The organism is Aromatoleum bremense, assembly GCF_017894365.1.
Taxonomy (GTDB): domain Bacteria; phylum Pseudomonadota; class Gammaproteobacteria; order Burkholderiales; family Rhodocyclaceae; genus Aromatoleum; species Aromatoleum bremense.
Window position 1 is genome coordinate 3,066,575 of sequence record NZ_CP059467.1, and the last position, 226,572, is coordinate 3,293,146.

The 226,572-nt window shown below is 64.7% G+C and carries 206 protein-coding genes, 8 tRNA genes, 3 rRNA genes and 2 pseudogenes (2 of these 219 only partly in view); 139 read left to right on the forward strand and 80 right to left on the reverse strand.

Features of this window, described 5'->3' with window-relative positions:
- From pbN1_RS14370 to pbN1_RS14380, 3 genes are all read right to left on the reverse strand, one after another.
- Positions 1-1,574, reverse strand: the 5' portion of a protein-coding gene (locus tag pbN1_RS14370) for a SulP family inorganic anion transporter (RefSeq protein ID WP_169202220.1). Its footprint begins 115 nt before the window's first position; 1,574 of the gene's 1,689 nt are visible here — the first part of the coding sequence; it begins with the start codon at positions 1,572-1,574; its stop codon lies off the left edge, out of view.
- A 130-nt stretch (positions 1,575-1,704) separates the two neighbouring features.
- Positions 1,705-3,882, reverse strand: coding sequence for a methionine--tRNA ligase (gene metG / locus pbN1_RS14375; protein ID WP_169202219.1), 2,178 nt, complete (start codon positions 3,880-3,882; stop codon positions 1,705-1,707).
- An 84-nt stretch (positions 3,883-3,966) separates the two neighbouring features.
- The gene (locus tag pbN1_RS14380; RefSeq protein WP_244856970.1) at positions 3,967-4,503 is read right to left on the reverse strand and encodes an OmpA family protein; all 537 of its coding nucleotides are present in this window, start codon (positions 4,501-4,503) and stop codon (positions 3,967-3,969) included.
- Between the two features lie 227 nt (positions 4,504-4,730).
- Between pbN1_RS14380 and apbC the strand changes: the two genes are divergently transcribed.
- From apbC to pbN1_RS14395, 3 genes are all read left to right on the forward strand, one after another.
- Positions 4,731-5,822 (forward strand): iron-sulfur cluster carrier protein ApbC, encoded by a 1,092-nt coding sequence (gene apbC / locus pbN1_RS14385; protein ID WP_169202217.1) that lies wholly within the window; start codon positions 4,731-4,733, stop codon positions 5,820-5,822.
- A gap of 118 nt (positions 5,823-5,940) precedes the next feature.
- Positions 5,941-6,507 carry a dCTP deaminase gene (dcd, locus tag pbN1_RS14390; RefSeq protein WP_169202216.1) on the forward strand — a complete coding sequence of 189 codons (567 nt, stop codon included), beginning with the start codon at positions 5,941-5,943 and terminating at the stop codon, positions 6,505-6,507.
- Positions 6,508-6,648: 141 nt separating this feature from the next.
- The gene (locus pbN1_RS14395) at positions 6,649-8,901 is read left to right on the forward strand and encodes an arginine/lysine/ornithine decarboxylase (RefSeq protein ID WP_169202215.1); all 2,253 of its coding nucleotides are present in this window, start codon (positions 6,649-6,651) and stop codon (positions 8,899-8,901) included.
- 32 nt (positions 8,902-8,933) lie between these two features.
- Here the strand turns inward: pbN1_RS14395 and pbN1_RS14400 are convergent, their stop codons facing one another.
- On the reverse strand, positions 8,934-9,437 hold the full coding sequence (locus pbN1_RS14400) for a dihydrofolate reductase (RefSeq protein ID WP_169202214.1): 504 nt from the start codon (positions 9,435-9,437) through the stop codon (positions 8,934-8,936).
- Positions 9,434-10,228 (reverse strand): thymidylate synthase, encoded by a 795-nt coding sequence (locus pbN1_RS14405; RefSeq protein ID WP_169202213.1) that lies wholly within the window; start codon positions 10,226-10,228, stop codon positions 9,434-9,436. The genes pbN1_RS14400 and pbN1_RS14405 overlap by 4 nt, the downstream gene beginning before the upstream one ends.
- A gap of 402 nt (positions 10,229-10,630) precedes the next feature.
- On the opposite strand from pbN1_RS14405, the gene pbN1_RS14410 reads away from it, so the two are divergent.
- From pbN1_RS14410 to rrf, 5 genes are all read left to right on the forward strand, one after another.
- Positions 10,631-12,166 (forward strand): 16S ribosomal RNA (locus pbN1_RS14410).
- Positions 12,167-12,238: 72 nt separating this feature from the next.
- A tRNA-Ile gene (locus tag pbN1_RS14415) sits at positions 12,239-12,315 on the forward strand.
- An 11-nt stretch (positions 12,316-12,326) separates the two neighbouring features.
- Positions 12,327-12,402, forward strand: a tRNA-Ala gene (locus pbN1_RS14420).
- Between the two features lie 271 nt (positions 12,403-12,673).
- Positions 12,674-15,559: ribosomal RNA gene (locus pbN1_RS14425) — 23S ribosomal RNA — on the forward strand.
- An 88-nt stretch (positions 15,560-15,647) separates the two neighbouring features.
- Positions 15,648-15,761 (forward strand): 5S ribosomal RNA (gene rrf / locus pbN1_RS14430).
- The 16S, 23S and 5S rRNA genes sit together here with 2 tRNA genes alongside, the layout of an rRNA operon.
- Positions 15,762-15,986: 225 nt before the next feature.
- On the opposite strand, the gene pbN1_RS14435 is transcribed toward rrf, so the two are convergent.
- Complete coding sequence (locus tag pbN1_RS14435; protein ID WP_169201070.1) at positions 15,987-17,687, reverse strand: IS1634 family transposase; 1,701 nt, start codon at positions 17,685-17,687, stop codon at positions 15,987-15,989.
- A gap of 196 nt (positions 17,688-17,883) precedes the next feature.
- On the opposite strand from pbN1_RS14435, the gene pbN1_RS14440 reads away from it, so the two are divergent.
- A complete protein-coding gene (locus pbN1_RS14440) occupies positions 17,884-19,089 on the forward strand; it encodes a recombinase family protein (RefSeq protein ID WP_244857264.1) in 1,206 nt (401 codons plus the stop codon).
- On the opposite strand, the pseudogene pbN1_RS14445 reads toward pbN1_RS14440, so the two are convergent.
- From pbN1_RS14445 to pbN1_RS14460, 4 genes and pseudogenes are all read right to left on the reverse strand, one after another.
- Positions 19,074-19,991: pseudogene (locus pbN1_RS14445) on the reverse strand (ISAs1 family transposase); the annotation flags it as partial. The gene pbN1_RS14440 and the pseudogene pbN1_RS14445 overlap by 16 nt on opposite strands.
- A gap of 180 nt (positions 19,992-20,171) precedes the next feature.
- Positions 20,172-20,873 (reverse strand): bifunctional 2-polyprenyl-6-hydroxyphenol methylase/3-demethylubiquinol 3-O-methyltransferase UbiG, encoded by a 702-nt coding sequence (gene ubiG, locus pbN1_RS14450; RefSeq protein ID WP_169201916.1) that lies wholly within the window; start codon positions 20,871-20,873, stop codon positions 20,172-20,174.
- 116 nt (positions 20,874-20,989) lie between these two features.
- Entirely contained in the window at positions 20,990-21,709 is a 720-nt protein-coding gene (locus pbN1_RS14455; protein ID WP_169201922.1) for an OmpA family protein, read from the reverse strand.
- Between the two features lie 103 nt (positions 21,710-21,812).
- Complete coding sequence (locus pbN1_RS14460) at positions 21,813-23,132, reverse strand: TRZ/ATZ family hydrolase (protein ID WP_169201915.1); 1,320 nt, start codon at positions 23,130-23,132, stop codon at positions 21,813-21,815.
- A gap of 207 nt (positions 23,133-23,339) precedes the next feature.
- On the opposite strand from pbN1_RS14460, the gene gyrA reads away from it, so the two are divergent.
- From gyrA to pbN1_RS14545, 17 genes are all read left to right on the forward strand, one after another.
- Positions 23,340-25,970 carry a DNA gyrase subunit A gene (gene gyrA / locus pbN1_RS14465; RefSeq protein WP_169201914.1) on the forward strand — a complete coding sequence of 877 codons (2,631 nt, stop codon included), beginning with the start codon at positions 23,340-23,342 and terminating at the stop codon, positions 25,968-25,970.
- 25 nt (positions 25,971-25,995) lie between these two features.
- Positions 25,996-27,096: a 3-phosphoserine/phosphohydroxythreonine transaminase gene (gene serC / locus pbN1_RS14470; protein WP_169201913.1), complete on the forward strand. Its 1,101-nt coding sequence runs from the start codon at positions 25,996-25,998 to the stop codon at positions 27,094-27,096.
- A gap of 24 nt (positions 27,097-27,120) precedes the next feature.
- Entirely contained in the window at positions 27,121-28,185 is a 1,065-nt protein-coding gene (gene pheA / locus pbN1_RS14475; protein ID WP_169201912.1) for a prephenate dehydratase, read from the forward strand.
- 31 nt (positions 28,186-28,216) lie between these two features.
- Positions 28,217-29,314, forward strand: a complete 1,098-nt coding sequence (hisC, locus tag pbN1_RS14480; protein ID WP_169201911.1) for a histidinol-phosphate transaminase — start codon at positions 28,217-28,219, stop codon at positions 29,312-29,314.
- 19 nt (positions 29,315-29,333) lie between these two features.
- A complete protein-coding gene (locus tag pbN1_RS14485) occupies positions 29,334-30,236 on the forward strand; it encodes a prephenate dehydrogenase (RefSeq protein WP_169201910.1) in 903 nt (300 codons plus the stop codon).
- 2 nt (positions 30,237-30,238) lie between these two features.
- Positions 30,239-32,173, forward strand: coding sequence for a bifunctional 3-phosphoshikimate 1-carboxyvinyltransferase/cytidylate kinase (locus pbN1_RS14490; protein WP_169117829.1), 1,935 nt, complete (start codon positions 30,239-30,241; stop codon positions 32,171-32,173).
- Positions 32,174-32,275: 102 nt separating this feature from the next.
- A complete protein-coding gene (gene rpsA, locus pbN1_RS14495) occupies positions 32,276-33,985 on the forward strand; it encodes a 30S ribosomal protein S1 (RefSeq protein ID WP_169117775.1) in 1,710 nt (569 codons plus the stop codon).
- A 12-nt stretch (positions 33,986-33,997) separates the two neighbouring features.
- A complete protein-coding gene (locus pbN1_RS14500; RefSeq protein WP_011236339.1) occupies positions 33,998-34,282 on the forward strand; it encodes an integration host factor subunit beta in 285 nt (94 codons plus the stop codon).
- Positions 34,283-34,374: 92 nt separating this feature from the next.
- Positions 34,375-34,683, forward strand: a complete 309-nt coding sequence (locus tag pbN1_RS14505; protein WP_169201909.1) for a LapA family protein — start codon at positions 34,375-34,377, stop codon at positions 34,681-34,683.
- A gap of 3 nt (positions 34,684-34,686) precedes the next feature.
- Positions 34,687-35,862 carry a lipopolysaccharide assembly protein LapB gene (gene lapB, locus pbN1_RS14510; protein WP_169201908.1) on the forward strand — a complete coding sequence of 392 codons (1,176 nt, stop codon included), beginning with the start codon at positions 34,687-34,689 and terminating at the stop codon, positions 35,860-35,862.
- Positions 35,863-35,937: 75 nt separating this feature from the next.
- The gene (locus pbN1_RS14515; protein ID WP_169117778.1) at positions 35,938-37,260 is read left to right on the forward strand and encodes a UDP-glucose dehydrogenase family protein; all 1,323 of its coding nucleotides are present in this window, start codon (positions 35,938-35,940) and stop codon (positions 37,258-37,260) included.
- Between the two features lie 111 nt (positions 37,261-37,371).
- The gene (gene cysM, locus pbN1_RS14520; protein WP_169117779.1) at positions 37,372-38,262 is read left to right on the forward strand and encodes a cysteine synthase CysM; all 891 of its coding nucleotides are present in this window, start codon (positions 37,372-37,374) and stop codon (positions 38,260-38,262) included.
- Between the two features lie 19 nt (positions 38,263-38,281).
- Positions 38,282-40,258 carry a translocation/assembly module TamB domain-containing protein gene (locus pbN1_RS14525; RefSeq protein ID WP_169201907.1) on the forward strand — a complete coding sequence of 659 codons (1,977 nt, stop codon included), beginning with the start codon at positions 38,282-38,284 and terminating at the stop codon, positions 40,256-40,258.
- Positions 40,259-40,322: 64 nt separating this feature from the next.
- Positions 40,323-40,514 carry a hypothetical protein gene (locus tag pbN1_RS14530; RefSeq protein WP_169201906.1) on the forward strand — a complete coding sequence of 64 codons (192 nt, stop codon included), beginning with the start codon at positions 40,323-40,325 and terminating at the stop codon, positions 40,512-40,514.
- 5 nt (positions 40,515-40,519) lie between these two features.
- A complete protein-coding gene (locus pbN1_RS14535; protein WP_244856971.1) occupies positions 40,520-40,945 on the forward strand; it encodes a YdbL family probable chaperone protein in 426 nt (141 codons plus the stop codon).
- The gene (locus pbN1_RS14540) at positions 40,945-41,733 is read left to right on the forward strand and encodes a 3'-5' exonuclease (protein ID WP_210147512.1); all 789 of its coding nucleotides are present in this window, start codon (positions 40,945-40,947) and stop codon (positions 41,731-41,733) included. The genes pbN1_RS14535 and pbN1_RS14540 overlap by 1 nt, the downstream gene beginning before the upstream one ends.
- A 19-nt stretch (positions 41,734-41,752) precedes the next feature.
- A complete protein-coding gene (locus pbN1_RS14545) occupies positions 41,753-41,995 on the forward strand; it encodes a GlsB/YeaQ/YmgE family stress response membrane protein (RefSeq protein WP_169201903.1) in 243 nt (80 codons plus the stop codon).
- An 82-nt stretch (positions 41,996-42,077) separates the two neighbouring features.
- Here the strand turns inward: pbN1_RS14545 and pbN1_RS14550 are convergent, their stop codons facing one another.
- On the reverse strand, positions 42,078-43,811 hold the full coding sequence (locus pbN1_RS14550) for a nitrite reductase (protein WP_169201902.1): 1,734 nt from the start codon (positions 43,809-43,811) through the stop codon (positions 42,078-42,080).
- A 66-nt stretch (positions 43,812-43,877) separates the two neighbouring features.
- A complete protein-coding gene (gene cobA, locus pbN1_RS14555) occupies positions 43,878-44,708 on the reverse strand; it encodes a uroporphyrinogen-III C-methyltransferase (protein WP_169201901.1) in 831 nt (276 codons plus the stop codon).
- Positions 44,709-44,946: 238 nt separating this feature from the next.
- On the opposite strand from cobA, the gene pbN1_RS14560 reads away from it, so the two are divergent.
- The 11 genes from pbN1_RS14560 (at position 44,947) to pbN1_RS14610 (ending at position 55,604) form a co-directional block, all read left to right on the forward strand.
- Positions 44,947-45,318, forward strand: coding sequence for a c-type cytochrome (locus pbN1_RS14560; RefSeq protein ID WP_425305741.1), 372 nt, complete (start codon positions 44,947-44,949; stop codon positions 45,316-45,318).
- A gap of 92 nt (positions 45,319-45,410) precedes the next feature.
- Positions 45,411-46,559 carry a cytochrome D1 domain-containing protein gene (locus pbN1_RS14565; protein ID WP_280516153.1) on the forward strand — a complete coding sequence of 383 codons (1,149 nt, stop codon included), beginning with the start codon at positions 45,411-45,413 and terminating at the stop codon, positions 46,557-46,559.
- Between the two features lie 27 nt (positions 46,560-46,586).
- On the forward strand, positions 46,587-47,621 hold the full coding sequence (gene ahbB, locus pbN1_RS14570) for a siroheme decarboxylase subunit beta (protein ID WP_210147514.1): 1,035 nt from the start codon (positions 46,587-46,589) through the stop codon (positions 47,619-47,621).
- Positions 47,618-48,097: an Lrp/AsnC family transcriptional regulator gene (locus tag pbN1_RS14575; RefSeq protein WP_169201899.1), complete on the forward strand. Its 480-nt coding sequence runs from the start codon at positions 47,618-47,620 to the stop codon at positions 48,095-48,097. Before ahbB (pbN1_RS14570) ends, pbN1_RS14575 begins: the two co-directional genes overlap by 4 nt.
- Positions 48,097-48,681, forward strand: a complete 585-nt coding sequence (ahbB, locus tag pbN1_RS14580; RefSeq protein ID WP_169201898.1) for a siroheme decarboxylase subunit beta — start codon at positions 48,097-48,099, stop codon at positions 48,679-48,681. The genes pbN1_RS14575 and ahbB (pbN1_RS14580) overlap by 1 nt, the downstream gene beginning before the upstream one ends.
- A 266-nt stretch (positions 48,682-48,947) precedes the next feature.
- Entirely contained in the window at positions 48,948-50,612 is a 1,665-nt protein-coding gene (locus pbN1_RS14585; RefSeq protein WP_211161395.1) for a cytochrome D1 domain-containing protein, read from the forward strand.
- Between the two features lie 113 nt (positions 50,613-50,725).
- A complete protein-coding gene (locus tag pbN1_RS14590; protein WP_169201896.1) occupies positions 50,726-51,289 on the forward strand; it encodes a NapC/NirT family cytochrome c in 564 nt (187 codons plus the stop codon).
- Between the two features lie 47 nt (positions 51,290-51,336).
- Entirely contained in the window at positions 51,337-52,215 is an 879-nt protein-coding gene (locus pbN1_RS14595; protein WP_169201895.1) for an ethylbenzene dehydrogenase-related protein, read from the forward strand.
- Positions 52,216-52,262: 47 nt separating this feature from the next.
- Positions 52,263-52,580 carry a plastocyanin/azurin family copper-binding protein gene (locus pbN1_RS14600; RefSeq protein WP_169201919.1) on the forward strand — a complete coding sequence of 106 codons (318 nt, stop codon included), beginning with the start codon at positions 52,263-52,265 and terminating at the stop codon, positions 52,578-52,580.
- A gap of 196 nt (positions 52,581-52,776) precedes the next feature.
- Positions 52,777-53,982, forward strand: coding sequence for a heme d1 biosynthesis radical SAM protein NirJ (gene nirJ / locus pbN1_RS14605; protein WP_169201894.1), 1,206 nt, complete (start codon positions 52,777-52,779; stop codon positions 53,980-53,982).
- Between the two features lie 17 nt (positions 53,983-53,999).
- Positions 54,000-55,604, forward strand: coding sequence for a nitrite reductase (locus tag pbN1_RS14610; RefSeq protein ID WP_169201893.1), 1,605 nt, complete (start codon positions 54,000-54,002; stop codon positions 55,602-55,604).
- 32 nt (positions 55,605-55,636) lie between these two features.
- Here pbN1_RS14610 and msrB read toward each other — a convergent pair whose 3' ends face one another.
- Positions 55,637-56,128: a peptide-methionine (R)-S-oxide reductase MsrB gene (msrB, locus tag pbN1_RS14615; RefSeq protein ID WP_169201892.1), complete on the reverse strand. Its 492-nt coding sequence runs from the start codon at positions 56,126-56,128 to the stop codon at positions 55,637-55,639.
- Positions 56,125-56,784, reverse strand: a complete 660-nt coding sequence (gene msrA, locus pbN1_RS14620; RefSeq protein ID WP_169201891.1) for a peptide-methionine (S)-S-oxide reductase MsrA — start codon at positions 56,782-56,784, stop codon at positions 56,125-56,127. Before msrA ends, msrB begins: the two co-directional genes overlap by 4 nt.
- Positions 56,785-57,006: 222 nt before the next feature.
- Between msrA and pbN1_RS14625 the strand changes: the two genes are divergently transcribed.
- The 10 genes from pbN1_RS14625 to pbN1_RS14670 all read left to right on the forward strand — a co-directional run bounded on the left by pbN1_RS14625 (position 57,007) and on the right by pbN1_RS14670 (position 64,705).
- Positions 57,007-57,083, forward strand: a tRNA-Val gene (locus pbN1_RS14625).
- Positions 57,084-57,237: 154 nt separating this feature from the next.
- Entirely contained in the window at positions 57,238-59,154 is a 1,917-nt protein-coding gene (thrS, locus tag pbN1_RS14630) for a threonine--tRNA ligase (RefSeq protein ID WP_169201890.1), read from the forward strand.
- Positions 59,155-59,182: 28 nt separating this feature from the next.
- Positions 59,183-59,704: a translation initiation factor IF-3 gene (infC, locus tag pbN1_RS14635; RefSeq protein ID WP_011236316.1), complete on the forward strand. Its 522-nt coding sequence runs from the start codon at positions 59,183-59,185 to the stop codon at positions 59,702-59,704.
- Positions 59,705-59,845: 141 nt separating this feature from the next.
- On the forward strand, positions 59,846-60,043 hold the full coding sequence (rpmI, locus tag pbN1_RS14640) for a 50S ribosomal protein L35 (RefSeq protein WP_011236315.1): 198 nt from the start codon (positions 59,846-59,848) through the stop codon (positions 60,041-60,043).
- A gap of 12 nt (positions 60,044-60,055) precedes the next feature.
- Positions 60,056-60,415, forward strand: a complete 360-nt coding sequence (rplT, locus tag pbN1_RS14645; RefSeq protein ID WP_011236314.1) for a 50S ribosomal protein L20 — start codon at positions 60,056-60,058, stop codon at positions 60,413-60,415.
- A gap of 67 nt (positions 60,416-60,482) precedes the next feature.
- Positions 60,483-61,514, forward strand: coding sequence for a phenylalanine--tRNA ligase subunit alpha (gene pheS / locus pbN1_RS14650; protein ID WP_169201889.1), 1,032 nt, complete (start codon positions 60,483-60,485; stop codon positions 61,512-61,514).
- A 7-nt stretch (positions 61,515-61,521) separates the two neighbouring features.
- Positions 61,522-63,900 carry a phenylalanine--tRNA ligase subunit beta gene (pheT, locus tag pbN1_RS14655; protein WP_169201888.1) on the forward strand — a complete coding sequence of 793 codons (2,379 nt, stop codon included), beginning with the start codon at positions 61,522-61,524 and terminating at the stop codon, positions 63,898-63,900.
- A 4-nt stretch (positions 63,901-63,904) separates the two neighbouring features.
- A complete protein-coding gene (locus pbN1_RS14660; protein ID WP_011236311.1) occupies positions 63,905-64,216 on the forward strand; it encodes an integration host factor subunit alpha in 312 nt (103 codons plus the stop codon).
- The gene (locus pbN1_RS14665) at positions 64,197-64,580 is read left to right on the forward strand and encodes a MerR family transcriptional regulator (RefSeq protein ID WP_169117800.1); all 384 of its coding nucleotides are present in this window, start codon (positions 64,197-64,199) and stop codon (positions 64,578-64,580) included. Before pbN1_RS14660 ends, pbN1_RS14665 begins: the two co-directional genes overlap by 20 nt.
- Positions 64,581-64,628: 48 nt before the next feature.
- Positions 64,629-64,705, forward strand: a tRNA-Pro gene (locus tag pbN1_RS14670).
- A gap of 142 nt (positions 64,706-64,847) precedes the next feature.
- Here pbN1_RS14670 and pbN1_RS14675 read toward each other — a convergent pair.
- The gene (locus tag pbN1_RS14675; protein WP_169201887.1) at positions 64,848-67,640 is read right to left on the reverse strand and encodes an AMP-binding protein; all 2,793 of its coding nucleotides are present in this window, start codon (positions 67,638-67,640) and stop codon (positions 64,848-64,850) included.
- Positions 67,641-67,816: 176 nt separating this feature from the next.
- Here pbN1_RS14675 and pbN1_RS20970 point away from each other — a divergent pair, with 176 nt between their 5' ends.
- Both pbN1_RS20970 and pbN1_RS14680 read left to right on the forward strand, forming a co-directional pair.
- Positions 67,817-67,939, forward strand: coding sequence for a hypothetical protein (locus tag pbN1_RS20970; protein WP_280516154.1), 123 nt, complete (start codon positions 67,817-67,819; stop codon positions 67,937-67,939).
- A 303-nt stretch (positions 67,940-68,242) separates the two neighbouring features.
- Positions 68,243-69,016: a PEP-CTERM/exosortase system-associated acyltransferase gene (locus pbN1_RS14680; RefSeq protein ID WP_169201886.1), complete on the forward strand. Its 774-nt coding sequence runs from the start codon at positions 68,243-68,245 to the stop codon at positions 69,014-69,016.
- 60 nt (positions 69,017-69,076) lie between these two features.
- Here pbN1_RS14680 and pbN1_RS14685 read toward each other — a convergent pair whose 3' ends face one another.
- The 5 genes from pbN1_RS14685 to rplU form a co-directional block, all read right to left on the reverse strand.
- A complete protein-coding gene (locus tag pbN1_RS14685; RefSeq protein ID WP_280516155.1) occupies positions 69,077-69,913 on the reverse strand; it encodes an HDOD domain-containing protein in 837 nt (278 codons plus the stop codon).
- Positions 69,914-69,949: 36 nt separating this feature from the next.
- Positions 69,950-71,065, reverse strand: coding sequence for a glutamate 5-kinase (gene proB, locus pbN1_RS14690; protein ID WP_169201884.1), 1,116 nt, complete (start codon positions 71,063-71,065; stop codon positions 69,950-69,952).
- Between the two features lie 29 nt (positions 71,066-71,094).
- Entirely contained in the window at positions 71,095-72,303 is a 1,209-nt protein-coding gene (gene cgtA, locus pbN1_RS14695; RefSeq protein ID WP_169201883.1) for an Obg family GTPase CgtA, read from the reverse strand.
- A 79-nt stretch (positions 72,304-72,382) separates the two neighbouring features.
- Positions 72,383-72,646: a 50S ribosomal protein L27 gene (gene rpmA, locus pbN1_RS14700; protein WP_011236299.1), complete on the reverse strand. Its 264-nt coding sequence runs from the start codon at positions 72,644-72,646 to the stop codon at positions 72,383-72,385.
- 18 nt (positions 72,647-72,664) lie between these two features.
- Positions 72,665-72,976 carry a 50S ribosomal protein L21 gene (gene rplU / locus pbN1_RS14705; protein ID WP_011236298.1) on the reverse strand — a complete coding sequence of 104 codons (312 nt, stop codon included), beginning with the start codon at positions 72,974-72,976 and terminating at the stop codon, positions 72,665-72,667.
- Positions 72,977-73,375: 399 nt separating this feature from the next.
- On the opposite strand from rplU, the gene pbN1_RS14710 reads away from it, so the two are divergent.
- From pbN1_RS14710 to pbN1_RS14720, 3 genes are read left to right on the forward strand one after another with little or no spacing between them, the layout of a single operon-like run.
- Positions 73,376-74,608, forward strand: a complete 1,233-nt coding sequence (locus pbN1_RS14710; protein ID WP_210147515.1) for a tyrosine-type recombinase/integrase — start codon at positions 73,376-73,378, stop codon at positions 74,606-74,608.
- Positions 74,601-75,572, forward strand: coding sequence for a tyrosine-type recombinase/integrase (locus tag pbN1_RS14715; RefSeq protein WP_169201882.1), 972 nt, complete (start codon positions 74,601-74,603; stop codon positions 75,570-75,572). Before pbN1_RS14710 ends, pbN1_RS14715 begins: the two co-directional genes overlap by 8 nt.
- Positions 75,569-76,600 carry a tyrosine-type recombinase/integrase gene (locus pbN1_RS14720; RefSeq protein WP_169201881.1) on the forward strand — a complete coding sequence of 344 codons (1,032 nt, stop codon included), beginning with the start codon at positions 75,569-75,571 and terminating at the stop codon, positions 76,598-76,600. Before pbN1_RS14715 ends, pbN1_RS14720 begins: the two co-directional genes overlap by 4 nt.
- 70 nt (positions 76,601-76,670) lie before the next feature.
- On the opposite strand, the gene radC is transcribed toward pbN1_RS14720, so the two are convergent.
- Positions 76,671-77,348 carry a RadC family protein gene (gene radC / locus pbN1_RS14725; RefSeq protein ID WP_169201880.1) on the reverse strand — a complete coding sequence of 226 codons (678 nt, stop codon included), beginning with the start codon at positions 77,346-77,348 and terminating at the stop codon, positions 76,671-76,673.
- A gap of 52 nt (positions 77,349-77,400) precedes the next feature.
- On the opposite strand from radC, the gene coaBC reads away from it, so the two are divergent.
- The 3 genes from coaBC (at position 77,401) to pbN1_RS14740 (ending at position 79,612) form a co-directional block, all read left to right on the forward strand.
- Positions 77,401-78,609, forward strand: a complete 1,209-nt coding sequence (gene coaBC / locus pbN1_RS14730) for a bifunctional phosphopantothenoylcysteine decarboxylase/phosphopantothenate--cysteine ligase CoaBC (protein ID WP_169201879.1) — start codon at positions 77,401-77,403, stop codon at positions 78,607-78,609.
- A 118-nt stretch (positions 78,610-78,727) separates the two neighbouring features.
- Positions 78,728-79,177 (forward strand): dUTP diphosphatase, encoded by a 450-nt coding sequence (dut, locus tag pbN1_RS14735; protein ID WP_169201878.1) that lies wholly within the window; start codon positions 78,728-78,730, stop codon positions 79,175-79,177.
- Positions 79,178-79,612, forward strand: coding sequence for an NUDIX hydrolase (locus pbN1_RS14740; protein ID WP_169201877.1), 435 nt, complete (start codon positions 79,178-79,180; stop codon positions 79,610-79,612).
- 12 nt (positions 79,613-79,624) lie between these two features.
- Here pbN1_RS14740 and aceK read toward each other — a convergent pair whose 3' ends face one another.
- On the reverse strand, positions 79,625-81,400 hold the full coding sequence (gene aceK, locus pbN1_RS14745) for a bifunctional isocitrate dehydrogenase kinase/phosphatase (protein WP_169201876.1): 1,776 nt from the start codon (positions 81,398-81,400) through the stop codon (positions 79,625-79,627).
- A gap of 111 nt (positions 81,401-81,511) precedes the next feature.
- Positions 81,512-83,773, reverse strand: coding sequence for a glucosylglycerol-phosphate synthase (ggpS, locus tag pbN1_RS14750; RefSeq protein WP_169201875.1), 2,262 nt, complete (start codon positions 83,771-83,773; stop codon positions 81,512-81,514).
- A gap of 529 nt (positions 83,774-84,302) precedes the next feature.
- Between ggpS and pbN1_RS14755 the strand changes: the two genes are divergently transcribed.
- From pbN1_RS14755 to pbN1_RS14775, 5 genes are all read left to right on the forward strand, one after another.
- The gene (locus pbN1_RS14755; protein WP_169201874.1) at positions 84,303-86,540 is read left to right on the forward strand and encodes an NADP-dependent isocitrate dehydrogenase; all 2,238 of its coding nucleotides are present in this window, start codon (positions 84,303-84,305) and stop codon (positions 86,538-86,540) included.
- Positions 86,541-86,872: 332 nt separating this feature from the next.
- The gene (gene icd, locus pbN1_RS14760; RefSeq protein ID WP_169201873.1) at positions 86,873-88,117 is read left to right on the forward strand and encodes an NADP-dependent isocitrate dehydrogenase; all 1,245 of its coding nucleotides are present in this window, start codon (positions 86,873-86,875) and stop codon (positions 88,115-88,117) included.
- A 243-nt stretch (positions 88,118-88,360) separates the two neighbouring features.
- Positions 88,361-88,615 (forward strand): DUF4212 domain-containing protein, encoded by a 255-nt coding sequence (locus pbN1_RS14765; protein WP_169201872.1) that lies wholly within the window; start codon positions 88,361-88,363, stop codon positions 88,613-88,615.
- Positions 88,616-88,626: 11 nt separating this feature from the next.
- Complete coding sequence (locus tag pbN1_RS14770; protein WP_169201871.1) at positions 88,627-90,432, forward strand: sodium:solute symporter family protein; 1,806 nt, start codon at positions 88,627-88,629, stop codon at positions 90,430-90,432.
- Positions 90,433-90,588: 156 nt separating this feature from the next.
- Complete coding sequence (locus pbN1_RS14775) at positions 90,589-90,972, forward strand: hypothetical protein (RefSeq protein WP_169201870.1); 384 nt, start codon at positions 90,589-90,591, stop codon at positions 90,970-90,972.
- 75 nt (positions 90,973-91,047) lie between these two features.
- Here the strand turns inward: pbN1_RS14775 and pbN1_RS14780 are convergent, their stop codons facing one another.
- The 5 genes from pbN1_RS14780 to pbN1_RS14800 form a co-directional block, all read right to left on the reverse strand.
- Positions 91,048-91,308 carry a DUF4212 domain-containing protein gene (locus tag pbN1_RS14780; RefSeq protein ID WP_169201917.1) on the reverse strand — a complete coding sequence of 87 codons (261 nt, stop codon included), beginning with the start codon at positions 91,306-91,308 and terminating at the stop codon, positions 91,048-91,050.
- A 15-nt stretch (positions 91,309-91,323) separates the two neighbouring features.
- Positions 91,324-93,375, reverse strand: a complete 2,052-nt coding sequence (gene fusA, locus pbN1_RS14785) for an elongation factor G (RefSeq protein ID WP_169201869.1) — start codon at positions 93,373-93,375, stop codon at positions 91,324-91,326.
- Positions 93,376-93,458: 83 nt separating this feature from the next.
- Positions 93,459-95,084: an MFS transporter gene (locus tag pbN1_RS14790; RefSeq protein WP_169201868.1), complete on the reverse strand. Its 1,626-nt coding sequence runs from the start codon at positions 95,082-95,084 to the stop codon at positions 93,459-93,461.
- A gap of 89 nt (positions 95,085-95,173) precedes the next feature.
- On the reverse strand, positions 95,174-95,905 hold the full coding sequence (locus tag pbN1_RS14795; RefSeq protein ID WP_169201867.1) for an LrgB family protein: 732 nt from the start codon (positions 95,903-95,905) through the stop codon (positions 95,174-95,176).
- Positions 95,902-96,261: a CidA/LrgA family protein gene (locus pbN1_RS14800; protein WP_169201866.1), complete on the reverse strand. Its 360-nt coding sequence runs from the start codon at positions 96,259-96,261 to the stop codon at positions 95,902-95,904. Before pbN1_RS14800 ends, pbN1_RS14795 begins: the two co-directional genes overlap by 4 nt.
- 234 nt (positions 96,262-96,495) lie before the next feature.
- On the opposite strand from pbN1_RS14800, the gene pbN1_RS14805 reads away from it, so the two are divergent.
- Positions 96,496-96,921: an acyl-CoA thioesterase gene (locus pbN1_RS14805; protein ID WP_011236286.1), complete on the forward strand. Its 426-nt coding sequence runs from the start codon at positions 96,496-96,498 to the stop codon at positions 96,919-96,921.
- A 23-nt stretch (positions 96,922-96,944) separates the two neighbouring features.
- Here pbN1_RS14805 and pbN1_RS14810 read toward each other — a convergent pair whose 3' ends face one another.
- The 5 genes from pbN1_RS14810 to pbN1_RS14830 form a co-directional block, all read right to left on the reverse strand.
- A complete protein-coding gene (locus pbN1_RS14810; protein ID WP_169201865.1) occupies positions 96,945-97,742 on the reverse strand; it encodes a Mut7-C RNAse domain-containing protein in 798 nt (265 codons plus the stop codon).
- 47 nt (positions 97,743-97,789) lie between these two features.
- Complete coding sequence (locus pbN1_RS14815; RefSeq protein ID WP_169201864.1) at positions 97,790-98,335, reverse strand: DUF2946 family protein; 546 nt, start codon at positions 98,333-98,335, stop codon at positions 97,790-97,792.
- Between the two features lie 166 nt (positions 98,336-98,501).
- Positions 98,502-100,679, reverse strand: coding sequence for a malate synthase G (locus pbN1_RS14820; protein ID WP_169201863.1), 2,178 nt, complete (start codon positions 100,677-100,679; stop codon positions 98,502-98,504).
- Between the two features lie 12 nt (positions 100,680-100,691).
- Positions 100,692-101,468 carry a sulfite exporter TauE/SafE family protein gene (locus pbN1_RS14825; protein WP_169201862.1) on the reverse strand — a complete coding sequence of 259 codons (777 nt, stop codon included), beginning with the start codon at positions 101,466-101,468 and terminating at the stop codon, positions 100,692-100,694.
- Between the two features lie 10 nt (positions 101,469-101,478).
- Entirely contained in the window at positions 101,479-102,186 is a 708-nt protein-coding gene (locus tag pbN1_RS14830) for a haloacid dehalogenase type II (RefSeq protein ID WP_169201861.1), read from the reverse strand.
- Positions 102,187-102,360: 174 nt separating this feature from the next.
- Here pbN1_RS14830 and pbN1_RS14835 point away from each other — a divergent pair, with 174 nt between their 5' ends.
- Together pbN1_RS14835 and pbN1_RS14840 are read left to right on the forward strand one after the other, a co-directional pair.
- Positions 102,361-103,260, forward strand: a complete 900-nt coding sequence (locus tag pbN1_RS14835; RefSeq protein WP_169201860.1) for a LysR family transcriptional regulator — start codon at positions 102,361-102,363, stop codon at positions 103,258-103,260.
- Between the two features lie 125 nt (positions 103,261-103,385).
- Positions 103,386-103,461, forward strand: a tRNA-Thr gene (locus pbN1_RS14840).
- Positions 103,462-103,701: 240 nt separating this feature from the next.
- Here pbN1_RS14840 and pbN1_RS14845 read toward each other — a convergent pair.
- The 11 genes from pbN1_RS14845 to pbN1_RS14895 all read right to left on the reverse strand — a co-directional run bounded on the left by pbN1_RS14845 (position 103,702) and on the right by pbN1_RS14895 (position 111,349).
- Positions 103,702-103,881, reverse strand: a complete 180-nt coding sequence (locus tag pbN1_RS14845; RefSeq protein WP_210147516.1) for a hypothetical protein — start codon at positions 103,879-103,881, stop codon at positions 103,702-103,704.
- A 149-nt stretch (positions 103,882-104,030) separates the two neighbouring features.
- The gene (locus tag pbN1_RS14850; RefSeq protein ID WP_169202168.1) at positions 104,031-104,984 is read right to left on the reverse strand and encodes a DUF7146 domain-containing protein; all 954 of its coding nucleotides are present in this window, start codon (positions 104,982-104,984) and stop codon (positions 104,031-104,033) included.
- A complete protein-coding gene (locus tag pbN1_RS14855; RefSeq protein ID WP_169202169.1) occupies positions 104,977-106,506 on the reverse strand; it encodes a DEAD/DEAH box helicase in 1,530 nt (509 codons plus the stop codon). The genes pbN1_RS14850 and pbN1_RS14855 overlap by 8 nt, the downstream gene beginning before the upstream one ends.
- Positions 106,503-107,063, reverse strand: a complete 561-nt coding sequence (locus tag pbN1_RS14860; protein ID WP_169202170.1) for a DUF1376 domain-containing protein — start codon at positions 107,061-107,063, stop codon at positions 106,503-106,505. Before pbN1_RS14860 ends, pbN1_RS14855 begins: the two co-directional genes overlap by 4 nt.
- Entirely contained in the window at positions 107,060-107,497 is a 438-nt protein-coding gene (locus tag pbN1_RS14865; RefSeq protein ID WP_210147517.1) for a hypothetical protein, read from the reverse strand. Before pbN1_RS14865 ends, pbN1_RS14860 begins: the two co-directional genes overlap by 4 nt.
- 1 nt (position 107,498) lies before the next feature.
- On the reverse strand, positions 107,499-107,684 hold the full coding sequence (locus pbN1_RS14870) for a DNA-binding protein (protein ID WP_169119496.1): 186 nt from the start codon (positions 107,682-107,684) through the stop codon (positions 107,499-107,501).
- Positions 107,685-107,835: 151 nt separating this feature from the next.
- On the reverse strand, positions 107,836-108,522 hold the full coding sequence (locus pbN1_RS14875; protein ID WP_169204259.1) for a hypothetical protein: 687 nt from the start codon (positions 108,520-108,522) through the stop codon (positions 107,836-107,838).
- Positions 108,523-108,623: 101 nt separating this feature from the next.
- Positions 108,624-108,908, reverse strand: a complete 285-nt coding sequence (locus pbN1_RS14880) for a HigA family addiction module antitoxin (RefSeq protein ID WP_168954391.1) — start codon at positions 108,906-108,908, stop codon at positions 108,624-108,626.
- A gap of 10 nt (positions 108,909-108,918) precedes the next feature.
- Positions 108,919-109,197 carry a type II toxin-antitoxin system RelE/ParE family toxin gene (locus pbN1_RS14885; RefSeq protein WP_169204260.1) on the reverse strand — a complete coding sequence of 93 codons (279 nt, stop codon included), beginning with the start codon at positions 109,195-109,197 and terminating at the stop codon, positions 108,919-108,921.
- Positions 109,198-109,222: 25 nt separating this feature from the next.
- Complete coding sequence (locus tag pbN1_RS14890; protein ID WP_169204261.1) at positions 109,223-110,599, reverse strand: integrase family protein; 1,377 nt, start codon at positions 110,597-110,599, stop codon at positions 109,223-109,225.
- A 441-nt stretch (positions 110,600-111,040) separates the two neighbouring features.
- Positions 111,041-111,349, reverse strand: a complete 309-nt coding sequence (locus tag pbN1_RS14895; protein ID WP_169204262.1) for a hypothetical protein — start codon at positions 111,347-111,349, stop codon at positions 111,041-111,043.
- 1,428 nt (positions 111,350-112,777) lie between these two features.
- Between pbN1_RS14895 and pbN1_RS14900 the strand changes: the two genes are divergently transcribed.
- The 3 genes from pbN1_RS14900 (at position 112,778) to pbN1_RS14910 (ending at position 115,085) form a co-directional block, all read left to right on the forward strand.
- On the forward strand, positions 112,778-113,041 hold the full coding sequence (locus pbN1_RS14900; RefSeq protein ID WP_169203315.1) for a hypothetical protein: 264 nt from the start codon (positions 112,778-112,780) through the stop codon (positions 113,039-113,041).
- Entirely contained in the window at positions 113,038-113,388 is a 351-nt protein-coding gene (locus tag pbN1_RS14905; protein ID WP_169203314.1) for a hypothetical protein, read from the forward strand. The genes pbN1_RS14900 and pbN1_RS14905 overlap by 4 nt, the downstream gene beginning before the upstream one ends.
- 431 nt (positions 113,389-113,819) lie before the next feature.
- Positions 113,820-115,085 (forward strand): RDD family protein, encoded by a 1,266-nt coding sequence (locus tag pbN1_RS14910; RefSeq protein ID WP_169203313.1) that lies wholly within the window; start codon positions 113,820-113,822, stop codon positions 115,083-115,085.
- 75 nt (positions 115,086-115,160) lie between these two features.
- Here the strand turns inward: pbN1_RS14910 and pbN1_RS14915 are convergent, their stop codons facing one another.
- The 9 genes from pbN1_RS14915 to pbN1_RS14955 all read right to left on the reverse strand — a co-directional run bounded on the left by pbN1_RS14915 (position 115,161) and on the right by pbN1_RS14955 (position 122,115).
- On the reverse strand, positions 115,161-115,628 hold the full coding sequence (locus pbN1_RS14915; protein WP_169203312.1) for a hypothetical protein: 468 nt from the start codon (positions 115,626-115,628) through the stop codon (positions 115,161-115,163).
- Positions 115,629-115,649: 21 nt separating this feature from the next.
- A complete protein-coding gene (locus pbN1_RS14920) occupies positions 115,650-115,958 on the reverse strand; it encodes a hypothetical protein (RefSeq protein ID WP_169203311.1) in 309 nt (102 codons plus the stop codon).
- Positions 115,959-116,300: 342 nt separating this feature from the next.
- The gene (locus pbN1_RS14925) at positions 116,301-118,010 is read right to left on the reverse strand and encodes a hypothetical protein (RefSeq protein ID WP_169203310.1); all 1,710 of its coding nucleotides are present in this window, start codon (positions 118,008-118,010) and stop codon (positions 116,301-116,303) included.
- Between the two features lie 8 nt (positions 118,011-118,018).
- A complete protein-coding gene (locus pbN1_RS14930) occupies positions 118,019-119,137 on the reverse strand; it encodes a hypothetical protein (protein WP_169203309.1) in 1,119 nt (372 codons plus the stop codon).
- A complete protein-coding gene (locus pbN1_RS14935; protein WP_169203308.1) occupies positions 119,127-119,678 on the reverse strand; it encodes a hypothetical protein in 552 nt (183 codons plus the stop codon). The genes pbN1_RS14930 and pbN1_RS14935 overlap by 11 nt, the downstream gene beginning before the upstream one ends.
- Before the next feature lie 2 nt (positions 119,679-119,680).
- Positions 119,681-119,899, reverse strand: coding sequence for a helix-turn-helix transcriptional regulator (locus tag pbN1_RS14940; RefSeq protein WP_168954392.1), 219 nt, complete (start codon positions 119,897-119,899; stop codon positions 119,681-119,683).
- A 234-nt stretch (positions 119,900-120,133) separates the two neighbouring features.
- On the reverse strand, positions 120,134-120,418 hold the full coding sequence (locus pbN1_RS14945; RefSeq protein ID WP_169203307.1) for a HigA family addiction module antitoxin: 285 nt from the start codon (positions 120,416-120,418) through the stop codon (positions 120,134-120,136).
- Between the two features lie 10 nt (positions 120,419-120,428).
- Complete coding sequence (locus tag pbN1_RS14950; RefSeq protein WP_169203306.1) at positions 120,429-120,707, reverse strand: type II toxin-antitoxin system RelE/ParE family toxin; 279 nt, start codon at positions 120,705-120,707, stop codon at positions 120,429-120,431.
- A 25-nt stretch (positions 120,708-120,732) separates the two neighbouring features.
- Positions 120,733-122,115 carry a tyrosine-type recombinase/integrase gene (locus pbN1_RS14955; RefSeq protein WP_169203305.1) on the reverse strand — a complete coding sequence of 461 codons (1,383 nt, stop codon included), beginning with the start codon at positions 122,113-122,115 and terminating at the stop codon, positions 120,733-120,735.
- 603 nt (positions 122,116-122,718) lie between these two features.
- On the opposite strand from pbN1_RS14955, the gene pbN1_RS14960 reads away from it, so the two are divergent.
- The 8 genes from pbN1_RS14960 (at position 122,719) to rpoS (ending at position 133,818) form a co-directional block, all read left to right on the forward strand.
- Positions 122,719-124,635 carry a putative bifunctional diguanylate cyclase/phosphodiesterase gene (locus tag pbN1_RS14960; protein WP_169203304.1) on the forward strand — a complete coding sequence of 639 codons (1,917 nt, stop codon included), beginning with the start codon at positions 122,719-122,721 and terminating at the stop codon, positions 124,633-124,635.
- A gap of 25 nt (positions 124,636-124,660) precedes the next feature.
- On the forward strand, positions 124,661-128,251 hold the full coding sequence (locus pbN1_RS14965; protein ID WP_169203303.1) for a response regulator: 3,591 nt from the start codon (positions 124,661-124,663) through the stop codon (positions 128,249-128,251).
- Between the two features lie 37 nt (positions 128,252-128,288).
- Positions 128,289-129,086, forward strand: coding sequence for a CheR family methyltransferase (locus tag pbN1_RS14970; RefSeq protein ID WP_169203318.1), 798 nt, complete (start codon positions 128,289-128,291; stop codon positions 129,084-129,086).
- A gap of 185 nt (positions 129,087-129,271) precedes the next feature.
- The gene (locus pbN1_RS14975) at positions 129,272-130,429 is read left to right on the forward strand and encodes a GGDEF domain-containing protein (RefSeq protein WP_169203302.1); all 1,158 of its coding nucleotides are present in this window, start codon (positions 129,272-129,274) and stop codon (positions 130,427-130,429) included.
- A 159-nt stretch (positions 130,430-130,588) separates the two neighbouring features.
- Positions 130,589-131,332: a 5'/3'-nucleotidase SurE gene (gene surE / locus pbN1_RS14980; protein ID WP_169203301.1), complete on the forward strand. Its 744-nt coding sequence runs from the start codon at positions 130,589-130,591 to the stop codon at positions 131,330-131,332.
- Complete coding sequence (locus pbN1_RS14985) at positions 131,329-131,985, forward strand: protein-L-isoaspartate(D-aspartate) O-methyltransferase (protein ID WP_169203300.1); 657 nt, start codon at positions 131,329-131,331, stop codon at positions 131,983-131,985. The genes surE and pbN1_RS14985 overlap by 4 nt, the downstream gene beginning before the upstream one ends.
- Positions 131,982-132,872 (forward strand): peptidoglycan DD-metalloendopeptidase family protein, encoded by an 891-nt coding sequence (locus tag pbN1_RS14990; protein WP_210147519.1) that lies wholly within the window; start codon positions 131,982-131,984, stop codon positions 132,870-132,872. Before pbN1_RS14985 ends, pbN1_RS14990 begins: the two co-directional genes overlap by 4 nt.
- 10 nt (positions 132,873-132,882) lie before the next feature.
- Positions 132,883-133,818, forward strand: a complete 936-nt coding sequence (gene rpoS / locus pbN1_RS14995; RefSeq protein ID WP_169203299.1) for an RNA polymerase sigma factor RpoS — start codon at positions 132,883-132,885, stop codon at positions 133,816-133,818.
- Positions 133,819-133,833: 15 nt separating this feature from the next.
- On the opposite strand, the gene mltB is transcribed toward rpoS, so the two are convergent.
- Complete coding sequence (gene mltB, locus pbN1_RS15000) at positions 133,834-134,847, reverse strand: lytic murein transglycosylase B (protein ID WP_169203298.1); 1,014 nt, start codon at positions 134,845-134,847, stop codon at positions 133,834-133,836.
- A gap of 7 nt (positions 134,848-134,854) precedes the next feature.
- Entirely contained in the window at positions 134,855-135,214 is a 360-nt protein-coding gene (locus tag pbN1_RS15005) for a hypothetical protein (protein WP_169203297.1), read from the reverse strand.
- Between pbN1_RS15005 and pbN1_RS15010 the strand changes: the two genes are divergently transcribed.
- The 3 genes from pbN1_RS15010 (at position 135,195) to bamC (ending at position 138,252) form a co-directional block, all read left to right on the forward strand.
- Entirely contained in the window at positions 135,195-136,121 is a 927-nt protein-coding gene (locus tag pbN1_RS15010; RefSeq protein ID WP_169203296.1) for a histone deacetylase family protein, read from the forward strand. The two genes, pbN1_RS15005 and pbN1_RS15010, sit on opposite strands and share 20 nt — an antisense overlap.
- A gap of 92 nt (positions 136,122-136,213) precedes the next feature.
- Positions 136,214-137,092 carry a 4-hydroxy-tetrahydrodipicolinate synthase gene (gene dapA, locus pbN1_RS15015; protein WP_169203295.1) on the forward strand — a complete coding sequence of 293 codons (879 nt, stop codon included), beginning with the start codon at positions 136,214-136,216 and terminating at the stop codon, positions 137,090-137,092.
- Between the two features lie 23 nt (positions 137,093-137,115).
- Positions 137,116-138,252, forward strand: a complete 1,137-nt coding sequence (bamC, locus tag pbN1_RS15020; RefSeq protein WP_169203294.1) for an outer membrane protein assembly factor BamC — start codon at positions 137,116-137,118, stop codon at positions 138,250-138,252.
- Positions 138,253-138,360: 108 nt separating this feature from the next.
- Here the strand turns inward: bamC and pbN1_RS20825 are convergent, their stop codons facing one another.
- Positions 138,361-138,993 carry a hypothetical protein gene (locus tag pbN1_RS20825; RefSeq protein ID WP_244856972.1) on the reverse strand — a complete coding sequence of 211 codons (633 nt, stop codon included), beginning with the start codon at positions 138,991-138,993 and terminating at the stop codon, positions 138,361-138,363.
- Between pbN1_RS20825 and rlmD the strand changes: the two genes are divergently transcribed.
- The 13 genes and pseudogenes from rlmD (at position 138,977) to hbdA (ending at position 152,577) form a co-directional block, all read left to right on the forward strand.
- A complete protein-coding gene (gene rlmD / locus pbN1_RS15030) occupies positions 138,977-140,278 on the forward strand; it encodes a 23S rRNA (uracil(1939)-C(5))-methyltransferase RlmD (RefSeq protein WP_169203293.1) in 1,302 nt (433 codons plus the stop codon). The two genes, pbN1_RS20825 and rlmD, sit on opposite strands and share 17 nt — an antisense overlap.
- A 140-nt stretch (positions 140,279-140,418) precedes the next feature.
- Positions 140,419-140,506, forward strand: a tRNA-Ser gene (locus pbN1_RS15035).
- A gap of 374 nt (positions 140,507-140,880) precedes the next feature.
- Positions 140,881-142,020 carry a benzoyl-CoA reductase, bzd-type, subunit N gene (gene bzdN / locus pbN1_RS15040; RefSeq protein ID WP_169203292.1) on the forward strand — a complete coding sequence of 380 codons (1,140 nt, stop codon included), beginning with the start codon at positions 140,881-140,883 and terminating at the stop codon, positions 142,018-142,020.
- 21 nt (positions 142,021-142,041) lie between these two features.
- A complete protein-coding gene (gene bzdO / locus pbN1_RS15045; protein ID WP_169203291.1) occupies positions 142,042-143,346 on the forward strand; it encodes a benzoyl-CoA reductase, bzd-type, subunit O in 1,305 nt (434 codons plus the stop codon).
- 129 nt (positions 143,347-143,475) lie between these two features.
- Complete coding sequence (locus tag pbN1_RS15050) at positions 143,476-144,285, forward strand: acyl-CoA dehydratase activase (RefSeq protein WP_210147520.1); 810 nt, start codon at positions 143,476-143,478, stop codon at positions 144,283-144,285.
- Between the two features lie 38 nt (positions 144,286-144,323).
- Positions 144,324-145,241 (forward strand): benzoyl-CoA reductase, bzd-type, subunit Q, encoded by a 918-nt coding sequence (gene bzdQ, locus pbN1_RS15055; RefSeq protein ID WP_210147521.1) that lies wholly within the window; start codon positions 144,324-144,326, stop codon positions 145,239-145,241.
- 62 nt (positions 145,242-145,303) lie between these two features.
- Positions 145,304-145,756, forward strand: coding sequence for a GNAT family N-acetyltransferase (locus tag pbN1_RS15060; protein ID WP_169203886.1), 453 nt, complete (start codon positions 145,304-145,306; stop codon positions 145,754-145,756).
- 403 nt (positions 145,757-146,159) lie between these two features.
- Positions 146,160-146,942, forward strand: a complete 783-nt coding sequence (locus pbN1_RS15065; RefSeq protein ID WP_210147522.1) for an SDR family NAD(P)-dependent oxidoreductase — start codon at positions 146,160-146,162, stop codon at positions 146,940-146,942.
- 148 nt (positions 146,943-147,090) lie between these two features.
- Positions 147,091-148,269 (forward strand): acyl-CoA dehydrogenase family protein, encoded by a 1,179-nt coding sequence (locus pbN1_RS15070; RefSeq protein ID WP_169203885.1) that lies wholly within the window; start codon positions 147,091-147,093, stop codon positions 148,267-148,269.
- 395 nt (positions 148,270-148,664) lie between these two features.
- Positions 148,665-148,793, forward strand: a pseudogene (locus tag pbN1_RS20830) (TRAP transporter small permease); the annotation flags it as partial.
- Positions 148,794-148,893: 100 nt separating this feature from the next.
- Positions 148,894-149,868, forward strand: a complete 975-nt coding sequence (locus pbN1_RS15080) for a TRAP transporter large permease (RefSeq protein WP_244857266.1) — start codon at positions 148,894-148,896, stop codon at positions 149,866-149,868.
- A 40-nt stretch (positions 149,869-149,908) separates the two neighbouring features.
- A complete protein-coding gene (locus pbN1_RS15085; RefSeq protein ID WP_169117432.1) occupies positions 149,909-150,940 on the forward strand; it encodes a TRAP transporter substrate-binding protein in 1,032 nt (343 codons plus the stop codon).
- Positions 150,941-151,005: 65 nt separating this feature from the next.
- On the forward strand, positions 151,006-152,577 hold the full coding sequence (hbdA, locus tag pbN1_RS15090) for a 3-hydroxybenzoate--CoA ligase HbdA (RefSeq protein WP_169203884.1): 1,572 nt from the start codon (positions 151,006-151,008) through the stop codon (positions 152,575-152,577).
- A gap of 119 nt (positions 152,578-152,696) precedes the next feature.
- Here hbdA and pbN1_RS15095 read toward each other — a convergent pair whose 3' ends face one another.
- A complete protein-coding gene (locus pbN1_RS15095; RefSeq protein ID WP_169203883.1) occupies positions 152,697-153,938 on the reverse strand; it encodes an MFS transporter in 1,242 nt (413 codons plus the stop codon).
- 453 nt (positions 153,939-154,391) lie between these two features.
- On the opposite strand from pbN1_RS15095, the gene pbN1_RS15100 reads away from it, so the two are divergent.
- The 13 genes from pbN1_RS15100 to motD all read left to right on the forward strand — a co-directional run bounded on the left by pbN1_RS15100 (position 154,392) and on the right by motD (position 167,642).
- Positions 154,392-155,138 (forward strand): SDR family NAD(P)-dependent oxidoreductase, encoded by a 747-nt coding sequence (locus tag pbN1_RS15100; protein ID WP_011236225.1) that lies wholly within the window; start codon positions 154,392-154,394, stop codon positions 155,136-155,138.
- A gap of 66 nt (positions 155,139-155,204) precedes the next feature.
- Positions 155,205-156,023, forward strand: coding sequence for an enoyl-CoA hydratase family protein (locus pbN1_RS15105; RefSeq protein WP_169203882.1), 819 nt, complete (start codon positions 155,205-155,207; stop codon positions 156,021-156,023).
- A gap of 324 nt (positions 156,024-156,347) precedes the next feature.
- A complete protein-coding gene (locus pbN1_RS15110) occupies positions 156,348-157,109 on the forward strand; it encodes an enoyl-CoA hydratase/isomerase family protein (RefSeq protein WP_169203881.1) in 762 nt (253 codons plus the stop codon).
- Between the two features lie 184 nt (positions 157,110-157,293).
- Positions 157,294-158,034: a TetR/AcrR family transcriptional regulator gene (locus pbN1_RS15115; RefSeq protein WP_169203880.1), complete on the forward strand. Its 741-nt coding sequence runs from the start codon at positions 157,294-157,296 to the stop codon at positions 158,032-158,034.
- Positions 158,035-158,125: 91 nt separating this feature from the next.
- Positions 158,126-158,737, forward strand: coding sequence for a pseudouridine synthase (locus pbN1_RS15120; protein WP_244856973.1), 612 nt, complete (start codon positions 158,126-158,128; stop codon positions 158,735-158,737).
- A 34-nt stretch (positions 158,738-158,771) separates the two neighbouring features.
- Positions 158,772-159,230, forward strand: a complete 459-nt coding sequence (locus tag pbN1_RS15125) for a DUF192 domain-containing protein (protein ID WP_169120280.1) — start codon at positions 158,772-158,774, stop codon at positions 159,228-159,230.
- A gap of 166 nt (positions 159,231-159,396) precedes the next feature.
- Positions 159,397-160,536 carry a flagellar biosynthesis protein FlhB gene (gene flhB / locus pbN1_RS15130; RefSeq protein ID WP_169120282.1) on the forward strand — a complete coding sequence of 380 codons (1,140 nt, stop codon included), beginning with the start codon at positions 159,397-159,399 and terminating at the stop codon, positions 160,534-160,536.
- Positions 160,537-160,568: 32 nt separating this feature from the next.
- Positions 160,569-162,659 (forward strand): flagellar biosynthesis protein FlhA, encoded by a 2,091-nt coding sequence (gene flhA / locus pbN1_RS15135; RefSeq protein WP_169203879.1) that lies wholly within the window; start codon positions 160,569-160,571, stop codon positions 162,657-162,659.
- Positions 162,660-162,771: 112 nt separating this feature from the next.
- Entirely contained in the window at positions 162,772-164,280 is a 1,509-nt protein-coding gene (gene flhF / locus pbN1_RS15140) for a flagellar biosynthesis GTPase FlhF (RefSeq protein ID WP_210147523.1), read from the forward strand.
- Position 164,281: 1 nt separating this feature from the next.
- Positions 164,282-165,088, forward strand: coding sequence for a MinD/ParA family ATP-binding protein (locus pbN1_RS15145; RefSeq protein WP_169203823.1), 807 nt, complete (start codon positions 164,282-164,284; stop codon positions 165,086-165,088).
- Between the two features lie 116 nt (positions 165,089-165,204).
- A complete protein-coding gene (locus tag pbN1_RS15150; protein ID WP_169203827.1) occupies positions 165,205-165,972 on the forward strand; it encodes an RNA polymerase sigma factor FliA in 768 nt (255 codons plus the stop codon).
- A gap of 24 nt (positions 165,973-165,996) precedes the next feature.
- On the forward strand, positions 165,997-166,737 hold the full coding sequence (locus pbN1_RS15155; protein ID WP_169119501.1) for a flagellar motor protein: 741 nt from the start codon (positions 165,997-165,999) through the stop codon (positions 166,735-166,737).
- A gap of 59 nt (positions 166,738-166,796) precedes the next feature.
- Positions 166,797-167,642 (forward strand): flagellar motor protein MotD, encoded by an 846-nt coding sequence (gene motD / locus pbN1_RS15160; protein ID WP_169203822.1) that lies wholly within the window; start codon positions 166,797-166,799, stop codon positions 167,640-167,642.
- A gap of 85 nt (positions 167,643-167,727) precedes the next feature.
- Here the strand turns inward: motD and parC are convergent, their stop codons facing one another.
- The 6 genes from parC to mutL all read right to left on the reverse strand — a co-directional run bounded on the left by parC (position 167,728) and on the right by mutL (position 175,809).
- Positions 167,728-170,088 (reverse strand): DNA topoisomerase IV subunit A, encoded by a 2,361-nt coding sequence (gene parC / locus pbN1_RS15165; protein WP_169203821.1) that lies wholly within the window; start codon positions 170,086-170,088, stop codon positions 167,728-167,730.
- On the reverse strand, positions 170,085-170,516 hold the full coding sequence (vapC, locus tag pbN1_RS15170) for a type II toxin-antitoxin system tRNA(fMet)-specific endonuclease VapC (protein ID WP_211161522.1): 432 nt from the start codon (positions 170,514-170,516) through the stop codon (positions 170,085-170,087). The genes parC and vapC overlap by 4 nt, the downstream gene beginning before the upstream one ends.
- A 5-nt stretch (positions 170,517-170,521) precedes the next feature.
- Positions 170,522-170,752, reverse strand: a complete 231-nt coding sequence (locus pbN1_RS15175; RefSeq protein WP_169203819.1) for an antitoxin — start codon at positions 170,750-170,752, stop codon at positions 170,522-170,524.
- 121 nt (positions 170,753-170,873) lie between these two features.
- On the reverse strand, positions 170,874-171,689 hold the full coding sequence (locus pbN1_RS15180) for a TIGR01458 family HAD-type hydrolase (RefSeq protein ID WP_169203818.1): 816 nt from the start codon (positions 171,687-171,689) through the stop codon (positions 170,874-170,876).
- Positions 171,690-171,824: 135 nt separating this feature from the next.
- Positions 171,825-173,801 carry a DNA topoisomerase IV subunit B gene (locus tag pbN1_RS15185; RefSeq protein ID WP_169203817.1) on the reverse strand — a complete coding sequence of 659 codons (1,977 nt, stop codon included), beginning with the start codon at positions 173,799-173,801 and terminating at the stop codon, positions 171,825-171,827.
- Between the two features lie 100 nt (positions 173,802-173,901).
- Positions 173,902-175,809, reverse strand: a complete 1,908-nt coding sequence (gene mutL / locus pbN1_RS15190) for a DNA mismatch repair endonuclease MutL (protein WP_169203816.1) — start codon at positions 175,807-175,809, stop codon at positions 173,902-173,904.
- Between the two features lie 240 nt (positions 175,810-176,049).
- Here mutL and purN point away from each other — a divergent pair, with 240 nt between their 5' ends.
- From purN to pbN1_RS15220, 6 genes are read left to right on the forward strand one after another with little or no spacing between them, the layout of a single operon-like run.
- On the forward strand, positions 176,050-176,733 hold the full coding sequence (gene purN, locus pbN1_RS15195; protein WP_169203815.1) for a phosphoribosylglycinamide formyltransferase: 684 nt from the start codon (positions 176,050-176,052) through the stop codon (positions 176,731-176,733).
- Positions 176,715-177,689, forward strand: coding sequence for a DUF3108 domain-containing protein (locus pbN1_RS15200; protein WP_210147524.1), 975 nt, complete (start codon positions 176,715-176,717; stop codon positions 177,687-177,689). The genes purN and pbN1_RS15200 overlap by 19 nt, the downstream gene beginning before the upstream one ends.
- A gap of 13 nt (positions 177,690-177,702) precedes the next feature.
- A complete protein-coding gene (locus pbN1_RS15205) occupies positions 177,703-178,986 on the forward strand; it encodes an RsmB/NOP family class I SAM-dependent RNA methyltransferase (RefSeq protein WP_169203814.1) in 1,284 nt (427 codons plus the stop codon).
- Positions 178,979-179,554, forward strand: a complete 576-nt coding sequence (locus pbN1_RS15210; RefSeq protein ID WP_169203813.1) for a phospholipase D family nuclease — start codon at positions 178,979-178,981, stop codon at positions 179,552-179,554. Before pbN1_RS15205 ends, pbN1_RS15210 begins: the two co-directional genes overlap by 8 nt.
- Complete coding sequence (locus pbN1_RS15215) at positions 179,551-180,969, forward strand: mechanosensitive ion channel family protein (RefSeq protein WP_211161521.1); 1,419 nt, start codon at positions 179,551-179,553, stop codon at positions 180,967-180,969. The genes pbN1_RS15210 and pbN1_RS15215 overlap by 4 nt, the downstream gene beginning before the upstream one ends.
- A 17-nt stretch (positions 180,970-180,986) precedes the next feature.
- The gene (locus tag pbN1_RS15220) at positions 180,987-182,156 is read left to right on the forward strand and encodes a DesA family fatty acid desaturase (protein WP_169203812.1); all 1,170 of its coding nucleotides are present in this window, start codon (positions 180,987-180,989) and stop codon (positions 182,154-182,156) included.
- 63 nt (positions 182,157-182,219) lie between these two features.
- On the opposite strand, the gene queD is transcribed toward pbN1_RS15220, so the two are convergent.
- On the reverse strand, positions 182,220-182,669 hold the full coding sequence (gene queD, locus pbN1_RS15225; RefSeq protein ID WP_169203811.1) for a 6-carboxytetrahydropterin synthase QueD: 450 nt from the start codon (positions 182,667-182,669) through the stop codon (positions 182,220-182,222).
- Between the two features lie 85 nt (positions 182,670-182,754).
- On the opposite strand from queD, the gene pbN1_RS15230 reads away from it, so the two are divergent.
- Both pbN1_RS15230 and pbN1_RS15235 read left to right on the forward strand, forming a co-directional pair.
- Complete coding sequence (locus pbN1_RS15230) at positions 182,755-183,609, forward strand: radical SAM protein (protein ID WP_169203810.1); 855 nt, start codon at positions 182,755-182,757, stop codon at positions 183,607-183,609.
- A 120-nt stretch (positions 183,610-183,729) separates the two neighbouring features.
- Complete coding sequence (locus pbN1_RS15235) at positions 183,730-184,542, forward strand: IS5-like element ISAzo23 family transposase (protein ID WP_210147525.1); 813 nt, start codon at positions 183,730-183,732, stop codon at positions 184,540-184,542.
- On the opposite strand, the gene pbN1_RS15240 is transcribed toward pbN1_RS15235, so the two are convergent.
- Complete coding sequence (locus pbN1_RS15240) at positions 184,493-184,807, reverse strand: helix-turn-helix domain-containing protein (protein ID WP_169204165.1); 315 nt, start codon at positions 184,805-184,807, stop codon at positions 184,493-184,495. The two genes, pbN1_RS15235 and pbN1_RS15240, sit on opposite strands and share 50 nt — an antisense overlap.
- 255 nt (positions 184,808-185,062) lie before the next feature.
- Between pbN1_RS15240 and pbN1_RS15245 the strand changes: the two genes are divergently transcribed.
- Positions 185,063-186,286, forward strand: coding sequence for an aspartate kinase (locus pbN1_RS15245; RefSeq protein WP_169120034.1), 1,224 nt, complete (start codon positions 185,063-185,065; stop codon positions 186,284-186,286).
- A 60-nt stretch (positions 186,287-186,346) separates the two neighbouring features.
- Positions 186,347-186,440 (forward strand) — tRNA-Ser (locus pbN1_RS15250).
- 27 nt (positions 186,441-186,467) lie between these two features.
- Here pbN1_RS15250 and pbN1_RS15255 read toward each other — a convergent pair.
- The gene (locus tag pbN1_RS15255) at positions 186,468-186,719 is read right to left on the reverse strand and encodes a hypothetical protein (protein WP_169204166.1); all 252 of its coding nucleotides are present in this window, start codon (positions 186,717-186,719) and stop codon (positions 186,468-186,470) included.
- On the opposite strand from pbN1_RS15255, the gene pbN1_RS15260 reads away from it, so the two are divergent.
- From pbN1_RS15260 to pbN1_RS15305, 10 genes are all read left to right on the forward strand, one after another.
- Positions 186,718-187,200: an HMA2 domain-containing protein gene (locus pbN1_RS15260; RefSeq protein WP_169204167.1), complete on the forward strand. Its 483-nt coding sequence runs from the start codon at positions 186,718-186,720 to the stop codon at positions 187,198-187,200. The two genes, pbN1_RS15255 and pbN1_RS15260, sit on opposite strands and share 2 nt — an antisense overlap.
- Positions 187,201-187,226: 26 nt before the next feature.
- The gene (locus pbN1_RS15265; RefSeq protein ID WP_169204168.1) at positions 187,227-187,562 is read left to right on the forward strand and encodes an HMA2 domain-containing protein; all 336 of its coding nucleotides are present in this window, start codon (positions 187,227-187,229) and stop codon (positions 187,560-187,562) included.
- Positions 187,555-188,256 carry a ferritin-like domain-containing protein gene (locus pbN1_RS15270; RefSeq protein WP_169204169.1) on the forward strand — a complete coding sequence of 234 codons (702 nt, stop codon included), beginning with the start codon at positions 187,555-187,557 and terminating at the stop codon, positions 188,254-188,256. The genes pbN1_RS15265 and pbN1_RS15270 overlap by 8 nt, the downstream gene beginning before the upstream one ends.
- A gap of 1 nt (position 188,257) precedes the next feature.
- On the forward strand, positions 188,258-188,638 hold the full coding sequence (locus tag pbN1_RS15275; protein WP_169204163.1) for a hypothetical protein: 381 nt from the start codon (positions 188,258-188,260) through the stop codon (positions 188,636-188,638).
- Positions 188,635-188,979 carry a hypothetical protein gene (locus tag pbN1_RS15280; RefSeq protein WP_169204170.1) on the forward strand — a complete coding sequence of 115 codons (345 nt, stop codon included), beginning with the start codon at positions 188,635-188,637 and terminating at the stop codon, positions 188,977-188,979. Before pbN1_RS15275 ends, pbN1_RS15280 begins: the two co-directional genes overlap by 4 nt.
- A complete protein-coding gene (locus pbN1_RS15285; RefSeq protein WP_169204171.1) occupies positions 188,960-189,340 on the forward strand; it encodes a YtxH domain-containing protein in 381 nt (126 codons plus the stop codon). Before pbN1_RS15280 ends, pbN1_RS15285 begins: the two co-directional genes overlap by 20 nt.
- Positions 189,337-191,421: a heavy metal translocating P-type ATPase gene (locus tag pbN1_RS15290; protein ID WP_169204172.1), complete on the forward strand. Its 2,085-nt coding sequence runs from the start codon at positions 189,337-189,339 to the stop codon at positions 191,419-191,421. Before pbN1_RS15285 ends, pbN1_RS15290 begins: the two co-directional genes overlap by 4 nt.
- 95 nt (positions 191,422-191,516) lie before the next feature.
- Positions 191,517-192,146 (forward strand): phosphatase PAP2 family protein, encoded by a 630-nt coding sequence (locus pbN1_RS15295; protein WP_244856974.1) that lies wholly within the window; start codon positions 191,517-191,519, stop codon positions 192,144-192,146.
- The gene (locus pbN1_RS15300; RefSeq protein ID WP_169204114.1) at positions 192,143-192,505 is read left to right on the forward strand and encodes a diacylglycerol kinase; all 363 of its coding nucleotides are present in this window, start codon (positions 192,143-192,145) and stop codon (positions 192,503-192,505) included. The genes pbN1_RS15295 and pbN1_RS15300 overlap by 4 nt, the downstream gene beginning before the upstream one ends.
- A 165-nt stretch (positions 192,506-192,670) precedes the next feature.
- On the forward strand, positions 192,671-192,874 hold the full coding sequence (locus tag pbN1_RS15305; protein ID WP_169204115.1) for a hypothetical protein: 204 nt from the start codon (positions 192,671-192,673) through the stop codon (positions 192,872-192,874).
- A 75-nt stretch (positions 192,875-192,949) separates the two neighbouring features.
- On the opposite strand, the gene pbN1_RS15310 is transcribed toward pbN1_RS15305, so the two are convergent.
- The 10 genes from pbN1_RS15310 to trmA all read right to left on the reverse strand — a co-directional run bounded on the left by pbN1_RS15310 (position 192,950) and on the right by trmA (position 203,594).
- Positions 192,950-194,476, reverse strand: a complete 1,527-nt coding sequence (locus pbN1_RS15310) for an ArnT family glycosyltransferase (protein ID WP_210147527.1) — start codon at positions 194,474-194,476, stop codon at positions 192,950-192,952.
- Positions 194,477-194,749: a lipid-A-disaccharide synthase N-terminal domain-containing protein gene (locus pbN1_RS15315; RefSeq protein WP_169204116.1), complete on the reverse strand. Its 273-nt coding sequence runs from the start codon at positions 194,747-194,749 to the stop codon at positions 194,477-194,479.
- 1 nt (position 194,750) lies between these two features.
- Complete coding sequence (locus pbN1_RS15320; RefSeq protein ID WP_244856976.1) at positions 194,751-195,650, reverse strand: glycosyltransferase family 2 protein; 900 nt, start codon at positions 195,648-195,650, stop codon at positions 194,751-194,753.
- Between the two features lie 24 nt (positions 195,651-195,674).
- Entirely contained in the window at positions 195,675-197,747 is a 2,073-nt protein-coding gene (locus tag pbN1_RS15325) for an LTA synthase family protein (protein WP_169204118.1), read from the reverse strand.
- A gap of 205 nt (positions 197,748-197,952) precedes the next feature.
- The gene (locus tag pbN1_RS15330) at positions 197,953-198,507 is read right to left on the reverse strand and encodes a cytochrome b/b6 domain-containing protein (protein WP_169204119.1); all 555 of its coding nucleotides are present in this window, start codon (positions 198,505-198,507) and stop codon (positions 197,953-197,955) included.
- Positions 198,508-198,580: 73 nt separating this feature from the next.
- On the reverse strand, positions 198,581-198,841 hold the full coding sequence (locus tag pbN1_RS15335) for a PepSY domain-containing protein (RefSeq protein WP_169204120.1): 261 nt from the start codon (positions 198,839-198,841) through the stop codon (positions 198,581-198,583).
- Between the two features lie 226 nt (positions 198,842-199,067).
- On the reverse strand, positions 199,068-200,054 hold the full coding sequence (locus pbN1_RS15340) for a zinc-dependent alcohol dehydrogenase family protein (RefSeq protein ID WP_169204121.1): 987 nt from the start codon (positions 200,052-200,054) through the stop codon (positions 199,068-199,070).
- Positions 200,055-200,154: 100 nt separating this feature from the next.
- On the reverse strand, positions 200,155-201,369 hold the full coding sequence (locus pbN1_RS15345; RefSeq protein ID WP_169204122.1) for an amino acid aminotransferase: 1,215 nt from the start codon (positions 201,367-201,369) through the stop codon (positions 200,155-200,157).
- 75 nt (positions 201,370-201,444) lie between these two features.
- Positions 201,445-202,446 (reverse strand): AI-2E family transporter, encoded by a 1,002-nt coding sequence (locus tag pbN1_RS15350; RefSeq protein ID WP_244856977.1) that lies wholly within the window; start codon positions 202,444-202,446, stop codon positions 201,445-201,447.
- 47 nt (positions 202,447-202,493) lie between these two features.
- A complete protein-coding gene (gene trmA / locus pbN1_RS15355; protein ID WP_169203828.1) occupies positions 202,494-203,594 on the reverse strand; it encodes a tRNA (uridine(54)-C5)-methyltransferase TrmA in 1,101 nt (366 codons plus the stop codon).
- A 163-nt stretch (positions 203,595-203,757) separates the two neighbouring features.
- On the opposite strand from trmA, the gene pbN1_RS15360 reads away from it, so the two are divergent.
- The 3 genes from pbN1_RS15360 to pbN1_RS15370 all read left to right on the forward strand — a co-directional run bounded on the left by pbN1_RS15360 (position 203,758) and on the right by pbN1_RS15370 (position 206,283).
- The gene (locus tag pbN1_RS15360; protein ID WP_169203829.1) at positions 203,758-204,261 is read left to right on the forward strand and encodes an inorganic diphosphatase; all 504 of its coding nucleotides are present in this window, start codon (positions 203,758-203,760) and stop codon (positions 204,259-204,261) included.
- 184 nt (positions 204,262-204,445) lie between these two features.
- Positions 204,446-205,429, forward strand: coding sequence for a diacylglycerol/lipid kinase family protein (locus pbN1_RS15365; RefSeq protein WP_169203830.1), 984 nt, complete (start codon positions 204,446-204,448; stop codon positions 205,427-205,429).
- Positions 205,429-206,283: a metallophosphoesterase family protein gene (locus pbN1_RS15370; protein ID WP_210147528.1), complete on the forward strand. Its 855-nt coding sequence runs from the start codon at positions 205,429-205,431 to the stop codon at positions 206,281-206,283. Before pbN1_RS15365 ends, pbN1_RS15370 begins: the two co-directional genes overlap by 1 nt.
- Positions 206,284-206,320: 37 nt before the next feature.
- Here the strand turns inward: pbN1_RS15370 and pbN1_RS15375 are convergent, their stop codons facing one another.
- On the reverse strand, positions 206,321-207,316 hold the full coding sequence (locus tag pbN1_RS15375) for a glucokinase (RefSeq protein ID WP_169203832.1): 996 nt from the start codon (positions 207,314-207,316) through the stop codon (positions 206,321-206,323).
- Between the two features lie 169 nt (positions 207,317-207,485).
- Between pbN1_RS15375 and pbN1_RS15380 the strand changes: the two genes are divergently transcribed.
- The 10 genes from pbN1_RS15380 to pbN1_RS15425 all read left to right on the forward strand — a co-directional run bounded on the left by pbN1_RS15380 (position 207,486) and on the right by pbN1_RS15425 (position 217,252).
- Entirely contained in the window at positions 207,486-209,174 is a 1,689-nt protein-coding gene (locus tag pbN1_RS15380; RefSeq protein WP_169203833.1) for an alpha-glucosidase, read from the forward strand.
- A 120-nt stretch (positions 209,175-209,294) separates the two neighbouring features.
- Complete coding sequence (locus pbN1_RS15385) at positions 209,295-210,182, forward strand: cache domain-containing protein (protein WP_169203834.1); 888 nt, start codon at positions 209,295-209,297, stop codon at positions 210,180-210,182.
- A gap of 211 nt (positions 210,183-210,393) precedes the next feature.
- Positions 210,394-210,470 (forward strand) — tRNA-Arg (locus pbN1_RS15390).
- Between the two features lie 128 nt (positions 210,471-210,598).
- On the forward strand, positions 210,599-213,499 hold the full coding sequence (locus tag pbN1_RS15395; protein WP_169203835.1) for a monovalent cation/H+ antiporter subunit A: 2,901 nt from the start codon (positions 210,599-210,601) through the stop codon (positions 213,497-213,499).
- Entirely contained in the window at positions 213,499-213,846 is a 348-nt protein-coding gene (locus pbN1_RS15400) for a Na+/H+ antiporter subunit C (RefSeq protein WP_169203836.1), read from the forward strand. The genes pbN1_RS15395 and pbN1_RS15400 overlap by 1 nt, the downstream gene beginning before the upstream one ends.
- 64 nt (positions 213,847-213,910) lie before the next feature.
- Positions 213,911-215,533 (forward strand): monovalent cation/H+ antiporter subunit D, encoded by a 1,623-nt coding sequence (locus pbN1_RS15405; protein ID WP_169203837.1) that lies wholly within the window; start codon positions 213,911-213,913, stop codon positions 215,531-215,533.
- Positions 215,530-216,012 (forward strand): Na+/H+ antiporter subunit E, encoded by a 483-nt coding sequence (locus pbN1_RS15410; RefSeq protein WP_169203838.1) that lies wholly within the window; start codon positions 215,530-215,532, stop codon positions 216,010-216,012. The genes pbN1_RS15405 and pbN1_RS15410 overlap by 4 nt, the downstream gene beginning before the upstream one ends.
- The gene (locus pbN1_RS15415) at positions 216,009-216,290 is read left to right on the forward strand and encodes a K+/H+ antiporter subunit F (RefSeq protein ID WP_169203839.1); all 282 of its coding nucleotides are present in this window, start codon (positions 216,009-216,011) and stop codon (positions 216,288-216,290) included. Before pbN1_RS15410 ends, pbN1_RS15415 begins: the two co-directional genes overlap by 4 nt.
- Positions 216,287-216,598: a monovalent cation/H(+) antiporter subunit G gene (gene mnhG / locus pbN1_RS15420; protein ID WP_011236142.1), complete on the forward strand. Its 312-nt coding sequence runs from the start codon at positions 216,287-216,289 to the stop codon at positions 216,596-216,598. The genes pbN1_RS15415 and mnhG overlap by 4 nt, the downstream gene beginning before the upstream one ends.
- A gap of 93 nt (positions 216,599-216,691) precedes the next feature.
- A complete protein-coding gene (locus tag pbN1_RS15425) occupies positions 216,692-217,252 on the forward strand; it encodes a DUF2889 domain-containing protein (protein WP_169203840.1) in 561 nt (186 codons plus the stop codon).
- Between the two features lie 17 nt (positions 217,253-217,269).
- On the opposite strand, the gene putA is transcribed toward pbN1_RS15425, so the two are convergent.
- Positions 217,270-220,947 (reverse strand): trifunctional transcriptional regulator/proline dehydrogenase/L-glutamate gamma-semialdehyde dehydrogenase, encoded by a 3,678-nt coding sequence (gene putA, locus pbN1_RS15430; RefSeq protein ID WP_210147529.1) that lies wholly within the window; start codon positions 220,945-220,947, stop codon positions 217,270-217,272.
- Positions 220,948-221,046: 99 nt separating this feature from the next.
- On the opposite strand from putA, the gene pbN1_RS15435 reads away from it, so the two are divergent.
- Both pbN1_RS15435 and pbN1_RS15440 read left to right on the forward strand, forming a co-directional pair.
- Entirely contained in the window at positions 221,047-221,490 is a 444-nt protein-coding gene (locus tag pbN1_RS15435; protein WP_210147530.1) for a phospholipase D-like domain-containing protein, read from the forward strand.
- Positions 221,491-221,617: 127 nt separating this feature from the next.
- Positions 221,618-222,346 carry an alpha/beta fold hydrolase gene (locus pbN1_RS15440; RefSeq protein ID WP_169201998.1) on the forward strand — a complete coding sequence of 243 codons (729 nt, stop codon included), beginning with the start codon at positions 221,618-221,620 and terminating at the stop codon, positions 222,344-222,346.
- Positions 222,347-222,366: 20 nt separating this feature from the next.
- On the opposite strand, the gene pbN1_RS15445 is transcribed toward pbN1_RS15440, so the two are convergent.
- Together pbN1_RS15445 and pbN1_RS15450 are read right to left on the reverse strand one after the other, a co-directional pair.
- Positions 222,367-223,068 (reverse strand): VIT1/CCC1 transporter family protein, encoded by a 702-nt coding sequence (locus tag pbN1_RS15445; protein WP_169201999.1) that lies wholly within the window; start codon positions 223,066-223,068, stop codon positions 222,367-222,369.
- Positions 223,069-223,234: 166 nt separating this feature from the next.
- The gene (locus tag pbN1_RS15450) at positions 223,235-223,564 is read right to left on the reverse strand and encodes a hypothetical protein (protein WP_169202000.1); all 330 of its coding nucleotides are present in this window, start codon (positions 223,562-223,564) and stop codon (positions 223,235-223,237) included.
- Positions 223,565-224,087: 523 nt separating this feature from the next.
- On the opposite strand from pbN1_RS15450, the gene norV reads away from it, so the two are divergent.
- Positions 224,088-226,572 carry the 5' portion of an anaerobic nitric oxide reductase flavorubredoxin gene (norV, locus tag pbN1_RS15455; protein WP_210147531.1) on the forward strand. Its footprint extends 284 nt past the window's final position, so the window shows 2,485 of its 2,769 coding nt (coding positions 1-2,485); its start codon is at positions 224,088-224,090; the stop codon falls past the right edge of the window.

Genomic DNA, 226,572 nt, shown 5'->3' on the forward strand with positions numbered 1-226,572 from the left:
AACACGAGCGATGCCGGCTGGTTGTTCAGGTCGCACAGGACCAGCTGCGCGCCGCGTTTCTGCAGCGTCCGATGCAGGGTCTGGAGCGCGTCGAGGCCGGTGGTGTCGATGTTGATCACCTTTTCGAGGTCGAGGATCACGACGTCCGGATGGCCATCCTGCATCAACAGCAGGTCTTCGAGTTTGTTCGCGGCGCCGAAGAACAGACTGCCGAATACCCGGTAGGCGAGGATCCGCGGCGTGCCATCGCTCCGCGACAGGGCTTCGACGCCGTAATAGTCTTCAAGCGGGACCCGTTCGATGCGGGTGAGGTCCGACATCCGGTAAATAAAAAACAGACTCGCGAGCAACATGCCGAGTTCCACAGCGAGCGTGAGATCGAACACTACCGTGACGAAGAAAGTGCCGAGCAGGATCATGCGGTATTGGTTCGAATAGCGCGCCAGCTCCTTCCAGGCGAAGGCGTGCCATTCGCCCATGTTGACCGACACCACGACGACGATCGCCGACAGCGCGGCGAGCGGGATGTGGCTCGCGAGCGGCGCCAGCGCGAGCACGACGGCAAGCAGCACCAACGCGTGGACCATCCCGGCGACCGGCGTATGCCCGCCCGAGCGCACGTTGGTCGCGGTGCGGGCAATCGCGCCGGTGGCCGCGAAGCCACCGAACAGTGGCGCGACGACATTCGCGACGCCCTGCGCGATGAGTTCCTGGTTGGGATCGTGACGGTCGTCGATCAGGTTGTCGGCGACGCGTGCCGAGAGCAGCGATTCGATCGCCCCGAGCAGCGCGATCGTCAGGGCCGGCACGATCAGCTTGCCAAGCGTGCCGAGCGACAGCGCAGGCAGGCCGATGTCCGGCAGCTCCTGGGGAATGCCGCCGAAGCGGCTGCCGATGGTGTCGATCGGCAAGTGGATCAGCGCATTGACCGCCGTGGCGATCAGCAGCACTGCGAGCGGTCCGGGCAGGCGGCGCATCCATGCTATCCGCGTCGCCGTGCGGTTCCACGCGATCAGCACCGCGAGCGACGCGATCGATGTGGCCACGGTCGGGAAATCGATCGTGTGCATCGCCGCCAGCAAGGTTTCCATCTTGCCGAAGAACTCTCCCGGCATCTTCTCGATGTCGAGCCCGAGGAAGTCCTTGATCTGCGAAATGAAGATCACCACGGCGATGCCGTTTGTGAATCCGATGACCACTGACACCGGGATGAAGCGGATCATGCTGCCGAGCCTGAAGGCACCCATGCCGAGCAGCATCACGCCCGACATCATCGTGGCGATCAGCAGGTTCTGCACGCCGAAGTCGGCGACGATTGCGTAGATGATCGGGATGAAGGCGCCGGTCGGGCCGCCGATCTGCACTTTCGAGCCGCCGAGGGCGGAGATCAGGAAGCCGGCGACAATCGCCGTCCACACGCCGGCGGTCGGACTCATGCCGCTGGCGATCGCGAATGCCATCGCCAGCGGCAGCGCGAGCACGCCGACGGTGACGCCGGCGGAAAAGTCGTTGATGAATGTTGCCCGGCCGTAGCTGGGCAGGGTGTCAAGCAGTTTCGGGCGAAACTTGATCATGAAGCCTCCTGAATTCCTCGCTGTGTTGCCTACCCCGGGTGCTGCAACGCTGCAGCGGCCCGGGGCCGGTTCGATGCTGCACGAACCAGCGTTTCGAGGGAGTCAGGGGCATGTCCGGTCTATGCTGTAATCATTTCACCCGCATGCCGGGGGCGGCGCCCGTGTCCGGCGACAGGATGTAGATCCCTGCGCCCTTGTCGTCCGCGTCGGAGGCGGCGAGCACCATGCCCTCGCTGACGCCGAACTTCATCTTGCGCGGGGCAAGGTTGGCGACCATCACCGTGAGTCGCCCGACGAGCGCCGCCGGGTCGTACGCCGACTTGATGCCGGCAAACACCTGGCGCGGCTTCGCCTGGCCATTTTCAGTCTCGCCGATGTCGAGCTGCAGGCGGATCAGCTTGTCGGCGCCTTCGACGTGTTCCGCGCCGACGATGCGGGCGATGCGCAGATCCACCTTCGTGAAATCGTCGATCGAGATGTGCGGCATCGCCGTCTCCGCGGACTGGGCTTCGTGTTGCTGCTTTTCCGCGTGGCGTTGCTGCGACGAGGCGACTTTTGCGGCCGGGGCTGCCGGCGCGAGCGATTCGCGGTTCGCGTCGAGCAGGGCGTCGATCTGCTTGCGCTCGACGCGCGTCATCAGGTGCGCATAGGGGTTGATGGTGTGGCCTGCGGGCAACAAAGGTTGAGAGCTATCGAGCACGCTCCAAGTGATCGGGGAGATATTGAGGAATGCCTCGACGGTTTCTGCGAGTTTTGGCAACACCGGTTTGAGGAGGCCTGTGAGCTTGGCGAACATCCTCAAAGCGGTGGAGCAGACTATGTGAAGCCGCTTCAACTGATCTTCTCCCTCCTGCTTTGCCAGTTCCCAAGGTTTGTTGTCGTTGACATAGCCATTTGCAAGATCGGCGAGCCGCATGATTTCGCGCAGCGCACGGCCGTAATCCCTCTGTTCGTATGCTTCTGCGATATCGTCCGATCTCCACCCCATGAGGTAAGCCGCGTCCCGCGCATCAGTGAGGTCGCTCGCGCCGAGCTTGCCGTCGAAGCGCTTGGCGATGAAGCCCGCGCAGCGGCTGGCGATGTTGACGTACTTGCCGACGAGGTCCGAATTCACTTTTGCGACCATGTCGTCGAGGCTGAGATCGACGTCTTCCATCGTGCCGTTCGACTTGGTCGCGAAGTAATAACGCAGCCATTCCGGATTGAGGCCCTGCGAGACGTAGGAGCGCGCCGTGATGAACGTGCCGCGGCTCTTGCTCATCTTCGCGCCGTCGACCGTCAGGAAGCCATTGACGCACAACTGTGTGGGCGTGCGGTAGCCGGCGAACCGGAGCATCGCCGGCCAGAAGAGGGCGTGGAAGTAGAGGATGTCCTTGCCGATGAAGTGCACCATCTCGGTGCCGGCCGTTTCGGCGCGGACGGCGTCGGTGAAGTCGTCGACGGCGATGTCGCCCCGCCGTTCGGCAAGGTTGCGGAAGCTCGCGAGGTAGCCGATCGGGGCGTCGAGCCAGACGTAGAAATACTTTCCGGGTGCGCCGGGAATCTCGAAACCGAAATACGGAGCGTCGCGCGAAATGTCCCAGTCCGACAGTGTGTTCCCGCCTTCGCCGACGGTTTCGTCGCCGAGCCATTCCTTCATCTTGTTCGCCGCTTCGGCCTGCAGGCGGCGGGTGCCGGCGGCATTTGTGCCGCGCGTCCAGTCACGCAGGAAAGCCACCGCACGCGGATCCGACAGGCGGAAGAAATAGTGTTCCGACGTCTTCAGCACGGGCTTCGCCCCGGAAACCGCCGAGTGCGGGTTCTTGAGTTCCGTCGGCGCGTAGGCCGCGCCGCAGACCTCGCAGTTGTCACCGTACTGGTCGGCCGCGCCGCACTTCGGGCATTCGCCCTTGATGAAGCGGTCCGGCAGGAACATCTCCTTGACCGGATCGTAGAACTGCTCGATCGCGCGGGTATCGATCAACTCGGCGGCCTTGAGCTTCGTGTAGACGTCTTCCGCGTAGGCCCGGTTTTCGACGCTGTGGGTGCTGTGGTAGTTGTCGAATGCGACGCCGAAGTCGGTGAAGTCACGCAGATGTTCGCCGTGCACGCGGGCGATCAGCGCTTCGGGCGTGATGCCTTCCTTCTCGGCGCGCAGCATGACCGGCGTGCCGTGCGTGTCGTCCGCGCAGACGTAATGCACCGTGTTGCCGCGCATGCGCTGGTAGCGCACCCAGATGTCGCCCTGGATGTAGCCGACGAGATGGCCGAGGTGAATGTCGCCGTTAGCGTAGGGCAGGGCGTTGGTAACCAATATCTTGCGCGGCATGATGGGCGGAAATGGAAAAAGAAAGAGTGTAACAAAGGCGTCGCCGTTGTCCTGCGGCGCCGCGGGAAACGACTGGCTGCGGGACTATTCGAACGGACGCAGGACGATCTCGACGCGGCGGTTCTTCGCGCGTCCCGCCTCGGTAGCGTTGTCGGCGATCGGCTCGGCTTCGCCCTTGCCGTCGGCATGAAGACGAGTAAGCGCGATGCCGCGGCGGCGCAGATGCTCCGCCACGGTTTCGGCGCGCTGGATCGAAAGCTGCAGATTGTGCAATTCACTGTCCAGGCTGTCAGTGTGACCGAACACCCGGATTTCGACCTCGGGGGACGGAGCCAGGGCCGATGCGACACGGTCCAGACTCGCGGTCAGGGCCGGTTGGGGTTCCGTGCCGCCACGGGAAAAGGCTTCCGCGCCCGGGAGCAGCAGTTGCAGGGTGCCATCGTCGCGTACCTGAGTTGCGATCTCGCTGGAGCCGCTCAAGCGTTTGACGATGCGGTTGCGTTCGGCGGACCAGTCGAAGGCCGCGTTCCTCGCGACGGGCACGGCGCGATGGACCGGGGTCACGGCGGCGGGAGGTGGTGTCGCAGTCGTCGTGGCGCAGGCCGACAGCAGCGCGCTCACGCCAATCAGGACGAATAGCGAAAATCGTTTCATGCTGTGGGTAATCCCGGGTGGTGAAGGGAATCAGTTCGGGGGAGTCAGCTCGTCGAGCGGCGCATTTTACCGCGTGGGGGAGGCTGACAGAATGACCCTGATGAACAAGAGGGTGAGCAGGCACGCAGGCTTAGGTATGATTTACCCTCTTGAGGCCCGAATCGCGGGCTGCCGATCGCCGAGGATATGTCACCATGAGTCTCACCCAGGAATCTGTCACCGAAGCGCTCAAGGGCGTTGTCGATCCGAACACGGGCAAGGATTTCGTTTCGACGCGCTGTGTCAGGAATGTCAGCATCAGCGGCAGCGACGTTCGCGTCGAACTCGAGCTCGGCTACCCGGCGAAGACTCAGCATGAATCGATCCGCGAAATGCTCGCCGCCGCGATCGCCGCGATTCCCGGTGCGGGGCGGGCGACGATCGACGTACACAGCAAGGTCGTCGCGCACGCGGTGCAGCAGGGCGTGAAGCTGCTGCCGGGCGTCAAGAACATCATCGCCGTAGCTTCCGGGAAAGGGGGTGTCGGCAAGAGCACGACCGCCGTGAACCTCGCCCTTGCGCTGACGGCAGAAGGTGCGACAGTCGGACTGCTCGATGCGGATATCTATGGTCCGTCGCAGCCGCATATGCTCGGCATCGGCGACCAGCGTCCGGAGTCGCTCGACGGCAAGACGATGGAGCCGCTCCAGGCGCACGGCCTGCAGGTAATGTCCATCGGCTTCCTCGTCGATGTCGAGACGCCGATGGTGTGGCGTGGCCCGATGGCGACGCAGGCCCTCAACCAGTTGCTGAAGGAAACCAACTGGAAAGATCTGGACTACCTCGTCATCGACATGCCGCCGGGCACCGGCGACATCCAGCTCACGCTGTCGCAGAGCGTGCCGCTGACTGGCGCCGTGATCGTCACGACACCCCAGGACATCGCTTTGCTCGATGCGCGCAAGGGACTCAAGATGTTCGAGAAGGTGGGCGTGCCGATCATCGGCGTCGTCGAAAACATGAGCATCCACATCTGTTCGAATTGCGGCCACGAAGAGGCGATCTTCGGTACTCGCGGGGGCGAGCGCCTGTGCGCCGACTACAACGTGCCTTTTCTCGGCGCGCTGCCGCTCGATCTGCAGATCCGCCAGGAAACCGATGGCGGGGCGCCGACCGTCGTGTCCGATCCGGAAGGTCGCATCGCGGAGCTCTACAAGGCGATCGCGCGCAAGGTTGCGGCACGCGTGGCCGTCAAGGCGAAGGACATGACGCACAAGTTCCCGAGCATCGTCATCAAGAGCACGTGAAAGCGGGCCGGCCGCGGAATCGATTTTTCCCGCTTCCGGTCGGACACCGCTTAGCCTAAACTAGCCGATTTTTCGCGTCCGGCGGGTGCCGGGCCGGCCCCGGAGGAAACGCCACCCCATGTCCATCAAGTCCGACAAATGGATTCGCCGCATGGCGGAACAGCAGGGGATGATCGCACCGTTCGCGCCCGAGTTGGTCCGCCACAACGGCACGGGGAAAATCGTCTCGTACGGCACCTCGAGCTACGGCTATGATGTGCGCTGCGCGAATGAATTCAAGATCTTCACCAACATCAACTCGACGATCGTCGACCCGAAGGACTTCGATGCACGGAATTTCGTCGATTTCGTCGGCGACGTGTGCATCATTCCGCCGAACTCGTTCGCCCTCGCGCGCACGGTCGAGTATTTTCGTATCCCGCGTAATATCCTGACGGTGTGCCTCGGCAAGTCGACCTACGCGCGGTGCGGCATCATCGTGAACGTCACGCCACTGGAGCCCGAGTGGGAAGGTCACGTGACGCTCGAGTTTTCGAATACCACGCCGCTGCCGGCGAAGATCTACGCGAACGAGGGCATCGCGCAGATGCTTTTCTTCGAGGCCGACGAGGTGTGCGAAACGTCGTACAAGGATCGCGGCGGCAAATATCTCGGCCAGACGGGCGTGACGTTGCCGAAAATCTGATTCATCGACTCGATCCGCTGCGCGCGGACCACACGACGAACGGGGCCGGCTGACGGCCCCTTGTGCTTTTCGGTAACCGGGAAGCAGGGTTCACATGGGTATCATGCCCATTGCCCCAACGCAAGAAGCTGGAGAAGAGGGATGCGCTTTCACTTTCCGATCATCATCATCGACGAGGATTTCCGCTCGGAAAATACGAGCGGCCTCGGCATTCGCGCGCTGGCCAAGGCGATCGAGGAAGAGAGCATGGAAGTGCTCGGCGTCACGAGTTATGGTGACCTGACCTCGTTCGCGCAGCAGCAAAGCCGCGGCTCGGCCTTCATCCTGTCGATCGACGACGAGGAGTTTTCTTCGCCGGAGGCGTCCGACAAGTCCATCGCCGAGCTGCGCGCATTCGTCGTCGAGATCCGATTGCGCAACGCCGACATCCCGATCTTCATCCACGGCGAAACCCGTACCAGCCGGCACATCCCGAACGACGTGCTGCGCGAGCTGCACGGCTTCATCCATATGTTTGAGGACACGCCCGAGTTCGTCGCCCGCTACATCGTGCGCGAAGCCAAGAACTACCTTGAGAGCCTGGCGCCGCCGTTCTTCCGCGCGCTGGTGCATTACGCCGCCGACAGCTCGTATTCGTGGCACTGCCCGGGCCATTCCGGCGGCGTGGCGTTCCTGAAAAGCCCGGTCGGGCAGATGTTCCACCAGTTCTTCGGTGAAAACATGCTGCGCGCGGATGTGTGCAACGCGGTCGAGGAACTCGGTCAGCTGCTTGACCATACGGGTCCGGTGGCCGCCTCCGAACGCAACGCCGCGCGCATCTTCAACTGCGACCATCTCTATTTCGTCACCAACGGCACCTCGACGTCAAACAAGATGGTGTGGCACACGACGGTCGCACCCGGCGACGTCGTCGTCGTCGATCGCAACTGCCACAAATCGATTCTCCACTCGATCATCATGACTGGCGCGGTGCCGGTGTTCCTGACGCCGACGCGCAACCACTACGGCATCATCGGACCGATCCCGCTGGAAGAATTCAGCATGGAGACGATCCGGCGCAAGATCGCGGCGAACCCGTTCGCGCGCCCGAGCGCTGGCAAGAAGCCCCGCATCCTGACGATCACGCAGTCGACGTACGACGGGGTTGTGTACAACGTCGAGACGATCAAGGAGATGCTCGACGGCGAGATCGACACGCTGCACTTTGACGAAGCCTGGCTGCCGCACGCCGCGTTTCATGACTTCTACGGCGATTACCACGCGATCGGCGCCGACCGCCCGCGCTGCGAGAAATCGATGGTGTTCTCGACTCAGTCGACGCACAAGCTGCTGGCCGGTCTGTCCCAAGCTTCGCAAATCCTCGTGCAGGACTCGCAGACTCGCAAGCTCGACCGCGACATCTTCAACGAAGCCTACCTGATGCACACCTCGACGTCGCCGCAGTACGCGATCATCGCTTCGTGCGACGTCGCGGCGGCGATGATGGAGCCCCCCGGCGGGCCGGCGCTGGTGGACGAGTCCCTGTCGGAAGCAGTCGAATTCCGTCGCGCGATGCGCAAGGTGGAGGCCGAGTTCGGACCCTCCGACTGGTGGTTCAAGGTCTGGGGGCCCGAATACCTGCCCGAGGAGGGGATCGGTGAGCGGGAGGACTGGATGCTCAAGGCCGGCGAACGCTGGCACGGCTTTGGCAATCTCGCGCCGGGCTTCAACATGCTAGACCCGATCAAGGCGACGGTGATTACGCCGGGGCTGGACGTCGACGGCGACTTTGCCGATTCCGGCATCCCGGCCGGGATCCTCACCCGTTATCTCGCCGAGCACGGCATCATCGTCGAAAAGACTGGGTTGTACTCGTTCTTCATCATGTTCACGATCGGCATCACGAAGGGCCGGTGGAACACGATGGTGACGGAACTGCAGCAGTTCAAGGACGACTACGACCGCAACCAGCCGTTATGGCGCGTAATGCCAGAATTCATTGCCAAGCATCCGCGCTACGAGAAAGTCGGCCTGAAGGACTTGTGCGCGCAGATCCACAGTTTCTACAAGTCGTACGATATTGCACGGCTCACCACCGAGATGTATCTGTCGGATATGGTTCCGGCGATGAAGCCGGCCGATGCGTTCGCCAAGATGGCGCACCGTGAGATCGAGCGCGTGCCGATCGACGAGTTGGAAGGGCGCGTCACCGCGATGCTCGTCACGCCCTATCCGCCAGGGATTCCGCTACTGATTCCGGGCGAGCGTTTCAACGCGACGATCGTGCGTTATCTTAAGTTCGCGCGTGATTTCAACGCGGGCTTTCCAGGGTTCGAGACCGATATCCACGGCCTCGTCAGGGAACATGCAGAGGGACGGTTCGACTATTACGTCGACTGCGTGAGGCAGAACTGACCGACGACGCTGAACCGGGAGCGAGCTTCGGTTCAGCGTGTCTTGCGCCGATACTCCACGAAATCGAACGAAAATTCGTTATGCGCGTCTGCGTCGTGCCTTTCGCGCCTCACCTCGTCGAAGTCTCCCCGGTCGAACGCCGGGAAATGCGCGTCTCCGGCTACGTCGGCGTGCACCTCCGTAAGTAGCAGTGCGTCGGCCCTGTCGAGCATCCGGCGATACACTTCGGCGCCGCCGATGACGAAGACGGTCTCGTTGCTCGCGGCCTCGAGCGCTGTTTCCGGATCTGGAAAAACCTCCGCCCCGGTCGCGGAGTAATTGGTGTCGTGCGTGACGACCAGATTGCGTCGAGCGGGTAGCGGCCGCCCCAGCGATTCCCAGGTTTTGCGCCCCATCAGTACGGAATGTCCGATCGTCGTTTCCTTGAAACGGGCAAGATCCGCCTTGAGCCGCCACGGCAATTTATTGTCTCTTCCGATCACGCCGTTCCGCGCAGTCGCCGCGATGATGATCACTTGCCGCTTGCCCGCGCTCATACGGCCACCTCCGCTTTGATATGGGGGTGGGGGTCATAGCCTTCGAGACGAAAATCTTCGAAGCGAAATCCGAAGATGTCCGTGACGCGGGAATTTACGATCATCCGGGGCAAGGCGCGCGGTTGCCGGGAAAGCTGCAGACGTGCCTGATCGAGATGGTTGAGATACAGGTGGCAATCACCCCCTGTCCACACGAAATCCCCGGCTCGCAGCCCGCAAACCTGGGCCACCATCAGCGTCAGCAGCGCGTAGGACGCAATGTTGAACGGCACCCCGAGGAAGATGTCGGCGCTGCGCTGGTACAACTGGCAGGACAACCGGCCACCCGCAACATAGAACTGGAACAGCGCGTGGCACGGCGGAAGCGCCATTCCGGCCATTTCTCCCGGATTCCACGCTGAAACCAAATGGCGTCGCGAATCGGGATTGCGCTTCAATCCGTCGATCAGTTGTGCGATCTGGTCGATGGTGGTCCCGTTTGCGGTCTCCCAGCGGCGCCATTGTTTGCCGTACACAGGACCGAGCTCGCCATTCTCGTCAGCCCAGTCGTCCCAGATCGAGACGCCATTCTCATTGAGGTAGCGGATATTGGTATCACCGCGCAGAAACCACAGCAATTCGTAAATGATCGACCGGATGTGCAGCTTCTTCGTCGTGAGCAGAGGAAAGCCGTCGTCGAGATTAAACCGCATCTGCCAACCGAAGGTCGAAAGTGTGCCGGTCCCGGTCCGGTCGGATTTCTGGTCGCCGTGATCGAGGACATGGTGCATCAGGTCGAGATACTGTTTCATGGGAAGTCCATCGGTTCGAGGCCGAAATTCTACGGCTACGGAGAGCTTACCGTTTTATTTTTCGAGTGGCGTCGCTGCAATAATAGGTTGACTGCCCCGGAGATCTGTCTATAATTCGCCCCTCTTCGCGGCACCGGGGGTTTTGGCAGTGCGGTGCGGTGCGAGGTGGCGGTAGAGGGAGTCTCCCCGGTTGGCAGGAAAGGGATCGGAGGGGGTTGACAGCGGCAGCAAAGTTGGTCAGAATCTCTTTCTCGCTGCATCGCAGCGGTTCTTTAAAAAGTTGAACAACCGATAAGTGTGGGTACTGGGTTGCTGCGGTGAAGAATTGCCTTCGGGCAGTTTTGGCATTGCAAAGATTGAGTGCTCACGAGTCAGTAATGATTTTGAGTACTTTGTTGGATTGAACTTAAGAGTTTGATCCTGGCTCAGATTGAACGCTGGCGGCATGCTTTACACATGCAAGTCGAACGGCAGCGGGGGCTTCGGCCTGCCGGCGAGTGGCGAACGGGTGAGTAATGCATCGGAACGTACCCAGTCGTGGGGGATAACTACGCGAAAGCGTAGCTAATACCGCATACGCCCTGAGGGGGAAAGCGGGGGACCTTCGGGCCTCGCGCGATTGGAGCGGCTGATGTCGGATTAGCTAGTTGGTGGGGTAAAGGCCTACCAAGGCGACGATCCGTAGCTGGTCTGAGAGGATGATCAGCCACACTGGGACTGAGACACGGCCCAGACTCCTACGGGAGGCAGCAGTGGGGAATTTTGGACAATGGGCGCAAGCCTGATCCAGCCATGCCGCGTGAGTGAAGAAGGCCTTCGGGTTGTAAAGCTCTTTCAGACGGAAAGAAATCGGGCGCGTGAATAGCGTGCCTGGATGACGGTACTGTCAGAAGAAGCACCGGCTAACTACGTGCCAGCAGCCGCGGTAATACGTAGGGTGCGAGCGTTAATCGGAATTACTGGGCGTAAAGCGTGCGCAGGCGGTTGTGTAAGACAGGTGTGAAATCCCCGGGCTTAACCTGGGAACTGCGCTTGTGACTGCACGGCTAGAGTACGGCAGAGGGGGGTGGAATTCCACGTGTAGCAGTGAAATGCGTAGATATGTGGAGGAACACCGATGGCGAAGGCAGCCCCCTGGGCCGATACTGACGCTCATGCACGAAAGCGTGGGGAGCAAACAGGATTAGATACCCTGGTAGTCCACGCCCTAAACGATGTCGACTAGTTGTTCGGGAAGGTAACTTTCTGAGTAACGCAGCTAACGCGTGAAGTCGACCGCCTGGGGAGTACGGCCGCAAGGTTAAAACTCAAAGGAATTGACGGGGACCCGCACAAGCGGTGGATGATGTGGATTAATTCGATGCAACGCGAAAAACCTTACCTACCCTTGACATGCCTGGAATCCTTGAGAGATCGAGGAGTGCCTTCGGGAGCCAGGACACAGGTGCTGCATGGCTGTCGTCAGCTCGTGTCGTGAGATGTTGGGTTAAGTCCCGCAACGAGCGCAACCCTTGTCGTTAATTGCCAGCATTGAGTTGGGCACTTTAACGAGACTGCCGGTGACAAACCGGAGGAAGGTGGGGATGACGTCAAGTCCTCATGGCCCTTATGGGTAGGGCTTCACACGTCATACAATGGTCGGTACAGAGGGTTGCCAAGCCGTGAGGCGGAGCCAATCCCACAAAGCCGATCGTAGTCCGGATCGTAGTCTGCAACTCGACTACGTGAAGTCGGAATCGCTAGTAATCGCAGATCAGCATGCTGCGGTGAATACGTTCCCGGGTCTTGTACACACCGCCCGTCACACCATGGGAGTGGGTTTCACCAGAAGTAGGTAGCTTAACCTTCGGGAGGGCGCTTACCACGGTGAGATTCATGACTGGGGTGAAGTCGTAACAAGGTAGCCGTATCGGAAGGTGCGGCTGGATCACCTCCTTTCAAGAGATGAGGCCGCGGCGGCCCAGTATCCACAACTTATCGGTTGTTCAGGCAAAGAGCCTCGAGGCATGAGGGTCTGTAGCTCAGCTGGTTAGAGCACCGTCTTGATAAGGCGGGGGTCGTTGGTTCGAACCCAACCAGACCCACCAAGCGATCAAGCGGGGGATTAGCTCAGCTGGGAGAGCACCTGCTTTGCAAGCAGGGGGTCGACGGTTCGATCCCGTCATCCTCCACCAGCGTTTGGGGTGGGCAGGCGTCGAAGGGCTAAGCCGTGCGGATGGTGTCCGCAGGGCTTAGGCCTTGGCAGGTTTTTGAGGCTGCGTTCTTTAACAAAGTGGAAGAAGTAAAGTGTGCGACAGTTGGCCGCAAGGCGGGCTGTTGCATGGGTTGGTGTGATTGCATTTTTTTGCGGTCCTCCGCGCTTTGAACCAGCGGCGGGGGGCGGCGAGCACAAGCGTGAGTTCGTCTATGGCGGTGGTGCCCTGGTGACAGGGTCCATGGTTATAGGATCAAGCGACTAAGTGCATGTGGTGGATGCCTTGGCGATCACAGGCGATGAAGGACGTGCAAGCCTGCGAAAAGCGGGGGGGAGCTGGCAATGGAGCTTTGATCCCCCGATGTCCGAATGGGGAAACCCACTCCTTTTGGAGTATCCCAGACTGAATCCATAGGTCTGAGGAGGCGAACGCGGCGAACTGAAACATCTAAGTAGCCGCAGGAACAGAAATCAACCGAGATTCCCCAAGTAGTGGCGAGCGAACGGGGATGAGCCTGCACGACTAAACCAATTACTTAGCAAAACGGTCTGGAAAGTCCGACGATACAGGGTGATAGTCCCGTATGCGAAAAGTAGCTGGCGGGTCTGAGCGTGCGACAAGTAGGGCGGGACACGAGAAATCCTGTCTGAAGATGGGGGGACCATCCTCCAAGGCTAAATACTCGTGATCGACCGATAGTGAACCAGTACCGTGAGGGAAAGGCGAAAAGAACCCCGGGAGGGGAGTGAAATAGATCCTGAAACCGCATGCATACAAACAGTGGGAGCCTCCGTCAGGGGGTGACTGCGTACCTTTTGTATAATGGGTCAGCGACTTACGTTCAGTAGCGAGCTTAACCGAATAGGGGAGGCGTAGGGAAACCGAGTCTGACAAGGGCGATTGAGTTGCTGGGCGTAGACCCGAAACCGGATGATCTATCCATGGCCAGGATGAAGGTGCGGTAACACGCACTGGAGGTCCGAACCCACTAATGTTGAAAAATTAGGGGATGAGCTGTGGATAGGGGTGAAAGGCTAAACAAATCCGGAAATAGCTGGTTCTCCCCGAAAACTATTTAGGTAGTGCGTCGTACGGACACTTGCGGGGGTAGAGCACTGTAATCGTTGGGGGGGTCACTGCGATCTACCCCGCGATAGCAAACTCCGAATACCGCAAAGTGATATACGGCAGACAGTCCTGGGGTGCTAACGTCCTGGGACAAGAGGGAAACAACCCAGACCGCCAGCTAAGGTCCCAAATACATGGCTAAGTGGGAAACGAAGTGGGAAGGCCCAGACAGCTAGGAGGTTGGCTTAGAAGCAGCCATCCTTTAAAGAAAGCGTAATAGCTCACTAGTCGAGTCGTCCTGCGCGGAAGATGTAACGGGGCTCAAGCCATGAACCGAAGCTGCGGATCTCGCAAGAGATGGTAGGGGAGCGTTCCGTAAGCCTGCGAAGGTGTCTCGAGAGGGATGCTGGAGGTATCGGAAGTGCGAATGCTGACATGAGTAGCGATAAAGGGTGTGAAAAGCACCCTCGCCGAAAGCCCAAGGTTTCCTGCGCAACGTTCATCGGCGCAGGGTGAGTCGGCCCCTAAGGCGAGGCAGAAATGCGTAGTCGATGGGAAACGGGTCAATATTCCCGTACCGGTTCTGGATGCGATGGGGGGACGGAGAAGGTTAGGCCAGCCGGGTGTTGGACGTCCCGGTTTAAGCGTGTAGGCGTGCCCCGTAGGCAAATCCGCGGGGATTGAGCTGAGGCGTGATGACGAGGGCTCTTTGAGCCCGAAGTGGTTGATACCATGCTTCCAGGAAAAGCCTCTAAGCTTCAGTCCAGAATCGACCGTACCGCAAACCGACACAGGTGGGCAGGTAGAAAATACCAAGGCGCTTGAGAGAACTCAGGAGAAGGAACTCGGCAAATTGATACCGTAACTTCGGGAGAAGGTATGCCCCATTAGCTTGTAGGAGTACATCCGAAGGGCGAAGGGGCCGCAGAGAATCGGTGGCTGCGACTGTTTATTAAAAACACAGCACTGTGCAAACACGAAAGTGGACGTATACGGTGTGACGCCTGCCCGGTGCCGGAAGGTTAAGTGATGGGGTGCAAGCTCTTGATCGAAGCCCCGGTAAACGGCGGCCGTAACTATAACGGTCCTAAGGTAGCGAAATTCCTTGTCGGGTAAGTTCCGACCTGCACGAATGGCGTAACGATGGCCACACTGTCTCCTCCTGAGACTCAGCGAAGTTGAAATGTTTGTGAAGATGCAATCTCCCCGCGGCAAGACGGAAAGACCCCATGAACCTTTACTGTAGCTTTGCATTGGACTTTGACGGGACTTGTGTAGGATAGGTGGGAGGCTGTGAAGCGGGGACGCTAGTTCTCGTGGAGCCAACCTTGAAATACCACCCTGGTGTCGTTGAGGTTCTAACCTTGGCCCGTGAATCCGGGTCGGGGACCGTGCATGGCAGGCAGTTTGACTGGGGCGGTCTCCTCCCAAAAGGTAACGGAGGAGTACGAAGGTCGCCTAGACACGGTCGGACATCGTGTTGATAGTGCAATGGCAAAAGGCGGCTTGACTGCGAGACCGACAAGTCGAGCAGGTGCGAAAGCAGGTCATAGTGATCCGGTGGTTCTGTATGGAAGGGCCATCGCTCAACGGATAAAAGGTACTCTGGGGATAACAGGCTGATTCCGCCCAAGAGTTCACATCGACGGCGGAGTTTGGCACCTCGATGTCGGCTCATCACATCCTGGGGCTGTAGCCGGTCCCAAGGGTATGGCTGTTCGCCATTTAAAGTGGTACGTGAGCTGGGTTTAAAACGTCGTGAGACAGTTTGGTCCCTATCTGCCGTGGGCGCTGGAAGTTTGAGAGGACCTGCTCCTAGTACGAGAGGACCGGAGTGGACGCACCCCTGGTGTACCGGTTGTGACGCCAGTCGCATCGCCGGGTAGCTAAGTGCGGAAGAGATAACCGCTGAAAGCATCTAAGCGGGAAACTCGCCTCAAGATGAGACTTCCCCGGGGCCTCGAGCCCCCTGAAGGGTCGTTGAAGACCACAACGTTGATAGGTCGGGTGTGGAAGCGCAGCAATGCGTTGAGCTAACCGATACTAATTGCCCGTGAGGCTTGATCCTATAACCCTGGATCAACACCGCGACAACTCACCCAATACGCATCACACCCCCCACACACTTTGCTTCCCCGCTTTGTTACCCCTTACAGTCTGACGACCATAGCATCCTGGCACCACCCCTTCCCATCCCGAACAGGACCGTGAAACAGGACCGCGCCGATGATAGTGCCCAATCCGGGTGCGAAAGTAGGTCATCGTCAGACTACCCAATTGCCCGAAAAGCCGCCTTCCCAGCCAGGAAGGCGGCTTTTTTGATGGCAACCGCCAAAACCCCCCCTCCCGCCTCTCGGGCGTGAGCGCATCGTCATTCTGTGTTTCCCGTGGATGACGTGAGCGCTCTGCTTTCGCTCCGCGAGCCGGTGCTCCCGAGTTCGACAGTTAATCTCGTAACTATCTGATTTAGTTAAGCACGATTTTCAAACGTGCCCCTACAACAGCGTCAGCTGCTGCGGTGCGACCGGTTTTTTCACCCGAAGGGCACTGAGGACCTCGTTCTGGTGTGCGTTGATGGAAGACACCCCGGTTACCGGCTCGGAGCCGCCGAGTCGGACGCGGTGATGCTGGATGCGATGCAGTTGCTCGAGCGCGCGCTCGGGGGTGAGGCTGGTGTGCGCCGCACGAAGGCGCGTGCGCATGATCCGGTGAAGGATGAGCGCCATGAAGCAGATCGAGGCGTGCGCGCGAATGCGCTCGGGCAGCCGGTGATAGACCGGCCCGATCTCGATCTCGGATTTCAGCACCTTGAAGCCGCGTTCGATGTCGGCGAGGGCCTTGTAGCGGGTGAGGACCTCGGCGGGGGCGAGCTCCTGCGCGTTGGTCACGAGCAGGAGCTTGCCGTCCATGAGTTTGGCCAGTCCGCGGGCCGTCTCATCGATCTCGTAGCAGAAGAGCTCGGCCTTGAGATCGACGCGGATGATCTTGGACAGATGCGCTTCGCACACCGCGTGGTAGAAGCGCGCCTTCGCGCCGCTGTCCGACAGCTTGCGCCCGCGGTGCTTGACCCCGCCGTCCTGCTCGACGAGCTTGCCCGCCCATTGCTCGCCTTGGCTGACGAGCGCGGCGATCTGCTCGTTGCGCCGCGCCGTCTGCTGCGCCGCTGTGGCCGGATCGTGGGCAATGATGAGCCGGCGCGCCTGCCAGGCGAGCTCGCCGGTCACCTCCTCGGCGGCCTGCGCGCAGTGCGCGCGCTGGAAGGGGTCGAGCAACTCGGCGAACTCGTGATAGCGCCGGCCCGGAACGGCGATGATGAATTCGAGCGGTGCGCCGTTCGCCAGTCGCACCGCCTCCAACGCCTCCAGGTTGTCCAGGCTCAGCAGCCCGCGGTCGGCCACGAGGATGAGCCGGCGCACTTCGGGGAAGCGCTCGAGCACGGTGGCGAGCGTGGGGAGCAGCGTCGTCGTCTCCGCGGCGTTGCCCGCGAACACCTCGTGGTAGATCGGAAGCCCGTCGGCCGTCTGTACCACGCCGAGCATGAACTGGCGGGCAATGAGCCCCTCTTTCGCCATGCCGAAGGCGCGCACGTCGCCGGCCACGGTCGTGAATCCCTCGGCGCGGATCGTGGTGAGATCGTAGAAGACGACCGACAGGTCCTGATCGACGAGCGGGCGCAGCAGGCCGGTCACCACCGCATCGACCGCCGCCTGGTGATCCATCAGCGCGTCCATGCTGCGCAGCAGTTGCTGATGCGTAACGGTTTTGACGTCGACCTCGGGCAGCGCCACCGTCTCGAGCCAGCGCAGCACGCCGAGCTTGGAGTCCGGATCGCACAGGCGGTTGAGCACCATCACGCGGATGAGCGCCTCGACATCGGTCGTGTGGCGCGTACGGCGAAACACGCGACGCAGCGCCCCGAAGCCCAACTCCTTCCACAGCTCGGTAAGGGCCCACACGTCGCCCAGCGCGCGGGCCGATTCGAACGCGACCGAAGGGGGTGCAGGGCGCTCACCCAGGGGTTCTCGGCCGGAGACCTTGAGCAGTCCGTTGATCACGGAATCAAGCTCACCGCCCACCTGGTCGAGTCGGCCAAGGGTCGCCACAGTGCGCTTCTTCACCCGGCCGGCATCATCCCGGTAGGACTCGACGAGTTGGACGTAGCGGCGGCCGCCGGAGGTGGTGATCTTGACGAACATGCCGCCACTTTAGCAGTACTGCATCCGCCGTCAAGAAAGGTAGTTTATGTTACAAACGTGCCACCACAAGACTTTTGGGAAAAACGGGCTGAAACCCGCATGACTACTGGGGCGGGTTTCTCAAAAACGGGCATTTTGGGCCTGAACTGTCGAACTCGGGGTGGCCGAATACGAGCGCACCCTCATCACCGAACGGATGCGCCGTGGCCGTCTGGCCAAGCTGCGCGCCGGGGTGTTGTTGCCCTGGACGCGGGCGCCCTACGGCTACCGCCTTCATCCCGATCGGCCGCGCGATCCGGGCGGGGTGGTCCTGGAAGCCGGCGAGGCCGCCGTGGTGGCGGAAATCTTTGCGCTTTATCTGGAGCCCCAGGTGAGCCTGTTGCAACTGGCGCGCACGCTTGCCAGGCGTCATATCCCGTCGCCCGGCGGCAAGTCGGTGTGGGCAGTCGCCACCTTGCACGGGATACTGACGAATCCCGCCTATACCGGCCAGGTCTATACTGGACGAGTACGTTACCGCCCACCACGCATCCGGCGTTCGGCGACCCACCCGATTGGCCGGCCGCACGAAAGCCGCATCCCGGTGCCACGCGCCGAATGGATTGCGGTGGCGACGGTGCCGGCCATCGTGACCACCGAGCAGTTTGATCGGGTACAAAGCAAGTTGGCGAAGAATCGATGCTTTTCGCAGCGCAACAACACGGCGCACCCCTACCTGCTGCGGGCGCTGGTCAGCTGCGGCTACTGCCGGTATGCCTGTATCGGTCGCACGGCGGTCCGTTCTCCCTATTCGTATTACATGTGTTCGAGCAAGCTCAAATGGGCCATGTTGGGGCGTGAGCCTTGCCATGCGCGTTTTGCTCCGGCCGGCCAACTCGATGATCTGGTGTGGCGCGACTTGTGCGAAGTGCTGACCCACCCGGCTGAACTCACGCGGGCGCTGGAACGGGCGCACGGCGGACATTGGTTGCCGCAGGAATTGCAGGCACGCCGGGAGAACCTGCGCCAAGGCCGGGTCAGCCTGGGCCAACAGATCGACCGCCTCACGGAAGCCTACCTGCACGACGTCATTGCCCTGCCTGAGTATGAGCGGCGGCGTCGCGACTTGGAACAGCGCGATCAGGCGTTGGCGGAACAGGAACGCCAGTTGTCCGCCCAAGCCGACCGGCATGAGGAACTCGCCGGCACCGCCATCGCCATCGAGAACTTCTGCGCCCGCGTACGCGCTGGACTGGATAACGTCAGCTTCGAGCAGAAGCGCCAGTTGGTCGAACTGCTGATCGACCGGGTCATCGTCACCGACACCGCGGTGGAAATCCACTATGTGATTCCCACCCACCGGAGCAGCGAGCACGTCCGTTTTTGTCATTTGCGTACGGACTATCTCTCTACCTCCCAGTGACTGCGTACGGCCCGAGCGATGCGCTCTGCATCGGCCGGCAGGCTGCTGATGTAGTAGGCGCGCTCGGTGCTGGTGCGATTGCCGAGCGTACGCACGCGCTCGACCACGGCAAAGCTGGCCACGTCCTGCCAGTCCTCACTCTTGTAGAGCCGATCGGTCGCATCGTACGCCCAGCATCGTCTGATTTCGGTACGCCCGTGGCCAGGCGTGCTGGTTTCGTGCGTCGAACTCGGTGTCAGAGGCCCTTTCGGCCCGATGCCTGCAAACATGATCGAGTCGAGCAGTTTCGGGTGGTTGTCCTTCACGCACAGTACGTAGTGGGCGCCCCGATCGCGGATCGTGCGCGCGATCTTCGTCTGCGTGCCCATCGCATCGATGGTCACCACGCAGCCCTCGAGTGCCAGTTTGGCGAGCAGCTCGGGGATTGCGGTGATCTCGTTCGATTTCTCGGCCGTGGCCGTCTGGCCCAGCACGACACCCATACCTGCCGCAAAAGCGCTGACCATGTGCAGCGGCGTACTGGGTGTTTTGCCTTTGCTACCGGTTCGGCGGCTCGTCTTGCCGTCGATGGCAACGACCGTATCCTCGGCCAGCGCGGGCACCACCATGCCGACCCAGCGCCGAAACGCCGCTTCAAACTCGTCGGGCGCGATCATGCCGAACACGCGCCCGATCGTGTCGTGCGACGGGATGCCGTGCTCAAGCTTCATGAAGCCTCGCAACCAGTCGATCTTGGCCTCGGCCCACAACTCGATATCGACGAAGTCGTCCACGCCCGAGAGCACCGCGCACACGGCCACCGTCAGCAATTCGGAAAGATCGTGGCGTTTGTGCCGCTTGCTGCGCGGATCGGGAACCGAGACGAACACCTGCGTCAGCGGCATGATGTTTCCTGCCTTCATGGGATGCCCAAAAAGGCAGGAAACTACACAAAATGTGACGCTGTGAACAGGGGCTTGTTAAGCTCATGAAAGTAAACGCGCTTTTACAACCATTCATGCAAAGTAGGTGCGATTGCCCTGGCTCCAGTACTCCAATGAGTTCTGAATAGATCAGAGCTTCCTTGGCGAGTTCTACGATACTCAGGCTGCGCGTTTCGCGTGAATGAGGTAATTCACGTCGGTATCATTTTCGAGTGAATACACGCGTGTCAATGGACTGTAGCTCATGCCGAGCAATTCGGCGATTTCCAAGCCGGCTTGGCGGCAATACCGCGCGAGTTCGGATGGCATGATGAATTTAGCATAATCGTGCGTGCCGCGCGGCAATAACTTCAGGATGTATTCGGCTCCGAGGACTGCAAATAGATAGGCTTTGAAATTCCGATTGATTGTTGAAAAAAATACGTGGCCGTCGGGTCGGACCAGTTGGGCGCACGCGGCCACTGTGCTTGCCGGATCAGGAACATGCTCGAGCATTTCCATGCATGTCACAATGTCGAACTCACCAGCATGTTGCGCGGCGAATTCCTCGGCGCTCGCATGATGATAGTCGACTTTCTGGCCGCTTTCGAACAGGTGAAGGCGAGCGACGCCGAGAGCCTTTTCTGACAGGTCGATGCCTGTGACATGAGCGCCTGCGGCCGCCATGCTCTCGGACAGGATTCCTCCGCCACATCCAATATCCAGGACACGCTTGCCTGCAAGCCCCGCATTCCTGTCTATCCAGTCGAGGCGCAACGGGTTGATTTCGTGAAGGGGTTTGAATTCGGACGTGGTGTCCCACCAGCGGTGGGCGAGTTCGCTGAATTTCTGCAGTTCTGCGGGGTCTGCATTCATGTTCATTGCCTGAAGTCTTTTGTCACGATGGGACCAGTGCGGCGCAGCCGTGTTCCCCTTTCGCTGGCCAAATGAAAAAGCCCTGCCGGGGCAGGGCCTTCACAGGCACTCGGGTGGATCGGTTACTTCGTGCCGATCACTTCAACCTCGACGCGACGATCCGGCTGCAGGCATGCGATAAGAGCCGTGCGACCGAGTTTGTCCGAGCAACTGGTGCCCGTGACTGGCTGGCGCTCGCCCTTGCCTTCGGTATAGATGCGGTTTGCTTCGACGCCTTTGCCAACCAAGTAGGTCTTCACGGCGTTCGCACGGCGCTCGGACAGCTTCTGGTTGTAGGCATCGGAGCCGAGGCGGTCAGTATGGCCGACCGCGAGAATCACTTCCAGCTTGACGCTCTTCGCCTGCTCGGCCAGCTGATCCAGCTTGGTCCTGCCTTCGGGCTTGAGGACGGCCTTGTCGAAATCGAACAGGGTGTCGGCCGAGAGTTTGATCTTTTCAGCGGTGGGCTTCGGCGCCGGAGCCGGAGCCGGGGCGGGAACTGCCGCTGGGATCACTGCCGGCGTACACTTTTCCTTCGGCACGATATCGCTATCGCATTCGCAACCCGCCGGGAACTGACCCGCCATCGCGGTACCGGCAGCGGCCGGGCTCCAGTAGCCGGTGCGCCAGCACAGGCCGGTACCGCTACGCGCGACGACGTTGCGCGAATCGATAACGTAGGGGATCTCGCCCTTGCCATCGACCACGACATCCTTTGCCTGCGCAAACGCGGCCGGTGCGGAGAGGCCGATCGAGGCGATTGCGGCCAGTATGAACATCTGCTTTTTAGTCTGTTTGATCATGATTTCCTCGTCGATGGGCAGGAGGATGAGTGGGGATGACTGATTAACCGGGCGAATCGAATTCTGCAGTACCCGCCAAGAGTAAGAGCCAAACATATCCAGTTCAGCTACCAAGCTTAGTTTGCCACAGTGTAGTAAGCGCGAGCAATTCGCTGTCGTTTAATTGCAACACCAAATTCCCTTTATTTACACGGATTTCTCCACCGACCCATACGTGGGAGACGTGCTCCCGTCCTGCAACATAGACCAAATGCGAGGCAGGATTGAAGCAGGGGCGTGTTTCGATCCGGTCCAGCGCAACGGCGCAAAGGTCGGCTTCCTTGCCCGGTTCGATCGACCCGATCCGGTCTCCCATTCCCAGGGCGCGGGCGGCATCGAGTGTCGCCATCCGGATGGCGGCATGGGCAGGAATCGCGGTGGCGTCGAGGGTGGAGACCTTCGCAAGAAGACAGGCATGACGGATTTCCTGGAAGAGATCAAGGCGGTTGTTGCTGGCTGCGCCGTCGGTGCCGAAGCCTACCGTGATGCCGTCTTCTCTCAAGCGGGCAACCGGTGCGATACCGCTTGCCAGCTTCATGTTCGAAGTGGGGCAGTGCGCAATGCTGCAACCATGCAGGGCGAGCAGGTCGAAATCGGATTGGTCGAGATGAACCGCATGGACCCCGAGCAAATTGCTGCCAAGCAGCCCGAGTCGCGCGAGTCGGGTGAGCGGACGGACGCCGTACCGGGAATGGGAGTCCTGAATCTCCTGGAGCGTCTCGTGGAGGTGGATGTGGATCGTCGTGTCGAGTTCGGCCGCGAGGCTGGCGACGCGCACCAGGGTTTCATCCGAAACCGTATACGGCGCGTGCGGTGCGAGCGAAAAACCGATCCGCGGATGAGTGTGCCACTGACCCCGCGCCGCCAGTCCCTTGCGGAGATAGTCGTCGGCGTCGCTGGCGTAGGGCGTGGGAAATTCGAGCACGGTAATGCCGAGGACGGCGCGCATTCCCGCCTGGTCGAACGCTTCAGCGGCCGCGTCGGGGTAGAAATACATATCGTTGCAGGTAGTGATTCCGCCCTGCAGCATTTCAGCCGCCGCCAGCAAGGTCCCGTCGCGGACGAAAGCGTAGGACACGTGCCTGCTTTCAGCCGGCCAGATCGCCTCTTGCAGCCAGCGCATCAATGGCAGGTCGTCGGCGATGCCGCGCATCAGCGTCATCGCTGAATGCGCATGAAGATTGATCAGCCCCGGAATCAGGACGTGATCGGCAAGTTCGAACGATTCGGGTGCGTGATAGCGCGAGCGTGCTTCATCCTGCGGCAGTATCGCCAGGATGCGCCCGTTGCGCACCACGACGGCATGGCGCTCGAGTACGGCGTTCGCGGGCTCGACGGGAACGATCCAGCGGGCGTGGATCAGCAGGTCTGCAGGCTGGCTCAACTCTTGCTCCAGAAGATGCAGACGCTGCGCATGTGCGAAAGCTTTGCATCTCGGTTTTTCGACGATTTAAGCATACGTCCGTTTGTCCCGCCATCGGTGCGTCCATGATGCGTACCGTCCGGCACACCGGCAATGCGGACCGTCCGGTACTGGCCGCATGGTAAGATTGCACGCTTTTGACCGAGCGGTTTTCGCCGCCGCCGCTAAATGACCCCGTTTGCCAAGGAAACGCTGCCGATCAGTCTCGAAGACGAGATGCGGCACTCCTATCTCGATTACGCGATGAGCGTGATCGTCGGTCGCGCGCTGCCCGATGCACGCGATGGCCTCAAGCCGGTTCACCGGCGCGTGCTGTTCGCGATGCACGAGCTGTCGAATGACTGGAACAAGGCTTACAAGAAGTCCGCGCGGATCGTCGGCGACGTCATCGGCAAGTATCACCCCCATGGAGACTCCGCGGTCTACGACACGATCGTGCGCATGGCGCAGGACTTCTCGCTGCGCTACATGCTCGTCGACGGGCAGGGAAACTTCGGTTCGGTCGATGGCGACAACGCCGCAGCAATGCGATACACCGAAATCCGTATGGCGCGCATCGGCCACGAACTGCTCGCCGACATCGACAAGGAAACGGTGGATTTCGGCCCGAACTACGACGGTTCGGAGAGGGAGCCGCTGATCCTGCCGGCGAAAATCCCGAACCTGCTGATCAATGGTTCATCGGGCATCGCTGTCGGGATGGCGACGAACATCCCGCCGCACAACCTTGGCGAAGTGCTCGATGCCTGCCTGAAGCTGCTGGAAAATCCGGACACCGATATCGAAGAGCTGATCGCCCTCGTCAAGGCGCCGGATTTTCCGACTGCCGCGCTGATCTACGGGCTCTCGGGCGTGCACGACGGTTACCGTACGGGCCGCGGCCGCGTCGTGATGCGCGCGCGCACGCACTTCGAGGATCTGGAAAAAGGCAACCGCCAGGCGATCATCGTCGATGAGCTGCCGTACCAGGTGAACAAGCGCACGCTGCTCGAGCGCATCGCCGAGTTGGTGAACGAAAAGAAGATCGAGGGCATCAGCGAGATTCGCGACGAGTCGGACAAGTCCGGTATGCGTGTCGTCATCGAACTCAAGCGCAACGAAGTGCCTGAAGTCGTGCTGAACAACCTCTTCAAGCAGACCCAGCTGCAGGACACGTTCGGCATGAACATGGTGGCGCTGGTCGATGGCAAGCCGCGCACGCTGAACCTGAAGCAGATGCTCGACTGCTTCCTGTCGCACCGGCGCGAAGTCATCACGCGCCGCACCGTGTTCGAGCTGCGCAAGGCGCGCGATCGCGGGCATATCCTCGAAGGGCTTGCCGTCGCGTTGTCGAATGTCGACGAGATCATTGCGCTGATCAAGGCGGCGCCGACACCGGCCGACGCCAAGCGCGGTCTGATGGCACGCACGTGGCATTCCGTGCTGGTCGAGGAGATGCTCGCGCGCGCGCTCGCCGACAGCTACCGGCCCGACGGCTTGCCGCCCGAGTTCGGGCTCTCGGCGCAGGGCTACCGGCTGTCGGACGCGCAGGCGCAGGCGATCCTGGAGCTGCGCCTGCAGCGCCTGACCGGACTCGAGCAGGACAAGATCGTCACCGAATACCGCGAAGTGATGGAGGTCATCACCGACCTGCTCGACATTCTCGCGAATCCGGCGCGCATCACCGCGATCATCGTCGAGGAACTGGGCGCGATCCGTAACCAGTTCGACGACCCGCGCCGCTCCGAGATCGTGCTGAACACGGCCGAGATCAACATCGAGGACCTGATCGCGCCCGAAGACATGGTCGTGACGCTGTCGCACGCCGGCTATTTCAAGCGCCAGCCGCTGACCGACTACCGCGCGCAGCGCCGCGGCGGTCGCGGCAAGCAGGCGACCGGGATGAAGGACGACGATTTCATCGACCGCCTCTTCGTCGCCAATACGCATGACTACATCCTGTGCTTCTCCAGCCGCGGCCGTGTCTATTGGCTCAAGGTGTATGAGGTCCCCGAAGGCACGCGCAACTCACGCGGCCGTCCGATCGTGAATCTTTTCCCGCTGATGGAAGGAGAGAAGATCAACGCGGTGCTGCCGGTGCAGGCTTTCGACGACGATCATTTCGTCTTCATGGCGACCGCCGAGGGCACGGTGAAGAAGACCGCGCTGACGGCGTTTTCCAATCCGCGCAAGGCCGGCATCATTGCGGCGAACCTCGACGACGGCGACCGCCTGATCGGCGTCGCGATCACCGACGGCAACAGCGACGTCATGCTGTTTTCCGATGCCGGCAAGGCGGTGCGCTTCCCCGAAGGCGACGTGCGCCCGATGGGCCGCGAGGCGCGCGGGGTACGCGGCATGAATCTCGAGGAAGGCCAGCGCGTGATCGCGATGCTGGTCGCGAAGGACGAGGAGCTGTCGGTGCTGACAGCGACCGAAAACGGCTATGGCAAGCGCACGCCGGTCGCCGAATACACCCGCCACGGGCGCGGCACCAAAGGCATGATCGCGATCCAGACGTCGGACCGCAACGGCAAACTTGTCGGCGCCTGCCTCGTCGAGGAAAGCGACGAGGTGATGCTGATCTCGACCGGCGGAGTGCTGATCCGGACCAGGGTGCAGGACATCCGCGAACTGGGCCGGGCGACGCAGGGTGTGACGCTGATCAACCTCGACGAGGGCACCTCGCTGGCGGGGATCGAGAAAGTGGCGGAGTCCGAAGTCGACGAGCCTGCGGCCGACGCTCCCGACGACGGCGTCCCGGAGGCCGACTCCGCGTCTGCGGTGGATGGCACGCAAACGGATGGTCTGCTGGAGTAAGACCGCGAAGGGGGAGTTCCAGACGATGACACGTATATACAACTTCAGCGCCGGACCCGCGGCGCTGCCCGAGCCGGTGCTGCGCCAGGCCGCCGAAGAGATGCTCGACTGGCATGGCGTGGGTTGCGGCGTGATGGAAATGAGCCATCGCGGCAAGGAGTTCACGTCGATCGTCGCACAGGCCGAAGCGGATTTGCGCGAGCTGCTGGCGATTCCGGACAACTACCGCGTGCTGTTCCTGCAGGGTGGTGCGACGCAGCAGTTCGCGCAGATCCCCATGAATTTGCTCGCCGGAGGGTCGGCCGACTATCTCGTGACTGGGACCTGGTCGAAGAAGGCTTACGGCGAAGCGAAGCATCTGGTCGGCGCGCTCGGCGGCGCAGTCCGGCTCGCCGGCTCCACGGAGACTGCCGGATTCACGCGCCTGCTGCGCACGGAAGAACTCGACCTCGACCCGCGGGCGCGCTATCTGCATCTATGCACCAACGAGACGATCCACGGCGTTGAGCTGCGCGAAGTCAGCCGGTTGCCGGACACCGGCGTGCCGCTGGTCGCCGACATGTCGTCGCATATTCTGTCGCGCCCGCTCGACATCGGCCGCTACGGCCTGATCTATGCCGGGGCACAAAAAAACATCGGTCCTTCCGGGCTGGTCGTCGTCATCGTGCGCGAGGACCTGCTCGGCCATGCTTCGCCGGTAACGCCGACAATCATGGATTACCGCGTGATGGCGGAGAACGGGTCGATGCTCAACACTCCGCCGACCTACGCGATCTACATCGCCGGACTCGTATTCCGCTGGCTCAAGGCGCAGGGCGGCCTCGCGGCGGTCGAGGCGAACAACATCGCGAAGTCGGACCTGCTCTACGATTTTCTCGACGCCAGCGATTTTTACGACAACCGCGTCGAGCACGACAGCCGCTCGCGGATGAACATCCCGTTCCTGCTGCGTGACGACGCGCTCAACGACGCTTTCCTTGCCGGGGCGAAGGCCGCCGGGCTGACCCAGCTCAAGGGGCACAAGTCGGTCGGCGGGATGCGCGCCTCGATCTATAACGCGATGCCGCTCGCCGGAGTGCAGGCGCTGGTTGATTACATGCGGGATTTTTCCGCGCGAAACGGTTGAACACGGACGGCTGAAAGGGCGAGCATGAGTGACGAACTGCTGAACCTCAGGAAGAACATCGACCGCCTCGACGAGGAAATCCTCGTCCGTCTCGCAGAACGCGCCCGCAACGCGCAGCGCGTCGGCGAGATCAAGCAGGGCAACGTATATCGCCCCGAGCGCGAGGCGCAGGTGCTGCGCCGCCTCGGCGCTGCCAATCCAGGGCCGTTGCCGGATCTGGCGGTGCAGCGGATCTTCCGCGAAATCATGTCGGCGTGTCTCGCGCTCGAACGGCCGCTCAGGGTCGCCTACCTCGGGCCGGCGGGCACCTTTTCGGAGAGCGCGTCGCGCAAGCATTTCGGCTCGGCGCCGAACTTCGTGCCGACGTCGACGATTGATGAGGTCTTTCGCGCGGTCGAAGCCGGCAATGTCGACTACGGCGTCGTCCCGGTCGAGAACTCGACCGAGGGTGTGGTCGGCGGCACGCTCGACCTGCTGCTCGAGAATCCGTTGCAGATCTGCGGTGAAGTCAAGCTGCGGATCCATCAACACCTGCTGTCGAAAGCTGCCGGCGTCGGCGCGCTCAAACGGCTGTATTCGCACGCTCAATCCCTCGCCCAGTGCCACGAGTGGCTGAACCGCAACCTGCCGTCCCTTTCGCGCGTGCCGGTCGCGAGCAATGCCGAGGCGGCGCGGCTGGCGGCGGAAGATCCCGAATCGTGCGCGATCGCAGGCGAGGCGGCCGCCGAACTGTACGGCCTCGACGTGCTGGCCGCGAACATCGAGGACGATCCGAACAACACCACGTGCTTTCTCGTTATCGCGCACCACGACGCGGACCGCTCCGGCCAGGACAAGACCTCGCTGGTGTGCTCGGCGCCGAACCGGCCGGGCGCGATGCATGCATTGCTCGAACCGCTGGCGAAGCACGGTGTCAGCATGAGCAAGCTGCAATCCCGTCCGGCGCGCGGCGGATTGTGGGAGTACGTGTTCTACATGGACATCGAAGGGCACCGCGAAGACCCGGAGGTGGCCGCGGCCTTGAAGGAACTCAACGAACGTGCAGGGTTCGTCAAGGTGTTGGGATCCTATCCGGTGGCGGTGATCTGACCGGCGCGGCAACGACAATCAGGAGATCGCAATGAGCGTAGCCAGCAAGGCCCCCGATTACATCCATGCAATCACGCCCTATCCGCCCGGCAAGCCGATCGGGGAACTGGCGCGGGAAATGGGGATTCCCGAGGCCAGCATCGTCAAGCTGGCGTCCAACGAGAACCCGCTCGGCATGAGCGTGCGGGCCAAGGAAGCCGCGGTGGCGGCGCTCGTCGACATCGAGCGCTATCCGGACGGCAATGGCTTTGAGCTGAAGGCGGCGCTGTGTGCGCGCTTCGGCGTGCAGCCCGACCAGATCGTGCTCGGCAACGGCTCGAACGACGTCCTCGAGCTCGCCGCGCATGCGTACCTCGCCCCCGGCAGTTCTGCAGTGTTCTCGCGGCACGCATTCGCCGTCTATCCGCTCGCGACCAACGCAATGGGCGCGCGTGGCATCGAGGTGCCGGCGCGGGCCTACGGACACGATCTGGCCGCAATGGCAGCCGCGGTCGCGACCGACACGCGGATCGTGTTCATTGCGAATCCGAACAATCCGACCGGCACCTTCGTCGACGGCAGCGAGCTCGAGGCTTTCCTCGCCCGGGTGCCGTCCGATGTGCTCGTCGTGCTGGACGAGGCCTACACCGAATACCTGTCCGAACAGCAGCGTTACGACAGCCTCTCGTGGTTGCCCCGCTTTCCGAACCTGCTCGTTTCCCGCACTATGTCGAAAGCATACGGCATGGCGGGCCTGCGCGTCGGCTACGGCATCGGGCACCCCGATGTCGTCGACCTGATGAACCGCGTCCGCCAGCCGTTCAACGTCAACAGCGTGGCGCTCGCGGCGGCGACGGCTGCGCTCGCCGACGAGGAATTTCTCGCCCGCAGTGCCGACGTCAATCGGCGCGGCATGGCGCAGATTACCGAGGCGCTGGCCGAACTCGCGCTGGAATGGATTCCGTCGGCGGGCAATTTCGTCACGTTCAGGGTCGGCAATGCAGCGGCGGTGAATCTGGCGCTGCTGAAACAAGGCGTCATCGTGCGGCCGATCGGCGGCTACGGTATGCCCGAATGGCTGCGTGTTTCGATCGGCCTGCCCGAAGAAAACGCCCGCTTCATCACCGCCCTCCGGCAGGCGCTCGCATGAAACAGGCAAGGTGCAGGCAATGGTCATGATCGACAAGCTGGTCGTCTGCGGCGTCGGCCTGATTGGCGGTTCGTTCGCGCTGGCGCTGCGCCGGGCCGGACTTGTCAGGCGTATCGTCGGGATCGGCCGCAGGCCGGCATCGCTTGCCCGCGCAGTGGCGTTGGGAGTCATCGACAAGGCGGCCGCCGGCTGGGCCGACGCGCTGGACGGCGCCGATTTCGTCCTGCTGGCCACCCCGGTCGGGCAGATGGATGCGGTGATGGCGGCGATGGCGCCACATCTGGCGCCGGGAACGGTAGTCACGGACGCGGGCAGTACCAAGCGCGACGTCATCGAGGCGATCTACCGCCATCTTCCCGGCCATCTGCCGTACGTTGTCCCGGCGCACCCGATCGCCGGCGCCGAGTGCAGTGGTGTCGAGGCGGCATTCGCCGGCCTGTACGACGGCAGGAAAGTCGTCGTCACGCCGCTGCCGGAAAACGAGCCGGGCGCGGTGCTGCGCGTGCGCGAGGCGTGGGAGGCGTGCGGGGCGCTGATGTACGAGATGCCACCGCAAGAGCACGATCGGGTGTTCGCCGCGGTCAGTCACCTGCCACATCTGCTGGCGTTCGGGCTGGTGCACGACCTTGCCGGACGGCCGAACGCCGAACAGCTGTTCGGGTACGCCGCGAGCGGCTTCCGCGACTTCACGCGCATTGCGGGCAGCCATCCGGAGATGTGGCGGGATATCTGCATCGCAAACAGGCAGGCGCTGCTGGGCGAACTGGACCAGTATCTTGCCGAGCTAGCATACCTTCGGGCGCTGCTCTTGTCCGCTGACGGCGACCGGCTCGAGCAACTGTTCGCCGAGGCGCGCCACGCCCGCAACGCGTGGGCCGAGCAATTCTCCACCGCCCCCAACGCTGTTCCGACGCCTGAATGACCATAGACTTTCTCGACCTTCCGCCGATGCTCGATGCCACGGGGCGGGTGCGTCTGCCGGGCTCGAAGAGCATCTCGAACCGCACTTTGCTGCTTGCCGCCCTGGCCGAGGGACGCACGGAAATCCGCGACCTGCTCGCCTCCGACGACGTCGAGCGGATGCTCGACGCGCTGCGCACGCTGGGCGTCTCGTGGGCACGCGAGGGCGACAGCGACCACTATCGGGTCGACGGCGTCGCCGGGCCCTTTCCGGTCAAGGCCGCAGACCTGTTCTTGGGCAATGCCGGCACGGCGTTCCGTCCTCTGACTGCCGCGCTCGCGCTGTCGGGCGGCGAATACCGCCTGACGGGGGTGCCGCGGATGCATGAGCGGCCGATCGGCGATCTCGTCGACGGCCTGCGGCAGATCGGTGCGGACGTGCGCTATCTCGGTATCGAAGGCTTCCCGCCGCTGCATATCCTGCCCGCCACGATTCGTCCTGGCGGCGTGCTGCGCGTGCGCGGCGACGTTTCGAGCCAGTTCCTCACCGCGCTGCTGATGGCCTTGCCGCTCACCGGAACCCGGACCACGATCGAAGTCGTCGGCGAACTGATCTCGAAGCCGTACATCTCGATCACGCTCGATCTGATGGCCCGCTTCGGCGTCGAGGTGCAGCGTGAGGGGTGGACACGTTTTATCGTTCCCAGCGGTGCCCGCTACCGCAGCCCCGGCAGGGTGTTCGTCGAAGGGGACGCCTCGTCGGCTTCGTACTTTCTTGCCGCGGGTGCGATCGGGGGCGGGCCGGTTCGCGTCGAAGGCGTGGGCCGCAGCAGCATCCAAGGCGACGTGCGCTTCGCTGAGGCGCTCGCCGAACTCGGCGCGCGGGTCGACATCGGCGATAACTGGATCGAAGCGCGCGCGCCGGAGAGCGGGCGGCTGAAGGCGTTCGACCTCGACCTGAACCATATTCCCGACGCTGCGATGACGCTCGCCGTCGCGGCGCTGTTTGCCGACGGTTCGTGCACGCTGCGCAATATTGCAAGCTGGCGGGTCAAGGAAACTGACCGCATCGCCGCGATGGCGAAAGAATTGCGCAAAGTCGGCGCCATAGTGGAGGAGGGCGCGGATTTCCTGCGCGTCACGCCGCCTGCGAAGCTCGTGCCGGCCGCGATCGACACCTACGATGACCACCGCATGGCGATGTGCTTCTCGCTGGTGAGCCTGGGCGGCTGCCGCGTACGCATCAATGATCCGAAATGCGTGAATAAGACTTTCCCGACCTATTTCGAGTGTTTCGCCAGCATCACCCGGCCTGTCCCGGTCGTCGCGATCGATGGACCGTCGGCCTCCGGCAAGGGCACGGTCGCAGCGCGCGTCGCCGCCGCGCTGGGCTACCACTACCTCGACAGCGGTTCGCTGTACCGCCTGGTCGCGCTCGCGGCAATGCGTTCGGAGCTTTCATTAGACGATGAACCGGCGCTCGCGGCGCTCGCTGCCCGGTTGCCGGCCCGCTTCAGCGCAGCGCAAGTGATGCTCGACGACGAGGACGTCACCGACGCTATTCGCACCGAAAGATGTTCGGTCGGCGCCTCGCAGGTGGCGGCATTGCCTGCGGTGCGTGCTGCCCTGCTCGATCGCCAGCGCGATTACCGTCGTGCGCCCGGACTCGTTGCGGAAGGGCGCGACATGGGTTCGGTCGTTTTCCCGGACGCGACAGTCAAGATATTCCTCACCGCGACTGTCGAGGCACGCGCGCAGCGGCGCTATAAGCAGTTGATGGAGAAAGGAATGGGTGCTAGCATGGAAAGTCTTTTAAAGGATCTTCACGAACGGGATGCGCGCGATGCCGCCCGCACTGTCGCTCCTTTGAAGAAATTGCCGGATGCGGTGCTCCTGGATACGACGGAAGTCAATGTGGAGCAGGCGGTCGGTTTCGTGCTCGACCGGGTCCGCTCTTAGATCGTTCCCGCAGGCGGGAAACAGACTCGCAAGAGTTTGTTTTCTGATTTTCAATCCTCTACTGGTAGCCGCTTTCGGGCGGTTTTTGGACCTTCACTCTTTATGACCACTGCCACCCCCGTTTCCGATTTCCAGGAAAGTTTTGCCGACCTGTTCGAAGAAAGTCTTGCGCGTCAGGAGATGCGCTCCGGCGAGGTAATCACCGCCGAGGTCGTGAGCATCGACCACAACTTTGTCGTCGTGAATGCCGGCCTGAAGTCCGAGAGCTATGTGCCGATCGAAGAGTTCCGTGATGACCGCGGCGAACTCGAAGTCAAGGTCGGTGACTTCGTCCACGTCGCCATCGACGCGTTGGAAGACGGCTATGGTGAAACCCGTCTGTCGCGCGAGAAGGCGAAGCGGATCGCAGCCTGGAACGATCTGGAAAAGGCGCTCAACGAAGGCTCCCTGGTGAAGGGCCTGATTTCGGGTCGCGTCAAGGGTGGCCTGACGGTCATGACCAACAGCATCCGTGCGTTCCTGCCGGGCTCGCTGGTCGACATGCGTCCGGTCAAGGACACGTCGCCGTACGAAGGCAAGGAATTCGAGTTCAAGGTCATCAAGCTCGACCGCAAGCGCAACAACGTCGTCGTGTCCCGCCGCGCGGTGCTCGAAGAGACAATGGGCGAAGAGCGTGAAAAGCTGCTGGCGAACCTCAAGGAAGGCACGGTCGTCAAGGGTATCGTCAAGAACATCACCGACTACGGTGCGTTCGTGGACCTCGGCGGCATCGACGGCCTGCTGCACATCACCGATCTGGCGTGGCGCCGCGTGCGTCATCCGTCCGAAGTGCTCAACGTCGGCGACGAGATCGACGCCAAGGTGCTGAAGTTCGACCAGGAAAAGAACCGCGTCTCGCTGGGCCTCAAGCAACTGGGCGAAGATCCGTGGGTCGGCATCGCTCGCCGCTACCCGCAGGGCACCCGCCTGTTCGGCAAGGTTACGAACATCACCGACTACGGCGCGTTCGTCGAAGTCGAGCAGGGCATCGAGGGCCTGGTGCACGTCTCCGAGATGGACTGGACCAACAAGAACATCCATCCGACGAAGGTTGTCCAGCTGGGCGACGAAGTCGAAGTGATGATTCTCGAGATCGACGAAGACCGCCGCCGCATCTCGCTCGGCATGAAGCAGTGCATGTCCAACCCGTGGGACGATTTCGCGATCAACCATAAGAAGGGCGACAAGGTTCGCGGCCAGATCAAGTCGATCACCGATTTCGGTGTGTTCATCGGTCTGGACGGCGGCATCGACGGTCTGGTGCACCTGTCCGACCTGTCATGGAGCGACACCGGCGAAGAGGCCGTGCGCCGCTTCAAGAAGGGCGACGAAGTCGAGGCTGTCGTCTTGGCGATCGACGTCGAGCGCGAGCGCATCTCGCTCGGCGTGAAGCAGCTCGAAGGCGATCCGTTCACGAATTTCATCGCGACACACGAGAAGAACAGCATCGTCGGCGGCACCGTGAAATCGGTCGACGCGCGCGGTGCGGTGATCGCGCTGAACGAGGATGTCGAAGGCTACCTGCGGGCTTCGGAAGCTGCTGCACATCGTGTCGATGACTTGACAACCGTGCTGAAGGAAGGCCAGGAAGTCGAGGTCATGATCATCAACGTCGACCGCAAGACGCGTTCGATCAACCTGTCGATCCGCGCGAAGGACCAGGCTGAGCAGAGCGACGCGATGCAGAAGTTTGCATCGGACAGTTCCGCAGCCAGCGGTACCACGAACCTTGGTGCGCTGCTGAAGGCCAAGCTCAACGAGCAGAAGCAGTAAATCCGGTTGGATATGACCAAATCGGAGCTGATTGCGAGGCTGGCTGCGCGTTTTCCACAGCTGGTCGCAAAAGACGCCGATTACGCGGTCAAGATGGTGATCGATGCGATGTCGGAAGCGCTTGCGCGCGGGGATCGCATCGAGATCCGGGGATTTGGCAGCTTTGCATTGAACTATCGACCGCCGAGGGTGGGGCGTAATCCGAAATCCGGGGACAAGGTTCTGGTTCCGGAAAAGTACGTGCCCCACTTCAAGGCCGGCAAAGAGCTACGCGAGCGCGTCGATATCGCCGGATGAGCTGCGCGGCGATCGGGTCTGCATCATGAATGTCCGGGAAGGCGGCGCGAGCCGCCTTCTTTTTTGCCCCTCGCTCGGAGATAATTCATCCCATGCGCGTCGTAATGTGGATCATCCGGCTCCTGCTGTTCTTTCTGCTGTTCGGTTTCGCAGTGAAGAACGACCACCTCGTGAGCCTGCATTTCTTTTTCGGCAGCAGCTGGCAACTGCCGCTGGTGTTCGTCATCCTCGTTGCATTCACCGCGGGCGCCCTGCTCGGCGTGACCGCGACTTTCGGCTCGTTGCTGCGTCAGCGCCGCGAGATCGGACGTTTGCGGCGCCAACTCGATCGCGCCACGCGTGATCGTCCGGCTACCCCGATTCCGAGCGCGGCCGAAGTGCAGGCGCCGGAGACTTTTTGAGCGATGGAAATCGAATTCTGGTGGTTTCTGGCGCTACCGCTTTTTTTTGCACTGGGCTGGCTGGCCGCCCGCATCGACATACGTCAGGTGGTGCATGAATCGCGCGCGCTGCCGCGTTCGTACCTGTCGGGTCTGAACTTTCTTCTCAATGAACAGCAGGACAAGGCGATCGATGCATTCATCGAAGCAGTGAAGCTCGATCCACAAACGATCGAGCTGCATTTCGCGCTGGGAAGCCTGTTTCGACGCCGCGGCGAGACCGATCGCGCGATCCGCATGCACCAGAGCCTCGTCGACCGCGAGGACCTCTCCGATGAGCAACGCCTTCAGGCGCTCGCCGAGCTCGGCCAGGATCATCTGAAGGCCGGGTTGCTGGACCGCGCCGAGGCGGTGTTCCTGAAGCTTCGGAACACACGCCTCAATGACACTGCGGTGCGTTTTCTGCTCGAGATCTACCAGCAGGAAAAGGACTGGGCAAAGGCGATCGAGGCGGCAAAGGCCCTGCCGGATCACGAGAGCGTCCTGTGGCGCAAGGAAGTCGCGAATTTCTATTGCGAACTGGCGACCCTCGCCCTTGCAAGCTCGCGGAACGACGAAGCGCGGCGCCATCTCGACCAGGCGTTCGCGATCAACCGGCGGTGTGTCCGCGCGAGTATCGTCCTGGGCGATCTCATGGCGGCGGAGAAGCGCTACGACGAGGCCATCGAAGTGTGGAAGCGCGTCGAGAGCCAGGACCCGGTCTACCTTGCGCTGGTCGCCGAACGCATCATGGACGCCCACCGGCGGCTCGACCGGGTCGAGCAGGGGCAGACGTTGCTGCGCTCGTGGCTCGAGCGTCATTCGTCGCTCGATCTCCTCGACGAGGTGTTCCACTGGGAGCTCGAAAAGGAGGGGTCGCGCGCAGCCTATGACCTCGTCAGGGAAGAGCTGCGCCGCAATCCGACGCTTCTCGGGCTCGACAAGTTGCTCGAAGCCGCATTGCTGAATGCGCCGGCCGAGCAGCGCAGCGACATCGAACTTGTAAAACAGTTAATCCATGGTCACACCCGCCGGGTCGCGCGTTATCGTTGCGCCGAATGCGGGTTCAAGGCGCGCCAGTTCCAGTGGCGTTGCCCCGCGTGCGGCGGCTGGGAAACGTATCCTCCGCGCCGCACGGAAGAATACGATCTCGCGCCGTAAGCGCCGATGACATGTGTCGCCGGTCGCGCGCGGATCGCCCGCCGGTTTGTTGTTTCTTCCGATTGAGGACGATTCATGAAAATCACCGTCGTGGGTACCGGGTATGTCGGACTCGTCAGTGGCGCCTGCCTCGCGGACGTCGGCAACGATGTGCTGTGTCTGGATGTAGATCCGGCCAAGATCCGCATACTCGAGGACGGCGGAATCCCGATCCACGAACCGGGGCTGCTGGAGATCGTGCGCCGCAATGTCGATGCCGGACGGCTGTTTTTTACCACCGACGCCGAATATGCGGCGCGCCACGGAACGGTGCAGTTCATCGCGGTCGGGACGCCGCCGGACGAGGATGGGTCGGCGGATCTGAAGTACGTGCTTGCGGCGGCGCGAAACATCGGCAAGCACATGGACGACTATCGCGTCGTCGTCAACAAGTCGACGGTCCCGGTCGGTACAGGTGACCGCGTTCGCGAGGCGATCGTCGCGGAATTGGCGGCGCGCGAAGCCGGTTTCCCGTTCAGTGTCGTGTCGAACCCGGAGTTCCTGAAGGAAGGCGCGGCGGTCGATGACTTCATGCGCCCGGACCGGATCATCGTCGGTGCGGGCGACGAGCGCGCGATCGATCTGATGCGCGAACTGTACGGCCCGTTTCAGCGCAATCGCGAAAAGATGCTGGTGATGGATGTCAGGAGCGCCGAGTTGACGAAATATGCCGCCAACGCGATGCTTGCGACCCGCATCAGCTTCATGAACGAACTGGCGAATCTCGCCGAGACGCTCGGTGCGGACATTGAACTGGTGCGCCAGGGCATCGGCTCGGACCCGCGCATTGGCTGGCACTTTCTCTACGCCGGATGCGGCTACGGCGGTTCGTGCTTCCCGAAGGATGTGAAGGCGCTGATCAACACCGGCAACGAGCGCGGACATGATCTGCTGATCCTGAACGCCGTCGAGGCGGCCAACGAGGCGCAGAAGCTGCGTCTCGTCGACAAGGTCGTCGCCCGGTTCGGCGAGGACCTGTCAGGTCGCCATTTCGGACTGTGGGGACTCGCCTTCAAGCCCAACACCGATGACATGCGGGACGCCCCGAGCCGGATAATCGTCGCCGAGTTGCTGCGCCGTGGCGCTACGGTCGTTGCCTACGATCCGGTCGCGATGGACGAGGCGCGGCGCATCTTCGGCGACGAACCGCGGCTGGCGTATGCCGAGCGGCCGATGGAGGTCCTCGAAGGTGCTGATGCGCTGATCATCGTCACCGAATGGAAGGAGTTCCGCAGCCCCGATTTCATCCGGATCAAGCAGATGCTGCGGCACGCGGTGGTCTTCGACGGGCGCAACATGTACGAGCCGTCGGTCATGGCACGGGTCGGCCTCGAATACTACGGCATCGGACGGCGCTAAGTCCCCGTTCCAGAACGATTGCCGATATAAGCTTATGCCGCCCCGCGGGTTTGCGCGGACGGGCTCCACGCTTACTATCGGCCCATCGAAATCAGACCGGACCACAGGGATATGGACTACAAAACGCTTGAAGACTATGTGGGCCACACGCCGCTGGTGCGCCTCAAGCGCATCGGCGCGGGCCGCAACAACGTCATTCTGGCGAAGCTCGAAGGCAACAACCCCGCCGGGTCGGTAAAGGACCGGCCGGCGCTGTCGATGATCGTGCATGCGGAAGCGCGCGGCGACATTCGCCCCGGCGACACGCTGATCGAGGCGACCAGTGGCAACACCGGGATCGCGCTGGCGATGGCGGCAGCGATGCGCGGCTACCGGATGATTCTCGTGATGCCGGAAAACCAGAGCGTCGAGCGGCGTCAGACAATGCGGGCGTTCGGCGCCGAGCTCGTGCTGACACCACGCGACGGCGGCATGGAAATGGCCCGGGACGTCGCCGAGCGGATGCGCGACGAAGGCAGGGGGATCATTCTCGACCAGTTCGCGAATCCCGACAATCCGCTCTCTCATTACGAAGCGACCGGTCCCGAAATCTGGGAGCAGACGGGCGGCCGGATCACGCATTTCGTCAGCAGCATGGGCACGACCGGGACGATCATGGGCTGCTCCCGCTTTCTGAAGGAAAGGAATCCGGCGGTCCGGATCATCGGCTGCCAGCCCGACGAGGGCTCGCAGATCCCGGGCATCCGCAAGTGGCCCGAGGCCTATCTGCCGAAAATCTACGAAAAACCGCGGGTCGATGCGCTCGAAAACGTGAGCCAGGCCGATGCCGAGGAAATGACGCGGCGTCTGGCGCGCGAGGAAGGTATTTTTGCCGGGATCTCCTCTGGTGGCGCGATGCACGTCGCGGTCCGCATTGCTGCCGAATTGGAAAATGCGGTGATCGTGTCCATCATCTGTGATCGTGGCGACCGGTACCTGTCGACCGGCGTGTTTCCGGGCTGAGCTCCGTTCCGGCCGGCGCATGATGCGCCTGGCTTTTCTTCTTTTGATCCTGGCGTGGTCAGGGTTTGCCGGAGCGCGGGCCCTGCAACTCGACCTGGGCCGCCTCACGCATCCTGTTTTCGTCATCGATGGCCTGCGCGTCCGTCTCGGTGACGAAGGCGAGGCGGCCGAACTGGCAATCGAACGCTTCGCGATCGGCAAGCGCGACTGGCAGAACGTCACGATCCGTTGCCCCGCCTTTCGCCTCGAACGTGCTGTGGTCCGCTGCCGGAGAGGCATGTTGACCGTGCCGGGCCTGTTCGAGCGTGCGACCATCGACCTGCACTTCGACACACGGAACAAGAGCGGCGAACTCAATCTCCGCATGCCCGGCCGCGAAGCGATCAACATCGTGATGCGCCCGGATGGCCGAATCGTCGCGTCGCTTGCAGGGCTTGCCGTCGCGCGGCTGGGGGAGCTTCTCGATCTGGCAAGCTGGAATGCGGCGGGGCGGCTCGTCGGTCGCATCGAATATTCCCCGACGCGCGACGGCGCCCGCATCCGTGTGTCGGGCAAGCTCGAAGGCGGCGGATTTGCGCAGGCGGATGGGCTGCGGGCGGGGGAAGGACTGGGCCTGGATATCAATCTGGGGGCGCGGCGCGGGCCCGCCGGATGGGATTGGCAGGGGCGCGTGGCGTGGAACGCAGGCGAGGCATATCTACATCCGCTGTACCTCGTGGCCGGTCCGGCTGTCGAGGCGGCGGGGCGGCTCGAAGCGGAGGTGCTCACGGTGGCGCGCGCGCGGCTCGAACTCGAAGGCGTGCGCACGATCGCCGCGAACGCCGAGATCGGTCTGCAACCCCTGGTGGTGAGAAGCCTGGCGTTTTCGGTCGCCGACGCCGATCTCGCGGTGGTCGGTCCGCGCTATCTCGCACCGGCGTTTGCGCCGGCCGTAACGGACCAGCTACGGTTCTCGGGTCACGTCAGCGCCGCGGCGACACTCGAAGAGGGGGTGCCGACCGCGGTGGACTTTGCATTCGACGAGGCCGGCTTCGGCCTGAGTGACAAGGAACTGAGTTTCGGTCCGCTGACCGGCGTGATGCCCTGGCGCGCCGAGGCTCGCACCGAAGCGCGACTGGCAGTCGGCGGCGGTCGCTGGCAGAAGCTCGCGCTGGGCGCCTTCGAACTTGTCGCACGGCTCGACGGGAAAGGCGTCGACGTCGACCGCGTCGCGATCCCGGTGCTCGACGGAGCGCTGGTGCTCGAGCGGCTGGCGCTCGCGCGCGATGCGGCGGGCTGGCATGGCAGCGGCGCCGCGGTCGTCGAGCCGATATCGATGGCGCTGCTCGCCGAGGCGGTCGGCCTGCCTGCGATGTCCGGCGTGCTGACCGCGTCGTTGCCGGGGCTGCGCGTCGCGCCCGGTGAAGTCTCGCTCGACGGCGCTCTGGTGATTTCGGTGTTCGACGGCTACCTGCAGGCGACGCGGCTGCAACTGTTCGAACCGTTCGGCGTCGCGTCGCATCTCTACGCCGACGTCCAGGCGCGCCACCTCGACCTCGCGCAATTGACCGAAGCCTTCTCGTTCGGCAGCGTGTCCGGCTTTGTCGACGCGGACGTGCTCGGGCTGGAACTTGCGCGCTGGCGGCCGGTGCGCTTCGATGCCCATGTCGTCAGCAGCCCCGGAAACTATCCGCGGCGGATCAGCCAGCGTGCGGTGCAGAACATCAGCGCGCTCGGCGGGCCAGGTGCGGTGGCCGCGCTGCAGCGCGGGCTGCTCGGCTTGTTCGAGACGTTCGGCTACCGCGAGATCGGCATCTCCTGCGTCCTGCGCGACGGCGTATGCCGCATGGACGGTCTGGATGACCACAGCGCGCCCGGTGACGGCTACTACATCGTACGTGGCGGCGGCATCCCCGCGTTGAATGTCATCGGCTACAATCGGCGCGTCGATTGGAACGAGCTGATCGACCGCCTGCAGCGGGTGATCGCGTCGAACACGCCTCCCGTCATCCAGTAGCAGTCGGAATTCGCGGCTTCGCCGCAACAGGCCCGGCTCGCCGCGGGCAGGAACAGGAGGCCGGATGACCGCATTCCCCAGAGTCGCTGTGCTCGGTGCCGTAGTGGCGATCGCCAGCGCCTGCGTGACGATCAATATTTATTTTCCCGCTGCGGCCGCGGAAAAAGCCGCCGATCGCATCATCGAAGACGTCTGGCAACTGGGCGAAGGCGAGACGCCGACGATCCGACCGCAGCCGGATGGGGAGACGAAATGAATGCGATGACGAATCCGATAACGAAATTTCGCGGCTGGATCGCCGTGTTGCTGCTCGGCTTTGCCGGACTGGTGCTCGCGCAGGGGAACATCGAAATCGACACGCCGGCGATCGCGGCGCTCAAGCAGTCGATGCAGCAGCGTCATGCGAAGCTCGCGCCGTTGTATGCGTCGGGCGCCGTCGGGCTGGCAGCCGACGGCAATGTCGCCCTGCGCGATGCCTCCGGCGTCCCGCTCGCGCAGCGTGGCCAGGCGAACGCGCTGGTCGCTGCTGAAAACGCCGATCGCGCGGCCCTCTACCGCGAGATTGCGCGCGCCAATGGCCATCCCGAGTGGGAGGCGGATGTGCGCGCCACGTTCGCACGGCGCTGGATCGACCGCGCCCAGCTGGGCTGGTGGATCCAGCGCGATGGCAGCTGGGTGCGCAAGTGATGCCGGTCCTCGTCTTCGATATCGAGACCATCCCGGACGTCGAAGGCATCCGCGTGCTCAACGATCTGCCCGACGACCTCGACGATTACGAAGTCGCCGAGTTCGCTTTCCAGCAGCGGCGGGCGGCCAACGGCAGCGACTTCCTGCAGCATCACCTGCAGCGCGTCGTGACGATTTCGTGCGTGCTGCGAGACACCTCCCAGTTCCGGGTGTTCTCGCTGTCCGCACCGGACTGCACGGAAGGCGAGATCATCCAGCGCTTCTACGACGGCATCGAACGCTTCACGCCGCAGATCGTGTCGTGGAACGGCGGCGGTTTCGACCTGCCAGTGCTGCATTACCGCGGTCTGAAACACGGCGTGTCGGCGCCGCGGTACTGGGACCAGGGCGAAGGGGATTACCAGGATTCGCGCGATTTCAAGTGGAACAACTACATCGGCCGCTATCACAGCCGGCACCTCGACCTGATGGATCTGCTCGCGCTGTACCAGCCGCGCGCGAACGCACCGCTCGACGAGATGGCGAAGCTGATGGGGTTTCCCGGCAAGCTCGGCATGGACGGTTCCGCGGTGTGGTCCGCGTGGCAGGACGGGCGCGCCGCGGAAATCCGCGATTACTGCGAAACCGATGTCGTTAACACTTACTTGGTGTATCTGGGTTTTCAGCGCATGCGCGGTCAGCTCGATGCGGCGTCGCACGCCGCCGAACTCGCAGTCGTGCGCGAAGCGCTTGCGCGCATCGACGCGCCGCACTGGAAGCAGTTCCTTGCCGCCTGGCCCGAAGTCTGAACATCAAGGAGATACGCTAATGTCGGTCATCGGGACCATCATCATCGGCTTCATCGTCGGACTCCTTGCACGCCTGCTGCATCCTGGCAAGGATGGCCTCGGGATCATCATGACGACGCTGCTTGGCGTCGCGGGGGCGATGCTTGCGACGTACGGCGGGCAATTCTTCGGCCTGTACCGGCCGGGGGAGCCCGCCGGCTTCATCGGCGCGGTCGTCGGCGCAATCATCATTCTGTTCATCGTGAGGCGCCTGCGCAAATGATCGGCGCGGAGGGCTGAAAAAACGGCCAGCGTGAAGCTGGCCGTCTGTGTTTCACGGTCGGCGGCACCCGCCGCCGCGAAACTCAGTACACGTCGTGCTGGGTGTTATAGATGTTGAAGTGCCCGGTCGGCGTGATCAGCTTCGGATCCTTGATCACGCTCTTCAGTTCGAGCGTCCTGTCGTCGACGACGACGATCGCGGACTCCTTGTCCTTCGCCGACCACACCGAGAACCACACTTCATTACCGTCCTTGTTGTACTCCGGTTGCACGACCCGCTTCGCGCCGTCGTCCTTCAGATCGGCCCATTCGGCGATCGGCAACACCTTCGAACCGGCCTGCAGGTTCGTGAGGTCGTACACCGCGACCGTCTGGCTGACCTTCGCGTCAGGATGAAGCGGGTTGTCGACGTACAAATGCTTCGACTTCGGATGCGTCTTGATGAACAGTGACCCTCCGCCCTGGCTCTTCAGCGTGTCGACCATCTTCCAGGCGTACTGCTTGTGGTTCTTCGGGTCGGTGCCGATCAGCGCAATCGTGTCGTCGCCGAGGTGGCCCGTCGCCCACACCGGGCCGTACTTCGGATGCGTGAAGTTCGCGCCACGGCCCGGGTGCGGGATCTTGCCGACGTCGATGAGCCCGGCGAGCTTGCCCTCCTTCGCATCGATCGCGGCGATCTTGTTCGACTGGTTCGCTGCGACCATGAAGTAGCGCTTCGACGCGTCCCAGCCCCCGTCGTGCAGGTAGCGCGCGGAGCCGATCTCGGTCGTCTTCAGGTTCTGGATGTCGGAGTAGTCGACCATCAGCGTCTTGCCGGTTTCCTTGACGTTGACGACGAACTCCGGCTTGAAGTGCGACGCGACGATTGCGGCGACGCGCGGCTCGGGGTGGTATTCCTGCGTATCAACGGTGAGGCCGCGGGTCGAGACGATCTTCTGCGGCTCGAGCGTGTCGCCGTTCATGATGACGAACTGCGGCGGCCAGTACGCGCCGGCGATCGCGTATTTATCCTCGTAGCCCTTGTACTTCGAGGTGTCGACCGAGCGGGCCTCGAGGCCGATGCGGATCTCGGCGACGTTGTCCGGCTTCTCCATCCACAGGTCGATCATGTTGATCTTCGCATCCCGCCCGATCACGAACAGGTAACGGCCGGATGCCGAGATGCGGGAGATGTGCACCGCGTAGCCGGTCTTGACGATATTGATGATCTTCTTCGTGTCGCCGTCGATCAGCGCGATCTCGCCGGTGTCGCGCAGCGTCGTCGAGAAGATGTTCGAGATGTTGTAGTCGTTCATCTTCTTCTTCGGCCGCTGCTCGGGCGGGACGATGACTTTCCAAGTCTCCTTCATTTGCGCCATGCCGAACTCGGGCGGTTGCGGAGGCGACTGCTGGATGTAGCGCGCCATCAGGTCGACTTCGTCGTCGGTGAGTTCGCCCGACGTGCCCCAGTTCGGCATGCCGGCGGGCGAGCCGTACTTGATGAAGACCTTGAGGTATTCGCTGCCCGCCGCGAGCGTCTTGTCGGGCGTCAGCGGCTTGCCGGTCGCGCCCTTGCGCAGCACGCCGTGGCAGCCGGCGCAGCGCTGGAAGTAGATATTCTGGGCCTTCGCGAATTCGGCCTTGGTGATTTTCGGCGCGTCGGGATTGATGTCCTGGTACATCTCGACGTCGGCCAGCGGAGAACCGCCGGCCTGGTATTTTGCCTCCTCTTCGCCGACGTGCTCTTCGGTGTTCGCCTGGGCGAACACCTGTGACATCGCGAGTGGCAGGCTCGCAAGCAGGAACACGCCGCTGATCCGACTCCTCTTGATACCCATCGTCGATCTCCTTCAGGGAAGAACTCGTGGCGCAACGACTCCGCCGGGTACTGTTTGTCGAGGAACTCACCCCGTCAGCGCGAGTTCCTCGATTGTTGTTCCATTGCCAAGCAGGGCATGCAGCGACACGACCGACCCGATCATGATCAGCGCCGGAGACTTGAGCTGTGCCCGTTTCACGGTCGCCGAGAGCTGGTCGAGCCGGCCGGTCACGGTGATCTGCCTGTTCGTGGTGCCCGCATGGACAACCGCCGCCGGCGTGTCGCCCGGAAGGCCGTGGACCACCAGCTGGCGGCAAATGATGTCGAGCGCGCCAAGCCCCATGTAGATGACGACCGTCTGTTTCGGCCGGGCCAGCGCCGGCCAGTCGAGATTGACCGTGCCGTCCTTGAGATGCCCGGTCGTGAAGATCACCGAGCGGGCGTGGTCGCGATGCGTCAGGGGTATGCCCGTACAGGCGGATACCCCGCATGCCGCGGTGATCCCGGGTACGACTTCGCACTCGATCCCGGATTCGAGCAGCTCTTCCATCTCTTCGCCGCCGCGGCCGAACATGAATGGATCGCCCCCTTTCAACCGCACGACCTCGAGCCCGCTGCGGGCGAGATCGACCAGGAGACCGTTGATTCGGTCCTGCGGCAATGAATGGTATCCCGCCTCTTTGCCTGCATAGATCATCCTTGCCGCCGGATTGGCCAAGTTGAGGATTCCCTCGCCGACAAGGTGATCATAGACGACCGCCTGCGCCTTCGACAGCAGGCGTGCCGCTTTTAGCGTGAGAAGCTCCGGATCGCCGGGGCCCGCCCCGACCAGGTACACCTTGCCGGGCCGTCTGCCTGCTGCCGGGTCATCGGGACTGTCTCCCGAAGGATCGAAGCCGCCGATATGCTTGCTCATGAGTGGCTCTCCGCGTGTGCCGCGAATCTGTGCTCCGCGGCGGTTCGAATGGCGCGAACAGGAGGTTCGGGCGCCGCCACTTTATCCCTACTTGCCGTCCGGGAAATTAACCGATATCAAGGAGGTCCGGGCTATGTCGGTACGATACTCGGGCCGTAGCTGAGCGGATCCAGGTCGGCGTCCCGTCTCCCGTCCGGCATGGCTAATCTTTCCAGTGCGGACTGACGAGGACCCGAGCGTGTTCTGTCGAAGCATCCTGATCGCGGCTTTCCTTCCGGCGCTGGTTTTCCCGGTTCACGCCCAGAACACTGCTCCCGACAACAAGCGGCAGCGCGAGCTGGTGCATATGGTTCGCCAAGACTGTGGATCGTGCCACGGGCTGACTTTGCAGGGCGGCCTCGGCCCGGCCCTCACCCCGGCGGCGCTACGCGGCAAGCCTTCGGAGGGGCTGGTGGCGACGATTGTCCATGGTCGGCCCGGCACGCCGATGCCGCCGTTTCGCGGCCTCCTCGATGAATCGGAGGCCGCATGGGTCGTAGAACGGCTCGTCGAAGGCTTCCCCGCGGATGGCGGTCCGGCGCCGACCCAACAGACCGTGGGCGCGCGGTGATGGCACCTTGGCCGGCCTGCGCATCGGCACCCGATGAAGAGAGACGGATGATGCTCGGAAGCATAATGAAGCGTGCAGCATGGACAGTCTCAATGCTCCTGCTGTCGGCGTGCGCGTCCCAACAGCCTGTCGTCTTGCGCGGCACCGGCGATCTCGGCGTCGTCGTCGAGCGCGCGACCGGACAGTTGCAGGTCATCGAGACGACGCATCGTCGGGCGCTCGCGCAGGTTTCCGGCCTCGGCGATCTGTCCCACGCGTCGGTCGTGTTTTCACGTGACAGTCGTTACGCCTACGTTTTCGGTCGCGACGGTGGCCTGACCAAAGTGGATCTCCTCACCGCGACGATCGCGAACCGCGTGGTACAGGCGGGCAACGCAATCGGCGGCGCGATTTCCCAGGACGGACGCATCCTCGTCGCGCAGAACTACGAACCGGGCGGAATCAAGGCCTTCGACGCCGGCACGCTGGAGCTGCTCGCCGATGTACCGGCCACCTACGGCCCCGACGGCAAGCGCTCGAAAGTCGTCGGGCTGGCCGATCTGCCGGGCAACCGCTTCGTCTATTCGCTGTTCGACGCCAACGAAATCCGCGTCACCGACCTGTCCGATCCGGGGCATCCGAAGACCGAGCGTTACCCGTCAGGCAAGCAGCCGTACGATGCGCTGGTGACGCCCGACGGGCGCTACTACATCGCCGGGCTGTTCGGCGAGGACGGTCTGTCGATGCTCGACCTGTGGCATCCCGAACTGGGCGTACGCACGATCCTGCCCGGCTACGGCCGGGGCGAGCAGGCGTTGCCGGTGTACAAGATGCCGCACCTGCGCGGCTGGGCCGTTGCCGCGGGACGGGCGTATCTGCCGGCCATCGGCCGCCACGAAGTCCTGGTCGTCGAGCTCGGCAGCTGGAAGGAGGTCGCGCGGATTCCGGTCAAGAGCCAGCCGGTGTTCGTGATGGCGAGGCCCGACGGCCGCGAAGTGTGGGTGAATTTCGCCTTCCCCGACAACGGCTGGGTCCAGGTGATCGATACGATCCAGAACAGCATCGTCGACACGCTGCAGCCCGGCCGGGCGATTCTCCATATGGAGTTCGCGCCGAAAGGCGAGGAGGTCTGGGTGTCTGCGCGCGACGACAACAAGGTCGTGATCTACGGCACCGCGAAGCGCGACAAGCGCGCCGAGCTTCCCGCCGCCAGCCCGAGCGGCATTTTCTTCACCAGCCGCGCATTCCGGACGGGTTTCTAGGACATGGCCTGCACGAGCGCCACGCAGATGTGCACCACGACGATGGCCGGGCGCGGGGTGGTTCAACCCGAAGCGGCCACGTTTCGCCTGCTGAACGACTACCAGCGCGGGTTTCCACTTGTTTCCGAACCGTTTGCCGCGATCGGGGCGGAATGCGGATTGAGCGAGCCGGCTGTTCTCGCCGCGCTGCAGGACTGGCTGCGCTCGGGCGTCGTCAGCCGGGTGGGCGCGGTATTCGCGCCGCGGCGCGTCGGCGCCAGCGCGTTGGCGGCGCTTGCAGCGCCCGCATCCCGGCTCGAGTCGATCGCTGCCCGCGTCAGCGCGGTTCCGGAAGTGAATCACAACTACCAGCGCGAACACTCGCTCAACCTGTGGTTCGTGATCACGGCTGCGTCGGGGCAGAGATTGCGGCAGATCGTCACGGAAATCGAGCGGGACACCCGCTGTAGGGTCGTCGTGCTGCCCCTCGAAGAGGAATTCCACATCGATCTCGGCTTCGATCTCGGCGGTGCCGGGCGCGGCGCTGCCAGCGTTGCGACGGGCGATTTGCCGGCCCTCGGCGAGACGGCCTGTGCGCTGCCCGGCATCGAGCGCCGGTTGATGGTCGCCTTGCAGTCCGGACTGCCGTTGCTGCCGCGGCCATTCGACGCGCTCGGGCGCAGCGTCGGGCTCAGCGAAGCGATGGTCATCGAGCTGATCGCTTCGTGGCTCGAAAACGGCCTGATCAAGCGTTTCGGGATCGTCGTGCGCCACCATGAGCTCGGCTTTTGCGCGAACGCGATGTGCGTGTGGGATATCCCGGACGACCAGGTGAGCGAACTGGGCCGCAGTCTCGCAGCCGAGCCTGCGGTGACGCTTTGCTACCGGCGCAGCCGCGTCCTGCCGGACTGGCCGTACAACCTGTTCTGCATGATCCATGGCAAATCGCGCGACGCGGTGCTCGAAGTGCGCGAAGCCATCGCCGCGCGCCACCACATGAATCGCTGGCCCGGCGCAGTGCTGTTCAGCACCCGGCGCTTCAAGCAGCAGGGCGCGCGTTATCTGGCGGACGGTGACGCATGAGCCGGGCGACAGCGAAGGGGCGGGCGCCGGTGCTCGACGAGACCGACCGGGCGCTGATCAACATGCTGCAAGGTGATTTTCCGCTGGTGCGCAACCCGTTTGCCGATGTCGCCGTCCGGCTCGGGATCGACCAGGAGGAGGTCATCGACCGGCTGCAGCGCCTGCTCGATCAGCGTGTATTGACCCGGTTCGGCCCGATGTTCCAGATCGAACGGATCGGCGGCGCGTTCTGCCTCGCGGCGATCGGTGTGCCGGAAGCCGATTTCGAGCGCGTCGCGGCCGAAGTGAATGCCTTTGCCGAAGTGGCGCACAACTACCGTCGCGACCACGCGCTCAACATGTGGTTCGTCCTGGCGACCGAAACCCCGCAGGGCATCGCCGCGACGGCAAGACGGATCGAAATCGCGACCGGGCTGCCGGTGTTCCTGTTTCCGAAGGAGCGGGAGTATTTCGTCGAAATGAAGCTGGAGGCGTGATGGCAGCGCACCGGGAAAATCCGGCCCCGCAGGACGCAAGCAACCCCGGTGCCGCGTCCGGCGTCGGCTGCGACGAGGCGATCGAGCGACGCATCATCGTCGCGACCCAGGGTGGGCTGCCGCTGGTCCCGCAGCCTTGGGACGAAGTGGCCCGGGAGGTCGGCCTCCCGGTCGATGAACTGCTTTGCCGCGTCCGCGCCATGCTCGAGCGCGGGGTCATCCGTCGCATCGGCGTGGTACCGAATCATTATGCGATCGGCTACACCGCGAATGGCATGAGCGTGTGGGATGTCGCGGACGAGTGTGTCGATGCTGTCGGCGAGTTCATCGGTGCACTCGATGCCGTCACCCACTGCTATCGACGTCCGCGCCGCCTGCCGGACTGGCCGTACAACCTGTTCGCAATGGTTCATGGGCGCAGCCATGACGAGGTGCGGCAGCAGATCAGCGACATCGCGGACCGTATCGCGGCACGCTTTCCTGGCGCCTGCCGCAGCCGCGAGGTGTTGTTCTCGTCGGCAATCCTGAAAAAAACGGGACTGCGGATCAGTAGCGCAGCAGGAAGTGTGCAGGAACGCGAGTGAGCTTTCCCCCTGCGGGCAGGAGCTTCCTGCGCGGGCCGGGAAAACCGTGATGTTTCGCCTCGGCGGGTGATTCCGGATATTGCAAATTGCTTATGCGTTTTACGTTTTGATACGAAGTTGTTATGTCAAGCAATTTTATCCACAGAAGAGATAGGGAAATTTAACGCATATCAAGGATCGCCCGCGGTTATCAGATCGATACTGGCTGCATTGTTGTTTCATATCCCGAGTCGCTTAAGGAGAAAGAAGTGCAAAACAAGAGTTGGATGGGCAAGGCTCTCGCGCTGGCGCTGCTACCGCTGGCGGTAAGCACGGTTTGGGCGCAATCTGCTCCCGAAATGACCCAGGAGGAAAAGGACAAGGCGAAGCAGATCTACTTCGAGCGCTGCGCCGGCTGTCACGGCGTGCTGCGCAAGGGTGCGACCGGCAAGAACCTCGAGCCGCACTGGACGAAGACCGCGGCCGACGGCACGAAGACTGAAGGCGGCACGCTCAAGCTCGGCACGGAGCGTCTGCAGAAGATCATCGCCTACGGCACCGAAGGCGGGATGGTGAACTACGACGACATCCTGACGAAGGACGAGATCAACCTGATGGCGCGCTACATCCAGAACACGCCGGATGTACCGCCCGAGTTCTCGCTTCAGGACATGAAGAACAGCTGGAAGCTGATCGTTCCGGTTGCCGAGCGTCCGAAGAAGCAGATGAACAACATCAATCTGAAGAACGTTTTCGCGGTTACGCTGCGCGACGCCGGCAAACTCGCCCTCATCGACGGCGATACGCACAAGATCTGGAAGGTGCTCGATACCGGCTACGCGGTGCATATCTCGAGGCTGTCGGCATCCGGGCGCTACGTCTACACGGTCGGTCGCGACGGCCTGACGACGATCATCGACATGTGGTACGAGGAGCCGAAGACGGTTGCCACGGTGCGCCTCGGCTCCGATGCGCGTTCGGTCGATACCTCGAAGTTCAAGGGCTATGAGGACAAGTACCTGATCGGCGGCACGTACTGGCCGCCCCAGTACTCGATCATGGACGGCGAGACGCTCGAGCCGATCAAGGTCGTCTCGACGCGTGGCCAGACGGTCGACGGCGAGTACCACCCGGAGCCGCGCGTCGCGTCGATCGTTGCCTCGCACATCAAGCCGGAGTGGGTGGTGAACGTGAAGGAAACGGGCCAGATCATGCTCGTCGACTACACCGACATCAAGAACCTGAAGACCACGACGATCGAGTCCGCGAAGTTCCTGCACGACGGGGGCTGGGATGCGTCCAAGCGCTACTTCATGGTCGCGGCGAACGCGTCGAACAAGGTCGCTGCGGTCGATACGAAGACCGGCAAGCTCGCAGCGCTCATCGACACGGCGAAGATTCCGCACCCGGGTCGTGGCGCGAACTTCGTGCATCCGCAGTTCGGTCCGGTGTGGACGACCGGCCACCTCGGGGCCGACGTGATTTCGGTGATTTCGACCGCATCCGACGAAGCCAAGTATGCCAAGCACAAGGGCCAGAACTGGAAGGTCGTGCAGGAACTGAAGATGCCGGGTGCAGGCAACCTGTTCGTCAAGACGCATCCGAAGTCGACGCACCTGTGGGCCGATGCGCCGATGAACCCGGAACGCGAGGTCGCCGAGTCGGTTTATGTCTTCGACATGGGCGATCTGTCGAAGACACCGACGCGTCTGGACGTCGCGAAGGATTCCGGCTTGCCCGAAAGCAAGGCGATTCGCCGCGCGACCCATCCGGAGTACAACGAAGCGGGCAACGAAGTGTGGATCTCGCTGTGGGGCGGCAAGGCGGATCAGTCGGCCATCGTCGTCTATGACGACAAGACGCTCAAGCTGAAGAAAGTCATCACCGATCCGTCGATCGTCACGCCGACCGGGAAGTTCAACGTCTTCAATACGATGCACGACGTTTATTGATCGCCTCGTCGATCGTGAGCTGACACCCCCGCGCCGCGGCGCGGGGGGAGACGAGGGTGATTTCCATGACAGATCGAGACAGCAACTCCAAACAAGATACTTCCAGCGGCTTCATGGCCCGTCTTCGCCGCCCGAGCGTGAAGTACTCGCTCGGCGGCCTGTTGGTCGTGGGTTTTTTCGTCGGCATATTCTTCTGGGGCGGTTTCAACACTGCGCTCGAAGCGACCAACACCGAAAAGTTCTGCATCTCGTGCCACGAGATGAATGACAACGTGTACGTGGAATACAAGGAAACGATCCACTACAAGAACCGTACGGGTGTGCGCGCGACGTGTCCGGATTGCCACGTGCCGAAGGACTGGACGCACAAGATGATCCGCAAGGTGCAGGCATCCAAGGAAGTGTGGGGCAAGCTCACGGGCAGCATCGATACGCGCGAGAAGTTCCAGGCGAAGCGTCTGGAACTGGCGAGAAACGAGTGGAAGAGGATGAAGGCGTCCGATTCTCGCGAATGCCGCAACTGCCACAGCCTCGACAGCATGAATACCGAGTTTCAGAAACAGCGTGCGCGCAAACAGCACGAGATGGCACGCGAAGACAGCATGACCTGCATCGACTGCCACAAGGGCATCGCGCATCACAAACCCGAAGGCATGACCGAGGAAGATGACCTGTGAGCGGCAGGCAGCCGCGAATTTCGAGCATCCACCGAGAGGAACCGAAAATGAGAAAGACGTTGATCGCGAGTGCGATGACCGCTCTCCTGACGCTGGGCACAGGCAGCGCACTTGCTGCGGCACCGGCGGACTGGAGCAAGATTCCCGCGAAGGACATCACACTGCTCTATCCTGGCGTGTCGCCGGTCGAATGGATCACGAAGGGAACCGAGCACGGCGGTGCGCGGGCGCTCAAGAAAGGCGAGCGCTGCGCCGACTGCCACGATGAAGAAGCCGGGGACATGGGTATGAAGATGGCGAGCGGGCAGAAGATCGAGCCCGCTCCGATCGCCGGAAAGGCTCCGTCCATCCCCGTCAAGGTGCAGGCGGCGCACGACGGCGAGAACCTTTACCTGCGTTTCACGTGGACGCAGCCGAAGGCGTCGGGCGCCCCGAAGCTGGACGACAAGAATCCGGTGAAGGTCGCCTTCATGCTTGAATCCGGGGGCAAGGTCGAACTCGCGGACCAGGCTGGCTGCTGGGCAACCTGTCACACGGATTCGCGCACGATGCCGGGCGCAGCCGATACCAAGACGAAGTATGTCAAGGGTGGCTCCCTGGCCGAAGGCAAGTTCTACGACCTGATCCAGTGGCGCAGTGGCGAGAAGAAGGGCTTCGACGGACACGTTGCCGACAAGCGCGTGATGGAAGGCGGCAAAGGGCTCGTGAAAGCCGATGGCAAGCTCGAGGGCAACAACTGGTCCGTCGTGTTTACGCGCAAGCTGTCAGGCGGGGGCGAGGGTGACGTAAGCCTCGAGTCCGGCAAGGTTTACAATTTCGGTTTCGCGATCCACGACGACAACGCGGTGGGTCGTTTCCACCACGTGTCGCTCGGCTACAAGCTCGGTATCGATGCGAAGGCCGACATCACCGCGGCCAAGCAGTAACTTCGCCTACCCCTCCATCTGCCGCAGGAGCGACAATCGTGCGTGCGATGTTTCAGGCCACCCTCGCGGGTGGCCTCTTTGTACTGGGTCTTTCCGCGCCCCTGCAGGCAGCCGACCTGATCGTCGAAATTTCGGACTACCGCTTCAAACCGGCCGAGGTGCGAATCAAGCCGGGCGACACAGTCACGTGGATGAACCGCGAGAGGCGGACCAGCCATTCGGTGCAGTTCGACGCGACGGGTGAAGAGTCCGAGCGGTTCTTCCCGGACGAGAAATGGTCGCGCGTCTTTCCGCAGGCCGGACGTTTCGAATATCGCTGCGGTCCCCATCCCGAAATGAAGGGCGTCGTCATCGTCGGGGATTGATCCTGGCACTCTGCTCTGCTCTGCTCTGCTCCGCTCCGTGATGATGTGTGGGGTGGCCATTGCGGCCAAAGCAGTTTTCGCCTATTGCTGTCCTTCTCGCCCGCGCGACCGCCTTCCGGCCCGCCATCCCCTTGACCGCCGTCATTTCCCGGCGGGTTGCAGTCCGGTGTAATTGCCGCACTCAGGAGAGCCCGTCATGTTTCGCATCTCGAACTTCATCCGCGAACTCGATCATCCCACGCCCGCCGGGCCGCACCGCAACGCACCCGGGCCAGTGGTGATCTGGAACCTGATCAGGCGCTGCAACCTCACCTGCAAGCATTGCTACTCGATCTCGGCTGACACCGATTTTCCCGGCGAGTTGTCGACTGAGGAAGTGTTCCGGGTGATGGACGACCTCAAGGCATTCCGCGTGCCGGTGCTGATCCTCTCGGGCGGCGAGCCGCTGCTGCGCCCGGACATCTTCGAGATCGGCCGCCACGCGAAAAAGATGGGCTTTTATGTCGGCCTGTCGAGCAACGGCACACTGATCGACGAATCCAATATCGACCGGATCGACGAGATCGGCTTCGATTACGTCGGCGTGAGCCTCGACGGCATCGGTGCCACGCACGACAGGTTCCGCCGTCTCGAGGGCGCCTTCGATGCATCGATGCGCGGCATCCGGCTGTGTGCGGCCCGCGGCATCAAGGTCGGAGTGCGCTACACGATGACCGAGGACAACGCCACCGACCTGCCCGCACTGCTGCGCCTCGTCGAGGACGAGGGCATCGACAAGTTCTACTTCTCGCACCTGAACTACGCCGGCCGCGGCAACAAGCACCGCGGCGACGATGCGCACCACCACACGACGCGCGAGGCGATGGACCTGCTGTTCGATACCTGCCTGGATCTGCATCGGCGTGGCATCGACAAGGAATTCGTTACCGGCAACAACGATGCCGACGGGGTTTACATGTATCACTGGGTCGCGCGCCGGTTTCCCGATCGCGCCGGGCACATCCGTGCAAAGTTGCTGCAGTGGGGCGGTAATGCGAGCGGCGTCAATGTCGCGAACATCGACAACCTTGGTGTCGTGCACCCCGACACGATGTGGTGGCATGTGCCTCTCGGCAATGTGCGCGAGCGGCCGTTCTCCGAGATCTGGAGCGACCTGTCGAATCCGCTGATGGCGGGCCTCAAGCGCCATCCCCGACTCCTCGGCGGGCGCTGCGGCAAATGCAAGTTCCTCGCGGTGTGCAACGGCAGCTCGCGCGTGCGCGCGCAGCAGATCACTGGCGACCCGTGGGTCGAGGACCCGGCCTGTTACCTCAGCGACGAGGAGATCGGCGTGACGGCGGCCGACTACGGCAGCGAGCGGGTCAAGACCACTCCTTTCGTGCCCCGCCGCCGTCCTGCCTGACCCCACCGAGACACGCAATGAACTTTCTTCGCCCCCGGGTGGCAGCGGTCCGACCATCAGCCCGTCTTTTCGCCGTTCTCCTGCTGCTTGCGGCGGCCTTCGCCGCTTTCAACCCGTCGGTGCGCGCTGCCGACAGCGACACGCCGAGCCGTCATTACCAGCAATACTGCGCCTCCTGTCATGGCGCCGACCGCCTCGGCGGTAGCGGGCCGGCGCTGTTGCCGGAGAATCTCGCGCGCCTGCGCAAGGAAGAGGCCCTGGCGGTCATCCGCGATGGCCGGGCCGCGACCCAGATGGCGGCGTTCGGCGCCACGCTGAAAGCGGACGAGATCGCGGCGCTCGGCGCGTTGATCTACACGCCGGTCGTCCCGGCGCCAAAATGGGGCGAAGCCGACATCCGCGCGTCGCGCATCCAGCACGTCGATCCGGCGACGCTAGCGGCAAAGCCGGTGTTCGATGCCGATCCGATGAACCTCTTCGTCGTCGTCGAAGGGGGCGACCACCACGTGTCGGTGCTCGACGGCGACAAGTTCGAGCCGATTCACCGTTTTGCATCGCGGCTTGCGCTGCATGGTGGCCCGAAGTTCACCAAGGACGGCCGTTTCGTGTTTTTCGGATCGCGCGACGGCTGGGTGACGAAGTACGACCTGTGGAACCTCAAGGTCGTCGCCGAAGTCCGCGCCGGCATCAATACCCGCAACGTCGCAGTATCGCCAGATGGCCGGCACGTTGCCGTCGCGAACTATCTGCCGCATACGCTGGTGCTGCTCGACGGTGACCTGAATCTGCTGAAATCGATCGACGTCACCGACCGCGAAGGCAAGCGCAGCTCGCGCGTCTCTGCGGTTTATGAAGCGACGCCACGCAATGCCTTCGTTGCCGCGCTGAAGGACGTGCCCGAGGTCTGGGAGATCAGCTACGACCCTGCGGCGGAGGAAATCCCGATCGGCTACGTCCACGACTACAAGCTGCGCGAGGGCGCGTTCGTTCGCGGCTACCTGAACCCGCGCCGCACCGAGCTCGCGCAGGTGCTCGACGACTTCTTCTTCACCCAGGACTACTCGACGGTGCTCGGCGCATCGCGCGAGGGCGTCGGCCAGGTCGTCAATCTCGACGTTCGCCGCAAGATCGCCGACCTGCCGCTCGACGGCATGCCCCATCTCGGTTCCGGTATCACTTGGGAGTGGCGGGGACGCCGGGTGATGGCGAGTACGAACCTCAAGGCGGCCGAAGTCACGGTGATCGATCTCGAGGACTGGAGCGTCGTCAAGCGCATCCCGACGCGCGGCCCGGGGTTCTTCCTGCGCAGCCACGAGAACAGCCGCTACGCTTTTGTCGATTCGATGATGAGCCGTGACGCGAAGAACATCCTCCAGGTCATCGACAAGCAGACGCTCGAGATCGTCAGGGAACTCAAAGCCACTCCCGGCCAGACGCTCGCGCACGTCGAGTTCACGCGCGACGGCCGTTACGCGCTCGCGAGTCTGTGGGAAATGGACGGGGCGCTGATCGTCTACGACGCGCAAACGCTCGAAGAGGTGAAGCGCATCCCGATGAAGAAGCCGGTCGGCAAATACAACGTCTGGAACAAGACCATGCGCGAGGAAGGCACGAGTCACTGAAGTGCACGCGGGGTTCCTGCGCGCTGCAGTCCCTAGCCGACCGCCGGCACGAATTTCAGCGCGACACCGTTGTTGCACCAGCGCTTGCCGGTCGGCTGCGGCCCGTCGTTGAACACATGGCCCTGGTGCCCTCCGCAGCGCGTGCAGTGATATTCGGTGCGCGGCAGGATCAGCTTGAAGTCCCGCTTGGTCTCGACATGGCCGGGAATCGTCGTGAAGAAACTAGGCCAGCCGGTGCCGCTGTCATATTTCATGTCCGACGTGAAGAGCGCGAGCTCGCAGCCGGCGCATACGTACTCGCCCGCGCGCTTCTCGTCGTTCAGCGGACTGCTGCCGGCGGGCTCGGTGCCTTCGCGACGCAACACCTCGAACTGCTCCGGTGTCAGCAGCTTGCGCCACTCGGCATCGGAACGTTCGATTCTGCCGATGCCCGCATTCCGCACAGGGCTCGCCGGTCCCGTGCCACGAACGAAGGGCGTGGCCGCCACGCCCAGCAGCCCGCCCAGAAATAGTCGCCGATTCATTCCTTCGTCTCCTCGTTGCTCGCGGCGCCCCACAGCGCTTCGAGGCGCCGGTCGCGCCCGCAGCCATGGCGGTAGAACTTGTAGCGCAGCGGATTTTTCAGGTAGTAGTCCTGGTGGTATTCCTCGGCTGGATAGAACTTCGTCGCCGGAACGATTTCAGTGACAACCCGCTGGGCGAACGGTTTGTTCGCAATGAGCGCTGCGCGCGAGCGCTCTGCGGCGGCTCGTTGCTCATCGCCCTGATAGAAAATCTGCGCCCGGTACTGGCTGCCCCGATCGCAGAACTGTCCGCCGGGATCGGTGGGGTCGATATTGCGCCAGAACACGTCAAGCAGCTGTTCATAGCTGACTTTCGCCGGGTCGTACTCGATCTGCACCGCCTCGGCATGCCCCGTGCGTCCCGACGAGACCGCCTCGTAGCCGGGATTCGGCACGTGTCCGCCCGTGTAGCCGGAGGTTGTCGACACGACGCCGTCGAGCCGGTCGAATGGCGGTTCCATGCACCAGAAGCAGCCACCAGCGAAGATCGCCGTGGCGGGCGATGACGCCGGAGCCGCATGTCCCGCGCCGGCCCCGGCCACCATCAGGGCAAGCCCTAGTAGGCACGCCAACCTGCCTGGCAGTCGTGAAACGAAACCACCGTCCTGAGTCGTCATCGAGGGACCTCCTGTTTCACCGCAATTGGACCGACAAGCGCGCGTTTCATTTCCACGTCGATGAGGTTTCTCGTTCCCGATCCGCTCCGTGCCGCACGAAACCGGGTACATCGGGCCGTGAGGGGTTGAACGAAATCCTTGCGAAAGAGCGCGTGTTGAAAAAAGTTTTGCAGGGACTATTGTGTTGCATAGCGGGCATACCTATAATGCGCAGCTCTTAGCAGGCGCGTAGCTCAGCTGGTTAGAGCACCACCTTGACATGGTGGGGGTCGTTGGTTCGAGTCCAATCGCGCCTACCAACATATGGAGTTGGGCGGTGATGTTCCGAACTACTACCGAAGCCGGAAATTGAAGATCGGGCTCCGCTGTAGTGCTCCAGGAAAAAAGTGCGGTTCGCCCGCACTTTTTTTTCGTCCACAATTCGCCGAAACATTTGTCCGAGGCCTCGAGATCATGCCGAATATCACGCTTCCCGACGGTTCAGTACGCAGCTTCGATCATCCCGTCACGGTATCCGAGGTCGCCTCATCGATCGGTGCAGGTCTGGCGAAAGCGGCGCTCGCCGGCAAAGTGGATGGACGGCTCGTCGACCTCTCGTATCGCATCGAGGCCGACACGCCGCTCGCGATCGTTACCGAAAAAGGCGACGAAGGCCTGGATGTGATCCGTCATTCGACCGCGCACCTGCTTGCGCATGCGGTCAAGGAACTATTTCCCGAAGCTCAGGTGACAATCGGTCCGGTGATCGAGAACGGCTTCTATTACGATTTCGCCTACAAGCGTCCGTTTACACCGGAGGATCTCGAGAAGATCGAAAAGCGCATGACCGAGCTTGTCCGGCGCGAGATTCCGGTCTCACGCGAGGTCTGGCCGCGCGACAAGGCAGTCGAGTTCTTCAAGGCCCAGGGCGAGCACTACAAAGCCGAAATCATCGCCTCGATCCCGCAGGCCGAGGACGTGTCGCTGTATCGCCAGGGGGATTTCATCGATCTGTGTCGTGGGCCGCACGTGCCATCGACCGGCAAGCTCAAGGTCTTCAAGCTGACGAAGGTCGCGGGCGCATATTGGCGCGGCGACTCGAAAAACGAAATGCTGCAGCGCATCTACGGTACTGCTTGGGCGAAGAAGGAAGACCTTGAAAGCTACCTCCACATGCTCGAGGAGGCCGAAAAGCGCGATCACCGCAAGCTCGGCCGCCTGCTCGACCTGTTCCATATCCAGGAAGAGGCGCCTGGCATGGTGTTCTGGCACGCGAAGGGCTGGACCCTGTGGCAGCAGGTCGAGCAGTACATGCGTCGCACGATTCTCGACAATGGTTATCAGGAAGTTAAAACGCCCCAGATTGTCGACCGTTCGCTGTGGGAAAAATCCGGTCACTGGGGCATGTATTCCGACCTGATGTTCACGACGCAGTCCGAGAAGCACGACTACGCAGTCAAGCCGATGAACTGTCCGTGCCACATCCAGATTTTCAACCAGGGGTTGAAGAGCTATCGCGACCTGCCGCTGCGCATGGCCGAATTCGGTTCGTGCCACCGCAACGAACCGTCGGGTTCGCTGCACGGCATCATGCGGGTGCGCAATTTCGTCCAGGATGACGCGCATATTTTCTGCGCCGACGAGCAAGTCCAGACGGAAGCTGCCGCCTTCATCGAACTGCTGCAGAAAGTCTATGCCGATTTCGGTTTCGAAGACATCCTGATCAAGCTGTCGACCCGGCCCGACAAGCGCGTCGGCACCGACGACCAATGGGACGCCGCCGAAGCTGCGCTCGCCGCCGCGCTCGATGCCCAGGGGCTGGCGTACGACCTGCAGCCGGGCGAGGGCGCCTTCTACGGGCCGAAGATCGAGTTCTCGCTGAAAGACTGTCTCAACCGTGTGTGGCAGTGCGGAACCCTGCAGCTTGACTTCAACCTTCCAGTGCGGCTGGGGGCCGAGTACGTCGCCGAGGACAACGCCAAGCACTATCCTGTAATGCTGCACCGCGCGATCCTCGGCTCGCTCGAGCGTTTCATCGGCATCCTGATCGAGCACTACGCCGGCGCCTTACCGTTATGGCTGGCCCCGGTCCACGCGGTCGTGCTGAACATTTCCGAAGGGCAGGCGGACTACGCAACTGAAGTCGCCAAGCGGCTGAAGCAGGCGGGTTTCCGGGTCGAGGCGGATTTGCGTAACGAAAAGATTAACTATAAAATCCGCGAACATAGCGTGCACAAGCTGCCCTACCAGATTGTCATCGGCGAAAAGGAAAAGGCAGCGGGCGTCGTTGCAGTGCGCGTGCGGGGTGGCCAGGATCTTGGCCAGATGCCCCTCGATACACTGATCGAGCGTTGGCAGCGCGAAATTGAGGCGCGGTCGGGCTCGATCTGATTTTTTGGCATTCGTGGAGAACTGAACCATCGCTCAAGAAAAAAAGCAGCGCGTCAATGAAGAGATCAGCGCGCCCGAAGTCCGTCTGGTCGGCGAGGACGGCGAGCCACTCGGCATTGTTTCGCTGAATGCAGCCTTGAACGCGGCCGAAGAGGCTGGCCTGGATCTGGTCGAAATTGCGCCGATGGCGCAACCCCCGGTGTGCCGGGTGATGGATTTCGGCAAGTTCAAGTACCAGGAGCAGAAAAAGGCCCACGAAGCCCGGCTCAAGCAAAAGCAGGTGCAGATCAAGGAAGTCAAGCTCCGTCCGGCGACGGATGAGAACGACTACCAGATCAAGCTGCGGAACTTGAAGCGTTTTCTCGAAGAAGGCGACAAGTGCAAGGTCACCTTGCGCTTTCGCGGACGCGAGATGGCCCACCAGGAATTCGGGCTGCGGCAGCTTGAGCGTGTGAAGGCGGATCTTGAAGAGATCGGACAGGTCGAGCAGATGCCCAAGATGGAAGGGCGTCAGATGATCATGGTGATCTCGCCGAAGAAGAACCGCTGATCGGCGATACAGAATTTGCCCCCCGCTCTCCGGCGGGAGGCAACTACCGGCAGCAAGCCTGCCGGAATACAAGTGGTGTCAGGTTGAAAACGCGCCGCACGGCGACGCTACCTGACGGCATTCATAAACCTGGAGTTAGCAATGCCCAAGATGAAGACCAAGAGCGGAGCCGCGAAGCGGTTCAAGGTTCGCGCTAGTGGCGGGATCAAGCGGTCCCAGGCGTTCAAGCGCCACATCCTTACCAAGAAAACCACCAAGAGCAAGCGCCAGCTGCGCGGCATGACGGGGGTCCACGCCGCCGACGAAAAGCTGATCCGCGCAATGCTGCCTTACGCTTGATAGGAAACCGCCATGTCCAGAGTTAAACGTGGAGTAACGGCGCGCGCGCGTCACAAGAAGGTTCTCGATCAGGCCAAGGGTTACCGCGGTCGTCGCAAGAACGTCTACCGTATTGCCAAGCAGGCGGTGATGAAAGCCGGGCAATATGCCTACCGTGACCGCCGCCAGCGCAAGCGCCAGTTCCGTGCGCTGTGGATTGCGCGTATCAACGCCGCCGCGCGTGAAGTCGGGCTGACGTACAGCACCTTCATGAACGGCCTGAAAAAGGCGGCGATCGAAGTGGATCGCAAGGTCCTGGCCGATCTGGCTGTGTTCGACAAACCCGCATTTGCGGCGCTCGCCGACCAAGCCCGGGCCAAACTCGCTGCGTAAGAGCATGCGGCATGAAAAAAGGAGGCCTGGCCTCCTTTTTTTTTCCTGAATTTTCCACGGCACGTAAATGGATAAGCTCGATCAACTCGTTCAACAGGCGGCGGCGGAGTTCGCCGCGGCAGCGGACGGCGTCCAGCTCGAACAGGTCAAGGCGCGCTATCTCGGCAAAACCGGAGCGCTGACCGAGCGGCTGAAAGGCCTGGGCAAGCTCGCCGCAGAGGAGCGCCGTGTCGCCGGCGCCGAGATCAATCGCGCAAAAGATGCGATCGAGGCGGCCCTCGAAGCCCGGCGTCACGCGCTACGCGAAGCGGTACTGATCGCCCAACTCGCCGCCGAAGCGCTCGACGTGACGCTGCCGGGGCGAGGCGTCGCGCAAGGGGGGCTGCATCCCGTCAGCCGGACGCTGGAGCGCATCGAAGCGCTGTTTCGTTCGATCGGCTTCGTCGTCGCCGATGGTCCCGAAATCGAGACCGACTGGCATAACTTCACGGCGCTGAACACGCCGGAAAACCATCCGGCGCGCTCGATGCACGACACCTTCTACCTCGAAGGACACGAGGACGTGCTGTTGCGGACTCACACCAGCCCGGTGCAGATCCGCACGATGCTCGATCACGTCGCGCGCTACGGCGATCGCGAGTCGATGCCGGAGATTCGCGTGATCGTTCCGGGACGCGTGTATCGCGTCGACTCCGATGCGACGCATTCGCCGATGTTCCATCAGGTCGAAGGCCTATGGGTCGGAGAGTCGGTCAGCTTTGCCGATCTCAAGGGCGTGATCGCTGATTTCCTGCGCAAGTTCTTCGAGACCGAAGACCTGCAGGTCCGTTTCCGCCCGTCGTTCTTCCCGTTCACCGAGCCGAGCGCCGAGATCGACGTCGCGTTCATGAGCGGTGCGCTGAAAGGCCGCTGGCTCGAAATCGCCGGCTGCGGCATGGTTCATCCGAACGTGTTGCGTTTTGGCGGGATCGATCCCGAACGCTACACCGGCTTCGCGTTCGGCATGGGCCCCGACCGGCTGACGATGCTGCGCTACGGGGTCAACGATTTGCGCCTCTTCTTCGAAGGCGATCTGCGCTTCTTGAGCCAATTCAGGTAATCGAACCATGCAATTTTCGGAACACTGGTTGCGGAGTCTCGTCAATCCTCCGCTCGACAGCGAATCCCTCGGCCACCTGCTGACGATGGCGGGTCTCGAAGTCGAGGAGGCCGTGCCCGTCGCGGCTGCATTTTCAGGCGTCGTCGTCGGTCGTATCATCGAGGCCGAGAAGCATCCGAACGCCGACAAGCTGAAGCTCTGCAAGGTGGACGTGGGGCAGGACGAGTTGCTGCAGATCGTCTGCGGCGCCCCGAATGCAGCAGCTGGCCTGCGCGTTCCCTGCGCGATGGTGGGGGCAAAACTGCCGGGTTTCGACATCAAGGCGGCAAAGCTGCGCGGCGTCGAATCCTTCGGCATGCTCTGTTCGGCACGCGAACTCGGATTGTCCGACGATCGCGCGGGCTTGCTCGAGTTGCCGGACAATGCGCCGATCGGGCAGGACATCCGGAAATTCCTCGCGCTCGACGACACGCTCTTCACGATCAAGCTCACCCCGAACCGCTCGGACTGTCTCAGCCTTGCCGGTGTCGCGCGCGAAGTTGCGGCGTTGACCGGCCAGCCGCTCGCGCTCGCGCAGATCGAGGCGGTGGTGCCGGCCATCGATGATCGCCGCACCGTCGTCCTCGACGCCCCCGACGGTTGTCCGCGCTATTGCGGCCGCATCCTGCGCGGCGTCGATGCGAAGGCTCCGACCCCCGACTGGATGAAGCAACGCCTGCAGCGCAGCGGCGTGCGTTCGATCAGCGCGCTGGTCGACGTGACCAACTACGTGATGCTTGAACTGGGACAGCCGCTGCACGCATTCGACAATGCAAAGCTCGTCGGTGCGATCCACGTCCGCTATCCGCACGAAGGCGAAAAAGTGCTGCTGCTCAACGAGCAGACTGTCGTTCCGGCGGCCGATACGCTGTTGATCGCAGACGAGGCGCGTGCGCTGGCGCTCGCCGGCATCATGGGCGGCGAAGACAGCGGCATCACGCTAGACACCGTCGACATATTCCTTGAGAGCGCATTCTTCGCGCCGGCGGCCATTGCCGGGCGCGCGCGCAGCTACGGCTTCGTCTCGGACGCGTCCCATCGTTTCGAGCGCGGTGTCGATTTCGAACTCGCCGAACGAGCCATCGAGCGTGCGACCCGGCTCATTCTCGATATCTGCGGCGGGGCCGCGGGGCCGGTCGATGAAGCGGTGTCGAAGGACCACCTGCCGGCGCGCCCGGCGGTCCGGTTGCGCCCGGCCCGCGCTCGCCGCCTGCTTGGTGTCGGCCTCGACGACGACGCGATCGTGAGGCTGCTCGAGGGCGTGCATCTGTCGGTCGAACGTAAGGGCGACACGCTGCTCGTCACGCCGCCGTCGTTTCGCTTCGACATCGAGATCGAGGAAGACCTGATCGAGGAAATCGCGCGCCTGCACGGCTACGATGCCATTCCGGCATGCGCGCCGCAGGGTTCCCTGATGATGCTCGACCGTTCCGAGTCGGGCCGTTCCGTGTGGGATGTCCGCCATTTTCTGGCGGCGCGCGATTTCCAGGAGGTTGTCAACTACGCGTTCGTCGAGGAGGCCTGGGAGCGGGATTTCTGTGCGAACGCCGAACCGATCCGCCTTGCGAATCCGATCGCGAGCCAGATGAGCGTGATGCGCTCCAGCCTGATCCCGGGGCTTGCGGCAAACCTGGTCGCGAATCGCAAGCGCCAGCAGGCCAGGGTGCGCGTGTTCGAAATCGGCCGCTGCTTCGAACGGAAGGCGGACGGCGAGCCGGTCGCCGGCTTTCATCAGCCGCTGCGCGTCGCGGGGCTCGCGGCCGGTCTTGCGTTGCCTGAACAGTGGGGCGTTGCGAGCCGCCAGGTCGATTTCTATGACGTGAAGAGCGACGTGGAAGCACTTTTCGCGCCGCGCGCGCTCGGATTCGAACGCCTGTCGGATCCTGCGCTGCATCCTGGGCGTGCCGCCAGCATCCTGCTCGACGGTCGGCGTATCGGACTCCTCGGCGAGATCCACCCGGTATGGGTGCAGCGCTATGAAATGGGAACGGCACCAGTCGTGTTCGAGATCGAACTGGACGCCGCGCTCCTGACGGATCTTCCCGCCTACCGCGAGATTTCCCGCCAACCCTCGGTCACGCGCGACGTCGCCTTGGTCGTCGAGCAGGCGCTGACCGCTGCGCGGGTGATCGAGGTCATGCGCGAGGCGGCGCCGGAGATTGTCATGGGGATAGAGTTGTTCGATGTTTATCATGGCAAAGGCATCGATACGGGGAAAAAGAGCCTTGCGTTCAGGGTGTTGATGCAAGATACTCAGCGCACGCTCGAAGATGCCGAAGTGGATGCGGCGGTCGAAGCGATCGTCCGCCATGCGGAAACCTCCTTGGGGGCGCGGCTGCGTGGATAGTGCAATGAACGTGACCCTGACCAAAGCGGAACTGGCTGACCTGCTGTTCGAGCGGGTCGGTCTCAACAAGCGCGAAGCCAAGGACATGGTGGAAGGCTTTTTCGAGGAGATCCGCCAGGCGCTGGAGCGCGGGGAGTGCGTGAAGCTCTCGGGTTTCGGCAACTTCCAGCTCCGCGACAAGCCACAGCGGCCGGGTCGCAACCCGAAGACCGGTGAGGAAATCCCGATCACTGCGCGGCGGGTCGTGACCTTTCACGCCAGTCAGAAACTCAAGGCCGCCGTGGAGCAGCTGAGCGATGCAAGCAAGCAGCCATAACGAGACTCCGGCAACTCAACTGCCTCCGATTCCGGCAAAGCGGTATTTCACGATCGGCGAGGTCAGCGAACTGTGCGCCGTCAAACCGCACGTGCTCCGATACTGGGAACAGGAATTCACCCAGCTCAAACCGGTGAAGCGGCGGGGTAACCGACGCTACTATCAACATCATGAAGTACTGCTCGTCCGCCGGATCCGGGAACTGCTCTACGAGGAGGGCTTCACCATTTCGGGCGCCCGCAACAAGCTTGGGGAGACGGCGATCCACCAGCATGAAGAGGCCGAGGAGGTCTCCCGTCTGCGTTCCTTGATCGCGCACGTGCGGTCGGAAATCGTCACCACGCTGGAGCACCTCAAGGCTTGAGGCAGTACTGGCAAATGTCGAGAATATCGCTATAATGTTCGCTTGTGTCGGGGCGTAGCGCAGCCTGGTAGCGCACTTGCATGGGGTGCAAGGGGTCGCGAGTTCGAATCCCGCCGCCCCGACCAATTGAATCGAGCAAAATGGCCAGTCGAAAGACTGGCCATTTTGCTTTTCCGAAACGCGGGATGGATTCCTTTTCTCCCGCGTTCGCGGCGGACGCAGCTGCGAGATCTGGGGAGAGGGTGCTTTCCCGCCTGCGTTGGGCCTTTACGTAGTCGCGTCGGGCTCGCCGCACTGGGCGAGGATTTCCGCGCGCGTTGCATCGCGAAGCGCGAGTGCCGCGCTCCAGTCCGTGCCCTGCGGCGGGATCGGGGGGGCGATCGATACCGTGATCGGGCCGCGACGAGGACGCCACGTCTCGTCGGGCAACACGGTGCGTGTGCCGCGAATGGTTACCGGCACCACGGGTAGCCGGGCCTCGCAGGCGGCGAGGAAGGCACCGAGGCGGAATTCGCGCAGCCCGGGCTGTCCGACGAAGGTGCCTTCGGCGAAGTAGAACAGCGCTGTCCCTGCGCGCGCCCGTGTGGCGAGCCGGTGGGCGGCGTCGACGCTGTCCTGGACCGCGAAGCGCTCGACGAACTCGGCGCCGAGTCCCTGCAGGAAGCGATATGCGATCGCATTGTCCTGCAGTTCGCGCTTCGCGACGAACGCGAAGGCTCGCGGGAGCGCGGCGACTGCGATCAGGCCGTCGAGATAGCTTGCGTGGTTCGCAACGACGATGCAGGGAGCGTCCAAGGGGAGATTTTCCCGGCCGCGGATGTCGAGGCGGATGCCGACCAGCCGTGCGAGCAGCCGCGCTCCGTGGCTCCCGATGCGCCAGCCGACGGCAGGGCGGCGCAGCGCCGCAACCGCCAGCCAGACCGGCACTGCAAGCAGCACGAGAGCCATCCACGCCCAGCCCGCCCACAGCAGCGCCGCGCCGCGAGACAGCGTTCGCGAGGCGCGCTCCGTGAGTCCCGACGCCGCGAGACGCAGCAATTGCATGCGTACGCTGCGCTGCCGGCCCAGTACGCCGCTGAGGTACAGGTCGCGCGTCGCGACACGGCGGATCTTTCCGCTTGATGTTTTCAGTACGCTGTGCGGCGGCGCCAGCACGACCTCGTCGAGCGGCACGCCGAGCAGTTCAATGGCGAGGCCTTCGACCGCGTGCTGCAGCGTACCGCGCTCGTCGTCCTGCTTCGCCCTGGTTTCGACGACGGCGACGAGTCGTTCGCTGGCGGTGGTGGGGTCGGCGGCGCCGAACACCGCGACGCAGCCCCTGCGCACGCCGGGCAGGGTGCCGATCGCTTCCTCCAACTCGTAGGGGTACAGGTTGCGTCCGCCGCGGATGATCATGTCCTTGACGCGGCCGGTGACGAACAGCTCACCGTCGGCGAGGTAGCCGAGGTCGCCGGTGTCGAGCCAGGTTCCGTGCCACAGCTTGCGGGTTTCCTCGGGGTTGCGCAGATAGCCGGACGTGGCCGACGGGCCACGGAACTCGAGGCGGCCGACATGGCGCTCGGGGAGTTCCGTCCCGGCCGGATCCACGACGCGAAGCTCATGCCCGGGCAGCGGCTGCCCGCAGCCGACGAAGCGGAGCGTCGTCGTGTCACTCGCCGTTGCCGCAAGCGCCTTGCGGTCACGGAAAAACGGCTCGCGCGCGATGCGGTCGATGCGAGCGCCGCGGCCGGGGAGATGGACCGTCAGTCCAACGGCGTTCTCGGCGAGCCCGTATGACGGCGTCAGGGTCTCGCGGCGCAAGCCGTATGGCGCGAAGCGCTCGCTGAAGCGCTCGATCGTGTCCGGACTCACGGGCTCGGCCCCATTGACGGCAAATCGCCAGCACGACAGGTCCAGCCCTGCGAGCTCCGCATCTTCGACATGCTTCAGTACGAGCTCGTAGGCGAAATTCGGCCCTGCGGAGAGACTACCGCGGTAGCGGTGTATCGTCCACAGCCAGCGCGCCGGCCGCGATAGGAAATCCAGCGGCGACATCAGCACCAGCGGGCAGCCGTTGTACAGGCTGCCGAGCCAGGCCGCGATCAGGCCCATGTCGTGATACAGCGGCAGCCAGCTCACGGTGACATCGTCGGCGCTCATCCCGATCGTGTGACTCCAGGCCCGGATGTTCGCGAGCAGGTTGGCGTGGCTGAGCATGACACCCTTGGGGTTGCCGGTGCTGCCCGACGTGTACTGCAGCAGAGCAAGGTCCGTTGTACGAACCGCGGCCGACGTGCTGCTGGCGGCGGTATCTGTCAGTTCCTGCACCGTTGCAACCCGCTTGAGGCTTGGCGACTGCGTGGCGAGCAGCCGCGCGACAGTCCGCACGTCTGCGTCGCTGATCAGCACCGGTGCCCGACAGCTGTCGAGAATGCCGGCCTGGCGGCGCAGGTGGTCTTCGAGCTGCGACGGGCGCGTCGGTGGATACATCGGTACGGGCACGCCTCCGGCCAGCATGGCGCCGAAAAAGCTCGTGAAGAACTCCAGCGAGGTCGGCAGCATGATCGCGACGGCCTCGCCCGGCGCGAGCCCTCCCTGCTGCAGGCCCGCGGCAATGCGACGGGCGCCCTGCAGCAGATCGTCGTGCGTCAGCGTCGCGATCTCGACGTCGTCGTGCAGCAGGCGGATATGCACATGCTGCGGCGAGTGCGCGGCGTGCCACTCCAGCACCTCGACCAGCGTGGCGGCCTGCGCGGGGGCTTCGATTGCCTCGCCGGGCGTTTCCGGCAGGACGATATCGGTCCGCAATCCTGCAAGTTCGGGATGCGCGGCGCGCAGTGCTGCGAGCAGCTGGCGCGGAGTCTCGGCGGTCGCGAGCGTGCCGGTGGGCAGGCGGACTCCGGCAGCGTGCTCGAGGCGCGTGAGCAACTCGACGCGTGCAAGACTGTCCAGCCCCAGATCACGCTCGAGATGGCTGTCCAGATCCGGCGTCAACCGCTGCCCCGGACGAAGCTCGGCGACGAGCATGCGCACGATCTGTAGCACTTCTGCGGCACCCATCGCCGCCGAGGGTCGATTCATGCTGAAGTCCTGCGTGTTGGCTTGCCGCCGTTCGTTGCTGAGCGCCTGCCGGGCCCCGATGGCCGCCGGAAGCGTGGGTATTTGGCTTGGACTGCGGCGGATGCAGACTTTCTCACGTTTTCGCTCTTGGTCGCCAGAGGCGCAGTGGGACGCGCCGCGGTGTCATCTCATGCGCCGTGCGCACGCTGCACACCGAACTGAAGCGCGCGGATGTCGAAGCCGCGAAGACGCGTCTCGCGGACGCGCTGTATGCCCGCAGTCCGGCGGGCGTCGGCAGCATCAACGTGCTGCGCCGTTGAATCCGCATTGAGACTTGACTACAAAGAGGTTGTCGATACCATGAACGGCTGCCGGCTCCCGCTGCGGACAGGCCGGTTACTAAAAATCGCCATCAGTTCGACGGCTTTCCGATTTCTCATCGACTGGATACGATGAGCGCTAAATGATGCGGATTCAGACGGCACATCGCGCCAAGAGGGAGTGCAAGATTGTGAAAGGAGCCCGCTCCTTTTCTGCGCCGCGGATAGGGCGGCACGGATCATAGAATCGGCCGGTCCAGCGAATTCGAGCGCACTGGGGAAAAGAGCGCACTGGGGAAAATTATGCGCACACCGTTTTCTTGTGATTCTGACCTGGGCAAGGGATTCGGGAGCCGCTTCGAAATTTTGCCCGCGCTGGATCAATCCACGCGCGACCAGGTCTTCACGATTCGCCATGAGGTGTACTGCGAAGACCTCGGGTTCGAGCCGCTGCGCGAGGATCGGCATGAAACCGACGAATACGATCGTCACAGCGTGCATTGCCTGCTGCGTACGGCGGACGAATCCCATACGCTCGTCGGCTGCACCCGGTTGGTGCTCGCACGCCCGGAGGACCCCGCTCATCCTTTCCCGTTCGAGAGCGCTTGCTGGGCGAACCTGGATCAGCACACGATCGATTCGCGCACTCTGCCGCGACACAAGATCGCGGAAGTTTCCCGGCTCGCGGTCAGGCAAATGTACCGTCGCCGTCGCGGTGAAAAGCATACCGAGATGATGCTGCGAAACCGTGACTTCGGATCGAGCGTCAGCCCGCGTTTTCCATTCATCCCGGTTGGTTTGTATCTGGGGACGATGGCACTAGCCGAGCAATGCGGCATCGAAAAGGTGTTCGTCATCACAGAGCCGCGCTTGGCCGCGCATCTGTCCCGGCTGGGGTTCAGTATCGTGCAGGTCGGGCCGCCGATCGAACATCGCGGCACCCGGGTGCCGTCGATGATGGACGTGGAGCAGAGCAAGGAAGGGCTGCGTTCGCTGATTCGCCCGATGTGGGAGCTGATCCGCGGCGGCGTCATGGCCGGCTACGAGGGGAAACGGGCGGCGATGGTCGCTACCTGATGAGCGGATCTCGTGGCCTATCTCGTGCCCTGCCCTCATCGGCAGGACAGTCCCGGCGAACTACTGTCCCAGCGCGGACATGATCGAGTTCCGCTCGTCGCGTGACTCGGCAATGATTTCCGCGACTGCAGTGGACGCAGCTGGCTGCGTGGCGGGCGTTTCCCCGCACCGCGAAAACGGATTGGGATGGGTGGTCAGCCGGTTCGCCAGGTAGAGGATGTTTGCCAGTGTGGCCGGAGAGTCGCCTTCGTACGCCGTCTCGCAGCCGGAGATCGCGTCGAGAATGGCATCGGGCGCATCGAGTGCCCCGAGCACGGCGTGGCCGACGGCCGCGTGCCATTCGGAAAGCATGCGGGAGAGGTCGTCGTCGTCGTGGGCGACTCCGGGATAGCGGGCAACAACGCGCCACAGCAGATAGAAGTAACCGACATCGTGCACGAGGCCGGCGAACATCGCCTCGTGCGGGTTGATGCGGGTCAGCTTGCGTGCGATGACGAACGAGAGGGCGGCGACGTCGATGCTGTGTTCCCAGAGTCGGCGCGCTTTGCTGGCATAGGGGGCCATTTCCCTGTCGAGCATAAGTTGCTCGATTGCGACGGAAATCGCAAGCGCGCGAATTGCCGAAAACCCGACACGGATCACGGCACTCCTGACATCGCAGACGTCGTTTCCGGAAAAGTTTAGCGCGGCCGAGTTGGCGAGCCGGATGGTCTTGGCCGATACCAGCGGCTCGGTCTCGATTACCCGGGCCAGTGCATCGACGGTCAGGATCGGGTTGTCGAGCGCCATCCGGATCTTCATCGCAGCGTCCAGAAAGGTCGGGAAACTGATGTCGCCGGACGAGAGGTCGTCCGCGATCTGGATCAGGAAGCGCTGTGCGGAAACGTCGTTCGCCATCGTCGATGAATGCAGGCTGTCACGAAGCCGCGCGGCTTATCGCAGCACCATGTTGTCGCGGTGAACCAGTTCGGGTTCGTCGATGTAGCCGAGCAGCTTTTCGATCTGCGTGCTGGATTTGCGCGCGATCCGGCGGCACTCGCTACTGCTGTAGTTGACGAGACCGCGCGCGATTTCCTCGCCGGCGGCGCTGCGGCATGCGACCGCTGCGCCGCGCTCGAATTCGCCCCCGACCTCGACGACACCCACGGGCAACAGGCTGCGCCCGCTGCGCAACGCGGTGACCGCGCCATCGTCGAGGATGAGGTCGCCGGCGAGTTGCAGGTGGTCGGCGAGCCACTGCTTGCGCGCCTGCAGCGGCGAGCTGGTCGCGTAGAGCAGAGTGCCGAGCGGTTCGGCCTGCGCGAGGCGGATCAGCGCGTCGGCTTCGTTGCCGCTGGCGATGCACGTGTGCGCACCGCTTCGCGCCGCACGCTGGGCGGCACGAATTTTCGTGATCATCCCGCCCCTGCTGATGCCGGTGCCGGCGCCGCCCGCCATCGCCTCGTACGACCTGTCCTCGGCACGGCCTTCGGAGACGAGCGTTGCATTGGGGTCGCGACGCGGATCGGCAGTGTACAAGCCTTGCTGGTCGGTGAGGATCACCAGCGCATGGGCTTCGATGAGGTTCGCGACCAGCGCGCCGAGCGTGTCGTTGTCGCCGAACTTGATCTCGTCGGTAACGATCGTGTCGTTCTCGTTGATGATCGGCACGACGCCCAGTTCGAGCAGCGTCGTCAGCGTCGAGCGTGCGTTCAGGTAGCGCTTGCGGTCGGCGAGATCGTCGTGGGTCAGCAGGATCTGCGCAGTGTGGAGATTGTGACGCGAAAAGGCATCCTCGTAGGCTTCGACGAGGCCCATCTGCCCGACCGCCGCGGCGGCCTGCAGCTTGTGCATTTCGTGCGGGCGTTTTTGCCATCCCAGGCGCTGCATGCCCGCGGCGATCGCGCCCGACGAGACCAGCACGACCTGCTTGCCCGCGGCCCGCAGCGCGGCGATCTGGCGTGCCCAGTCGCCCATCGCCGCTTTGTCGAGGCCGGCGCCGTTGTTCGTGACGAGTGCGCTGCCGACTTTGACGACGATGCGGCGCGCGTTACGGATCTTGTCTCTCATGACGGGGCTGGGAAAGTTCCTGAAGATTCCTAATGATTGGGGCGGTTGGCGTCCTGCTCATCGATGACATCGTCTCCGTCCCACTCACCGTCGCGGCTGGCAGTCTCGTCTTCGGCGAGGAGCGCCTGCAGCCGCGCCTGGTAGGCCGCTTCGGCGCGGGTTTCGGCTTCGGCCGCGGCGAGCGCTTCCGCATGCGCGCGCGCCGCTTTCTCGGCTTCCGCCTGGGCGCGTCCGGCGTCAAGGAAATCCTGGATCGCGAAGACCAGCTTTCTGCAGCCGTCGCCGGTCAGCGCCGAGATCTCGAAATGGCGTTCGACCGGCCCGTAGGCTTCGAGGAAGGCCGCGACGCGCGCGGCGCGTTCGTCTTCGGGAATCAGGTCGAGCTTGTTGAGTGCGAGCCAGCGCGGCTTGTTGTACAGGGATTCATCGTACTTGCGCAGTTCCTCGACGATCGCCTTGGCGTCCCGCACCGGATCGACGTCGGGATCGAACGGCGCGAGATCGACGAGATGCAGCAGCACGCGCGTGCGCTGCAAATGGCGCAGGAACTGGTGGCCGAGACCATGCCCTTCAGCCGCCCCTTCGATCAGCCCCGGAATGTCGGCGATGACAAAGCTGCGGTTCTGGTCGGTGCGCACGACGCCGAGGTTGGGCGCGAGCGTCGTGAACGGATAGTCGGCGACTTTCGGCTTGGCCGCCGAGACTGCGCGGATGAACGTCGACTTGCCGGCGTTCGGCATGCCGAGCAGGCCGACGTCGGCCAGCACCTTCAATTCGAGGCGCAGCGCGCGACGCTCGCCTTCCTCGCCCATCGTGCGCTTGCGCGGCGCGCGGTTGACGCTCGACTTGAAGTGGAGGTTGCCCAAGCCCCCCTTGCCGCCGCGCGCGATGATCGCCTGCTTGCCATCCTCGTCGAGGTCGGCGACGAGTTCGCCGGTTTCGAGATCGGTGATCACCGTGCCGACCGGCATGCGCAGCACGATGTCTTCGCCGCCCTTGCCGTAGCAGTCCTTGTTGCCGCCGTTCTCGCCGCGTTGCGCGCGGTGCATGCGCGTGAAGCGGTAGTCGACGAGCGTGTTGAGGTTGCGGTCCGCGAGCGCATAGATGCTGCCGCCGCGGCCGCCGTCGCCGCCGTCCGGGCCGCCACGTGGTACGAATTTCTCGCGCCGGAACGACGCCGAGCCGTTACCGCCGTCGCCGGCCATGACCTCGATGCGTGCTTCGTCAATGAACTTCATGATGATGAGGTGCCTGTGGCAAAAACAAAAAAGCCCTACCGCAAGGATAGGGCTTTTCGAACCGGAACGCTGCCAGGTTTCAGGCGGCTTCGGGCACGATGACGACGGTGCGGCGGCGTTGTGCGCCCTTGATCGTGAACTGCACGGTGCCGTCCTTCAGGGCGAACAACGTGTGGTCCTTGCCGATGCCGACGTTTTCGCCCGGATGGTATTCGGTGCCGCGCTGGCGAACGATAATGTTGCCGGCGAGCACGAACTGGCCGCCATAGCGCTTGACGCCGAGGCGTTTCGATTCCGAGTCGCGGCCGTTACGGGAACTGCCGCCAGCTTTTTTGTGTGCCATGTCGAATTACCTCCGGACTCAGGCCGAGATCGCTTCGATGCGAAGCTCGGTGTAGTTCTGGCGATGCCCCTGGTGCTTCTGGTAGTGCTTGCGGCGGCGCATCTTGAAAATCTTGATTTTGTCGTGACGACCGTGGGACACCACGGTCGCCGTGACTGTGGCGCCGGAAACCACCGGGGTGCCGATCTTGACCGACTCGCCCTCGCCGACCATGAAAACTTGGTCGATGGTGATTTCGGAGCCCACGTCTGCCGGTATCTGTTCTACCTTGATCTTTTCGCCGGCCGCGACGCGATACTGCTTGCCGCCGGTTTTTATCACCGCGTACATGGTGTTGCTCCAGTTGATGGGTTTGCAAAAGAATCGAGCACTCTAATTGCGGAGTCGATGATAGTCAAGGATTTCAAGGCCTTCTGCCGGTGGACGGAGGGGCCGGCGGAGTTTGCGCAGGGTATGGCCGGGCATGACCACCGCGGCGAAGGTCGGGTGGGTGCTTTCGCCGTTTTTGTGTGTCCGGACATGCCATGCTTCGCCCGACCACGCTACAGCAACCCGCGTTCGGCGAAAAATGGTGAGCACAACATTTTTCGCGGAATGTGGACGTCTCTGATATGTGCAGTGCGGGAGTCCTCGCGGCTCCCGCCGCCGCGCCGGCGTCGGCGAACTGCGCATAAGTCCACAGCGTGCGCGTACCGTCCGTTGTCCATCCACTGCACGAGGAGGGACATCATGGCTACCGATCTTCCCAGTAATACGCGCGCGCTGTTGGCGCGATCGGCCTTCGCGCCGGAGTTGAAGGAGTTTGCGGTGTGGCTCGGCGGCGAGCGCTACACGCCGTTCGTCACCCATCTGCACCTGCTGCGGCTGGAGCAGGTCTTGCCGCGACTTGGAAACCCGACTTGCAGTGAGGGAGACATGCACACGGCTTTCGTGGCGGTCGGCCGAGGGGTGCCGAGCCGTTTCCATCGATTCCATGCCACCGAACGTGCCTATCGCCGGTTCCTGCTCGCGCGCGGCCGGTTGGTCAAGGACGAGAACGAAGGCCACCACGCCAGCCTGTGCATCGCCTACGAGCGGCACCTGCGGGACCTGCGCGGGCTGTCTGTGTCATCTTGCCAGCATCATGCGATGACTGTCGCCGATTTCCTGGCGCGCGGCCTCGAGGCTGGCCAGGAGTTGCGCGCGCTCACGCTCGAGGACATTGAACGCTACGTCGCGCTGCGCAGCCGCGAGGTGTCGCGCCACTCGCTGCAGCACGTGGTCGCGTATCTGAGGAGCTTCCTGCGCTACTGTCACGACCAGGGCGAGATCGGACGGGTGCTCGATGCCATCGAGACGCCCCGAACTTACCGCGGCGAGTTGCCACCCCAGGCGCTCGACTGGTCGACGGTCCAGGCGTTGATCCGATCGGTCGATCTTCACAGCAAGGCGGGTCGGCGCGATCACTGCATCCTGCACTTGATGGCCCACTACGGTCTGCGACCATCCGAAGTCGTAACGCTTCGCGTGGACTCGATCGACTGGGATGCGGCCGTGCTGCACGTCGTGCAGTGCAAGACCCGGTCGGACCTGCTGCTGCCGCTGGCGCCCCAGACCGTGCGGATCCTGCACGGCTATCTGGCGCATGAACGCCGTGCACAAGGCACGGATTACCCCGAACTGTTCCTGCGTGCCCGCTGTCCGAGCGGACCGCTGCAACGCTATGCGGTCGGCGACATCTTCAAGAAGCGCGTTCGGCAGGCCAACCTGGAACTGCCGGGCCACAATGTCTATCGTCTGCGACACACGTTCGCGATGCGGCTGCTCACGCGGGGCGTGGGCGTCAAGGCCATCGGTGATCTCCTCGGCCACCACAGCCTGGAGAGCACCTGTGCCTACCTGCGGCTGGACATCGACATGCTGCGCGGCGTCGCCCTCGAGGTTCCCGAGGCAGGTCTTCGCCAGGGAGGCCACCATGCATGATGCCCTTTGCCTGGACGCCTGGGACGCCGCCGTCGCAGCCTACCTGAGCAGTCGCCACGCCATCGGCCGCGCCTACCGCAAGGAGGAACTGATCCTGCGCGAGTTGCGCAGCTTCCTCATGCGCGCCGGGGCCGCCGATCTCGATCCGGCCCTCTTCGAGCGCTGGCGCGCGCAGTTCCACCACCTCAGTTCGAGCACGCGCGTCGTGCGTGAGCACACCGTGTACAAGTTATGCCGCTACCGCCGGCGCAGCGATCCCGGCTGCTTCCTGCCGGATCGCGAGTCGCTGGCGCGCCAGAAGCCGCACGCGTTGCCGACGATCATCGAACCCGAGCAGGTGGCGCAACTGCTCGCCTACGTGTCGCAGCTACCCTCGGGGAGTCGATCTCCCGTGCGGGCGCATGCCATGCGCCTGGCAGTCGTGCTGCTGTACACGGCTGGGCTTCGACGCGGCGAACTCGTTCGCCTGACGCTGGGCGACGTTGATGTGGACGCCGGTGTGCTGCGGATCCGGGAGTCGAAATTTCACAAATCGCGCTGGGTTCCCCTGTCGGTCAGCGCGCAGGCCGAGTTACGGCGTTATCTTACGGCGCGGCAACAGGCCCGTCTCGACGAGCATCCAGCGGCGCCGCTATTGTGCACCCGGGGATCGCGCGCCTACACCGGCGAGGGCTTGTACAGCAGCCTCAAGCACCAGCTGCGCTGTGCGGGCATTCACGACAGCGCCAGCCGCTGTCCGCGTGTGCAGGACTTCCGGCACAGCTTCGCGGCGTCGGCGTTGCTGCGCTGGTACAACGCCGACGCCGACGTACAGTCCAACCTGCCCAAGCTCGCGCTCTACATGGGCCATGTGTCGATCGTCTCGACCGCCTACTATCTGCGCTGGATGCCGGCGGTCGTGTCGCAGGCGTCGGATCGATTCGCGCGCTCCTGCGCGGGCGTGATCGACGGAGATGCACCATGAAGCCGTCCACGCCAACCGATCTTGGGCGCGAACTGGTGCGCTTCTTCGAAGAGTTCCTGCCGGCGCAGCGCGGCTTGAGCCCGAATACCGTGCGTAGCTACCGGGACGCCTTGCTGCTGTTGCTGCAGTTCGCCTCGGCTGACGCCAAGCGAGCGATCGAGCGCCTGGAGGTATCCGACTTCACCGCCGAGCGGGTGATCAAGTTCCTGAACTTCCTCGAGACGGACCGTGGCAACGGGATCGCCACGCGCAACGCCCGCCTTGGAGCCATCCATGTCTTTGCGCGCTTCCTCGCGACGCGCCGGCCGGAGTACCTGGGTTCGCTGCAGCAGGTGATCGGCCTGCCATACAAGCGCGGCGCGCGGGAGGTGCCAATCGAGTACCTGGAGCGCGCCGAGATCGAGGCGGTGCTGCAGAGCATCGACCGGGACAGCGCTCTGGGCCGGCGCGACTACGCCTTGTTCGCCCTGATGTTCAACACCGGCGCGCGTGTGCAGGAGGCATTGGACGTGCGGCGGCGCGACGTGCGCCTGGATGCGCCGCCCCAGGTGCGCCTGCATGGCAAGGGCAACAAGGTGCGGCTGTGCCCGATCTGGCCGGCGACGGCGAAGCTGCTACGCGCCTTTATCGACGAATTGCCGGCGTCCGACGGTGATCCCGCCGAGGCGCTGCTCTTCACCAACGCCCGGGGTCGGCCGCTCACGCGCTTCGGCGTGCGCTATCTGCTGCGCCGGTACGTCGCTGCCGCAGCGCAGCGCGTGCCAAGCATGCGCGACAAGAGCATCCATCCGCACTCGCTGCGGCACAGCACGGCGGTTGCGCTGCTGAAGTCCGGCGTGGACTTCGCTACGATCAGCCAGTGGCTGGGACATGCCTGTCTGAACACGACGATGCGTTATGTCCGGGCCGACATCGATCTCAAACGGCAGGCGATCGCTCAGGTGTTCCCGGATGCGCTCGCGCCGCCGCGAGGCGGACGGTTCCAATTCGACGGCCGCGATCTCGTCGGCTGGCTGCGTCGGATGTGACTCGGATATGTGGAGTCCATCTACCCTCGCGCTTCACCTTCTCCAAGGAGAGTGGGTGCAACTCCACATTTCAAAGAAGTCCACGTTCGGCGAACGACAAAGGCTGCGCATGGGCGGTGACGATGAAGTGATCGAGGACACGGATATCGACGAGTTCGAGCGCCTGCTTGAGACTGCGCGTCAGCAGTTCGTCTGCGGGGCTCGGCTCGGTGGCGCCCGAGGGGTGGTTGTGGGCGAGAATCACCGCGGCCGCGTTGCGCCCGAGCGCGAGCTTGACGACTTCGCGCGGGTAGACGCTGGTTTGCGTCAGCGTGCCGCGGAACAGTTCGACCGCTTCGATCAGGCGATTGCGCGCATCAAGCAGCAGCACGTGAAACACCTCGTGCGGCAGCGAGCCGATGCGCAGGCGCAGCCAGTTGCGTACGGCAAGCGGCGACTCGAACACGTCGGCATCGTTCATCTGCTCGGCGAGCGCGCGCCGCGCCAGTTCCATGACCGCCTGCAGTTGGGCATACTTTGCGAGGCCCATGCCCGGGATCGCGGAAAATTCCGCGGCGGAGGCGGCGCACAGGCGGGTCAGCGAGCCGAACTGTTGCAGCAGGTCGCGCGCGAGATCGACTGCGCTTTTTCCCCGCATGCCGACGCGCAGGAACAGCGCGAGCAGTTCGGCGTCGGACAGCGCGGACGTGCCGCGGGTGAGGAGTTTTTCGCGCGGGCGCTCGTTTTCGGGCCAGTCGGTGATTGCCATGATGTGATGTGGTGGGTGTGAGAATGTGTTCGTTAATTATACGGAATATGCCATGAGCGAATTGAGCGGGCGCCGGATCGTGCTTGGCGTCACCGGCGGGGTTGCCGCGTACAAGGCGGCGGAACTCGTGCGGCTGCTGGGAAAAGCGGGTGCCGACGTGCACGTCGCGCTGACCGCCGGCGGCGCGCGTTTCGTCACGCCGGTGACTTTCCAGGCGCTGTCGGGCAACCCGGTGTGGTCGGATCTTTGGGATCCGCGTGTCGACAACAACATGGCGCATATCGACCTGACGCGCGGCGCCGACGCGATCCTGATCGCGCCGGCGACGGCCGACGTCATCGCGAAGCTCGTCCACGGCATTGCCGACGACCTGCTGACGACGCTGTGCCTCGCGCGCGAATGTCCGCTGCTTGTTGCGCCGGCAATGAACCGCCAGATGTGGGAGCACCCGGCGACGCGGCGCAACGTCGCGCAGCTTGCGGCCGACGGCGTCGCGGTGGTCGGTCCGGGCGCCGGAGATCAGGCCTGCGGCGAGACCGGCATGGGCAGGATGCTCGAGCCCGACGAACTGCTCGAGCACCTGATCGCCTTTTTCCAGCCGAAGCTGCTCGCCGGGCGCAAGGTGGTGATGACCGCGGGGCCAACCTTCGAGGCGATCGATCCGGTGCGCGGCATCACGAACACGAGTTCCGGCAAGATGGGCTACGCGCTCGCACAGGCCTGCCGGCGCGCCGGCGCTGAAGTCATGCTCGTCAGCGGGCCGACCGGACTGCCGGCGCCGCTCGGCGTCGATCACGTCGACGTGCGCAGCGCGCTGCAGATGCGCGATGCCGTCACCGCGGCGCTGCCGGGTGCCGATGTCTTCATCGGCGTCGCCGCGGTCGCGGACTACCGGCCGGTGTCCGCCGCCGAGCACAAGGTGAAGAAGTCGTCCGCCGAGCTTACTTTGACGCTGACGCCCAATCCGGACATCCTCGCCGAAGTCGCGGCACGACCGGACGCGCCGTTCTGCGTCGGCTTCGCGGCTGAAAGCCGCGATCTCGATGCGTACGCCGAAGGCAAGCGGCGCGCCAAGCGCCTGCCGATGCTGGTCGGCAATCTTGTGCAGGACGGGCTCGGCGGCGATGATAACCAGGTGATCCTGTATGACGATGCCGGGCGCCATCCTCAGCCGCGCGCGCCCAAAACCGTCGTCGCACAGAGGATCGTCGAGCATCTGGCGGGCCTGCTGGTGACGCGGGCCGCCCGGCTGGCGAGATGAGCGCGACCGGCCGCCGCGTTATGACCCGGGACCAACGGGCGCGATAATCAACATCATTTCCGTTTGCTGCGGCGGCTTGTGGACTGCGCGGGCGACGATTTTCAGTTCCGAGGGGAAAATGCACCGAATAGACGTCAAGATTCTCGACGACCGCCTGCGCACTCATGAGCCCGCGTATGCGACGCCGGGTGCGGCAGGGCTCGACCTGCGCGCCTGCCTGAACACGCCGGTGAGCCTCCACCCGGGCGAGACCACGCTGATTCCGAGCGGGCTCGCAATCCATCTCGCCGATCCGGGGCTCGCGGCGATGGTGCTGCCGCGCTCGGGCCTCGGTCACAAGCATGGCATCGTGCTCGGCAACCTCGTCGGCCTGATCGACTCGGACTACCAGGGGCAGATCTTCGTGTCGGTATGGAATCGCGGGCGCGAGACCTTCACGGTCCAGCCGATGGAGCGCATCGCTCAGCTGGTGGTCGTGCCGGTGCTGCAGGTCGGCTTCAACATCGTCGATGAATTCCCGCAAAGCGATCGCGGCGCGGGCGGCTTCGGTAGCACCGGCAAGCACTGAATGCGCCACGGCATTCCGGTCGGCGTACACGTCATCGTCGAGCGGAACGGCGAAGTGCTGCTGCTCAGACGCGCCGGGACGGGATTCTTCGACGGGCTGTACAGCCTTCCCGGCGGCCATGTGGAGCCCGGCGAATCGCTGCTCGAGGCGGCCGTGCGGGAAATGTGCGAGGAAACCGGGCTGTACTTGCACGCGGATGCGCTCGAATACGTCGGCGTCGTGCACCGCCGGTCCGACACGAATCGTGTCGATTTCTTTGTTCGCGCGAAGCGTTTCACGGGCGAGCTGCAGATTCGCGAACCGGACAAGTGCGACGGACTCGGCTGGTTCGGGCGTGACGGTCTTCCTGCCGCGACCGTTCCCTACATCCGCGCTGCGCTGGAAGCGCGACCGGCGCCCTGGGTGCTGGAGCTCGGGTGGCAGGACGATGCGTGAGGCGGCCGCCCGTCAGGCCGCCTGGTCTGCGCGTCCGCGCTCGTTGCTCCACATGTTGCAGAAACGCAGTTCGATTGGATACGGGAAGAAATCCTCGAGGTAACCCTTGCGGATCGAGGCCTGCACGTCCTGCCAGAACTTGGCGTCGAGCAGGTCGCGGTGGTGCTTCAGGAAAGCCTTGCGCACGCGCGGGGCGCCGAGCAGGAAGGTCGCGAATTCTTCCGGAAAGACGTCCATCGGACCAGCCGAATACCACGGCTCGGCGGCCATCTCCATCTCCGGATACGGCGCCGGGGGAATCCTGCGAAAGTTCATGGCGGTCATGAACTCGATCTCGTCATAATCGTAGAACACCACGCGGCCGTAGCGCGTCACGCCGAAGTTCTTCCACAGCATGTCGCCGGGGAAGATGTTCGCTGTTGCCAGCTCGCGGATCGCGTTGCCGTATTCGCGCACCGCGTATTCGACCTGGTCGTCGTCCGCGCGCTCGAGGTAGATGTTCAGCGGCGTCATGCGGCGTTCGATGTAAAGGTGCTTGATGATCACCGAGTCGCCCTCGATCTCGAACGAGGACGGCGCCAGCGCGCGCAATTCGTCGAGCAGTTCGGGGTGGAAGCGCGACAGCGGCAGCGCAGCGTACGAGAACTCCAGCGTGTCCGCCATGCGGCCGACGCGGTCGACCTGCTTCACCATCAGGTACTTGCGCTTGACGGTCGCGCGGTCCATGTTCTTCGATGCGCCGAACACGTCCTTGATGATCTTGAACACGTAGGGGTAGGACGGCAGCGTGAACACCAGCATCACGAGGCCGCGGATGCCGGGCGCGATGATGAACTGGTCGTTCGAGTGGCGCAGGTGCGCGATCAGGTCGCGGAAGAACATCGTCTTGCCCTGCTTGCCCAGCCCGAGCATCGTGTAGAGCTCGGAACGGTGCTTGTTGGGCATGATCGAGCGCAGGAACTGCACGTAGCCGGACGGCACTTCCATATCGACGAGGAAATACGCGCGCGACAGCGAGAACAGCACCGAGATGCGCCATGGATCGAGCAGGATCGTGTCGATCTCGAGCCGGCCGGCAGCGTTGTGCCGGACCGCCAGCGCGAACGGATACTCCTGGTAGCCGTTGATCGTCTTGCCGATGATGTAGGCGGTCTTGTTGCGGTAGAACGCCGAGTACAGCACCTGGATCTGGCAATTGACCTCCATGTCGGGCCAGGCGCCGAGGTGTTCGTGCGCTGCGCGCAGGATGTTGTCGATGTCGCGGTCCAGATCCGCGAACGGACGCTGCCAGTCGAAATCCTCGATGATCCGCCGCACGGTGGTGCGCAGGCCTTCGTCCTGGGGGTAATAGCTGCTGTAGACCGGCGGATAGGATTCGATGTATTCGGTCGAGACGGCGGGGCGCGCGAACAGGTAGTCGTTGTTGAAATACGTGCGGTGCAGGATCTTGCAGCACACCGAATTGAAGAAGGTCTCTGCCAGCTCCGGCTGCTTGTGTCGCATCAGGATGCCGATGTACTGGAGCTTGAGCTGCTGCCAGGTGCTGTCGTCGAGCGAATCGGCGTCGAACTCCTCGTGCAGCCGCCGGACCGCCTCGTCGACGCGGTCGTCGTAGAACTGCACCCGCTCGCGCACCGCGTCGATCTGCGCCTGCCAATCGGCGGCCTCGAAGCTTTCCTTGGCCCGACGCGAGGTCTCGCGGAAGATCCGGTAGTGCTTGTTGAAGCCTTCGATCATCGCCTGCGCGATCGATTGGGCGACCGGGTTTTCCCCGACGGGTGCGTCCATGGATTCCTCGTCTCGGTGATGATGTGCGACGTTGGCGCGCAGCGGCGTGATGGCGCACATTTTATCCCGAAACCTGCGGAGGGCCGGAGCACCGCCCCGCGACGCGATGGCTCAGCAGCCCGTGCCGGCGAGCATGTCTTCGCCGACCGGCGTGGTAACCGCTTCGAGGAAACTCCGTCCCCAGCGGTGGATGTCATTGTGTTCGACGATGGCGAACAACTCCCGCAGGCGCGACTCGGCCTCGGCGTCGTTCATCGCGATCGCCTGATACAGGCGCGCCGCGAGGTCGGCGAGATCGTGCGGGTTTGTCAGCACCGCACCGTGCAGCTCGGCCGCCGCGCCGGCGAACTCCGACAGCACGAGCACGCCGCGCCCGTCGATCAGGCCCTGCGTCGCGACGTACTCCTTCGCGACGAGATTCAGGCCGTCGCGCAGCGGCGTGATCCACATTACGTCGGCCATCGCGTACCAAGCGACGACTTCCTCGAACGGCAGCGCACGGAAGAAGAACTGCACCGGCATCCAGCCGACGCGCGAGAAGCGGCCGTTGATGCGGCCGACCGCCTGCTCGATCTGCGTCTGCAGCGCGTCGTAGATCGTCATTTCCTTTGCCGCCGGCACGCACACGGCCATCAGCGACACTTTGCCCTGCAATTCGGGATGCGCGTCGAGCAGGCGCTCGAACGCGAGCAGCTTCTCCAGCGTGCCTTTCGTGTAGTCGAGGCGCTCGACCGACAGGATCACGCGCGTGCCCGCGAGATCCGAGCGCAATTCGGCCATGCGCTTGCGGGTCGAGGGCTGGTCGAGGATCTTGCGCACGCGCTCGACGTCGAGGCCGACCGGGTGGGCGCCGAGACCGATGCGTCGGCCGTGGACCTCGATTGCGGTCGTGACTTCATCGAGACCGACGGCGCAGCCGTAAGTGAGGTAGCGTGGCGCGCAGTTGCGGCGCTCGAGCACGGTCAGCGGTGCGACGCCGCGCGCGACATCGACGAAATTCTCGGCTTGGCGCGGGATATGGAAGCCGATGTAGTCACACTGCAGTAGGCTGCCAATGATCTCGCGGCGCCATGGCAGCACGTTGAACACGTCCGCCGACGGGAAATAGGTGTGGTGGAAGAAGGCGATCTTCACGTCCGGGCGTAGCTCGCGCAGCACCGCCGGCACCATCCACAGGTTGTAGTCGTGCAGCCAGACGACCGCGCCTTCGGCCGCTTCGGCCGCGGCGCGTTCGGCGAAGAGCCGGTTGACCTTCAGGTAAACGTGCCAGTCATCCTCGCGAAATTGCGCGCGCTCCCAGAACGTGTGCAGGGTCGGCCAGAACGCTTCTTTTGAAAAGCGCTTGTAGAAGATGTCAATGTCGTCCTTCGTGAGCGGTACGCGCGCAGCGACCAGATGAGGGTAGCGCTCGCGGTCGACCGTCGTGTGGACTTCGAACGGGATCGCCTTTTTCGGGTCATGCATCGACCATGCGATCCATGCGCCGGGGCGGCCGTCGTTGAAGTAGCTCAGCAACGTCGGAATGATGCCGTTCGGCGAGCTGGGTGCTCCGCGGGTGATCCGCCCGTTTTCGAACACCTCCTCGTACGGCAGCCGGTGATAGACCATGACGAGCTCGGAGCGCCCCGGTGTATCGGTCTCGCGCAGCTCCGCCTCGACGCCTGCCGGCCCGAGGAAACCGAAGTGGCCGATCGCCTCGAGAATGCCTCCGCAGCCCGGATGGCGCGCGTGCAGCACATGAGCGCGGTCGCGGGTCGCTTCGAGCAGTGCCGCTTCCGACTCGCCGACGCAGACACCGACGAAACCCTGCTCGTACATCGACAGATCGTTGAGCGTGTCGCCGGCGACCAGTACCGCGTCGCGGTCGAGCTCCAGCAGGCGCACCAGTGCATCGAGCGTGCTGCCCTTGTTGACGCCGCGCGGCAGGATGTCGAGATAGCGGTTGGCCGAATACAGCATGTCGCAGCCGAGCTCCGCGGCGATCACGCGAAGGTCGCTGCCGACGGTGCCGGGCGCGCAGAAATACGAGCAGCGGCGCTGCTGCGGCACTTCCTGGCGCTCGAGGCCGGCGAACGACGCCACTGCCGCGGCGACGACCCGCTCGCCGGGCCATAGTGCGTCGATGCCCGCTTGAAGCGGTTGCACCGGTTGCAGCGTACGGCCATCGACGACCGTCGCACCAACGTCGCAAACGATGTAGTCGGGCGTCGGGATCGACGGGTCGGAGAGCAATGGCAACACGACCTCGAGCCCGCGCCCGGTGACGAAGACCAGCTTGATTTCGGGGTGTGCATTGATCAGCTGATACAGGCGCAAACGCGCTTCGGGGTGGCCGGCGAGAAATGTTCCGTCGAGATCGGTTGCAATCAGCATAGGAAGTTCTCCATTTATAGTTGTACGCCGACTTTGTTGCCGGCGATGAGAGGACGAGGATGGTCTCTCCCCGCGGCGCGAGCGCAGGTTCGAGCAGAACGGTAGCGGGGCTGCGCAAGAAGCGGCGCGCCGACGGGAGGAACGGCGTGTGCCCGGCCGCCGGGCCCGCGCAAGAGAGGCTGCCGAGCGATAAATCGTTGCTTAGCCGGCCAAGGGTCGTGCGGCAAGATATATTTGGACAAATATTGTAACCGTTTACTTGCGCAGGCCCAAATCGCGTCAACAAGCGCTGGCCCGGTCTTGCCGCTCCACGGATGCGGTTTGCGTCACCGCCAGCCGAGCAAGGTGATATCTTGTGTCTTATATAAGAGTAAGATTGTGCGCCTGGCGGCAACCTGTCGCGCTCGCAGGTCTATAATCATGCGCCGTCAGAAAATGAGCGGATGCGATCGAGCCTTCAGGGGCCGTATCTCGTCCCGTTTTTGCGTCCGTCAGGCTTCGCGCAGGCAAAATAACGAGGGAGAAATGTATGACAACGAATAGTCCGACCATCATCTACACGCTCACCGATGAGGCGCCTCTACTGGCGACCTTCTCGCTGCTGCCGATCATCGAGACGTTTGCCGCGCCGGCCGGCATCAATATCGCGAAGAGCGACATCTCGGTGGCAGCTCGTATCCTCGCCGAATTCTCGGACTACCTGACCGACGCACAGAAGGTGCCCGACAACCTGGCGGAACTCGGTCGGCTCACGCAGGACCCGGACACCAACATCATCAAGCTTCCCAACATCAGCGCCGCGGTGCAGCAGCTGACCACCGCCATCACCGAGCTGCAGCAGAAGGGTTATGCGATTCCGAATTACCCGGAAGCGCCGAAGAGCGACGAAGAAAAGATCATCAAGCAGCGCTACGGCAAGGTGCTCGGCAGCGCGGCCAACCCGGTGCTGCGCGAAGGCAACTCGGACCGCCGCGCCCCGCCCGCGGTCAAGCGCTATGCCCGCAAGCATCCGCACTCGATGGGCGAGTGGAGCATGGCGTCGCGCAGCCATGTCGCACACATGAAGAGCGGCGACTTCTACCATGGCGAGAAGTCGATGACGCTGGATCGCGCGCGCGACGTCAAGATGGATCTGGTCACCCGGCGCGGTGAAACCATCGTGCTCAAGCCGAAGGTCGCACTGCTGGACGGCGAGATCATCGACAGCATGTTCATGAGCAAGAAGGCGCTGTGCGCGTTCTACGAAGAGCAGATGGAAGACGCGCGCAAGACCGGCGTGATGTTCTCGCTGCACGTCAAGGCGACGATGATGAAGGTCTCGCACCCGATCGTGTTCGGTCACGCGGTCAAGATCTTCTACAAGGAAGCCTTCGAGAAGCACGGCAAGCTCTTCGACGAGCTGGGCGTCAACGTCAACAACGGCATGTCGAACCTCTACGAGAAGATCGCGATGCTGCCGGAATCGAAGCGTGACGAGATCGTCCGCGACCTGCACGCCTGCCACGAGCATCGCCCGGAACTGGCGATGGTCGACTCGGCCAAGGGCATCACCAACCTGCACGCCCCCAACGACGTGATCGTCGACGCCTCGATGCCGGCGATGATCCGCATCGGCGGCAAGATGTGGGGTGCCGATGGCAAGCCGAAGGACACCAAGGCAGTCATGCCGGAGAGCACCTTCGCCCGGATCTATCAGGAGATGCTCAACTTCTGCAAGACCAACGGCAATTTCGATCCGACGACGATGGGGACTGTCCCCAACGTCGGCCTGATGGCCCAGCAGGCCGAGGAATACGGTTCGCACGACAAGACCTTCGAGATTCCGGAGGCCGGCGAGGCGCGCATCGTCGATATCGCCACCGGCGAAGTGCTGCTCGTGCAGGACGTCGAGGAAGGCGACATCTGGCGCATGTGCCAGGTCAAGGACGCGCCGATTCGCGACTGGGTCAAGCTGGCCGTCACCCGTGCCCGCAACTCCGGCATGCCGGCCGTGTTCTGGCTCGATCCCTACCGCCCGCACGAGGCCGAGCTGATCAAGAAGGTCGAGACCTATCTCAAGGATCACGATACCACCGGGCTCGACATCCAGATCATGTCGCAGGTACGTGCGATGCGTTACACGCTCGAGCGCGTCATCCGCGGCCTCGACACCATCTCGGTGACCGGCAACATCCTGCGCGACTACCTGACCGACCTGTTCCCGATCATGGAACTGGGCACCAGCGCAAAGATGCTGTCGATCGTGCCGCTGATGGCCGGTGGCGGCATGTACGAAACCGGGGCGGGCGGTTCGGCGCCGAAGCACGTGCAGCAACTGGTCGAGGAGAACCATCTGCGGTGGGATTCGCTCGGAGAATTCCTCGCGCTGGCGGTGTCGCTCGAGGATATGGGCATCAAGACCGGCAACGCCAAGGCCAAGCTGCTCGCCCGGACTCTGGACGATGCGACCGGAAAACTGCTCGACAACGACAAGTCGCCGTCGCGCAAGACGGGTGAGCTCGACAACCGGGGCAGCCACTTCTACCTTGCGCTGTACTGGGCACAGGCGCTGGCGGCGCAGGACGACGATGCGGGGCTGAAGTCCCGTTTCGCGCCGGTGGCGAAAGCGCTGGCCGAAAACGAGCAGAAGATCGTCGAAGAACTGCGCGCAGCGCAGGGGCGTCCGGCCGATATCGGCGGCTACTACCTGCCTGATCCGGCGAAGACCTGCGCAGTGATGCGCCCGAGCGCCACGTTCAATGCCATCCTGGCAGGAGCGTCGGCCTGAGCGGTTCCTGACCGTTACCGGGCCGCGCGCCGGTCGGTGCGGCCCGGTAACGGCGTGTAGCGAAAAAGTCGGCGCAGGCGCGGTGGCTTTTTGCGTTTCGGGGGGGCGAAGCGCGTGCCGCGGAAGGGCGGGCGCACGGGGAAATCCTGGCGCCGGAAGGAATGTGCCAGGATTTTGCACCATAGTTGATATCCGGAGTGGGGGAGGAGCATCATTTGCATACGTCGCCCCTGGGGGGCGCCCGCCTGCGAGGTGATCCCCCAAGCTGCCAGTCGAAGGTTTTCAGTGCAAAGCTGAGTCAATCGAAACGAGTCCACATAGAGGGAGTAGGCATGAGCACATCTCACATCACGGTTCCCGCCGGCGGCCAGAAAATCATTCCCGGCCAGCCCATCCCCGACAATCCGATCATCCCGTTCATCGAAGGTGACGGCATCGGTGTAGACATCACCCCGGTGATGATCAAGGTCATCGACGCGGCAGTCGAGAAAGCCTATGGCGGCAAGAGAAAAATCCACTGGATGGAAGTCTATGCCGGTGAGAAGTCGACTCAGATCTACGGCCCGGACGAGTGGTTGTCGAAGGAAACCTTCGACGCGCTCAAGGAATACTCGGTGTCGATCAAGGGCCCGATGACGACTCCGGTCGGCGGCGGCATCCGCTCGCTGAACGTCGCGCTGCGCCAGGAACTCGACCTCTACCAGTGCGTGCGTCCGATCCAGTACTTCAAGGGCGTGCCTTCGCCGCTGAAGAACCCGGAACTGACCAACATGGTGATCTTCCGCGAGAACACGGAGGACATCTACGCCGGTATCGAGTGGCAGGAAGGCTCGGAGCAGGTCAAGAAGGTCATCGCGTTCCTGCAGAACGAAATGGGCGTCAAGAAGATCCGCTTCCCGGAAACGTCCGGTATCGGCATCAAGCCGGTTTCGGTCGAAGGCACGCAGCGTCTGGTGCGCGCCGCGCTCAAGTACGTGATCGACAACGACCGCAAGTCGCTGACGATCGTGCACAAGGGCAACATCATGAAGTTCACCGAAGGCCTGTTCCGCGACGTGGCCTACGAGCTGGCGCAGAAGGAATTCGGCGCGCAGCCGATCGACGGCGGCCCGTGGTGCAAGTTCAAGAACCCGAACACCGGGCGCGAGATCGTCGTCAAGGACGCGATCGCCGACGCCTTCCTGCAGCAGATCCTGCTGCGTCCGGCCGAATACGACGTGATCGCGACGACCAACCTGAACGGCGACTACATCTCCGACGCGCTGGCCGCGCAGGTCGGCGGCATCGGCATCGCCCCGGGCGCGAACATTTCCGACCAGTACGCCTGCTTCGAAGCGACGCACGGCACGGCGCCGAAATACGCCGGCCTGGACAAGGTCAACCCGGGTTCGCTGATCCTGTCCGCCGAGATGATGCTGCGTTTCATGAAGTGGACGGAAGCTGCCGATCTCGTCATCAAGGGCATGGAAGCCGCGATCGGCGACAAGGTCGTGACCTACGACTTCGCGCGCCTGATGGAGGGCGCCCAGGAAGTGTCCTGCTCCGCGTTCGGCGACGCGATGATTGCGCGCATGTAAATCGCCTGCGCAGGCGCCCGGTAACGGTCGCCTCGCCTGAAAAACCCCGCCTTCTCGCAAAGAGGGCGGGGTTTTTTCTTGACTGGAATCCGTGACAAGGTCTTGCAGAGTTCGGTATTAGCTAGGTTTTGTAAGCAGTCCGTAAGAAACTTCCTCCTAGAATGGTGGCGCTTCTTGCTGCCCGGGCTCTGTCCGGCCTCTCTCGGGCAGCATGCAGGCAATAATAATTACGAGGAGACGTCTATGGATAACACCAGTTCGGCCTATTGGAAGGCAACGCTGGGACTGCTGAGCAAGATTCTCATAATCTGGTTCCTGGTCTCGTTCGGCGCGGGCATTCTCTTTGCCCCGGTGCTCGATAACATGCATCTCGGGGGGTATCCGCTGGGTTTCTGGTTCGCGCACCAGGGCTCTATCTATGTGTTCGTGGCTCTCATTTTCTTCTATGCGAAGAGGATGGGCGATATCGACCGCCAATTTGACGTTCACGAAGACTGAGGGACCGACACATGGAACTGCAAACTCTCACTTACATCGTTGTCGGGGCGAGCTTCGCGCTCTACCTCGGCATCGCCGCCTGGGCGCGCGCCGGTAGCACCAGTGAATTCTATGTCGCCGGCGGCGGCGTTCACCCGGTTACCAACGGCATGGCGACAGCGGCCGACTGGATGTCCGCAGCCTCGTTCATCTCGATGGCCGGCCTGATCGCGAACATGGGCTATGGCGGCGGGCTGTTCCTGATGGGCTGGACCGGCGGCTATGTGCTGCTGGCGATGCTCCTGGCCCCGTACCTGCGCAAGTTCGGCAAGTTCACGGTGCCGCAGTTCATCGGCGACCGCTTCTATTCAAAGTCCGCGAGCACGGTCGCGGTGCTGTGCCTGCTGACCGCGTCGATCACGTACGTGATCGGCCAGATGACCGGTGTCGGCGTGGCCTTCTCACGCTTCCTCGGCGTCTCGAACGAGGCCGGCATCTACATCGGCATGGCGATCGTCTTCATGTACGCGGTGTTCGGCGGCATGAAGGGCATCACCTACACGCAGGTCGCGCAATACGTCGTGCTGATCCTCGCCTATACGATCCCGGCGATCTTCATTTCGCTGCAGCTGACCGGCAATGCGATTCCGCAGCTCGGGCTCGGCAGCGATCTCGTCGGCAGCAACGTTTCGCTGCTGGAAAAGCTAAACCATGTCGTCAAGGATCTCGGCTTCGACGAGTACACCACCTCGCTGCCTGGCAGCAGGCTCAATATGTTCGTGTACACCGTGTCGCTGATGATCGGTACCGCCGGCCTGCCGCACGTGATCGTGCGCTTCTTCACGGTGCCGAAGGTCAAGGACGCGCGCTCGTCCGCGGGCTGGGCGCTGGTCTTCATTGCGATCCTGTACACGACAGCACCGGCAGTCGCGGCGATGGCGAAGTACAACCTGCATGCCACGGTGAATACTGCTGTCACAACCGGCGGCGATCTGTACGCGGCCGAATCGAGTCTTCAGAACGAGCAGCGTCCGGACTGGATGAAGCGCTGGGAAAAGACCGGTCTGCTGAAGTTCGAAGACAAGAATGGTGACGGCCGCATCCAGTACTATAACGACAAGACGAAGGACGCCGATGCCAAGGCCAAGGCCGAAGCCGCTGGGTGGAAAGGCAACGAGCTGACGGTCAACGCCGACATTATCGTGCTCGCCAATCCGGAAATCGCGCTGTTGCCGAACTGGGTGATCGCGCTGGTTGCGGCTGGTGGCCTCGCTGCGGCGCTGTCGACGGCGGCAGGTCTGCTGCTGGCAATCTCGTCCGCGGTTTCGCACGATCTGATCAAGAACGTGTTCAACCCGAACATCTCCGACAAGGGCGAACTGATGGCGGGCAAGATCTCGATGGCCGGGGCGATCGTTCTCGCCGGTTATCTGGGTCTGAACCCCCCGGGTTTCGCTGCGGGCACAGTAGCGCTCGCTTTCGGTATCGCCGCGAGTTCGTTGTTCCCGGCGATCATGATGGGCATCTTCAGCAAGAAGATGAACAAGGAAGGCGCGATTGCGGGCATGCTGTCGGGTCTGTTCGTGACGCTGTTCTACGTGTTTGCGCACAAGGGCCTGTTCTTCATCAAAGGCACCGAGTTCGTCGACCTGATCGGTGGCCCGAACGCGTTCTTCGGCATCACGCCGGAAGCTTTCGGCGCGATCGGCGCGCTGGTGAACTTCACCGTTGCGTTCGTCGTCGATAAGGTCACGAAGGAGCCGCCGGTGCATATCCAGGCGCTGGTCGAGAGCGTTCGCATCCCGCGGGGTGCGAAGGCGGTCGACGGCGCACACTGAACGGTCTGATGCAGCAAGGGTTGCTGCCGCGTGCCGGACTTGCCGGCGCGCGGTGCAACCGGAACCCCGCCGGCGTCCGATGGCGGGGTTTTTTTATTTTTGTGGCACTTTGCGCATCGATGCCGACTCCGGCATCAAATGTTAACGGAGTAGCGAATGGTCTTTGACGTTAGCGTTGCCCTGACCTGGGTGTTGTTTCTTGCCCTGTTCCCGATCGCGTTTTTCTGGCTACGTCGCGCGTGGCGGATTGTCGTGCAGCGCGATTTTTCGGAAGTGGCACTCAAGCGTGGCGAGTTGCCGGCGAATCCGCAGAAGTTCGCGCCGTATGCGGCGGCGATCAATCTGGTTTGTGGCGGGGTCGTCGTCGCGGTGATCGTCGGGGTCGTGCTCGGCCACTTCGACTACGAAAGCTGGAGTGCGATCGCTGGCGTGACGATCTGGTGCAAGTTCCTTGCCGACTTCATCCTGAGCCGTCACGCTCATCCGATCGTCATCAAGAAAGCGACCAAGCCCGAAGAAACCGGGGGATCGAGTCGATAGCTTGCATATCACGCGCAGCAGCGCTGGTGTCGTTCGTCCAGTAGCGGTCCCGGAAGGGGGCAAGTCGGAGCGCCGTCAGCGGCGCTCGGCAACGTCATATTCGCGGTCGAGGCGGTTCATCACGTACACATAGACTGCAACGATCACCAGATAACTCAGCAGCGAGCCCTGGGCGAACATGTAGAAACCCAGTGGAAAGCCGAGAAACGAGTACCCGTTGAGCTCGTCCGCGAAATAGCCAGCGACGAAGCTGACGAGGAACCAGACCGCCAGCAAGGACACGATCAGCGAGCGGTTGTGGCGCCAGTAGGCGCGCTGCCTGTCGGTCAGTTTCACCATTGCCGCCCCGTCCTACTGTCCTGCATTTCGGCCGGTGTACGCTTTCGCGAGGCGCTGCTGCACGTCCTGCGGTGCCGGTTCGTGACCGCTCGCCGCAAGCACGAATTCGCTCTCGCCGGCGCAGATCGCTTTCAGCCGCGCCTCGAAGCCTTCCATCTCGGCTATCGGCACGGTCGCGGTGAGCACCGTCCACCCGCTCGCCGGGCTCTCGGTGGCCGTGAGCCGGCCCCGGCGCGCGGCGAACTCGGCGGTGATGTCGCCGAAATGGCTGTCCTCGACTTTCACCGTGACCGTCACCAGCGGTTCGAGCACGATCGGCCGCGCGGCGAGCAGGGCTTCGAGCGTCGCGTGGCGCCCGGCGGTGACGAACGAGATTTCGTTCGAATCGACCGCATGATGCTTGCCGTCGGTCAGCACGACGCGCACATCCTGCACCGGAAAGCCGGACAGTGCACCTTCGGCGAGCGCTTGGCGCACGCCTTTCTCGACGGCCGGCAGAAAGTTCGTCGGAATCGCACCTCCTTTGACCTCGCTGCCGAGTTCGATGCCGGAACCGCGCGGGAGAGCCTCGACGCGCAGCGCGACCTCGCCGAACTGGCCGGCGCCGCCGCTCTGCTTCTTGTGACGGTAGCGTGCCTCGGCGGTGGCGGCGATGGTTTCGCGGTACGGCACCGTCGGTGTCGCGGTGTCGAGCTGCAGGTTCCAGCGCGTGCGCAACTGCTCCAGCACGATCTTGAGATGCAGTTCTCCGAGACCCCGGATCACCGTGTGGCGCGCCTGGTGATCGAACCCCACTTCCAGGCACGGATCCTCGTCGACGAGCCGCGCCAGCGCTTCGGCCAGTTTCTGTTCGTCACCGTGTTTCCTCGTGATCAGCGCGAGACCGAACACCGGCTGCGGATAGCGCGGCGCGGCGAGGTGGTAGGTGTCCTCGTCGTGGGAATCGTGCAGCACGGCGTCCGGGTGGATGTCGTCGACGCGCGCGACGGCGCAGATATCACCCGGCACGCCGACCGGCGTCTCGACCTGGTTCTTGCCCTGCAGGCGCAGCAGGTGCGCGACCTTGAAGCTCTTGCGGCTGTCGCCGATATAGAGCTGGGTGTTCGGGCCGAGCGTGCCCTGGTGGATGCGGAACAGCCCGAGCTTGCCGCGGTACGGATCGTTCGCGACCTGGAACACATGGGCGATGACGTGGCGGGCGGGGTCCGGCGTGACCTCGACCGGCTGCGCCTGGCTGCCATCCCCTTTGAGGAAGCGCGGCGGATTGCCCTCCGTCGGGTCCGGCATCAGGCGGCCGAGAATGTCCAGCAGCTCGTTCACCCCGGCACCGGAGCGCGACGAAACGAAGCACACCGGGATCAGGTGGCCTTCGCGCAGCGCCTGTTCGAACGGTGCATGGAGCTGCTCGGGGTCGAGCGACTCGCCCTGCTCGAGATAGCTTGCCATCAGCGCCTCGTCGAGTTCGACGACCTGGTCGATGATCGCCTCGTGCGCCGCGGCGACCGATGAAAATGCGGTTTCGGCATCGTGGCCGGGCGCGAAAAAGCAGTCGATGACATGTGTGCCGTCGGCGGCCGGCAGGTTGACGGGCAGGCATTCGCGACCGAAGGTCGCCGTCAGCTTCTCCATCAGCGCCGTGAGCTCCGCGGCGCTCGCGGCGTCGATCTTCGACACGACGATCAGGCGGCACTTGTCGGCCGCGGCGTCCATCATCCGGCGCGTGCCGCTTTCGATGCCCGCCTGCGCGCTGACGACGACCGCCGCCGTCTCGACCGCGGGCAGCGCCGACAGCGCCCGGCCGGCGAGATCCGGCAGGCCCGGGGTGTCGAGCATATTGACCCAGTGCCCGGCCCATTCGAAGTGCGCGATCGACGTCGCAAGGGAATGGCCCATCGCCTTTTCCTGCGCGTCGAAGTCGCTCACGGTGTCGCCGCGCTCGATGCTGCCGGCCGCGCCGATCGTCCCCGACGCGACGAGCAGCGCTTCGAGCAGAGTGGTCTTGCCGCCGCCGGAATGGCCGAGCAGGGCGACGTTGCGGATGTCGTGTACCGAGGTCGGTGTCATGGCGCTATCCTCCCGTTGTCGTTTGGCTAGAGTTTCCGCCTGTCGCGCCGCGCGTGCAACGCCCGGCGGCGCGACAGGCCGGTTCAGGCGCTGCGCAGCCCGAGCAGCCGCGTCACGGCGATCGCCAGCAGCGGCAGCGACAATCCCAGCAGCGTGACGGTGATCAGCAGCATGCCGAGTTCGGAATAATCGGCCGGGAGCGTCACTGCGCCACTGGCCGGATCGCGCACTTCGCGGCTGACCGTGAAGGTCTCGTTCAGGTATTTCGTGCCGAGCTGCGCCGCCGACAATGCGAGGTTCGTGAACGACGCCATCACCGCGAAGAATGTCGCCTTCAGGTGAGGAGGCGCCGAATTCGCGATCCACGCGAGCATCGGCACCATCGACACCTGCCCGAGCGGCGACTCGAGCGCGGTGTTCGCGATCGCGATGAAGCGCGCGTCGATGAGCCCCCCGGTGAGCCGCGCGGTCCATTCGTGCAGTCCGTAGAACATGCCGACGATCGGTCCGGACAGCAGCGTCGCGGCAAGCGTCAGCACGATGACGATCTGCGCGATCGACTTTTCCGCCATGAAGCGGCGGAACAGGAACAGGCCGGCGAGCGTCAGCGTGCTCGTGATCAGATCGAGCCGCGACAGGAAGCTCTGGTCGAAGCCGAGCACATCGATCATCCACCAACTCGCGCCGGCCCCCGGGGTCGGCATCGCGCGAAAGACGAAGATCACGATGACCGTGCCGAGCAGCGTACGCGCCGCCTCCGGGGCGAGTTCGCGCAGCAGCTTGGCGATCATTACCCCGATGATCGCGAACGACGACGCGAAGATCAGCTCCTGGCCGTACGCCATGCCGGACAGCCCAACGCCGAGGGTGAGCGCGACGAACACCGCGCTGCCGCCAAGGATCCACCAGTTCGGCGCCGTTTTTTCCTGCGGATCGTGCACCAGGCGATCGACCTCCGCGCGGCTGTGGCCGAGCTTTGCCAGCCGCCGCACCTCGCGCCGCTTGAGCACGCCGGCGAGCAGCACGCCGCTGATCGACAGCAGCGGGATCACCAGCGCGAGCTCGTAGATGCGCACGTAGATCGCGACCTTCGCGGATTCGGACAGGGTTTCGGCACCCTGGAACATCGCGACGTTCGCGAGCGATACCAGCACCGTGCCGCCGATGATCGCGACGCGCCCGAGCATCTGCATCGTCGTGTGCATCAGCCTTACCGTCTCGGCCGGGTAGGGGGCGCCGTTGGCGTCGAGCCGGGGCACCGCCTCGACCGTCATCGCGTCGGCGACCGCGTCCTGCATCACGTAGCCGAGCGGTGCGAGCAGCGCAGACAGCACGAACCAGGCTTCGGCGCTCATGATGGCGCGCATCTGGTCGGGCCGGGAGATCAGCCCGATCATGATCGCGAGGCTCGCCGCGATCAGCGTCGCGCCGAGATAGACGAGCCCGGCCTTGTGCCGCCACATCAGGTCGACGAGATGGCCGATCGGCATCTTCAGCGCCCACGGAATGCCGGCCCAGAAGCCGAGCGCGGCGAGAAAAGCCGCCGACAGGCCGAGGTAGTCCTTGACGAAGAAGGTGCCGACGATGCCGGTCAGGCCCGATACGCCGGCCGCGACATACACCATCAGCGGCGGCAGGTACGACAGCCGCATCTCGCGGCCGAGCTCCAGGATGTTGCGGTCGAACCAGCGGTACAGGGCAGTGCTCAAGATGGAGGTTCCGGTGGTCAGGGACGGATCGGGTTGAAGAGGAAAAACGAAGGGGGAAAAACGAAGGGGGAAAGCGGGCCGGCGGCACGTCAGCCCATCAGTCGCTCGAGCCACGGCAGGACCCACGGCAACGAGGCGGCGGTCAGCAGTCCGTTGAGGCCCATGCCGAGCGCGGCGAAGGCGCCCGCCTGTTCGCTGACCTGGAACGCGCGTGCCGTGCCGATGCCATGCGACGCGATGCCGATCGCGAAGCCGCGTACCACGTGGTCGTCGATGCGCAGCGCCCGGTACACATAGCGCGCGCAGATCGCGCCGAGGATGCCGGTGCAGATGACCAGTACCGCGGTGAGCGAGGGCAGACCGCCGAGACGCTCGGCGACCCCCATCGCGATCGGCGTCGTGACGCTCTTCGGCGCGAGCGACATCATCGACTCGCGGCTCGCCCCGAGCAGCGCCGCGATGCCGACCGCCGACAGCGCCGCGGTCAGCGACCCGGCGGCGAGCGTCGCGAGCAGCGGCACCAGCATGCTGCGCAAGCGCCCCCACTGCGCATGCAGCGGGATCGCCAGCGCGACGGTGGCCGGGCCGAGCAGGAAGTGCACGAACTGCGCGCCGTCGAAATAGGTTTCGTACGGGGTGTCCGTCACGCTCAGCACCAGCACCAGCATGATCACTGCGAGCATCACCGGGTTCAGCAGGGGATGATGGTTCGCGCGGAGGTACAGCCACAGCGCTGCCTGATACGCAAGCAGCGTCAGCGTCAGGCCGAGCAGCGGCGTTGCCGACAGATACACCCAGATCTCGCCGAGCACCGGCGTCATCGGGATTCTCCGCGGCCGCGTGTGCGGTGCATCAACCTTTGCAGCAGCAGCGCGGCGACTGTGATCGACAGCAGGGTGCTGAACACCAGCGCGACAGTCAGCGGCAGCCACTCGTCGGCAAGTCGCTGGAAATGCAGCATGACGCCGGTGCCTGCCGGCACGAACAGCAGCGACAGGTGCTGCAGGACGCCGTTCGCAGTGCCGCGCAATTGTTCGCCGGGTCCGCGGCGCACGATCAGCGTGACGAACAGCAGGCCCATGCCGACGACCGGGCCGGGGATTGGCAGATCGAGCGCGCGCACCAGCACTTCGCCGACGAGCTGGAACACGAGGAGTAGCGTGAGGGCGCCGATCATGAAGTCTCTCCGGGGCTGGCCGAGCGGGATGATCGCGACATTCTAGCGGCACCGTGCGGCGTCCGTGCCCGGGTAGCGGCGATCGGCACGTAACCGGCCGCATGCCGGCGCCCTCCACGCCCGCGCGACGGGTCGCACCGCGGCAGCGCTGCGATTGCCCGGTATTGCCGACACCCGCCCGAACGCCCTATCGTTGCGGCTCGATGACAACGGCGACAGCAGAAGGAGACGGCAATGACGATGGTCGAAACGGCGCGCGGCACGGTGCATGAATGGCAACGGGATCACATGGGACATATCAACATCCGCGCCTACATGGAGTTCCACGATGCGGCGAGCTGGCAGTTCTACGCGATGCTCGGGCTGTCCGCGTCGCTGTTGCGCAGCGGCGCGGTGAATCTGGCGATGGTGCAGCAGAACATCAGCTACCAGAAGGAACTGTATCCGGGTGACACGGTATTCGTGCGGAGCGGGGTGCTCGAAATGCGGGAAAAGGTGGTGCGCTTCCGCCATGAAATCGTCAATACCGAAACCGGTGAAGTCTGCTCGACGTCGGACTGCACCGTCGTGTGCCTGAATCCGGTGACGCGCCGCTCGCAGCCGTTCCCGCCGGAGGTCGCGCTGCATGCCGAGGAGTTCAGGTTGCCGATGGTGCAGTAGGGCGTGCCGCAGCGGGGTGACTCTCACTTCGGGTGGCGATCGGGGTCTGGTGCAGCGGGGGTTTCCGGCGCGAGCGGCGGGGAGCTGTCGAGCAGCTCATCGACGAGGGCCCGCATCCGCCGCCAGTGCGATCCTTCCCAGAAGACGCGGCGGCACACGTCGCAGGTGCTGAAACGCGTGTGGCTCGCGCGCACTCCCGGCGGCAGGCGGTCTTCGACCTGCGCCTTGTCGATCGGCCGCAGCGGAGCGTTGCAGTCGAGGCACAGCGTGAAGGGCTTCGCGCTAGCCGCGAGATCGAGCCGGTCGAAGATCTCGCGCACCTGCTGCGCCGGCTTGAGCGCCCGCACGTAGCAGCCGTGCGTCAGCGTGCGGCGCTTGAGCAGTTCGCGGTCGCGCGTCAGCACGATACGGGCGTCACGCGCGGCGATGATCTCGATCTCGCCGTCGTCGAAATGATTGTCGTACAGCGTGTCGAAGCCCGTCATCCGCAGCAGGTGGGCGAGTCCACCGAGATGTGCGTCGGCGACGAAGCGCATCACCCGCAGCGGGTGGCGCCGCACGCGCAGCAGCGGCGTGATGTCGAGCGATTCGAATTTCGGATACACCGCGACGCGGTCGCCGTCGCGCAGCAGGCGGCCGAAATCGACCGATTCGCCGTTGATGAGCACCAGTTCGACCTCGGTGTGCGGCACGCCGAGCGCCTCGACCATGTGCTTGACCGTTGCCGCCCGTGCGCAGGGCGCGTCGAACTCGCGCCGGCGCCGCGCCGGGGCGAGGAAGTCGTTCAGCTCTTCGTAGAATCGGAATGTTGCCGTCACCATCGATGTGTCCCCGGGCTGCGTGCCGGAGGAAGAGAAAAACTGTGCGTTCAGGGCTCCGGGCGGGGCCGGAACGCGAAACGCGCGGCGACCTCCGCGTGCCTGATCGCCTGCAGCGGCAGGCCGTGCCACACCACTCCCGAGCCGCCGCCCATGACTTCGACGAAGGCAGCGTCGCTCGCCGGCCCACCGTCGTCGGCCCGGCACTGCCCGACGAATGCGGAAAGATCCCGATCGTCGAGCAGCCCGACACCCTGCGACGCATGCAGCAGCACGTTGCCGTCCTCGTCGAGGTACGCCGCAATGATCGGGCCCGTCGCCGCGCCGGTGTGCGCCGTGAGGCTGTCGTCCACGTCGAGCCGCAGGACCAGCGGCGTGTAATCCAGCGTCACGAAGACGCGCTGCGGTCCATTCTGGACGAACCAGTTGCCGTCGCCGTCCGATCCGTAATGGGCGTTCAGGAAGGCGATCAGCCCGCCATGCGTGACCGGCTCTCCTTTGAGCCGCCAGCCACCGCGCCGGTCGAGCGACAGCCATCCATGGACGGCGGGCACGTCGGGCCAGCGCACATCGGTCGGAAGATCGGGTGTGGTCATCGGGAAAGTCGCGAATCAAAAGCAGCAGTATGAGCGTTTCGTCGTGAAGCGCCGCCTCGATGCAGGCGCGGTGCCGTGGCGAGCAGGATGGACGCTGTCCTGGTGCGGAAAACAACCGATCCGCCCGGCGTCGGGCGGATCGGTGTTGCGTTGCACGCCCGGGGCGTCAGCCGCGCGCTTTCGCGACCTGGCGCCAGCGGTGCAGCAGCGGTTCGGTGTAGCCGCTCGGCTGAGCGCAGCCCTTGAACACGAGGTCCTTCGCCGCCTGGAACGCGACCGACTGGTCGAAATCCGGCGCCATCGGGCGGTACAGCGGATCGCCCGCATTCTGCTGGTCGACGACCGCCGCCATGCGCTTCATCGTCTCGAGCACCTGGGCTTCGTTGGTGACACCGTGGCGCAGCCAGTTCGCGATGTGCTGGCTCGAGATGCGCAGCGTCGCGCGGTCTTCCATCAGGCCGATGTTGTTGATGTCCGGCACTTTCGAGCAGCCGACGCCCTGGTCGATCCAGCGCACGACGTAGCCGAGGATGCCCTGGGCGTTGTTGTCGAGCTCCTGCTGGATCTCGGCGGCGCTCCAGTTCGGGTTCGCGGCGACCGGCACGGTCAGCAGGTTGTTCATCAGCGTGTCGCGCTCGGCGTCGAGGCTGATCTTTTCCATCTCCTGCTGCACCGCCTTGACGTCGACCTGGTGGTAGTGCAGCGCGTGCAGCACCGCGGCGGTCGGCGACGGCACCCACGCGGTGGTCGCGCCGGCCTTCGGATGGCCGATCTTCTGCTTGAGCATCTCCGCCATCAGGTCCGGCATCGCCCACATGCCCTTGCCGATCTGGGCCTTGCCGCGCAAGCCGCAGTCGAGGCCGATCAGCACGTTTTGCCGCTCGTACGCCTGGATCCAGGCGGAAGTCTTCATGTCGCCCTTGCGGATCATCGGGCCCGCTTCCATCGCGGTGTGCATCTCGTCGCCGGTGCGGTCGAGGAAGCCGGTGTTGATGAACGCGACGCGCGACTCGGCGGCCTTGATGCAGGCGGCGAGGTTCACCGAAGTGCGGCGCTCCTCGTCCATGATGCCGATCTTGATCGTGTTCGCCGGCAGCCCGAGGAGCTGCTCGACGCGGCCGAACAGTTCGCTGGCGAATGCGACTTCGGCCGGGCCGTGCATCTTCGGCTTGACGATATAGACGCTGCCGGTGCGCGAATTGCCGCGGCGGGTGCGGTCGTGCAGCGCGATCAGCGTCGTCACGACGCCGTCCATGATGCCTTCGGGAATCTCGGTGCCGTCGGCAAGCAGGATCGCCGGGTTGGTCATCAGGTGGCCGACGTTGCGGATGAACAGCAGCGAGCGGCCGTGCAGGCGCAGCGCCGAACCGTCGGGCGCGGTGTATTCGCGGTCGGCGTTCATGTGCCGTTCGACCAGCTTGCCGCCCTTGTCGAACGTTTCGACCAGCGTGCCGTTCATCAGACCGAGCCAGTTGCGGTAGGCGACGACCTTGTCCTCGGCGTCGACCGCGGCGACCGAGTCCTCGCAGTCCATGATCGTCGACACCGCGGCTTCGACGACGACGTCCTTGATGCCGGCCGCATCGGTCTTGCCGATCGGGTGGTTGCGGTCGATCTGGATTTCGAGGTGCAGGCCGTGGTTCTTCAGCAGCACGGCTGACGGCGCGTCGGCCTGACCCAGGAAGCCGGCGAATTTCGCGGCATCGGCGAGGCCGGTCTGGGCGCCGTCGGTGAGCGTGACGACGAGCTTGCCGCCGGCGACGGCGTAGGAGGCGGCCTGGTCGTGTCCGCCCTGCGCGAGAGGTGCGGCCTGGTTCAGCACGTCGCGCGCAAAAGCGATCACGCGCGCGCCGCGCACCGGGTTGAAGCTCGCGCCGATCTCGGCGCCGCCGTCCGAAGGAATCGCATCGGTGCCGTACAGCGCGTCGTACAGGCTGCCCCAGCGCGCGTTCGCGGCATTGAGCGCATAGCGCGCGTTCATGATCGGCACGACGAGCTGCGGGCCGGCCTGTTCACCGATCTCGACGTCGACGTTCGCGGTGCTGACCTTGAACGGCGCCGGCACCGGCTGCAGGTAGCCGATCGACTCGAGGAAGGCGCGGTACGCCGGCATGTCCTGGATCGGACCCGGATGCGCGCGGTGCCAGGTGTCGATCTCGGCCTGCAGGCGGTCGCGTTCGGCGAGCAGCGCGCGGTTCTTGACCGCGAGCTCGTTGGCCAGTTCGCTGAAGCCTTTCCAGAACGCCGCCGCGTCGAGGCCGGTGCCGGGCAGGGCTTCGGTTTCGATGAAGCGCTGCAGCGCCGCGTCCACCTGGAGCTGATTACATTGGATTCGTTCGGTCATGATGTCTCGCCTTTATTGCAGGTACGTCGTGTAGAAATAGTAGACGGTCAGCGAAGTGCCTACCGTGATGATGAAGCGCCGCAACCACGCGGCGGGAACCTTGCGGGCGCCGACCGCGCCCCAGTAACCGCCCAGCGCGGCGGTCGCCAGCATGACCAGCGTGTGCGGCCAGCTCACCGCGCCGGCGATGACGAAGGTCACGACGGCGACGCTGTAGATCACTGCCGACAGCCAGTTCTTCAGCGCATTGATGTCGTGGATATCGCGGTGGCCCTGGATCGCCAGCGCCGCGATCATCACGATGCCCATGCCGGCGCCGAAGAACCCGCCGTAGATTGACACCGCGAACTGGAACAGCAGGCCGCCCGGCGTTGCGTGCGAGGGGCCGGTTGCGGCCGGCCCGCGCAGCCGCGCGAGGAGGCCCGAAATCCGCCCGCTGCCGGCGAACATCACCGTCGCGATCAGCAGCAGCCACGGAATCAGCATCGAGAACGTGTCGTCGCGCGTCGACAGCAGCAGCAGGCCGCCGGCGATGCCGCCGACGAACGCGACGGCGGTGAGCGCCGGCAGGCCCTTGCCGAAGCGCGCCAGCTCGCCGCGATACGCGTAGGCGCTCGACACGCTCGCCGGCCACAGCGCGACCGCGTTGCTGGCGTTCGCGATCACCGGCGGCACGCCGATCGCAAGCAGCGCCGGGAACGAGAAGAACGTCCCGCCGCCGGCGACCGCGTTCATCGCCCCGGCCATCGCCGCAGCGACGCCGATGACGAGGAGTTCGGTCGGGGTCATGGGCGAAGGGTCATGTGCGGGGCGCGCCGACAAGGCGCGGGCGGACGAAGTCGACCACATCGGTGAGCCGCTGGCCGATCGCCGACGGCGTCACGTCGAGCGCTTCGAGAGGCTGGCCCGAGCGGTTGATCCAGAAGGTCGTGTAGCCGAACCAGGTCGCGCCGGCGGCATCCCAGCCGTTCGACGAAACGAACAGGATGTCGCGCGCTGCGCAGCCGAAAGCGTCGGGGCCGAGCTGGTACGCGGCGTCGGCGGTCTTGTACTGGCGCACCGTGTCGACCGACAGCACGTGATCGAACAGCCCGTTCATGCCGGCGCTCTTGATCGCGACATCGAGCATCCGCGGCGTGCCGTTCGACAGCACGGCCAGCGGCACGCCGAGCTCGCGCAAAGTCTTCAGCGCGCCGAGGTTTTCGGGGAAGGGCGACAGGCACGCATACTGGTTCATCAACTGGCGATGCTGCACGTCGTTCATGCCGAGGCCGAGCCGGCTGGCCGAAAACCGCAGCGCGTCGTCCGTCACTTCGAGGAACGGTTTGTAGCGGTCCGACAGGGTGCGCAGGAACGTATATTCGATCTGCTTCAGCCGCCACATCGCGGTTAGCGCTTCACCGTGACCGGGAAAAAGCTGCTCGGCGAGCGCGCCCACGGAATAGACATCGAAGAGGGTGCCGTAGGCGTCGAAAGCGATTGCGCGGATCTGGTCAGGATGTTTCATCGTCGTCGGAATTCCGGTTCGTGCGCCTTGGCGACCGGCAACCCTGCCGCTCGCAGCCGTCTCGATTGTCGGGGCAGCGTCTCCTCCACCCCCAGGTCGAAGAGGAGTGTATTGGTATCATGTGCGCGATAGAAGACGTGCATCAGTCAATTTATCTATTACTTTCAGTACAAAATGGACACGTTCAAACAGGTCGAGAGTTTCGTCAATATTGCTAGCCGCGGCAGCCTTTCGGCTGCGGCGCGGGCGGAGGGCGTCACCCCGGCCATCATCGGACGACGTCTGGACGCGCTGGAACAGCGCCTGGGGGTCAAGCTGCTGACGCGCACGACCCGCAGCATCGCGCTGACGTTCGAAGGGGCCGCGTTCCTCGAGGATTGCCAGCGCATCCTGCATGATCTGGCGAATGCCGAAGCGTCGGTCAGCCTCGGCGGGGTCAAGGCGAGCGGGCATATCCGGGTGTCGGCGCCGGCCGGGTTCGGCCGCATCCACGTCGCGCCGCTGATGCGCGATTTCCTCGAAATGAACCCGGACGTGTCATGCATGCTGGATCTCAGCGACCGCGTCGTCGATCTCGTCAACGAAGGCATCGACTGCGCGATCCGCATCGGCGAGCTTCCCGATTCGAGCCTGGTGTCGATCCGGCTCGCCGAGAACCGCCGCGTCGTCGTCGCGAGCCCGGCTTACCTTGCGCGCTTCGGCGCGCCGGCGGTGCCGCAGGATCTCTCCGGCCACAAGTGCCTATCGCTCGGCCAGCAGCGGGGCTGGCTGTTCCGCGGCGAGGACGGCGAGACGATCACGCTCAAGGTCAGCGGCCGGTTCGAATGCAACGATGGCGCGGTGCTGCACGAGTGGGCGCTCGCCGGTCACGGGCTCGCATGGCGCTCGCTCTGGGAGGTCGACGCCGACCTGCGCGCCGGGCGTCTGGTGTCTGTGCTGGACACGTTCGCTGCGCCGACGACGGGCATCTACGCCGTCTTTCCGCAGCGCAAGCATCTCGCACTGCGCGTCCGGCTCTTCATCGACCACCTGAAGAATCACTACGGCCGCCCGGACTACTGGCGGCAGGCCTGAGAGGCGTCGGCGACGGGAAGGCAGCCGCTCTGCCGGCAACGCGTTTTGCCGCAGATGAGTACCAGCCCTTTCTGCACACGCGACAGTTGAACCCTGCGCCTACCTGATGTATATTTCGCCGCCTTGCTGCTGTAGCTCAGTCGGTAGAGCAACTGATTCGTAATCAGTAGGTCACCAGTTCGATTCCGGTCAGCAGCACCATAGATTCAAGCACTTACGCCAATCCTCCGGGGTTGGCGTTTTGCTTTCTGGTCGCCGTGTAGCCATGGTGTAGCCAAATCCGACAGGTGTAGCCGGGCGAGCCCCACAAACAGAAAACCCGGCGCGGGGCCGGGTCGGGAGGGGGCGGTCAAATCTTCAGGCGTTCAGGGGCCGTTACCGGCTGGTTCCATCGCTTCGCACAGCCGCGAAATGCGGCGGTTTTCCAACGGACCGTCTCGGCTACCTGGCGGGCGTGCTTTGCGCCAGATAGGCAATGATCTCCGCATGGGTCGCGCCATTGGCCTTCAAACGCTCCAAATCGGCCAGCAGGCGGCTTTTGACGGCTTCGGCATATGCGAGCCCTTCCGCATGGCTGCGGCGGTTCAGGAGGCTTGTAACGGTTCGGGGAAGATTCTGCATGATGCTGTTCTCCTGCGCGTGCGAGCGGATGTGCGCTCGGGAATTTTCCGGGTTAGGACTTGCATGGCTGGAACCAGCCGGTAACAGGGGGCGAAGTGCCAGAGATTCGATGCCCCCTACCCGTGTCCGGCCAGCTTGCTTGGATGTCGTCATGCCTGCCTGCTCCCACTTTGAATCTTCTGCTTGCGGCGATTCAGATCGTCCAGCCAGTCGCCCACGGTCGGCGGAATGCACACCTCCACCTCGAAGCCCTTGAGTGACAGCCGGTGCGCGGCGGCATAGGCGGCTTTCTGTCCGGCGAAGTTGGCGTCGTGGTCCGCAAAGATGACGATCTCCCGGACACCTTCCGGCGGCTCGAAGCTCTCGATGCCGGCAGTGCTGATGCAGGACCATGTGGGCACCTCGAACAGCTCGGATGCGGCAAGCGCAGTCTCGATGCCTTCGGCAATGCCCAGCACTTCGGAAACGGGCGTCAGGCGGATCGCAGCGCCGGCAAGTGGCAATCCCTGCATTAGCTTCTTCGGAGCGGCCACAGGCGCTTTCCGGGCGTCGTGAAGATATGTCCGATGCAAGCTGCGCGCTTTCCCGTCCGGCCCGGTCACGAGCGACACCATCGCCGGAAACATGCCGCTCGTTTCGTCGTCGCGGTAGTGCAGGGCGGGATGCAGGCGGATGGACTCGGGCAGGTCGTACAGCGCCAACCCCCGCCCAGCCAAGTAGCGATGTGCTTCATCCCCGCACTGGATCGGTGCCGACTCGCGGAATACCCGGCGTAGGGCGTCGAGTTTGTCGTCGTCGCTGCGCTCGGGGGTGCGGGTGACGGGCTGCACCACGCCTGCAAGCTGCTCGATGCGCCGCGCGGTTTCCACGAACGACAGGTCGGTGATGCCCATCGCAAGTTGCACGCCGTCGCCCGGGCGGCAGCCGGAACAGAAGTAGGTTCCTCGCCCATCCTTGTCATCGAAGCGAAAGCGATCCTTGCCACCGCACAAGGGGCAGGCGCAGTGCTTGCCGCTCAGGGTGCGCTCGTCGAGCCCCAGCGCCAGCAGGATGCCGCGCCACCGGCCTTTTGCGATCTGGCGCACGTCGAGTCTCTCAGACATTCGCGCGACCCTCCTGCGCCTTCTCGCGGCCCTTGAGGTAGGCGATGCGCTGTGACTTCAGCCAGCCTTCGATTTCCGGGGTCGGCGTCGCAGTCACTTCCCGCAGTCCGCGCGGCCACACGCCGAACATCGCGCGGTACTGGTTGCCTACCCATCCGGGCTTGTGCCCTTTCTTGCGGCAGATGTGCAGCAGTTGCGAATAGACATGCTGCTTGCGGTCCGGGGTCGCCGGCTTCTTGACCTTGCGATCGATCTTCACGAGTTCGCCCTCTGCGACCTCCACATCGTTCAGGCGTTGCGGCGCGAATCCGCAGGACGGGCAGGCATGCACGCCGGCCGGGCGGACGAACTTGCAGCTCGGGCAGGCTTTCGGCTCGGATGGCTTGCGCTCCTCCTTCTTGCGGGTGGATGCGTTCGCCTTGCCGTCGTCGAGTTCGAGGGGTAGATCGTCGGTCGCAAACCCCAGACGCAATACCGTCCCGCTGTGATCCAGCAGCACGGCGCGTTCCTTGCCCGGATGCGGCCTCAGCACGCGGCCCACCATTTGAATGTAGCGAATCAGGCTCTTGGTCGGGCGGGCGAGGATCATGCACTCGGTCGCCGGGCAGTCCCAGCCTTCGGCCAACAATCCCACGTTCGACAGGATCATGGTTTCACCGCGCGCGAAGCGATCCAGCACGGCGGCGCGCTCGTCGTCGTCGAAGTGGTAGTCGATATGCTCGGCGGCGATGCCGGCCCGGACGAACTCGGCGACGATGTGTTGCGAGTGCGCAATGCTCGTAGCGAACGCCACCGTCTGTTTCCCGCGCGCCAGCTTGAACCAGTGCGACACGATGTCGCCCACGAGAGCGGGCGTATCGACCGCCTCCGCGAGTTGCGTCTCGCTGTAGTCGAGTTCGCCACCGATGCCGCGCTGTGTCCGCACGCCGGTCAAATCAGGATCGGACGGGGCGTAGCACTCCACGTCGACCAGATTGCCGAGTTCGACCAGCTCGCGGATCGTCGCGCCGATGACAAGCTCCTCGAACAGCGGCCCCCGGAGTTCGTCGTAGTGCCTGCCCATCCCCGGACTGAACGGCGTAGCAGACAGACCGATGACGGGAACGCGGTTGTACCGGAACAGCAGGTCGCGGTACTTCTTCGATCCTGCGACCGCGTGCGCCTCGTCGATGATGAGGAGTCCCACATCGTCCGGGATGCCGCGCACGGCGATGGTGTCGATCGAGCACACCAGCACATGCGCGTGAAGATGGCGGGTGTTGTCACCTTGCAGGATGCCGTGCGCGATGCCGGCGCGGGTCAGGTGCGCGGATGCCTGCGCCACCAGTTGCTTCCTGTTGGCGATGAACAGCACTCGCTTTCCCTTGGCGACAGCTCCGCGAATCATGGCCTCGGCTGAAACCGTCTTGCCTCCACCGGTCGGCAGGTAGAGTGCCACCCTCCTAACCCCCCGGGCCAAGGCAGAGCGTGTCTCGTGAAGCGCCCTTTCCTGATACGGGCGTAGCTGGGTCGGGGCGGTCATGCCGCTTCCCCTATGCCCAAGCCACGTTCCGCGATCCGAACATCGTCCTCGAAGTCGCCTGAAACAAACTTGCTTGCCTTGGCCCGGGGCTTTGGTTTTTGGGCTTGGGGGGTTGGTTTTTGGCCGTTGCGGTTCTCTTTATTATTTAGGATCGGATTCGGACTCCGATTGCGATCCGATTCGGACTCCGATTCGGATACCTTTTTGCACTGTCCCCATCGTGCCGCGTTGGCCTTCTTGCCGGCCTGCGAAGCTCGATTGACGGCGTGGTAAGCCTGCTCCAGTTCGTCGTTCCAGTCCTCGCGCTGCCATTCGCCGTGCATCACGATGAACAGCGGCTCGATATCCCGGCGCAGCTTCTTCCACTCTGCCGGCGTCGTGCCGGTGATGCGTGTCAGTGCGTGGTTGTCGTCGGGGATGGGGCCCGTCCTCCACAGGTGCATCTTGAGCAGCAGCAATGCACCGCAGGCGGCGGCGGGGTTCGGCATGTTGAATACTTCGCGCTGCCATGCCGAAATATCCACCAGCAGGCGCAAGGGCGGCGTGATCTTGCTCATGCGAGCCACCCCAGCACAGTCGCCACCAGCGCGGCCACGGCCGGCGTGGAGACTGCCAGCAAGCCCATCAGGTGCGGCGCAATGAACCCTCGCTGCCCATGTGCTGCGATGCCTGCACGAGTCGGCGGGTCTTGGGGATCGATCCGGTACTCCGCGATGACGCGGCCATGAAAGGCGATGTCCTTGGACAGGACCGCCCATCCGTCATCGATCAATTCGTCGACATATGCGGCCAACCTCCACGAATGCGGAAACGTCGGCTGCGACACCGGGCCGGCGATGAGTGCGCCAAGCGCCTTGGCCTTGACGGTTCCGGCCTTCGGCAGGATCGGCGCACGGAATGCCGGGTTCAGTTCCGGGAAAAGGTCGGCGGAGGTAGAATGGCGCTTGTCGACGGCGCTCGGGACTGCGGTATGGGTTCCGGGCGTTTTCATGTCAAACGCCCTCCACGCCACCGGTCAGCCGGGCTACTGCATCAGCGGGCCACAGAAGGCGACCGGATGGCAATTTGAACGGCTTTATGTTCTGGAAGTGTCCGTTGCGCCAGACGGCGGTACGGATGCTGGCGGGCTTGTACCCGATGCGCTGCGCGAGTGTCGCGGTCTGAATCGTTTGCTGCATGGCTGTATGCCCTCGTCTATGTGATGTGACGAGAGAAAATCTCAGCCGGAAAAAACAAAAGACGAACTCCGAAGAATTCGCCTCTTTTCAATCACTTACAGCCGGAAAAATTTTTCCGGGCTTCGTTTTCCGGGTTTTCCGGGTTTTCCGGTTAGTCGGGAAGGGGCGGCTCCCATCCTCCGTTCCGCTTCGGGTTCAAAGCATGGCTCACGATGTAATCAGCCGTGATGCGCGCTCGTCTGCGAGTCACCATCTTGCCGCGCCAAAGCCGGCCGGCAATTTCTGGCGCAATGCCTTCCTTGGTGGGGCGCTTGTTGTTCCCCAGCTCGCGCAGCCAGATATCGGCGGCGTATTCGCGGGCGCGCACTATCCACGGGTCGGGCGCTCCGCTCGGCTCTTGCGCATCCTCTGGCGCTGGCGGCGCGGGCGTGGCCTCTTCATGTGCGGCTGAGGCATTCACATGCCTGGCAGACGACGCAGACACTATCTCTAGCACCCGCTGGATATCCTCCCGCTTAAAGCGAATCTCGGAGAGGGGTACTCGCCATCCGGGCTCTATTTTCAACAGCTTGCCGTCGTGAGTTCTCGTCATGGTAACGAGCGCGTCAGTTCCATCGGCCTCCATGCGCTGAGTGTCTCCAGCAAAGACCATTGGAGCCAAATACCCCTCTAGCCTTGACCCAAAAATGTCAGGCCATCCGGGCTTGTAATCAATCCAAATCCATGGTTTCAGATGGCATTCAAGCAGTCGAGCAAGAATCCAGCTTTCGCCTGTTTCATGCTCCAGCCAGTCGCACGCCTGCTCGATCGTTGCGTACTTGGGAAGATAAGGGGTCATCGTTCGCGCTCCATCTCGCGCTCCATCGAAAAAGGTGCCGCGCCAGCCGGGCGATGGTGTCCCGGTTTTCTCCCCGTCGGGATAGGCGCGGCATTGCTCGGTCAGGCGCCGATGCGCGCCACCGGTGGCCGTTCCTTCGCACGCTCGCCGGCCGCCCACAGGTCGCGCTGCGCCTGTAGCTTCAACCAGTAGCCCGGCGTCGTGCCCAGTGCTTCGGATAGTCGCAGGTCCATGTCAGCGGTCACTGCGGCGTGACCGTTGAGGATGCGCGAGAGCATCACGCGGCTGATGCCCAGGTGCGCGGCAAAGGCGGTCACGCTCATGTCGAGGTCTTCGAGCCAGCCGGCGAGCAATTCGCCGGGCGGCGCGGGGTTGTGCATGTTCATGTGTCGTGCCTCAGTGGTAGTCGAGGTAATCCAGCAGTTCCACGGTTCCGCCCTCGAATCTGAACGTCAAACGCCAGTTCGCTTGCACCGTCATGGACAGGAAGCCGGTGCGGTCGCCAGTCAGGCCGTGCAAGCGCCAGGAAGGGCGGGCAAGGTCTTCGGGTCCGGCGGCAGCGTTCAAGGCGGTCAGCATCTCCCGCAGGCGCTTGGCGTGCATCGGCTGGATGCCTGCTTGGGAGCCGGTGCGGAAGAACGCTTCCAAGCCCTTGTGGCGGAACGAGACAATCATAGTTTGTATAGCGTCGATTTACAATTCAGGCAGCGTTCTTGTTCTTGCGCCGGAGCGGGCGCACGTTGCCGGCCGGCTTCTCGCCTTTCTCGATGGCGTCGAGCCGCGCTTCCCATGCCACCAGTGCGGCGCGCTTCTCGTCGGTGTAGGCATGCCGGTCGTAGTGCGCGGCCTGGACTCCGCTGATGCCGTGGGATAGCAACTGCGCCCGCGTGTCGCGTGATATGCCCATGCCGGCGAGCATCGTTTCGCAGGTGCGGCGGATGTCGCGCAGGTCGAAGGGCTCGCACTTCATGCCGGCGCTGATTTCGGCGGCGCGCTTGCCCGGTGTCGTGAAAATCATCGCCACCTTGCCATACGTCGAGAAAAGCCACATGCCGCCCACGTCGCCGGGGGCTTCGCCGGCAGCTTCAGCACGCCTCTGCTCGCGCTCCTTGGCCCGGGCCACCAGACCAGCAGCGAGCGCGGCGGCTTTCGGTGCAAGCGGCAGCAGGTGTTCGCGTGCGCTCTGTCGCTTGCCTTTGCCGTCCCACAGTCGAAGCGTCGCGGTGTCGGCGTCGTAGTCGCTCACCTTGGCGCGCAGCAGTTGCGCCATGCGTTGCCCCCCGGCCAGAAGCGCCAGCCGCAAGGCTTGGTCCGGCAGTTCGTCGCCAAGGGCTTTGATGTAGCCGCGCAGCTCGTCGGCGGACAGGGTGCGGTTTCCGGCCTGCACTGCGATGGCGGGAATGTTGTCGACCGGGTTGTGCTCGACACCGAAGGCGATGAGGTCGGCAGGCATCGCGGAATCGAAGGGCGCGCGCTTGGCAGCGTTGAAGGCGGCGGACAGGTAGCTGCGCAGGATACCGGCGGCGCGCTCCTTGCCAGCCTCGCGTACCTTGCGGACCATCGCAGCGATTTGGTGCGAGGTCACTTCGCGGGCAGGGGCGGCGGCAATCGCTTCATGCGTGAAAACGTGGCACTTGAAAGCGGAGCGGGTCGCGGCGGCGCTCTTGTCCTTGCCGATGCGCTCCAAGTGGCCCGTGTAGGCGTCGCACAGGGCGCGCAGGGTGTAGCGGCTGCGTTCGTCGGCGGCGCGCTTGGCAGCCTCCTGTGCGGCCTTGGCAGCGGCTTTCGCTTCGGCCTCCTGTCGATCGAGTTCTCGTGGATCGGTGCCGGACTCCACCAGCACTTGCAGCCGGTTCGCTTCTGCGCGGGCGTCGTCGAGATTCCACGCGCGCACGTCGCCTATCGTGCGGCGGATGGTTTGCCGGTTCATCTTCGCTTCGAAGATGTAGGACTTCGCGCCAGCGGTCGCACGCACGGCAAGCCGGGGCGCTACGGTGTCCCACAGGAAGGCTTGCTTCGTCCCATCGGGGCAGGTAAAGCGGCGGATGCGGTCCGGGGTCAGGCGTTCGCGTTGCATGATATGTCCTCTGGATTTTGGCTACACGGTGTAGCCGGCCTCTGATGACACACGAGAATCTGGCTACACGCGCCCCCGTGTAGCCACGGTGTAGCCAGATTGTAGCGATGCGCATCTATTCTTGTCTATCAGTCGGTGTAGCCTGATTCGTCATACAAGCAGCAACAGCAACGGTTTGAGCGGTATTTTGTGATGTTCGTCTATGTTTTCGTCAGACGGGAAATTCTGATTCGTAATCAGTAGGTCACCAGTTCGATTCCGGTCAGCAGCACCATAGATTCAAGCACTTACGCCAATCCTCCGGGGTTGGCGTTTTGCTTTCTGTCTCGCGGTTGCCGTTTGGTTGCCGTTCCGCTGGGACTGGGGGTGCTACCCCCCCTCCCCAAGAGGCGAAAAAGCCGGGTCGCCCCGGCTCTCTGTCACCCTCGCAACGTGCTTCGCTCAGGCCGTGCAGGTTTCCGCAAGTACATCAACCAGTCCGAGCAGCGCGCGTTCCCGGTCGGTCAACGTGCGGCCCGACAGCTCGACAACCTGCGCCATCCAGTGGTCAGCGGCTTCCACGTCGCCGTGGAGCATCGCGTGTGCCTTGCGCATCAAATCGCGCTCCAGGTCGGTCATTCGCTTGCGGGCGAGGGCTTGCTCTAGCTGGGCGACGGTCGCCCGTTGTAGGTGCGATACGGTGCGCTCCGTGGCATCCACGGTGAGACCGATCCAATCGTAAGCGGGTGTCGTATGATTCAGGGTAGCCATGATGCACTTCTCCTATTCGTCGTGCGCTGTGGTCAGGCGGGCGGGGTGCAGCAACACCCCGCGCCGCCGATCCTGTCCGGTCGGTCAGGTACATTCATTGTCATGGGTACGGTATTCTTTCGTCAAGCAATATGTATGAAAATCAAATACTTGCTTACGTGTAAGCACGTAGCCCCCGGGTGCCTTGACGCCTCGCAACTAGGGGGTGCCCTCCGGGGGGTGGGACAAGGGGTGGGGTGGGGTGCCGGTGGGTGTCTACCCTGTGCTCTCACACCAAGCCCCCCTGAAAACCTTCGGGTGTCATCTCCTTCAGTCCCGCGGGATAACCCGTTATCATCGACTGGTTCCGATGGGAAAAGGGTGGAGTCATGCTTCGCACCGCGCTTGCTGTAGCCGCGCTTTTTGCCGTGCTCGATCCTGCTGTCGCGCAGGTGTACAAATGCAAAGAAGACGGGACCGGCAAAATCTCGTTCTCTGATGCCCCGTGCCACGGAAAAAACGTGGGCGACGCTATCGCTGTCCACCCTGCTAATCAGTTCGACGGCTCGCGGTTAAGGCAGGAAGCTGCACGGCGCCAGTGGGAGGAAGCGCGCCCGAGCGGGCCGGCTGGGGGCGCAATCGGTGACGGCCGACCGGAACCATCCATGACAGGTCCGAACTCGCGACTGTGCGCAGAGATGAAGAAACCGCTACCCGGTGCGAATGGACTTACCGCGGCGCAACGGAGGTCGATTGTCGCTGCTTGTGCAGAGGCGCCTACCCGCAGTCAGCACCCCGTGCGCGGACCGCGCACGGCCCTATGTGACGATCTTCTCAGGGCAGGACCGGGACCAACGGGCTACACGGTTTCGCACCGGGAGGCACTGCTTTCCGCTTGCGGCGCCGCCCCTTCCCCGGGCAGACGAAATTCTCAGGAGTTAGAGGTTGATACTGCGCCGCCTCGACGTGCAACGCCAGCAGGCCGGGAGGATGATTTCAGCACAAAGCGAAGCGGTGACCGGGGCCCGCAGCCCGTGAGGTGTGATTACGCGGGATGTCGAGATGGAGGGGGCACCTACTACCCGAGAGGTGCGGGGGACCGATACATATCCAATTCGGGAACATGCCGATTGGCAAATGGAATGATGTACTGCCCTTAGTCTTCTCCGTCGTCGGACTCAAGGCTGCGATTTCTGCCCAGAACCGGACAGCCGGGTAGGTAGAGTTTTCGTCCCGGTCATGGATGCATTGGTCGCCCTCATAGCCTCCCCACTGAAGTTCCTTGCTTTCGGGCTGCGGAGCCCCTGCCTATATCCGTCCCATCCAGTCATTGCCCGTGAGCACGGGCAGGGACAAAAAAGGCCAGCCCGTAACGTATTTCACAATCGCAGATGATGTGCGCCTCGTATCCTAGTTGCATGTCACCTCTTATTGGATGAGGATGCACTTATGGCACTGCACGGCAACTACAAGGAAATCATTGTCGAGTCCTTCCGTCCTGCGAGTACGGGCGGAAAACACGGCCCTGTTCATGTACGGCCGATACCCGGTCAGCCATTCCCGCCGTCGCTGTTCGTCGAGTGTGCTGATCGGCTGAAGCGGGAATACCCTGTCGGGACGCGCTTCAAGATCAGGGTGAAGCTAACCGACAAGGAGGGTGGCGGTCAGTACCTGTACAGTTACTTCGGCTGGCCCGTCGAGGTATTGAAGTGAAGAATACACACGAAGCGGGCCGGCCAAAACGCAGCTCGCCGCTCGTCCGTCAGGTGAAAGTGTCGAAACGCGCATTCTTGGATTCGTTCCCCGATGTTGTCCGCGCGCTCAAGCGATACGTGTCGCTCGACGAGGCACAGGCAGAGGTGTTGATTTCGATTGAGCGGGCCGCGGCTGCCGAAGCTGAAAAAATGAAGGCAGATGACAAGCGAGTCGCGGCGGCCGCAGCTGCGTGGGAAGTTCGGTACAGACTCGGCAAGGCCGAACATTTAGCGGACGTACATCGAAAAACCCGATTTACAGACTGGACCCCTCGGGCGCCGGGTAGTGCTTTCAAACCGAAGTAGTTGCGCGAACCTAATGCTGCTATTTCTGCCCACAACCGAGAAGTCGAGACGGTGGAGTTTGTCCCGGTCACGGAGACTTTGGACGGCCTCCTCGATCGTCTCCTCGCCGAAGTTCCTGTCGGTGCTGCCCGCGCGGCCCATGAGGGACCGAAAGCGCAAGCGTCGGCGACCCATCAAGGCGGGGTAGAGACCGTTGCGGAGTTCCTTGACGACGTCCTATCGGTGAGGGCGATGGACCGCGACCGCGACCGGTGCCTGTGTGACAGGGGTACCTGCGTAGTGCTCTCACGCCGACCCCCTGAAAACCTCCGCGTGTAACAAATTTTGCAGACCGTTGGGATAGTTGCTTATCATCGGCACGTTCTGCTGAGCGTGGCGAACTCTCTTCGTCGCTTGGAAGATGCTCATTTTGTGGGCCAGCAATAGCGCACATGGCTGCCGCCATAGAGGAGGGATTTTTCGTGAATGGGTGGTGGTATGAATCAAGGGGCAATCGGCGCGGCCCTGTTCCCATCGAGTTACTTAAGACCCTGCTCGACGAGCGGCAAATCAGCCTCGACACGTTGGTGTGGCGGGAGGACATGGAGAATTGGGAACGGCTGTCGTCTCTCGTTGAACTCGCACAGATGATTCCCGCCGCGCCTCCTCCCCTGCCGAAGGCGCGCCCTGTTACTGCCGGACCGTGGCGACGGTTTTGGGCAAGAACACTTGACACCTGGTTAGAACTTGTCGTGGTTGTATTGCTCATGCTCGTAGTCAGTAGGATGTTTCCGTCGGTTCAGGAATGGTTTAGCACGCCGACGGGAAGCGCCTTTTTTGCTTTGACAATGTTGCCCTCCGCACAGGCCGTTGACGCTACCTCTCATGTAATCTTCGGGAATACTCTGGGAAAGGCGTTGTTGGGACTCCATGTTGCGAATCGAAACGGCCATCCCCTAATCTTTTCCGAGCACCTTGAGCGGAACCTCGGAATGTGGCTCCGCGGCATTGCTCTTGGATTTCCCCTCATTGGGCACGTGGCAATGTGGCGTCAGGCTAACCGACTACGCCAGAAGCAGCTAGCGTCCTATGACGAATCGGGCGGCTTTACCGTACTGGTATCGCCTGTGGGTGGAGTGCACATAGTCGGTTTTGTGGTGGTGTTTGCAGCTCTTGCCCTCGTAGTGCTTACACTTAACACGATGGATAGGACAATGAGCAGCAAGGCCGATCTAACGGCAACGGCATCCGTAGAGACAAATTCATCCACGACGGGCATGACGTCTCCGGGTAGATGGAAGAACCCGCGCAGTGGGCACGAGGTGATGCTGCCACTCGGATGGGATGTCTCTCAGAAGAGTACCGGTCCAGCCCGTGTTTCCTACGAGTTCAATGATGCTCTTCGTCGGACGCGCGTTGAATTTGGCTTCGAGACCGAGGAACGCCGTTCGATAAATGACTACGTCCAAGAAGATCGGAACCGTATTTTTCCTTCGGTCCGCTTTGGCGGAGAGGGCGAGTATCGGACCATAAGAGGTCATGCCGGTTGGAGTTCGGACGGTATTCCATCGGACAACCGCTCCGGCGCGGCATTCGCCGTAATAATTCAAACCCCGGAGGGGTTCTGGTGGGCCGCGAGCGTCATTTACCCACCGACTGAGGTTGATCGACCGGATGCCCGAGCGCTCATGTTCGATCTGCTGAAAACGGCGATGTGATGCTCGAAAGAATTGGGGGCGGGCCGGGAACAGGCAAACGACGTTAGGCACCCGCCCGTGCGCCCCCACGGCCGATTACTGCTCGTCGTCGTGCGGGGTGTATCCCTCGCCGCTGCTCATGTCCCAGTGCATGTCGAACCCGGTGCCGAGAATTTCGATCATTTCGGCATCCGAGAAACCAACGCCCGCCAGTGCGGCGGCGTAAGGCCACCACACAGGGGGCTGAAACACGCCTCCGATCGATTCCGTGACGTTTGCCATGCCCCGGCGGAAAATGTCTTCCTCGTACCAGACGCCCAGCTTCGACGGCTCGTAATCGGCGGCGAGTTCGCAGAACAGGAAGCGAACGGCTTTCGCGACGACGGGGCGGCATGTCTTCTGGTATTCGGCGGGGTAGGTGTTCCACTCGGACGCCACCTTCAGCCAAGTGACGATGGGGTCGGACTGCCGAACGGTGCACACGGGCACGCGGTTCTTGTTCTCGCCGACGAGTTCAACGACGAACCTGGCGGTCGTGGGGGTGGTGTAGGCGGTCGTGTGCATGGTGCGTATCTCCGTTGCGGTTTAGTCGGTCGTGTGCATCGCGAAGAGCGCGAGCACGTCTAGGGGTGGGCGCCCCCGTGGGGGCAAGGGCACGCGGCGGCCCGGCGGCGCGTACAGCACGCGCAGCACGCGGCGGTTGTGATTCCGGCTCCAGCGTCGGGCGCGGTGCCAGCCAAGCATTTCGAGCACGTGGGGCAGGGCGTGGCGCGGGATGCCGGTTGCGCGGGTGAGTTCGTGCGGCCGATAGAGGGTCCGCCGGTCGGCGTCGGGCAGGGAAGCCCACCACGTTGTAACGCGGGCGAGGTCGTGGGCGAGGCGAAGCGGGTTCATCGGAGCGTTCCTCTTGTCGTAATGCCGGGGGTGCCGGGGGTATGCCGGGGGTCGAAAATCACAACCCCCGGCACCGAAAACCCAGTAACGGCGCGGGTTTCAGCACGTTTGCCGGGGGTGCCGGGGGTTGGAGGCGAAAATTCTTCTACTACTCTCCCTCCCTCCTCCCTCTCTCTACCTTTTCTTTTTTCAGAAGAAAGATAAGAACAACCCCCGGCACCCCCGGCACAGTGCCTCAATCCCAGTGCCCGCACGGCTTTCAGCCCGCCGGGGGTTGCGTTTTCGACCCCCGGCACCCCCGGCACCCCCGGCAAAATGGAGCGCTTCACGAGGTGCATGGGCTTACTCGCCATCCGACTTCGGCATGAGGAACACCCACGCGCAGTTGTTCGCGCCGCTGATCGGCTTCAATGCCGCCTCGATCCCGGCCCGCGCGAGCACTCCTTGCACCCGTTGCAGCGCGCCGGTCGTCGCCCGTGCCGTGCCCGGCAACGTCGTTCCCCGGCTCGTCCAGTCGTCGCAGTGCCTCGTGACAGCCGAGCAAATCGCTTGCGCCGTGGCGGCGACGATCACGCGGCCCTTGATCTGCCCTGCGCACCATCCCGGCACTTTTTGCCAGTGGCGATAACTCGGGAGCTTTTCGGCCGGCTTTGCCTCGGCGGCCCACGTGTTCAGCGTCTTGACCAGGGCGCGCGCGAAGGTGTCGCCCTCGATGTAGTCCTCGGCGGCGCGCTGCCGCTTGCTCGACATCAGATCGACGAAGTAACCCACCGGGTGCCCGAGTGCCTGCGCGATGGCTTCGCCGGTCTGGTTCCATGCAACCATGCGATGCTTCCAGGCCCGTTGCGCCGCGACCGCAGCCCGATCCCGGATCGACACGTGCAAGAGGTACAGCAGCCCGCCGAGCACTTCGGGCAGCTTGTCCGCGTATTCCGCCCGCACCTCGGACTCGGGGCGATAGGCGAGGGGTTTCTTGATCGACACGATTAACGCGCGGTCCTGAGTGTCCGATTGCCTGAACGGCGGCAGTATCCCGGTGACAATCTGGGCGCAGTGAATGCCGAACGTGGCGGTCCCGGCGTTGGTGTAATACTCTCGCTGCGTCACCGCGCCGCCGGTCGATGCCCGGCACATGAAGTCTTCGGGGAGCCGCCCCGATACGTTGTCGAGCATCACGACATGACGCCCCTGCGCCGCTGCGATCATGTCGCGTTCATCCTGCCCAGTACTCGGCATTTCACCGTCAAACGGGTCGATAGTCTGGGCGAGACGCCACGCTGCCGCGCTCTTCCCCGAGCCCTCGGGGCCGATGAACTCAAGGATGGGGTGCGGACTGTCCGCGCGCAGATACTCCACCGCAACGGCCACCACAGGCAGCTTGTCCGCGTCGGGCACGTTTGCCACCATGGGTGCTATGAACTCCCACGCCTGCGCGGCATTGCCGCACGGGGCCGGCATTGGCAGCGCGCCATACCCCCGCCCACGTCGAAACGGAATCGTGTCGTTCTTCTCCACGGTCACGCCGGCCGCATTCACTCGAACCACGTGGCCGTCAGGGGCGCTAAGGTCGAGCAGGTAGTCGGCGCCATCCATGCCGATGCGTTGATGCACCGTCCTCCGGGGCTGCGCCCGCGCCCGAGTGCGCAAGGTGCTAAGTACCGTTGCGACGGCGTCCTTTCCGATCATGCGGCCGGAACTACGCAAGGCGGCCTCGCGGATCGCGTCTGCGACTTGCTCGGACTCCAACGGTACCGCCTCGGGGCGCCTGCCGCTGCGCAGCGTGACGTAGAAGCGGCCGTTCTGGTTCTCGAATGGGGCGAATTCGCCCGCAAGCGCCTGGGTCGCCTGTGCGCCTCGCGTCGCGGCGTCGGCCGGCTGCACTTCCTTCCCGATCTGATCGAGCTGCGCTTGAGCCATCGCGGGCACCTTCGGCCCTTCCTGCGACTCGGCGGCCGTCGGCAGTTGGATGACAGGTACGAGCCCTTGCGCACCCTGCGCGGGCGCCTTCCTGGCCTCGTACTCCGCGCGGATCTGGGCGACGCGCTCCCTCATTCCCGCGCTCATGCCGGCACCCCCCGCAGTTCCTCGAAGGCGCGACGGTGATACGCCGCAAGGTATTGCGCCGCCGAGAGCCCAGCCGCCGACAGTTCGCCCCCTTGTGCCATTTCGCCGCGCACGAGGGCCATAGCCTTGTCTCGCGCCCGTGCGAACAGCTTGCCCACCAGTGCATCAGGCGGTGCTGCCGAAGGCATCCAGCGCGCCCACATGGATTCGGGGTCGAACCGGCTGTCGTCGTTTTTTTCCTGCGCTTCCGCGCTCGCCGTGTCGGTAAATCTCCACCACAGCGCGGCCCCGTCCTCGTCGGAGAGGTGCCCGAGCATCACGGCACCTTTCAGCGCGCAGAGCCCGGCAAGCCAGTCCGCATAGTGCTCCGCACCGACGAGCGCGAGCGCTTCGGCGTAGCGCGCGCTCTGATCGCCCACCGGCGCGACAGGCGCGGCGAACTTGGTCCGCTCGGGCTTCGGGGGCACCAACGACAACAAGGCGTCCGCACTGAGCAAGGCGCCACGCATCGCAATGCGGAACGCGAGCTGGACGCGATCAGGATGCGCCATCCATACGCCGGCCTGTTGCGACAACTTCGCCGTTGCAGGGTCGGCGAGCCCATCGAAGTACAGGCCATTCAAGACGTGCCACACGTCTGCCCAGCGCACCGGATCAAGCGCACGGTCCATGAACAGCAGCACCCGCGCGCGGACCTCGTCAGGCGCCTTGCCGTGCGAATGCGTCGAGTATGCGCAGAACATCACGCCGGCCGCCACCATGTGTTCCACGATGCGTTCCCACTGTGCGGGCGTCAGCCCGTCCAGGTCGTTGGCGAACGCGCTCCCCTCCGTCAAGTGGGCCGCGCTGCGCTGCTTGCCCGACTTTCCAGGGAACCGCTCGGCGGTCTTGCCGACGAAGGGCGCGACCTTGAGCGGGCAGAGCACGAAATAGGGCGCGTTCGACTTGTCCTCGACGAGCCGGGGGCCGTCCTCCGGGGCGATCATTTCGATAACCCGCCACGCCGACAGGTCGCATTCCTCGTTGCTCGGGATAGTGGAGAACGCCCCACGAAAGAACGTCAGGGCATGAATCGGCGTGTTCGGCGGCGAACTGCTTCGAATATCAAGCGCCATCGTCGCCCCCTTCGTCGCTCGGGGTGACGTCGATCACGTCGCGCGGGTTGTTCTGTCCGTGGCGAAGGTCGATAACGATACGGTGCTCGTTCGGTTTCTCGGGGGAAGGGTCAGCGTCGCCCGGGCGCAAAATGAAAATCGTCGCCTTCGGGGCGTCGTCCTCCATCTGAGCGCGAAGGCGCGCGGCGCGCTCCTCGGCGAGCCCGGATACCTTCAAGGCGGTATCCATGAGTTTAGCGGCGGTCGCGGCGCCCACTTCACCTCCGTCCACCAGGGCTTGAGAGTGGGTCAGGAGGCTTTCAAGCAGGGCCAGGGCTTGTGCTTTCGCCAGTTCGCCACTGTCGCGCATGCGATCAATTTCGGCCATCACCACGCGAGAACCTTCCTCAGACGCCGCAAAGTCGAGAAGTTGATCGGCAGTCATCCCCGCCCGTGCTGCCGCCGTGTCGGGGTCTTTCAGCCCCTTCGCCATCAGCGCGGCGTCTTTGCGCATGCGCGCCCAGCGCTCTTCGGCATCGCTGGGTTTGATGAGATTGGGCATGATTAGCCCTCCGTGCCCGACGTGCTGCGCCATTCGCCGCGAACCCACGCCTGCAAGTCGGTCATGCGCCATCCGACAGAGCGGGCGCCGAGTTGCAGGCGCTTCGGCGCACGTCCTGCGCGTTCATCTTCCCACCAGGCGGTTCGAGACCGGGCCGTGATAGCCCGGCGCTCGTGCTCGCGGACGATGCGGTCCGGGGTAGTACTGAGAGAATCCAGCATGTTTGCCTCCGTTCGATTGATCGATACGGAGCACCCTAAAGCATTGCGTCGGTTCGTGCACTATAAAAAACGTGTGAAATCAATTGCTTGCGGTGATGTCTTTCACCTACGGCGATGTACCAACGTGTATGGAGAATCACCAAAGAATACCGCGCCTGCGTTGAGTGTTGTAAAAAAACAACAACATCGGCCGGCCCGCTTTGCGTGATGCCCTTCACGCGGCGGCAAACTCAGTCAGGCGCCGATGCGCGCCACCGGCGACCGTTCTTTGGCGCGCTCGCCGGCCGCCCACAGGTCGCGCTGCGTTTGCAGCCGCAGCCAGTAGCCGGGTGACGTGCCCAGCGCTTCGGATAGTCGCAGGTCCATGTCGGCGGTGATGGCAGCGTGTCCATGCAGGATGCGCGAGAGCATCACGCGGCTGATGCCCAGATGCGCGGCAAAGGCGGTCACGCTCATGTCGAGGTCTTCAAGCCAGCCGGCGAGCAGTTCGCCAGGGGGGGCGGGGTTGTGCATGTTCATGTCTCGTGCCTCAGTGGTAGTCGAGGTAATCCAGCAGTTCCACGGCTCCGCCCTCGAATCTGAACGTCAGCCGCCAGTTGGCTTGCACCGTCATGGACAGGAAGCCGGCGCGGTCGCCTGAGAGCCCATGCAGACGCCAAGAAGGGCGGGCAAGGTCTTCCGGTCCGGCGGCAGCGTTCAGGGCGGTCAGCATCTCCCTCAGGCGCTTGGCGTGCATCGGCTGAATGCCTGCTTGGGAGCCGGTGCGGAAGAACGCCTCCAAGCCCTTGTGACGGAACGAGACAATCATAGTTTGTATAGCGTCGATTTACAATTCAGGCAGCGTTCTTGTTCTTGCGCCGGAGCGGGCGCACGTTGCCAGCCGGTTTCTCGCCTTTCTCGATGGCGTCGAGCCGCGCCTCCCAAGCGACCAGTGCGGCGCGCTTCTCGTCCGTGTAGGCGTGCCGGTCATAGTGGGCGGCCTGCACTCCGCTGATGCCGTGCGAAAGCAACTGCGCGCGGGTGTCGCGCGAGATGCCCATGCCGGCGAGCATCGTTTCGCAGGTGCGGCGGATGTCGCGCAGGTCGAACGGTTCGCATTTCATGGTCGCGCTGATTTCGGCGGCGCGCTTGCCCGGCGTCGTGAAAATCATCGCGACCTTGCCGTGCGTCGAGAAGAGCCACATGCCGCCCACGTCGCCGGGGACTTCGCCGGCATCCTCGGCGCGCTTCTGCTCGCGCTCCTTGGCCCGGGCCACCAGACCAGCAGCGAGTGCGGCGGCTTTCGGTGCCAGCGGCAGCAGGTGTTCGCGGGCGCTCTGCCGTTTGCCCTTGCCGTCCCACAGTCGAAGCGTCGCCGTGTCGGCGTCGTAGTCGCTCACCTTGGCGCGCAGCAGTTGCGCCATGCGTTGCCCACCAGCCAGAAGCGCCAGCCGCAAGGCTTGGTCGGGCAGTTCGTCGCCAAGGGCATTGAGGTAGGCGCGCAGCTCGTCGGCGGACAGGGTGCGGTTTCCGGCCTGCACTGCGATGGCGGGAATGTTGTCGACCGGGTTGTGCTCGACACCGAAGGCGATGAGGTCGGCAGGCATCACCGAATCGAAGGGCGCGCGCTTGGCAGCGTTGAAGGCGGCGGACAGGTAGCTGCGCAGTATCCCGGCGGCGCGCTCCTTGCCGGCCTCGCGTACCTTGCGGACCATCGCGGCGATTTGGTGAGAGGTTATTTCGCGGGCCGGGGCGGCGGCAATCGCTTCATGCGTGAAAACGTGGCACTTGAAAGCGGAGCGGGTAGCGGCGGCGCTCTTGCCCTTGCCGATGCGCTCGAGGTGGCCTGTATAGGCGTCGCACAGGGCGCGCAGGGTGTAGCGGCTCTGTTCGTCGGCGGCGCGCTTGGCGGCCTCCTGCGCGGCCTTGGCGGCAGCCTCGTCGGAGGCGCGGGCCTCTTCCAGTTCTCGCAGCACGTCGCGCGGGTCTTTCCCGTCGTCAATCCACCGCTGAAACTTGCGGGCCTCGTCGCGGGCGGCCTCGATAGTCCATGCGTCCGTGCTGCCGATGGTGATGCGGATGTCCTTGTAGTTCAGCGTCGCTTTGAAGATGAACGACTTTGCGCCAGACGGGCGAGCGCGCACAGCGAGGCGCGGCATGTCCTCATCCCACAGGAAGCCATCGCCCTTCGGCTTGAAGGCGGCGATGCGGGGAAGGGTCAAACGCTGGCGGGGCATGGCGGCATCCTCGGGGAACGACTGGGGAACGAATGAATGTGATTTTCGTCTATTCCCGTCTATTGCGCAAGGAATGCTGTTTTGCCTTGAAACCCAGTGTATGCAAGGATTTGTGCGGCTTTATCGCCTTCTGTCTATCTTCCGTGAATAGCGATAAATTCTGATTAGTAATCAGTAGGTCACCAGTTCGATTCCGGTCAGCAGCACCATAGATTCAAGCAAAAAGGCCAATCCTTCGGGGTTGGCCTTTTTGCTTGTCGGGCGACCGGTTGGGCGAATCTGCTTGCCTTCCTGCGCGTAGAGTGGACGATTTTGTATCAAATCGTCGCGGAAATCCGTATGCCGGGAGGGAGGTCGGTGACCGGACTCGTATCCCCGCACCGCTTTGGGAATCGAATAACCCTTAGGCGGGAAGCGACTTTCGTCGCTGGAGTGCGCGCTGCAACCCTAAAGATCGAAGGCTGAAATCCCGGATACCGCTTCCGGGGGCGCTCCCGCGCGAGCAGCTTTACGCTCTGGCCGACGCCCTTTCATGGCTCTATAGTCGGTAGTTTTGTGCCTTGAGGCATCCCCCTACAACCGCAATTCGTACCGGGCACCCCTATGGATCCCGAAGAGAACCCGCTGGTACTCGTTGTCAATGACGACGATGCCAGCCTGAAGGCCGTCGCCGCGCTGCTTGAAACTGCGGCGGAGCACCTGCGTTTCACGGTCGTGACCGCGAGCTCGGGCGAGGAGGCGCTGCGGCAGCTTCTCGAGCATGAATTCGCGACGATCCTGCTCGACGTGAATATGCCCGGACTCGACGGATTCGAGACTGCCCGGCTGATTCACGGCCGCCCCCGTTCGGCTGCGATACCGATCATCTTCCTGACTGCTCACCGGTCCGACGAGCTCGACCGGATCAAGGGTTACGAGGCCGGCGCTGCCGATTACCTCTTCACCCCGCTCGTCCCGCAGGTGCTGCAGGCAAAGGTAGGCGTGTTCGTCGAACTTTGCCGACAACGGCGGGAACTGGAGCACAAGGCGGCCTTGCTCGCGGATCTCAATCGCGAGCTGCAGGTACAGCGCCTGGAGGATCTGGAGCGTGCCAACGCGGCCCTGCAGACGGAGGTTGCAGAGCGGCGCGGAGCGGAAAAGCTTGCCCGGGAGCTCGCGCTTCGGGACACGCTTACCGGTTTCTTCAACCGCCGCTCGCTCAACGACCGTCTCGCACATGCGATCGCGGTGGCCGGTCGCCAGAACGACCGTCTCGCGTTGCTGTTTCTGGACCTCGATCGCTTCAAGTGCGTCAATGATTCCCTCGGGCATGACAAGGGGGACGAACTGCTGAAACAGGTCGCCACGCGGCTGAGCGGTGCGGTGCGGGAGGCTGACACGCTGGCCCGGTTCGGCGGCGACGAGTTCGTCGTATTGCTCGAAAACCTGCACGACAAGGACGATGCCGCGCAAGTGGCAATCAAGATCTGCGCCGCGCTGGCGCATCCGTTCGAGCTTGGCACCAGCACGGTGAAGGTGTCCGCGAGCGTCGGGATCAGCCTTTACCCGGAGGACGGGACGAGTGCGGGCGCGCTGATGAAGAATGCCGATCTGGCGATGTACGAAGCGAAGCAGAGGGGGCGTAACGGCCACGAGTTCTATCACGAGGAACTCAACCGCCGCCTGCTGGAACGCATCCGGCACGAGCACGAGCTGCAGCAGGCGCTGGAGAACGACGAATTCGAGTTGTACTACCAACCGAAGGTCAACGTCGTCGAGGGAACGATCGCGGGGCTGGAGGCGTTGCTGCGCTGGCACCATCCCCAGCTCGGATTCCTTTCGGCCGAACAGTTCATGGGGCTCGCCGAGGAGGTCGGCATGCTGGTGCCGTTGGGCGAATGGGCGCTGCGCGCGGCGTGTCGCCAGGCGCGGCAGTGGCAGGATGCGGGATGGCTCAAGGAAACCGTGCGAATCGCGGTGAATGTCGCCGAGCCGCAGATCTATTCGGCGCTGCCCGACACGCTCGCGTGCCTGCTCGACGAGCACGGACTGTCTCCGGCGTATATCGAGCTCGAGATCACCGAAACCTTGTTGATGCGCGACGTGGACCAGGCGGCGAGCGTGCTGGCGCAGATCGGCGCAACCGGCGTATCGATCGCGGTCGATGACTTCGGCACCGGCTACTCGTCGCTCGCGATCCTCAAGGCGCTTCCGATCCACGTCCTCAAGATCGACCAATCGTTCGTGCGCGACCTGCCGCACGACCATGACACCCATGCCATCGTCACCGCGATCGTCCAGATGGCCCACGCGATCGGGCTCAACGTCATCGCCGAAGGGGTGGAAAACGAAGCCCAGCTCGGGGCGTTGCGCAGGCTGGGATGCGACGAATACCAGGGGTACCTCTACAGCAAGCCGCTCCCGGCGAGCGAGCTGACGAAGAAGTTCAAGGCCGGTGGCGCGAAACGTGTGCAGGGCAATATGCGCTGGCATGCCTTGGCGGTGAGCGGGGTGAACCAGCCGAGCCTTGCCGGAGAGTAAGGTCAGCACGGAGAGCAGTGAAGCAATGCCAAGTCGATTGAGTATCACGACGCGCCTGGTCGCCGGGTTTTCCCTGATGCTGGTGGCGACCCTGCTGCTGGGTGTCATGAGCCTGCGCAGCATCCACGGCCTCGCCGACACGACCGCCAGCATGTACCGGCACCCGTTCACCGTGGCTATCGCAATCCGCGAAGCGAAGGCGGAGGCGCTCGTCGCCCAGCAGATCATGAACACTCTCGTGCACTACGCGGACCCTGCGGAAGTCGAGGGCTACGAGCAGAGGCTCGAGGCGCGGCGCAAGGACAATGACGCGAGGTTTGCGTTGCTGCGGGAGCGTTACGGCGGCAGCCCCGTCGACTTGGACAGGATCCAGCAGGCGCGGGACGACTGGAAGGCGGTGCGCGCCGAGACGACGGCGCTCGTGAAAAGCGGTCGTCGCGCCGAGGCGATCGTTTTGCATGGCGAGCGCTCGGGCCGGCTTGTCAATGCGCTGCTCGACCGAATGAACGTCGTTTCGAATTTCTCGGACGAGCGGGCTTTGGCCTACCAGCAGACCGCCGAAACCGAGGCTGTGTCCGCCGGGCGCCTGCTTGTCGCCGCGCTGGTGCTGATCCTGGCTGCCGGGGCGGTCTTGACCTTCGTCATCACGCACAGCGTCAACCGCTCGCTGCGGCGCGCCGCTGGCGAAGTCAAGCGAGTGATCGAAAGCAGCTCGGACAAGGCGCGCGTCGTGGAGGCCATCGGCGCGGGAGACCTGAGCCAGGAGATCGGAGAGTCGAAGCCGCTCAAGATCGACCCGGAGGGTTTGCCGCACGACGAAACCGGCGTCCTGCTCAAGGCGGCGGCGCAACTGAGCGCGGTCCAGAGCGAGCTCGACCACTCCTTCCGCAACATGACTTCGTCGTTGCGCCAGGCGCGCGCGCAGGCCCGTGACGCGGACTGGCTCAAGAGCGGGCTGAACGAACTCAACTCGGTGATGCGGGGAGAACAGGTGGCGTCCGACATCGCCGACAAGGTGCTTGTCTACCTCGTGGAATACCTGAAGGCTGGAGTCGGCGCGCTGTACCTGCTCGACGAGCGTGCGGAGGAACTGAGCCTGGCGGCGAGCTATGCCTTCACACGACGCAAGAACCTCGGCGACCGCTTCCGTCTCGGCGAGGGGCTGATCGGGCAGGCCGCCCGGGAACGCAAGCCGATCTGCCTCGCGAACGTGCCGGCCGATTATCTGCCGATCGCCTCCGCACTCGGCGAGTCCGTGCCGAAAGTCGTCCTCGCGCTGCCTTTGCTGCATGGAACGCGGCTGATCGGCGCGCTCGAGATTGGCACTTTCTCCGAAATGACGGACATCCAGCTCGAGTTCCTGAGCCTGGCGCAGGAAGCCGTCGCGATCGGCCTGAGCGTCAGTCTGTCGCGCCAGCGGATGGCCGAGCTCCTCGAAGAGACCCAGCAGCAGGCCGAAGAACTCCGCGTGCAGCAGGAGGAACTGCAGCAAAGCAACGAGGAACTGGAAGAACGTGCCCAGATGCTCGAGACGCAGCGCGAAAACATCCGGGCGAAGAACCGGGAGATCAAGCTCGCCGCCGAGGACCTTCGCCTGAAGGCGCAGGAACTCGAGCGCGTGAGTGCATACAAGTCGCAATTTCTCGCGAACATGTCGCACGAACTGCGCACGCCGCTCAACAGCCTGATGATTCTGTCCAGCCTGCTGATGCAGAACAAGGACGGCAACCTGAGCGAAAAGCAGATCGAGTTCGCGTCGACGATCCACTCGGCCGGCACCGATCTGCTCGACCTCATCAACGATATCCTCGATCTGTCGAAGATCGAGGCAGGGCGGATCGAACTCGACTTCGCCGATATCGCTGTCGAGGAGCTGTCCGCGTCGATGCGCAGCCTGTTCCAGTCCCAGGCCGAGCAGAAGCGGATCGCATTCAGCGTGGAAGTCGAGGCGGATGTCCCCCGAACGTTCCACGGGGATACGCAGCGCGTTCATCAGATACTGAAGAACCTTCTCTCCAACGCGCTGAAGTTCACCGAACACGGCGAGGTCAGGCTGCGCGTGACTTCCCCTTCCGGCACCGGCAATCCCCTGCCGGAGCCCGCGATCGCGTTCATCGTCAGCGATACCGGCATCGGGATTTCGCCGGACAAGCAGCAAGGGATTTTCGATGCCTTCCAGCAGGCCGACGGTTCGATCAGCCGCAGATACGGTGGCACCGGCCTGGGCCTTTCGATCTCGCTCGAGCTGGCCCGCAGGATGCATGGCGATATCCGCATGAGCAGCAGCGAAGGCAAGGGCAGCGTGTTCATCCTGTACCTGCCGCTCTGCGGCGAAAGCGACAAGGCGCCAGAGCGGCGCCGTCCGCCCGCCGCGCTGCTCCCGCAGCCGCCCGTCTGTTCGCCGGTGCCGCAGGAGGCCGGTCATTCGAAAACCGGCGACCGGAGCATCCTGGTCGTCGAGGACGATCCCGAGTTCGCGAAGATCCTGCAGGAAATGATCCGGGCGCGCGGGTTCTCCGTCCTCGTCGCCGAGAGCGGGGAAAAGGGGCTCGAACTCGCGGAGCGGGAGCTGCCGAGCGCGATCATCCTCGACGTGATGCTGCCCGGCATCGACGGCTGGAACGTGATGCGCAGCCTGAAGGACAACCCGCGCACGCGCCACATTCCGGTCCACTTTCTCACCTGCCTCGAGGAGCGGCAAAAGGCTTTGGGGATGGCGGCGATCGGCTTCGCGACGAAGCCCGTCGACAGCGACCAGTTGAACAAGGTCATCGAGGCGATCGAGCGCACGGTGACGAAGTCCGTCAAGCGGCTGCTTGTCGTCGAGGACGACCAGAACGAGGCGTACAGCATCGTCGCGCTGCTCGACGACAAGGAGGTCGAGATCTCGGTGGCCTCCTCGGGACGCGAAGCGGTCGATCTGCTGGCGTCCGAAACCTTCGATTGCGTCGTCCTCGATCTCGGGCTGCCGGAGATGTCCGGTTTCGATCTGCTCGATCACATGCAGGAGATGGAACGCGGCGCGCGCGTCCCGGTCGTCATCCATTCGGGCCGCGAGCTGAGCGAGGATGATGAACGCAGGCTGCGGCGCTACGCGGAAAGCATCGTCATCAAGGGCGCGAAGAGCCCCGAGCGGCTGATCAACGAAGTGGCCCTCTTCCTGCACCAGGTCGAAACGAGGCTGCCCGCGAACAAGCAGCGCATGATCCGCGCGGCACTCGACAAGGAGGCGATGCTCGAAGGCAGGAAGGTGCTGCTGGTCGACGACGACATGCGCAACCTGTTCTCGCTGTCGAGCGTGCTTGCCGAAAAGAATATGGTCGTGATCGAGGCGGACAACGGCCGCAAGGCGCTGGCCCGCCTGGAAGAGCATCCGGATGTGTCGATCGTGCTCATGGACATCATGATGCCGGACACCGACGGTTATGCCGCGATGCGCGAAATCCGCCGCAATCCGCGCTTCGGCAAGCTTCCGGTGATCGCGATGACTGCGAAGGCGATGAAGGGCGATTACGAGAAATGCATCGAGGCGGGAGCGAGCGACTACATCGCCAAGCCGATCGATGTCGACAAGCTGTTTTCGCTGATTCGCGTGTGGATGTATCAGCGTGTCTGAGTGGGACCACCCGAAACCGGATCTGCAAGAGGTGGAAATGCGCTTGCTGCTCGAGGGAATCGAGCAGGTGTACGGCTACGACTTCCGCGACTATGCGGAAGCTTCGATCAGGCGCCGCCTCGTGCGCTGGCTCGCCGAGTCCGGCTTCGAGACGTTTTCGCTCGCGCAGTCGCGGCTGCTGCGTGACCGCAGCGTCTTCGATTCGCTGCTGCGCGGAATCACTATCAACGTCACGGAAATGTTCCGCGACCCCGCCTTCTTCAGGATGGTGCGCACGAAAGTCGTTCCCTTCCTCCGGACGTATCCGTTCGTCAAGATCTGGCACGCGGGCTGTGCCACCGGCGAGGAAGCCTACTCGATGGCGATCTTGCTCAACGAGGAGGGGATGGCAGGGCGCTACCGGATCTACGCGACCGACATCAACGAGGCGATCCTCGAGCGAGCGCAGGAAGGCATCCTCTCGGTCGCCAACATGCAGCTGTTCACCCGCAACTACCAGTTGAGCGGCGGGGCCGCGTCCTTCGCGGATTACTACACGGCGCGCTACGAGCACGCGCTCTTGTCCCCGGCGTTGCGAAAAAATATCGTCTTCGCGCCGCACAACCTCGCGACCGACGGCGAGTTCGGCGAAATGAACATGATCCTGTGCCGCAACGTCATGATCTATTTCAAGCCGCCGCTCAAGGAACGCTGCCTGCGCCTGTTCGACGACAGCCTCCCGCCCGGCGGATTCCTCTGCCTCGGGCTGAAGGAGGTGCTCGAACGAACGAGCATCGAGGCCCGGTTCGCAGAGATGGAGGGCCACATGCGCATCTACAGGAAGCGCTACGACTGACCTTCCACCGCGTGAGGCAGGGCACCGGACCATATGACCCCGTCAACCATTGTGAAATCGGCATCCGCGCGAGAAAAACGTCTCGTTTTCAGATAGATCGATGCTGAGAACGGCCAAAGCCGGCTGCTAGACTTGCGCCCGGTCCATCAATCAGCGAACCAACGTTCTGAAGGGAAAGAGCAGGAATGTCATATCTGGCCGACGTGTTGTGGCACAGACTCGCCGGCCCGATGCCGGGGGAACTGGATAAATCGGAACTCGGCTACCTCTTCCTTCCGAACCGGCACATGCCGCTTCTGATGCGGCGACGGGCGACGATGATCGTCAATCGCGTGCGGATGTTCGCGTTTCTGTTCGCCGTGCTCACGCCGCTGTGGAGCGCGATCGATTTCGTCGTTTTTCCGCCGTCGCTGTGGGTCACCCTCGCCCTGATGCGGCTTTTTGCCAGCGCCGCGTTCGCGACCCTCCTGATCTGCTACCGGCCGTCGGGCAACCTGTTCGATGCCTACCGGGCGATTGCGGTCCTGTTCGCGATTCCGACGGCGTTCTATGTCGCTTCGCACACCGTGCTCAGGACGTACCAGCTGTCCGAGCTTTCAGCGGCGATCGGCGCCGGCTACGCCTTCCTGCCGTTCGTCCTGCTCGCGGGCCTGTCGGTCTTTCCGTTGACGCTGATCGAGAACGTGCTGATTTCGAGCCCGATCCTGCTCGCACAAGCCCTCGCCGGCTATCTGAGCTGGTCCACGCTCAACTGGCCATCGTTTGCCGGCTCGTTCTGGTTGCTGGTGCTGATCACCGGCGTGTCGATCATTGCCGGGATGAGCCAGCTCACCTTCATGACGGCGCTGGTGCGCCAGTCGGTGCGGGATCCTCTGACCGGCGCCTTTTCGCGCGGTAGCGGCGAAGAAATGCTCGAATTGCAACTGGGCATCGCGAATCGCAACCAGGGGTCGATCACAGTCGCCTTCATCGACGTCGATCACTTCAAGAGCATCAACGACCGCTTCGGCCATGAAGCGGGGGACAAGGTCCTGATCACGCTCGCCACGCACATCACGGCGGCGCTGCGGCGTGTCGACGTCCTGGTCCGCTGGGGCGGCGAAGAATTCGTCGTCATCATGCCCAACACCGATCTCGCCGAAGCCCGGACGGCGATCGAGCGCCTGTGCAGGCTCGGTCTGGGTGCCGGCCCGGATGGCACGCCGGTGACGGCCAGCATCGGCCTGGCGGAGCGTCGTACCGACAGCACCGGCGACTGGAAAGCCCTGATCGAGAAAGCCGACCAGCGGATGTATCACGCCAAGCACAACGGCCGCGACCAAGTCTGCTTCGGCGCCTGTTAGAAGTGGCGCCGCCTCGCACCGGGGCGGTCTCATCAGCGCGCCGGCAGCGCCGCATCAGGGGAGGGGCGGAGGGCGTGTGCCGCTGTGCTAACATTCCCCGCTTCTCTTGCGTACATCGGGCACGGTGTGGGCGCTCGTGCCATTCCGAACGGAAGAATCATGCGCATTTTGGTGAGTAACGACGACGGCTATTTTGCTCCGGGGATCGCCGCCCTCGCTGAGGCTCTGCAGAAGGTCGGGGACGTCACGGTGGTGGCGCCCGAGCGTGACCGAAGCGGCGCGAGCAATTCCCTGACGCTCGATCGCCCGTTGTCACTGCGACGGGCGGCAAACGGTTTCCATTTCGTCAACGGCACACCGACCGACTGCGTGCACCTTGCGGTCACCGGCATGCTCGATCACCTCCCGGACATGGTCGTGTCCGGCGTGAATCACGGCGCGAACATGGGCGACGACACGATTTATTCGGGCACGGTCGCGGCCGCCACGGAAGGGTTCCTGCTCGGAGTGCCGGCGATTGCGGTGTCTCTCGTGAGCAAGGCGGCGACTGATTTTTCGGCGGCTGCGCGGGTCGCGCGCGATCTCGCCGAGCGATTTACACGCGTCCCTTTCCAGCATCCGGTATTGCTGAACGTGAACGTGCCGGACCGCCCCTATGAAGAGCTGCGCGGCATCCGCGTCACGAGACTGGGCAAGCGGCACAAGGCCGAACCGGTGATTCGCAGCGTGACGCCGCGCAACGAGACCGTCTATTGGGTGGGCGCGGCCGGCCAGGCTGCGGACGCGGGTGAGGGTACCGACTTCCAGGCGGTGGCTGAAGGCTTCGTGTCGGTCACGCCGTTACAGATCGACCTCACTCACAGCGGCCTGATTCCCAGTGTCGCCGAATGGGTCGGTAGATGAGCATGCGGCCCCCGGATCCCGGGCAGGCCTCGAGCCGTGCCCGTGCCCGCATGGTTGAGCGGCTCCGTGCGCAGGGGATCGCCGACGAGAAGGTGCTCGCGGCGATGATGCAGATTCCGCGCCACGCGTTTGTCGATGAAGGCCTCGCCTTCAGTGCGTACGACGACACGGCGCTGCCGATCGGATACCAGCAGACGATTTCGCAACCGCTGGTGGTCGCGCGCATGATCGAGATCCTGCGCGTGGGCCGCGAACTGGGACGGACCCTCGAAGTCGGCGCCGGCTGCGGCTACCAGGCCGCGGTACTGTCCCTCGTGGCGACCGAAGTGTATACCGTAGAGCGCATTCGCCCCCTTCTTGACCGGGCACGCGAAAACCTGCGCCCCTTGCGGCTGCCGAACGTTCGTCTCAAATACACCGACGGCAATCTGGGATTGCCCGAAGCCGCTCCTTTTGACACCATTATCGTGGCTGCCGCTGCAGCCGGCATCCCGGACTCGCTGAAGGAGCAACTCGCTCCGGGCGGGCGATTGATGATCCCGCTCGGGACCGCTGACCAGCGTCTCGTGATGACCGAGCGGCACGGCAATATTTTCAGGGAAAGCCGGTTCGAAGCCGTGCGCTTCGTCCCCTTGCTCACTGGTACGGAATGATCCATTCAGTAAAATCCGCTTCATTGAAGTTTTTCGGCCCCGTGCTTCTCGCCGCGCTGCTGTCGGCATGCGCAGCGACAGGCCGGGCTCCTGTCCGCGACACCACGCCCCCACCCTCGACCCAGGCGCCCTCGGAGGCTCCGACCAACGGTGCGAAGCAGCCCGTTCATGTGGTCCGGCCGGGCGATACCTTGATGGGTATCGCCCGGCTGTATGGGGTAACGGCAAGGGATCTGGTCGTCTGGAACAATTTGACGGATCCGAATCAAATACATGTGGGCCGAGAATTGCGCGTCGGTCCTCCGGCGGATGCGGTTGCGCAGCCGATCGCGATCGGCGAACCCGTGGAAGTGCAGCCGGTGAAGCCGGGGAGCGACGCCAATAGCGTGCTGGTAAAGCAGGACCCGAAGGGAGGAAAGCAGCCTTATAGCGACGAAGCGTGGGCTTCGATCCAGCCTCGCTCGACCCTTCCGCCGGTTGTGCCGCCGCCCGCCCCGGAAGCGGACAAGCCGGCGGCCACCGACCCTGTTTGGCTATGGCCGGTAAGCGGCCAGGTCATCGGGACGTTCGACGAGGCCGCCAACAAGGGGCTCGATATCGCTGGCAAGCCGGGCGATCCGGTGATTGCTTCCGCGGGGGGCAAGGTAGTGTATTCGGGCAGCGGCTTGCGCGGCTATGGAAAACTGGTCATCATCAAGCACGACGCGAACTATCTCACGGCATACGCGCACAACCAGCAGTTGCTGGTCAAGGAAGGGGAGTCGGTTACCAAGGGTCAGAAAATCGCAGAGCTCGGAAGTACCGATGCGGATCGCCCGAAGCTTCACTTCGAGATTCGCAAGCAGGGACGTCCGGTCGATCCGATGAAATATCTGCCTGCACGCTAACGAGGAGGCTATGTACGATCCGGTGAGTCGTGACGATGTGGATAGTCAGGAGCCGGATCTGCCCCCCGAGGTGGAGGTGTTCGTCGAGCGGGTCGCGCCCGCGTTCGAGAACGAGTTTCTCAGCGACGTCACCCAGATCTACCTGAACGAGATCGGGGCGAATCCGCTGCTTACAGCAGCCGAAGAGGCTGCGCTCGCGAGAAGAGTGCGCACCGGCGATTTTTCCGCTCGCCAGATCATGATCGAGCGCAATTTGCGCCTGGTCGTCAATATCGCGAAACATTACCTCAATCGCGGCATCCCGCTGCTCGATCTGGTCGAGGAGGGAAATCTCGGCCTGATGCATGCGCTCGAGAAATTCGACCCCGAGCGCGGCTTCCGCTTCTCGACCTACGCGACGTGGTGGATTCGCCAGAACATCGAGCGGGCGATCATGAACCAGTCGCGCACGATCCGCCTGCCGGTGCACGTGGTCAAGGAGCTGAACCAGGTGCTGCGCGCGCAGCGCAACCTCGAAGCGTCGGGCAACGGCGAGTTCACGCTTGAGCAGGTCGCCCATCGTCTCGACAAGTCGGTCGATGAGGTGCGCGCGATCCTCGCCCTGAGCGAGCACACTGCGTCGCTCGACGCGCCGCTCGAGATCGACCCGACCCTTTCGATTGGCGAATCGCTCGCCGACGATCAGGCCGAGCCTCCCGATACCCACATCCAGGATGCGGAGGTCGAGAGGCTGATCCAGGAATGGATCGGGATGTTGAACGAAAAGCAGCGCCTCGTGATCCGGCATCGATACGGGCTCGATGAATGCGAGGTGATGACGCTGGAGGAACTCGCGTCGCGACTGTGCCTGACGCGTGAGCGGGTGCGCCAGATCCAGCTCGAGGCGCTGGGACAATTGCGAAGGACCGTCAAACGGCGCGGTATTTCGCGGGACGAACTGCTGTAGGCTCGCCCCGCCCGTTCATTCCGCGCGTGCGGTTTCAGCCCTTTGCTGCTCACGCAAGGCCTGTGACAGTTCGAATACGGCCATCGCGTAGAAGCTGCTCTTGTTGTAGCGCGTGATCGTGTAGAAATTTTGGTACCCGAGCCAGTATTCGGTTTCAGTGTCGGGCGTCGCAAGGTCGACGAGGGTCGCAGGAGCCGCGCGTAACGTGCCATTGAGGCCCGTTACGCCGGCCTGTGCCAGTTGTTCCGGTGAAAGCGCGGGTTTGATGCCGGCGTCGATCAGCGGCTGCAGGTCGGCTCCGGGCGCGACGCGCGCCGGCTCCGCGACGAGGTCACCACGCACCCAGCCATGCTCGGCGAGGTAGCGCGCGACACTGCCGATCGCATCGGTCGGTTCCAGATCGAAGTCGATGCCGCCGCTGCGGTCGAAATCAACGCCGTAGCTGCGGATGCTGCTGGGTAGGAACTGTGGGTAGCCGATCGCGCCGGCATACGAACCGTAATAGCTGAAAAGATCGCGTTGCTGCTCGCGTGCCAGCAGGAACAGGTTTTCGAGTTCGCGCAGGAACAGCGGTGCCCGTGGCGGATAGTCGAACGCCAGCGTTGCCAGCGCCGACAGCGTCTCGAAATTTCCCGTATTGCGGCCATAGTAGGTTTCCACGCCGATGATCGCGACGACGATTTCCGGCGGCACGCCATAGCGTTCGTGCGCGGCCTGCAAGGTCGCCGCATGCTCCTGCCAGAATGCAACGCCGCCACCGATGCGTCCCGAATCGAGAAAGCGGGCGCGGTAGCGTTGCCATGAGCGGACGCCGGGCGAGCCCGACGGGCTGATCAGCCGGATGACGCCGGGCGCGTGGCGGGCGCGGTCGAGCGCCGCGAGCACTTCCCCGCCGTCGAAACCGTGTTTTTCCTCCATTGCGCGGACGAACGCCCTGACCTCCTCGCGCTGGACATAGGACGCATCGGCGAGCGCTGTGCCCGAGAGGAGAGCAAGCGCGAGGAGCGGGGTGACGAAGCGTTGTTTCATTTGTGTCTCAGTCTCTGGGTGGTGGTCGCCGGGAATCCAGGGGTTCCCCCTGTTCCGGCCAGGCAAACCAGGCGGTCGGCAATAGGCGCCGCGCTTGATGCAGAACCGGGGCCAGCTTGAGTCGCCGGCGGGAAGTCGTGGTGCCGCCCGGGACGGGAAGGGCCCGGATTGCTTCGCCGGGCAGGCGGGTGGCATGGCCGTGAGGCATGGGGTTGCGCACTGTGAAATTGACCGGGAAGCGGTGATAATAGACGACAAAGATCATCAGGCTGCGCCCGACGCAGGCGACGAAACGGTTCGAAGGCCAGGCCGCGGTGACATCGCCTGCAATGAATGAGGGGAGGGATATGACGACGACTGCGTTCATTACGCACCGGGAATGCTGGCTGCACGATATGGGGGCTTTCCATCCGGAATGCTCTGACCGGCTTGCAGCGATCAATGACCGCTTGATCGCGGCCGGCCTCGACCTCTATCTCTCATTTTACGACGCGCCCCAGGCGACGCCCGAGCAGATCACTCGCGCACACCCTGCCGCGTACCTCGAAGAGCTGATGAACAGCGTGCCCGAGCATGGCATCCGCCACCTCGATCCCGATACCGCCATGAATCCCGAGACCATGAAGGCGGCGTTGCGTTCGGCCGGTGCGGGCGTGCTGGCGACGGACCTGGTGCTGAAGGGCGAGATCGAGAACGCGTTCTGCGCGGTGCGCCCGCCGGGTCATCACGCGGAACGGGCCCGGGCGATGGGATTCTGTTTCCTCAACAATGTCGCGATCGCGGCGCGCCACGCGCTCGAGGCGCACGGACTGGAGCGGGTGGCGATCGTCGATTTCGACGTTCACCACGGCAACGGCACCGAGGACATCTTCCGCGAGGATCCCCGCGTGATGATGACGAGCATTTTCCAGCATCCGTTCTATCCCTACAGCGGCGCGGACTGCACGGCGGCACACATGGTCAACGTGCCGGTCCCCGCCGGTGCGCGCGGAGACACTTTTCGCCAGATTGTCAGCGACGTCTGGATCCCCGCGCTGAGGAACCACAACCCGCAGATGATCTTCATCTCCGCGGGTTTCGACGGGCATTACGAAGACGACATGGGGTCGCTCGGTCTGGTCGAATCCGACTATGTCTGGGTGACGCAGCAGGTCAAGGCGCTTGCGGCGGACTGCGGACACAAGAACATCGTTTCCATCCTCGAAGGGGGATACGCGCTGTCTTCGCTCGCCCGCTCGGTGGTTGCGCATATCAAGGCGCTGGCCGATCTGTGATGGGGCGCGTGCGACGCGATCCGCGCCCGCACCGGGGTGGTCGTCTGCCGTCGATCGGGTAGAATCAGCGTTTTAATCTTTCGGCCACTTCCATGATTACCGGATCGATTGTCGCCATCGTCACGCCGATGCACGAGGATGGCAGCCTGGATTACCCTCGTCTGCGCAGTTTGATCGACTTCCACGTGGCCGAAGGTACCGACGGCATCGTGGTCGTCGGCACCACCGGCGAATCGCCGACGGTGAGCGTCGAGGAGCATTGCGAACTCATCCGCACGACGGTCGAGCATGCCGCCGGGCGTATCCCGGTGATCGCCGGAGCTGGCGCCAACTCGACAGCCGAAGCGATCGAACTTGCCCGCTTTGCGCAGGAGGCGGGGGCAGTCGCGCAGCTTTCGGTCGTCCCGTATTACAACCGGCCGACCCAGGAAGGACTTTACCGGCACTTCCGTTCGATCGCCGAAACCGTCGAACTGCCGCTGATCCTCTATAACGTCCCGGGGCGCACCGTCGCCGATCTGTCGAACGACACGGCGCTGCGCTTGGCCGAGATCCCGAGCATCATCGGCATCAAGGACGCGACGGGCAGCATCGACCGCGCCTGTGATCTGATCGACCGCGCGCCGAAGGATTTCGCCCTCTACACCGGCGACGACATGACCGCGGCAGCCTTCATCCTTCTTGGCGGTCACGGCACGATCTCGGTCACCGCCAACGTCGCGCCGCGGGCAATGCACGAGATGTGCGCCGCAGCATGTGCGGGAGATGCGCTCAGGGCGCGCGAGATCAACGCGCACCTCGTCGGCCTGCACCGCGATCTCTTCTGCGAGGCCAATCCGATTCCGGTCAAGTGGGCGGTTGCCCGCATGGGCCTGATCGAATCCGGCATTCGCCTTCCGTTGACCCCGCTGTCGTCCGGCTCGCAGGAGCGCGTGCTGCTCGCGATGCGTCGTGCCGGCGTGAACGTTTGAATCTTCAGGACTTTCGGAAACTCATGAATCGCAGCGTCCGCACCTCGGCTTCACTTCTCGCCCTTTCACTCGTCCTGGCCGGATGCTCCGGCTCACTGGTCGAATCGAAGAAGATCGACTACAAAAGTGCGCGCCAGTTGCCGCCGCTCGAGATTCCCCCCGACCTCACCGCCCCGACGCGTGACGACCGCTATGCCGTACCTGACGTCTCGCCGCGCGGCGTCGCGACCTATTCGGCCTATACCAGCGACCGGGCCGCGCAGCCGCAGGCGACGGCGACCGCAGACGTGCTGCCCGCAGTGCAAAGCATGCGGGTCGAACGTGCCGGCACGCAGCGCTGGCTCGTCGTTCCGGGAACGCCGGACGTGCTGTGGCCGCAGGTCAAGGATTTCTGGCTCGAGCTCGGCTTCGTCGTGAACATCGACCGCCCGCAAGTCGGGGTGATGGAAACCGATTGGGCCGAAGACAGGGCGAAAATTCCGCAGGACTTCCTGCGCTCCGCGATCGGCGGCGTGCTCGACGGATTGTTCTCGACGCCGGAACGGGACAAATTCCGCACCCGGCTCGAACCGGGCAAGGAACCGAACACGGTGGAGATCTATATCAGCCATCGCGGAATGGTGGAGATCTATCCCACCGAAGCGAAGGATACGACGATCTGGCAGCCCCGCCCGGCCGATCCGGACATCGAGGCCGAGATGCTGCGCCGCCTGATGGTGCGGCTCGGCGCGAAGGAAGAGCACGCGCAGGCGATCGTTGCGGCGGCCCCGGAGGCCGAGCGCGCGACGCTGCAGACCGCCGGCGGGAAGGCGAGCCTGTCGATGCAGGAGTCTTTCGATCGCGCGTGGCGACGGGTTGGCCTCGCGCTGGACCGGATCGGTTTCACCGTCGAGGATCGCGACCGTTCGAAGGGGCTGTATTTCGTCCGTTATGTCGATCCGGAGGTCGACATCGAGTCGAAGAAATCCGAGGGCTTCCTGTCGAAGTTGGCGTTCTGGCGCGGCAAGGACGAAGTCGCGGCAAGCGGCAGTGAATATCGCCTGCGGGTGCAGGGCGAAGAGGATGCGTCGGTGATCACCGTGATGACGCGCGAAGGCGGGGAAGATTCGTCGGCTACCGCGCGCAAGATTCTCACTCTGTTGCAGGAGCAACTGCGCTGAGGCGTGGCGGCATCCCGCAGGGGTGACCCGGAGCTCGCCGCGGAGGTGTTTCCTTGGTTTGTAAAAAAAAGCCGGCTCGCGCCGGCTTTTTCATTCCGGAAGAGCCCGTTACTTCTGAACGGCTTCCTTCGTTGCTTCGACAGCCGCGTCAGCACCTTCCTTGGCTGCTGCGACAGCTTGCTCGGCGCCTTCCTTGGCTGCTTCGACCGCATTGGCCGCGCCTTCCTTGGCGCTTTCCACGGCTTCCTTCGCGGCTTCCTCGACTGCGGCTGCGGGGGCTGCTTCCTGCGCAGGAGCCGGAGGAGCAGCGGGCTCTTCCTTCTTGCCGCACGCGGACAGGGCAAAGGCGAGCAGGGCAGCGACGAGGAGCGATTGTTTCATGTCTGGTTTCCTTATTAGATAGAGGTGATGACAGCAGTTGATCCGCCTTGTCTGCAGATCGTCAAAGCGATTATGCAAGCGGTAGACCAATGGAAATTCTAGCATGTCAATGTCGCTGCCACTCGTTATGTGTTGCAGTGCCGCACCCGGATAAACGGCATGGACTTCGCGCGGCACAAGGTCCTCGGCATTTCCTGTGGACCAACATGTTTCAATTTTTATGAGCGGGCGAGCAAGGTCGCCTGTCGCCTGGATGCTTCCGGGAAGTTTTCCTGCAAACGATGTGCCGATGTAAAAAGTGTCGCGGAGAGACGTAAAATCATCGGCTTTTGGCGGATATTCAATGCCTGTCGCAGTCATCGAGTCGCTGGATCACGAAGGTCGCGGGGTCGCGCACGTTGACGGCAAGGTCGTCTTCGTCGAGGGGGCACTTGCGGGCGAGCGGGTCGAATATACGGTCTATCGTCAGCGGCCGAGTTACGACCTCGCCGAGGCGACCCGCATCATCAAGGCCAGCGCCCAGCGCGTTGTACCTCGGTGCGAGCATTTCGGCGTGTGCGGAGGGTGCTCGATGCAGCATCTCGACTCGGTCGCGCAGGCGGCCGCCAAGCAGCGCGTGCTCGAGGACGCGTTGTGGCACGTCGGAAAGGTAAGGCCCGGCATCATCTACGCGGCGATCCACGGCCCGTCCTGGGGTTACCGCTATCGTGCGCGGATCGGCGTCAGGGTGGTGCCAAAAAAAGGCGGAGTGCTGATCGGCTTCCACGAACGGCGCAGCAGCTACATCGCCGACATGCACAGCTGCGCCATTCTGCCTTCTCACGTTTCGGGGATGTTGCCGGCGTTGCACGAACTCATCGGCGGACTCTCGATAGCCGACCGGCTGCCACAGATCGAAATCGCGATCGGCGACACGACGACCGTACTGGTGTTCCGCAACCTGTTGCCGTTGACTCCCGCCGACGAGGCGCGGCTCGCGGCCTTCGCCGACGAGCATGGCGTGCAGGTGTGGCTGCAGCCGGGCGCACCGGCGACGGCGCATCCGCTGCACCCGAAGGGTGCCGCGCCGCTCGCCTATACCCTGCCCGAGTTCGACGTCACGATGGCGTTCCAGCCGACCGACTTCACCCAGGTGAATATCGACATCAACCGCCTGCTGATCCGTCGTTCGTTGCAGCTGCTCGATCCCCGGCCCGGCGAGCGCATCGCCGACCTGTTTTGCGGGCTGGGAAATTTCAGCCTGCCGATCGCTCGCCGCGGTGCCATGGTGGTAGGCGTCGAGGGCAGCGAATCACTCGTTAGGCGTGCGACCAAGAACGCGCGACGCAACGGCCTGCACGGCCGCAGCGAATTCCACGCCGCAAACCTATTCGAAGCGACCGAGGACAGCCTCGCCGCGCTTGGCAAGCTCGACAAGCTGCTGATCGATCCGCCGCGCGAAGGAGCGATCGCGGTCGTCAAGGCGCTCAGCGCGCTGCAATCGCCCGCGCGTATCGTGTACGTATCCTGCAATCCGGCGACGCTCGCGCGCGATGCGGCCGTGCTGGTGCACGAGAAGGGCTACGTGCTGCGAGGCGCCGGCATTGCCAACATGTTCCCGCAAACCTCGCACGTGGAATCGATCGCGCTTTTTGAGCGGAACTGACGCGGAGGGATTTGCCGCCCCGCACCGCGGGATTCGCGCCGGCAGCTTCCATATGGCGGTGCACGGCGCGCCCGGGTGGTATACTTCGCCGCTCTCGGCAGCAGGGCAGCGCAACTGGAAACCTGCCCTGAACCCGCCCAGGAAGCGTGGCAGAGTGGTCGATTGCACCGGTCTTGAAAACCGGCAACGGGCAACCGTTCGTGAGTTCGAATCTCACCGCTTCCGCCAAAAATACGAGAAAAAGCGGTCATTTTGGCCGCTTTTTCCGTTTACTCCACAATGCACACGGCAAAGCCGAAACGAGGTTGGTGTCAAGCGACACCGCCCCGGCTCGTCAAGCCAGTCGTGGCCGCTGGGCCACGACCCCGCGACGTCCTGTCCATCGAGGGCACTCCCGGATTACCCCTGTTCGGTGGTCGGATCCGATTTCCCCTGAACACTTGCATTCCTAATGAACCGCGAGTAGAGTGAGTGTTCATTCACTTGTTTGATTGGCATCAAACAAGTGAAGACCCAGGGGCGGATGGGGTTTGTATCGCTCGATATGTTTCTCAGATGGCCGGATCCGCCGCGCAGCGGAACATTCTTAAGGAGGCAAGTTCATGAACGACGGATTGTTTGACCAGTTCAAGGAGTGGTACGAGAAGCGTCACGACTATGCGCGGGCCTGGAAGGCACGCACGGGCGGGCAGGTCGTGGCGACGATGTGTACCTATTCGCCGGAGGAGTTGCTGATTGCGGCCGGGATGCTGCCGGTGCGCGTGCTCGGCGCCCATGAGCCGCAGAACGTCACCGAGCCGCACATCTTTGGCATGTTCTGCCCGTTCTGTCGCGACTCGCTCGCCCAGGGCCTGCTCGGTCGCTACGACTATGCGGAAGGCGTGACGCTGACGCAGTCGTGCATCCAGTATCGCCAGACCTACAGCTCGTGGCGCCAGAATGTCCCGACGGTGAAGTGGGACTACTACGTCGCGATGCCGAACGACGTGCAGTCGCCGCATTCGCGCAAGGCCCATATCGCCGAAGTGCAGCGCTTCCGCGTGTTCCTGCAGACGCTGACCGGCAAGGAAATCACCGACGACATGCTGCGCGACGCGCTCGCCGTGGTCGACGAGAACCGCCGCCTGCTGCGCCAGCTCTTCGACTACCGCAAGGAAACGAATCCGCAGGTGACTGGCGTCGAAGCGCTGTATGCGTCGATCACCGCCCAGTTCATCGACAAGCGCGAGCACAACGAGCAGCTGAAGAAAGTGCTGGCGGCGCTGCCGACGCGCAATCTCGATCGTCCGCAGGGCGCGCGCTTCATGACCATCGGCTCGGAAAACGACGACATCGCGTTCATGGCGATGGTCGAATCCGTCGGCGCGACGATCGTCATCGACGACCAGTGTTCGGGCACGCGCTACTTCTGGAATGCCTCGAAGCCCGACGACGACGTCGTCCGCGCGATCGCCGAGCGCTACTGCGACCGGCCGGCGTGCCCGACGAAGGACTACCCGGCCCACACGCGTTTCGACCACGTGCTGAATCTGGCGAAGGAATACAACGTCCAGGCCGCCGTCTTCCTGCAGCAGAAGTTCTGCGATCCGCACGAGGGCGATTACCCGGACCTGAAGCGTCACCTGGAAGCCAACGGCATCCCGACGTTGTTCCTGGAATTCGACATCACGAACCCCATCGGCCCGTTCCGCATCCGCATCGAAGCGATGCTCGAGACGCTGAGCGAAGAAGAGCTGTTCTGAGCCCTCAAGGAGAGACCAATCATGACGAACCTGTATCCGACCGAACCGCTCAAGCTCTGGGGCAAGGCCAAGGAGCTGCGCGAGCAGTACTACCAGAACTTCGCCCGCGCGAAGGACAACGGCGGCATCCGCTGGTCCGCGGCCGGCTGGTCGTTCGACGCGATTCCGACCTCGCTCGGCGACGACGTCTATCCGCTGACCGGCGAGCCGTATTCGGCAGGCGTGTCGCTCGACCGCAAATTCACGCAGCGCTGCCTTGATGCGGCCGAATCCTACGGCTTCGCGCGCGACATGTGCTCGTACATGCGGATCTACTGGGGCAGCATGCATCTCGATGAGTACTTCTACGGTGGCAAGTGGCCGAAGTCGGACTTCATCTACCAGACGCAGATCTGCTGCTCGCACGCGAAGTGGTACCAACACGTCGCGCGCACGAAAGGCATTCCCGATTTCTACGTCGACGTGTCGGTCGGCGCGTACAAGGATCTGACGCCGGATCGCCTCGACTACGTGACGAGCCAGCTGCACGACTCGATAGAGTTCGTCGAGAAGGCAACGGGTCGCAAGTGCGACGACGAACTGCTGATCCGCGCGATCAGGAACGAAATGCGCTCGACCGCACGCTGGGCGCAGATCTGCGAACTGCAGAAAGCCGTGCCGGCGCCGCTGGACGAAAAGACGATGTACTCGCTGTACGTGCTCGCGATCCTGCACAAGTCCTCGCAGTGGTGCGCCGACTTCTACGACGAACTGTACGAGGAAGTGAAGGATCGCGTCGCGCGCGGCATCGCCGCGGTGCCCAACGAGCGTTGCCGCTTGATGTCGGACACGCAGCCGCCGTGGCCTTTCCTGAAGATATTCCGCTATCTGGAGAGCTACGGCGCGGTGTCGGTCGGCTCGCTCTACACCTTCGGCCTCGAAGGCACGTGGGAGACCAAGCCCGACGGCAGCTGGGGCGCACGCACGCTGCCGTGGGAGAAGGGCATCGAGATGAACGACCGCGACACGGCGCTGCGTCTCTATGCCGACTGGAACCTGTCGAAGCCGCTGTGGCAGCAGTTCTTCGACCCGTCGGTGAAGTCCGAGATGATGCTCAACATCGCGCGCGACTGGAAAGTCGATGGCTGCATGATGCACCTGAACCGCGGTTGCGAAGGTCTCTCCGTCGGGATCATGGAGAACCGCCAGGCGATGGCGAAGGCCGGCATCCCGATCATGACGTACGAAGGAAACATGGGCGACGAGCGCGAGTTCGACGAAGTCCGCACCCAGGCGCGCGTCGACGCGTTCATGGAGCAGCTCGGCCTGCGCCGCCTGGCCGCCTGATTTTCCGCGCCGCCGGCGCGCCGTACCGTTGCCGACGTCGCCTGTCGCACCACACGTGCGGCGGGCGACGAATCGGTGCGTTCCGGCGTGCAGGTGGTATCAGAATGAATTTCGATTGAGGATACGAGAATGATTACCGCTGGAATCGACATGGGCTCCCGCAGCGTGAAGGTTGTGCTGCTGGAGGAGATCAAGGTGGATGGCGCGCCGCAACTGAACTACGCGGTGAAGAAAGCGCACCTGATGATGCCGGGCGATATCGACGCCGACCAGGCCGCCGAGAAGGCTTTCACCGAAGCGCTGGCCGCGGCCGGGGTGTCGCGTGACCAGGTGAAGTCGGTGTTCGCGACCGGGGCCGGGCGCAAGCAGGTCGAGTTCGCCACCGAAGGCGTCACCGAGATGACGGCAGGGGCGCGCGGCGCGGTGTACATGTACCCGCAGGCGCGCACCGTGGTCGACGTCGGCGCCGAGGAAGGGCGCGGCATCAAGACCGACGCGGACGGCAAGGCGATCGACTTCGCCGGCAACGAGAAGTGCGCCGCCGGGGCGGGTTCCTTCGCCGAAGCGATGAGCCGCGCGCTGCAGCTCACGCTCAAGGAATTCGGCGAAGCGAGCCTGCGCTCGGACAAGTCGATCCCGATGAACGCCCAATGCACGGTGTTCGCCGAGTCCGAAGTGGTGTCGCTGATCCACTCCGCGACGCCGAAGGAAGACATCGCCAAGGCCGTGCTCGACGCGGTCGCCAGCCGGGTGTGCGCGATGGTGCGCCGCGTCGGCATCGAAGGCAACGTGGTGCTGATCGGCGGCATGGTGCACAACCCCGGTTTCGTCGCCTCGCTCAAGAACGCGATGGACGTCGATCAGGTGCTGCTGCCCGACCTGCCGGAATTCGTCAGCGCTTTGGGCTGCGCGCTGATCGCGGCCGAACGCCAGCACTGAACCGATACGCGAAAAGACACGGATAAAGGAGCGATCAAATGAATGCAGAAGTTGCTGCGGCCACGGTGGCAGAAGCGGCCCCCGAGAAGAAGGAATTCTGGCGCTGGCAGGAAAACGTCTGGTTCGACGAAACGAAGAACTGGAAAGACGCCAAGATCATCACCTGCGGCATCGACGTCGGCTCGGTGTCCTCGCAGGCGGTCATCGTCTGTGACGGCGAACTGTACGGCTACAACAGCATGCGCACCGGCAACAACTCGCCGGACTCGGCCAAGAATGCCCTGCAGGGCATCATGGACAAGATCGGCATGAAGCTCGAGGACATCAACTATGTCGTCGGCACCGGCTACGGCCGGGTGAACGTGCCCTTCGCCCACAAGGCGATCACCGAGATCGCCTGCCACGCCCGCGGCGCGAACTACATGGGCGGCAACCAGGTGCGCACCATCCTCGACATGGGCGGCCAGGATTGCAAGGCGATCCACTGCGACGAGAAAGGCAAGGTCACCAACTTCCTGATGAACGACAAGTGCGCGGCCGGCACCGGGCGCGGCATGGAAGTCATCTCCGACCTGATGCAGATCCCGATCGCCGAACTGGGCCCGCGCTCGTTCGACGTCGATGTCGAACCCGAAGCGGTGTCGTCGATCTGCGTCGTGTTCGCCAAGTCCGAAGCGCTGGGTCTCCTGAAGGCCGGCTACACCAAGAACAAGGTGATCGCGGCATACTGCCAGGCGATGGCCGAGCGCGTGGTGAGCCTCTTGGAGCGCATCGGCGTCGAGGAAGGCTTCTTCATCACCGGCGGCATCGCGAAGAACCCGGGTGTCGTCAAGCGCATCGAGCGCATCCTCGGCATCAAGGCGGTCGACACCAAGATCGACAGCCAGATCGCCGGCGCGCTGGGCGCGGCGCTGTTCGGCTACACGCTGATGCAGAAGCAGGCGAAAGCGGCCTGAAGTCGGGGCTGAAGCAGCGCCGGCATCCCTGCCGGCGCTGCATTTATCGAGGAGAAGGGGAAATGCCTGAAAAGAACCGTGTAATGCGCGTACTGAAGAAGGATGATCTCGGCGCGGTCGTCGCAATCGACGAAATCGGTGCGAAGCGCTCCCGCCGCGATTACTACGAACGCAAGTTCGAGACAATCCTCAATTCTGCTCACAACATCAACTCGTCAATCGTCTGCGAAATCGATGGCAGGATGGTCGGCTTCGTCATGGGCGACGTCTATTTCGGCGAGTTCGGAATCCCGGAAACGTCCGCGACGATCGACACCATCGGTGTCCATCCGGAGTTCCAGAACCACGGCATCGCGAGTGAAATGCTCGATCAGTTCATGATGAACATGAAGGCGGCGGGCGTGAAGAAGGTCTACACGTTGGTGAACTGGGACGATTTCGCGCTGGAGAAATTCTTCTCGCGACAGAAGTTCACCCCGTCCAAGCTGGTGAATCTGGAATATCAGCTGCCTTGACCGGGTAGCCGGCGCGGTGATCGGCAAGGTCTGCCGCGCCGGCGGCGACATCTTGTCGCGGGACTGCCTGCAGTCAACCGGAGCGCGCCGAAGCGCTGCATACTTGCGGCGCCGATGGGCCGGGTGGTCGTGGCCGGCGATCGCCAGGCCGGTAGTAACACTGTCTCCGCCACAATCCATTCCAGAAGAAACGAGCGCCATCCACTCGGCCGGCTCACCACAAGAATTGTCCTTTCAACGTCGAATATGACTTGACGCATGGAGGTGAATGAGTGACCATTCATTCACTGATTTGGGTGGCAGCGACGCCCCTAGGGGTGGTACGCGCCCTGCGGCGGCAGGAAGCGGAGCATCGGTGTCAGGCGGGTGGCGATGGGTTCCAGTCAATGAAGGAGGTGGTGGAATGAGTACGGTGCGCGAACTTTCCGGCAAACACGCGGTGGTCACCGGAGGCGGCCGTGGCATCGGTGCCGCGATCGCACAGCGCCTGGCCGAGCAAGGCGCCCACGTCACGCTGATGGGGCGCACGCGCGAACCGCTCGAAGAGCGGGCGGACGCGCTGCGGGTACTCACCGACATGCATTGCGAAGCCGTCGACGTCGCCGACCCGGCCTCCGTCGCGGCCGCTTTCGATGCCGCCGCACGCAGATTCGGGCCGGTCTCGATTCTGGTCAACAACGCCGGCCAGGCGTCGAGCGCGCCGTTCATCAAGACCGATCTCGCGCTGTGGCAGCAGATGCTCGACGTCAATCTCACCGGCACTTACCTCGGGACAAAGGCGGTGCTGTCCGGCATGCTCGCCACCGGCTGGGGCCGCATCGTCAATGTCGCCAGCACCGCCGGCCAGAAAGGCTATCCCTACGTTTCGGCCTATTGCGCCGCCAAGCACGGCGTCATCGGCATGACCCGCGCGCTGGCGCTCGAACTGGCCCAGAAGAACATCACGGTGAATGCGGTTTGTCCCGGCTACACCGACACCGACATCGTGCGCGAGGCGATCACCAATATCCGCGCCAAGACTGGCCGCAGCGAAGCCGAAGCGCAAGGCGAGCTCGCGAAGCACAACCCGCAAGGCCGCCTGGTTCGTCCCGACGAAGTCGCGAACGCCGTGCTGTGGCTGTGCCTCCCAGGGGCGGAAGCGATCACCGGCCAGGCGATTTCGGTATCCGGCGGAGAAGTCATGTGAAACCGCACGGATGCGACAGGCCGGCAGTGCGGAAATTCTGGAGCGGATCCGGCTGACGGCCACTGCCCGCGGGCAGCGCGGCGCAGTGCAATGAACCAGAGGAGGGGGTGACATCGGCTCACCTTCCCGTTTGCAGGAGGAGAAATAGATGAGTGATCAGACCTATCTCGAGTGGCCGTTCTTCGACGAGCGTCACCGGCAACTGCAGATCGAACTCGACGCCTGGGCGTCGGCGAACGTGAACGCACATCACGGCAGCGATCTCGACGCCGCGTGCCGCGAGCTGGTGGCCAAGCTGGGCGCCGCCGGCTGGCTGCGCTACGTCGTCGGCGGCACCGCCTACGGCGGTTGTCACGACGTCATCGATACCCGCGCGGTATGCCTGCTGCGCGAGACGCTGGCGCGTCACTCCGGGCTCGCCGACTTCGCCTTCGGCATGCAGGGGCTGGGTTCCGGCGCGATCACGCTGCATGGATCGGACGCGCAGAAGCGCGACTACCTGCCGCGCGTCGCAGCCGGCCGGGCGATCGCCGCCTTCGCGCTGTCGGAGCCCGGCTCCGGTTCGGACGTCGCCGCGATGGCCTGCAGCGCGCGCCAGGACGGCGACGAGTACGTGATCGACGGCGAGAAGACGTGGATCTCGAACGGCGGCATCGCCGATTTTTACGTGGTCTTCGCCCGCACCGGCGAAGCGCCCGGCGCCCGCGGGCTTTCCGCGTTCATCGTCGAGGCCGACAGGGCGGGGCTCGAAATCGCCGAACGCATCGACGTCATCGCGCCGCATCCGCTCGCCCGTCTGCGCTTTCGCGAGTGCCGCGTGCCGAAGTCCTGCCTCCTCGGCCTGCCGGGCCAAGGCTTCAAGGTCGCGATGCAGACGCTCGACATCTTCCGCACGTCGGTGGCCGCGGCGGCGCTCGGTTTTGCCCGCCGCGCGCTCGACGAAGCGCTCAAGCGCGCCACGACGCGCGACATGTTCGGCCAGAAACTCGCTGATTTCCAGATCACGCAGGCGAAGCTCGCGCAGATGGCCACCGGTGTCGACACCTCGGCGCTGCTGACCTACCGCGCCGCGTGGCTGCGCGACCAGGGGCAGAACATCACGCGCGCCGCGGCGATGGCGAAGATGACCTCCACCGAGACGGCACAGCAGGTCATCGATGCCGCCGTGCAGATCTGGGGCGGCTGTGGTGTCGTCAGCGACCACCCCGTCGAGCGCCTGTATCGCGAGATCCGGTCGTTGCGCATCTACGAAGGCGCGACCGAAGTCCAGCAACTCATCATCGCCCGGCAGACGCTTTCGGCGTACGAACGGGAACAGAAGCACTGACGTCAGCCGTCCGGGTGCCGAACGATCAAGGATCGTTCGGCACCCGCGTCCGGCGTACAGCCGGCCCGCGACCTTGCGGCGTGTGCCGGGACCGATCGGGAAAATACCCGTTCCTGTGTGACTGCCTGCTCATGCAGTCCACATATAAGAGGAGACAGAACATGCATGCAAGCATTGCGAGCTACGATGCGACGGCTACGCCGCATGGCGTCGAAGCGCTTCCTGTTCGACCCACGGTGCCCGCGGGCGAAGAGGAAATCCTGCTCGAGCCCGGTTCCATCGAACACGTCGCCCATCCTGAAGCGCTGCCGCACGGGCCGTGGGGCATGCGGCTGCACGCGGTCAGCAGGGCGTTCGCGCTGGCCGGCGGGGTCTTGTTCATCGTGCTGATCGCGATGTCGCTGGTGTCGATCATCGGCCGCAAGCTGTTCTCGGCTCCGGTGCCCGGCGATTTCGAGCTCCTGCAGATGGGAGCAGCAGTCGCCGCCGCGACGTTCTTCGCCTACTGCCAGATGACCGACGGGCACGTGAAGGTCGATTTCTTCACGGCCTGGATGCCGGCGCGCCTGCGCGCCTTCCTCGACGGGGGCCTGTGCAGGCTTCGGCGCGATCTGCGGCTCGTCGCTGGCGACGGCAGCGACGATGGGCCAGGTCGCGCTGCCGGAGCTCAAGCGCTACAAGTATTCCGGGGCGCTGGCGACCGGCGCGCTCGCCGCGGGCGGCACGCTCGGCATCCTGATTCCGCCGTCGGTGCCGCTCGTGATCTACGCCGTGCTGACCCAGGAATCGATCGGCAAGCTGTTCATGGCGGCGGTGCTGCCCGGCATCATCGCGATGCTCGGCTACATGCTGGTGATCCGCATCATCGTCACGCTCAAGCCGGAAGCCGGCCCCGCCGGACCGCATGTGCCGCTTGCCGAGAAGCTGCGTTCGATCGCGAGCGTGTTCCCGGTCGCACTGATCTTCCTGGTCGTGATCATCGGTATCTATGGCGGCTGGGCCAATCCGACTGAAGCGGCGTCGATCGGCGCCGCCGCGTGCGGCATCCTCGCGGTCGTCTCGGGCGGGATGCGCTTCGAAGGCGTCAAGGACAGCATCCTCGGGGCAGCCGAAGCGACGGCGATGATCTTTCTCGTGCTGCTCGGGGCGGACATGCTCAACACGGGCCTCGCGCTCACGCAGATGCCGGCCGAGCTCGCCAACTGGGTGAAGGACAGCGGCCTGTCGCCGCTGCTGGTGCTGACTGCGATCCTGCTGATCTATGTCTTCCTCGGCTGCGTCATGGACGCGCTGGCGATGATCCTGCTGACGATCCCGATCTTCTATCCGGTGGTGATGGGCCTGGAGTTTTGGGACCTGAGCCAGGCAGACAAGTCGATCTGGTTCGGCATCCTCGTGCTGATGGTCGTCGAGATCGGTCTGGTGCATCCGCCGGTCGGCATGAACATCTACATCATCAACCGTCTCGCGAAGGACGTCCCGCTCAGCGACACCTTCAAGGGGGTGATGCCGTTCCTCGCCTCCGACCTGATGCGCATCGTGTTGCTGATGTTCTTCCCGGTTATCACGCTGTACCTGGTACGGACCTTCGGCGGCTAGCCGGGCCCGGTTCATTCGATCTGTTCAAAGGAAAAAACCGATGAAAACCCGCAACCTGCTCACCCCGCTTTGCGCTTCCGTGCTGATGACGTTTGGTGCCGCCCAGGCCCAGGCAGACGATGTCGTCACGCTGCGTGTGCATCACTTCCTGCCGCCGTCGTCGAACACGCAGCTGAAGTTCCTCGAACCGTGGTGCGCGAAAATCAATGCGGAATCCGCGGGCCGGCTGAAGTGCCAGATCTATCCGGCGATGCAGATGGGCGGCACGCCGCCGCAGCTGTTCGACCAGGCCAAGGACGGCGTCGCCGACATCGTCTGGGCATTGCCCGGCTACCAGGCGGGCCGCTTCCTCGTGACCGAAGCGTTCGAGCTGCCGTTCATGGGCATCTCCGGCGAGAAGTCGAGCCGGGCGCTGTGGACCTACGCGACGAAAAACGCGACGGAGGAGTACAAGGGCGTGCGGCCGCTGGTTTTCCACGTGATCTCCGGCATGGCCCTGCACACGTCGAAGAAGCAAGTCAAGACGATGGACGACCTGCGTGGCCTGAAAGTACGCGCGCCGACCCGGCTGGCAACGCGGATGCTCACCGCGCTGGGCGCCACGCCGGTGCCGATGCCGGTGCCGCTGGTCACCGAGAGCCTGTCGAAGGGGGTCATCGACGGGGCGATGATCCCGTGGGAAGTGGTGCCGGCGATGAAGGTGCAGGACGTCGTCAAGTATCACACCGAGACCGATCCGAGCATGCCGCTGCTGTCGACATCGGCCTTCGTGCTGGCGATGAACCCGGCCAAATACGACAGCCTGCCGCCGGAGCTGAAGAAGGTCATCGACGCGAACAGCGGCGCCGAGGTGTCGGCGTGGGCCGGCAAGGTCTGGGATGACGCGACGCTGGCCGGGCGTCAGTCGGCGGTGGACCGCAAGAACACTTTCTATATGGTGCCCGCGGACGAAGTGAAGAAGTGGCAGAAGGCCTCCGAGTCGGTGACTGCCGAGTGGGTCAAGGAAGTCACCGCCAAGGGGCATGACGGGCAGAAATTGCTCGCCGAAGCCCAGGCCCTGCTGAGTAACTGACCGCGAAGGTCGTCTCGCTCCCCGGTCCTCGCGCCGGGGATTTTTTCTGTCGTTGTGGAGCAGACATGAGCTTTGACAATACCGCGCGATATGGAACGATGAACGCGGCCGACGAAATCATCGGTCGCCCCCTTTTCCTGGGGCTCGGCGATCGGGCCGCGATCGTCAGCGGCGAACGCTCGGTGAGCTATGGCGAACTGAATGCGATGGTCAATCGCACCGGGAACGCGCTGAAGGAACATGGGCTCGCCAGGGGAGACCGGGTGCTCTTCCTCATGGACGACTCGCCCGAAATGGTTGCGGCCTACCTCGGCACGATGCGCATTGGCGCCGTCTCGGTTGCGCTCAACGTCCGCCTCGCGCCGCGCGACGTGCGCTACGTCATCGAAGACAGCGAGTGCCGGGTGCTGATGATCGATGCCGAGTTCGTTCACCTGTACGAGGAAATCGCCGGCGAGCTCGCGTCCCGGCCTTTGGTCGTGGTTCGCGGCGCCGCGCCTCCTGCGGGCTGCGTGTCGCTCGAGAGCTTCGTCGAGGGCCGCTCCGATGCGCTCGAATCGGAGCCGGCGGCACCGAACGACATCGCGTTCTGGGTCTACTCCTCGGGCACGACCGGCCGGCCGAAGGCAGTGATGCACACGCACGACTGCGTGCTGATCGCGGACCAGATGGAGCGCGAGTATTTCGGCGTCGTGCCGGGAGACCGCATCTTCACCACATCGAAGATGTTCTTCGGCTGGGCGCTCGGCCATTCGCTGATGGGCGGGTTGCGTTGCGGGGCGACTGTGATCGTCGTGCCGGGCTGGCCGGACCCGACGCTGATGGCCGGCGTCATCGAGCGGCACAAGCCGACGATCCTGTTCAGCACACCGGTGATGTACCGCAACCTGCTGCGCGAAGGCGTCGCCGAAACGCCCGCGTGCCGCGAGATCCGCCATTTTCTGTCGGCCGGCGAGAAGCTGCCCGAGACGCTCTACCAGCGCTGGCTCGAAGCCTGCGGCAAACCGATCATCGATGGCATCGGCGCGTCGGAGACGATCTTCCTGTTTCTCGTCAACGACCCGCTCGAGCAGCGGCCGGGTTCCTGCGGCAAGAAGGTGCCGTGGGCCGAAGTCCGCCTCGTCGATGAGGCCGGCGAAGAGATCGTCACGCTCGACGTGCCGGGGCTGATAGCGATCAGGACGCCGTCACAGTTCGCCGGTTACTGGAAGCAGCCCGAGCTGACCGCGAAGGCGCTGCGGGACGGCTGGTACTACCCGGGCGACATGTTCAGTTTCGACCGCGACGGGTACTGGTACCACAACGGGCGGGCCGACGACATGCTGAAAATCTCCGGGCAATGGGTGAGCCCGTCGGAGATCGAATCCTGTGCAATGACCGCGCCGGGGATCTCCGAGGCCGCGGTCGTCGGCATCCAGCAGGACGACGGGCTGATGCGTCTCGCGCTGATTGCCGTCGCGAAGGATCCGACGGCCAACGAGGCGCGGCTGTCCGAGGAAGTGCTCGACACGCTGAAGGCCAATCTGTCGATCTACAAGTGCCCGCGTACGATCCGCTTCGTCGACGAGTTGCCGCGCACCGCTACGGGCAAGATCCAGAAATACCGTTTGCGGGAAATGATTAAAACGGCCGCCTGACGTGAACTACGTCGGGGTTGGTCGGGCAAAGCCGCAGCCCAGCCACCCCGACGCTGATCTGGAACGGCAACGACACAAACGGCGGCGCGAGACCGCCGTTTGTGCCGTTCCGGCGTTCTTCAGCAGCCCGGGGCGCCCCCTTCCGCGACCGCATGTTCCACAGGGGCGCTGCGCGCGTCCGGCTGCGTGCGTTCGATCACCCGCAGCAACAGGCCGGCGGCGACGCCCGCCACGGCAGCCCCCGCCATGAGGCCGGTCGCGGCGTGCCAGTCCCCGCCCGCGGTAACGGCCGCGGCGATCGCCGGCGGTCCGATGAACTGGCCGAGGTTCGAGCCCTGCACGAGCAGTCCATTGACCGCCCCGATGTGCCGGGGCGACGGCGCATGGGCGGTCAGGCCCGAGAACGCGGCAGCCGGGAGAATGCCGCCGACAGCGGTAAACAGCAGGCACAGGCCGTAGCGCAGCGCGTCTGGCAGGCGCTCGTCGAAAATGCCGAACGCGCACGCCAGCATGAACAGCGACGCGCCGCAGATGAGCGTGCCGCGGCGGATATCGCGGTGGACGAGCCAGCCGCCGAATAGGTTACCGGGCACGTTTGCTGCGACCACCCCTGCGGTCAGCGCGCCGGCGAGCGACACCGAAAGGCCGCGGTGGTCGACGAGGAAGCTCGGCAGCCACACCATCAGCGTGAACCACTGCAGCGTATACGTGAAAAACGCGACGGTCAGGCACCACGCGCCCGGACTGCGCAGGGTTTCGAGGATCACGCCCGAAGCGGGGCCCGCGGCGGCGTCTGGCGGCGCGACGAAGCGCTGGCGCATCCGGTAGAGCAGTGTGGCGCAGGCGAGCGTCGCGCCGGCGAGAACGAGCCACAGTCCCCGCCAGCCGAGCGACGGGAGCAGGAATGGCGCCGTCAGCATCACGACGCTGCTGCCGAACGGCAGGTAGATGCTCCACAGGCCGAGCGCGAGGCGGTAGTCGCGCGGCGCCGTGCTGCGTGTGATCAGCGAGGGGAGGGTGACGACGACGGCGATGAAGCCGCTGCCCTCGAGCACGCGGGACACCAGCAGCAGCGTGTAACTCTGCGCGAAGGCGCCGAGGACCGCGCCGAACACCATCATCGCAAGCCCGAGCAGCGCCAGCCGAAGCTGGCCGATCCGCGCGCTCGCGCCACCGAAAAACAGCGCGCAACAGCTGCCGAGCGTCGCGAACGTCGACATCACCCAGCCCGCCTCGACCATCGTCAGTCCCAGCTGGTCGCGCACCGCCGGTAGCGCGGGCGGAACCTTGCCGATGGCGGCTGCCGCGACCATGCCTGAAAAGATCGCGATGCCTACCGCGGTCCATGAAGTCTTCTGCATTGCTTTCCCCTGGAGTGTTGACGAATGATTGAGTGCTCAGTCACGACAGTCAACTGCGCGATAGGCGAAAACCGTTGCCAGAGGCTCTGGACTGCGCGGCCCGCCGGGCGGCTGACGTTGATCAATACCCGGCGCCCGCGGGCGCCGCGAACGAAAGGCCGATCTCTGTCGCGTTACATCATGCAACGAGATATTTCCCGCCTCCCGCTGCGATGACGCTCGCCTGATCGGGGCTGCAACGGCGTTCGCCCGGACGACTTCCGCGTGCGGGCGAGAGGAATCCTGCATCAGGGGGTTGACTTGATTGACTGACTGAACAATCATTCATACACCAGCTGCGCTTCCGTGCGAAACCAGGCGCGGCGTGTGAGCAAAAGGGGTTCGTGAGCGGCAAGGCCGGCATCCGGACACCCGACCAGGCAAAAACTTTGTGAATCAGGAGGCGAGAACAAAATGCGGCTTGACGGAAAAACGGCAGTAGTCACGGGCGGAGCATCGGGGATCGGTCTGGCGACCGCGGAAACGCTGGCGCGCGCCGGGGCTTATGTACTGATCGGCGACATCGACGAGCAGAAGGGCGCCGCTGTCGCCGGCGCGCTGTGCGAACAGCAGCTGGGCGTGGACTTCATCCGCCTCGACGTCACCGATCTCGATTCGATCGCCGCGTTCAAGGACGAGGCATACCGCCGCCGCCCCCAGATCGACATCGTCGCGAACGTCGCGGGGTGGGGCAAGATCCAGCCGTTCATGGAGAACACGCCGGACTTCTGGCGCAAGGTCATCGACCTCAACCTGCTCGGGCCGGTCGCGGTTTCGCACGCGTTTCTGCCGCAGATGATCGAGCGCGGCGCGGGCAAGATCGTCACCGTCGCGAGCGACGCGGGGCGCGTCGGCAGTCTCGGCGAAACCGTGTATTCCGGGGCGAAGGGCGGTGCGATCGCGTTCACCAAGTCGCTCGCTCGCGAAGTCGCGCGCTACAACATCAACGTCAATTGCGTCTGCCCGGGACCGACCGACACGCCGCTGCTGCAGGCGGTGCCGGAGAAGCACCGCGAGGCTTTCGTCAAGGCGACGCCGATGCGGCGCCTCGCCAAGCCGTCCGAACTTGCCGATGCGGTGCTGTTCTTCGCCAGCGATCGGGCGAGTTTCATCACCGGCCAGGTCATCAGCGTGAGCGGCGGTCTGACGCTCGCGGGCTGACCGGTTCTCTGCCCACCCGAACCCCAACTCCACCCTTTCCCAATAGTCAATCATCAGGAGAATTTCATGTACAAGCTGAAAGCTGCCGAGTGGCGTCCCGAGCACTTCAAGCTGGAAGTGGCCGATCGCGTCGCGACGATCACGCTGAACCGTCCCGAGCGCAAGAACCCGCTGACGTTCGAGAGCTACGCTGAACTGCGCGACACCTTCATCAAGCTGCAGTACGCCGAGGACGTGCGCGTCGTGGTGATCACCGGCGCCGGCGGCAACTTCTGCTCGGGCGGAGACGTGCATGACATCATCGGCCCGCTGACGAAGATGGACATGAGCGGGCTGCTCGCCTTCACCCGCATGACCGGCAACCTCGTCAAGGAAATGCGCAACTGCCCGCAGCCGATCATCTCGGCGGTCGATGGCATCTGCGCCGGCGCCGGCGCGATCATCTCCATGGCTTCCGACATGCGCTACGCGACGCCGGAAGCCAAGACCGCCTTCCTGTTCGTGCGCGTCGGGCTCGCCGGCTGCGACATGGGCGCGTGCAGCATCCTGCCGCGCATCATCGGCCACGGGCGCGCCTCCGAGCTGCTTTATACCGGCCGCTCGATGAGCGCCGAGGAAGGCCGTGCCTGGGGCTACTTCAACGACATCGTCCCGGCCGAGAAGGTGCTGGCGAAGGCTCAGGAGATGGCGCTGTCGCTCGCCAACGGCCCGGCGTTTGCGCATTCGATGACGAAGAAGTGCCTGCACCAGGAATGGAACCAGACGATCGAGCAGGCGCTCGAGACCGAGGCCGAAGCCCAGGCGATCTGCATGCAGACGAAGGATTTCGAACGCGCCTATAACGCGTTCGTGAACAAGCAGGTGCCGAAGTTCGAAGGCAACTGAGCCCGGAAACAGCAGCGCCCCGATGTCGGCACGGCGTCGGGGCGGGGAGGGGAAGACATGGCCGCGCGGCCATGGGGAGCCGGCGCCCGGCGGGTGTCGTCCCTTCGCCGCTGCAGGCCTTCGCCGGAACGTGGCTCCGGCGATCCGCTTTCGGGGGCATCGCATCGAACGGCTTGCGTGATACCACGCTGCTCATCTCCTCCGACGTCCGCAAACGCCGGCGATGCCTCCCTTTTATTCTTGACCGCGCCGTGCCGATTCCCCCTTCAGTGGGCGCCGTGGCGGCGTCGCAGGCCGGGAATCGGGTTCCATCGGGAGGGATTTATGATTTCGCTAACTATTGAAGCTTCGGTCGCGACCGTGACGCTGTGCCGGTCCCCGGTGAATGCGATCAACGAGGAATGGATCGAGCAGCTCGACCGCATCCTGGCCGAGGTCGAACGCACGCCACGCGTCAACGTGCTGTGGATCCGCAGCGGCGAGCGGGTGTTTTGCGCCGGTGCGGACCTGGAGCTGATCCGCTCGCTGTTCGACAGCGAGACCGGGCGCAGGCAGATGATTGCGATGACGCGCCGGATGCAGGAAGTATATGCGCGGCTCGAACGCCTGCCGCAGGTGTCGGTCGTCGAGATCGGCGGTGCGGCGATGGGCGGCGGGTTCGAGCTCGCGCTCGCGTGCGATCTGCGCGTCGTCGCCGACTCCGCCAGGATCGGCCTGCCCGAAGCGCGGCTGGGACTCCTGCCGGCGGCGGGCGGCACACAGCGCATGACGCGCATCTGCGGCGACGCGGTCGCAAGGCGGCTGATCCTCGGCGCCGAAGTGATCGGCGGCGCGGAAGCGGTGACACTCGGCTGTGCGCACTGGGTCGCGCCGGCTGCCGAGCTGGAATCGGTCACGCGGGCGGTGGTCGAACGCATTGCGGCGCTGCCGGGTACGGCGCTTGCCGAATGCAAGCGCTGCATCGACGTCGCGGTCGGCGCCGAGGAGGACGGATTCGAAGTGGAACTCGCCGGCAGCGCGGCGCTGCTCGCCGACGCCGAGACGCAGCGGCGCGTGCAGCAATTCCTCGACAAGCAGCGGCAGTAAATGGCCTATGCATGACGGTGCCGCTGCCGGCGGGCACTGCGGGATGCGGCTCCGGCAGCGCTACCGGGCCGGGCCAGCATGACGGCGGGCGCGGAAAGTCGCACGCACTGGTGGCACAATACGACGTCCAGCGCGATTCCGGCGCCGGCCAGCGGCAGCAACAGAACATCCCCGAGGAACGATCATGAGTTCAGCAGAAAACGTCAAGAGCGTGGTTTCCGACCCGAAACTGGTCGAGGAGCGCCGTCACCAGATCATCCGTGCGGCGACGAAGCTTTTTTCCGAAGAAGGCTACTATACGACGACCATTCTGCAGATCGCCCGCGAGGCCAAGGTGAGCACCGGGCTGATCTACCAGTATTTCGGCGACAAGGACGACATCCTGTTCCTGACGCTGAAGCACGTGCTCGACACTTACGAGAACGAGATTCCGCGCCAGCTCGAAGGCCTGACACACCCGGTCGAGCGCCTGTGCCGGGCGATCTGGGCGTATTGCGCGATCGTCGACGCGCAGCGCGACGCGACGGTGCTCGCCTACCGCTCGACGAAGTCGTTGCGTCCCGATCGGCGGGGCCTCGTCAAGGATGGCGAAACCCGCACCAACCGCCTGATCGAGAAGTCGATCCGCGCGTGCACCACGGGCGGCTTCATGCGCCCGATCAACGAACATCTGCTTTCTTATCAATGTGTCACGTTCGCGCATTCATGGGCACTGAAGTACTGGGCGTTCCGCGAACGGTACACGCTCGCCGAATACGTCGACGAAGGCATCCAGCTGCTGGTCGAACCTTTCCTCACGACCAAGGGCAAGACGGCGCTGGCGCGAATCCGGCAGAGCGCGGCGGAGGCGGCGGGCGAACATTCCGCCCCCGATGCTGCGGCCACGGCCACGGCCACGGCTGGCGCCAAATCGTCCAGCGACTGAACGCGGTGGCGCACGCCGGGGCCGCTGCCCGGCCGTGGCTGCCGAGGCGATGCGCGACGCGCCGGGAGCGGCCGGCGGAGGCGGCGATCCCATGTCCCGCCTGATCCTCCTCAACAAGCCGTACGGCGTGATCTGCCAGTTTTCCGGCGACGGCGCGCACGTCACGCTCAAGGACTTCGTCCCCGTGCCCGGCGTCTATCCCGCCGGGCGGCTCGACACCGACAGCGAGGGCCTGTTGCTGCTCACCGACGACGGCGCACTGCAGCACCGCATCGCCGACCCGCGCCACAAGCTGCCGAAAACCTACCTGGTGCAGGTCGAGGGCGAGCCCGACGACGCGGCGCTGGCCGCGCTGCGGGCTGGGCTCGATCTGGGGGACTTCGTCACCCGTCCGTGCCGCGCACGCCGCGTCGACGAGCCGGACTGGCTGTGGCCGCGCGATCCGCCGGTGAGGTTCCGCAAGAACGTGCCGACCTCGTGGCTCGAGATCGTCCTGCACGAGGGGAAGAACCGCCAGGTACGGCGGATGACAGCGAAAGCCGGTTTTCCGACGCTGCGGCTGATCCGGCTGGCGATCGGCGACTGGTCGCTGGCCGGGCTCGCTCCCGGCCAGTGGCACAGCGAGCAGGTGGAAAGCCCGACAATGTCCGTTGCGAAGCCATTCGCGGGCGTGGACGGACGGCGCAGGGGCGGTCGAGGGTAGAATTCCGCGTCGAAATCGCACCCAGGCTGCTGCCATGTTCCTGCAACGTCGTTCCGTCCGTCACGCCGCGCTGTTTCTCGCCAGCTGTCTGCTCCAGGTTCCGGTCGTGCAGGCCGGCTTGCCGCTCGTCGAACTGGGGGCGGGGATGTACCGCATCGAGGCGGAACTCGCGCACACTGACGAGGCCCGCCAGATCGGCCTGATGAACAGGCCTGCGATGCCGGTGCACCGCGGCATGATCTTCGTCTTCGCGCACGACGCCCGCCACTGCATGTGGATGAAGAACACGCTGATCCCGCTGTCGGTCGCGTTTCTCGACCGCGACGGACGCATCCTCAACATCGAGCAGATGCAGCCGCAAAGCGAGGACAGCCACTGTGCTACCGGCCCGGCACGCTTCGCGCTGGAAATGAACCGGGACTGGTTTGCGGAACGCAATATCGCCGCCGGCGCCCAGATCCGCGGCGTCGACCGGCTCCCCACGGCGCGCTGAGCGGCGCGAGCCGTCCCCGTTTCGCCTTCCGACTCCTGAATTAAGGGCTTTTCCCGTCGCTTATCGGCCACCGCCAGCTGCCGCCCCGCCGCGATAATTGCCGCAGCTCGTCGTCCGCCCGCATCGCGCGGGCGGCTTGCGGCGCGGTGCAGGCAAGGAGCCGGCGATGGCCGAGGACAGCGATCTCGAGAAAACGGAACAGGCATCGGCACGGCGGCTGGAACAGGCCCGTGAGGAAGGGCAGGTTCCGCAGTCGCGCGAGCTGTCGACCTTCCTCGTCCTGATCACCGGCGTCAGCGGCCTGTGGCTGATGGGCGACTGGATCGGCGAGCGCGTGCTCGGCATGCTGCGCCACGGCTTCCGCTTCGAGCGCGCGGTCGCCTTCGACCCGCAGCTGATGCTGAAGGACTTCGGCGACCTGTTCACGCAAGCCTTGCTGACGATGCTGCCGCTGTTCGGCGTGCTGATGGTGGCCGCGGTCGGCGCGCCGATCCTGCTCGGCGGTTTCGTGTTCTCGCCGAAGGCGCTCGGGCTCAAGCTCGACCGCATGGATCCGCTCAAGGGCATCGGCCGGATGTTTTCGCTGCACGGGTTCGCCGAAATGCTGAAGTCGCTGCTCAAGGCGGCGGTCGTCGGCGGCATCGGTGTTTTCGCGGTGTGGCGCGAGCACGAGCACATCTTCGCGCTGACCTCCGAGGCGGTGGAGAGCGCGGTGCCGGATTTTCTGCAGGCGGTGCTGTTTTCTGCGCTGCTGATCATCATGGGACTCGCGCTGCTGGCGCTGATCGACGTGCCGTTCCAGCTGTGGCAATACCACAAGCGCCTGCGCATGACGAAGGAAGAGGTCAAGCGCGAGGGCAAGGAGCAGGAAGGCGACCCCCACGTCAAGGGCCGCATCCGGAGCATGCAGCGCGAGATGGCGCGCCGGCGGATGATGGCCGAAGTGCCGAAGGCCGACGTCGTCGTGACGAACCCGACGCATTTCTCGGTCGCGCTGAAATACGACGCGCAGAAGATGGGCGCGCCGGTCGTCGTCGCGAAAGGGCGTGGCGAGATCGCGCTGAAGATCCGCGAGCTCGCGAAGGAGCACAAGGTGCCGCTGCTCGAGGCGCCGCCGCTCGCGCGCGCGCTGTACAAGCACTGCGAACTCGAGCAGGCGGTGCCGGGCGCGCTCTACACCGCGGTGGCCGAAGTCATGGCCTACGTGTACCAGCTCAACCGCTGGATGGCCGGCGGCGGCCTGCCGCCCGCCGTGCCGGGCAAGCTGCCGGTGCCCGAAGACATGGACCCGGGCGCACCGGCCTGATGCGCCGCTCCCCGACTCTCTTGAGGTAGGCAATGTTCGAAGCCCTGAACCTGCGCGCGCTGATGACGCCGGCGAACCTGCGGATGCTCGGCGCGCCGGTCTTCATCATCATGGTGCTGTCGATGATGGTGCTGCCGCTGCCGGCGTTCGCGCTCGACGTGTTCTTCACGTTCAATATCGCGATCTCGGTGATGGTGATGCTGGTGGCGATGTACACGAAGAAGCCGCTGGAGTTCTCGGTGTTCCCGACCGTGCTGCTGGTGACCACACTCTTGCGCCTCGCGCTGAACGTCGCCTCGACGCGCATCGTGCTGCTCGAAGGCCACACCGGTCCGGATGCCGCGGGCAAGGTCATCGAGGCCTTCGGCCATTTCCTCGTCGGCGGCAATACCGCGATCGGCCTGGTCGTGTTCGTGATCCTCGTGCTGATCAACTTCGTCGTCGTCACGAAGGGCGCCGGGCGGATCGCGGAAGTGAGCGCGCGCTTCACGCTCGATGCGATGCCCGGCAAGCAGATGGCGATCGACGCCGACCTCAACGCCGGCCTCGTCGACGAGGCCGAGGCGAAGCGCCGCCGCAAGGAGGTCGCGCAGGAATCCGAGTTCTACGGCGCGATGGACGGTGCGTCGAAGTTCGTGCGCGGCGACGCCGTCGCCGGCATCCTGATCCTGCTGATCAACGTTCTGGGCGGGCTGATGGTCGGGATCGTGCAGCACGGCATGGAAGCCGGCGTGGCGATCGAGACCTACACGCTGCTGACGATCGGCGACGGCCTCGTTGCGCAGATCCCGGCGCTGATCATCTCGGTTGCCGCCGGCATGGTCGTGTCGCGGGTCGGCGATGAGTCCGACATCGGCAACCTCGTCATCGCGCAGGTGTTCTCGAACCCGCAGGTGCTGATGCTGACTGCCGGCATCATCGGCGTGCTCGGCCTGATTCCGGGGATGCCGAACCTTGTGTTTATCCTGATCGCCGGCCTGCTCGGCTGGCTCGCGTGGCGCCGCATGGGCGACGCCCGGCGCGACGCGGCCGAGGGCGCACGCACCGCGCCCGAAGCCGCCGCCATCGAACCGCCGGCCGAGAACCTCGAGGCGAGCTGGAATGACGTTGCGCCGGTCGATGTGCTGGGTCTCGAAGTCGGCTACCGCCTGATCCCGATGGTCGACAAGGGGCAGGACGGCGAACTGCTGAAGCGCATTCGCGGCCTGCGCAAAAAGTTCGCGCAGGACGTCGGCTTCCTGTCCGCGCCGGTGCATATCCGCGACAACCTCGAACTCAAGCCGAACGCTTATCGCATCGCGCTGAAGGGCGTCGAGATCGGCCACGGCGAGGCCTATCCCGGACAGTTCCTCGCGATCAACCCGGGGCGCGTCACCGGGCCGCTCGCCGGGCGCGAGACGCGCGACCCGGCGTTCGACCTGCCCGCGTTCTGGATCGACCCCGGCCAGCGCGAGCAGGCGCACGCGCTCGGCTACACGGTCGTCGACGCGAGCACGGTCGTCGCGACCCACCTGAACCACCTGATCCTCAATCACGCCGCCGAACTGCTCGGACGCCAGGAAACCCAGGCGCTGCTCGACCACATCGGCAAGAACACGCCGAAGCTCGTCGAGGACCTCGTGCCGGCGCTGCTGTCGGTGTCCACGGTGCAGCGGGTGCTGCAGAATCTCCTCGAAGAGGGCGTCAATATCCGCGACATGCGCACGATCATCGAGATCCTTGCGGAGAATGCGCCGCGCACGCAGGACCCGCTGGAGCTCACGTCGCGCGTGCGCCAGGGCCTCGGCCGCTCGATCCTGCAGAGCCTGTTCCCCGGCAACGCCGAGATCCAGGTGATGGCGCTCGATCCGTCGCTCGAGCGCATCCTCGGCCAGGCGGTCGGCGCCGGCGGCGTCATCGAGCCGAGCCTCGCCGACGGCCTGTTGCGCCACGCCGCGGAAGTCGCGCAACGCCAGGAGGACATCGGGCTGCCGCCGGTGCTGCTGGTGCCGCCGCAACTGCGCTGGCTGCTGTCGCGCTTCCTGCGCCGCGCGGTGCCTTCGCTCAAGGTCATCGCGAATTCCGAGGTGCCCGAGACGCGCACGATCCGCGTCACCGCGATGGTCGGCGGCGCGGCGCGCTGACGCATGCCCGAATAGGCGGGGGAAACCGCTTTTATTCCACCCTATCGGGGCTCGCGGCGCCGACGATAATCGGAACCATCCTGCGCCGAGTGCGTAGCCGGGGGACACTCAAATGAACGTGAAGCGCTATTTTGCCCAGACCGCCCGCGAGGCACTGCGTGCACTCAAGGCCGAACTCGGCGCCGACGCGATCGTGCTGGCGAACCGTCCGGTCGAAGGCGGCGTCGAGATCCTCGCGCTGCCGGCCGACGCGGTCGGTGCACTGCAGAGCGCGACACGTCCGGCGCCCCCGGCCCCCGCCGCTCCGATCGCGGCCGCCCCCGCCCGGGCCCCGTTCCCGGCTTCGCTGCCCGATATCGACGACGATTTTCACGTCAGCCTGTCCGGCCAGCGGCCAGCGCCCGCGAGCCCGCCCGCGGCGCGCAAGGCCCCGGCGCCGGTCGTCAGGCCGTTCCAGCCGCCGCGAGTCGAAACGCCCGACTACATGATGCGCACGCCGGCAATGCCGCGGGGCGCGGATCCGCTCGGGGACGACTGGTACGCGCCCGAGTCCCCTGCGCACGCCGTGCCTGCCGAACTGCCGCCGGCTCGCGCCGCAATGGAAGCACATCCCGTCGCGGCGGCTCCGGGCGCCGCGCATTGCGCCCCACCGCCCGCCGACGACGGGCGCATCCGCGACCTGCAGCAGGCGAATGCGCGGCTGATGGACGAGCTGACCGGCATCCGCGAACTGATCGAGCGCCAGCTCTCCGGCTTCGCATGGGGCGAAGCGCGGCGCAACGCGCCGGCGCGTGCCGACATCGTCGGCGAACTGCTCGAAGCCGGTTTTTCCGGCCCTCTGGCGCGCCGGCTTGCCGGCGCCGTCGCCGATGACGCCAGCACCGAGAACGCACGGGTTGCGGTCAGGAATGCGTTGGGCCGCGAACTGCGCGTCAAGTCGTCGGATGCCGACATCATCGACCGGGGCGGCGTCTACGCGCTGGTCGGGCCGACCGGTGTCGGCAAGACGACGACGACCGCAAAGCTCGCCGCGCGCTGCGTCGTCCGCCACGGCGCCGAAAAGCTCGCACTGATCACGACCGACGGTTACCGGATCGGTGCACAGGAGCAGTTGCGCATCTACGGGCGGATTCTCGGCGTGCCGGTGTTCTCGGTGCGCGACGCCGCCGACTTGCGCCAGACGCTTGCCGAGCTGCGCGGCAAGCACATGGTGCTGATCGACACGATGGGCATGAGCCAGCGCGACCGCATGGTCGCCGAACAGGCGGCGATGCTGATGGGCGCCGGCAACGTGCGCCGGCTGCTGCTGCTGAACGCGACGTGCCGCGGCGACACGCTCGCCGACGTCGTGCGTGCCTATCGCGGCCCGGATCTCGCCGGCTGCGTGCTGACCAAGGTCGATGAGGCGGCATCGCTCGCGCCGGCGGTCGATGTCGCAGTCAGCAACGAACTGGACGTTTTCTACGTCGCCAACGGCCAGCGCGTGCCGGAGGACCTCCACCTGCCGAATCGCGCCTACCTGCTGCATCGCGCGCTGCGCGAGCAGGCAGCCGGTTCGCCATGGAAGCTGGAGGGCGACGAGGCGGCGCTGATGCTCGCCGCATCGGGCCGGGGGGCGTGACATGATCGACACGCGCGAGGACCAGGCGGCCGGACTGCGCCGGCTTTTCCGGCGGGCGCCGCCGACCGTGGTCGCGCTGTATGCGACCGGGGCGCATCGCGCCGCGGCGGCGATCCACGTCGCCCATCGCGTCGCGGGTCGGAGCAGCCGGGTGCTGCTGCTCGACGAGGCTGCCGGGCAGGAATCGCTCGCCGCCCCGCTCGGGCTGGCCGACGGCCCCGACCTGCTGGGTGTGCTTGGCGGGCGCATCGGCGCGCGCGAGCTGCTGCAGCCGGTGGCGGGGCTGTTGGGCCGCGTCCCGGTGTCGGCCGCGGCGCTCGCACTGCCGTTGCTCGACGAGGAGCGCCGCCAGTGTCTCGTCGGCGCGTTGCACAGCCTGCATCGCCACGCCGGCTTCGTGCTGATTCACGCGAGCTGCGCATCGGCAGGCGATCCGTCGCCGTTCGTCTTCGCCGCGCCACGCCGGCTCGTCGTCGCCGAAGCAAGCCACAGCGGCGCGACCGAGGCATACCGCACGATCAAGCATCTCGCCGCCGCCGGAGCCGGGGCGCTGCATGTGGCCGTCTCGCGCGCGCGTCATCGCGACGACGCGAGCGCGTTTTTTGCGAGTCTGAACGCCCTGGTGCGGCGCCACGTCGGCGTGCCGCTGGCGTGGCTCGGCGAGGTCGAGCGCGACGACATCGCCGCGGGCTTGACGGCCGACGCGCAGCGCGCGTGCGCGTCCGAGGGCGAGGCCGCGTTCCTGCGCCGCCTCGCGCTGTCCGCACGCCGGCCGGGCGCGACGGCGCAGGCGGACCGGCGACCATGATCGGACTGACTTATCCGCGCGGCAAGGCGCAACCCGCCGCCGGACCATGGCAGTCCGACGAAAAGCAGGAAACTCCGGCGCCGCGGTCGGGAGCCCGGAAAATACAGGCGAAATGGATGTACGACCCCGAAGGAAATCTCGACAAGAGCCAGCTGGTGGAGACTTATGCCCCGCTGGTCAAGCGCCTCGCTTACCACCTGATGGCGAAGCTGCCGGCGAGCGTGCACATCGATGACGTCATCCAGAACGGCATGATCGGGTTGCTCGACGCGATCAACCGCTACGAGGATGGCCTCGGCGCGCAGTTCGAGACCTACGCGGTGCAGCGTGTGCGCGGAGCGATGCTCGACGGGCTGCGCGACAACGACTGGCTGCCGCGCAGCATCCGCCGCGACATGCGGCGCATCGAAGGCGCGATCCACAGCCTCGAGCAGCGCCACGGCCGCCAGCCGACCGAAGTCGAGCTCGCCGAGTCGCTCGAAATGCCGCTCGCCGAATACCAGCGCATGCTGCAGGACGCGCGCGGCTACCAGCTGGTGCACTTCGAGGATTTCGCCGGCGACGAAGGCGAGGACTACTTCGAGCGCCACCTCGGCGAGCACGCATCGAATCCGCTCGACCTGCTCGAAGCGTCGGACATGCGCAGCGCGCTGGTGCAGGCGATCGAGAACCTGCCCGAACGCGAAAAGCTGATGATGGCGCTGTATTACGACGAGGAGCTCAACCTGCGCGAGATCGGCGAAGTGTTCGGCGTGTCCGAGTCGCGCGTGTGCCAGTTGCACAGCCAGGCTGTCGCGCGGCTGCGGGCGCGCATCCTCGGTGCTGGCGAGGCCGGCGGCGCGCGCCGCGGCCGACCGCGAAAGACCCCTCCGGCCGCGGCCTGAACGGGCTTCCACCGACTCTCCGGCATGGACAAGACCAGTCTCATCGGCATCACGCTCGGAATCGCCGCGATCCTGTCGGGACAGGTGCTCGAGGGCGGCCATATTTCCTCGCTGGTGCAGCCGACCGCGTTCCTGATCGTCGTCGGCGGCACGCTCGGCGCGGTGATGCTGCAGAGCCCGCTGCCGGTATTCCGCAATGGCATGCGGATGGCGAAATGGGTGTTCGTGCCGCCGTCCTCGAACCACACCGACCTCATCGCGCAGACCACCGACTGGAGCCACATCGCGCGCAAGGAAGGCCTGCTCGCGCTCGAAGAGCGCCTCGACACGCTGCCCGATCCGTTCGTGCGCAAGGGGCTGCAACTGCTCATCGATGGCGTCGAGCCACAGCACCTGCGCGACGTGCTCGAAGTCGAAATCGATGCGTGGAGCGCGCAGATGCGGCTCGGCGCGAAGATCTGGGAATCGGCCGGGGGCTACGCGCCGACGATCGGCATTCTCGGCGCGGTCATGGGCCTGATCCACGTGATGGAAAACCTCTCCGATCCGTCGCGGCTCGGCTCGGGCATCGCGGTCGCGTTCGTCGCGACGATCTACGGCGTCGGCTTCGCGAACCTGATTTTCCTGCCGATCTCGAAGAAGCTGCTGGCGCATGTTGCGAGCGGCGTCTCGCAGCGCGAGATGCTGGTGGACGGACTCGTCGGCATCGCCAGCGGCGACAACCCGCGCATCATCGAGAGCCGCATGCAGGGCTATGTGAGCTGAAGCCGGTGATGGGATTCCTCCTGCCGCGCGCCGCTCGGCCCTAGCCGCAAGCCTCGCCCATGTCGCGTCGCCGCCCCCCTGACGAAGACTACGAGAATCACGAGCGCTGGCTCGTCTCCTACGCGGACTTCATCACGCTGCTGTTCGCATTCTTCGTCGTCATGTATTCGCTGTCATCGGTCAACGAGGGCAAGTATCGGGTCCTGTCCGATTCCCTCGTCAGCGCTTTTCGCAGCGGTGCAATCAGCCCGGCCGGCGGGCGGATCATCGCTGCGTCGATCCCCGCGGCGCCGTCGCCGCCGGTGGTGCGCCCCGTCCGCGAGCCGGCAGCCGAGGCCCGGCGCGAAGCCGAAATGAAGCGCATCAACAGCATGGCGGACGAAATACGCCGCGTGCTCCAGCCGCTCACCGCAGGCGGACAGGTCAGCGTTGCCGAAGGCGTGCATGGAATCACTGTCGAGATCAACGCCAGCGTGCTGTTCGCGCCCGGTGACGCGACGCTCGGCGCGTCGGCGGTCGCGGTGCTGCAAGCCGTCGCGCAGGTGCTCGCCGGCGCGGACTTCCCGATCACCGTCCAGGGCCACACCGACAGCGTGCCGATTGGCACCGGACGCTTCCCGTCGAACTGGGAGCTGTCGTCAGTGCGCGCGTCGTCGGTCGTGCGCCTGTTCATCGACGCCGGTGTGCGCGGCGACCGCCTCACCGCCGCCGGCTATGCCGACCAGCGGCCGCTCACCGACAATGCGAACGAAGAAGGCCGGGCGCGCAACCGGCGGGTCACGATCCTGATCGAGTCGATGCTCGGCGACCCCGTGCCGCGCAGCCCCGGACGAATCCGGGCCGGCGATCCGATCCGGTCGATCATGCCGGAGGGGACGGAGGCCCGCGCCGAGCCGGCGCAGTAAACGGGGCTCGCCGAACGCGCGTGAGCGGGCCGGGCGACGTTTTGCCCGACGCGCCGCACCGCGCCACGCTTGCGCCGGACTGCGTTCAGCGCAGCGCGGTCGGCTTGATCCTGATCGCCAGCGGCGAGCCCTTGCGCGCGCGGCGGTGGACCAGCGTCGCGAGCTGCGCCGGCTTCAGGTCGACGCTCGTCGCCTTGTTGCCGCGGCCGATGCCTTCGACTTTCAGCACCGCGGCATCGGCCGGCGCCGCGACTGCGACCATCGATTCGCCCTCGTCGAGCGCCATGACGATGACGCCCCGGCCGCCGGCCTGCACTTTCATCTCGCTGCGCGGGAACACCAGCAGGCGGCCGTTCTCCGAGACCGCGGCGATGCGCTCGCCGAGGACGCGCGCCGGCGCCAGTACTTTTTCGCCTTTCTCGACAGTCATGAACGCCTTGCCGGCGCGCTGGCGGCTCGTCGCCTCCAGGAGCGTGCAGATGAAACTATAGCCGCCGGAGTTGGCGAACATCCAGGCCGACTCGGGCTCGGCGGAGACGACCTGCGCGAGCTTGGCGCCGTTCTGGAAGTCGACCAGCGTCGCGATCGGCACGCCGTCACCGCGCCCGCCCGGCAGCTCGGCGACGCGCACCGTGTAGGCGCGGCCGTGTGTGTCGAGGACGACGAGCGGCCACGTGCTGCGCGTCTCGACGACCGCGAACGCGAAGTCGCCCGCCTTGTACGTGACGGCCGCGGCGTCGATGCCGTGGCCCTGGCGCGCGCGCACCCAGCCGTTCTTCGACACGAGCACCGTCACCGGCTCGTCGGGCACGCTGATCTCGGCGGGCGCGACGGCGGCGACGCTCTCGATCAGCGTGCGCCGCTCGTCGCCGTATTTCTTCGCGTCGTCGGTGATCTCCTTGAGGATCAGCTTCGTCATCGCCGCGCGGCTGTCGAGCAGGTGCTGCAGCTTCTCGCGTTCTTCCTTGAGTTCGGCGAGCTCCTTCTCGATGCGGAAGCCTTCGAGGCGCGCGAGCTGGCGCAGGCGGATCTCGAGGATGTCCTCAGCCTGGATCTCGGACAGGCCGAACGCTTCGATCAGCGCCGGCTTCGGCTCGTCGGATTCGCGAATCACGCGGATCACGTCCTCGATGTGCAGGAACGCGATCATGCGGCCTTCGAGGATGTGCAGGCGCCGGGCGACCTCGTCGAGGCGGTGACGCGTGCGCCGCTCGACGGTGACGTAGCGGAAGTCGATCCATTCGCGCAGGATCTGCACGAGGTTCTTCTGCTGCGGCCGGCCGCCATTCACAGGGCCATGGCCGATCATCGTCATGTTCACCGACACCGAGCTTTCGAGGCTCGTGTGCGCGAGCAGCACCGCCATGAACTCGTCGCGGCTCTGGCGCGATGAGCGCGGCTCCAGCACGATGCGCACCGGCGACTTGTCGCTCGACTCGTCGCGCACCGTCTCGAGCACGCCGAGCACGAGTTGCTTGAGGTTCTTCTGCTCCTGGCTGACGTCCTTCTTGCCGCCGCGCGGCTGAGGGTTCGTCAGCGCTTCGATCTCGGCGAGCACGCCGGCGGCCGACACGCCGTGCGGCAATTGTTCGACGATGACGCGCCACTGGCCGCGCGCGAGTTCCTCGACGCGCCAGCGCGCGCGCATCCTCAGGCTGCCGCGCCCGGACGCGTAGGCGTCGCGGATCGCGTCGGGCGACGAGATGAGCTGGCCGCCGCCGGGGAAATCCGGACCGGGCAACAGCGGCAGGACGTCGTCGAGCCCGGCGTCCGGATTGCGGATCAAGTGGCAGACGGCTTCCGCGACTTCGCGCAGGTTGTGCGGCGGAATTTCGGTCGCCATGCCGACGGCGATGCCCGAGGCGCCGTTCAGCAGCACGAAGGGCAGGCGCGCGGGCAAGAGCTGCGGCTCTTCGAACGCGCCGTCGTAGTTCGGGATGAAATCGACCGTGCCGCGGTCGATCTCGGCGAGCAGGAGCTCGGCGATCGGCGTCAGCCGGCATTCCGTATAGCGCATCGCTGCCGCCGAGTCGCCGTCGCGTGAGCCGAAGTTGCCCTGGCCGTCGACGAGCGGATAGCGCAGCGAGAAGTCCTGCGCGACGCGCACCATCGCGTCATAGACGCTGGTGTCGCCGTGCGGGTGGTACTTGCCGATGACGTCGCCGACGACGCGCGCCGACTTGACGTGCTTCGACGCCGCCGACAGGCGCATCTCGTTCATCGCGTACAGGATGCGCCGCTGCACCGGCTTCATGCCGTCCTCGACCTGCGGCAGCGCGCGTGACTTGACGACGCTCATCGCGTACGCGAGGTAGGCGCGCTCGGCGTAGCGGTCGAGCGCGAGCGTGCCGTCGTCGGGAGGCAAAGCGTCGTTGCCGGCGGAAGCGGGCGGAGAGGGCGGCGCCGGCGGAGGGCTGCTGAAAAGGTCCAGGGATTCGGTAGTCATGGAGCGGTGAAGTAAGAGGCAGGGGATTCCATCAGGCGCTGGTCGGCCCAGTTTTCCAGGCGCAGGCCATCAACCCGTTCGAATTCGCGCATGTTGTTGGTGACCAGTGTGCAGTCAAGCGCAAGCGCATGCGCGGCGATCTGGGTGTCGAGCGCGCCGATCGGGGTGCCGCGTCGCATCAGTTGCGTGCGCAGTTCGGCATAGCGCCAGATTGCCTTGTCGTCAAAGGGGGCCACTTCCAGCGGCAGCAGGAAGGTTTCCAGCGCCGCGCGGTTGCGGGCCGAAGCGCTTTTCGTTACGCCATACGCGAGCTCCGCGGCGGTGATGACCGATACGCCGATGTCGCCGATCGGGTGCGCATCGAAGCGGGCGCGCACGTGGGCCGGGCGATGATTGATGAGGTAGATGCAGAGGTTGGTATCGAGCATGTACCTCACGGCAACAGCGCCTCGCGTTCCGCTTGTTCCGGCGCGTCGCGCTCGATCGTGAACCCTGGCTCGAAGGCCTCCAGCGCCCCGAACAGCGTACCCCAGCCGTGGCGCGGCAGCAGCACGACCGCGTCGCCGACGCGCTTGATGAACACTTCGTCACCCTCGAAGCGGAACTCCTTGGGCAGGCGTACCGCCTGGCTGCGGCCGTTGGTGAAAAGCTTGGCGGTATCCATGGCGGCTCCAAAATCAGGGAATCGATCGCCAGTATATATCATTGCCCCGGGACGTTCACTCACCTGGCTGCCGCGCGGCAGGGGGTCTGCCCCCCGCGCGCGTCGCTGCAGTGAGGCGCAGTCAGTCGAGCGCGAGCAGCCGATCGACCGCGCCGGCGAAGTCGTCCGCGATGCAGTCGGGGCGGATTGCCGGGTCGGCGTCGTCGCCGGGGCGGAACTTGCCGGTGCGCACGAGGATCGCCGGAATGCCTGCGGCAAGCGCGGCGCCGATGTCGTCGTGCAGGTCGTCGCCGATCACGACCGCCTCGGCGGGCGCGACGCCCAGTTCCGCGAGCGCGGTGTGGAAGAAGCTTGCGGCCGGCTTGCCGACGATCTCGGCCGGCACGCCGCTGCTGAACTCGAGGCCGGTGACGAAGGCGCCCATGTCGAGCGAAAGGCCGTCTTCCTCCATGAAGTAGCGGTTCTTCGCCATCGCGATGAAGTGGCCTCCGGCCATCAGCAGGCGGAACGCGGCGTTCAACTGCGCGTAGTCGAGGTATGGTCCCATGTCGCCCATCACGACGGCATCGGGTGCCGGGGCGCTCGGGCCCATCTCCTCCGCGAGGTCCGGGTGGACCACGTAGAGCGGCTTCAGGCCGCGCTGCCTGACGAGCTGCTGCGCGGCATGGGCGGCGGTCTGGATCTCGTCCTCGGCGACGTCGAAGCCCATCCGGCGCAGCTTCGCGACGATCGTGCGGCGTGGCGAACGCGTCGTGTTGGTGAGAAAGCGCAGTGGCAGCGCCGCCTGCCGCAGTCGCGCGAGTGCGGCGACCGAACCCTCGATGGCCTGGTCGCCGACGTGCAGCACGCCGGCCAGGTCGATCAGCAGCGCCCTGGGGCGGCGCGCGAGGCGGGGGGTGGCGGCGGATACGGGTTGTGACGAGGGTTGTGACGACATGGCATTCGGGTGTCGGACTCGTTGCCGGGACCGTGCAGGAACGTCCCGCCGGCAACCGGGCGGCGCCCTTTCGGTGCCTTCTTTATAGGCGGTTTGCTGCGTTGCGGAAAGGTTGCCCGCGTCGCGCGGACCGCGTCAGATGTCCGCCTCGACGCTGTCGCCCTTCTCCTCCATCCACGCGCGCCGACCGGACGCTTCGCCCTTGCCCATCAGCAGCGTGAACATGCGCTTCGTCTCGTCGAGCGCGTCGGCGCGCACCTGCACCGGCAGCACGCGCCGCGTCGCCGGGTCCATCGTCGTCTCGCGCAACTGGTCGGGGTTCATCTCGCCCAGGCCCTTGAAGCGCCCGACTTCGATCGCGTCCGGCTTGAAGCCTTCCTTCTCGAGGCGGTCGCGGATCGCCGCGAGTTCGCCGTCGTCGAGCGCATAGAGGCGGCGCGCCGGGCGCTTCTTGCCCTGCGCGGGCACATCGACGCGGTACAGCGGCGGCTGGGCGACGTAGATGTGGCCGCGCGTGATGAGCTCCGGGAAATGGCGGAAGAACAGCGTCAAGAGCAGCGTCTGGATGTGCGCGCCGTCGACGTCGGCGTCGGACATGATGACAACCTTGCCGTAGCGCAGGCCGGCGAGGTCCGGCGCGCTGCCGGCGGCATGCGCATCGACGCCGAGCGCGACCGCGATGTCGTGGATCTCGGCGTTCGCGAGCAGGCGGTCGGGATCGATCTCCCACGAGTTCTGCACCTTGCCGCGCAGCGGCAGGATCGCCTGGGTTTCCTTGTTGCGCGCCATCTTTGCCGAGCCGCCGGCCGAGTCGCCCTCGACGAGGAAAAGTTCGTTGTCAGCAAGGTCCTCGGATTCGCAATCGGAGAGCTTGCCCGGCAGCACCGCGACGCCGGAGGTCTTTCTCTTCTCGACTTTCTGCGCGCTCTTCTGCCGCGCGAGCGCCTGCCGGATCGACAATTCCGCGATCGCACGGCCGGCTTCGACGTGGTTGTTGAGCCAGATCTCGAACGGGTCGCGGATCATCGACGACACGAGCTTCACCGCCTCGCGCGAGTTCAATTTTTCCTTCACCTGGCCCTGGAACTGCGGGTCCAGCAGCCGCGCCGACAGCACGAAGCTCATCCGGCCGCAGACGTCCTCCTGCTGCAGCTTGACGCCGCGCGGCAAGAGCGCGTGGTGCTCGATGAAGCTCTTCACCGCGTCGAACACGCCCGCGCGCAGGCCGCTCTCGTGCGTGCCGCCGGCGACCGTCGGGATCAGGTTGACGAAGGATTCGCTCGGCACCGTGTGCTCGAACCACGCCAGCGCCCAGGCCGCGCCTTCGCCGGGCGCGTAGGCGGGGTCGTCCTTGCCGGCGTACTTTTCGCCGGTATAGAGCGGCGCGACCGCCTCGATGTCGCCGGCCTGCTCGCGCAGATAGCCGGCCAGGCCTTCGGGGTAGGACCAGGTCTTCGTCAGCGCTGCGCCGCCCGCCTGCTCGATGTCGAGCCGTACCGACACGCCCGGCAGCAGCACCGCTTTCGAGCGCAGCAGGCGCTCGAGCTCGCCCTGCGGCACGCGCGGGGCCTCGAAATACTTGCCGTCCGGCCACACGCGAACGCGCGTGCCGCTTTGCCGGCCGCAATCGCCTAGAACCGCGATCGCGCTGACCTTCTCGCCGCCCTCACTGAACTCGATGCGGTGGATCTTGCCGTCGCGCCTGACCTCGACTTCGACGCGCGTCGACAGCGCGTTCGTCACCGCGACGCCGACGCCGTGCAGGCCGCCGGAAAACGCGTACGCACCGTTGCCGTCGCGCTTGTCGAACTTGCCGCCGGCGTGCAGGCGCGTGAAGGCGAGCACGACGACCGGCACGCGTTCCTCGGGATGCAGGCCGACCGGGATGCCGCGGCCGTCGTCGGCGACGCTGAGCGAGCCGTCGAGGTGCAGCGTCACGTGGATCTTCTTCGCGAAGCCGCCGAGTGCCTCGTCGGCGGCGTTGTCGATGACTTCCTGGATGATGTGGGCGGGCGAGTCGGTGCGGGTGTACATCCCGGGGCGCTCGCGCACGGGTTCGAGCCCCTTGAGGACGCGAAACGAGGATTCGTCGTAGTGCTGCTTGCCTGTCATGAGTGTGTGATCTGCGCTTCGTGGCCGCACGGCGAAAGGCCGGGGGGTGCAAGGATACTCGTTGAACGGGGATCGGGCATGCGGCAGCGAGCCGCGCGGCTCATTGCCCGCGCATGAAGAAGCGGTCGAGCTCGCCCATCGTCAGCTGCGTCCACGTCGGCCGGCCGTGGTTGCACTGGTCGGCGCGCTCGGTGGCTTCCATGTCGCGCAAGAGTGCATTCATCTCCGGAATCGTCAGGCTGCGGTGCGCCCGCACCGCGCCGTGGCACGCCATCGTCGCGAGCAGCTCGTTGCGTCGTGCGGTGACGACTTCGGAGGCCGGGAATTCGCGCAGTTCCTCGAGGAGCTTCCTCAGCAGCTCTGCGATCGGCGCGGACGCGAGCAGCGCCGGCACGCTGCGCACCGCGAGTTCGGCCGGGCCGACGGGTGCGACTTCGAAGCCCATGCGGGCGAGGACTTCGGCGCACTCTTCGGCGGCCGCCATGTCCTTCGCGCTGACCGACAGCACAGCCGGGATCAAGAGGCGCTGCACCGCGGGGCGGCCGTCGAGCACGGTCTTGAGCTTCTCGTAGAGGATGCGCTCGTGCGCGGCGTGCATGTCGACGAGGACCAGGCCGGCGACGTTCTGCGCGAGGATGTAGATGCCGTGGAGCTGCGCGATCGCGTAGCCGAGCGGTGCGCCTGTGGCATCCGCCGGGATGTGGGCTTCGGCCAGGCCGGCCGCGCCCGGCAGGCGGCCTGCGGACGGGGCGAAGGCGGTCGGGCGGAATCCGCTGGCGTCGGGCGGGGACGAGGCGCTTTCGGCCGTCGGCCGGGCGCTCGCGGCGAAGTCGTAATAGCTGCGGCTCGCCGATTCCATCGCGAGACGGCCCTGCACCGGTGGCGGAGCGTGGCCGCCGGCGGCCACGTAGCGAAGCGGATTCGCGGCGCGCGCCGGCGCGGGGGAATCGGTCCGGCCCGCTTCCGTCGCAGCCTTGGCCGCATTGGCATCACCGCCCGCGATCCCGATGCCGGCGCCGGACTCGGCGAGGCTGCGCGTCAGCGCATGGAACACGAACTGGTGGACCGCCCGCGCCTCGCGGAAGCGCACCTCGATTTTCGCCGGATGCACGTTGACGTCGACGCCGGCGGGGTCGAGCTCGAGGAACAGCACGTAAGCCGGATGGCGGCTGCCGTGCAGGATGTCGGCGTAGGCCTGGCGCACCGCGTGCGTCAGCAGCTTGTCGCGCACGAAGCGGCCGTTGACGAACAGATACTGCGCGTCGCGGCTCGTGCGCGAATACGCCGGCAGCGCGGCGAAGCCGGCGAGGCGTAGCGGCCCGGCGTCGGCATCGAGGGTGCGCGCGTGGTGCAGGAAGTCGTCGCCCATCAGCGCCGCGACGCGCCGCAGCGGGTCCCCTGCGGGCAGACGATGGACGACGCGGCCGTTGTGCGCGAGCTGCAGGCCGATGTCGGGGCGCGCGAGCGCAATGCGGCGGAACACCTCGTCGCAGTGCGCATATTCGGTTGCCTCGGACTTCAGGAACTTGCGTCGCGCCGGCGTGCTGTAGAAGAGCTCGGCGACGTCGACGACCGTGCCCTGGTTCAGCGCGGCCGGCGCGACATTGCGGTCGGTGCCGTCGATGCGCCACGCGTGCGCGCTGCCTTCGGCGCGGCTCGTCAGCGTCAAGCGCGCGACGGCCGCGATCGCCGCCAGCGCCTCGCCGCGGAAGCCCATCGTGCCGACCTGTTCGAGATCGTCGAGCGTCGCGATCTTGCTCGTCGCGTGGCGTTCGAGCGCCAGCGCGAGATCGTCGCGCGCAATGCCGCAGCCGTCGTCGGCCACCCGGATGCGGCGCACGCCGCCCTGTTCGAGCTGCACGTCGATCGCGCGCGCGCCGGCGTCGAGCGCGTTCTCGAGCACTTCCTTCAGGACGGACGCGGGCCGCTCGACGACCTCGCCGGCAGCGATCTGGTTGACGAGGACATCGGCGAGCGGTCGGATGGCGGCGGGGCGATGGGGGGACATGCGGGCAGCGGGAAGCTCGGAGAGCGACGATTATACGAGCCCGCGCGCCTGCATCGGCAGCTGGCGCCGGGGACACCCATTTGCCCCGCCGGCCTGAAGCTTCGGCGCCCTTCCGGTATCATGCCGGCGAAGCTTCGGCCGCATCATCCCGGCCTGCTCCGCGGCGCTGCAGGGCATGGGCCGCCGTTTTTCCCGCCGGCGCGTTAAGGCGCGCCCGATTCAAACCTCAAGAATCCACCTATGAAGTCGATCGTCATTCTCGTTTCCGGCCGTGGCAGCAACATGGAAGCCATCGTGCGCGCCGCCATCCCCGGAGCGGCCATCAGCGCGGTGATCAGCAACCGGCCGGACGCGAAGGGGCTGGAGTTCGCCGCTTCCCGCGGCATCGCGACGGCCGTCGTCGATCACAAGGCGTTCGCGACGCGCGAAGCGTTCGACAAGGCGCTGGCCGAAGCGATCGACGTCCACCGCCCGGACCTGGTCGTCCTCGCCGGTTTCATGCGCGTGCTGAGCGACGATTTCGTGCGGCATTACGAAGGTCGTCTGCTCAACATCCATCCGTCGCTGCTGCCGGCGTTCCCGGGCCTGCACACCCATCGCCGTGCGCTCGAGGCGGGCATCCGGATCCATGGCGCGACGGTGCACTTCGTCACCGCGGCGCTCGATTGCGGCCCGGTGGTCATCCAGGCGGCCGTGCCGGTGTTGTCCAGCGACGACGAAGAAGCCCTCGCGGCGCGGGTGCTGGCGCAGGAACACCGCATCTATCCGCAGGCGGTGCGCTGGTTCGTCGAGGGCCGCCTGTCGCTTTCCCCCGAGGGCAGGGTGTCGGTGCAGGGTGAGGCGCGGCCCGACGCCGGCTGGACCGTCCCCGCGCTCGAAGCGGCGCCGATAAGCGTGAGCGGAGCATGCGGCACCGGCTCCTGATCGCCGCGATCGGCGTACCCCTGTGGGTCCATGCCGCGCTGGCCGGGGCGGCGGACAGCCTCGTCGCGCCGACGCAGCCCGCCGTCCGGCTGCAGCTGGTGGCCGCGCCTTCCGCGCCGGCGCCCCGGCAGCTTGCCGCCGCACCGCAGGCCGATCCACGCAAACCCGGTGTCGCCGCGTGGCCCGCGCAGGGCAGCATTCGCTATCGGGTGATGTACGGCGAGGGCGGCTTCGAGGTCGGCGAGGCGCTGCACGACTGGACGCACGACGACAAGCGCTACCGGATGACGGTCAGCCTCAAGACCACTGGCGTCATGGATCTGCTGCGCTCGCTGCAGTACGAGCAGCGCAGCGAGGGGCGAATCGGGCCGAAGGGGCTCGTTCCCGAGCATTTCCGCGTCGAGCAGTCGAGCAAGAAGCCCGAGACGGCGGAGTTCGACTGGAACACCGGGCAGGTCACGATGCGACGCGGCAGCCGCACTCGTATCGCGCCCGTCGAGCGCGGCGACCAAGACCTGTTGAGCCTGTGGCACCAGATTGGCATGACCGACGCCGCCGCCCTGCCGGATGAACTCAAGGTCGTCAGCGGCAAGTCGGCGACGCCCTCGGTGCTCGAGCGGGTCGGCGCCGAACGGCTGGTGCTGCCGATCGGCGGTCTCGACACGCAACGCCTGCGCGCCCGCGCGCTGAGCGGGAAACTCTCGATCGACGTATGGCTGGCGCGGGAATACGGCACGTTGCCGGTGCGCATCCGCATCACCGACGACAAGGGCGACGTGCTCGATCAACAGGCGGTGGAGGTACGCCTGGCGCCGGCGGGCAAGGCCGCCGCGAAGCTTGTTGACACCGGGGATGGCAAAGGCGCCTCGCCCGGGCCGGTCGGCGCGCGCGCCGCGGCGCAAGAAAAGATCGAATTGCGGGCGGACGATCGCGCCGCCGCATCCAACCACGAGTGAGAACCGATTGACGATGTCCAAACACGACGAGGCTGCTTCGCGCAGCCTGCTGATCCATGCCGCCCGCGTCCTCGGGGCGGTGCTGACTTTCGAACACCCGGCTGACGGCGTGCTGTCGCGCTACTTCCGCGAGAACCGCGAAATCGGGCACCGCGACCGCGGCTTCATCGCCGAGGCGGTCTATGGCATCGTGCGCCGCTTGCGCTGGCTGCGCCGCCTGGTTGGCGAGGATGTGCGGCCGCGCACGCTTCTGCTCGCGTGGCTCGCGCGCGGCGAAGGCTGGCCGATGCGCCATTTCGAAGGGCTCGCGTCGGCGACCGAGCGCGACTGGATCTCCGGGATCAAGGCACGCGAACTCGAAGAAGGTTCGTTCGCCGAGCGCGCCGACCTCCCCGACTGGCTCGCGGAGCGGCTGCTCGCAACGCACGGCGAGGCGGAGGTGCTTGAACTCGCGCACAGCCTGAACCGGCCGGCGCCGCTCGACCTGCGCGTCAACGTGCTGAAGGCCGATCGCGGCGAAGTGCTCGAAAAGCTGAAATTCGCCGGCATCGAGGCGAAGCCGTGCCCGTTCTCGCCGCACGGCATCCGCCTCGGGGGCAAGCCCGCGCTGCAGAAGCATCCGCTGTTTCTCGAAGGCGCGTTCGAGGTGCAGGACGAGGGCAGCCAGCTGCTCGGCTTCCTCGTGCAGCCCAAGCGCGGCGAACTGGTCGTCGATTTCTGCGCCGGCGCCGGCGGCAAGACGCTGCAGCTGGGCGCGATGATGCGCTCGACCGGCCGGCTGTACGCGTTCGACGTGTCGGAGAAGCGGCTCGCGAAGCTCAAGCCGCGCGTCGCGCGCGCCGGGCTGTCGAACGTGCATCCGGTGCTGATCGCGCACGAGCGCGATGCGAAGGTCAAGCGCCTCGCCGGCAAGGCCGACCGGGTGTTCGTCGATGCGCCGTGCAGTGGCCTCGGCACCTTGCGCCGCAACCCGGACCTGAAATGGCGCCAGACGCCGGAATCGGTCGCCGAAATGGTCGCGAAGCAGGGCGCGATCCTCGAATCGGCGGCGCGCCTCGTGAAGCCGGCGGGGCGGCTCGTCTATGCGACCTGCAGCCTGCTCGTCGAGGAAAACGACGCCATCGTCGATGCATTCCTGGCGGCGCACCCGGAGTTCCGTGAGGTCGACGCGACCGAGGTGCTGAAGAAACAGGGCATCGCGCTCGATACCGGCGCACGCCTGCGCCTGTCGCCGCGCAAGCACGATACCGACGGCTTCTTCGCCGCGGTGCTGGAGCGGGCGCCGGCCGATGCGTGAGCATCTGCGACGCGCGTTGCTGGTGCTCGTGGCGCTTGCGGCACCGGCGCTCGCACTCGCTTCCGGCGCGCGCACGCTGCCGGCGCGCGGTTCAATCGAAGTCGTGTTCTCGCCCGAGGGCAGTGGCGAAGAGGCGCTGCTGCGTGTCATCGGCGCGGCGCGCGAAACGCTGCACGTGCAGGCGTACGTGTTCACCAGCCGTCCGATCGCCGATGCGCTCGTCAGGGCCCATCGGCGTGGCGTGCATGTCCAGGTGCTCGCGGATGCCCAGATGAGCCGGCGCGGCAAGGGCAACGCGCTGCCCCGGCTCCTCGACGCCGGCGTGCCGGTGGCGCTGGAGACGCGCTACGCCGTGGCCCACAACAAGGTGCTGATCGCCGACGGCGGCGGACCGTCGTGCGTGGTCGCGACCGGTTCGTACAATTTCACGTGGTCGGCGAACAAGCGCAATGCCGAAAACCTGCTCGTGCTGCGCGACAATTGTCCGCTCGCCGCCGCCTATCTCGACAACTGGCGCCGCCACCGCGAGGACGCGACGCCGGTCACCCGTCTGCCCTGGAAGCCATGAGCGTGCGCGATGACTCGCGATTTGCACTGCTGCTGACCGAAACCTGGCGTGATCTGCAAAGCCCTGCCGTGCTGTGGCAGCTTGCGGCGCTCGCCGGCTGCCTGCTGCTGGCATGGCTATTCGCGCGCTCCACGCTGCTCCGGGTCGCGGCCGGCAACCACGCCGACACCCCGGCTTACCGATTCGGGCGCAGCGGATTGCGCCGCGTGCTGTTTCCGCTTGCGGCACTGGTGCTGGTCATCGGCGCGCGTGCCGTGCTGGGCGAGTTTCACAACGTGAGCCTGCTCAATGTCGCGGTGCCGTTGCTGATCTCGCTCGCGCTGATCCGCCTCGTCATGTTCGCGGTTCGGCAGGCGGTCGGCCGATCGAGCTGGATCGCAAGTTTCGAGCGGATCTTCGCCGCCGTCGCATGGTCGGTCGTCGCGCTGCACATCGTCGGCTGGCTGCCGCAGGTCATTGGCGGGCTGGACTCCGTTTCATTCACGCTCGGCAGCCAGCGGCTTTCGCTATGGACTCTGCTGCAGGGCATCGCGATGGTGCTGTTGACGCTGCTCGTCGCGCTGTGGGCAGCCGGGCTGCTGGAGCGCCGGCTGGCGACCACGGCCGGTCTCGACGACAACGTGCGCATCGTGATGCTGCGCGTCGCGAAGGCGGCGCTGGTGCTGGTGGCGGTGCTCGTCGCGCTGCCGATGGTCGGCATCGACCTGACGACGCTGTCGGTGTTCGGCGGCGCGCTTGGCGTCGGTCTCGGCTTCGGCCTGCAGAAGATCGCCGCGAACTATGTTTCCGGCTTCATCATCCTGCTCGACCGCTCGCTGCGCATCGGCAACATGATCAGCGTCGGCGCCGAGCGCGGCATCGTCACGCAGATCAACACCCGATACACCGTCATCCGCGCGCCCAGCGGGGTGGAATCGCTGGTGCCGAACGAGGTGCTGGTCGGTTCGGTGGTGCAGAACGAAACGTACACCGATACCCGGGTTGCGGTGCCGCTGAACTTTCAGGTGAGTTACGGCTCTGATGTCGAGCGTGCAATGGCAATCCTCGTGGAGGTTGCCCAGGCTCAGCCCCGAGTGCTCGACCAACCGGCTCCGAACGCCTTCCTGACGGGATTTGCCGACAGCGGAATCAACCTGCGTCTGGGGCTATGGATTGCGGACCCCCAGGAAGGCACGCTCGGCGTGAGTTCGGACATCAACCTCGCGGTATGGCAGCGCTTCCGCGCCGAAGGGATCGAGTTTCCGTTCCCGCAACGCGAAGTGCGGCTGCTGTCGCCGCTGCCTCCAGTCGTGTTTTCGGAAACGGGCAAGGGTTCGGGTGCAAACCATGTGATCGACGACCCGAGCCGCGGGGACAGGGCGGCAAGATCGCGCGCAGCGCTCCTCCGCGATGATTCGGAGGACATCAACATCTAAGAAGGAACGGGTTGCCCATGCTTGCAGGACTTATCGATCTTCCGTGGTGGGGTTACATTCTCGTCGCGCTGGGACTCACTCACGTGACCATTGCTGCGGTGACGATCTTCCTGCACCGGCATCAGGCGCACCGCGCGCTCGAACTGCACCCGGTTGTGAGTCATTTCTTTCGCGCCTGGCTGTGGTTCACGACGGGCATGGTGACGAAGGAATGGGCTGCGGTGCACCGCAAGCACCACGCCAAGTGCGAAACCGCCGATGACCCGCACAGCCCGCAAGTGCTGGGGATTCGCAAGGTCCTGTTCCAGGGGGCGGAACTCTACCGCGCCGAAGCGAGCAACAAGGAAACCCTCGCACGCTACGGCCACGGCACGCCGGACGACTGGCTGGAGCGCCATGTCTACCGGCATTCGATCGTCGGCGTCTCGATCATGCTGATCACGAACCTCATGCTGTTCGGCCCGCTCGGACTGACGATCTGGGCGGTGCAGATGATGTGGATCCCGATCTGGGCGGCCGGTGTCGTCAATGGACTGGGGCATTACGTCGGCTATCGCAACTTCAATTGCAGCGACGCGGCGACGAATCTCGTGCCGTGGGGCATCCTCATCGGCGGCGAGGAACTGCACAACAATCATCACAGCTTCGCGACCTCGGCCAAGCTTTCGGCGAAGTGGTACGAGTTCGATATCGGCTGGATGTATATCCGCGTGCTCGCGCTGCTCGGCCTCGCCAAGGTGCGAAAGGTCATTCCGTCGCCGAAGTTCGGCGAGGCCAAGAATGTTCCCGATCTCGACACGCTGCAGGCGATCATCACCCACCGCTACGACGTGATGACGCGCTATGTCGCGTCGCTCAAGCGCCTCTGCGGCGACGAGATCGAGCGGCTCGCCGCGACCCACGGCAGGAGCTTCAACCCCCGTGCGCTGCGCCGCTGGGTGCTGTCGGGGGAAGACAGGAATCTCGCGCCGGACGACCGGCGCACGCTCGAGCTTGTGCTCGTCGACAGCGCCGCGCTATCGACGATCGCGTCGATGCGGCGGGATCTCGTTGCGATCTGGGCGCGCTCGACGGCTTCCCGCGAGCAGCTGCTGAAGCAGTTGCACGACTGGATCGCGCGCGCCGAGCAGAGCGGCATCGCACAGCTGCAGGAATTTTCGTTCCGCTTGCGCCAGTACACCGCCTGATTTCCGTTGCCCGGCACGCCGGACCGCTGGGCCGGCCCCGGTATCGCGGGAGCCGGAAAGGGCTCAGTCGCCAGGGCGCATCGCGTCGGCCCAGCAATTGGGGGTTTCATAAAGGCGGACGCGTTCGAGCCGCAGGCGATTGCCGTAGAGGTCGCGATAGCACGCGTCGAGGATGCGGAACGCTTCGCTGGCGAGGTTTTCAGCAGTCGGCACGGTGTCGAGCACGACCGTCTTGTGGGCCGGCATCGTCGCGAGGAAATCGACGACAGCGCTGTCGCCGCGGTACACGAGGAACGCGTGATCCCAGCGGTCGACGACGTGCGTCTTGGCGATCAGCTTGACGTCGCCGAAATCCATCACCATGCCGTTGACGGCCTCGCCTGCGGCGTCAATGATATCGCCCGACAGCGTGATCTCGATCGCGTAGCGATGGCCGTGCAGGTGGCGGCATTGGCTGGCATGATCGGGAATCCGGTGCCCGGCGTCGAATTCCAGTCGGCGGGTGATGCGCATGATTGATCCGGGGAAAAACAGGCCCGAATTATAGCTGCTTCCCGGTGCGCCCTTCGGACACCTTTCCATTCACCGGTTTCGACACATGACTGCACGCGACCAGACCCTTTCCGTACGCAACCACGACCGTGACCTGGCCGGGCTGACCTATGTTTACCCGGTGCTGTCGCGGCGTGCTGGCGGGGTCTCGGTGGGCATCAATCTCAATCCGAACAACGCCTGCAACTGGCACTGCGCGTATTGCCAGGTGCCCGGTCTCGTGCGGGGCCGGGCGCCCGAGATCGACCTGCCGCTGCTCGAAGCGGAACTGTCGGGCTTCCTCCATGCGCTGGTCGAAGGCGATTACCTCGAGCGCCATGTCCCGGAAGGCTTGCGCGTCGTGCGCGACATCGCGTTCTCCGGCAACGGCGAGCCGACCAGCGCGGCCGCGTTCCCGGAAGCGATGTCGCTCGTCGTACGCTTGCGCGACGCCGTCGGCCTCGGCCGCGAGGTGCCGCTGCGCCTGATCACGAACGGCAGCCTGATCGGACAGGCGAGGGTGCGAGAAGGGCTAAGGCGTCTCGGTGAGGCCGGCGGAGAAGTTTGGTTCAAGGTCGATGCGGGAACGCAGGCGTCGATCGAACGCATCAACGGCGTGTCGCTGGATCCCGACCTCGTGGTGCGCAACCTGGCGGTCAGCGCCGGCCTGTGCACGACGTGGGTCCAGACCTGCATGTTCCGCTGGGATGGCGCCCCACCGTCCGGCGACGATATCGACGCTTACATCGAGTTGCTTATGCGGGTAGGGCCGGAGCACATTGCGGGCGTGCTGTTGTATGGAATCGCGCGGCCGTCGATGCAGCCCGAGGCGGTGCATCTGGCGCCGCTCCCTGAGGCCGAGCTCGAGGCGATCGCGGCGAAGGTGCGAAAAAAAGGGCTGACGGTTCGCATCAGCCCCTGATCCGGTGGAAGTGACCGCCGGGTCAGCGCGTGGTGCGTTCCTTGCGCTTGGCACGCGCTTCCTTCTTTAGAGCGTGTTATGAACTTATGCAGCTGATATAGTTGATGTTTTTTGATCACTGTGAGCAGAAAACCCTACCCGAGCGATGTCAGTGAAGAGGAGTGGCATTTCGTGGCGCCGTATCTGACGCTGATGACCGAGCAGGCGCCGCAGCGCAGCTACCCCTTGCGCGAAGTGTTCAACGCGTTGCGCTGGCTGGCTCGGGCCGGCGCGCCATGGCGACTCTTGCCGAATGATTTTCCGCCCTGGCAGATGGTGTATCAGCAGTTTCGCCGCTGGAACGATGCGGGCTGTTTCGAGGCGATGGTGAGCGACATGCGTTCGATCATCCGAGTCGGCGACGGTCGCAAGGCCCAGCCCAGTGCCGTGATTCTCGATGGGCGAACGCTGCAAAGCAGCTGCGAAAGCGGGCCGCGTGCCGGCTACGACGGCTACAAGCGGCGTCGGGGCAGCAAAGTACATATGGCCGTGGATACGCTGGGGCAACTCATTGCGCTGACCGTCACGCCGGCCGATGAACAGGAGCGCGCGCAGGTCAAGGACCTGTGCGAGGCGGTGCAGCAAGCCACGGGTGAAACGGTCAAAGTGGCGTGGGCCGACCAAGGCTACACGGGCGACGAAGCTCGGAAAGCGGCCAAGGCGGCGGGTATCGATCTTCAAATCGTCAAACTTCCCGAGGCGAAGAAGGGATTTGTATTGCTGCCCCGGCGCTGGATCGTCGAGCGCAGTTTCGGGTGGCTGTCCCGATTCAGACGACTGAGTCGGGATTTCGAGCGGATGCCGCAAGTGCTGGCCGGATTGCATTTCGTCGTCTTCTGCATCCTCATGCTGCCCAAGGCCGCGTCCTGGCTGGCACTGGAAGCAAGTTCATAACACGCACTAGCGACTTGTACAGCTCCGGGTTCGAAGTCTTCAGGAATTCCGCCACTTCCACGTCTTCCTTCTTGACCTTGTTGATGTCGATCTGCTCGATATGCACGAGGCGCAGCAGGGCCTGCACGGGACGCGGAATGTTGCGTCCGCTCTCGTAGCGCGAGCCGCCGCTCTGCGTGACCCCGATCTTCGACCAGAACTGCGATTGGTTCAGACCCAGCTTGCGACGAATCTCGCGAACGTCGATGGTGTCGGTGTTTTTCATGCTTACATCCTCTGTAGGGTATCCAGCCCGCTTATAAGACAAGGCGGTACGTAGCCAAGTTCCTACGACTTAAGTTGTAGGATGGCCGAAGTATAGATCACTATTCTTTCCACATACAATGAAAAAAGCCAGTGCATCCGAACCTAGTCAAAATCAATAAACAGTGCGATCGGGAGGTGGCACGACGCCGGCCTGCAAACTTTCGCCGCATTCGATAGAATTCCTCCCTTTATCCACAGGCACTTGGATACGACGATGGCACTGATAGTTCAGAAATACGGCGGCACTTCCGTGGGTAACCCGGAGCGCATCAAGAACGTCGCCCGCAAAGTGGCGAAGTTCCAGGCGCAGGGGCATAAGGTCGTGGTGGTGGTGTCGGCGATGAGCGGCGAGACGAACCGTCTGATCGCGCTGACCAGGGAGGTCGCGACCCATCCCGATGCCCGCGAACTCGACGTTGTCGTATCGACCGGCGAGCAGGTCACGATCGGCCTGCTGTGCATGGCCCTGCACGACATCGGCGTCAAGGCGAAGAGCTATACCGGCGGGCAGGTCCGCATCCTCACCGACAGCGCCCATACCAAGGCGCGGATCCTCAATATCGACGAAGCCCCGATCAAGAAGGACCTGGACGAAGGCAATATCGTCGTCGTCGCGGGCTTCCAGGGCGTGGACGAGCACGGCAACATCACGACGCTCGGCCGCGGCGGTTCGGATACCACCGGCGTGGCGCTCGCTGCCGCGCTGAAGGCTGACGAGTGCCAGATCTACACCGACGTCGACGGCGTCTATACGACTGACCCGCGCGTCGTCCCGGAAGCCCGCAAGCTCGACACGATCACCTTCGAGGAAATGCTCGAACTGGCGAGCCTCGGCTCGAAGGTCCTGCAGATCCGTTCGGTCGAATTCGCCGGCAAGTACAAGGTCAAGTTGCGCGTCCTGTCGAGCTTCCAGGAGGAAGGCGAGGGCACGCTCATCACAGTTGAGGAAGATCAGAACATGGAACAACCCGTCATCTCCGGCATCGCCTTCACGCGCGACGAGGCCAAGCTCACGGTGCTCGGCGTGCCCGACAAGCCCGGCATCGCCTACCAGATCCTCGGTCCGGTCGCCGACGCCAACATCGATGTGGATATGATCATCCAGAACGTCGGCCACGACGGCACGACCGACTTTTCGTTCACCGTGCCGCGCGCCGACCTCGACAAGAGCGTGAAGGTGCTCGAAGGCGTGCGCGCGCATATCGGTGCACGCGCAATCGAAAGCGACCGGACGATGGCCAAGGTGTCGGTCGTCGGCGTCGGCATGCGCTCGCATCCGGGCGTCGCGTCGAAAATGTTCCGTACGCTCGCCGAAGAGGGCATCAACATCCAGATGATCTCGACGTCCGAGATCAAGATCTCGGTGGTGATCGAGGAGAAGTATCTCGAACTCGCCGTGCGCGTGCTGCACAAGGCTTTCGGTCTCGAATCCGCCTGAATTGCTGCCGAAATTTGACCGGCGGCCGCAGAATCGTTATGATCGCGGCCTCTAAAGGTTGGAGAGTTGGCCGAGAGGTCGAAGGCACTCCCCTGCTAAGGGAGCATGCGGGCTAAAACTCGCATCGAGGGTTCGAATCCCTCACTCTCCGCCAGTGGTATATTTGAGCCGCATTCGCTAGTCAAAACAATGACGTGGTGAATGCGGCTCTTTCCTTATAACATCCCTTCTTGTCACCTCTCCAGAGGCAGGCCTCCGCGAGGGACCCCTGTCGGTGCCGGGCAGCAGTTGAAGCGGCAACCGGCGGATGATTGCCGGCGGCTCTCCCGGGCAGACCGGCATCGCCCTTTACGCCGGAATCGCTTTCACGCCAGGTATCCCGAGCGGTAAAGTCGATCATAATATTTGAAATATCGATACGGTTGAATTGCATGAATTGGATCGTTTCCTCGATACCGGGCCGGCTGCGGCTACGCAACCGGGCATTGCGTGAGCCTGATCGGCATGCTCGCCTGCAAGCCCTGCTGGAGGATCTCGACGGGACTCTGGCCGTCGAAGGCAGCATCAACGCCGGCAGCCTATTGATGCGCTACGATGCCGCCCGGATCGACAGGGCGACGATGGAAGCGCGGGTGACGGCTGCGGCCGAGAAGGTGCTGGGCGCCGCGGAGGCTGTGCGGGTCGCGCCGAAGGCAGTGGAGCCGGCTGCCCGCGAGCGCTGGACGCTTGGTTCGAGACGCGCGATGGCGCGGCGCCTCAATACCTACTCCAAGATCGGCATGCTCGGCAGTCTCGGTGCGTCGCTCGCGCTGGCTGCGGTCGGGAAGAAGCACCTGCACGCGGCCACCGGAGGCTTGTTCACGGCCCTGCTCGCGATTCATATGGCCGTGCACCGGCGCCACTTACTGAAATAGCTTGAAATACCGTGTCGGAATCCACCATGGACGAATTCGATCAACTGCAACGCTTCACCGGCTACCTGCGTATCGCCCACCACATCCCGGGGCGCATACGCCTCAAGCTCGAGGCCGATCTGGACTCGGATCGGCTCGGGGCAATCGGTGATGCCAAACGCTTCGGGCGTGCGCTCGACAGCATTCCCGGCGTGCATTCGGTCAAGCTCAATATTCTGGCCCGCTCCTGCACCATCGAATACGACACGACCACCATCCCCGCCGCCGCCTGGCCCGACCTGTTGGGCGGCGTGCGCTCGACCGCGGCGGAAACGCTGCTGGACATCCTGGTGACCAAGCATCGGGAGCTGCCTGGTGCGTAATTACGACGAATCGATCCTGCGCAGCCGGCGAATCGACCGCGCCGCGCCGTTTGCGCCGCTGCACCAGGGGCTGCGCATTGCGCTCTACGACGGATATGCGGCGCGGGCCTTTTACACGAAGATGGTCGAGGCGTTCGGGCCGCGTGCTCCGTTCGCCGATATCGCCAAATCGGAAGAAAAGCGCACGGCGACCCTTTCCGCGCTCGCACGGCGCTTCGGCGTGCCACTCCCGCTTGATCCATTTCCTCTCGAAACCGCATTAGCGCCCGACTGGCGCGCTAACTGCGAGCGGGCGGTTGTCGGCGAGATCGAGCGGGTGCGCCTTTACGAATCGCTCCTGACGGCAATTGCCGAGCCGCAAGTGCGCCGGACGTTCCAGCGTTTGCAGGCGAGCGCGCTCGAACGTCATCTGCCGATGCTGCAACGCGCCGTGGCCGACGCGCTCCGGCAGGAAGCGCTTCATGCGCGGCAGGGCGTGGGGCCCGAACAGGCGTATATCCAGCATGGTCTATTCGCCGATTTTCTCGAGAAAACCTTTGCCGTGCTCGGGAGCCAGCACCGCGCCATCGGCGTCGTCGGCCCACTCCTGCGCAACACTCGCCCGGCGATGGTGGCCGGGCTTGTGGCTGGCGGGGCAGGCGTTCTGTTCGTCAAGGGCAAGCGCAAACTCAACCAACAAGAAAAGGAGGGATGACATGTACCCCTTGCTTCCATTCGCTGTCGGCCTGGTGACCGGTGCCTTGGGCATCCGGCTACTCAAGGCGGGCAAGACCCGCGCCACGCTCGACAAAGCCCAGGAGCGCCTGCGGGAGGCGACCGTGTCGAGTCTTAGCGCGATCGAACATTCGTCGGCCCACTTGCGCGCCAAGCTCGCGGCAGACTCCGAACTGCCGCTCGAACCGGCAGCGCAAGCGCAAGCCGCGCCAACGGAGGCGGAGTCGAAGGTGCAGCCGGAGTCGAAAGTGACGCCGGAATCGAAGGCTGCCCCGCGCCGCAGACGCAGGCCCGCGTCCCGTCCGACCGAACCCGCCGAGGCGCGCACGCAAGCCGAGAAACCCGACGAGGACAAGCCGTGAAGCGGCGGCTGCGCTCCTATCCGGCACCCGCCGCGGATCAGGCGTCGGCGAATTTTGTCCGCGGATTCGTCGCCACCGGCCTCCTCGCAGCGCTGCCGAGCGGGGCGGCAAGCGCCATGGCGCCGAATGCCGGCAAGGCGATTCTGCGTCAGGCACTGCAAGGCGGAATCGCTCTCGCGGCAGGCGGGACGGCAGCGGGCGCCTTGCAGCGTCGCGATTACAGGACGGCCTTGGTGGCTGTCACCGGCGGCGCGGCCGCGGTAGTCGCCGTCGATTACCTGTTGCGCAAACCCGCGCGCAAAGACAACAAGGAGAAGGCTCTTGGGCAAGAAAAAGCATAAGAAGGCGAAGCACCGCGACAAGGCGGCTTACGCTGGTGAACCCTGGGGTGAACACCCTCATTCCAGCGGTTTTGGTGCGCAGGGCCATCACGCGGGCGGCTTCGGCGCCGGACTGGTCGACGAGGATTTCCTGCGCGGGCTTCCCGGGCGGCTCAAGTCGGGCCAGTACGAACAGTTCCTGATGGGGGCGGTGATCGGGGCCGCGGCCGCGTATGTGCTGAGTGACGAGGAACTGCGCGCCAAACTGGTGAAGACCGGCATCAAGCTTTATTCGAACGTGGTCGGGGGCTTCGAGGAGATGAAGGAGCAGATGGCCGACCTCAAAGCCGAAGCCGAAGCGGAGCGTCGCGGCGACGCATGACTTCGGGTTCGTGGTTCGGCACGCTGGAACTGGCTCACCGCACGCGCGGGCGCGCGCGCTTTCGCTACCGCTGCCGGCCGGGCACGCCGACCGATGCCAGGACGATCGAGCGGGCGGCCGAAAACATCCCCGGAGTGCTCGAAGCGCGAGTCAATCGCGCGGCCCGTTCGCTGGTGCTGCATTTCGACGACAAAGAGGTCGAACTCGAGAGCTTGCGCACGGCGCTCGCGGCCCTGTCTTCCCCGATCCCGACGGCGAGGGGTTTGACCGTTGTCGAGCAGGGCGGACCGGCGCCCATGGTGGCGAGTCTGGCGACACTGGGCATCACGCGTTATCTGCCGCAGCCGCTGCAGTTTCCGGTGACGCTCGGGGCGGCCGCACCCCTGCTCAGGCACGCGCTCGAGGACCTCGTCGCCAACGGCATTTCGTCGCATGTGCTGGAGGCGATGGCGGTGTCGATCTCGCTGGCGCGCGGTGACTATACCGCCGCCAATACGACCACTTTCATGCTGGCCTTGGGGGAATACCTCGAGATTTCCATCGCCCGCCGTTCGGACGATCTGCTCAAACACCTTTTGCGGCCTGCAAGCGACGAGATCTGGATCGAGCGCGGCGGGCAGGAGGTGCTGGTCGCGGCCGGTGAGGTCGCGGTCGGCGATACGGTGATTGTCGCCGACGGCGCTGTCGTTCCCGTTGATGGCACTGTGTTGGGGGGCGAAGCCACCGTCAATGAAGCGACGATGACCGGCGAGAGTGCCGCGGTAGCCAAAGGGCGGGGTGACGCGGTTCTTTCCGGAACGCTGGTCGAAGAGGGCCGCCTGAGAGTGTACGCCGAACAGGTCGGCAGCCGGACTGCTGCTGCGCGCATCGCCGACTACGTCGAACAGTCGCTGACGGCGAAAAGCGCGGCACAACTCGACGCCGCGCGCCTCGCCGATCGTCTCGTGCCGATCGTGCTGGGGCTGGCCGGCGTCACCTATTTACTTTCGGGCGACTGGCGGCGGGCCGCGTCCGTGCTGCAGGCCGACTATTCCTGCGCGCTCAAGCTCGCGACGCCGGTCGCTTTCAAGTCGGCGATGTACGGGGCAGGGCGTGCCGGAATCCTCGTCAAGGGGGGCAGCGCCCTCGAACGTCTCGCGGATGCCGACACCTTCATCTTCGACAAGACCGGCACGCTGACCGCAGGCACGCTTGCCGTGACCGACTCGATCGCCTTCGACAGTACCTACACCGCGGAAGACCTGCTGTGCCTCGCGGCTTCGGTCGAGGAGCACTACGTCCATCCGCTGGCGCACGCGGTCGTCGCCGCGGCGCGCGCGATACACGGGCAGCATTTCGAGCACCAGGAAGTGCAGTTCATCGTCGCCCACGGAGTCGCCAGCGTCATCGACGGCCAGCGGATCGTCATCGGCTCGCGGCATTTCGTCGTCGATGACGAAGGGATCGACATTTCGGCGCATCTCGAGACCGTCGACCGGCTTTACGAGGAAGGCAAGACGCTGCTCTACATCGGCTTCGGCGGCAGGTTCCTCGGCGTGCTGGCGCTGAAGGACGAAGTACGCGCCAACAGCGCGGCGACCATTCTCCGGCTGCGCGAGTTGGGCGCCAAGCGGATCCTGATGCTTACCGGGGACCACCGCGAGCGGGCGGAGGAACTTGCGGAACACCTCGGGCTCGATGGTTGCCATGCCGAGTTGCTGCCGCAGGACAAGGCGCGGATCGTCGAAGAACTCTCGCAGCAAGGGGCGCGCATCGCCTTCGTCGGCGATGGCATCAACGACGCACCGGCGCTCGCGGGCGCCCATGTCGGCATTGCCATGCAAAAGGGTGCGGATATTGCGCGCCTCACGGCCGACGTGGCGCTGCTCGAGGACGACATCGCTTGCGTTGCCGACGCCAAGGCCCTGGCGAACGGCACCATGGCGCTCATCGGTTCCAACTATCGACTGACGGTAGGGCTCAATACGGGCATTCTCGCCGCCGCTGCGGCCGGGCTGCTGTCGCCGATCACCACTGCCATGCTGCACAACGGCAGCACGATCGCGATCCTGCTCAACGCCTTGCGTCGCAGTAGCGTCTGAACGCCACGGCAGCGCACGGTGGTTCGTTCGGAGGCAGCATTTTGCGTTTTCTTCGGAACTGGCTGGAGCCGCGGATACTCGGCATAGTCGCTGCCGTGGCATCCACGCTGTGGATCTTCATCGAGGTCGCGGAAGACGTCGTCGAAGGGGATACACGTGCGCTCGACAATGCGATCCTGGTGGCCTTGCGGGCGCCCGGGGAGCCGGATTCTCCGCTGGGACCGGCGTGGATCGAGGCGGTCGCGCGGGACGTCACGGCGCTGGGCAGCTTCACCGTGCTGGGGCTGGTGGTTGCGGCCGTGACGGTCTTTCTCCTTCTGGCCAGGCGGCACCGTACGGCGATGTTCGTGCTGCTCGGTACAAGCAGTGGGATGCTGGCTTCCGTGTTGCTGAAGGGGGCTTTCTCCCGACCCCGGCCGGATATTTTTCCGCACGGCGACTTCGTCATCTCGGCGAGTTTTCCGAGTGGGCATGCGATGCTCTCGGCGATCGTGTATCTGACACTCGGAGCCTTGCTGGCGCGGCTGGTGCCGCGGCGCGGGCTCAAGCTCTACGTGATGTCGATCGCGCTGGCGCTGACCGTGATCGTCGGCATCAGCCGGATCTATCTGGGCGTTCACTGGCCGACCGACGTTCTCGCCGGGTGGGCGGCGGGGGCCGCGTGGGCGCTGGGATGGTGGGGCGCGGCGGAGCTCGTGAAGCTCTGGAGCGGGGAGCGCGCGTGAAGGGCCGTTGTTTCCGCGAACGCCTCGGTTTCGCGCTGCACGGCCTGCAACTTGCGATCAGTCGCGAAAGGAGCTTTCGCGTGCATGTCCTCGCCGGCGGGGGGGTGCTGGGCGTTCTGCTGCTTGCCCGGCCGCCTCTCGTCTGGTGGACAGTGCTTGCGCTGACGGCCGGTTTCGTCATGGTGACCGAACTCGTCAATACCGCACTTGAGACGTTGGCCGATCACCTTCACCCGGAACAGCATCCGGAGATCGGCGCATGCAAGGACATCGCGGCGGGCGCGGTGCTCGTCGCCACCGCGACGGCGGTCGTCATCGGGATCGTTTTCGCCGCGCAGTGGTTCCGCGGCTGGCCCTGAGGCTGAAGCGGCCACCGGGGTCGCGCTGCTGTGGCGCTCTTCGATGATCGCCGACAGCCGAGCGCAGGCGGGACGGTTGTGGCATAGTCGGCGTACGGCAAGCTCGATCGCGCGAGCCCGCGTCCACCTTGTTTCAATCGGCCCGGCCGAACCAAAGGGAATCTCTTGGCAAAACCAAATTACCAGTTCGAAAAGCGCCAGAGGGATCTGGCGAAGAAAAGCCGGCAGGAAGAAAAACGCCGTCAGAAGCTCGCTGCCAAGGCCGGCGCTGGCGATTTTCCGGCCGACATTGACGAAGCTCCGTCGGCCGATGACGCCGGGGTGCCGCTCCCGCCCTCGGACGGCGGGACGGAGCCCGGCAGCACGTAACACCCATCCAGGGATGCCGCCGAAAACAGCGGTCAGCGTCCTGCACTCCGCTCACCCGCGCGCGCCCTCAGGCGCTTACTGCAACGGCGAGTGCCAGGCGAATCGGTACACCCTGCGTGGCGGCTCGCCGCCGCATCGCCCGTTATCCGCGTCGGATCCGACCAGAAACCATTCCGCGCGGGAAGTCTCGCCGAGCTTGCGCGCCTTGTCCTGCTGGAAGCACCGTGTCAGCTCCCGGAGCGGAACGAGCGCGAACGATTGCGGATGGCTTCGCAGCCAGCCCGCGGCGTGATCCACCGTGACCTCCGACTGGAAGCCGAAATGCACGATCGGCTGGCGCGCGAACAGCCAGTGCCCTTCGCGCCAGTCGATCAGCGCCAGCTCCGCTCCGCCCGTCAGTTCTGCCGCCCGGCGCATGATGCCCTCGTGGGGATTGAGGCCGTCGCGGACCGGTTCGATGAAACCTTCCACGAACCAGGCCACGAACCAGAGCAGAGTGGCGCCGAGAAAGATCTTTCTCGCACGCGGGCGGCGGGCAAACCAGCGGTGCAGCAGCCACGGCACGAGGGGTGCGACTGCCAGCACCAGGCCGGGCAACGCCGGGTAGATATACAGCTTGCGCTTGCCGCTGCTCAGGCAGAAGAACAGCAGGACCAGCGCCACCCAGCCCAGCAGCACCAGCGTGCGGCCGTCCCGCTTCGCCAGCTGGCGCCGCCACGCCGGCACGAGCCACGGCAGGGCCAGCACGATCGGTAGCCAGTATTTGGGGATCACTTCGGCAAAGAAATACCAGAACGGCTCCTGGTGCGCCCAGGCCTTCGTGTAGCGCTCGGCCGTTTGTCGCAGCAGGATATCCTTCACGTACGCGAGACTGTCGGCGTCCGCCTGCAGCATCACCATGACGACCAGCGGCAACAGCCACAGCGATATCGCTGCCAGCGTCGCGGCGAGGCCCAGGGACCAGCGCACGCCCTGGCCCGGCATGCGGGTGACGCCCGACCAGCCGGCGTGCACGGCATAGGCGTACGGAATCAGCATCAGGGCCGGCAGGAAGCCGACGCCCTTGCTGATGACGCCGAGTCCCATCGCGGCGCACGCCACGTAGAACCACCCCCACGCCGGGCCGAGCATGAGATGGCGCACGAGGCCGTACACGGCGAGGATGATCCACAGGCACAGGAAACCGTCGATCTGCCCGACCCTCAGGATGCTGTAAGTCTGGTAGCTCGCGAGAAACAGCAGTGCGGCGATGATCCCGATGCGCCGATGCCACAGGCGCCGCCCGAGATCGTACAGGCAGACTGTCGCGACCACGCCGGCGAGCAGCGCCGGGAGGAACAACGCGACCACGGGCGAGCCGGTGAGCTGAACGAACAGCGCCACCGTCCACATGAACAGCGGCGGTTTGTCCGGATAGATTTCGGCGGCGCGATGCGGAATGAACCACGAACCGTCCTGCAGCATTTCCAGCGCGACGCCGAGGAAGCGCTCTTCATCGACGTTCAGCGGCTGTCGCAAGCCCAGTCCGGCGCCGACCATCAGCAACGCCAGCAGCATCAGGCCGAGGAACTCGATACGCGGCGAAAAAGTGTTGCGCACCACTCAAGTCTCCTGTTCTTTTTGCCGCGCGATCAGCTGCAAATTGCGCAGGTAGACGATGAAACCGAACGACTGCCCGACGATGAACACTGGATCCTCGCGATAGATCGCGTAAGCCAGCAGCAGCGCACTGCCGACCAGGCTCAGGTACCAGAAGCCGACCGGAATGAGGCTGCGCTTCTTGTATTCGCTGTACAGCCACTGCAGCGCGAAGCGGCCCGTGAACGTCAGCTGGCCGGCGAAGCCGACCACCAGCCAGAGTGTTTCCCTGCCCATCTCAGCTCTCCGTTTCGGTCGCGACCGCATCCAGGCGGGTGCGCTTGATCAACCACCACACGCCGAACAGGTCGAGGATGCCGACCAGCGCCCGGTCGAGATTTCCGTATTTGGAGGTGCCCGTTCTGCGTGGCCGGTGATGGACGGGATGAACGATCGTCCGCCCGTGGTGGCGCTGGATCAGCGCCGGCAGGAAACGATGCATGTGATCGAAATAAGGCAGGCGCAGGAATGCTTCCCGTTCGATGAGCTTGAGGCCGCAGCCGGTATCGGGCGTCGCGTCCTTCAGCAGCCTGCTGCGCAGCCCGTTGGCGAAGCGCGACGCCCAGCGCTTGCTGGCCGTGTCGCGGCGATTGACGCGGTGGCCCGCCACCAGCTTGATGCCGCCGGGGCGGCCTTCGGTGCCGCGCACCAGCGCGAGCATGCCGGGAATGTCGGCCGGGTCGTTCTGGCCGTCGCCGTCGAGCGTCGCGAGCCAGTGGCCGCGCGCAGCGAGCACTGCGTGGTAGAGCGACGTGCTTTGCCCGAGCGAGCGGGCATGGCTGAGGATGCGCAGCTGGGGGAAGCCGGCGCTTTTCAACGCACGCAGCTCGGACGCGCTGCCGTCGGTGCTGCCGTCATCCACGACGATGACCTCGTAGGCCTCGCCGGCGAGCGCGCTGCGCACTTCTTCCAGGAGCGGCGCAAGGTTGCCGGCTTCGTTCTTTGCAGGAATCAGGACGGAAACATAAACGTTATCGTGCATGGGTGACTCGATTGTTACCAGAGGTTGTTGCCCCGCCAGTCGGGGCGCGAAGCTTGCCGACGAAGGCACGCCTGCCATTCCGGCCGGGACGGGGCAATTTTTCGCAAGGAAATTCCCGGCTTCAAGCAGGGATATTATTTTATCCGGCTTTTGCATCGGGCCGGTCCGGCTGCTGCAGACTCACCTGCTTTGCGCGGCTACGCCCGCGGTGTTCCCAAGCAGGCTCTGCGTGGCAGCCTGCAGGAAAGCGTGCAGCATGTCGCGCAGCTGCGCTTCGTCCGCGGCGTTGGTCACCCGCGTGCTGCCGGGAGTGTCGCCGAGCCGGTAATCATAGACCCGCGGCGCCATGCCCTTCGGTTCGACGAGGATGCGGCTTCCCCTGAGGATCGCGACCGTCTGGTCGCTTCCCGACGGCTTGATGATGCCGACGCCCTCGTCTCCTGCCGGCAGGTTGAGCAGATCGCGCCCCCAGCACTGGTGACGCACCTTGCCGCCGAGGCGTCCCATGATCGTCGGGACGATGTCGATCTGCGTTCCGACCGCATCGCGCCGCGTGCCAAAAGCCTGCTGGATGCCGGGTCCGATCAGCAACAGCGGAATATTGAAGCGGTGCAGGTCCATCTCGGTGATCTGTTCGTCGGCGCCGAAGCCGTGGTCGCCGGCGATCACGAACAACGTGTCGCGGAAATATTCCGACTTGCGCGCTTTCTCGAAGAACTGCCCGAGCGCCCAGTCCGAATAGCGCATTGCGGTCAGATGTTCGTCGAGCGAACCGTGGCCGGTGACCGGCTCCACGGGCAGCATCTGCGGCAACGCGTACGGCGTGTGGTTCGACAGCGTTTGCAGCAGCGCGTAGAAAGGCTTGCCGCCGGAATTCTTCTGCAGTTCCTCGGCTGCGCGGTCGAACATGTCCTGGTCCGACACCCCCCAGGTGGGATCCGAAACTACCGGGTTCACGTAGTCGTTCCGGCCGATGAAGCGCGTCATGCCCTGGTTGCTGAAAAAGCCGGACTGGTTGTCCCACGCGAAATCGCCGTTATACACATAGATGTCGTTGAACTCGCGGGCGCGCAGCAGCTGCGGGAGACCGGAAAAACGATGCCCCCCTTCGGGCATCTGCATCAGGTATTCGAAGCCGGGCAAGTTCGGGAAGCATGCCATCGTCGCGAACATGCCCTGGTGGGTGTGCGTGCCATTCGAGAAGAAGCGCGTGAATAGCACGCCCTCACGCGCGAGCCGGTCGAAATGCGGCGTGATGCCATCCTTGCTGCCGAGCGCGCCGACGTAATGCCCGGCGAAGCTCTCGAGCAGGATCACGACAACGTTGCGGATCGGCAACGTGCCGGCGGCGGGCGGGGTGACGTCGCGGCGGATGTTCGCGCTCTCGGCGTCGACAAGGCGGTCGCCCGGGGTCAGCAACATGCTGCGCACGATCCGGGTCGCCTCGTGCTGCGGCATCGAGTCTTTCCACATCTTGTCCCCGGACGCGAAGAGTCGGCTCTTCGCCGCGGCGACGAGGGTGAGGGTGCCGTTGAGCCCGAGCTGGTTCGCGAACATCGAGTCGGTTGTATAGGCGTCCCCCCAGCGCAGCGGCGGTCCCTGGCGCAGCGTGCCGCGCGCGGCAACGACCGAAACCGCCAGGCACAGCACCAGCGCAAGCCAGCGCGGGCCGGCGCCGAAGCGGCGTGCACCGCGGGAATCATCGCGTCGGGGCGCAGTCAGCCGATCGATGACGGCGAAGAGCCGGAACAGCCCCCAGCTTGCCAGCAGCCAGGCCGCCAGGTAGCGCAGCACCGGGAAGCCGTGCCACAGCATGCTGAGCACGGTCGCCGGATCTTCGCGCATGTACTGGAAGACGAGGCTGTTGAGGCGTTGGTGGAATTCCCGGTAGAAATCGAGTTCGATCAGGCCGAAGAACAGCGAAATGCTCGCCGCCGCCGTCAGCCAGGCCCTGTGGGCGCTTCGCGCTGCCATCGCCCGCACGGCCACCATCGCCAGGATCAGCGGTGCGCAGAGGTACACGACGAGCCGCAGGTCGAATCGCAGGCCGGTCAGGAAAGCTTCGGCGAAGGTTGCAATCGGTGTGTCGCCGATCAGCGCCCGGTTGTAGACGAACAGCGCAATGCGCAGCGCGGCGAACATCAGCAGCAAGGCGATTGCGGACAGCGCCGTGAATGCAAGGTGGGAGCCGAGCGTGGGCGCAGACGCTGCAGCGGATGGCTGCCGCGGTTCCGGGAGTTGCGGTTGACTCATGTCGAAAGGTCCGGTCGGGTGACGCGTGATATCGCGAATGCGGTTGTGTCCGGCTCGCCATGCCCGGCCGTCGCGGTCAGGTATGGCGGCCGGTGCGCCCCGACTTTGGGGCAATGCAGGTGAAAATTTTGTTGAGCCGCGATGTGCTGTGCTCGGCGAAGAGGTTGCCGGACGGGAAAGCACGGCGTCGAGGCAAGGCAGGTCGTCATCGCCGCCGATTCGCTTCGGAACGGACTTTGACTCCCGTGAGCATTGCCCCGATCAGATTCGTGCGTTCGCGGTGGCTCATGAAGACGGCGGCCGCGGCGTGCAGTCCGGCCAGGCCGATCAGCGTCGAGGCCAGCGTTGCGTGGAGTTCCTGCAGCCACTCTTCGCCCCAGAAAGCGTCCAGGGTTTGCATGAAGCCGGTGATCCCGAGGCCCAGCACAAGCGCCATCAGCACGAGCATCATGACTGCGCCCAGCGGGTTATGGCCGGCGTGAAAGTCCGGTTTGCCCCAAACCAGCCTGCGCACATGCTGCCGGATACCGGCAACGGTCGGAATGAAGTCGGCAAAGCGCGCGTGTCGCGAGCCGACGAATCCCCACACGATGCGGGCCCCGACGAGCGCGCTCGTGGTATAGCCGATCCACTCGTGGAGCGTCTCGCCGTCGTCGAGGACGAAGAAGTTCATGAATACGCAGGACACCAGCGTCCAGTGGAACACCCGCACAAACGGATCCCAGACGCGAATCGCCCTGGCAGGATCGGAATGGCTCATCGTCATCCTCTCGTCGACAGGGAGCCAGGCTCCCTGAGAGAGCCCGTCCCGCATGCCGTGAAAAGCGCGTCGTTCAGCGCTTGGTTTCAAGTGCGGCCGCCGTGGCGGGGTCGAAGTAGATCTCGACTTTCTTGCCGTCCTTGTCGAAACCGTAGATTTCGTAGCACTTGCCCTTGCTCACCTTGAAGGTCTTGATCTGGTAGCCCTGGGCTTCGAGGCGGGCCTTGAAATCGGATTCCTTCATCCACGTTTCCTGCGGCACGTTGCACGTCGGGCCGGCGACGGCGGCGGTTGCGGAAAGGGCAATGACGGTCGATGCGAGTAGCTTTTTCATATGCGCGTCCTGATTCGGTTGGCGTACCCCGGTCGGGGCACGGACGGAATCTAAACGCGTGAACATGAACAAAACCTGAACTGCGATCTCGCGTTGCAATCACACCGCGAAGTTCCCGGACGCAGAAGATCGCTGGCGAAGAGCGCCTTTGGGGCGGCGAGGCCGGAATGGAGACGGAGCTGATCGTGTCGTCGCGCGTCCGGTCCTGCAGGGCGGTCGGCGGGATTCAGGCGGGCACGAGGACGGCCGCGCCCTGTATCTGCCCGCGGCGCAGCGCGAGCAGCGCGTCGTTCGCGCGTTCCAGCGGAAAGCGCTCGATATGGGTATGGATCGGCGCTGCGGCGGCGATCTCGAGGAAACGCCTGCCGTCTTCACGCGTCAGGTTCGCAACCGAGCGGATGACGCGCTCGCCCCACAGAATCTCGTACGGAAACGAGGGGATGTCGCTCATGTGAATGCCGGCGCAGACGACCGTGCCGCCTTTTCTCAGCTGGCGCAGCGCCGCTGGAACGAGTTCGCCTGCGGGGGCGAAGATCAGCGCCGCGTCGAGTTCGTCGGGCGCGTTCTCGCCCGCGGCGCCGGCCCAGGTGGCGCCGAGCTCTCTCGCGAATGCCTGGCTCGCGTCGTCACCAGCCCGCGTGAAAGCGTAGAACGGCCGGCGCTGATAGGCGAGCACCTGCGCCAGGATGTGCGCCGCGGCGCCGAAACCGTAGAGGCCGATGCGTTGCGCGCTGCCCGCCATGCTCAGCGCGCGGTAGCCGATCAGTCCCGCGCACAGCAGCGGCGCGAGTTCGGCGGCGGGTTGCGAGTCCGGCAGCGCAAAGCAGAAGCGCTGGTCAGCGACGGTGTATTCGGCGTAGCCGCCGGGCAGCTGGTAACCGGTGAAGCGCGCGTCATCGCAGAGATTTTCGCGGCCTTCGGCGCAGTATCCGCAATGGCCGCAGGTCCAGCCGAGCCACGGCACGCCGACGCGCTGGCCGGGCGCGAAACCGCTCGCACCGGCGCCCAGCGCGACGACGCGCCCGACGATCTCGTGGCCCGGGATGACCGGCAGCCGCGGCTCGGGGAGTTCGCCGTCGACGAGATGCAGGTCGGTGCGGCAGACCCCGCACGCTTCGACCCGCAGCAGAATTTCTCCGACGCCTGGCTGCGGCACCGGGAGCTCGGCCAGCCGCAAAGGCGTGTGAGGAGCGTCGAGAACCATCGCGCGCATGTCGAATTCCTCCCGGAACACGTTGATCGCCCGAATGGAATCATAGTGCGCGCGCAGCGCGACGACGAGCGCCGTCGCGTCCGTAGCCGTACGCGGAGCGTCAGGCGCCGCGGGCGTCGGGCTCCCGCAGCACGGCCGCCATCGCCCCCGCGACGTAGTCGACGTTGCCGCGATTGAGGCCGGCGACGCACATGCGACCGGACTGCACGAGATACACGGCGAATTCGTCGCGTAGGCGATCGACCTGGCCGTGTGTCAGTCCGGTGTAGCTGAACATGCCGCGCTGCTTGACGAAATAGCTGAAATCGCGCCCCGGCAACGTGCTGCTCAGCACTTCGTAGAGCTTCTGGCGCATCGCCTTGATGCGCTCGCGCATTTCGCGCACCTCGCCGACCCATTCCTCGTGCATTCCGGCGTCGTTCATGACCGCGGCGGCGACCCGGCCGCCATGGACCGGCGGGCTCGAGTAGTTGCGGCGCACGGTGAATTTCAGCTGGCCGAGCATGCGTTCGGCCTCGTCGGCATCCTGGCACACGACCGACAGGCCGCCGCAGCGCTCGCCGTAGAACGACAGATTCTTCGAGAACGAGTTGCTGACGAAGAAACTCACCCCGGCGTCGGCCATCGCGCGGATCGCGTACGCGTCGTCGTCAAGGTTGTCGCCGAAGCCCTGGTAGGCGATGTCGAGGAACGGGATCAGCCGGCGCGACGCCGCCACCGCGATCACTTCCTGCCACTGTGCTGTCGACAGGTCGACGCCGGTCGGATTATGGCAGCACGGATGCAGCAGCACGATGCTCTGCGCGGGCAGCGATTGCAGCGTCGCGAGCATCTCGTTAAAGCGCACGCCGCCGCTCGCCGCATCGTAGTACGGGTAGTCGTGCACTTCGATGCCGGCGCCCTCGAAGATCGAACGATGGTTGTCCCAGGTCGGATTGCTGACCCACACTTCGCTCGCCGGAAAATACCGCTTGAGCAGGTCGGCGCCGACCTTCAATGCGCCGGAGCCCCCGACGGTCTGGATCGTTGCGATGCGGCCGCCCCGTAGTGCCGCGCTGTCCGCGCCGAACAGGAGTTTCTGCACGGCGGCGCGATAGTCGGCCGCCCCTTCCATCGGCAGGTAGGGTCGCGGGCCCGGACTCGCAGTCAGCGCCGCCTCGGCCTTCTCGACCGAGCTGAGCAGCGGGATGCGGCCGTCCTCGTCATAGTAGAGCCCGATGCCGAGGTTCACCTTCCGCGAGCGCGGGTCGCGGTGGAAAGTTTCGACGAGGGAGAGGATGGGGTCGCCGGGATAGGCGTCGACGTGCTCGAACATGGGAAAGCAGGTCCTTTGCAGTGGTGGGTGGGATGGGAGGGATGGGAGATTATCGTGACAGGTGCCGCGCGCAAGTCAAACGAGCCCGCGGGCGCGCAGTTCGTCCTTGAGGTAGGCGTAGAAGATCGGCGCCGCGACGACGCCCGGCAGGCCGAAGGCGGCCTCCATCACCAGCATCGCCAGCAGCAGCTCCCACGCCTTGGCGCGGATCTCGCCGCCGACGATCCGCGCGTTGAGGAAATATTCCGCCTTGTGCACACTGACCAGGAACGCCAGCGAACCGAGAGCGACCTGCGGCGAATGGGCGAAGCTGACGACGATGATGACGGTGTTCGAGATCAGGTTGCCGATGATCGGCAGCAGGCCGGCGATGAAAGTCACCGCGATCATCGTCTTGATCAGCGGCAGCTGCACGTCGAGCAGCGGTAGCACGGCCAGCAGGTACAGCGCCGTGAAGACGGCATTGATGGCCGAGATCTTCACCTGCGCGAAGACGATGCGCCGGAAAGCGCCGGCAAGCCGCCCGGCGCGCTCGCTCAGCGCGCGGGCGAGCGGGGCGTATTCCTGGCCGGCCTGCAGCTCGTGCAGCGAAACCATCGCGCCGATGATCAGGCCGACGAGGATGTGGGCCATGACGAAGCCCGCTTCCTTGCCGACGCTTCCGACTTCGACGGCGTGTTCCCGGAGCCAGCGCGAGATCGCTTCCTTGATCGGATCGACGCCGTTCGGAAAGTGGTCGACGACCCACGGCGGCACCGATTCGCGCAGCCCTTCGATGATCGCCGCCATGCGGGTGAGCAGGTTGGCGAGATCGCCCGCGTCGCTGCGGAAAAAAGCGACCACACCGAGGACCATCGCCACCACCGCGATAGTGGCCACCCCCACGACCAGCACCAGCGCGGCCGGTTTGCTCCGCCGCCCCGAGAGCTGCTTCGGCAGCCTCGGAGCGAGCAAATGGACCAGTTCGTGAACCAGCAGCCCGGTCAGCAGCGCCGGCAGCAGGTGCAGGCGCAGCACCAGGAAAAGAGATGCCCCCGACAGGACCCAGGCGGCCATCAGCGCATAGCGTTCGGTCAAGATCGAAACCGTTCCCTAGTGCCGGAGCGCGCTGGCCGCGGCCCGCTTCATCTGCCGCCTCCGCGCCGCGTCAGCAGCAACCCGCACTCCAGGTGCCGGGTGTACGGAAACTGGTCGAACACCGCGGCGCCGGCGATGTCGTGCGTCGCCTGCAGCGCGGCGACGTTTTCCTGCAGGGTCTGCGGGTTGCAGGAGATATACAGGATGCGGTCGAAGCCGCGCGCGAGCTCGACCGTCGGCGCGTCCAGTCCGCTGCGCGGCGGATCGACGAACAGCGTCGAGAACCGGTAGCCGTCGAGGTCCACGTCCTTCATGCGCCGGAATTCCCGCGTGCGGGCGAGCGCGGCGCTGATCTCGTCGCTCGACATGCGCACCATCGCGACATTGCCGATGTCGTTCGCGGCGAGGTTGTAGTGCGCGGCCTCGACCGACGTCTTGCTGACTTCGGTGGCGAGCACCCGCTCGAACAACGGCGCCAGCGCGACGGTGAAGTTGCCGTTGCCGCAATACAGCTCCAGCAGGTCGCCGCCGGATCCGCGCGCCTGTTCGCACGCCCAGCCGAGCATCTGCCGGTTTACGCCGCCGTTGGGCTGCGTGAAGCTGCCTTCGATCTGCTTGTACCGCAGCTGGCGGCCATCGAGCCCGAACTGTTCCAGCACCCAGTCGCGGTCCAGCACGATCTTCTGCTTGCGGCTGCGTCCGATCAGCTGCACGTCGAGTTCGGCCGCCAGTTCCCGTGCCGCCGCTTCCCAGCTTTCGTCGAGCGGCCGGTGGTAGATCAGGCTGATCATCAGTTCGCCGCTGAGCGTGGCGAGGAACTCGACCTGGAACAGGCGGCGCTTCAGGGTCTCGCTGGCCTGCAGCCGTTCGCGCAGCCGCGGCATCGCCGCACAGATCGATTCGTCGGCGATGTCGAACTGCTCGATCGCGATCGGCTGCTTCGGCTCGGCGGGATCGAACATTGCATAATCGACGCGCTCGCCGTCGTGCCACATGCGGAACTCGGCGCGCAGCCGGTAGTGCAGCGGCGCGGAGGGGAAGACCGCCGGCTCGGGGACGGCGAAGGGTGCGAAGGCGTGTTTGAACTGTGTCACTTTGTCCGCGAGCTGCGACGCGTACTCGGCGGGGTCGATGGCGGGTAGGGGCATGAAATCCGTGGGTATTGCCGAGGGTATTACTGGGGGTATAGGTTCGTTCCCGGGCGGAGCACGCGAACGGCGAAAAAGCCGGGACGGCCGGCGCCGGCCACCGGCCGACGACGAAATATACCCTTGTCAGTGCCTGCACGCTGGAACGGCGTAGGCTTGCGCAATGAACGACGCAACCTCGAGTCCTTCTTTCCTCGATCAGGAGCCGCCTGAGTTTGAAGTCCTGATCGAGATTCCGAAAGGCAGTTTCGTAAAACGCGGCTCGACCGGTCACGTCGACTTCATCTCGCCGCTGCCATGCCCGTTCAATTACGGCTCGGTGCCGGCCTACATCGGGTGCGAAGGCGATCTGCTCGACGCGCTCGTGCTCGGGCCGCGCCTGCCGCTCGGCAGCCGGGTTGTGACGAGGGCCTGGGGCGCGGTGATCCTGAGGGACCGTGGCATGACCGACGACAAGCTGGTGTGCGCCGCGCATCGTCCGAGTTCAGCCGAGTGCCGCGCGGTGCTGCGTTTCTTTCATCTTTACGCCCGATGCAAGGGGCTGCTGAACCTGTGGCGTGGCCGGGCGGGGCGCAACGCCTGCGAGGGCTGGTGCGAAGCCGCCGAAGCAATGGGCCGTGCGCGGCCAAGAGACGGGACGTGGAGCGGGCCGGTGATCGGGTTCTGATCGGAAGTCGGTGGATGCTACAGCGACGGCCTCCCCATTCGGCACTCGTCGCGGCGACGCGGGACTTGCCATTGGCACGTGGACGGTTGCTTTCGCCCTGGTGTGTTTCCGGAACTGCCGGCGCAGCGTGCCGTCATTATGTCGAGCCGAACTGCTCGACCACCCGGTCGCACTGGAGGAAACGTTGACTCGCCAGAGCCTGTCCCTTCACCCGCTGCCTCCCGCGCCGCCGCCGGCCCCCGATCTGCGGCAGTTGCCGATCACCGTCGTGATGAACGCCGGCTCTGGCCGCGAGGACAAGTCCGAAGCCGGCGCGGCGATCGAAAAGGTGCTGGGTGCGAGCGGCCGCGACGTCGAGTTGCTGGTCGCGAAGCGGCCGCGGGAACTGGCGGCGCTCGTTCGCCGGACGGCCGAGCGGCGGCCCGGCATCCTCGCGGCGGCGGGTGGCGACGGCACGCTGAACGCGGTCGCTTCGGTCGCGTACGAGCGCAACTTGCCGTTCGCGGTGATCCCGCTCGGGACCTTCAACTACTTCGCGCGCGAGCTCGGCATTCCGCTCGATCCAGCCGCCGCGGCGCAAGTGGTCGTGGACGGGTCGATCCGCCGCGTCGCGATCGGCGAGGTCAATGGCAGGCTCTTCCTCAACAATGCGAGCATCGGTCTCTACCGGCGCCTGCTCGAATGGCGTGAAGTGCACAAGCGGCGCTTCGGGCGCAACCGGTTCGTCGCGTTCGTCTCCGGGCTCGTCACGCTGATGCGCGAGCACCGTCCGTACCGCCTGGCCCTGCAGATCGACGGTCACCCGCTGACCTTGTCGACGCTGACGGTGTTCTTCGGCCGCAACGCGTTGCAGATGGAGCAGCTCGGCCTCGACGAGGCGGTGTGCGTCGCGCGCGGCGAACTGGCGGTGCTCGCGCTGCGGGAGGTCGGCCGCCGGGACTTGCTGGCGCTGGTGCTGCGCGGCGCGCTGGCCCGCCTCGAGACCGCGGAAAACCTGCGCCAGTATTGCGCGCTGACGGTGCAGATCGAGCGGCTCGGCGAAGGTTCTCGGCACATCCGCGTCGCGCTCGACGGCGAACTTGTCGACTGCGAGCTGCCGCTCGTTGTGAGATCGGTGCCGGATGCGCTGCAGGTCCTCGTCCCGGCGGTGCCCGAAGTGCGCGCGTGATGCGGCTCGCGCACATCTCGGACCCGCATTTTGGCACCGAGGACGCGCCGGTCCGCGACGCGCTGCGCGCGGATCTGCTGCGCGAAGCGCCGGACCTGGTGGTGCTGACCGGTGACATCACGCAGCGCGCCCGGCAGGCGCAGTTCCGCGCTGCACGCGCCTTCCTCGACAGCCTCGCGCCGCTTCCGGTGCTGGCACTGCCCGGCAATCACGATCTGCCGCTGTTCGACCTCGTCACCCGCTTCACCGAGCCTTACCGCTACTACCGTCGCCATATCTGCACGTCGCTTTCCCCGCTGTGGCGGGGGCGCCGTGTCGCCGTCGTCGGCGTCAATTCGACACGCATGCTGCGCCACAAGCACGGCGAACTGCCGGCGCCGCTCGTCGAGCAGGTCGCCCGTCAGCTTGCGGCCCTCGGCGAGGCCTTCAAGGTCGTTGCGCTGCATCACCCGCTCGAGATCATCGAGCCTTCCGACCGGCGCAACCGCGTGCGCGGTGCCGACGCGGCGCTCGCCGCCTGGATCGCCGCGGGGGCCGACCTGTTCCTCGGCGGACACATCCATTTGCCGTACTGCGTCGCGACCGGCAAGGGCCCGCGCGAGGCGCTGGTGCTGCAGGCCGGCACGTCGATGTCGACCCGGCGTCGCAACGGCCGGCCCAATTCGTACAATCTCGTGCGCTTCGCGCCGATCGAGCCGGGCGCCAGCCGGACGGGCGTGCGGCGCATCGAAATTGAGGAACGGGATCACGACGCGCGCATCGGGCGTTTCACGATTGTGATGCGGCGCGAGGCGGTGTGCACCGGATCAGGCTGGAGCCTGCTGTCGCAGGGTGCGGTTCCGCTGCCGGGCTGAGCGGCCCGGCCGAGTGCCGTGGCGGTTTCCCCCCCGGTCAGCTGCCCGTTTCGCCGGCGAGAGCGTGGTCGAGCGCCGTTGCGGCGCCGAGCAGTGCCGGGTATTCGGCGAGGATGACGTAGCAGGGGATCCGCGCGAGGTAGTCCGAGAACCGCCCTTTCTGCTCGAAGCGCCGGCGGAAATCCGATCGATCGAAGAAGTCACCGAGCTTCGGCACGATTCCCCCGCCGATATACACGCCGCCGAATGCGCCGAGCGTCAGCGCGAGGTCGCCCGCGACGGTGCCGAGCATCGCGCAGAAGACCTGCAGCGCCTCGGCGCACCACGGACAGCTCGCAGCGATCGCCCGGGCGCTGATCTCGTCCGCTTCGAGGGCGAGCGGCGGGGCGCCCGCGAGCTGCCGGATCGCGTCGTGCAGGGCGATCAGCCCCGGTCCCGACAGCGCCCGCTCGGCTGACACGTGGCCGAAACGCGCGGTGAGCACCGCGATGAGCTCCGCTTCGCGTGGCGTGGACGCCGCCAGCGTGACGTGACCGCCTTCGCCTTCGAGCGGCGCGTAGCCGTTGCCGCAGCGCACCAGTCCCGACACGCCGAGGCCGGTGCCCGGCCCGATCAGCGCGACCGGCCGTCCGGCGCGCTCGTGGCCGCCGCCGACCTGACGCCGTTCGTGAGCCTGCAGCCGGTGCAGCGACAGCGCGAGCGCGGTGAAATCGTTGAGGACCACGAGCCGCTCCAGCCCGAGATCCGTGCGCAGCTGCTCGATCGAAAACGACCAGTCGTGATTCGTCATCTGCACCTGATCGCCGTCGACCGGATTGGCGATGCCGAACGCGGCAACACGCGGGCCGGGAAGCCCCCGTTCCAGCATCAGGTAGGCCTTGACTGCTTCCAGTAGGCTGGCGTGATCGTCGCAGCACAGCGTGCGAAAGCGCGTTGGCGGACTGTCGGGCGAGTCGATGACGGCAAGGCGGGCATGTGTGCCGCCGATATCGCCGATCAGCCGGGGGTAGGTGTCGGGGCAGCCAGTGGACATCGGGGCGATCGAAGCGGATGGACACAGCCGGGAGATTGCCCGCCGCGCGGAAAAGAGTCCACCTTGCCTGCCCCCGCTTGCCTGCCCCCGCGCACACGCGGCAACCCGTGGAACGGGCTGGAACTGCGACAATTGACGATTCGGCACTGAACAGCGAGGAGAAGTACGGATGAGGACGGCAGGCGACAACGCGGCGGGCAGGGCATGGTGGAAGGAAGCCGTCGTGTATCAGATCTATCCGCGCAGCTTCATGGATTCGAACGGCGACGGGATCGGCGACCTGAACGGCATCACCGCGCGGCTCGACTACGTGAAGTCGCTCGGCGTCGACGTGATCTGGCTCTGCCCGGTATTCAGCTCGCCGAACGACGACAACGGATACGACATCAGCGACTACCGGGCGATCATGGACGAGTTCGGCACGATGGCGGATTTCGACCGTCTGCTCGCCGAAGTCCACCGCCGCGGCATGCGGCTGATCCTCGACCTCGTCGCGAACCACACCAGCGACGCGCATCCGTGGTTCCTCGAGTCGCGCGCGTCGCTGAACAGCCCCAAGCGCGATTGGTACCTGTGGCGCGACGGCAAGGACGGGCGCGAGCCGAACAACTGGGAGAGCATCTTCAAGGGATCGGCGTGGAAACACGACGACGAGACGGGCCAGTATTTCCTGCACCTGTTCTCCGAGCGCCAACCGGACCTGAACTGGGACAACCCGGAAGTGCGGACCGCGATCTACGAAATGGTGCGCTGGTGGCTCGACAAGGGCGTCGACGGCTTCCGGCTCGACGCCGTCAGCCACAAGAAGAAGGAGCCGGGCCTGCCCGACATGCCGAATCCGCACGGCCTCGATTACGTGCCGTCGTTCGAGAAGCACATGAACGTCGATGGCGTGCTCGACTACCTGGACGAGTTGTGCCGCCACACCTTCGACCACTACGACGTGATGACCGTCGGCGAAGCCAATGGCGTGTCGCCGGAGCAGGCGAGAGCCTGGGTCGGCGAGGAGCACCGGCGGCTCAACATGATTTTCCAGTTCGAGCATTCTGCGCTATGGAAGAAGGCGCCGCGCAACGGGCTCGACCTTCCGGCGCTCAAGGCGGTGCTGACGAAATGGCAGAAGAGCCTCGAAGGCATCGGCTGGAATGCGCTGTTCCTCGAAAACCACGATCTGCCACGGGTCGTTTCGCGCTGGGGCGACACCGGCCGCTACTGGCGCGAGAGCGCGACCGCGCTGGCGACGATGTATTTCTTGATGCAGGGCACGCCGTTCATCTACCAGGGGCAGGAGCTCGGCATGACGAACAGCCGCTTTGCGGCGCTCGACGATTTCAATGACGTCCTGACGAAGAACCGCTTCGCGTCGATGAAGCGCGAAGGGCTCGCCGAGCGCGACATCATCGACCTGTTGTCGATCGTCTCGCGCGACAACGCGCGCGCGCCGATGCAGTGGGACGGGTCGGCGAACGCCGGATTCAGCACCGGCACGCCGTGGCTGCGGGTCAATCCGAACTTCAACGAGATCAACGCCGAGCTGCAGGAGCGCGACCCGGCGTCGGTGCTGAACCATTACCGCCGCCTGATCGGGCTGCGCAAACGCGAGCCCGGGCTCGTCCATGGTCACTACGAGCTCCTGATGGAGGACGATGCGCAGATCTACGCCTACAGCCGCACGCACGACGCGCAGCGCTACGTGATCATCACGAACATGACGCGCGACGAAGCCCGATATCACCAGCGGGGCCTGCTGCTGGACGGCGGCGGGTTGCTGCTCGCGAACCAGCCGGTCGAGCCGCACGCCCCGACCGACAGTCTGCTGTTCAGGCCGTACGAGGCGCGTGTGTACCGCCTTGGCTGACCGAACCGGCTGCTGCTGCGGACGGCGCCGGGAGGGACGCGCGACGGGCATGTGTCGACAATCATCGTCATATCCGATAATTTTTGTGCATCCAATCATTACTGAAACTAATTCCACGCCATGAAAACAACTCTCCGCATCGCTTCCCTGTGCCTGTGCAGCCTCGCGTTTCCGGCGGCCCACGCGGCCGCGCCCGCATCCGCCGCCACCGTTTCGGCCGCGCAGCCCGATCTCGTCCAGCGCGCCGACGAAAACCGCAGCCGCCGCCTGCTCGAGAAGGCCGTCGCGCACTATCGCGAGAAGGGCGAAGCCGCGCTGGCCGATTTCAACCGGTCGCCGGCGTTCAGCGACAAGGAGCTTTACGTTTATGTGCTGAGCATGGACGGCGAAATGCTCGCGAGCGGCGGGCCGTCCGTCGCGCTGGTCGGACGCAACGTCGCGACGATGAAGGATGTCTCGGGCAAGACGTTTTTCCGCGACATGCTCGACACCGCGGCGAAGACCGGCCACGGGCGCATCGAGTACCGCTGGCTCAACCGCGTCGATAACCGGGTGGAGCCGAAGGTCACGCTGTTCGAGCGGGTGAACGACCGCATCATCGCTGTCGGCTACTACACGCCGCGCGCCACCGCCGAGCAGGCGAAAGGCCTGCTCGAGCGCGCTGTCACCGCGCTGAACGACAAGGGCGACGCCGCGCTGGACGCGTTCAACGCGGTCGACGGCGGTTTCATCCAGGACGATCTCTACGTCTTCGTCATCGACATCCCGACCCGGCGCTTCGTCGCCCACGGCGGTTCTCCCGCGATGGTCGGTACCGACGGCAGCGCGCTGCGCGACCCGAAAGGCAAGGCGGTGGTCACCGACATGCTGAACATCGTCGGGCGCAAGGGCGAAGGGGAACTCGATTACGCCTGGCGCAATCCGCTGACGGAAAAGCTCGAGTCGAAACACAGCTTTTTCCGCAAGGTCGGCGACAAGATCGTCGGCGTGGGCTATTACACGCGCTGAGCCGCGCCGGCCAGCAAAAATGCTTGCGCGGCGCGGCGCGCGTGTCCATAATGCCGGCCTGCGGCGTCTCGCGGTAGCTCGCAAGAGCTGGAAAGCTTCACCAAATCGATGATTCGACAGGATTTTCGATGAAATTACGGTGATTCCGAAAAAATACCGCAAGGTGGTTGACGCAGCAGCGAGACCTGTTAAAATCTCGCTTCTTTACAAAGCGCCCGTAGCTCATCTGGATAGAGTACTTGGCTACGAACCAAGGGGTAGGGAGTTCGAATCTCTCCGGGCGCGCCACAGATTCAAGCAAAAAGGCCAGTCGAAAGACTGGCCTTTTTGCTTGTGCGTTATCTACGATAACCGCCCTTTTAGCATTGCGGCATGGTTCGCAGGGACGCGCCATTACGGGTTAGCATTGGAGCAAAATGACTTTGCTCCTGATCATACTGCTGCCGTTTGCCGGCAGCCTGTGTGCCGCCTTCCTCCCGTCGAATGCCCGAAATGCCGAAGCATGGCTCGCCGGGCTGGTTGCGCTCGCGACGACCCTGCTGACCGCGAGCCTGTATCCGCAGGTCGCCGACGGGGGAGTCGTCCGTGCGTCGCTGCCGTGGGCCCCGGAACTCGGCCTGAGCTTCTCGCTGCGGCTCGACGGCTTCGCGTGGCTGTTCGCGATGCTGGTCGCCGCGATGGGGTCCCTCGTCGTCGTGTATGCGCGCTATTACATGTCGCCGGCCGACCCGGTGCCGCGGTTCTTCTCCTTCTTTCTCGCGTTCATGGGCGCGATGCTCGGCGTGGTGCTGTCGGGCAACCTGATCCAGATGACGATGTTCTGGGAGCTGACGAGCCTCGCCTCGTTCATGCTCATCGCGTACTGGCATCACCGCGTGGACGCTCGCCGGGGCGCGCGCATGGCGCTCACCGTCACGGCAGCGGGCGGACTTTCGCTGCTCGGCGGCGTGCTCCTGCTCGGCCATATGGCGGGAAGCTACGACCTGGACGTCGTGCTGGATTCGGCAGCGGTGATCCGGTCGCATCCTTGGTATCCGGCAGTGCTCGCGCTGATCGCGTTCGGCGCGCTGACGAAGAGCGCGCAGTTCCCGTTCCATTTCTGGCTGCCGCACGCGATGGCGGCGCCGACGCCGGTTTCGGCCTATCTGCACTCGGCGACGATGGTCAAGGCTGGAGTGTTCCTGCTGGCGCGGCTGTGGCCTGTGCTGTCCGGGACCGACGCATGGTTCTGGATCGTCGGCGGCGCCGGCTTGTGCTCGCTGGTGATCGGCGCCTACCTGGCGCTGTTCCAGGAGGACATGAAGGGTGTGCTCGCATACTCGACGATCAGCCATCTCGGCCTCATCACGCTGCTTCTCGGGATGAACACGCAACTGGCGCTGGTCGCCGCGGTGTTCCACATCGTCAATCACGCCGCGTTCAAGGCTTCGCTGTTCATGGCGGCCGGCATCGTCGACCACGAGACCGGCACGCGCAACCTGAAGCGCCTGTCCGGTCTTTACCGTGCGATGCCGCTCACCGCGACGCTGGCGTTCGTCGCCGCCGCGTCGATGGCCGGCGTGCCGCTGCTGAACGGCTTCCTGTCGAAGGAAATGTTCTTCTCCGAAACCGTCTTCCTGCAGCGCCCCGACGTGCAGCGGATCGGGCTGCCGCTCGCGGCGACGGTTGCGGGGATGTTCAGCGTCGCCTATTCGCTGCGCTTCATCGACGAGGTCTTCCTCGGCCCGCAGGCGACCGACCTGCCGCGGGCGCCGCACGAACCGACGCGCTGGATGCTGCTGCCGAGCGCGCTGCTGGTGCTGATGTGCCTGCTGGTCGGGGTTTTTCCGGCGCACACCGTCGGCCCGTTCCTGAAGACGGCGACGACGGCGATCCTCGGCGCCAATGCGCCCGCCTACAGCCTCGCGATGTGGCACGGTTTCAATCTGCCGGTGCTGATGAGCTTCAGCGCGCTCGCCGGGGGAATCCTGCTGCACGTTCTGCTGCGGCGCTATCCGGCGATCCGCGCGCCGCTGCTCGGCCGTTTCGACGGCAAGCGGGCGTTCGACCTGGCGCAGACCGGGATCATGTCGGGTTCCGAGCGTGCGCTGCGTGCGCTGTCCTCGCGCCGCCTGCAGACGCAGTTGCTGCTGGTGGTCGGGGTCGCGGTCGTCGGCGCGCTTTATCCGGCGCTGACCGCGGGGTGGTCGTGGGGCACGCGCCCGATCCTTCCTCCTCATCCGGCTTTCGTGCTGATGTGGGTCATCGGCGCGGCGTGCGCGGTCGCTGCCGCGTGGCAGGCCAAGCATCACCGTTTCGCCGCGCTGATCCTGTCCGGGGGCGCGGGGCTTGCGACGAGCCTGACCTTCGTCTGGTTCTCCGCGCCCGATCTCGCGCTCACGCAACTCACTGTCGAGGTCGTCACTGCGGTGCTGATCCTGCTCGGGCTGCGGTGGTTGCCGCGGCGCGACGAGCGCTTCCGGCTGGGCCAGCGGGTGCCGCTGAGCACGCGCGTCCGCCGCGCTCGCGACACCCTCATCGCCACCGCGGCGGGACTCGGACTCGCCGGTCTCGCCTATGCCATCCTGACCCGCCCCCCGAGCGACGGCATCTCGCCGTTCTTCGTCGAACGGGCGTTGCCGGACGGCGGCGGCCTGAACGTCGTGAACGTGATCCTCGTCGACTTCCGGGGGTTCGACACCTTCGGCGAAATCACCGTGCTCGGGATCGTCGCGCTGACCGTATATGCGCTCCTGCGCCGCTTCCGCCCGGCGCCCGAGAGCGTCGCGCTGCCGCGCCAGCAAAGCGAGCAGGACGGAGCGGACGGCGACAGTGAAGAGCGGCTGCCGGACCCTGCCGCGCCGCTGCCGGACGGTTACCTGATGCTGCCGGCGGTGATCGTGCGACTGCTCCTGCCGCTGGCGATGCTGGTGTCGCTGTTCTTCCTGCTGCGCGGGCACAATGCGCCGGGCGGCGGCTTCGTCGGCGGGCTCGTGCTCGCGACCGCGGTGATCCTGCAGTACATCGTCGGCGGCACCGTGTGGGTGGAGTCGCGGCTGCGCATCCATCCCCAATACTGGATCGCGCTCGGGCTGCTCGGCGCGGGAACGGCCGGCGGCGGCGCGTGGCTTGCCGGCGAGCCGTTCCTGTCGAGCCAGTCCTGGCACGGCGAGCTGCCGCTGCTGGGTGAAATCCATCTGTCGACGGTGCTGCTGTTCGATCTCGGGGTCTACATGCTCGTCGTCGGGGCGACGGTGCTGATGCTGGTCGCGCTCGCGCACCAGTCGCTGCGCAGCCACCATCGCAAGGCGATGCTCGCTCGCGGAGGATTTGTCTGATGGAAATCGTCCTCGCACTGGCGATCGGGATCATGGGCGGCTCGGGCGTGTACCTGCTGCTGCGCCCCCGCACCTTCCAGGTCATCATCGGCCTGTCACTGCTGGCGTACGCGGTGAACCTGTTCATTTTCAGCATGGGGCGGCTCAATCTCGGCCGCGCGCCGGTGATCGTGCCGTCCCACGGCAGCAACCCCGCGTTTTACGCCGATCCGGTGCCGCAGGCGCTGGTGCTGACGGCGATCGTCATCGGTTTCGCGACGACCGCGCTGTTCCTCGTCGTGCTGCTCGCGTCGCGCGGATTGACGGGCACCGACCACGTCGACGGACGGGAGCCGGAGCAGGAATGACGAAGCCGATGCGTGTCGCTGCCGTACCCCGCCGGGTCGACCGCTCCTTTGCCGGAGCCGCGGCATGAGCGGCTGGCTGCAGCATCTGCCGATCCTGCCGGTCGTGCTGCCGCTGTTCGCGGGAGCGGCGATGCTGCTGTTCGGCGAAACACAGCGGCGAGCGCGCACGATTCTCGCGCTGACCTCGACGCTCGCGCAGCTGGTCGTCGCGGTCACGCTGCTGGGAATGAGCGGCGGGCTGATCGCCGCGCCGTGGAGCGGCGAGGTCGGCGCTTACGCGCTCGGCGGCTGGGCCGCGCCGTTCGGCATCGTGCTGGTCGTCGACCGCCTGTCGGCGATCATGCTCACGCTGGGCGTGACGCTGGGACTCGCGACGCTCGTGTATTCGCTCGCGCGGTGGGAGCGCGCCGGCACGCATTTTCTGCCGCTTTCGCAGTTCCTGCTGATGGGGATCAGCGGCGCCTTCCTGACCGGCGACCTCTTCAACCTGTTCGTTTTTTTCGAAGTGCTGCTGGCCGCGTCGTACGGGCTCGTGCTGCACGGCTCGGGCGCGACGCGGGTGAGGGCGGGGCTGCATTACATCGTCGTCAATCTCGTCGCGTCGCTGCTTTTCCTGATCGCGGCGGCCCTCATCTACGGTGTCACCGGCACGCTCAACATGGCCGAACTGGCATTGCGCATCCCGCTCCTCGCAGGAGACGAACGGGCGCTGGTCGATGCGGCCGCGGCGCTGCTCGGCGTCGTGTTCCTCGTCAAGGCGGGCGCGTGGCCGCTCAACTTCTGGCTGGTCGCAGCCTACGGCGCCGCGGCCGCGCCGGTGGCGGGCGTGTTCGCGATCCTGACGAAAGTCGGCGTCTATGCGCTGATGCGCTTCGAAACGCTGCTCGGCGACGCCGCGCCGGCCCCGTTCGGCGGGGAATGGATGTTCTACTGCGGCCTCGCGACGATCGCCACGGGGACGCTCGGAATGCTCGCCGCGCAGCAGCTGGACCGCCTCGCCGGCTGCACGGTGATCGTCTCGTCGGGAACGTTGCTGACGGCGTTCGGCTTCGACGGCTACGCGCTGACGGGCCCCGGCCTGTTCTATCTCGTCAGCTCGGTGCTCGCGAGCGGCGCGTTCTTCATGGTCATCGAAATGGCCGAACGCGGCCGGGCGATCGCGGCCGATCTCCTCGCGGTCAGCTTCGAAGCCTTCGGGCTCCAGGATCCCCAGGACCCCAGGCAGATCGAGAGCGTCGTCGGCTTTCCGATCCCGGCCGCGATGGCCTTCCTCGGCCTGGCGTTCATCCTGTGCGGGGTGTTGCTGACGGGCCTTCCTCCGCTGTCGGGGTTCGTTGGGAAGTTCACGCTGCTCGTCGCGGCGATCGCTTTCGAGCCCGGGGCCGGCTCCAATGCCCCGCAACCCTGGCTGTTCGTCGCCGCGCTGCTGCTCTCCGGCTTCGCCGGCGTGGTCGCGTTGTCGCGCATCGGGGTGCGCATCTTCTGGGGCACCGAGCGCAGCGTGCCGCAGCTGCAATGGACCGAAGCCGTCCCCGTCACCGCGCTGCTGCTGCTGTGCGTCGCGCTCGCGGGCGGCGCCGGGCCGGCGATGACGTATTTCAACGCTACCGCCCGATACCTCGAGGGCCGAGGCTACGTCGAGGCGGTGCTGCCGGCGATGACGGTGACGGAAGGCTTCGCGCGATGAGACGCAGGGTGCCGGTCCTGCCGGTCTTTCTCCTGGTGATGTGGCTGTCCCTCAACGGCAGCCTCGCGCCGGGGCAGATCGCGCTCGGCGTGTTGTTCGCGGGCCTGGTCACGCTCGCCGTCGCGGCCCTGCGCCCGGTGTCCGCGTGGCCGCGACGCTTCGACGTCGCGGTTTGCCTGTTCTTCGTCGTCCTCGTCGATGTCGTCCGCTCCAACATCGCGGTCGGCAGCGTCATCCTCGGCGCGTCGAGGCGGCAGCCGCATGTCGGTTTCATGAAGATTCCGCTCGAACTGCGCGATCCGCACGGACTCGCCGTGCTGGCGATGATCATCACCGCCTGCCCCGGCTCGGTCTGGGCCGGACACGACAGGGAGAGCAACGTGTTGACGCTGCATATCCTCGACCTGCAGGACGAAGCCGCGTGGGTACGAACGGTCAAGCAGCGCTACGAACGACCTCTGATGGAGATCTTCGAATGAACAACGTCCTTCCGTGGGCCGTGTACTTCGCCCTGATGTGCGTTTCGGTCGCGATGGGATGCGCCGCGCTCCGCCTGCTGCGCGGCCCGCAGGCGCAGGATCGGGTGCTCGCCCTCGACACGTTGTACATCAACGGCATGCTCGTCGTGCTCACGCTGGGGATCGGCTTCGGTTCGGGCATCTACTTCGACATCGCGCTGCTGATCGCGCTGTTCGGTTTCGTCGGCGCCACCGCGATGGCCAAGTTCCTGCTCCGCGGCGAGGTCATCGAGCCATGAACGCGATGAACGTGCCGTTATGGGCGGCGCTCCCCGCGGCGGCGCTGCTGGTGGTCGGAGGCCTGTTGACGCTCGTCGGTTCGCTCGGACTGCTGCGGCTGCAAGATTTCCACGCCCGCATCCACGCGCCGACGATGGGCAGCACGTTGGGCACCGGCTGCATCCTGCTTGCCTCGATCCTGGTTTCGTCGGTGCTCGCGCAACGGCCGGTGGTCCATGAATTGTTGATCACAGTGTTCGTCGTCCTCACGTCGCCGGTGACCGCGATGCTGCTGATGCGCGCCTCGATCTACCGCCGCCGCGGTTGAGCAGTCTGTGCTGTCGATCTTCGCCAGCTGCCATTACCATTGACTTTTGCCATCGTGGTGGCGAAGGCGGCCACCGCTCCGGAGGAAGCTGGAATGCTTGGGAAAAGTGAGCGCGAACTCGTGCATACGCGACAGATCACCTGCCGCGCCTATCGCCGCAAGGACGGCCTGTATGAAGTCGAAGCGACCGTCGCGGACGAGAAGGCGCAGGAGATGGTTTTTCGCTCGCGCGAGCCGATCCGTCCCGGCGAACTGATCCATCACATGACGATCGCGTTCCTGATCGACCAGGATTTCACGATCCTCGACGTGGAGGCGCGGATGATGGCGGTGCCGTGGCCGGTGTGTCCGGAAGCCGCTGCGGCTTATCGTCGCCTCATCGGGCTCCACATCGGGCCCGGATTCGGCCGGCAGGTCCGCGAGCGCGTCGGCGGGACGCAAGGATGCGCGCATCTGACTGACCTCATCACCCAGGTTGGCAACACCTACACGCAGGCTTCCTGGCCGGACCGCGTCGCCCGCCAGATCGCCATCGACCCCGACCCGCGGCGCTGGCCGGATGCGCGTGCCGTCGCTTTCGTCGGCGAGTGCCTCGCATGGCGGCGCGACGGGGAGACGCTGCGCGGGGAATATCCGGAACTCGCCGACGAGTGAAGCCGGGCTGACTGCGATCAGGCGCCGAGCGCCATCAGACTGGCATTGCCTCCGGCGGCAGCGGTATTGATGCTGACGGTGCGCTCGTGGACGAGCCGCGCCGGATCGTAGTCCGGTGCGGGCTGCAGCAGCGGCACGATCGGGCCGTCGCGTTCGGCGAGGCGGATACGCCACGCGTCGGCCTCTGCCGCCGTGCCGTCGAGCAGCAGCACGCTGAATGGGTGTCCGAACCAGTCGGTGTTCAGCGTCACCTGCGCTCGGGCCAGGTCCGGCAGAGCGTCGAACAACTTGCGATGCGCGGCGTCGTCCGTGAATACGATGCGATTGCCAGTCGCCAACGCGGCGAGGAGCTGGTGCAGGCGCCCAAAGGTCGTCGCGGCGACGCCGGCGACGAGGCCCCGCGCGACGAAACGCAAGCTGTTGTCTTCGCCGGTAGGCCCGGGCAGGGCGAGCCGCAGGCCGACGAGGCGCTTCGCGCGGCAAGCGGCGATCCGCTCGTGCAGGAATGCGCGGCCGGCGTCGTCGAGCAGCGCCCGCCCTGCGCCGTCGATCCAGGCGACGAGGCAGGCGAACGTCTCGTCGTCCGGGAGCCGGTCGCGGCCGTCCAACGCCGACCCCGGGCTGCGGCGCAGCAGGCGATGCACATACAGCGGGCCGCCCGCTTTCGGTCCGGTGCCGGACAGGCCTTCGCCGCCGAAAGGCTGCACGCCGACGACGGCGCCGATCATGTTGCGGTTGACGTAGAGGTTGCCGACGCGGGCGCGCGCGATCACGGCGTCGATCGTCTCGTCGATGCGTGAATGCACGCCCATCGTCAGGCCGTAGCCGGTCGCGTTGATCGCGTCGAGGAGGCGGTCGAGCTCGTCAGCGCGGTAGCGCAGCACGTGCAGGATCGGACCGAAGTGCTCGCTGCCGACATCGCGGATGTCGCCGACCTCGATGATCGTCGGCGCGACGAAAGTGCCCCGGCTGCAGCGCTGCGGCAACGCGAGGCGGGTGATTCGTGCGCCGTTCGCGTGCATCGCGGCGACATGGCGCTCGAGTACCGCCTGGGCGTCCGCGTCGATGACCGGACCGATGTCGTTGCGCACGTCCGACGGGTCGCCGAGCCGCATTTCGTCGAGCGCGCCGCGCAGCATCGCGAGCACGGCGTCGGCGACGTCGTCCTGCAGGCACAGCACGCGCAGCGCCGAGCAGCGCTGGCCGGCGGAGTCGAAGGCCGATGCGATCGCGTCGCCGACCACCTGCTCGGCGAGCGCCGTGGAGTCGACGATCATCGCGTTCTGCCCGCCGGTTTCAGCGATCAGCGGCACGTCGCCGCCGCGTTTGGCGAGCGCGCGATTGATCAGCGTAGCGACTTCGACCGAGCCGGTGAACAGCACGCCGCGCACGCGCTGATCGGCTACCAGTGCTGCGCCGACGGTCTCGCCGCGGCCGGGGAGCAACTGCAGGACGGCCGCGGGCACGCCGGCTTCGCGGAACAGGGCCGCTGTCGCGGTGGCGATCAGCGGAGTCTGTTCGGCCGGTTTGGCAAGCACCGGGTTGCCTGCGGCGAGCGCCGCCGCGATCTGGCCGGTAAAAATCGCCAGCGGGAAATTCCACGGGCTGATGCACAGCACCGGCCCGAGCGCGACATGGCTCGCGTTGTCGGAGCCGCGCACCCGAGCGGCGTAGTAGCGGCAGAAATCGACGGCCTCGCGCACTTCCGCGAGGGCATTGGTCCATGACTTGCCGGCTTCGCGGACCGCCAGCGCGACGAGCTCGTCCGTGTCCCGCTCGATCAGTTCGGCAGCGCGCTCGAGGCAGGCGGCACGCACCGCCGCAGCCCGCATCGCCCACCCCGGCGCGGCACCGGACGCTGCCGCAAGCGCCCGTTCGACGTCGGTCTCATCGGCGTGAACGACCATCCCGACGACGTCCGAGTGATCCACCGGATTGCGCACCGCATGCACGTTGTCGCGTGAGGCGGGCGACGCTGCGCCGTTCGCGAGCAGCGGTCCGGCGCGGCGCACGACGCTGCGGCTGCGCTGCAGCGCAGCGCCGATGCGCTGGCGGACCGGCTCGTTGGCAAGGTCGTGGCCCGCCGAATTGCGCCGCTCGCTCCCGTACAGGTCGGCCGGCAGCGGAATCCGCGGGTGAGGCGCGCCGGCGAGCGGCAGCGCCTCCTCGACCGGATCGGCGACCAGCTCGTCGATGCTCACGTTTTCATCCACGATGCGATTGACGAAGCTCGAGTTCGCGCCGTTTTCGAGCAGACGCCGGACGAGGTAGGCGAGCAGCGTCTCATGGCTGCCGACGGGCGCGTAGATGCGCACCCTGCGCTGCGGGCCGCCGTCGCCGACGATCTGGTCGTAGAGCGGCTCGCCCATGCCGTGCAGGCACTGGAACTCGTAGTCGCCGGCTGCGTAGTCGTCGCCTGCGAGCTGGAAGACCGCCGAGAGCGTGTGGGCGTTGTGCGTCGCGAACTGCGGATAGAGGACGTCGCGCGCCGCGAGCAGCTGTTTGGCGCACGCGAGGTAGGCGACATCGGTGTACAGCTTACGCGTGAAGACCGGGTAGCCGGCGAGGCCCTCGACCTGGGTGCGCTTGATTTCTGCATCCCAGTACGCGCCCTTGACGAGCCGCACCATGAGGCGCCGGCCGCTGCGCCGGGCCAGCTCGATGATCCAGTCGACGACGTGCGGCGCGCGTTTCTGGTACGCCTGCACGACGAAGCCCAGGCCTTGCCACCCGGCGAGCCCGTCGTCGAGCGCGAGCGCTTCGAGCAGGTCGAGTGACAGCTCCAGGCGCTCGGCTTCCTCGGCGTCGATGTTCAGGCCGATGTCGTAGTGCCGCGCCAGCACGCACAGCGATTTCAGCCGCGGCAGCAGCTCGGCGAGCACGCGCTCGCGCTGCGACCACACGTAGCGCGGATGCAGCGCCGACAGCTTGACCGAAATGCCGTCGCCGTCGACCACGCCACGGCCGGCCGACGCCTGGCCGATGGCGTGGATCGCCTCTTCGTAGCCGGCGAGGTAGCGCCGCGCGTCGGCCGCCGTCATCGCCGCCTCGCCGAGCATGTCGAACGAGTAGCGGTAGCCGCGCCGGCGAGCCGCCACGCTGCGCTCGAGCGCTTCGGCGATGCTGCGGCCGGTGACGAACTGCTCGCCGAGCAGGCGCATCGCCAAGTCCATGCCGCGGCGGATCAGCGGTTCGCCGCCGCGCGCGAGCATCCGCGTGAGAGCGCTCGAAAGCCCTTGCGCGCTGCTCGTTGCCACCAGCCTTCCCGTCACCAGCAGGCCCCAAGTCGCGGCGTTGACGAACAACGACGGGCTGTGGCCGAGGTGCGCGTGCCAGTCGCGGTGGGCGAGCTTGTCGCGGATCAGCCGGTCGGCGGTCGCCGGGTCCGGCACCCGGAGCAGCGCTTCGGCGAGGCACATCAGCGCCACGCCTTCCTGGCTCGACAGCGAAAACTCCTTCATCAGCGCGTCGACGCCGCTGGAGCGGGTGCGCGTCGCCCGCAGTCCGGCGACCAGCTCGCGCGCCTGCGCGCGAATGCGCGCCTGCATTGCGGCATCGATCCGCGCGGCGCGGATCAGCGACGGCACGCACTCGGGTTCGGGCGTTCGCCAGGCGGCGTCGATGCGCCGGCGCAGTTCGGAACGGGCGGCGGCGGGGAGGGCGGCGGTGGCGGGATCGGGGATTTCGGGCTTCATCGCGAGGAGGACTCCTGAAGGCGCGATCGGGCGCTGCAGCCGCCGCTCGCGTGTACGCATCCGGGCGTCGCCGAGCGTCCGCGATCGAGCGCGGCGAGCATGCGACGGGTGGATGGGATTCTTGCACGGTTGGAGCCGAATTTTCTGCTATCGCTCGGCTCGCTCGCCATGTCGCGCGAGGGTCCGGCAAAAGCCGTCGATGACCGCTTCGCCGCGCAGCAGCTGATGCGGAGAAACGTTGATCGCCACTTTCGGTACCTCGACATCCGCGGTGCGCAGCCACGCGAGGTCGCGGCAGGCCACGCGCGGCGCAAGCGGCCCGTCATCTCGGCCGGGGCCGCCAATTTCGACATCCGTTCGTTCCGCCTCAACGACGAAACGAGCCTCAATCTCTACGACCGGCCGTTCGCCGAGAAAATGATCGTGGTCTTCGAGTCCGACCTCGCGCAGGTGCAGCGCTACACCTATGAAATGTGGCAGCAGCGGCCGATGAAGGACAAGCTGATCGAGAAATTAGTGTTGCCGCTGAAATCGCAGCTGTGACGGGGCCGATGCGCGCAAATCTCGCGTCCTGCGGCGGTTCGACTCAGCCGGCTGGTGCGACTAAACTGGATTCAGGGTTTCGGGGGCGAACTGCCGTCCTGGCGACAGACCGAGGAGAAGGATCGACATGGAAAAGATGAACCTGCTTCTGTTGCCCGGGCTGTTGAACGGGGCGAGCCTGTTCGAGCACCAGGTGGATGGGCTGGCGGACGTGGTCGGCATCACGATCGCCGACCTGACCGGTTCGGATTCGATGGCCGGCCTTGCAGAGGATGCGCTGGCGCAAGCGCCCGAAGGGCCGTTCGTGCTCGCCGGAATGTCGATGGGCGGCTATGTCGCCTTCGAGATCCTGCGCCGGGCACCGCACCGCGTGCGTGCGCTGGTGCTGCTCAGCACGAGCGCGCGTCCCGACACTCCCGACGCCACGGCGGCGCGCGAGGAGCTCATCGCGCTTGGCGCCACCGATTTTCCGGCGGTCATCGAAAAACTGCTGGCGCGCATGGCGCACCCCGAGCATGCGAACACCCCCGAGGTGGGCGGCGTGTTCCAGTCGATGGCGACCGGGCTCGGGTACGAAGTGTTCGTACGCCAGCAGCGCGCGATCATCGGCCGCGCGGACAGCCGGCCCACGCTCGCCGACATCGAATGCCCGACGCTCGTCCTGTGCGGGCAGGATGACCTCATCACACCGCCGGACGTGCACCATGAACTGGCGGCGGGGATTTCCGGTGCACGGCTCCATGCCATCGAGGAATGCGGTCATCTCGTGCCGCTCGAGCAGCCCGAACAGGTTACCGGGCTCTTGCGCGACTGGCTGGCGGCGCTCGCGGTCCCGCCGAAGACGCCGGGAACCTGACAAAGACCATCGTCACCAACTCAAACGACCGCCCCGAACAGCGCCCCGACGCCGGCAGTGATCGCCATCGCGAGTGCGCCCCAGAACGTGACGCGCCAAGCCCCTATCGGCACGGAGGCGCCGCCGACGCGGGCGGCAACGGCGCCGAGCAGGGCGAGGAACGCGAGCGACGTGCCCGAAACCCACGCAATCAGGCCCTGCGCAGGGGCCAGCGCCGTCACCGCCAGCGGCAGCGCTGCCCCGACCGCGAAGCTCGCGGCCGACGACAGCGCGGCCTGGACCGGCTGTGCGCTGAGCGTTGCGGAAATTCCGAGCTCGTCGCGCGCATGGGCGCCGAGCGCGTCGTGCGCCATCAGCTGGTTGGCAACCTGCTGCGCGAGGCCCGGCTCGAGTCCCCGCGCGATATAAATCGCGGCCAGCTCGCGGTGTTCCGCGACCGGCTGCCTCTCGAGTTCGGTGCGCTCGCGCGACAGCTCGGCATTTTCCGCATCGGCCTGCGAATGCACCGACACGTATTCGCCGGCGGCCATCGACATCGCCCCGGCCACCAGTCCGGCGACACCGGCCACGAGGGCAGCCCCCTGACCTGACCCGGCAGCCGCGACGCCGACCACGAGGCTGGCCGTCGAAACGATGCCGTCGTTGGCGCCGAGCACGGCAGCACGCATCCAGCCGAGGCGATCGGTGCGGTGACGTTCAGTGTGGCGTCGCGCGAACTTCATGATCGGCACTCCATAGGCGTCGATCCGTACAGCATGGCCGCTACAGAGGTGTCGTCAAGCCTGGGGTGAATTTCCGGCCCGCGCCGCCTGTCCGTCTTCACGCGTGAAACCGGCAAAATCCGGCGGCGTTATCGGTTTGGCCTACAAGGAGCGCGGCTCCCCGACGTCACGGCCACTGATAGAAGCTGGCGTGCCGCCGGAGCGCTTCCGGGTCGTTCTGGAAAGCGATCAGCTCCTGATGGACTTGGGCGCGCGTTTTTCCTTCCGGACCCGCCGGCGTCTTCATGTCGAGTACCCAGACGGCTTCTCCTCCGATGCGGCGCCACCCATTCACCGCCGGTTCGTCCTGGAATCCGGCGGTCGCGTGCACAACGTGATTGTGTGACGCCGCTTCAGCCCCGATGCGCACCGGTGCCGCTGAAGAATCCGCGATCGCGACGGAAGTGCCCAACGCGGCAACAAGAGCGATGCCTGTGCTTTTCAGATATTTCTGCATTTTTAGCCCCAAATATAATGTGACGATTAACAGGATTGAAATGGTGGCGCAATTCAGTTGCGTCGTTATTCAGAATAAGCGCTGATGTGATTGCATGATTTGATTTATATTATTTTTTGCAAATCATGATTAAACCGTTATGGCACCATGGAAATTTGGCCGCCAACAGACGGGAAGTCATGCTGGCGATAAGGTGCGGGAATATCCCTTTCGCCTTCCAGGGTAAAAAACGATGATCCCGAAACGGGATTGATGATGTATAAATAATGACGGTAGCAGAGTCATTGCCAGAATTGACGAAAATCAATTCAGATCCTTGCAAATTACGGCTACAGGTAACGCAGCAGGAATTATCTGAATTTGAAGTTGCAAGAAACATACATCTTCTGTTAGCCTGCAATCCTTGCTTCCAGCGGGGGCGTCAGTCTCCTGGTTCCCCTCATTGAGACGGAAGAGTCGGGTATGACGCGGCATATGAATGAAATAACGAATCCATATTCGCATCTCCGTGCCACGCGGATTAATGCAAGTTGATAATATAAAGAAGCATGTAGTATATTTATTAAAAATTCATGGTTTGTGTCCTGTATTTCAGGTGCGGATACCTTTCTATAATCAGGAGCGTGCAATGTCGTTTGCTGTGAAAAGTAATATCACGTGGGTCGGAAAACAGGATTGGGAGCTGCGTGAATTCCATGGTGCAGAATACTCGACGCACAAGGGATCGAGCTATAACAGCTATCTCGTGCGCGAGGAAAAGGTGGCGTTGATCGATACGGTCTGGAGCCCGTACGCGCAGGAGTTCGTCGACAATCTGGAAAAGGAAATCGATCTCGACAAAATCGACTACATCATCGCGAACCACGCGGAAATCGATCACAGCGGCGCATTGCCGGCATTACTGGCGAGGATTCCCGGCACGCCGATCTACTGCACCGAAAACGGCGTCAAGTCCCTGAAAGGACACTTTCACAAGGACTGGAATTTCAAAGTGGTCAAGACCGGGGATACGCTGGATCTGGGCAACGGCAAGCAGTTCGTATTCGTCGAAGCCCCGATGCTGCACTGGCCGGACAGCATGATGACGTACCTCGCCGGGGATGCGGTGCTGTTCAGCAATGACGCCTTCGGCCAGCACTACGCCAGCGAGCAGATGTTCAACGACCTCGTGGACCAGGAGGAACTGCGCGCCGAGTGCCTCAAGTACTACGCGAACATCCTCACGCCGTTCAGTGCACGTGTTACCGCGAAGATCCACGAAGTGCTGTCGTTCAAGCTGCCGCTGGAAATGATCTGCACGTCCCACGGCATCATCTGGCGCGACAATCCGGCGCAGATCGTGGAGCAATACCTGGCGTGGGCCGACGATTACCAGGAAAACCAGATCACGCTGATCTACGACACGATGTGGAACGGCACCCGGCAGATGGCAGAGGCGATCACCAAGGGGATCCGTTCGGCCGACCCGTCGGTGGAAGTCAAGATGTTCAACCTGGCCATCTCGGACAAGAACGACGTGCTCACGCAGGTGTTCAAATCGAAGGGCATTCTGGTCGGTTCTCCGACCGTCAACAACGGCATGCTGCCTCAGGTCGCGGCGCTGCTCGAAGAAATGCGCGGCCTGCGTTTCCGCGGCAAGCACGCGGCGCCATTCGGCAGCCACGGCTGGAGCGGCGGAGCCGTGGACCGGATCGGCCAGCGGCTGGAGGAGGCGGGCTTCAACGTCAGCGGCGGGATCGAAGCGGTCTGGAAGCCCACCGATGGCGCCTTGGACGAATGCCTCGCGTTCGGCCGGCGCATTGCGCAGCAATGGCGTGGCGATCATGTACCTGTCGAGGCCGGCGAGAGCGCTCCTGCGTCCGCGTTCGCCCGACAACCGGCCCGACCGGCCGCAAATACCGCTGCGGCAGCGGCCGCCACCCCGAACGTCGCTGCGGCTGACGGCGGTTCGATGAGGTGCCGGACCTGCGGCTGGGTTTATGACCCGGCGAAGGGAGAATCGGGGCAGGGCGTCGATGCCGGCACGCCGTGGTCCGCCGTGCCGGAAACGTTCCTGTGCCCCGAATGCCTACTCGGCAAATCGGAGTTTGAACCCCTGCATCCCCGCCGGGACGGCGCGGCGGACGCCTCCCGGGGTGACGGGCTCCAGCCCGCGCCGGTCGTGATCATCGGTGGCGGCAGCGCCACTTACCAGCTGGTCCGTGCTTTCCGGGCGCAGGACCAGGACACGCCGGTGCTGGTGATCACCGCGGATGCTGGTGCCGACTACCCCAAGCCCCAGCTGGTCCACGGATTCAGCCGCAAGCTCGGGCCGTCGGATCTGGTGCAGCGTTCGCCGGAAGAGCTCGCCCGCGAGTTCAACGTCACGATCAAGACTCATATACGGGTGGATTCGATCGATGCCAAGGCGAAGACGATCAGTTTCGGGGGCAAAATCCAGCCTTACAGGGATCTCGTCCTGGCGCTCGGTGCGAGTCCGTGGATCCCTCCGCTCGAAGGAAACGCCGTCGATCGGGTGATCACGCTGAACAATCTCGCGGACTACGAAACGTATCTGCATCAGCTCTCGCAGGGAAAGCGGGTGCTGGTGATCGGAGCGGGTCTGACCGGCACCGAGGTCGCGCTCGATCTGGTCGAAGGCGGGCAGCAGGTGTGGCTGACCGACGTCGCGCCCCGTACGCTTGCCCGGGTGTTGCCCGAGTTCGTCAGCCAGGAACTGGAAACCAGGCTGGTGCAGAAGGGATGCCTGCTGCATCTGGGTCAAAGCATCGTGTCACTCGACTCGAGCGCCGGAGGGATCACCGTGCGGCTTTCAGACGGGGAAACCTTTGAAGTGGACACGGTGGTGTCGGCGGCGGGAGTGCGGCCCCGCATCGAACTCGCCAGGGCCACCGGCCTCCAGGTCAATCGGGGAATCCGGGTCGATCCGCAGTTGCAGAGCAGCAGCGCGCATATCTATGCGCTGGGCGACTGCGCCGAGATCGAAGGACTGGTGCTGCCGTTCATGC

Bases quoted from the DNA above. Each gene is read 5' to 3' on its own strand.
- pbN1_RS15315 (WP_169204116.1), bottom strand. From the start codon at position 194,749: ATGGGCAGGGAAACACTCTGGCTGGTGGTCGGCTTCGCCGGCCAGCTG.
- pbN1_RS14675 (WP_169201887.1), bottom strand. From the start codon at position 67,640: ATGAATCGACCCTCGGCGGCGATGGGTGCCGCAGAAGTGCTACAGATC.
- dapA (WP_169203295.1), top strand. From the start codon at position 136,214: ATGATTACCGGATCGATTGTCGCCATCGTCACGCCGATGCACGAGGAT.
- rlmD (WP_169203293.1), top strand. From the start codon at position 138,977: ATGCCTGTCGCAGTCATCGAGTCGCTGGATCACGAAGGTCGCGGGGTC.
- motD (WP_169203822.1), top strand. From the start codon at position 166,797: ATGTCGCGTCGCCGCCCCCCTGACGAAGACTACGAGAATCACGAGCGC.
- pbN1_RS15220 (WP_169203812.1), top strand. From the start codon at position 180,987: ATGCTTGCAGGACTTATCGATCTTCCGTGGTGGGGTTACATTCTCGTC.
- pbN1_RS15245 (WP_169120034.1), top strand. From the start codon at position 185,063: ATGGCACTGATAGTTCAGAAATACGGCGGCACTTCCGTGGGTAACCCG.
- pbN1_RS15425 (WP_169203840.1), top strand. From the start codon at position 216,692: ATGCTTGGGAAAAGTGAGCGCGAACTCGTGCATACGCGACAGATCACC.
- pbN1_RS15410 (WP_169203838.1), top strand. From the start codon at position 215,530: ATGAGACGCAGGGTGCCGGTCCTGCCGGTCTTTCTCCTGGTGATGTGG.
- pbN1_RS14485 (WP_169201910.1), top strand. From the start codon at position 29,334: ATGGTCATGATCGACAAGCTGGTCGTCTGCGGCGTCGGCCTGATTGGC.
- pbN1_RS14825 (WP_169201862.1), bottom strand. From the start codon at position 101,468: ATGACCCCGACCGAACTCCTCGTCATCGGCGTCGCTGCGGCGATGGCC.
- pbN1_RS14950 (WP_169203306.1), bottom strand. From the start codon at position 120,707: ATGATTGTCTCGTTCCGTCACAAGGGCTTGGAGGCGTTCTTCCGCACC.
- pbN1_RS14970 (WP_169203318.1), top strand. From the start codon at position 128,289: ATGCGCTTGCTGCTCGAGGGAATCGAGCAGGTGTACGGCTACGACTTC.
- vapC (WP_211161522.1), bottom strand. From the start codon at position 170,516: ATGCTCGATACCAACCTCTGCATCTACCTCATCAATCATCGCCCGGCC.
- pbN1_RS14865 (WP_210147517.1), bottom strand. From the start codon at position 107,497: ATGAAAACGCCCGGAACCCATACCGCAGTCCCGAGCGCCGTCGACAAG.
- pbN1_RS15185 (WP_169203817.1), bottom strand. From the start codon at position 173,801: ATGACAGGCAAGCAGCACTACGACGAATCCTCGTTTCGCGTCCTCAAG.
- pbN1_RS14985 (WP_169203300.1), top strand. From the start codon at position 131,329: ATGAGCATGCGGCCCCCGGATCCCGGGCAGGCCTCGAGCCGTGCCCGT.
- pbN1_RS14910 (WP_169203313.1), top strand. From the start codon at position 113,820: ATGGCTGCCGCCATAGAGGAGGGATTTTTCGTGAATGGGTGGTGGTAT.
- pbN1_RS15100 (WP_011236225.1), top strand. From the start codon at position 154,392: ATGCGGCTTGACGGAAAAACGGCAGTAGTCACGGGCGGAGCATCGGGG.
- lapB (WP_169201908.1), top strand. From the start codon at position 34,687: ATGGAAATCGAATTCTGGTGGTTTCTGGCGCTACCGCTTTTTTTTGCA.
- pbN1_RS15180 (WP_169203818.1), bottom strand. From the start codon at position 171,689: ATGTCGTCACAACCCTCGTCACAACCCGTATCCGCCGCCACCCCCCGC.
- pbN1_RS14835 (WP_169201860.1), top strand. From the start codon at position 102,361: ATGGACACGTTCAAACAGGTCGAGAGTTTCGTCAATATTGCTAGCCGC.
- pbN1_RS15115 (WP_169203880.1), top strand. From the start codon at position 157,294: ATGAGTTCAGCAGAAAACGTCAAGAGCGTGGTTTCCGACCCGAAACTG.
- pbN1_RS14405 (WP_169202213.1), bottom strand. From the start codon at position 10,228: ATGAAACAGTATCTCGACCTGATGCACCATGTCCTCGATCACGGCGAC.
- fusA (WP_169201869.1), bottom strand. From the start codon at position 93,375: ATGACACCGACCTCGGTACACGACATCCGCAACGTCGCCCTGCTCGGC.
- pbN1_RS15320 (WP_244856976.1), bottom strand. From the start codon at position 195,650: ATGCAAAAGCCGGATAAAATAATATCCCTGCTTGAAGCCGGGAATTTC.
- rpsA (WP_169117775.1), top strand. From the start codon at position 32,276: ATGACCACTGCCACCCCCGTTTCCGATTTCCAGGAAAGTTTTGCCGAC.
- pbN1_RS14455 (WP_169201922.1), bottom strand. From the start codon at position 21,709: ATGATCAAACAGACTAAAAAGCAGATGTTCATACTGGCCGCAATCGCC.
- rplT (WP_011236314.1), top strand. From the start codon at position 60,056: ATGTCCAGAGTTAAACGTGGAGTAACGGCGCGCGCGCGTCACAAGAAG.
- pbN1_RS15335 (WP_169204120.1), bottom strand. From the start codon at position 198,841: ATGAAAAAGCTACTCGCATCGACCGTCATTGCCCTTTCCGCAACCGCC.
- pbN1_RS14915 (WP_169203312.1), bottom strand. From the start codon at position 115,628: ATGCACACGACCGCCTACACCACCCCCACGACCGCCAGGTTCGTCGTT.
- pbN1_RS15360 (WP_169203829.1), top strand. From the start codon at position 203,758: ATGAACGACGCAACCTCGAGTCCTTCTTTCCTCGATCAGGAGCCGCCT.
- pbN1_RS14810 (WP_169201865.1), bottom strand. From the start codon at position 97,742: ATGGTGACGGCAACATTCCGATTCTACGAAGAGCTGAACGACTTCCTC.
- serC (WP_169201913.1), top strand. From the start codon at position 25,996: ATGACACGTATATACAACTTCAGCGCCGGACCCGCGGCGCTGCCCGAG.
- radC (WP_169201880.1), bottom strand. From the start codon at position 77,348: ATGGCAATCACCGACTGGCCCGAAAACGAGCGCCCGCGCGAAAAACTC.
- cgtA (WP_169201883.1), bottom strand. From the start codon at position 72,303: ATGAAGTTCATTGACGAAGCACGCATCGAGGTCATGGCCGGCGACGGC.
- pbN1_RS15415 (WP_169203839.1), top strand. From the start codon at position 216,009: ATGAACAACGTCCTTCCGTGGGCCGTGTACTTCGCCCTGATGTGCGTT.
- pbN1_RS14585 (WP_211161395.1), top strand. From the start codon at position 48,948: ATGGGCAAGGCTCTCGCGCTGGCGCTGCTACCGCTGGCGGTAAGCACG.
- pbN1_RS14590 (WP_169201896.1), top strand. From the start codon at position 50,726: ATGGCCCGTCTTCGCCGCCCGAGCGTGAAGTACTCGCTCGGCGGCCTG.
- pbN1_RS15200 (WP_210147524.1), top strand. From the start codon at position 176,715: ATGCGGCACCGGCTCCTGATCGCCGCGATCGGCGTACCCCTGTGGGTC.
- pbN1_RS14435 (WP_169201070.1), bottom strand. From the start codon at position 17,687: ATGTTCGTCAAGATCACCACCTCCGGCGGCCGCCGCTACGTCCAACTC.
- pbN1_RS14610 (WP_169201893.1), top strand. From the start codon at position 54,000: ATGAACTTTCTTCGCCCCCGGGTGGCAGCGGTCCGACCATCAGCCCGT.
- pbN1_RS14975 (WP_169203302.1), top strand. From the start codon at position 129,272: ATGTCATATCTGGCCGACGTGTTGTGGCACAGACTCGCCGGCCCGATG.
- pbN1_RS15400 (WP_169203836.1), top strand. From the start codon at position 213,499: ATGGAAATCGTCCTCGCACTGGCGATCGGGATCATGGGCGGCTCGGGC.
- pbN1_RS14660 (WP_011236311.1), top strand. From the start codon at position 63,905: ATGAACGTGACCCTGACCAAAGCGGAACTGGCTGACCTGCTGTTCGAG.
- rpmI (WP_011236315.1), top strand. From the start codon at position 59,846: ATGCCCAAGATGAAGACCAAGAGCGGAGCCGCGAAGCGGTTCAAGGTT.
- pbN1_RS15070 (WP_169203885.1), top strand. From the start codon at position 147,091: ATGAGTGATCAGACCTATCTCGAGTGGCCGTTCTTCGACGAGCGTCAC.
- hisC (WP_169201911.1), top strand. From the start codon at position 28,217: ATGAGCGTAGCCAGCAAGGCCCCCGATTACATCCATGCAATCACGCCC.
- pbN1_RS14775 (WP_169201870.1), top strand. From the start codon at position 90,589: ATGGTCTTTGACGTTAGCGTTGCCCTGACCTGGGTGTTGTTTCTTGCC.
- parC (WP_169203821.1), bottom strand. From the start codon at position 170,088: ATGACTACCGAATCCCTGGACCTTTTCAGCAGCCCTCCGCCGGCGCCG.
- pbN1_RS15175 (WP_169203819.1), bottom strand. From the start codon at position 170,752: ATGGATACCGCCAAGCTTTTCACCAACGGCCGCAGCCAGGCGGTACGC.
- pbN1_RS15060 (WP_169203886.1), top strand. From the start codon at position 145,304: ATGCCTGAAAAGAACCGTGTAATGCGCGTACTGAAGAAGGATGATCTC.
- pbN1_RS15265 (WP_169204168.1), top strand. From the start codon at position 187,227: ATGGACGAATTCGATCAACTGCAACGCTTCACCGGCTACCTGCGTATC.
- pbN1_RS15440 (WP_169201998.1), top strand. From the start codon at position 221,618: ATGGAAAAGATGAACCTGCTTCTGTTGCCCGGGCTGTTGAACGGGGCG.
- icd (WP_169201873.1), top strand. From the start codon at position 86,873: ATGAGCACATCTCACATCACGGTTCCCGCCGGCGGCCAGAAAATCATT.
- pbN1_RS15155 (WP_169119501.1), top strand. From the start codon at position 165,997: ATGGACAAGACCAGTCTCATCGGCATCACGCTCGGAATCGCCGCGATC.
- pbN1_RS14890 (WP_169204261.1), bottom strand. From the start codon at position 110,599: ATGCAACGCGAACGCCTGACCCCGGACCGCATCCGCCGCTTTACCTGC.
- pbN1_RS20825 (WP_244856972.1), bottom strand. From the start codon at position 138,993: ATGACTGCGACAGGCATTGAATATCCGCCAAAAGCCGATGATTTTACG.
- purN (WP_169203815.1), top strand. From the start codon at position 176,050: ATGAAGTCGATCGTCATTCTCGTTTCCGGCCGTGGCAGCAACATGGAA.
- pbN1_RS15255 (WP_169204166.1), bottom strand. From the start codon at position 186,719: ATGCAATTCAACCGTATCGATATTTCAAATATTATGATCGACTTTACC.
- pbN1_RS14665 (WP_169117800.1), top strand. From the start codon at position 64,197: ATGCAAGCAAGCAGCCATAACGAGACTCCGGCAACTCAACTGCCTCCG.
- ahbB (WP_169201898.1), top strand. From the start codon at position 48,097: ATGGCAGCGCACCGGGAAAATCCGGCCCCGCAGGACGCAAGCAACCCC.
- pbN1_RS14820 (WP_169201863.1), bottom strand. From the start codon at position 100,679: ATGACCGAACGAATCCAATGTAATCAGCTCCAGGTGGACGCGGCGCTG.
- pbN1_RS15215 (WP_211161521.1), top strand. From the start codon at position 179,551: ATGAGCGTGCGCGATGACTCGCGATTTGCACTGCTGCTGACCGAAACC.
- pbN1_RS15105 (WP_169203882.1), top strand. From the start codon at position 155,205: ATGTACAAGCTGAAAGCTGCCGAGTGGCGTCCCGAGCACTTCAAGCTG.
- coaBC (WP_169201879.1), top strand. From the start codon at position 77,401: ATGAGCGAATTGAGCGGGCGCCGGATCGTGCTTGGCGTCACCGGCGGG.
- gyrA (WP_169201914.1), top strand. From the start codon at position 23,340: ATGACCCCGTTTGCCAAGGAAACGCTGCCGATCAGTCTCGAAGACGAG.
- pbN1_RS15085 (WP_169117432.1), top strand. From the start codon at position 149,909: ATGAAAACCCGCAACCTGCTCACCCCGCTTTGCGCTTCCGTGCTGATG.
- pbN1_RS14680 (WP_169201886.1), top strand. From the start codon at position 68,243: ATGCGCACACCGTTTTCTTGTGATTCTGACCTGGGCAAGGGATTCGGG.
- flhB (WP_169120282.1), top strand. From the start codon at position 159,397: ATGGCCGAGGACAGCGATCTCGAGAAAACGGAACAGGCATCGGCACGG.
- msrB (WP_169201892.1), bottom strand. From the start codon at position 56,128: ATGAATCGGCGACTATTTCTGGGCGGGCTGCTGGGCGTGGCGGCCACG.
- queD (WP_169203811.1), bottom strand. From the start codon at position 182,669: ATGCGCATCACCCGCCGACTGGAATTCGACGCCGGGCACCGGATTCCC.
- pbN1_RS15210 (WP_169203813.1), top strand. From the start codon at position 178,979: ATGCGTGAGCATCTGCGACGCGCGTTGCTGGTGCTCGTGGCGCTTGCG.
- pbN1_RS14395 (WP_169202215.1), top strand. From the start codon at position 6,649: ATGCGCTTTCACTTTCCGATCATCATCATCGACGAGGATTTCCGCTCG.
- pbN1_RS15435 (WP_210147530.1), top strand. From the start codon at position 221,047: ATGCGACGGGTGGATGGGATTCTTGCACGGTTGGAGCCGAATTTTCTG.
- pbN1_RS14715 (WP_169201882.1), top strand. From the start codon at position 74,601: ATGCATGATGCCCTTTGCCTGGACGCCTGGGACGCCGCCGTCGCAGCC.
- pbN1_RS15205 (WP_169203814.1), top strand. From the start codon at position 177,703: ATGTCCAAACACGACGAGGCTGCTTCGCGCAGCCTGCTGATCCATGCC.
- rpoS (WP_169203299.1), top strand. From the start codon at position 132,883: ATGTACGATCCGGTGAGTCGTGACGATGTGGATAGTCAGGAGCCGGAT.
- pbN1_RS15395 (WP_169203835.1), top strand. From the start codon at position 210,599: ATGACTTTGCTCCTGATCATACTGCTGCCGTTTGCCGGCAGCCTGTGT.
- apbC (WP_169202217.1), top strand. From the start codon at position 4,731: ATGAGTCTCACCCAGGAATCTGTCACCGAAGCGCTCAAGGGCGTTGTC.
- pbN1_RS15095 (WP_169203883.1), bottom strand. From the start codon at position 153,938: ATGCAGAAGACTTCATGGACCGCGGTAGGCATCGCGATCTTTTCAGGC.
- pheA (WP_169201912.1), top strand. From the start codon at position 27,121: ATGAGTGACGAACTGCTGAACCTCAGGAAGAACATCGACCGCCTCGAC.
- pbN1_RS14685 (WP_280516155.1), bottom strand. From the start codon at position 69,913: ATGGCGAACGACGTTTCCGCACAGCGCTTCCTGATCCAGATCGCGGAC.
- pbN1_RS14535 (WP_244856971.1), top strand. From the start codon at position 40,520: ATGACGAATCCGATAACGAAATTTCGCGGCTGGATCGCCGTGTTGCTG.
- pbN1_RS15445 (WP_169201999.1), bottom strand. From the start codon at position 223,068: ATGAAGTTCGCGCGACGCCACACTGAACGTCACCGCACCGATCGCCTC.
- pbN1_RS14895 (WP_169204262.1), bottom strand. From the start codon at position 111,349: ATGGCTACCCTGAATCATACGACACCCGCTTACGATTGGATCGGTCTC.
- pbN1_RS14925 (WP_169203310.1), bottom strand. From the start codon at position 118,010: ATGAGGGAGCGCGTCGCCCAGATCCGCGCGGAGTACGAGGCCAGGAAG.
- pbN1_RS14710 (WP_210147515.1), top strand. From the start codon at position 73,376: ATGGCTACCGATCTTCCCAGTAATACGCGCGCGCTGTTGGCGCGATCG.
- pbN1_RS14815 (WP_169201864.1), bottom strand. From the start codon at position 98,335: ATGACCACACCCGATCTTCCGACCGATGTGCGCTGGCCCGACGTGCCC.
- pbN1_RS14800 (WP_169201866.1), bottom strand. From the start codon at position 96,261: ATGATCGGCGCCCTCACGCTACTCCTCGTGTTCCAGCTCGTCGGCGAA.
- dcd (WP_169202216.1), top strand. From the start codon at position 5,941: ATGTCCATCAAGTCCGACAAATGGATTCGCCGCATGGCGGAACAGCAG.
- pbN1_RS15260 (WP_169204167.1), top strand. From the start codon at position 186,718: ATGAATTGGATCGTTTCCTCGATACCGGGCCGGCTGCGGCTACGCAAC.
- putA (WP_210147529.1), bottom strand. From the start codon at position 220,947: ATGAAGCCCGAAATCCCCGATCCCGCCACCGCCGCCCTCCCCGCCGCC.
- flhA (WP_169203879.1), top strand. From the start codon at position 160,569: ATGTTCGAAGCCCTGAACCTGCGCGCGCTGATGACGCCGGCGAACCTG.
- pbN1_RS14935 (WP_169203308.1), bottom strand. From the start codon at position 119,678: ATGCCCAATCTCATCAAACCCAGCGATGCCGAAGAGCGCTGGGCGCGC.
- pbN1_RS14550 (WP_169201902.1), bottom strand. From the start codon at position 43,811: ATGGGTATCAAGAGGAGTCGGATCAGCGGCGTGTTCCTGCTTGCGAGC.
- pbN1_RS14805 (WP_011236286.1), top strand. From the start codon at position 96,496: ATGACGATGGTCGAAACGGCGCGCGGCACGGTGCATGAATGGCAACGG.
- trmA (WP_169203828.1), bottom strand. From the start codon at position 203,594: ATGCCCCTACCCGCCATCGACCCCGCCGAGTACGCGTCGCAGCTCGCG.
- pbN1_RS14900 (WP_169203315.1), top strand. From the start codon at position 112,778: ATGGCACTGCACGGCAACTACAAGGAAATCATTGTCGAGTCCTTCCGT.
- pbN1_RS14600 (WP_169201919.1), top strand. From the start codon at position 52,263: ATGTTTCAGGCCACCCTCGCGGGTGGCCTCTTTGTACTGGGTCTTTCC.
- pbN1_RS14440 (WP_244857264.1), top strand. From the start codon at position 17,884: ATGCGCCGTGGCCGTCTGGCCAAGCTGCGCGCCGGGGTGTTGTTGCCC.
- cobA (WP_169201901.1), bottom strand. From the start codon at position 44,708: ATGAGCAAGCATATCGGCGGCTTCGATCCTTCGGGAGACAGTCCCGAT.
- pbN1_RS14965 (WP_169203303.1), top strand. From the start codon at position 124,661: ATGCCAAGTCGATTGAGTATCACGACGCGCCTGGTCGCCGGGTTTTCC.
- pbN1_RS14955 (WP_169203305.1), bottom strand. From the start codon at position 122,115: ATGCCCCGCCAGCGTTTGACCCTTCCCCGCATCGCCGCCTTCAAGCCG.
- pbN1_RS15375 (WP_169203832.1), bottom strand. From the start codon at position 207,316: ATGTCCACTGGCTGCCCCGACACCTACCCCCGGCTGATCGGCGATATC.
- pbN1_RS14540 (WP_210147512.1), top strand. From the start codon at position 40,945: ATGCCGGTCCTCGTCTTCGATATCGAGACCATCCCGGACGTCGAAGGC.
- pbN1_RS14795 (WP_169201867.1), bottom strand. From the start codon at position 95,905: ATGACGCCGGTGCTCGGCGAGATCTGGGTGTATCTGTCGGCAACGCCG.
- pbN1_RS14930 (WP_169203309.1), bottom strand. From the start codon at position 119,137: ATGGCGCTTGATATTCGAAGCAGTTCGCCGCCGAACACGCCGATTCAT.
- ggpS (WP_169201875.1), bottom strand. From the start codon at position 83,773: ATGCTGATTGCAACCGATCTCGACGGAACATTTCTCGCCGGCCACCCC.
- ahbB (WP_210147514.1), top strand. From the start codon at position 46,587: ATGTGCACCACGACGATGGCCGGGCGCGGGGTGGTTCAACCCGAAGCG.
- surE (WP_169203301.1), top strand. From the start codon at position 130,589: ATGCGCATTTTGGTGAGTAACGACGACGGCTATTTTGCTCCGGGGATC.
- pbN1_RS14920 (WP_169203311.1), bottom strand. From the start codon at position 115,958: ATGAACCCGCTTCGCCTCGCCCACGACCTCGCCCGCGTTACAACGTGG.
- cysM (WP_169117779.1), top strand. From the start codon at position 37,372: ATGGACTACAAAACGCTTGAAGACTATGTGGGCCACACGCCGCTGGTG.
- pbN1_RS14565 (WP_280516153.1), top strand. From the start codon at position 45,411: ATGCTCCTGCTGTCGGCGTGCGCGTCCCAACAGCCTGTCGTCTTGCGC.
- pbN1_RS14880 (WP_168954391.1), bottom strand. From the start codon at position 108,908: ATGAACATGCACAACCCCGCGCCGCCCGGCGAATTGCTCGCCGGCTGG.
- bzdN (WP_169203292.1), top strand. From the start codon at position 140,881: ATGAACGACGGATTGTTTGACCAGTTCAAGGAGTGGTACGAGAAGCGT.
- pbN1_RS15290 (WP_169204172.1), top strand. From the start codon at position 189,337: ATGACTTCGGGTTCGTGGTTCGGCACGCTGGAACTGGCTCACCGCACG.
- pbN1_RS14740 (WP_169201877.1), top strand. From the start codon at position 79,178: ATGCGCCACGGCATTCCGGTCGGCGTACACGTCATCGTCGAGCGGAAC.
- pbN1_RS15145 (WP_169203823.1), top strand. From the start codon at position 164,282: ATGATCGACACGCGCGAGGACCAGGCGGCCGGACTGCGCCGGCTTTTC.
- flhF (WP_210147523.1), top strand. From the start codon at position 162,772: ATGAACGTGAAGCGCTATTTTGCCCAGACCGCCCGCGAGGCACTGCGT.
- pbN1_RS15380 (WP_169203833.1), top strand. From the start codon at position 207,486: ATGAGGACGGCAGGCGACAACGCGGCGGGCAGGGCATGGTGGAAGGAA.
- rplU (WP_011236298.1), bottom strand. From the start codon at position 72,976: ATGTACGCGGTGATAAAAACCGGCGGCAAGCAGTATCGCGTCGCGGCC.
- pbN1_RS15340 (WP_169204121.1), bottom strand. From the start codon at position 200,054: ATGCGCGCGATGGTTCTCGACGCTCCTCACACGCCTTTGCGGCTGGCC.
- proB (WP_169201884.1), bottom strand. From the start codon at position 71,065: ATGAGAGACAAGATCCGTAACGCGCGCCGCATCGTCGTCAAAGTCGGC.
- pbN1_RS14845 (WP_210147516.1), bottom strand. From the start codon at position 103,881: ATGCAGAATCTTCCCCGAACCGTTACAAGCCTCCTGAACCGCCGCAGC.
- pbN1_RS14830 (WP_169201861.1), bottom strand. From the start codon at position 102,186: ATGAAACATCCTGACCAGATCCGCGCAATCGCTTTCGACGCCTACGGC.
- bzdO (WP_169203291.1), top strand. From the start codon at position 142,042: ATGACGAACCTGTATCCGACCGAACCGCTCAAGCTCTGGGGCAAGGCC.
- rpmA (WP_011236299.1), bottom strand. From the start codon at position 72,646: ATGGCACACAAAAAAGCTGGCGGCAGTTCCCGTAACGGCCGCGACTCG.
- pbN1_RS14945 (WP_169203307.1), bottom strand. From the start codon at position 120,418: ATGAACATGCACAACCCCGCCCCCCCTGGCGAACTGCTCGCCGGCTGG.
- pbN1_RS14400 (WP_169202214.1), bottom strand. From the start codon at position 9,437: ATGAGCGCGGGCAAGCGGCAAGTGATCATCATCGCGGCGACTGCGCGG.
- metG (WP_169202219.1), bottom strand. From the start codon at position 3,882: ATGCCGCGCAAGATATTGGTTACCAACGCCCTGCCCTACGCTAACGGC.
- pbN1_RS15405 (WP_169203837.1), top strand. From the start codon at position 213,911: ATGAGCGGCTGGCTGCAGCATCTGCCGATCCTGCCGGTCGTGCTGCCG.
- pbN1_RS15050 (WP_210147520.1), top strand. From the start codon at position 143,476: ATGATTACCGCTGGAATCGACATGGGCTCCCGCAGCGTGAAGGTTGTG.
- pbN1_RS14720 (WP_169201881.1), top strand. From the start codon at position 75,569: ATGAAGCCGTCCACGCCAACCGATCTTGGGCGCGAACTGGTGCGCTTC.
- pbN1_RS14575 (WP_169201899.1), top strand. From the start codon at position 47,618: ATGAGCCGGGCGACAGCGAAGGGGCGGGCGCCGGTGCTCGACGAGACC.
- pbN1_RS15450 (WP_169202000.1), bottom strand. From the start codon at position 223,564: ATGCAGAAATATCTGAAAAGCACAGGCATCGCTCTTGTTGCCGCGTTG.
- pbN1_RS15240 (WP_169204165.1), bottom strand. From the start codon at position 184,807: ATGAAAAACACCGACACCATCGACGTTCGCGAGATTCGTCGCAAGCTG.
- thrS (WP_169201890.1), top strand. From the start codon at position 57,238: ATGCCGAATATCACGCTTCCCGACGGTTCAGTACGCAGCTTCGATCAT.
- pbN1_RS14755 (WP_169201874.1), top strand. From the start codon at position 84,303: ATGACAACGAATAGTCCGACCATCATCTACACGCTCACCGATGAGGCG.
- pbN1_RS15110 (WP_169203881.1), top strand. From the start codon at position 156,348: ATGATTTCGCTAACTATTGAAGCTTCGGTCGCGACCGTGACGCTGTGC.
- pbN1_RS14855 (WP_169202169.1), bottom strand. From the start codon at position 106,506: ATGACCGCCCCGACCCAGCTACGCCCGTATCAGGAAAGGGCGCTTCAC.
- pbN1_RS15125 (WP_169120280.1), top strand. From the start codon at position 158,772: ATGTTCCTGCAACGTCGTTCCGTCCGTCACGCCGCGCTGTTTCTCGCC.
- pbN1_RS14860 (WP_169202170.1), bottom strand. From the start codon at position 107,063: ATGAGCAAGATCACGCCGCCCTTGCGCCTGCTGGTGGATATTTCGGCA.
- pbN1_RS15345 (WP_169204122.1), bottom strand. From the start codon at position 201,369: ATGTTCGAGCACGTCGACGCCTATCCCGGCGACCCCATCCTCTCCCTC.
- pbN1_RS14960 (WP_169203304.1), top strand. From the start codon at position 122,719: ATGGATCCCGAAGAGAACCCGCTGGTACTCGTTGTCAATGACGACGAT.
- pbN1_RS14505 (WP_169201909.1), top strand. From the start codon at position 34,375: ATGCGCGTCGTAATGTGGATCATCCGGCTCCTGCTGTTCTTTCTGCTG.
- pbN1_RS15325 (WP_169204118.1), bottom strand. From the start codon at position 197,747: ATGAGTCAACCGCAACTCCCGGAACCGCGGCAGCCATCCGCTGCAGCG.
- pbN1_RS15010 (WP_169203296.1), top strand. From the start codon at position 135,195: ATGACGACGACTGCGTTCATTACGCACCGGGAATGCTGGCTGCACGAT.
- mnhG (WP_011236142.1), top strand. From the start codon at position 216,287: ATGAACGCGATGAACGTGCCGTTATGGGCGGCGCTCCCCGCGGCGGCG.
- pbN1_RS15230 (WP_169203810.1), top strand. From the start codon at position 182,755: ATGACTGCACGCGACCAGACCCTTTCCGTACGCAACCACGACCGTGAC.
- pbN1_RS14990 (WP_210147519.1), top strand. From the start codon at position 131,982: ATGATCCATTCAGTAAAATCCGCTTCATTGAAGTTTTTCGGCCCCGTG.
- pbN1_RS14500 (WP_011236339.1), top strand. From the start codon at position 33,998: ATGACCAAATCGGAGCTGATTGCGAGGCTGGCTGCGCGTTTTCCACAG.
- pbN1_RS14870 (WP_169119496.1), bottom strand. From the start codon at position 107,684: ATGCAGCAAACGATTCAGACCGCGACACTCGCGCAGCGCATCGGGTAC.
- bzdQ (WP_210147521.1), top strand. From the start codon at position 144,324: ATGAATGCAGAAGTTGCTGCGGCCACGGTGGCAGAAGCGGCCCCCGAG.
- mutL (WP_169203816.1), bottom strand. From the start codon at position 175,809: ATGTCCCCCCATCGCCCCGCCGCCATCCGACCGCTCGCCGATGTCCTC.
- pbN1_RS15065 (WP_210147522.1), top strand. From the start codon at position 146,160: ATGAGTACGGTGCGCGAACTTTCCGGCAAACACGCGGTGGTCACCGGA.
- ubiG (WP_169201916.1), bottom strand. From the start codon at position 20,873: ATGAACATGAATGCAGACCCCGCAGAACTGCAGAAATTCAGCGAACTC.
- dut (WP_169201878.1), top strand. From the start codon at position 78,728: ATGCACCGAATAGACGTCAAGATTCTCGACGACCGCCTGCGCACTCAT.
- pbN1_RS15370 (WP_210147528.1), top strand. From the start codon at position 205,429: ATGCGGCTCGCGCACATCTCGGACCCGCATTTTGGCACCGAGGACGCG.
- pbN1_RS14875 (WP_169204259.1), bottom strand. From the start codon at position 108,522: ATGACCCCTTATCTTCCCAAGTACGCAACGATCGAGCAGGCGTGCGAC.
- bamC (WP_169203294.1), top strand. From the start codon at position 137,116: ATGAATCGCAGCGTCCGCACCTCGGCTTCACTTCTCGCCCTTTCACTC.
- pbN1_RS14940 (WP_168954392.1), bottom strand. From the start codon at position 119,899: ATGCTGGATTCTCTCAGTACTACCCCGGACCGCATCGTCCGCGAGCAC.
- aceK (WP_169201876.1), bottom strand. From the start codon at position 81,400: ATGGACGCACCCGTCGGGGAAAACCCGGTCGCCCAATCGATCGCGCAG.
- pbN1_RS15275 (WP_169204163.1), top strand. From the start codon at position 188,258: ATGTACCCCTTGCTTCCATTCGCTGTCGGCCTGGTGACCGGTGCCTTG.
- hbdA (WP_169203884.1), top strand. From the start codon at position 151,006: ATGAGCTTTGACAATACCGCGCGATATGGAACGATGAACGCGGCCGAC.
- mltB (WP_169203298.1), bottom strand. From the start codon at position 134,847: ATGAAACAACGCTTCGTCACCCCGCTCCTCGCGCTTGCTCTCCTCTCG.
- pbN1_RS14765 (WP_169201872.1), top strand. From the start codon at position 88,361: ATGGATAACACCAGTTCGGCCTATTGGAAGGCAACGCTGGGACTGCTG.
- pbN1_RS14525 (WP_169201907.1), top strand. From the start codon at position 38,282: ATGATGCGCCTGGCTTTTCTTCTTTTGATCCTGGCGTGGTCAGGGTTT.
- msrA (WP_169201891.1), bottom strand. From the start codon at position 56,784: ATGACGACTCAGGACGGTGGTTTCGTTTCACGACTGCCAGGCAGGTTG.
- pbN1_RS14515 (WP_169117778.1), top strand. From the start codon at position 35,938: ATGAAAATCACCGTCGTGGGTACCGGGTATGTCGGACTCGTCAGTGGC.
- pbN1_RS15150 (WP_169203827.1), top strand. From the start codon at position 165,205: ATGTACGACCCCGAAGGAAATCTCGACAAGAGCCAGCTGGTGGAGACT.
- pbN1_RS15385 (WP_169203834.1), top strand. From the start codon at position 209,295: ATGAAAACAACTCTCCGCATCGCTTCCCTGTGCCTGTGCAGCCTCGCG.
- pbN1_RS14595 (WP_169201895.1), top strand. From the start codon at position 51,337: ATGAGAAAGACGTTGATCGCGAGTGCGATGACCGCTCTCCTGACGCTG.
- pbN1_RS14885 (WP_169204260.1), bottom strand. From the start codon at position 109,197: ATGATTGTCTCGTTCCGCCACAAGGGCTTGGAAGCGTTCTTCCGCACC.
- pheS (WP_169201889.1), top strand. From the start codon at position 60,483: ATGGATAAGCTCGATCAACTCGTTCAACAGGCGGCGGCGGAGTTCGCC.
- nirJ (WP_169201894.1), top strand. From the start codon at position 52,777: ATGTTTCGCATCTCGAACTTCATCCGCGAACTCGATCATCCCACGCCC.
- pbN1_RS14545 (WP_169201903.1), top strand. From the start codon at position 41,753: ATGTCGGTCATCGGGACCATCATCATCGGCTTCATCGTCGGACTCCTT.
- pheT (WP_169201888.1), top strand. From the start codon at position 61,522: ATGCAATTTTCGGAACACTGGTTGCGGAGTCTCGTCAATCCTCCGCTC.
- pbN1_RS15330 (WP_169204119.1), bottom strand. From the start codon at position 198,507: ATGAGCCATTCCGATCCTGCCAGGGCGATTCGCGTCTGGGATCCGTTT.
- pbN1_RS15120 (WP_244856973.1), top strand. From the start codon at position 158,126: ATGTCCCGCCTGATCCTCCTCAACAAGCCGTACGGCGTGATCTGCCAG.
- pbN1_RS14770 (WP_169201871.1), top strand. From the start codon at position 88,627: ATGGAACTGCAAACTCTCACTTACATCGTTGTCGGGGCGAGCTTCGCG.
- pbN1_RS14850 (WP_169202168.1), bottom strand. From the start codon at position 104,984: ATGTCTGAGAGACTCGACGTGCGCCAGATCGCAAAAGGCCGGTGGCGC.
- pbN1_RS14530 (WP_169201906.1), top strand. From the start codon at position 40,323: ATGACCGCATTCCCCAGAGTCGCTGTGCTCGGTGCCGTAGTGGCGATC.
- pbN1_RS15005 (WP_169203297.1), bottom strand. From the start codon at position 135,214: ATGAACGCAGTCGTCGTCATATCCCTCCCCTCATTCATTGCAGGCGAT.